Raw genomic sequence first — 228,797 nt, 5'->3', positions numbered from 1 at the left:
CGCTGATGAGCAACTCAACATTGCCTTGACGCGTACGGTGCGGGCGGCAACAATCACGCGGCGGGGAAGGAGGGAGAACCCACCCCCACCCCGCCCAACAACCGGCAGATTCTCTAGCCAAGGCGCCCCACCAACCCACCCCACACAACGCCCAACAGCCGGAAGACTCGCGACCTTAAGCGCCCCACCACCCACGACCCACCACCCACCCGACACCCCCAGACACCCAAGCCGCCAAGCCACGATGCCCCGAACTCGCTCGGCTACGACTCTCTGCTCTGCCGCGTCACCGGACGGGCAGAAGGATCAGGGTGAAGGACGGCTGAAGGACGGCTGAAGGCGTCAGGACATCGCGCTGCGGGCCACGGACGAGACCGGAGCCGGCGTGGTGGCCGGCGGAGAGGCTACGAGAGATCTACATCGTCAAGGTGATGCGATCATGCGCTTGATTATGACCGATGCGATTGATTTACGAACGTCCTGGTCTCCAGAAGTCCCGAAGAGTCGGCCCGAAAAGTTCCAGACGCGCGTATCCACTCCCCACGTCGAGGCCGCGAACCACCGGCCTCGACGTGGACACAGGGTGAGAGCGCGAACTCAGGCGGAGGTGTCCAGGGTCAGCTTGCCGGTGGTGGCCCGTGAACGAAGGTCCTCGTGGGCCCGACGGGCCTCAGACAGCGGGTAGCTCCGGCCCTGGATCGGGCGCAGTTTCCCCTCGGTGACCAGGGCGAAGAGCTCTCGCATGGCGGTGCCGACCACGTCTCCGGGAAGCATCCAGGCGTGCGGCAGCCACATGCCGGCGACCGTGGTGGAGAAGCGCATGAGGTTGGCCGGCTGGACCGGCTTGGGCGCCTCACGGGAGGCCATGCCGTAGAACGCCAGGCGCCCGAACGGCGCCAGGGCGCGCACGCTCTCGTCTGTGACGCGCCCGCCCACCATGTCGAGTACGACGTCCACGCGGCGGCCCTCGTTGGCCTCGATGAGTGCGGCGGTCATGTCGGGCGCGGCGGAGTCCACCACCGCGTCGGCGCCCAGTTCCAGGGCCAGTGCGCGCTTGTCCTCGCTGCTCGCCACCGCGATCACCCGGCCGGCGCCGAAGTGCGCGGCCAGCTGCACCGCGAGGGTGCCCACGCCTCCGGCGGCGGCGTGCACCACCACGGACTCTCCGGGTTCCATGCGCACGCTCTTGCGCAGCAGGACCCAGGCGGTGGCGCCTTGGACGATGAGGGCGAGGGCGGCTTCGTCGGAGACGCCCTCGGGGATCTCGTAGGTCATGTTCGGGTCGGCCACGGCCTTCTGGGCGTAGCCGCCGCCCCCGTTGAGCAGGCCCACGACGCGGCGGCCGTCGGCGGTGCGTCCGGCGATCTCGGCGCCGGGGACCATCGGCAGTGTGGAGGGGGCCAGGTAGCTGTTCTCGGCTTGATGGGTGTCGGCGAAGTTCACGCCGCTGCGGGTGACGTCCACGAGGAGTCGTCCCGGGCCTGGCTCGGGGTCGGGCAGTTCGGTGGGGACGAGGACCTCGGGTCCGCCGAACTCGGTGATCTGGATGGCGCGCATGAGGGGTCCTTCCATCGGGGAGGCATACCGACCAGATGGTATGACATGGGGAGAGTGATGGCGCGGGCGCCCCGCCTGGGTCCTTCCTGGGTCGCCGCGGACACTCGGCCCAGGGTCGCGGCGTCCGGCCTGGTGAAGGCGTCGGAGTGGTTCGGGGCTTGCGCGGACAAACCTAACGTTGTTAGGTGGGGTGGACGCCGCGAACCCCCGAGGAGACCCCCACATGGACGCCGAGCAGATCGTGACGACCGTGAACGGACCCGTTCGCGGCACACCCTCGACCCGGGCCGAAGGGGTCACGGTCCATCGCGGCATCCCCTACGCCGCCGCGCCCTTCGGCGAGCACCGCTTCGCCGCCCCCGCCCCGGCCCCCCTCTGGGACGGGGTACGCGACTGTTCGGGGTTCGGTCCGCCCCCGCCCCAGGGCGAACAGCTCATCGGTGCCGCGCACTGGGACCCCGACACCTCGCTGGACTGCCTGGTCCTGAACGTGTGGACCGCCGCCTCTCCCGACTCCCCGGCCCCGGTCCTGGTGTGGATCCACGGCGGCGCCTACATCGTCGGATCCGGCGCCGAGGGCACCTACGAGGGCTCCCACCTGGCCGCCGAGGGAACGGTGGTGGTGAGCGTCAACTACCGGCTGGGCTTCGAGGGCTTCGGACACGTGCCCGGACGCCCCGACAACCGGGGACTGCTCGACCAGGCCGCCGCCCTGCGCTGGGTGCGCGACAACATCGCGGCGTTCGGCGGCGACCCCGACAACGTCACCATCGCGGGTGAGTCCGCCGGTGCCGGGTCCGTCATCGGCCTCATGGCCATGCCCGACGCCCACGGTCTGTTCCGGCGCGCCATCGCCCACAGCGTCCCCGCTGACACGATCACCGTCGGCACCGCCCGACGGGTGTCGGAATCGGTGGCCAAGGCCGCCGGGGTGCCGTTGGAGGCCGAGGCGTTGGCCGTGCTGGCCCCGGAGGAGATCCTGGCGGCCACCGACGTGGTCCTGTCGGGCAGCGGTACGTCGAGCAGGGGAGTGCGCACCAAGGCGTTCACCTGCTATGCGCCGGTGGTCGGCGGCCCCGAGCTCCCCGAGGAGCCGCTGGCGGCCATCGCCCGCGGCGACGCCACCGGCGTCGACCTGCTCGTCGGTCACAACACGGAGGAGTACCGTCTGTTCACCGAGCTCGGCCAGTCGGTGGAGATCGACGGTGAGGAGGCCTTGGCGGCCACCGCCGCCCATCTGGGATTGGGCGAGGACGCCGTGGGCGTCTACCGGTCGGTGTACCCCGACGTCTCACTACGCGGACTGTTCAACGAGATCCGTGGCGACGCCATGTTCTGTGAGTACTCGGTGCGTGTGGCCGAGGCGCAGGCCCGGGCCGGGGGCCGTGCGCACTTCTTCCGTTTCGCCGCCCAGAGCCGCACGATGGAGGGCAGACTGGGCGCCTGCCACGCTTTCGACCTGCCGTTCGCCTTCGGTAACCTCGACAGTGACCTGGCGGTCTTCCTGTGCGACGGCGAGCCCGACGAGGCGCTGCGAGCGCTGTCGGCGCGGATGGTCGCGGCCTGGCGTGACTTCGCCGCCACCGGTGATCCGGGATGGTCCGCGGTGCGACCGGAGAGCACCGTGGTGCGGGTGTGGGACGTGACCGACTCCGTGCGGGAGGGCGATGACTCCCCGCTCCGAGGGCTGTGGTCGAAGGTGGACTTCGCGCCGCGCTAGGTGCCCGCCGGCACCGGCCCCGGTGGCTTCGGCGCCGTCCACGGCACCGATGTATAACATGCGATCAGGGGGTCCATGGTGTCCGAGGGGACTGTTGTGGTGGAAGAGGTATCGGATGCGTTGTCGGAGGCGCGCGAGGACGTCACACGCTTCCTGCTGTCCTACAAGTTCGCCATCGACACCCTGATGGCGAAGGTGAACATCCTCAACGAGGAGTTCCGCTACACCAACGACCACAATCCGATCGAACACGTGGACTCTCGGCTCAAGTCACCGGCCAGCATCCTGGAGAAGGCGCGCCGGCGCGGCGTATCGCTGGACCTGGAGAGCATCGCCAGGGAGATCTTGGACATCGCCGGGATCCGGGTGACGTGCAGTTTCGTCTCCGACACCTATGCGATCCGGGACATGCTGTCAGGACACGAGGACATCCAGGTCATGGAGGAGCGGGACTACGTCCGCTCTCCCAAGGCCAACGGCTACCGGAGTCTGCACCTGTTGGTGCGCACCCCGGTCCGGATGTCGGACCGGACCGTCGAGGTTCCGGTGGAGATCCAGATCCGCACCATCGCGATGGACTTCTGGGCGAGTCTGGAGCACAAGATCTACTACAAGTACGCCAAGTCGGTGCCCCAGGAGTTGTTGGACGAGCTGCGGACGGCGGCCGAGACCGCGAATCGGTTGGACCAGACGATGGAGCGGTTGCACAGCGAGGTGCGTGAACTGGGCGACCGTGCTCAGGTGCCGCTGCCGGGGCCGGAGGAGCTGCGCAGGATCCCGATCGCCGACGAGTTGTTGGACGCCCTGGCCGAGAGGGTCAACGCGCGCCGTACCGATTGATCCCGGCCCGCCCGGCAAGAGCCGGTAAAACCTGGTGGCTCGACACGTTCCGACCGTTTGGCCGGTGCTCTGTGCGGTAACCCGTGGGGACGGGACCCGTCCGCTCTGGGGAGGAACCGGCCTTGGACACCACGATCACTTTGACGGTGGACGGTGAGCGCCGCGAGCTCACCGTCGACACCCGCACCACACTGCTGGACGCGTTGCGCGACGGTTTGGGGGTGTACTCGCCGAAGAAGGGCTGCGACCACGGCCAATGCGGCGCCTGTACCATCCTCCTGGCGGGGCGGCGCGTCCTGGCCTGCCTGGCCCTGGCCGTCGCTCACGACGGCGCGGAGGTGACCACGGCCGCGGGGCTCGGTCGGGGTGACGAGTTGCATCCGGTCGCGCGGGCGTTCCTGGACCACGACGGTTTCCAGTGCGGTTACTGCACGCCGGGGCAGATCTGTTCGGCGGTGGGCATGCTGGCCGAGGCCGAGCGGGAGTGGCCCAGCCACGTCACCGAGGACCTGGACGCTCCGGTGGAGATGGACGAAGCCGAGATCCGGGAGCGCATGAGCGGCAACATCTGTCGTTGCGGCGCCTATCCGGGCATCGTCGGCGCGATCGGGGAGGTCCTTCGATGATCCCGTTCGCCTACTCCCGTCCCGGTGACGCGGCCGAGGCGGTCGCGGCCGTCGCCGACGACCCCGGCGCGTCCTTCCTGGCCGGCGGCACCAACCTGGTCGACCACATGAAGCTGGGGATCACCTCGCCCACGGCCCTGGTGGACGTGCGGGAGGTGGTCGACGACGGTGTCGAGGAACTGCCCGGGGGTGGGGCCCGGATCGGTGCGGGGACGACCAACAGCGAGTTGGCCGCCCATCCGTTGATCCGCCGCCGCTATCCGTTGCTCTCCTCGGCTCTGCTGGCCGGGGCTTCGGGGCAACTGCGCAACATGGCCACGACCGGCGGGAACCTGCTCCAGCGCACCCGTTGCGTCTACTTCCAGGACGTCACGACCCCCTGCAACAAACGTGAACCGGGCAGTGGTTGTTCGGCCCTGGAGGGGCATGGGCGCGACAACGCCGTTCTGGGCGCCTCGGAACAGTGTGTGGCCACCCACCCCTCCGACATGGCGGTGGCGATGCTGGCCTTGGACGCGCAGGTGCGTGTGCTGGGCCCGTCGGGCGAACGTCGGGTGCCGCTGGCCGACTTCCACCGTCTGCCGGGGGTCGAACCCGAGCGCGACACCGTTCTCGAACACGGCGAACTCATCACCGCGGTGGAACTGCCGGCGCCGGAGGAAGGAGCCCGGTCGGCCTACCGCAAGGTACGTGAACGGGCCTCCTACGCGTTCGCGCTGGTCTCGGTGGCCGCGCTGGTGCGTGTGCGGGGCGGACAGATCACGGACACGCGGATCGCCTTCGGTGGCGTGGCCCACGCCCCATGGCGGGCCCGGCGGGCCGAGGAGGTGTTGCGGGGTCGACCGGTGACCGAGATGGCGTTCCGGGTGGCGGCCGAGGCCGAGTTCGCCGAGGCGCGTACCGGCCGGGACAACGCCTTCAAGGTGCCGTTGGCGATCAACACTTGCGCGGCGGTGCTGCGCTCTTTGACGGGGGTGAACGGGTGAGTGGCGAGATGACGGGCGCGAGGACCGGGGCCATCGGTGTGCCGATGGAACGGTTGGAGGGGCGGGCCAAGGTGACGGGCACCGCCCCCTATGCCTATGAGCACTCCTTCGAGGGCGCCCTGTACCTGCATCCGGTGCTCTCGACCGTGGCCCGGGGGCGGGTGCGTTCGATGGACACGGCGCGGGCCGAGGCGGTCGAGGGGGTGCGGGCGGTCCTGACCCCGTGGAACGCTCCGCGCCTGGCTCGGACCGACGACCGCGAGTTCACCGTTCTGCAGGATGGTGAGGTGTACTTCCGCGGCCAGTTCGTCGCCGCCGTGGTCGCCGACGGTCCCGAGGCCGCGCGTCTGGCGGCCGATCTGGTGGTCGTGGACTACGAGGTCCACCACCACCAGGTGGATCCGTCGGTGCCCGGCCGGGAGACCTATCGGCCGAGTGCGGACGACACCGGGGTGGAGGCCGACACCGAACAGGGCGATGTGGAGAGCGCCCTGACCGAGGCCATGGTGCGGATCGACCGGACCTACCTGACGCCGCGCGAGTACAACAATCCGATGGAACCGCACACCACGATCGCGCTGTGGGAGGAGGGTCCCGATCGGCTCACGCTGTACGACTCCACGCAGGGTGTGCACGTGGTGCGCGGGACCGTCGCGGAGGTCTTCGGGCTCGCATCCGAGCGGGTGCGGGTGATCTCCCCGCACGTGGGTGGCGGGTTCGGTTCCAAGGGGTCGGCCCACGCCCACAACGTCGTGGCGGTGTTGGCCGCGCGCGCCCTGCCCGGGCGTCCGGTGAAGTTCGCGCTGACGCGACGGCACATGTTCTCGTTGGTGGGGTACCGCCCGGACACGCGGCAGCGGATCCGGTTGGGCGCCTCGGCGGACGGCCGGCTCGGTGTGCTCGTCCACGACGTGGTGGAGGCGACTTCCCGGGCCAAGGAGTACGCGGAGATGAGCGGTGCGTGCTCGCGGATGATGTACGCGTCGCCCGCTCGTCGAACGTCGCACCGGTTGATCCCCTTGGACGCGCCGATCCCGTTCTGGATGCGTGCGCCCGGGGAGGCGCCGGGGATGTTCGCGCTGGAGACGGCGATGGACGAACTCTCCTACGCCTGTGGTCTGGACCCCATCGAGTTGAGGATGCGCAACGAACCGGAGCGGGATCCCGAGAGCGGTCTGCCCTGGTCGGGACGGAACCTGGTGGAGTGCCTGCGTCGGGGCGCGGAGCGGTTCGGCTGGTGGGATCGGGATCCTCGGCCCCGGGCGCATCGGGACGGCGATCGGTGGGTGGGCACCGGGATGGCCGCCGCCACCTATCCGAGACTGATCATGCCGGGGTCGGAGGCCGAGATCGTCCACGAATCGGATGGGCGTTACACGGTCTCCATCGGGGCCGCCGACCTGGGCACCGGAACCTGGACGGCCCTCACCCAGATCGCCGCCGACGCACTGGGGTGCGACACCGCGCGCGTGCGGTTGCGGATCGGGGACACGGATCTGCCCTCGGCCAGTGTGGCGGGTGGTTCGTCGGGGATCTCCTCGTGGGGTTCGGCCCTGGTGGCGGCGGCTCGTGTCTTTCACGAGGAGCACGGGAACGATCCGGCAGTCGGGGCGCGGTCGCGGGCCGGTACACCGCAGGACCCGGATCGGGAGAGGTACGCGCTGTATTCGTTCGGTGCCCACTTCGCCGAGGTGCGGGTCGACGTGGACACCGGTGAGGTGCGCGTGCCGCGGATGTTGGGGGTCTTCTCCGTGGGGCGGATCATCAATCCGAGGACCGCGCGGTCGCAGTTCGTGGGCGGCATGGTGATGGGGATGTCGATGGCCCTGCACGAGCAGGGCGTGGTGGATCCTCGGTTCGGCCACGTGGTCAACGGTGACCTGGCCGAGTACCACGTGCCCGTGAACGCGGACGTGGGTCGGGTGGATGCGGAGTGGTTGGAGGAGTCGGATCCGCATGTGAACGCCCTGGGTGCGGCGGGGGTCGGTGAGATCGGGATCGTCGGTAGCGCGGCGGCGGTGGCCAACGCCGCCTTCCACGCGACGGGCACCCGGGTGCGTGAGTTGCCGTTGACTCCGGACCGGTTCCTGGTGTGAGCGTGGCGGGTCGTGCCGGCGAGCACATCGTCTACACGGTTCGGCAGGCCTGGCGTATGGAGCGGGGTGGAGGAGGGGCCGGGGAGGTGTGTCCTCCCCGGCCCCTCGTGTGCCTCGTGGTGCTACTCGCTACTCGCTACTTGCTCAGGCCGGCACGGCGCAGGGCGTCGGCCATGGCGCCCGAGGGGGCAGGGGCGTTGTCGCGTCCGCCTCGACGGTCGCCGCCGTTGCCGCCTCGACGGTCGCCGCCGTTGCCGCCTCGACGGTCGCCGCCGTTGCCGCCTCGCTTGTCGCCACGGCCCTTGCCGCCGCCGCCGTTGCCGTTGCCGCGACGGCGTCCGTCGCGCTCACCTCGCTCACCACGGTCGCCGCGGCCGCCGCCCTGCGGGGCCTCGTCGTCCAGGCGCATGGTCAGCGAGATGCGTTTGCGCGGGATGTCCACGTCCTGCACCTTGACCTTGACGATGTCACCGGGCTTGACGATGTCGCGTGGGTCTTCCACGAACTTGTTGGACAGCGCCGACACGTGCACCAGACCGTCCTGGTGCACGCCCACGTCCACGAACGCGCCGAAGGCGGCCACGTTGGTGACCACGCCTTCCAGGATCATGCCCTGTTCGAGGTCGCCCAGCTTCTCCACGCCCTCCTTGAAGGTGGCGGTGGCGAAGGCCGGTCGAGGGTCGCGGCCGGGCTTGTCCAGCTCGCTGAGGATGTCGGTGACGGTCGGCAGACCGAACTTGTCATCGACGAAGTCCTCGGGGCGGATGTTTCCGAGCGCCTTCTTGTTCCCGATCAGCGTGGACAGGTCGCCGCCGGTCGAGTCCAGCATGCGTCGGACCACCGGGTAGGCCTCGGGGTGGACCGCGGAGGCGTCCAGCGGGTCGTCGCCGCCTGGAACCCGGAGGAAGCCCGCGCACTGTTCGAAGGCCTTGGGGCCCAGGCGCGGCACCGAACGCAGCGCCTCTCGGGTGCGGAAGGGGCCGTTGGCGTCACGGTGGGCGACGATGTTGCGGGCCAGGGTGGAGGTCACCCCGGACACTCGGGTCAGCAGCGGTACCGAGGCGGTGTTGACGTCCACGCCCACACCGTTCACGCAGTCCTCGACCACCGCGTCCAGTGAACGCGAGAGCTTGGCCTCGGCCAGGTCGTGCTGGTACTGGCCCACGCCGATGGACTTGGGGTCGATCTTGACCAGCTCGGCCAGGGGGTCCTGCAGACGGCGCGCGATGGAGGCGGCGCCGCGCAGGGACACGTCCAGGTCGGGCAGTTCCTCGGAGGCGTAGGCGGAGGCCGAGTACACCGACGCGCCGGCCTCGGAGACCATCACCTTGGTGAGCTTCAGGTCGGGGTGAAGCTTGATGAGGTCACCGGCGAGCTTGTCGGTCTCTCGGGAGGCGGTGCCGTTGCCGATCGCCACCAGTTCCACGTTGAACGCGGCGCACAGTTCGGCCAGGCGGCCGATGGAGCCGTCCCAGTCACGGCGTGGGGCGTGCGGGAAGATCGTGTCGGTGGCCACGACCTTGCCGGTAGAGTCGGTGACGGCGACCTTCACGCCGGTGCGCAGGCCCGGGTCCAGGCCCAGTGTGGAACGGGTTCCGGCCGGGGCGGCCAGCAGCAGGTCGCGCAGGTTGGCGGCGAAGACGTTCACGCCGTCGTCCTCGGCCTGTTGCCATAGGTGCATGCGCACGTCGATGTCCAGCCGGACCAGGACGCGGGTGCGCCAGGCCCAGCGCACGGTGTCCTGTAGCCATCGGTCGGCCGGTCGGCCCCGGTCGACGATGTCGAAGTGGGAGGCGATGGCGTTCTCGTAGCCGCTGCGCGGCACGGTGCCGTCGGGGCCCGGGTCGGGGGTCTCCTCCGGCTCCAGGTTGAGGGTGAGGATCTCCTCCTTCTCGCCCCGGTACATGGCCAGCACGCGGTGGGAGGGCAGCGCGGTGAGGGGTTCGGAGAAGTCGAAGTAGTCGGCGAACTTGGCGCCGGCCTCCTCCTTGCCCTCACGGACGGTCGAGCCCAATCGACCCTTCTCCCAGAGGCGTTCGCGCAGGTGGCCGGTGAGGTCGGCGTCCTCGGCGAAGCGTTCCACCAGGATGGAGCGGGCGCCGTCCAGGGCGGCCTTGGTGTCGGCCACGCCCTTGTCGGCGTCCACGTAGGAGGCCGCGACCTGCTGCGGGTCCTGGGTGGGGTCGTCGAACAGTCCGTCGGCCAGGGGTTCGAGACCGGCCTCGCGGGCGATCTGTGCCTTGGTGCGGCGCTTGGGCTTGTAGGGGAGGTAGATGTCCTCCAGACGGGCCTTGGAGTCCGCCGCGTTGATGCGGGCCTCCAGCTCGTCGTCCAACTTGCCCTGGGAACGGATCGACTCCAGGATCGCGGCTCGACGTTCGCCCAGTTCACGTAGGTAACGCAGGCGTTCCTCAAGTTCGCGCAGTTGGGCGTCGTCCAGCGCGCCGGTGACCTCCTTGCGGTACCGGGCGATGAAGGGCACGGTCGACCCGCCGTCGAGGAGCTCGACGGTGGCACGGACCTGGTGCGTGCCCACGCCGAGTTCCTCGGCGATGCGCTGGTCGATCGTGGGTGTCACAGGGGTCGTCACTTGGTCAAGTCCACTCTTCGGCTGTTCGGTGCGCGGACATTCTCGCGGCGCGCGGGGGTGTTGTCATCCCGGCACGTCGTCGGTTCGTCACTCCCAGGTTCCCGCATCCGTGGAGGTGGTCGGTCCCGGGAGGTGTCAGGAGCCGTTGCCTTCGAGGAAGTCGGGGGCGTAGTACTCGTCGACGGGTGTGGGTCCGCGGTAGCCCTGGCACATGCACTGGCGGTAGGTGGAGTCGGCCTGTCCCGTCCAGCGGCCGGGGATGACCACCTGGGTCAGGCAGCGCTTGGTCTCCTGATCGTGGAAGACGAGGTTGTGACCGCAACCGCAGATGGGCTGGGGGTTGGCGGGTCGGCCCTGGCCGCCGTGGAGGGCGCGGGGGTCTTGGTGGGGGTGGAACTGTCGGGTGATCTGCCGCTTGGTGGTGGCCCGGCCCGCGAGGTATCCACCGACCGCGATGGCCACTCCGATGACCATGGAAACCGGATCCATGCGGTGACACGCTCCTTTGTCCTGAAACTCTTGCGCCTCGGCTCGCGCTCGACGTGCGCTCGCTCCCATTGTCACCCATACGACGGTGGCTGACGAGGAGGAGGTTCCTTCCTCGGGGGAGCGGTTCCCCGAAGTTTCCCAAAGAAAATTCTGCAAAGGTATTTTTGCAAAGGTATCTTTGGGATACGGTTTCGGTATGAGCGAGGAACCCGAATCCACCCCACCCCGGCCCCTCGACGTCGGTGCCGAGGCCCTGCGCGGCCTGGCCCACCCGCTGCGTGCCCGCATCCTGGACGATCTCCGGTCCCGGGGCCCGGCCACCGCCACCATCCTGGGTGAACGTCTGGGGGAGAGCAGCGGCTCCACCAGCTACCACCTGCGCCAACTGGCCCGGTTCGGGTTCGTGGAGAACGACCCCGGACACACGGGCAAACGGGATCGTTGGTGGCGGATCCGCCCGGGCGGCTGGCGTTTCAACGGAATCGACCACCTGCGCGACCCGGCCACCCGCGAGGCCGCCGAGATCGTCCTGGACCGCTACTACGGCGGGCGTCGGGAACGGCTCGACCGGTGGCACGCCTTGACTCGGGAACGGCCCGACGAACCGGCGGTGCGCCGCTGGCTGCAGGCCATGCAGGACTCGGTCTCCCACGCGCGGATGACCCCGCGGGAGACCGAGGAGTTCGCCGGTGCGCTACAGGAGTTCATCCGCTCCTGGACCCGCCGTTTCGATGGCCGAACGGCCCGAAGCCACCCCGACACCGAGGCGGTGGAGTTGCAGACCGACCTGTTCCCCGACCTCGTCGAGGAGGACGTCGAACCCGACGAGCGGTAGAGCCACCTGAGATTCCACCCCCCATCAGGAGCCACACCATGACCACCGCACCCACCACCACGAACACCACCCGCACCGAGCGTCTGGGCGCCGACTTCCACCGTTTCTGGGGCGCCGGCGTGTTCACCAACCTGGCCGACGGCATGCTCGTCGTGGCGTTGCCGCTGATCGCCGTGTCACTCACCCAGGACCCGCTGCTCATCTCCGGGTTGACCGCCGTGCGGTTCCTGCCCTGGCTGCTGTTGGCCCCGTTGTCGGGGGTGCTCATCGACCGAGTGCACAGGATGCGCGCCATGGTCGTGTCCAACACCCTGGCCACCCTGGTCATGGTCGCCCTGTTGCTGTCCCTGGTGACCGGGAACCTGACGATCTGGGTGCTGTACGCGGCGATCTTCGCGGTCATCACCTGTGAGACCGTCACCGACCCCGCGAGTCGTATCGCGGTGGTCCGGCTGGTTCTCCCACGCCTACTGGACCGGGCCAACAGCCGGGTGGAAGGGGGCCGGCTGGTCGCCCAGGACTGCCTGGGGCGGCCGGTGGCCGGCTTCCTGTTCGCGGCCGGCGCGGCTGCGCCCCTGCTGGGCATCGCCGGTTCCTACGCCCTGTGCGTGGTGCTGTTGTGCGCCATCCCGATGGTGTGGCGCCGCTCCGTCCCGGCCGGCGAAGAGGACTCGCGTACCGAGTCCGAGGGGTTCTGGCGCTCGACCGGGGAAGGGTTCCGACAGGTCTTCGGCGACCGGATCCTGCGCGGCAACATGCTCTGCAACGCCGGGATGATGATCGGCGCGAACATGGGCGGCGCCGTGCTGGTGCTCTACGCCCAGGGCGACCTGGGGGTCTCGGCCGCCTACTTCGGGGCCTTCACCATGTCCTCGGCGGTCGGTGGTGTGCTCGCCACGCTGGTGACGGACCGACTGATCGTCCGTCTGGGACGGCGCACGGTCGTCCTCGGCGGTTACCTGGGGGTGGCCGCGGCGTCGGTGGCGGTGGCCCTGGCCCCTGGTGCCTCCACGGCCTTCGTCTTCCTGGTCGGACTCGGATTCTGCATCGTGGCCTCCAACATCGCGGCGAGCCCCTACTACCAGACCGTGGTCCCCGACCGTGTGCGCGGGCGGGTCAACGGGGCGAGCAAGATGATCGGTTGGGGCATCACCCCGATCGGAGCGCTGCTGGGCGGGACACTCGGGCGCGTCGACCTCGCGTTGCCGTTCCTCGTCGGTGGGGTGATCATGGCCGGCACCGCGCTCCTCGCCAGGAAGGTCATCGCGGAGACGGCCCGCCGGGCCGACCTGGCCCTGTCCGAGGAGGCTCGGCAGGGGTGAAGGAGACGGGCCCGCCGAATCGGGAAGATCCGGTGGGCCCGGCGGGCGATGCCGTCTCAGGCCTGCTCGCGCAGCTTCTTGAGGGTGGTCACGTCCTCGGCGTGGGGACCCTCCGGCCCGGGGGTCTCCAGGGTGATGGGGACCCCGGCGGTCACCGGGTGGCGGAACAGCTCGGCGAAGGGTTCGGCGCCGATGTGGCCCTTGCCGATGTTCTCGTGCCGGTCCTTGTTGCTGCCGCACGGCGCCTTGGAGTCGTTGCAGTGGATGAGTTTGAGCCGGTCGGCGCCCACCACCTCGCCGAAACGGTCCAGCGCCTCGCGCATGCCCTCCACCGTGGAGATGTCGTGCCCGGCCGCGAACAGGTGCGCGGTGTCCAGGCACACACCCACGTTGGGGTGCCAGTCCAGGGCCTCGAAGTAGGGGACCAGGTCGTCGACGGTGGCGCACAGCACCTGACCCTGCCCGGCCATGGGCTCCAACAGCAGCGGGGGCACGTCCCCGCCCAGCCGTTCCAGCATCGGCAGCAGGCGCTCGCGGGCACGGGCCAACCCGTCCTCACGGGTGCCCGAGACGGCCGAACCGGTGTGCATGACCGCGCCCAGCGCGCCGATCCGCGCGCTTCGCCGCAGTGCGTGCTCCATCGAGGTGATCGACTTGGCGGCGGTCTCCTCGCTGGGGGTGCCCGGATTGATCAGGTAGGGGGCGTGCACGAACACGGGCAGGTCGGCGCGCTCGCGCATCATCGCGTCCTGGGCGGGGTCGCCGTCGTTGGTGGCCCACCCGCGGGGGTTGGACACGAACACCTGGACGGTCTCGGCGCCGATCTTCTCCGCGTAGGCCAGGCCCTTGGTGGCCATGCCGCCCGCGACCGGGACGTGCGCGCCGATCGGGGACTGAGGTCTTTGTTCGGTGTTGTTCATCGTCGAACCACCTTAGGCCGTGCGGCCGCTCACACGGGCGGTGGCCCTCAGCGACGTTCGCGCAGTTCGGTGAGCATCCCGGGGAGTTCCCACAGCACGGTGACGTGGCCGTGGTCGGGCAGCATGCGCAGTTCGGTCCCGGGTACGAGCCCGGCGGTGTGCGTGGCGTGCGCCAGGGGCACCACGGTGTCCTGGTCGCCGTGGGCCACCAGGAACGAAGAGGCGACGGTCGAGGGATCGAAGGTCCAGGGGCGGCCCTGGACCCAGGCGTCCTGGGTGTAGCCGCCGACCCCTTGGGCGAAGGCCTCCTTGGCCGAGGCGGCCAGGTGCGGGACGTGTCGGGTGGCGAACAGCCTCCGGTCCGGTTCGGGCCACTCGGAGGGGCCTTCGCCGAGGTTGCGCTCGCCCCATTCCAGGGCGGCCCTCTCGTCGGGCAGCCGCATCATGGCGCACTCGTCCGGTGAGTAGCCCTCCCACGCCGGTGCCCAGGAGAAGTCGGTGACCCCGCCCAGGACGACCGTGCCGTGCACCCGGTCGGGCAGCAGGGCGGCGGTGACCACGCCGTAGGGGCCGCCGGAGGAGTGCGCGGCCACCAGGAACCGGTCCAGGCCGAGGGCGTCGGCGAAGGCGGCCATGTCCTCGGCCCAGTCGGTGAGGGTTCGCCCCGGGGCGGGGGCCGAACCACCGTAGCCGGGCCGGTCCGGGGTGAGCACCCGCAGACCGGCCGACCTGAACTCGGCGTGCTGGTCGCCCAGGTTCCGGCGACTCATCGGGGCGCCGTGGAAGAACAGGACGGGGGTGCCGTCGGGGTCGCCGATGTCGGTGTAGGCGACCTGACGTCCCTGGAGCTCGACCGTGGTGTCCCGCATGCAGTTCGCGCCTCCCGCTCGGTGGTGCCCGCACTCTAGGCGGCGCCCTCTCCGGCGGCAAACAGGGGACACGCCTTGTGGCCCCTCACCGTCGCGGGGTCAGGGGCCGGTTGGTGTGGACGCGGCCGTGCGGGTCCACTCGGTCCCGGATCGCGACGAGCCGGGCCAGGGCGTCGGGTTCGTACATGCGTGCCACGTCCGAGGTGGGGACCGGACCGAAGTTGAGGTTGCTCGCGAGCCCCAGGGTGTGTTCGGTCAACAGGCCGGTGGCCCGCGCGCGCAGATCCGCCATGGCGTCGGTGTCGTGCGGGGTGGCGAAGGTGAGCACGCCCAGGGCGTGGGTGGCGGCACGGTGGCTCACCGCGGCCGGGACCTTCGGCGGCCGTGACATGGCCCCGCCCAGGTGACGCAGCGACACCAGGCTCATGAAGGGGCGGTCGGCCGCCATCAGCTTCGACAACGCGGTCATCGCGTCCTCGCCCGGGTCGGTGAGCATCATCGCGCGGCCTCGGTAGGGCGCCGGGTCGTCGTGGTCGTCGAAGACCGTCTCGGACTCGGCGTAGGGCAGGACGCGCGTGGTGTCCCTGAGGACGGGAGCGATGGACCGCAGCGGCTCCACCCACGTCGGGCCCTGCGCCAGGGGGCCGCACCAGGCCACGGACAGCTGGACCACCATCCGTCCGCGCATGGGCTCGGGTACGCCCTCCACATCGGGGTAGACCAGGGCGCAGGCCCCGGAGGTCATCTCCTCGGGCACCGTGGCGGTCCAGCGCAGCCACGCGGCCAGGGCCTCGGGTATGTCGGTGGCGTCCAGGTACAGGCTGCCGCCGTACAGGTGGGAGACCGGGAACAGCGCGAACTCCATCCCGGTGACCAGGCCGAACGATCCTCCGCCGCCGCGCAGTGCCCAGAACAGGTCGGGTTCGGTCTCGGCCGTCACCCGATGGGTCTCACCGTCGGCGGCGACCAGGTCCAATGCGTGCACGTGGTCGGCGGCGTATCCGTGCCGGCGGCCCATCAACGACATTCCACCGCCCAAGGTGTAGGAGACCGCGCCGACCGCGGGCGCGCTGCCCGACAGGGGTGCGAGCCCGTGCGGGGCGGCGGCGTCGATGACGTCCCGCCAGATCGCCCCGGCCCCGACCCGGGCGGTGCGGCGCCGGGGGTCCACCTCCACGGTGTCCAGGGCGGTGGTGTCCACCAGGATTCCGCCGCTCGCCCCGGTGCCGCGGCCGTGCCCGGTGCGTTGCGCGGCCACGGGTACGCCCAGTTCGGCGGCGGTGCGTACGGCGGTGCGCACGTCCTCGGTGTCGGTGGCGCGCAGTACGGCGTCGGGTGTGTGCGGGGACAGGGATTGGGCGCCGGAGCGGGCCCGCTCGAACCCCTCGGAGCCGGGTGCGTACACCCGATCCCTGTGCGCCTGTCCCAGGCGCGCTCGCAGTGTCCTCGTCACGTCGTTCGTGTGCTTCTGATCGCTCATGTGGTCACGGTAGAGACCAATGCGGTCACATCATGGCCGCGATGGCCGGCAGGATGATGGGCATGGTCGAGACCGAGTCGGTCCGCGCGGGATTGCCGCAGCGGCTGTTGCGCCTGTTGTCCCTACTTCAGGTGCGCCGGGAGTGGAGCGGGGCCGAACTCACCGAACGGCTCGGTGTCAGTGCTCGAACCCTGCGCCGTGACGTGGAACGCCTGCGCGACCTGGACTACCGCGTCGAGGGCACCCCCGGGGTGGCGGGCGGCTATCGGCTGGTCTCCGGCTCGGACCTGCCTCCGTTGCTGCTGGACGACGACGAGGCCGTGGCCATCGCCATGGGATTGACGACCGTGCAGGGTGTGGGTGAGAGCGCGCTGCGTGCCCTGGCCAAACTCGAACGGCTACTGCCCGCCCGCCTGCGCCCCCGGTTGTCGGCGGTGGCCGGGGCGACCTCGACCGTGCCCCACCCCGACACCCCGGGCGTGGACCCCACGGTCCTGGGGATGCTGGCCGCCAACAGCCGCGATCGGGTGGTCACCGACCTGGTCCACCGTTCCCGTTCCGGGGAGCGCACCGAACGTCGCGTCGAACCCCACCACCTGGTCCTGCACGGTGGGCACTGGTACCTCATCGCCCACGACACCGACCGTGCGGACTGGCGGACCTTTCGGGTCGACCGGATGAGCGACCCGCGGCCCACCCATGGGCGCTTCGAGCCCCGCGAGCTGACCGCGCCCGACCCCGCGACCTTCCTCACCCGCCACTTCGCGCGCGGCGAGTACCGCTACACCGCCACGCTCACCCTGGGGCTGCCCGCGGAGGAGGTGCGTCGGCGCGTGTACGGGCCCCTGCCCGGCTCCCTCACCCCGTTGGACGAGGGGCGTTGTCGGGCACGGCTCAGCGCCGACACCGTCGACCTGGTGTGTCAGTACGTCGCGGTGTTGTCGGCCCTGGGCGCCGAGTTCACGCTGGAGGCCCCACCGGAGGTCACCGACCGTCTCCACGCTCTGGGTACCCGGCTCGGCCGATGAGGCGTTCGAGTACGTGCGCGGTGCCACGGAACGTTAGTCTCGTGCCCGTGAGCACCTCGACCACGCCCTCGGCCACCCTTTCCGACGTCGTCACCGCCTTCGAGGAGGTCTACCCGCCATCGTGGGCCGCCTCCTGGGACGCGGTCGGCCTGGTCTGCGGAGACCCGGAACAACCGGTGGATAAGATCCTGTTCGCGGTCGATCCGGTGGACGCCGTCGTCGACGAGGCCCTCACCCGGGGCGCCGACCTGATCATCACGCACCATCCGCTCATGCTGCGCGGGGTCACCAGCGTGGCCGCGGACACCCCCAAGGGTCGGATCGTGCACCGGCTCATCCGTTCGGGTGTGGCCTTGTACACCGCACATACCAACGCCGACACCGCCTCACCGGGGGTCTCCGACGCCTTGGCGCGCGCCGTCGGGCTCACCGGACAGCTGCGCCCGCTGGACCCCGACACCACCGACCCCGAGGGACGGCGTGGAATCGGGCGCATCGGTGAACTGCCCGCCCCGCTCGTGCTGGGCGACTTCGCCGACCAGGTCGCCCGAGGGCTGCCGGCCACCGCCGCGGGCATTCGGGTCGCCGGAGACCTGGACCGCCTGATCAGCACCGTGGCCGTCTCCGGTGGCGCCGGGGACTCCCTGTTGGGCGCGGCCCGCGCCGCCGAGGTGGACGTCTACGTCACCTCCGACCTGCGCCACCACCCGGCCTCGGAGTTCGTCGAGCGGGCCGGTGGTCCCGCCCTGATCGACACCGCGCACTTCGCCAGTGAATGGCCGTGGTTGGCCGACGGTGCGAGCCACCTGGGCGACGCGCTCGGGCGTTCGGTCGGCCCGAATGGGGCTAACGTGGAGATCCACGTGTCGACCACCGTGACGGACGCCTGGTCACGGACCTTCCAACACGTGTAGAACCCGCAGTACCGAAGACCACAACTGCACAGAGCGCGGGCGGCCCTCGAAGGCCTCCCCACCGCGATCCTCAGGAGACCCCAAGTGAAAGCCGAACCCGCCGCGCAGGCCAGACTCCTCGACCTTCAGAGCCTGGACTCCGAACTCCAGCTTCTGGAACACCGTCTCCACACCCTGCCCGAGATCGCCGAGGCGGCCCGGCTCAAGCAGCGGGCCGACGCCCTGGAGGCCGATCTGATGGCGGCCCAGACCAAGGCCTCCGACATCCAACGCCACCAGCGCAAGGCCGAGAGCGACGTCGAGCAGGTGCGAGCCCGTGCCGACCGTGACGCCAAGCGTTTGGAGTCGGGTGCGATCACCAACGCCAAGGACCTGCAGAACCTGCAGTCGGAGATCGAGTCGTTGGGGCGTCGCCAGTCCGAGCTGGAGGAGATCGTCCTGGAGGTCATGGAGGAGGCCGAGACGATCAACGCCGACGTCGTCCGTCTGGGTGAGGAGCGCGAGGCCGCGGTGGCCGAAGTCACCGAGGTCACCGCCCGCCGTGACACCGCCGCCGCGGAGATCCAGTGGGACCGAACCCGCCTCGGTCAGGACCGTGAGCGGGTGGCCGGTGAGATCCCCGACGACCTGATGAAGCTCTACGACAAGCTGCGCGGCCAGTACGACGGTGTGGCCGTCGCCCCGCTGCGCTATGGCCGCTGCAACGGTTGCAAGTTGGCGTTGAGCACCATGGAACTCAACGAGATCCGGGCCGCGGCGGCCGACGAGATCGTCCGCTGTGAGGACTGCCGACGCATCCTGGTGCGCACCGAGGAATCGGGCCTGCACGCCCCCGTCGCGGAGTGAGCCGCGCCTGGGGTGCTCCCGACACCGAACCGACCCGGCTGCTCCTGCTCCGGCATGGGCGGACCCCGCTGTCCGTCGAACGGCGCTTCGCCGGACGCGGTGACATCCCCCTTACGGAGACCGGTCACGCCCAGGCCGAGGCGGCCGCGCGCCGTGCGGCCGAAATCGGTGTGGACGTGATCGTGTCCTCGCCGCTCGCGCGTACCCGGCTGACCGCCGGGTACGCGGCCGACCTGCTGGGACTTCCGGTGGAGTTGGACGAGGGGTTCGTGGAGACCGACTTCGGGACCTGGGAGGGGTTGACCTTCGCCCAGGCGCGCGAACGCGACGCCGAGCACGTGGACCGTTGGCTGTCCGACCCCGAGACGGGGCCGCCCGGGGGAGAGAGTTTCGCCCGGGTGGCCGAACGCGTCGCGAAGGCCCGCGATGCCCTGCTGGAACGCCACCGGGGCCGTCGGGTGCTGCTGGTCGGCCACGTCACCCCGATCAAGGTCATCGTCCAGCAGGCGATGCTCGCCCCCATCGAGGCGTTGTACCGCATGCACCTGGACACCGGGTGCCTGACCGAGGTGGACTGTTACGCGGATGGCCCACAGGTGGTGCGCTCCCTCAACGACACCGCCCATTTGAAGGGGCTAGACTGACCCTCAGAGGGGGAGTCGGCCAGACGGTCGCGGATCCGCGTTCGGCGCGGGTTCGAGGAAAGTCCGGACTCCACAGGGCAGGGTGGTCGGTAACACCGACCCGGGGTGACCCGCGGGACAGTGCCACAGAAAGCAGACCGCCACCGTTCGCGGTGGTAAGGGTGAAACGGTGGTGTAAGAGACCACCAGCGGCCGGAGTGATCCGGGCGGCTAGGTAAACCCCACCCGGAGCAAGGTCAAAAAGAGAACCTTCGGGTTCTCGCGCGGATGTTCGAGGGCGGCCCGCCCGAGTCCGCGGGTAGACCGCACCGAGGTCGTCGGTAACGACGGCCCCAGATGGATGACCGTCCGGTCCGTCAGGACCCGACAGAATCCGGCTTACCGGCCGACTCCCTCCTCTCTTGGCGTCCGGCCTGCGAATACCTCGCCCATGGCCACCTCGATGGCCCACGAACCCGTCGATACGGCGTCGGTGGCCGCGCCCTTGTGATTGGTCTCGATCTCCCGCGCCGATGACCCCCGGTGCCCGACCGAACCCCGTCCCGCGGCGCGTATCGGCGTGGGGCCGGATACGCCGGGGATACGGGGATACCGCTTCGTGGTGATGGTCCGAACCCCTGTGGCACCGGTAGATTGACCCATGCGCTCCGGTCCCCCGGGGCACGAACGCCCGCGGGCCCGATGGGGTCGGGCCGACGGGCATCCGCGTTCATGGGAATGGGTGACTCTCGTTGGACTCCACCGCCGTCTGGGTGGTCCTCTTCGGCCTGCCGATCCTGGCGATCGTGGCGATCATCCTGCTCGCCATGTACCAGGCATCAGGCGTTCAGCAGGACGGGCGTGACGACGCCCCGGACGACGATTCCGCCGGCTGAGGCGGCGGGACCGGTTCGGACCCGCCCCCGACCCCCTGGACCGGATCGAAGCCGCCGGTCGCGGGGTCCAACAGGTGCACCCTCGCCGACTCCAGGTCGTAGTACATGCCCGAAAGGGTCAGCTCGCCCGACTCCAGTTTCTCGCGGACCGTCGGGTGCCTTTCGAGGTTGTCGAGCTGCTCGACCACGTTGGCCTGGGCCAGGCGACGTAGCGCCTCGGCGGTGGGCAGCGCGGTGAGCTCGGCGTGTTCGGCGTGGGCCCGTCGCAGGCTCGCGTCGCCCTTGGCCAACCAGCGGCGGATGTGCGTGGTCGCCACTTCCTCGGGCTCTCGGTGGGTCCGGTCCAGGAGTGCCTGCATGGCCCCACAGCGAGAGTGACCGCACACCACGATGGAGGGCACCCGCAACACGTTGATCGCGTACTCGATCGCGGCGCCCACGGAACCGTCGGGGTCGTCGGGGGCGGGCACCAGGTTGCCCACGTTGCGCACCGTGTACAGGTCGCCGGGTCCGCTGGCGGTGATCAGGTTGGGCACCACCCTGGCGTCGGCGCAGGTGATGAACAGCGCGGTGGGACGGTGGCCGTGTTCCAGTCGGCTCATCACCGAACGCATCCGGTCGGCGGTGCTCGCGTGGTACTCCCGGGCTCCGGCGGTGAGCAGACCGATCGGGTGGGCCTCCTCCTCGGTCCGGGCGCGGTCGCGCATGTCCCAGGGCGCCCACCAACGGCCCTTGGGCACGGTCTTGGCGGCCGGGGCGGAACGGGTGGAGCTGCGCGCGTACCACTGCTCGTGCACCTCGTCGATGTCCACGCTTCCACCGGTGCGTTCGTGGTCCACCCGCCAGGCGTGGATGGCCTCGAAGGCGGCGTGGTCCATGAAGTCCACGTGCAGGTCCAGGTCCACGCGGGTTCCCGTCGGGACGGTGCGCAGCACGTGCGTGAGGCGGGGCACCCCCAGGAACGTGAGTGAGCCGTCCACCGTCACGTGCACGCGACCGTCGTGTTCCTCGGTGGTCACGGTGAGCCTGGTCAGCCGTCGCAGGGACATGATCATGGCGAGCGCGAACCCGATGCACACCCCTTCCAACAGTCCCAGGAACACCACGGTGGACAGGGTGATCAGGTAGACGGCGGCCTCGTGGTGGCGGCGCAGGTCGCGCAGGTGCGCCAGGGACACCATCTGTGTGCCGATGAACACCAACAGCGCGGCCAACGCCGCCATCGGGATCAGTTCGACCACGTGTGCGAAGAACGCCACGAACAGCAGGATCCACACCCCGTGCAGGATCGTGGAGAGCGGGCTTCGGGCCCCGGCGCGCACGTTGGCGGTGCTGCGCACGATCACCCCCGCGACGGGCAGCCCACCGAGGGCGCCACTGACGGTGTTGGCGGCGCCCTGGCCGCACAGTTCGCGGTTGAGTCGGACGCGGCGGCCACTGTGCAGGCGGTCCACGGCGATGGCGGCCAGGAGCGATTCGACACTGGCGACCATGGCCACGGCCGCCACCGCCAGGGCGATTCCGTGCCACTGGCCGGACTCGGGCAGGGCGGGTCCGTTCCACGCCTGGGCCAGGGAGGCGGGCAACGTGACGGTCTCGACCTCCCAACGTCCCAGGGTCGCGATGACGGTGGCGGTGCCGACCGCGACCAGCGCGGCCGGGATCACGCCCGGTCGGACCCCGGCGATGGCGGGCAGCCGGTTCCAACCGAACATGATGGCGATGGTGACGACCCCGACCAGGACCGCCGCGGTGTGGTTCTGCGCGACCTGTCGAGGCAGGTCGGCGATGTTGGCCAGGGCGGAGCTCTGGGGCGCGCCGCCCAGGACCACGTGGAGTTGGGCCAGGGCGATGGTCACGCCCACCCCGGCGAGCATGCCGTGGACGACGGCGGGGGAGACGGCCAGGGCGGCGCGCGCGATGCGGAACGCGCCCAGGGCCAGTTGGACCAGGCCCGCCAACAGCGTGATCAGGCAGGTGACCCGCCAGCCGTAGGTCAGGATCAGGTCGGCGACGATGATGGTGAGTCCGGCGGCGGGGCCGCTGACCTGGACCACCGAACCGCCGACCAGGCCGGCGACGATGCCGCCCACGACGGCGGCGATGATGCCCGCGATGAGGGGCGCGCCGGAGGCGACGGCGATCCCCAGGGACAAGGGGACGGCGACCAGGAAGACCACGAGGGAGGCGCCGATGTCGGCGGCCGGTCCCTTGCGGTCCGGGTGGGTTTCCGGCGGCGGGGAGGTCTCTCCTCGCCGCCCGGGTAGTGCTCCCTGGACGTCGTTGCGCATGGTTGCTCCGTTCGGGTCGAACCGGGCGGGTGCGCGCGAGGGCGCACGTGGACGGGGGTGTGCGGCGGTGCGCCTGACAGCGGGGACACCCCGATGAGTGCATGTTCAATCACTCATTGTAGTCAATATTCATGACACCGAGTGACGAATCATCGCGGTTCCGGTGACCGCTCTCGTCACTGGGGGCGTCGGGGGAAACGAACGGGACATAAGAAAACCGAGGTGGCGGGGTTTCCGCCACCTCGGTGGGGTGAGGCGATGAATCCGATGTCGTTCCCGCGGGGCCGGGTCGATGTCACGCTCGGTCGCCCGAGGCCGGTCCCGGCCATACGGTCACCGGAAGCGCCCGTCCTCGTAACCGCCCTCGTAGTAGTCCTGGCCGTAACCGGGGCGGGGCTCCTCGTCGTAGGGTCCCTGGCCCGGCCGCGGGGCGGGGCCACCGTACCGCGGGCCCGCGCCGGGTCGTTCGCCCTCGGGGTGCCGGTCGTCCACCTGCGGGTAGCCGTAGTCCGAGGGTGGGAAGCCCCCGCCCAGCATGTCCGAGTAACCGCCCTGGCCACCGGGGCTCTGCGGGGGCCCGCCCTGGCCCAGCGGTCGTCCGAACCGATCGGTCTGTGGTGGCCGCTGCTCGCTGTAGGGCAGGCCGCTGAACTGGCCGCTCTGGTAGGTGCCGTACCCGGGGTCGGTGGGGTATCCGCCGGTCGGATACGGGGCGGATCGACCCGGCCCGTCCTGTCCGCCGGGTCCACCGGGCATCTGCGTGGGCCCACCGGACCCTCCGTAACCGGGTCCCTGCGGGGAGTCCCACAGGGGGGCGTTGCCTCCGTGGCTCGTGCCGGGGGCCCCGGGCATCGTGGGCCCGCCCGGTGCCATCGGACCACTGGGGACCCCGGGTCCACCGGGCACGCCCAGGGCGCCCGATGCGCCGGGAGTGTCGAACCGGCCGAGGTCACCCTGGCCGGTCGGTCCGCCCAGGTGGCCCGATCGGGTGTGGGTGCCGCTGTCGTAGGGGTTGCGTTGGTGGGTTCCGGTGTCGTACTCCGGCCGGGTGAAGGAGTCGGTGTCGTAGGTGGGGCGGCTGTGTTGGCCGGTGTCGTATTCGGGGCGGGGTGGTGTGAGCCCGCCTTGGTGGCTCGGCCGGGTGTGGGTGCCGCTGTCGTAGGGGTTGCGTTGGTGGGTTCCGGTGTCGTACTCCGGCCGGCCGAAGGAGTTGGTGTCGGCGAGGTCGGGAGCGTAGGGCCCACCCTGGAACGCCCCGGACGGGTAACCGCCGGTCAGCGGATCCGAACCCGGCCCGGGGGCCGGGTGGCCGGGCACGTTCGGGCCGCCCATGGGTTGACCGGGCGCGGGCATGGCGCCCGAGGGGCCACCGAGACCGGACCCACTCGGTGTGCTCGGCGTACCGGGCATGCCGTAGCCGTTCAGGTCGGAGCGCTGGTGGGCGCCGGTGTCCATGCTGGACCAGATCGGCGACCTGAAGTCTTCGCCGGGGTTGGGCCGGAAACCCGGGTCGAGCGGGTCGGAGGAACCCGACCCCGTCCCCAGGGGGGTGCGGTCCGAACCGTAGGGGTCGGAGGAACCCGACCCCGTCCCCAGGGGGGTGCGGTCCGAACCGTAGGGGTCGGGAACGTCGCCCCCCTCGTTCAACCCGAGCCGCTCGGACTGGGTGAGCGGCTCACGCCCCTCGAAGGGGTCCCCCGTCGAAGGCGGTGGTGGGGTCCAACCGGTGCCCAGCGGATCGTCGGCGCGCACCCCGGAGTCGATGGGCGTGGTCGGCTGCGACGGGGGCAACCCCTGCGTGGGCGGAAGCGCCGACGGAGTGGGGCCCGAGTCCAGGGCGGCGGGACTGTGCCGCGGCTCCGGGTGTCGTGGTTCGGGGCGCTGGGGCGGCGGGGCGCCCGGGGGTTCACTGTGTCCGAGGCCGGCCAGCATGGCCAGGTCCGAGGCGCTTCCGCGCGGGACCCGGTCCTCGACCGGGGCGTCGACCATCGTGGGTGGGCCCTGATCCGGGTGGCCACCGCGCACGGGTTCGTCGTCGTAGTCCTCATAGCCGTCGACGTCCCCCGCGTCGTAGGCGTCGTCCCTGCCCCTGTCCCGGGGGCTCGTCTGCGCGGGCCCCTCGTCGTTCAGACTCGACCAGAAGTCGTTGTCGGAGAGCCCGTCGGAGTCGTCCTCCCAGTCGACCTCGCGTTGCCGCCGCCCCTTGGGCCGTCGCTCCGGCCTGCTCGGCCGGCGACCACGGTCCCCCTCGTCATCGCCGTCGAGGTCGGCCCGCCCTCGACCCCGGCCTCGGGCGGGCCGGTCGTCGCGATCGTCCTGGACGTCGTCGTCGTAGTCGTCGTCATAGTCGTCGTTCGAGCCGAGGCTGAGCGCCCGCATCCCCAGTAGGAGGAGCACCAGCACGGCGAGCACGACGATGACGGCGATGATGATGATGGTGACGGTCATGGTGTACGCACTACCTTGGGGAGGTCTGCCGCGTCCGGGGCGCACCGGGTGTCGGTCGGATGAGGACCGGCCGGGGGAGGGTGGCGCACTGGTTCCGGCCGATCGCGGGGTCGCGGACCCACTCCGCCTTCGCGAAGTGGGCGCCGAAGCCCCGCTGCGGTCTCGAACCGGGATACCGCGCGGCGGGTGGGCGGAAATCGGTCATCTGAAAAGGGGCGGGGGACACAGCCCTACTGTATGTGCTGTCGTGCGCTGTGTGCAGAGGGCAACGGGAGCTTCCTCGGTTCGTTCCCGGGCCGCTGGGGGGAAGGCGAGGCCGGGTGTGAAATGGCCGGTATGAGCTATTTCACCCGCTGTTGGTGATGAGGGAGCCCCTGGCCACGGCCTGCGCGGCGATGTTCTCCAGCGTCAGGTCCAGTGCCGCGCCCTCGGGCAGATCGAGGGGTTCGTTCAACGCGTACACCGTGAACCGGTAGGAATGCGTGTCGTCCTCCGCGGGGCAGGGCGCTCCGTAGGCGGCCTCTCCCGAGCTGTTCTGACCGATCTTGGCGTCGGCCGGCACGGTGTTCTGTCGAAGCTCCACCAGCTGCGGGTCCAGGTCGGTGACGACCCAGAACACGAAGGCGGCCTCGGGATCGTCGACCACCAGCGCGATGGAACCCACGTCGTCGGGCAGGCCCGACCAGCTCAACGGCGGGGAGACCGACTCACCCTCGGCTTCGCAGGTGTAACTGGCGGGCAGAGGTTGCCCCTCCTGCATCATCGGACTGATCACGTTGATGTCGGTGGGCATCTCGCCGCTCAGTTCCGTGTTGAGCACGCCACAACCGGTCGACGCGAGCAGGGCGGCCCCCGCTACGACGGCACCCGCACGGGCATCGGGACGGGTGCGGGGGGCGCCGCGTTCGGCGACGGTCCGGGTGAAAGGCAAGACCGGGAACAAAATGGGGCTCCTGCTGGACTTTCGGGCCATAAGGCGAGACTCGCTGTGCACCGGACCCGGCACACGGGAGGTAGGCCCCGGTACCCGTCGCGGTGGAACCGTGCGCGCGAGGGCCGTATCCGGCGCCGTCACACGGTCCTGAGCGAACCCTACTGTGGTCCGGCGAGCCCCGGTGACTCTCGGGAGCGGGTGCCGGGCCGGTCGATGGGGCCGGGACCGGGACCCCCATGGCCGATGGGCCTGTGGATAACCGAAGGCGTCGGTCCGGGGGATCGGTCATCATGAAGCCGTGTGGTTCTCCATTCTCGGTCCCCTTCAGGTGCTCGACTCCTCGGGCGAGCCCGTCGCCGTGGGCGGCGCCCGCCTGCGTACCCTGCTGGTGCTGCTCCTGCTCCGGCCAGGGCGCCCATCGGCCGTGGAGGAACTCACCGACGCCATCTGGGGCGAGGCCGTCCCCAACTCGGCGGGCAACGCCCTGCAGGCCCTGGCCTCACGCCTGCGCCGTGCCCTGGGCGAGGGGATCGGCCTGCTCGGTGACGGCGGAGGATACCGGTTGGACGTCACCCCCGAACAGGTGGACCTGCACGTCTTCGAGGACCTGGCCGGACGAGGCCGGGCCGACCTGACGGCCGGTCGATACGAACGGGCCGAACTCTCCCTGGACGGTGCCCTGGAACTGTGGCGCGGGCCCGCCCTGCCCGACCTCACCTCCCATGGTCTGGCGGAGGAGGTCGCCCTGCGCCTCGGGGAGTCCCATCGCACGGCGGTCGAGGACCTTCTGGAGGCCCGGGTCGCCCTCGGTCGGGCGACGGAGGCCCTGCCCAGGGCCGAGGCGTTGGCGTCCGGGGACCCGCACCGTGAACGCCCCGTCGAACTGCTCATGCGCGCCCTGGCCGGGAGCGGGCGCACCGCCGACGCGCTCGCCTGCTACGAGACCTTCCGGAGCCGATTGGCCGACGAACTGGGGTTGGATCCCTCATCCCGGCTGCGACGGGTGCACCTGGACCTGCTGCGCGGAGAATCGACCCCGCCGCGCCCCGAGGGGGCCGCCGCTCGCGGGGCCCCCGACTCCGCGCCCGGAGGTGACCAACCGGGAACCGGGCCGCTGCCGCCGCTCCGGCTGCCCCACCACCTGACCGAGTTCGTCGCGCGCGAGACCGAGGTCGAGGCGGCCGTCGACCGGCTCACCACCACCCGCGTGGTCACCCTCACCGGCCCCGGGGGCGCGGGCAAGACCCGCCTGGCCACCGAGGCCGCCGCGACCCTGGTCAAACGGTCACCCTCTCTGGTGGGCGAAGGAGTGTGGTGGGTCGAACTCGCACCGGTACGACAGGGGCAGGAACTGCCCGAGGCCGTCGCCGCCGCCCTCGAACTGCGCGAACTCAACGTCATCACGGCGCGCACCGGGGCCTCGCAGGTCACGCCGACGGACCGGATCGCCGCACGCCTGGGCCAACGTCCCTGCCTGGTGGTGCTGGACAACTGTGAGCACCTGATCGAGGAAGCCGCACGATTCGTCCGGACCCTCCTGGCCCGCTGCCCGGGTCTGCGAGTGCTGGCCACCTCTCGGGAGCCGCTCGGCCTGCCGGGTGAGGCCCTCCTTCCGGTCCCCTCGCTCGACCTGCCACCGGAAGGGGCCGACGTCGACCGGGCCCTGGACTGCTCGGCGGTGGAACTGTTCGTCGCCCGCGCGCAGGCGGCACACCCGGGGTTCGGCCTCACCCCCGGCAACGTCGACCACGTCGTGCGCATCACCCGTGAATTGGACGGTATGCCGCTGGCCCTGGAACTGGCCGCCGCCCGCCTTCGGGTGATGAGCCCCGGGCAGCTCGCCGAACGCCTCACCGACCGGTTCCGTCTGCTCACCAACGGAAGCAGGGCGGCGCTGCCTCGTCACCGCACCCTGCGGGCGGTGGTCGACTGGAGCTGGGAGCTGCTGGACGAGGCCGAACGTCGACTGTTGCGCAGGCTCGCCGTCTTCCCCGGCGGCGCCACCCTGGAAGCGATCGAACGGGTGGTGGCCGACCCCGACGGGGAACCGGGTCGGCTCGCCGGACAGGACGTGTGGACGGTTCTGTTCGCGCTGGTGGACAAGTCCCTCGTGATCGCGGAGAGACGCGCCGACGACGACGCGCCGCCCGCCTACCGGCAGCTGGAGACGGTCCGGGCCTACGGGTGGGAGCGCCTGGTGGAGTCCGGGGAGGAGACGCGGGTCCGCGACGCCCACGCCCTGCACGTGTTGGAACTGTGGCGGCGGGCCGACCCCGGCTTGCGCGGACCCGGACAGGTCCTCTGGCTGGACCGGCTCAGGGGCGAGGTGGACGACTGCACCACCGCCTTCCACTGGGCGTTGGAGAGCGGTGACGCCGAACTGGCCCTGGACCTGGTGGAGTACACCCAGTGGTACTGGACACTGGACGGGGCCTGGCGGCAGATCCATCGCTGGTCCGAGCAGGTACTGGAGCTGGTGGGGGAGAAGGTGCCGCCGGGGAGGGAGGTCGCCTACGCCGGTTGTCTGTTCCACAAGGCGGGAGAGATGGTCTCGGGACGCGCGGTCCTGCTGGAACGCCTGGCCCGGGTGGAGGAGGTGTGCGAGGCCGGTGGGACGAAGGTCGAGCGGCATCCGGTGCTCATCTCCTGCCTGGTCTACCGGGCGATGACCGAGGGTGACCCAGACGGCCCCGCCCGGGCACGGGCGGAGATGGCTCTCCAAGGGCAGGAGGATCCCTGGGCCCGGGCGATGGTGTACCTGTCGCTGTCGATGCTCGACGCGGTCTTCGGTGACGCCGCCCGCTCTCGCGCACGGGCGGAGATCGCCCTGTCGACGATGCGCGAGTGCGGGGACGTGTGGGGACAGTGCAACGCCCTGGCCCAGCTCGTGGACGCGACGATGGCCACCGACCTGCAACGCTCCCGTGCATTGCTCCGGGAGGGCATCGACCTGGCCGAGGGCTCCGGGCTGGATGGGCTCGGCGGGCTCTTTCGCACTCTCATGGCCCAGATCCTGGTCGAACTCGGCGACACGGACGACGCCGCCCTCGAACTCGAAAGGATTCAAGCCGAAACGGCACAGGACGAGCACCGGGTCACCCATCACATGATCAGGATCCACTGGATGCAGGCCACCGGGGACTTGGCGGGGGCCCGACGGTTGCTGGAACGTACAGACCCCCTGGTTCGTGGTCTGGGCGGGTTCGCGCCGGTCTACATCGAACCCACCTGGCGCACTCTGTCCGCCGAACTCGCCTGGGCCGAGGGGGACGTCGAACGGGCCTGGGCCGAGGCGGGGCGGGCGTGGTGGCTCTCCCGCAACGGGTCCGACATGTCCGGGTTGGGCGCGTTGGAGATCCTCTCCCGGCTGACCGAGGACACCGATCCCCGATGGGCCGCGGAGCTGTTGGGGTACAGCGCTGGATTGCGCGGGGTCCTCAGAACCGCCTCCGCCAGGATCGAGGCCCTGCGTTCGCGCCTGGCCCGAACGTTGGGAGAGGCCGAGGTGGAGCGGTTGATCACCCGGGGGCGCGAGACGCCCAGAGCGCGGATCCTGGAGAAGACGGCGCGGTGGCTGGAGCCGATCGTGCCCGACGACGTCGACGCCGGAGACTGGCGCCGCTGAGCCCTGAGCCCTGAGCCCCGAATGTCCCGGTGGGCGGGACGTTCGGGTGGACACGGTGGTCCCTCAGGTGCGGCGCCGGTAGGCCCACACCGCCAGTGGGAAGAAGATCGCCGTGATGATGACCGACCACACCAGGGTCCAGGTCACCGGTCCGGCGACGTCGCCACCGATCATCAGCGCGCGCATGGCGTCCACCACGTGGGTGACCGGGTTGTTCGCGGCGATGGGCGCGAGCCAGCCCGGCATGTCGTCGGGTGCGACGAACGCGGAACTACCGAAGGTCAGTGGGAACAACAGGATCATCGCGAAGGACTGCACGGCCATGGGGGTGCGGGCGAGCATCCCCACGAAGGCCGACATCCAGCACAGCGCGAAGGCGAACAGCAGGATCAGGGCGGCGGCGACCAGCACACCGACCACCCCGCCCTCTGGTCGGAACCCGATGGCCAGTCCGACCAGCAGCACCATGACGACCGTGATGGCGTAACGGACGAGGTCGCCCAGGATCGCACCGATCAGCGGCGCCGAACGGGCGATGGGCAGCGAGCGGAAGCGGTCGAAGATCCCCTTCTCCACGTCCTGGCTCAGGCTGAAACCGGTGCCCATGGTCGCGAAGATGACCGACTGCGCGATGATGCCGGGCATCAGGAAGTCCCGGTAGGTCTGCCAGTCGCCCATCATCGCCTGACCGAAGACGAAGACGAACAGGGTCACGAACATGACCGGCTGCAGCATCAGCCCGAAGACCTCTTCGGGGTTGGCCTTGATCTTCAGCACGCTGCGCCAGGTGAGTTGGAGCCCGTTCTGCACGGTCACCAGCGGGCTGATCCGCTGTGGGATGTGCGGTACGGGTCCGGAGGAGGCGGCCGATGGCCGGGTGGTCACGGTGCTCACGGGCGAGCTCCCTCGGGGTCGTTGTCGGTCTCCGTGGCCTCGGCGGTGTGCCCGGTCAGGGCCAGGAACACCTCGTCCAGGCTGGGTTTGCGCAGGGACAGTTCACCCACGGCCACACCCTGTTCGTCCAGGCGACGGACCACCTCGGGCAGGATGGAGGCGTCGTTGACCGGCACGCCGGCCACCAGTCCGTCGCTGTTGACGGGGGCGCTCGTGACCGCCTCGATGATCTTGGTCGCCAGGGGCAGCTGAGCGCTGTCCACCGTGCGCAGCTCCAGGACCTGGTCGCCGGCCTGGTTCTTGAGTTCCTCGGGTGTCCCCTGGCTGATCACCTTGCCGTGGTCCAACACCATGATGTCGTCGGCCAGTTGGTCGGCCTCTTCCAGGTACTGGGTGGTGAGCAGCACGGTCACCCCGTCTCCCACCAGGTCACGGACCACGGCCCACAGGCCGTTGCGGCTGTGCGGGTCCAGACCGGTGGTCGGTTCGTCCAGGTACAGCAGCGCCGGGCGCCCGACCAGGCTCGCGGCCAGGTCCAGTCGGCGGCGCATGCCTCCCGAGTAGGTCTTGGCCGCGCGCCCGCCGGCGTCGGCGAGCCCGAAGCGCTCCAGCAGTTCGGCGGACCGGGTCCGGGCCTGGGCCCGATCGAAGCCCAACAGGCGGGCGATGAGCACCAGGTTCTGGGTCCCGGTCAGCTCGGCGTCCACGGCGGCGTACTGGCCGGTCAGGCCGATCTGTCGGCGCACTTCGTGGGGTTGGCGCACCACGTCGAACCCGCCGACGGTGGCGTATCCGCCGTCGGGGCGCAACAGCGTCGACAGGATGCGTACGGTCGTGGTCTTCCCGGATCCGTTGGGTCCCAGGACGCCCAGCACGGCCCCCGTCCTGGCGGTCAGGTCTACTCCGTCCAGGGCACGGGCGCCCTTGAACTCCTTGACCAGACCTTCCGCGCGAATGGCGTCGGTCATCAGGTTCCTCCGTTTCAGCGTCTGTCCTCAGTGTGCCGACCGGTGCTGACAGAACGCTGATATGTGCGTTCGTTCCTGACGCCCTGAAATGTCAGCTCCGGGTGTCAGGAGGTGCAGGTGTCCCGCTGTGGAAGGAACACCGGACCGGAACGAGCCCTTCCCCACGTCCCCTGCTTTCTCGGAGGACCTGGTGAGGGCGCCGGCCGATGGAATAGGGCGCGTGCCGGGGCCGGGGCCCAGCGGAGGCCTTGAAGATACGGCCTAGACTCGGGCGGGTGACGAACTTCCCGCCCCACGACGCCGTACCCCGGCCGGGGGAGACACCCGACCCAGCGGACCCGGGGACGGGCGTGGCCCGACTACGCCCGCCACTACGGAGGGTGAGCAGCCGGTCGATCGGGGTGTGGACGTTGCGCATGGCCTTCGGAGCGCTGTTCAACCTGGCCCTGATCAGCGCCGCGGCCTGGGCCCTGGGCAACTTCGCCTGGGGCTGGGTGCCGACGTGGGCGCACGAGAACGCCTGGGTCTTTCCCTCCGTCTACGTCCTGTACGCCCTGCTCAAGATCGCCATCGTGCCCTCATGGCGTTACCGGGTGCACAGGTGGGAGGTCAACGAGGACGTCATCTACACCCGCGCCGGCTGGATCAGCCGGGCCTGGCAGCTGGTGCCGGTCAACCGGTTGCAGACGGTCGACCATACCCAGGGCTGGTTGGAGCGGGTCTTCGACGTGGCCACGCTCCAGGTACGCACCGCCTCCTACGCCGGTTCTTCGACCATCGAAGGTCTGGACGCCGAGGAGGCGCGCCGGCTCAGTGAGGAACTCGCGGTGCGCGCCGGGGCGCTTCGGGACGACGCCACCTGATGGATCCACGACACGACCCCCACGAGCACCCCGAGACCCATCGACCCGAGACCGGGTCCGGTGGTTGGGTCGCGCCCGGCAGTACCTCCGGCACCCCTGAGTCCTCCGGGCCCGGCACACCTCCCTCGGGCCCGTACGCCCCCGTCGAGGGGCAGAGCCACTGGTGGCCCGCGCCCCCCGGAGCCCCCACCTTCGCCGAACCCGCCGGACCCGCTGGACCGGCTGGACCCACCCCACCAGGGGAAGAGGCTCCCCGTTCCTGGTGGGGTGAGGATCCCGCCGGCCAAGGCTCGCCCTTCGGAGCGGAGACCGCCCGCAGGCTCAGCCCGCGCACCCTGGTTGTCGGACCCATCATCCAGATCCGGGGCCTGCTGTTGCCGATCGCCGCCGGTCTGGTGGTCGGCGGGTTCAACCCCTGGATCCTGACCGCCACCCTGCTCGCGGTCTTGGGACTGCTCATCGGCGGGTTCGTCACCTGGAAGACCTTCCGCTACGAGATCGGCGAGGAACGCCTGGAGATCCGCAGCGGTCTGATCAGACGCTCCCGGCGCACCATCCCCCTGGAACGGGTGCGCGGGGTCGACGTCACCAGCAGCCTGCTGCACCGCATGCTGGGTGTGGCCGTGGTGCGCATCGAGGCCGCGTCGGGGGCGGGCGAGACCGAGGACGGCAAACTCGACGCGGTGGACGCCACCGAGGCCGAACGTCTGCGCACGGTCCTGCTGCACCGCAAGGCCGTGCTCAGCGGACGGAGCGAGGAGGCGGCCACCGTGGGGGAGGACGGCATCGCCTCCGCCACCGCCGCCACCGCCGGGGCGGGAGCCTCCGGGCCCGTGGCCGCGTCGGGCGAGGACACGGTCACCTACTTCCGGATGCCCCGGAGCTGGTACCTGTTCGGGGCGCTCAGCGTGGGCCACCTGGTGACCCCGTTCGTGCTCCTGGCCACCCTGTTCGGCATGGTCCAACAGTCCGCCGGGCAGATGGCCACCGACTTCCTCGTGGACTGGGTGACCAGTACCGATCGAGGCTTCCTTGTGGTGTTCGCCGCGGTGTCCGCGGGTGTGCTGGTGTTGTTGATGCCGGTCTTCGCGGTGGTCTCCTACGCCCTCACCCACTGGGGGTTCACGCTCCGGGGCCGGGACGGCTCCCTGGTGGCCGAACGCGGTCTGTTCACCCGCCGCAGCGTCACCCTGGAACGGCGCCGTATCCGCGGGTGCGAGCTACGGGACAACCCTCTCGAACGCACCCGTGGCGCGGTGCGACTGCGCGCCATCGTCACCGGGCTGGGAGACACCGCCAACCGTGCGGTCCTGCTGCCCATCGGACCCCGCCCCAAGGTGGAGGCGGTGGTCGACCGCGCCCTGGACCTGTTCCGAGGCCGGCTCACCCGTCACCCGCAGGCGGCCCTGTACCGGCGTTTCACGCGCGCCGTGCTGCCGTTCGTCGTGGTGGCGGCGGTGGCCCTCTACCTGGACCTGGTCTGGTTGACGGTCGCGGCCGGGGTGCTCGCGCTGCTAGGGGTGCCCTTGGCGGTGGACCGGTACCGGTCTTTGGGCCACGGCTATGACGGGGAACGGGTGAGCGTGCGCTCGGGTTCGTTGCAGCGCGGCCAGGCCACGGTGGAACGGTCGGCGGTGATCGGGTGGACCTGGACCCAGACGCTGTTCCAACGTCGCTCGGGGCTGGCCGACCTCCAGGTGACCGTGGGCGCCGGAGCGGGCGGTTACACGGCCCAGGACGCCTCGTTGGAGGAGTCGGTCGACTTCGCCGGGCGCATCACCCCGGAGATGGTGCGGCCCTTCCTGGTGGACGACCAGGGTCCACACCGGGACACCACCTGAGCCACGGGTTCCACGAGCCGGGAGGACCCCGGACGGGAACGAGGGGGCGATCACCGACCGGTGATCGCCCCCTCGCCTCGGCGGGTGGCGCCTACTCGTTCTTCTTCGAACCGAACATGATCTCGTCCCAGGAGGGAACCGAGGCGCGGCGTCCTCGCCCCTTGCGCTTGGGAGCGGCACTGTTCCCGGCGTTGGCCCCGGTGGCCCCGTTGGTGCCGCCCGCGGCGGCCGGGACCGGGGGCTGCTCGTCCACGGCTCGTCGTGGGGTGCCCTTGTCGTTGAGGTCGATGGTGGCGCGACGTCGACGCGGTCGCTCGGGTTCGGCCGCGGGCGGGGCCGGCTCGGGATCGGGAGCCGGTGCCGGCGCCGGACGCGCGTCCAGCCAGTCCGGGGTTCCCGGGGAATCGGGACGGCCACGCGTCTCGGACAGGTATCGGGGTTCGGGCTCCGGTTCGTCGAACACGGCCGAGGGGCGCACCGGTTCGGGCTCCTCGTAGCGTTCGGTCCGCTCCATGGGGTGCTCGACCGGGCGTTCCACCGGACGTTCGGCGGGCCGCTCGGGTCGCGTGGGCGGCTCCGCCATGGGGTGGCGCCGCGGTGGCTCGTTCCGCGAGAAACCGGGCATCGGGGCGGCGGGTGGTGCCTCCTGAGGTGTGTGCTCCGACCCGCGTTCGGGAGCCCGCTCCGCGGGGCGTTCGGTCACCCGCTCGGGCCGCTGACGCGTCGGGTGCCCGGGCTCCTCGCGGATCGGGACCCCGAACTGGTCCGTCTGCGGGGCCGGGCGCAGGGGCTCGTCCAACGGCGTGTCCTGCGCGGACGACAGGCGACGCGGAGCGATGTGCCCAGGGCGGCGCTCGGCGGCGGACTGTGCGTCCAGGCGGGGCAGGTCGGTGGTGGCCTCGTTGCGGCGCGGGGCGAACGGGGTGACGTTGGCCGCGGGCGAGGCCGGCGAGGGCTCCTCGAAGGAGAACCTGGCGGCCTCCTCGAAGGAGAACCTGGCGGCCTCCTCGTCGGCCGGAGCGACGGAGTTGTGTCTGGGCTCGTACAGCCAGTGGGCGACACGCTCGTCGCCACCCTGCAGGAAGACGAGCTTGAGTTGCCAGGTGCGATCCTCGCGCTTCCAGGAGTCCCACACGGCGTCGCCGGTCTCCAACTGGTGGGCGCCGATCCGCTTGGTGACGATCTCTTCCAGGGAGGGACCGGGTACGGCGTCGCCCTGGGCGCGCACGGTGGCGCGTTGGGCCTGTTGCGCGATGTACTCGCGCTCCTGGAGCACGGGTCCTTCGAACCAACGCACCCGTTCGATGGGTATCCCGGAGATCTCGGAGATGGCCTCCGCGGTCTCGCCGGACCGGATGCGGGCCTGGATTTCCTTGGGGCGCAACGGATTCTCCACTTCGATCTCGTACTGGCCGAGCCGGGAGAACTGGCCGCGTACGGCGGCTCGCAGGCGGTCGTCGACGGGCAGCATGAATCGGGTTCCACGACCGGTGCTGGCCAGCACCAGGTAGGTGCCGTCCTCGCTCACGGCCACGAGGCGAAGCTCGTGCATCGCCCTCCCTTTCACGTCCCGTCGAGGGTCGGTATAGACCGTCCCTCGCGTTCTCCAAGTCTGGTCGGCCGACAACTGTTCGGCCAGTACCGCGCCCGGCATGTCCGAACTGTGCCCGCCTCCCGGCCCGTGGTGGTCACCACGGTGGGAGTCGACCCCGGGTGCCCGGGGCCCTCACGGTCGCTTCCGTTGCCAATCTTGACACGGTGAGCCTTGCGCGACCGGGAGCGATCGTCGGTGAATGTCGCCGATCCCGTACGAAGGCTCCGCGGTGATGGTATCCCGCGTACCTCGAATCACCCCAGGCCTGGGAAAAACTCCGATTTCGGGCCAAGTAGAGACATCACCCATCTTATGATTCGCAACTCGACACGCCGATGGACGCCAGATGGCGATGCTTCTTATTTGATGGCGTTATCAGAGGCCTGCCCCCCTTAAGGTGAGGTATCCATCTATGGGCGTTATGTGAACTTTGGGGCCTACGGGGATATCTGCCCCACCACACGCCCATCCCATGCCATGACGAGTGTCCCGCCGCGCCCACGCGCGGCCGACGGAGGGGGACCGCACACCATGCCCAGACCGGAGTACGGGGGTGGGCCGAACGAGCGGGGTCGATCGACCGGCCGGGCCCATCGCGCGGACCATGACACGGAGGACGCCCGGGACGATCGACGCGGCGAGGACGACAAGGACGACAAGGGCAAGCGCATCGACCTGAGCGTGGCCCAGGTCGTGGGGGCCGGCATGGCCACCCTGACCGCGGCGACCGCCGCCTCCTACCTGAACGTCTACGGAACCGTCATCGGCACCGCCGTCATGGCCGTGCTCAGCACCAGCGCCACACCGGTGATCCAGCACTGGATCACCCGCAGCGGAGAACGGGCCAAGGGTCTGGCGGGGAAGGCCAAGCATCCCCACGACGCTCCTTTCGCGGAACGGCCGGAATCGGCCATCGAGAGGGACGACCTCGGCGCCACGGCCGCCTTCCGGGCCCCCGCGGTCTTCCAGGACCCCGAAGACGCCACCCGGACCATGGCCATGCCCTCCCTGGGGCACGATCTGCCCGGTCGGACCCTGGCACACGGATTCGGAAATCCCGCCGACCCGGATCGGCCCCATGACCCGGTCCCGGGCGAGCCGACCGAACTCCTGCCCTCGGTAGGGCCCCGCGACCGCTCCGGCGCCGTGGCTTCGGACACGACCGGGGAAGGGGGAACACGCCCCAAGCGTGGCCTGCGCGCCGTCCTCATCCCCGCCGGAGTGGTGTTCGTCCTGGTCATGCTGGTCGTCCTGGCCTTCGAGTTGCTCACCGGGCGCTCCCTGACCGCCTGGACCCAGGGCCAGGACGAGCCGACCTCGCCCTCCCTGCTGGGTGGTCAGTCCGCCCCGGCCCACCCCGGGGAGGACGACGAGGACGATGAGGACACCGACACCTCCGAGAGCGACCAGGGGCCACAGGAGGAGGGGACGGAAACCGCCCCCGGAACGGGGACCGAGGAGCCGGCCGAACCCGGAACGACCCCGGGCGACCAGGGCACCGACACCCCGACCGTGCCCACCGACCCGGCCGAACCGCCGGCGGAGGAACCCGAACCGGAACTGCCCGAGGAGCCGGCCGAACCCGGACCGGGCGACGGCGGCCAGGGAGGGGACGCCCCGCAGGACGGCGCTCCCCAGAACGGCGCCCGGGGCGAGTCCGCGCCCACGGGCTGATCACCCGCCGACCACGGGTCAGCCGAACACCCGGTCCAGGTAGGCGTTGCCGAAACGGCGGTGCGGGTCCACTCGATCCCGCACCGCCAGGGCGTCGCCCAACCGCGGGTAGACCCCCTCCAGATAGGCACGGTCGCGGGTGTGCAACTTGCCCCAGTGCGGGCGTCCGCCCACCGACGTGAACAGCGCCTCCAGGTCCGCGAAGTACTCCCGGTAGGGCGTCCCCTGGTACATGTGCACGGCCACGTAGGCGCTCTCGCGCTCATGGGCGGTCGACAGCCACACGTCGTCGGCGGGGGCGAAGCGCACCTCCACGGGGAAGCTCACCCGATGGTCGCCGCGATCCACGATCGAACGCGCCTCGCGCAGGACGTCCGCCACGTGTTCGGCGGGGATCGCGTACTCCATCTCCACGAAGCGTACGTTGCGCACCGAGGCGAACACCTTGTGCGAGACGTCGGTGTAGGAGCGCGCCGACAGCGCCCGGGAGCTGATCTGGTTGACCGTGGGGACCGTCGCCGGGAAGCGACGGCACACCCGGTTGACCCGTTCGAAGACCCGGTTGGACAGGAACTCGTCGTCCAACCACGCCTTGAACGGAGCCAGGGGCCGGGGCGGGCCTTCGCTGATGTTGTTGCGCTTGGTGTTGGTGTTGCCCGTGTGCGGGAACCAGAAGAACTCGAAGTGGTCGTTGTCGGCGCGTAGCTCCGGCAACCGCTCCAACACCTCGTCCAAGGGCATGGGCACCTCCTCGGCCCGCAACAGGAAGGCCGGGCGCACCGCGAAGGTCAACGCCGTGACGACGCCGAACGCGCCCAACCCCACCCGGGCCGCGTGGAACAGGTCCGGTTCGTGTTCGGCCGAGCACTCCACCACCGAACCGTCGGCCAGGACCATCTCCATACCGACCACCTGGCTCGCCAGGCCGCCCGCGTCCCGCCCGGTGCCGTGCGTCCCCGTCTGGACCGCGCCCGAGGCGGTCTGAACGGCGATGTCGCCCATGTTGGCCAGTGCCAGACCCCGCTCGGCCAGGGCGTCGTTGAAATCGCACAGGGGCGTGCCCGCGGCCACGGTGGCGGTACCGGCCACGGGGTCGACCGAACGCAATCCGGTCAGGGAGGTGGGGGAGAGCAGTAGCCCGTCGGTGATGGCCACGTCCGTGAAGGAATGACCCGTACCGACCATACGGACCCGCAGGTCCTCGGCCGCCGCGGTGATCACCGCCGCCGCGACCTCCTCGGTGCCGCCGGGGGTCGTCGTCCGACGGGGGCGGGCCTGGTAGGTGTCGGCCCAGGTGTGCCACAACACATCAGTCATGCGGCGACATTACCGACCGGTCACTTATGTGACCAGAGTCTTGAGTGGAGCTGGTCACTTCCAGGCCGCAAGTCCCACGACATGGGGTGGGGGCGGATCCGGGCGGGCCTCGGAAACTGGTTACATGAACAGCATGAGGCCTTACGACGCGTTTTTGCTGATCTCCTTCGGTGGACCGGAGGGCGAGGACGAGGTCATCCCGTTCCTGGAGAACGTCACCCGCGGGCGCAACATCCCCCGCGAAAGGTTGGCGGAGGTCGGTGAGCACTACTTCCTGTTCAAGGGAGTGAGCCCGATCAACCAGCAGTGCCGGGACCTGCTCGCCGCCATCACCACCGACTTCACCGAACAGGGCATCGACCTGCCCATCTACTGGGGCAACCGGTTCTGGGCGCCGATGCTCACCGACACCCTGGCGCGGATGAGGAAGGACGGTATCCGCCGCATCCTGGCGATGCCGACCTCCGCGTACTGCAACTGGTCCAGCCGGACCGCCTACCACGAGGACATCGAGCGAGCCTTGGCCGACCTCGGCCCGGACGCCCCCGAGGTCGAGCTGATCCGTCCCTTCTACGACCACCCCGGGTTCATCGAACCCCTGGTCGAACACGCTCGCGCCGCCCTGGAGGAGCTGCCCGCCGACAAGCGTGCGAGCGCGCACCTGCTGTTCTCGGCGCACTCCATCCCCATGACCATGGCCGAGGCCAGTGGCGGTCCAGGGCAGACCTTTGGGCCGGAGGGCGCTTACGGCGCCCAGTTGGCCGCGGTGGCCCGCCTGGTCGCCGAACGGGTCGGTGGGGACCACCCCTATGAGGTCGTCTACCAGTCCCGCAGCGGTCCGCCCGGTCAACCCTGGCTGGAGCCGGACATCAACGACCGGCTGCGGGAACTGGCCGACGAGGGCGTGGGCGCGGTGGCGGTCATTCCGCACGGATTCGTCTCCGACCACATGGAGGTCAAGTTCGACCTCGACGTCGAGGCGCGTGAGACGGCCGAGGAACTCGGCGTGGACTACGCGCGCGCTCTCAGCCCGGGTACGCACCCGGCGTTCGTGTCGATGGTCTCCGACCTGGTGCGCGAGTACACCGAGCAGGGCGAGGAACGGCGGCTCACCTCCCTGCCGCGCTGCAACGAGGGCGGTGGCCGGTGCTGTGAGCGGCACTGACCCTCACGGTGTCGGCCGGGGTCAGGTCCCAAGTGCGAGGTAGTCCTCGGTCCGGACGATCTCCTCGCGCTCGGCGAACGACGCCAGTTCGTCCGCGACGGCCGAGCTGTCGCCGTCCCGGACGATGGCCTCCAAGGTGCGCTGGGCGGCCCTGATCACCGCCCGCTGGAGGTCGGAGGGGATGATGACGAGGCGGTACCCCAGCTCGGCCAGGCGCCGCTTGGACACGAGCGGGGTCCTGCCCCCGTGGAACATGTTGATCAGCTTGGGCTCGGGGATCTCCCCGGCGATCAGCTCGATCTGCTCCACGCTCTCCGGAGCCTCCACGAAGATGACGTCGGCCCCGGCCTCCAGGTAGGCGCGCGAACGTTCCAGCGCGGCCTCCACGCCCTCCGAGGCGATCGCGTCGGTACGGGCGATCACGACCAGGTCGGGGTCGGTCCGCGCGTCCAGCACCGCGCGTAGTTTGCCGACCATCTCGGCGGTGGGGACCAGTGACTTGTCGTCGAGGTGCCCGCAGCGCTTGGGGAAGGTCTGGTCCTCCAGATGGAGCCCGGCCACCCCCGCGCGCTCGAACAGTCCCACCGTGCGGACCGCGTTGACGGCGTTGCCGAATCCGGTGTCGGCGTCGGCGATGACCGGCAGCGAGGTCACCGCCGTGATCTGGGCCAGCCGGTCCGCGACCTCCGTGACCCCCAGTAGCCCGATGTCGGGCACCCCGTGGCCGCGCGCGATCGCGCCGCCACTGGCGTAGAGCAGCTCGGCTCCGCTCTGTTCGGCCAGTCGGGCGGTGAGCCCGTCGAAAACCCCCGGGGCGACGTGGGTGCCGTCCCCGTCGAGCAGTGCTCGCAGCCGTGTGGTCGCTCTCATCCTCGGGCCCTTCTCAGCGATTCGGTACCGGCACGGCGGGCCTGGTGATCGACCCGCCCATGGGCTGGATACCGTTTGTATACAATCCGGGAAGAGCTTGGCGGCCCACGTGGAACGATGTCAAGCGGCACGGCGATGGTGGATCTCGGGAACGGGGAGCACGGGTGGGACAGGGCGATCTGGTGTACGAGCGGCTGCGCGAGGAGATCGTGGAGTGGGAGCTGGCCCCGGGCACGCACCTGAACGAGACCCGGCTGGCCGAGCGCCTGGGCGTGTCCAGGACGCCCTTGCGCGAGGCTCTGCGTCGCCTCACCAGGGACGACCTGGTACGGATCAGTCCGGGCCGGGGCGCCTTCGTCACCGAGATCGCGCTCCAGGACATCGTGCACCAGTTCCAGATGCGCGAGGCGCTGGAGACCTACGCCGTACGGCTGTGCGCCCGCGCCTGGGAGCGCTCGGTGTTCGCGGAACTGGCGGGGGACTTCCGCGAGTGGGAGACCCGCTTGGAACAGGCCGGCGAGGGCGTCGACGACACCGACTACTACGCGCTCACCGACCGCCTGGACACCGCGGTCTCCGAGAACGCCGCCAACCCCTACCTGGCGGACTCGCTCACCTCCGTCCGCCGGCACCTGCGGCGGCTACGCCGACTCGCGCGCCGTACGCCCGAGCGGATGGTGCTCAGCGCCCGTGAGCACGCCCGGATCTGCCGCGCCGTCCACGAGGGGGCCGAGGACGCCGCGGCCCGGGCCGCGGCGGAGCACGTCGACAACAGCCTGCGCCACATCCTCGGGGTCATGGGCGGCGTCGCGTCGGGTGGTGCGACCGTACCGTCCTGAGGGTGTGGGTCAACGATGTTGACCACCTCTGAGGTGGGAAGACGGGAAACCCGGTGGTGATGCGGGTCACCGCGGACGATAGGGTCGTCCCCGACCACAAGTCGACGGTTTCAGGAGTATCTGTCTTGGTTCGTTCCTGGTATGAACTGCCGGAGTACGTCCGTCTACGCCGCGTGAACGGGCTGCGCCTGTCCCCGGACGGCACCCGCCTCGTCGCGCCCGTGAGCGACATCGCCCCGGACGCAAAGTCCTTCCGCAGCGCGCTGTGGGAGATCGACGTCGCTCCGGAGTCCGAGGGCGCGGGCGCGCCCAGACGACTGACCCGTTCCACCAAGGGCGAGTCGAGTGCGGAGTTCCTCCCCGACGGTTCGGTGCTCTTCGGTACCGGACGTCCCGACCCCGAGTCCGCCTCCGAGGACAAACCCAAGGCGGCGCTGTGGCTGTTGCCCGCCGACGGTGGCGAGGCCCGTCAGGTCGCCTCGACCCACGGTGGCGTCGGTGCCTTCGGGATCGCCCGGGACAGCGGCCTGGTCGCCTTCACCGGCCGGGTGCTGCCTCGCTCACAGGACCAGGAGGCCGACTCCGAGGCCCGCAAGGCGCGAGAGGAGGCCGGGGTCACCGCGATCCTGCACGAGGCCCTTCCGGTGCGCTCCTGGGACAGCGACGTCGGTCCCGACCACCCCCGCCTGTTCACCGCCACCCCGCCCGAGGACGAGGACTCCCGCCTGGGCGAGCCCCGGGACCTCACCCCCGACGCCGGCATGGCCCTGTTGGGCTCGGCCCCGGAGGTGTCGCCCGACGGCTCCACCGTGTACGTGACCTGGTCGGTGCCCACCTCCAAGGGAGCCGGCCGCAGCGAGGTCGTGGCCATCGACACCGCCACCGGACGACGCCGCACCATCGCCGGTGGCCCCGACGAGGCACTGGAGTTCGGGTCCCCCTCCATCTCCCCGGACGGCGCCCGTCTGTTGGTGTACGCCGACTCCGAGGGCGAGTACCACGGAGAGCCCCGTGACGCCACCCTCTGGATCGTCGACCCGGCCACCGGCGAAGGTCGTGACCTGCTGGAAGGCCACGAACTCTGGCCGCGGGACTACGCTTGGTCCGCCGACTCGAACACGGTCTTCCTCGTCGCCGACCAGAACGGCCGCCGCCCCGTGTTCCGCGTGGACGTGGCCTCGGGCGAGCTGACTCGTCTGACCGGCGACCACGGCGCCTACAGCGAACTCAACCCCTCCCCGGACGGCCGCCACGTCTTCGCCATGCGCGACGCCTGGGACCACCCGCCCGCGCCGGTACGCCTGGACGCCGACGTCACCGACGGCGAACCCACCTACCTGCGCACCCCGGGTTCGGAGTTGTCCATGCCGGGCACGCTCACCGAGATCGAGACCACCGCCGACGACGGCACCCGGATCCGCTCCTGGCTGGTGCTGCCGGAGGAGGCCTCCGCCGACTCGCCCGCCCCGCTCATGCTCTGGGTCCACGGCGGCCCGTACATGAGCTTCAACGGGTGGAGCTGGCGTTGGAACCCGTGGCTGCTCGCCGCCCGAGGCTACGCCGTGCTGCTCCCGGACCCCGCCCTGTCCACCGGTTACGGCCAGGACATGCTGCGCCGCGCCTGGGGCAAGTGGGGGCCGCGCACCCACGCCGACGTCATGGCCATCACCGACGCCGCCGAGGCGCGCGAGGACATCGACGCCGAGCGCACCGCCATGATGGGCGGTTCCTTCGGCGGTTACATGGCCAACTGGATCGCCGGGCACACCGACCGGTTCAAGGCCATCGTCTCCCACGCGTCCCTGTGGCAGCTGGACGGTTTCAGCGGCACCACGGACTACCCGCCGGTCTGGGAGAGCGAGTTCGGTACGCCGCTGGATCGACCGGAGCGTTACGAGCTCAACTCCCCGCACCTGCACGCGGACAAGATCCGCACGCCCATGCTCGTCATCCACGGCGACAAGGACTACCGGGTGCCCATCGGTGAGGGCCTGAAGCTGTGGCGCGACCTCCTCCTGCACGAGGTCGAGGCCAAGTTCCTGTACTTCCCCGACGAGAACCACTGGATCCTCAGCCCGGGCAACGCACAGGTCTGGTACGAGACGATCTTCGCCTTCCTGGACCACCACGTCCACGGCAAGGAGTGGGTCAAGCCCGACCTGCTCTGACCCTGCTCGCCAGGGCCGGGTGAACGACCGGCGGGGCCCGGTGGACGGAGAGTCCACCGGGCCCCGCTTCGATGTTCCAACGGTGTTCCAATGGTGCCCGGGGCCGGAGGATCCTCGCCGCGTAGGGTGCCAGGAGAGTGCCCGGACAGCCGCGTTCGGGGCCCAGAACGGAAGAGGGCAGCAGTGAGCACCAGCCAGTCCCCACACGACCGAGGGAAGCTGCGGGACCTGGCCGTGGCCGTGGCCGCGGAGGCCGGGGAACTCGCGGCCAAGGGACAGGAGGGCATCACCGTCCTGGACACCAAGTCCAGCCCGACCGACGTCGTCACCGAGATGGACCGGGCCACCGAGGAACTCATCCGCGACCGTTTGCTCGCGGTCAGGCCGCACGACGCGATCCTGGGTGAGGAGGGCGGTGGTGTCGAGGGCACCAGCGGGGTGCGCTGGGTGGTGGACCCCATCGACGGCACCGTCAACTACCTGTACGGCTCCCCGGACTGGGGCGTGGCGATCGCCGCCGAGATCGACGGGGTGGTCGTGGCCGCGGCGGTCGGCGTCCCCTCCCGCGGGCAGATGTTCGAGGCGGTCCTGGGCGGAGGGGCGCGGCTGGACGGTCGCGCGTTGCGCGCCCCGGACGCGGTGCCGCTGGACCAGGCCCTGGTGGCCACCGGGTTCGGGTACTCGGCGGGCCGACGGGTCCACCAGGCGCGGGTGCTGACCGAGGTGGTGGGGCACGTGCGCGACATCCGACGGATCGGAGCGGCCTCTATCGACCTCACCGGCCTGGCGGTGGGGCGCTGCAACGCCTACTACGAGCGGGGCCTGAACCTGTGGGACTGGGCGGCGCCCGGTCTGGTCGCCACCGAGGCGGGCGTGCGCCTGGGAGGTCCCGGGGGCGGGCCGCCCTCCGAAGACCTGGTGATCGCCGCCCGACCCGGCCTGTACGAGCGGCTCGACGCGCTCTTGGCGCCGTTGGGCGCCGACACCGACGGCTGACGGCCGACGGTCCTCACCGGACACAAGGGACCCCGGGCGGATCACGCCCGGGGTCGAAATGTTCGTGGGCGGGCGCGGCCGACCCGGGTCCGCCGCCCCGCCTTGTTCCGGCTAGTGCAGAGTGTCGACGCCGTTTCGGGCGGCGATGCGGTACAGGTCCTCGAGTTCCGACGCATGTGTGTCGGCGAGGAAGTCGTCCCCGGCGGCCTGCGCCGACTGGAGCGACCGGTAGGTCTCGTTGATACGGACCTTGATCTCCGCCATGAACTCGCCCATTGCACCTCTTCCAGGGGTAGGCACCGGAGCATGGTGGCGCACCGGTGCACATGCGTGTGCCCACGCTGTTCACGTGGCACGAACCGAAGTCGTCACGACCCTGTGACATGAACGCCCGTCGCGGTCCGGGCAGGGCCCGGTGTCCACGCGTGCGTTTCCTACGTCTACCTCACTGTGACCCAGGTCAAACCTCCACCCCCCGCACGGTGATGTTTCCGTGATTCAGATCCAGATTCCGCAAAGCGGAAATCCGCCCGTCAGTGGCGACCATGGTCCGCCGAGTGGTCCCGCGAGGAAGGGGGTCGTGGCACCGAGTGAAGTCGTGGAAAAGAGTGTCCCAAGACACATTTTTCGGCAGTGGCCAGTGCTTACTCATTTCTTATTGTTGATGTGTCAGATTTGAGATGTGCGGGGTTGAGTCGTCGCCGGCGGTTGGGGGATTCGCCGGCGGCGACCACTCCGCGCACAGGGGTCGTACAGACTCCCGGCCCAGCGCCCGTGACACACGGGGGTAGAGGACGAGCGGAACACTTCACAGTGTTCCCCGAACGGGTTTACCGTGTCCTTACCCCGATCGTGGGAGAACGGTTGACGCGGTCGGGACCGAGAACGCCGCTGCCGGTGTGTTGGGGGATGCGCCGGCAGCGGCCCCCTTTTTTGTTTCCCGACCCCCCTGAAGGACAACGTTGCGAGTACTCGTGGTCGAAGACGAACGGGTCCTGGCCGACGCCGTGGCCGTTGGACTACGGCGGGAGTCCATGGCGGTGGACGTGGTCTACGACGGCGACACGGCCCTGGAACACACCGCGGTCAACGAGTACGACGTCGTCGTCCTCGACCGCGATCTCCCCGGAATCCATGGCGACGAGGTCGCCCGCACCCTGGTCGCGGAGGCCTACAACGGCCGCATCCTGATGCTCACCGCCTCCGACGGGGTCCAGGACAGGGTCGACGGGCTCACCCTGGGCGCCGACGACTACCTCCCCAAACCCTTCGCCTTCCCCGAACTGATCGCCCGGGTGCACGCCCTGGGCCGCCGTTCGGCGCCGCCGCTGCCACCGGTACTGGAACGCCACGGCATCACCCTGGACCCGGCCAACCACCGAGTGCACCGTGAGGGCCGCGAGATCGGCCTCACACCCAAGGAGTTCGCGGTCCTGCAGGTGCTCATGCGCGCGCAGGGCACCGTGGTCAGCGCCGAGGGCCTGTTGGAGAAGGCCTGGGACGAGAACGCCGATCCCTTCACCAACGTCGTCCGGGTCACCGTCATGACCCTGCGCAAGAAGCTCGGCAGCCCACAGGTCATCCAGACGGTTCCCGGCGCCGGGTACCGACTGTGAGACCGGGCGAGCGTCCCGAACCCGGACAGGTGGAGGCCACTCGCCCCGGGGACACCGGGACGTGGCGCAGCCTGAACTCGGTGGCGCCCGGTGGGGAGAGCACCGAACGCTCGGCCGCCCACTCCACGGTTCATCGCTTCACCGACAACCTCAGCCTGCGGGCCCGCCTCACCCTCATCTACGGGATGCTCTTCTTCGCGGCGGGCTCCGTGCTGGTCCTGGTCAACTACCTGGTCGTCGCGGTCCTGCTCAACGCGCTCCTGGCCGAGGAGAGCCTGGCCGAGCTCATCGAGCACAGCCACCACATCGAACAGGTCCTCACCCACGTCACCCGCTTCTCGTTGCTGGCGCTGTTCCTGGTCGGGTTGCTCGCGGTGGCGCTGGGGTACGCGGTGGCCGGGCGGGCGCTCTCGCCGTTGCAGAAGATCACCCGCATAGCCCGACGGCTGTCCGAACGTTCCCTGCACGAACGCATCGCGCTGTCCGGACCCGACGACGAGATCCGTGAGCTCGCCGACACCTTCGACGGCATGCTGGAACGTCTGGACCGTGCCTTCGACGGGCAACGGCGCTTCGTCGCCAACGCCTCACACGAACTGCGCACGCCGTTGGCCATCAACCGCACCCTGCTCGAAGTGGCGTTGAGCGCCCCGGACGTGTCCGCCGACCTCAAGAGCGTCGGGCACACCCTCCTGGAGACCAACGCCCGCCACGAACGCCTCATCGACGGGTTGCTGTTCCTGGCCAAGACCGACCGCGAACTGGAGGTCAAGGCCAAGGTCGACCTGGGCGAGGTCGCCGGCACCGTGCTCAGCCAACTGTCCGGGGGCATCGACTCCTCCGGTCTCTCCCTGCGTCAGGACCTGCGTCCCGCCCTGGTGGTGGGCGACCCCGTCCTGCTGGAACGACTGGTCGCCAACCTGGTGGAGAACGCCCTCAAGTACAACGTCGAGGACGGTGAGATCACCGTGCGCAGCGGCATGTACGAGGGTATGCCCGCGGTCCAGGTGGAGAACTCCGGCAAGGTCATCCCCGCCTACGAGATCGAGGGTCTCTTCGAACCGTTCCGGCGCGGCTCCGGCGACCGTGTGGGTTCGGGCCGCAGTGCCGGTCTGGGACTGTCCATCGTGCGCTCGGTGGTGCGCGCCCACGAGGGCGTGGTCACCGCCTGGCCCCGCGCCGGCGGCGGTCTGGTCGTCACCGTGTGTCTGCCGCCCTCACCCGGGCAGGGCGGCGAGAGCGCCGACCGCCGTTGAGGAAACGGCGGTTTCGACCTTCCGAAGCACCCATCGGAAAAAGAGGGGCGCACCGTCCCCACGCTTCCAAAGCTGCGCCTGTCCACGCTTCGTGGTATTTATACGTGTCCGAAGACACGCCCACCCCTGTCACGAGCCACGAGTCGGGGTGGGTATGCTTCCCCGGGCGTGGACACGGAGGGAATCCCTCCTGACATGGGCATGTCTTGGTTATCGCCCCGGCCCGGGGGAGTGTTCCATACTTGCCCTTCCTGTGGGCGCGTACGTGTTTTCCGGTCTACGAGACGCTCGACGTTGGGTAGTACACGAGAACGACCAGTGCAGGGGCCATCGATTATTGGCCGCCTCCGGTCACGATTTCGTGAAAATGCTACTGACCTGTGGAAGGTGACCCGGGAGGGGGCACCGAACACGGACTTCGGGAAAACTCATTGGCCGATTCGGGCACAACCAAGGTCTCTCAAGCGTTACACCCGCGCGATGAGGCACTAAACGAGGGGGATGGAGTTAGCAGAGATGGCCACCGACTACGACAGCCCGCGCAAGACTGACGAGGACATCAACGAGGACAGCCTCCAGGAGCTGCAGGCGCGGCGCGTGGACAAGGGCACCGGCACCATCGACGTCGACCCCGACGAGGTGGCCGAGGGCATGGAATTGCCCGGTGCGGACCTGTCGGGCGAAGAACTCGCGGTCCGGGTACTGCCCCGCCAAGCCGATGAGTTCACCTGCTCGCGCTGCTTCCTGGTGCACCACCGCAGTCAGCTCGCCGAGCAGCGCGCCGGCCAGCTGGTCTGCAAGGAGTGCGCCTGATCGATCGGCGGGTCCCCCGACCCCCGATGGTCCCGGGAACCCGACGGGACCGGGGAACGGACCCGTGACGGTCACCCCTGGGTGACCGGGCCGCCGCCTCCGCGTGAACGGGGGTCCCGCACGGCGGTGGGCGCGACGACGGCGGGCGGTGGACGGCCGACTCCAGACGGGGAGGATCCCGATGGGGTGAGCCGTCCACCGCCACCCGTTCGTCGAGGTGGGGCGGGCCCCACACGCGCCGTGGTCGGATCCGCGGTCAGATCTCCAGGTCGCGTCCGCCGGACCCGACCAACCGCTTTCGGGTGGCGCGTACGGCCAGGACCCGGGCCACCTCCACGCCCACACCCGCGACCACGGCCCAGCTCAGGGCGCGTCCCAGGCTCACGTCGGGGGACTCCAGGTCCGTCGGAGGTTCCTCGCCCGTCGCGCGCGTCCAGGCGAAGGTCAGCGCCTTGCGAGTGACGAACTCGGCCGCGAAACCGGCGACCATCCCGAGGACGACCGGTGCGACCTCACCGTCCTTCTTAGCCATGTGAATCGTTCACCGTTTCCTTGTGCGTACGATGGTGCGCGCACAAGCGCACCGTCTGCGGTGAAAGTCTTTCACGCCAAGGCCGTCCCGCGCAGCGCGGCGTGCTCCCACATCCCCGCGCGTTCGAGGCACGGATCACGTTCCCTGGGCGGTCAGGGGCCTGGAAACCCGGAGCGAAGTGGCTCTCGGGAGCATTACCATTGCCCCCATGACCAACCGCTCTCATTCCTTCCGCATGCCCGACAAGCCTTCGCTGGACGGTATCGAGGCGAAGTGGGTGGACGTATGGGATGAGTCCGGCGTCTACCATTTCGACCGTAGCCGCAGCCGCGAGGACGTCTACTCGATCGACACCCCACCACCCACGGTCTCTGGTTCGCTGCACATCGGCCACGTGTTCTCCTACACGCACACCGACACCGTCGCGCGTTTCCAGCGCATGAACGGCAAGGCCGTCTTCTACCCGATGGGTTGGGACGACAACGGCCTGCCCACCGAGCGTCGTGTCCAGAACTACTACGGTGTGCGCTGCGACCCGTCGATCCCCTACGAGCCGGACTTCGAGCCGCCGGCCAAGCCCGACCCCAAGCGGCAGGTCCCCGTCTCCCGGGGCAACTTCATCGAGCTGTGCGACAAGCTCACCATCGAGGACGAGAAGGTCTTCGAGTCGATCTGGCGTCGCCTGGGGCTGAGCGTCGACTGGCGGCACACCTACGCCACCATCGACGACAACTCCCGCACGGCCGCCCAGCGCGCCTTCCTGCGCAACCTCTCCCGCGGCGAGGCCTACATGGCCGAGGCGCCCACCCTGTGGGACGTCACCTTCCGTACCGCGGTGGCCCAGGCCGAGCTGGAGGACCGCGAGCGTCCCAGCGCCTACCACAAGGTCGCCTTCCACAAGCCCGACGGCACCCCGGTCCACATCGAGACCACCCGCCCCGAGCTGTTGGCCGCCTGCGTCGCCCTGGTCGCCCACCCCGACGACGAGCGTTACCAGGACCTGTTCGGCACCACCGTGACCAGCCCGGTCTTCGGTGTCGAGGTCCCGGTCAAGGCCCATCGCCTGGCCGACCCCGAGAAGGGGTCCGGCATCGCCATGATCTGCACCTTCGGTGACACCACCGACGTCACCTGGTGGCGCGAGCTGCAGCTGGAGACCCGCCCCATCATCGGCTGGGACGGCCGCATCATCGCCGACCCGCCCAGGGGTCTGGGGTCCGAGGCCGGACGCGAGGCCTACGCGCGACTGGTCGGCGCCACCGTCCACACCGCGCGCGAGCGCACCGTGGAGCTGCTGCGCGAGAGCGGCGCCCTGGTCGGCGAACCCACGCCCATCACCCACCCGGTGAAGTTCTTCGAGAAGGGCGACAAGCCCCTGGAGATCGTCACCACCCGCCAGTGGTACATCCGTAACGGCGGTCGGGACGAGGACATCCGCGCCCGGCTCATCGAGCGCGGCCGTGAGCTCACCTGGCACCCGGCGCACATGCGGCAGCGCTACGAGAACTGGGTCCAGGGCCTCAACGGCGACTGGCTGATCAGCCGTCAGCGCTTCTTCGGCGTGCCCTTCCCGGTCTGGTATCCGCTGGACGCCGACGGCAACCCGAACTACGACGAGCCGCTGCTGCCCACCGAGGAGCAGCTGCCCATCGACCCCAGCTCCCAGGCGCCCGCCGGGTACACCGAGGAACAGCGCGGGCAGGCCGGCGGGTTCATGGGCGACCCCGACGTCATGGACACCTGGGCGACCTCCTCGCTGTCACCGCAGATCGCCTCCGGTTGGGAACGAGACCAGGACCTGTTCGAGCGGGTCTTCCCGATGGACTACCGCCCCCAGGGCCAGGACATCATCCGCACCTGGCTGTTCTCCACGGTGGTCCGCGCCGACTTCGAGAACGGCACCCTGCCCTGGAACACCACCGGGATCTCCGGCTGGATCCTGGACCCGGACCGCAAGAAGATGTCCAAGTCCAAGGGCAACGTCGTCACCCCGGTCGCGCTGTTGGAGAAGTACAGCTCCGACGCGGTCCGGTACTGGGCGGCCAGCGGCCGTCTGGGCACCGACACCGCCATGGACGAGGGCCAGATGAAGATCGGCCGCCGGCTGTCCATCAAGGTCCTCAACGCCAGCAAGTTCGTCATGTCGGTCGCGGGCGAGGACGCCTCCAGCGACCCGACCAAGGTCACCGAACCCCTGGACCGGGCGATGCTGGCGGCACTGGCCGAGGTGGTCGAAGAGGCCACCACCGCCTTCGTCGACTACGACCACACCCGGGCACTGGAGCGCACCGAGCGTTTCTTCTGGGACTTCTGCGACGACTACCTGGAACTGGTCAAGACCCGGGCCTACGACACCGAGTCCACCGAGGGCGCCTCGGCCCGTGCCGCGCTGCTCATCGCCCTGGGTGCCCTGCACAAGCTGTTCGCGCCCTTCGTCCCCTTCGTCACCGAAGAGGTCTGGAGCTGGTGGCGGGAGGGTTCGGTGCACGCCCAGGCCTGGCCCGACGCCGCCGAGTACCGTTCTGCCGCCGCGGGCGGCGACCCGGCCGTCCTCGCCGCCACCGCCGAGGTGCTGCGCGAGGTCCGCAAGGCCAAGTCCGAGGCGAAGCTGTCCATGCGCGCCGAGGTCGAGCACGTGAAGGTCTCCGGTAAGCAGGTCGAGGCCGCCCGCGCAGCCAAGGCCGACATCGCGGCCGCCGGTCGCGCCACCGCGATCGACTTCCAGGCCACCGACGACGCCGAGCTCACCGTCGAGGTCACCATGCCCCCGGCCGAGGAGCCGGCCGCCGAGTAACGATTCGGCGAGAACACGCGAGGGCGGGGCGGCACCGGGAACACAACCGGGGCCGCCCCGCCCTCGTTCATCCTCGGGTCACCTCGTGGAACGCTTCGCCACGACCCGGCGCATCACACGGTCGGGCCACCCGGGCAACGCCCGGGGAACGATAGGCTCGGCAGATGTGAGTACCTCATCCCTGGAAGGCACCCGGGTGCCCGTCACGGTCCGTCGTCTGGACCCCGGGCTGCCCCTGCCCGCCTACGCCCACCCCGGTGACGCGGGCGCGGATCTGTACACCGCCACCGACGTGGTCCTGGCCCCGGGGGAGCGCGCCACAGTGCCCACCGGCCTGGCGATCGCCCTGCCCGACGGCTACGCGGCCTTCGTGCATCCCCGTTCGGGGTTGGCCGCCCGCTGCGGGCTGACGGTCGTCAACGCTCCGGGGACCGTGGACGCCGGCTACCGGGGCGAGATCAGGGTGACCCTGCTCAACACCGACTCCCATACCCCGGTGGAGCTCGCGCGCGGTGACCGGATCGCCCAACTGGTGATCCAACGCGTGGAGCGCGCGGCGTTCGTCGAGGCGGACACGTTGCCGGACTCGGTGCGGGGATCGGGTGGTTTCGGTTCGACCGGGGGCCACGCCGCACGGTGATGATGTCCCCGACTCCCCGGTGTGATTCCGGGACCCACGAAGAAGCGAAGAGGTGAAGGCGTGTTCGGACGCCGCCGTAAGAAGCGGGACCAGGAGACCGAGAGAGCAGCGGAGGAGACCCGTCCGAAGGAGCGACGTGGAGCCGCCGGGGCCGTCTCGTTCGACAACGAGGTGGAACCGGAGCGCCCCTCGGCGCAGCCCGACAAGGACGAGGACCGTTACCGGGTCGGCGGCCCTTGGGACTCCACCGAGGGTGCTCCCGAGACCAAGCGGATGGACCTGGGCAGCATGCTCCTGCCCACGGAGCAGGGTGCCGAGATCCAGGTGAACGTCGCCCAGGACGGCAAGGGCAAGCAGAAGATCATCGGGGTGACCCTGGTGCGCGGCAAGACCGCCCTGCAGGTGCAGCCCTTCGCCGCGCCCAAGTCCTCCGGGTTGTGGGAAGAGATGCGCGAGGAGCTGCGCGAACAGGTCACGCAGCAGGGCGGCAAGGTCGAGGACCACGAGGGCACCTTCGGCCCGGAGTTGCGGGCCGTCATCCCGATCAAGGGCAAGACGACCGAGGACGGTCGTCAACTGGGCCAGCGGGTGCGGTTCATCGGCGTGGACGGGCCGCGTTGGGTGCTGCGCGGTGTCATCCGCGGCGAAGGCGCCTCCAAGCCCGAGGTGATGTCGGAGATCGAGCAGGTGTTCTCCGACATCGTGGTGGTGCGCGGGGACCAGCCGGCGCCGCCCAGCGAACTGCTGCCGATCACCGTGCCCAAGGAGATCCAGGAGAAGATGGCCGCCGCGGCCAAGCAGCGCGCCGCCCAGCAGTCGGCGCAGCACGGCAACTCCGGCCGCTCGCCCAACGGTTCGGCCGAGGGGCCCGGCACCGGTGGTCCGGTGCAGGCCTGAGGTAGGCACGGCCCCGAGGAACCGGGAAAGGTTCCGGTTCCGAGGAAACGGCCTGTGGACAACGGTCCCGGGGGCGTTTGTTTTCGTAGTGTGTCCCCATGGACGAGACAACGCGAAACAGCGCCCCCCGGCCGTTCCCGGAGGACTGGCAGCGTGCCCTGGCGGTGGTGGCCCACCCCGACGACCTGGAGTTCGGCGTCTCCTCGGCGATCCACCGGTGGACCTCGCAGGGCAAGGACGTCGTCGAACTGTTGGTGACCAAGGGCGAGGCGGGGATCGACTCGCTGGATCCGGGCGCCTGCGCCCCGGTGCGCATGGCCGAGCAGCACGCCTCGGCGGAGGCGGTCGGTGCCGGCACCGTGGAGTTCCTGGACTTTCCCGACGGCATGTTGGAGTACGGGCTGCCACTGCGGCGAGCCCTGGCCGAGGCGATCCGCCGGCATCGCCCCGACGTGATCGTGTCCATCAACTTCCGGGAGCACTTCGCCGGTGGTGGCGGGTTCAACCACGCCGACCACCGTGTGTTGGGACCGGCGCTGTTGGACGCGGTGCGCGACGCCGCGAACCGGTGGGTCTTCCCCGAACAGCCGGCGGAGGGGAACCGGCCATGGTCCGGGGTGCGGATGGTGGCTTTCGGGGCGGCGCCGGAGTCGACGCACTACGTGGAACTGGGCGAGGAGAACCTGGCCGCGGGGATCGCCTCCCTCGACGCGCACGAGGTGTACCTGGGCGATCTGGACGGGTTCGACCAGAAGACCTTCCTGCGTGAGGGAGCCGTGCGGGCGGGGGAGCAGGTGGGGGTGGCGCTGGCCACCTCCTTCGAGGTGTTCGAGGTCTGAGGACCGCAGGGAGGGTTCGATGGGCAAGGCCGTGGTGAGCGGATCCCGTTTGAGAAGGGTCCTGTCGTGGATCCTGGCCACGGTGGTGGTGCTGTCGCTCGTGGTGACCGCGGCCTTCTTCGGCTGGGCGCTCACCCCGCATCGGGCCGAGCCCGAAGCGCTGCGACGAGCGCAGGAGAACCCGGACGTGGAGGTGATCCGGGGCCAGGACCGGATCCTGCTGTCCCCGGCCGGGGAGCCATCGGGTACCGGGGTCGTGTTCTACCCGGGTGCCCGGGTGGAGCCCGACGCCTACGTGGCGACCTGGGCCCCGATCGTCGCCGCCACCGGGGTCACCGTGGTGGTACCGGACATGCGCCTGAACCTGGCCCTGTTCGACCAGGATCGCGCCGAGGACGTGGTGACCGAACTGCCGGAGGTGGACACCTGGTACCTGGGCGGACACTCCATGGGCGGTGCCTTCGCCGCCCAACACGTGGGCACCGGTGACACCGACGTCGACTGGGCCGGGCTGGTGCTGTGGGCCTCCTACGCGGTGGAGGCCGCGGACCTGGCCGACCGTGACGATCTACGGGTGCTCTCGGTCGCCGGCGACCGAGACGGGGTCCTGCCCCTGACCGAGATCGCGGAACGAAGATCGTCTCTGCCGGCCGACACCGTCACCGTGACCGTGGAGGGTATGAACCACGCCCAGTTCGGTGCCTACGGAGCCCAGGCCGGTGACGAGGAACCGGAGCTGGGCGAGGAGGAGGCCCACGAGAGGCTGGCCGAGGCCACCTCGCCGTTCCTGACCTCCTGAACGCGCACGGTCGGGGGATCAGTCGAGGACCCGGGCCAGAGCTTCCAGAGCCGGCCTCGTCCAGGTGGGTTTACCACCGGGAAGACCGGACTCCCCGGCACGACCGATCTCGATGAGCCCCTGACAGCGCAGCAGTGCCCACCCACGCGCACGCAGGACGGTGGCCTCGTCGGCACGGGCGTATTCGGCGAAGAACCGCTCGGCCGAACCCGAGGGAAGCAGGAGCCAGGCAGCGGACAGATCGGTGGCCGGATCACCGGCGCACATGTCGCCGAAGTCGATCACACCGGTCAGTGCGCCGCCGGCACCCACGACGTTGGCGGGATGCAGGTCACCGTGCAACCACACCGGTGGCCCATCCCACGCGGGGGCCGCTCGTGCCCCCTCCCACACCTGTCCGACCCGGTCGATGTCGCCATCGACGGCCCCGCGCCGGAGGAGCTCCTCGAACCCGTCGGCGACCGCCGACAACGGCACGCCTCGCTGGGCGCTGGTGGGGGCGTCGTCGGGCGCTGGTCGGTGAAGGGCGGACAGAAAACGCGCCAGGACCCGGGCGCAACGCGGATCGTGGAGCGAAGCCCGGTCGACCGGTTCGCCGGGGACCCATGTCGTGATCGTCCAGTCGTGCGGGAAAGCGGGGGAGGACGCCCCGGCACGGACGGGAACGGGTACCGGCAGGGGAAGCTCCGGCGCCAGTGACGGTAACCACCGACGTTCCTTCCGTAGCAGTTCGGGGGCGCGCGCGGTGCGCGGCATGCGCACCGCCAGGTCGGATCCCAGGCGCCACATCCGGTTGTCCCAGCCACCGTCGACGAGGCGCAGTTCCGCCTCGGCCAGATCCGGGTGCTGGGACTCCAACAACGACCGCACCAGTGCCTCGTCGGCGGACGGATCCTCGGTGGGCCCGGCCTCCGGGTTCACGATCCCGATCGGGCGGGGCCGGGGTCGACGGGGTCGGTGACGTGCCCGGTGAACAGCAGGGCGGGGCCGCGACGCAGGGCGAAGTGGAAGGGGCGGTCCACGGTGAACCTCTTCGGCTTGGGCGGGAAGCCGGCCGCCATCGTCATCACCGCGGCGGTGGCGGCCGCGCCCTCGGCGCCGCGCTCGTCCACGCGCAGTACCGACTGGTGCACGATCGCGTCGACCTTGAGCGGTTCCTCGCTGATCCCCGAGAAGTCGGCGTCGTCGGTGGCCAGAGCACGCACCGGGGCGGTGGTGGCGGCCAGGGGGGCGAGCAGGGCGATGTCGCTGTCGACGGTGAACCGGGGAAGCGCCAATTCGACCTGTTCCCCTCGACGTTTCCGGTACAGGGCGCTCAGGGTCCGGTCATCCGGTGGACCGTCCTCACCCAGGAACACGTCCAAGGTGAGTCCGTGTTCTCCCGGCAGGCTCACCATCCGCCAACCGTCGTGCTCGGCGTGGACCATACGGCCGGTGCGACGCATGGTGGGCACCTTGCGCTCGCCCCCGGGCGCGTGGAAGACGCGGTCCCGGGTCCGGCCCACCTCGAAGGGGTCGAGCCAGACCATCTTCACCCACAGGGCGTTGACCAGCAGCATCCGCACGTCGGGGTCGATGGTGCCGGGGGAGAGGAGTTCGTCGATCAGCCCCTGGGTGACCTCGCCGACGCGCGCGTTGACCTTCCGGCGCACCCCCTCGGCGTCGCCTCGGAAGTCGACCAGGTCCACCTCCGCGCCGGCCCGAGCCCGGACCCGTTCCTCGAAGTCGGCGCGCACCGGAAGGTCGGCGGGCACGTACAGCCCGTTCAGGACCGCCAGGTCCAACCCCTCGGCGGCCGCCACCGCCTCGTCCAGGGCCCTCACGTGCTCCGCCAGGCCCCCGCCCGGGGCCAGAAGGTCTGTGAGTTCGCTTCGGGTCCGGCCGGCGGCGCCCTCGGCCAACAGGGTGAGCACCGAGCCGACCGAGTACGGCGACCAGATGTGGGAGGTACCGGCGTCCCACAGTTCCCGTTCCAGGACGGCGGCGAAGCGTGCGTGGTCCTCCTGGGGTGGACGGTCCTGTCCGGTGGTGCTCAAACGGGCCTCCTCGGCGCGTGCGGGTGGGCCGCCAGGTTACGGAACGACGGTGACGTGACGCCAGGGCCCGCCGCGTTCCGTGGCGTATAAAGAGCCGGTGACAAGTCGCATGAGACAAGCCGTGACGAAGGTGGGCAAGGTCGGTCGATCCACCCCTGCGGTCGCCGAGAACACCGAACCCGCCCGGTGTCTACTCGCGTAGGGTGGTGCATCATGGCCGGCGGCCCTAGGGGTCCAGATGCGGGAGCGGGATGACTGAGCAGCAACGGGCCTCCGAAGAGGCGGCCCAGGAGGCGGACCGGGCGGAGGCCGCCACCATCACCGAGGGCACGGTGGAGGCCCTGGTCCGCAGCAAACTCGCCGAGGCCCTCGGCGGCAAGCGCGGCATGGTCGAGGCGGCCATCCCCACGCTGACCTTCACCATCTCCTACATCGTCGGCTCGGAGCTGCGACTGTCGATCATCCTCGGTGTGGTCGCCGCGCTGCTGCTGGGCGTGGTCCGCCTGGTGCAGCGCTCCTCGGTGCAGTACGTCGTCACCAGCCTGTTCGGCATCGGTATCGCCGCGCTGTTCGCCATGCGCAGCGGCAACGCCGCCGACGCGTTCCTGCCCGGTGTCATCTACAACGCCGTGTACGCGTTGGTGCTGAGTCTCTCGGTCCTGGTGCGCTGGCCGGCGATCGGGCTGATGATCGGCCCGTTCATCGGGCACAAGGAGGACTTCACCTCCTGGCGGAGCAACCCCGCCGTGGTCAAGCTGGCCTCCCGGTTGACCTGGCTGCTGGTGCTGCCGTGCGTCATCCGCGTCCTGGTCCAGTATCCGTTGTGGCTCGCCGACAACCAGGGCTGGGCCGACACCTTCGCGATCCTCGGCTTCTCCAAGGTCGCCATGGGCTGGCCCCTGCAGGTGGCCGCCTTCACCGGCATGGTGTGGGTACTGGCCCGTGGCCGTACCCCGCTGGACCAGGATCGAGAGCGCTCCGAACAGGACACGGCCTCGGCCCCCGACCGCGACTAGACCTTCGGCCCGCCCACCGTCCCCGTCGAACGGGCCGGTGGGCGCCTGTCCCACCGTCTTGGGGCAGCCCCTAGTCGATGGCGGCCGGGTCGGCTTCGTCGACCGGTCCCAAGACCTCTTCCAAGGGTCCGAGGGAGTCCGGTTCGGCCAGGAACACCACGGTGTTGCCCACCGCGAGGGTGCGTTCGGGGTCCGGTGGGCGCACTCCGCCCGGGCCCAGGACCGCCACCAGCGCCACGCCTTCGGGAAGCGCCCCGGTGAGCTCGGACTCGGTGCGATCCACGAAGGGGCTGCCCGCGTGCAGCACCGACTCGGCGACCTCCGCGCCCGGCAGCGGCGGCAGGGTGCCCTCCTCCTCCGGGTAGTCCTCCTCGCCGGGCATGTCCTCGACCAGGTCGGCGATCAACCGTGGAGGTGAGACCGCCAGGTCGACGCCCCAGGAGTCGTTGAACAGCCACTCGTTGTCGGGGTGGTTGATGCGGGCGATCACCCGCTCCACCTCGAACTCGGTCTTGGCCAGCAGGGAGACCACCAGGTTGACCTTGTCGTCGCTGCTGGCGGCGATGACCACGTCGAAGTCGCCCAGCCGGGCGTCCTCCAGGGTGGCCAGCTCGCAGGCGTCGGCGAGCAACCACTCCACCTGGGGCAGGTCGTCCACACCGATCGCCCGGGTGTCCCGGTCGATCAACAACACGTCGTGTCCGCTGCCCGCCAGTTCCGTGGCGATGGAACGGCCCACGCTTCCGGCTCCGGCGATGGCGATCCGCATCTCACCCACGCCCCGTCTCGTCCTCGCGCGGCTTGCCCAACCGCTCGGTCAGCTCACCCATGTCGCGGCCCTGCGCCACCACGTGCAGCACGTCGCCCTCGACCAACGTCTCGCCTGAGGCGGCGAGTGTGATCCGGCCCCGGCGCACCAGGTACACCAATCGAAGGGGGACGGACTCCTCCAGTTCGGCGACGGTCGACCCCGCCCACCCCGCGGGCAGCGGCATCTCTCGCATCGCCAGGGTGCCCGAGGCGTCCTGCCACTCGGGGGCCGTGTCGAGCCCGCCGTCACCGGGCAGCACCCGGCGCAGGATCGAGTCCGCGGTCCAACTGACCGTCGCCACCGTGGGGATCCCGAGGCGCTGGTACACCTCGGCCCGGCGCGGGTCGTAGATGCGCGCCACCACGTTCTCCACCCCGAACGCCTCGCGGGCCACCCGCGCCGCGATGATGTTGGAGTTGTCACCGTTGCTGACCGCGGCGAACGCGGACGCGCGGTCCACACCGGCCGACAACAGCACCTCACGGTCATGACCAACGCCGCGCACCGCGTGTTTGGCCACCGAGCCGCGCAACCGTCGGAACGAGTCCGGGTCCTGGTCGATCACCGCCACCGTGTGGCCCAGATCCACCAGCGTGTGCGCCAGGGTGGAACCCACCCGTCCGCACCCCATGATCACGATGTGCACCTCGTCAGCACTCCCCGTCCACCTTCGGGAGGCACGGCTCCGGTCCCGTGGCCCGATGGTTCCACCTTGGCACACATCCGTGTGACACGTGCGACCACCCCGGCGGGCAATGCCGGATCCAGTCCGCGAACCCGAAAAGGCCCGGTAGATTGGGGCGGATGGGTGGCTGTGCGCGCAGGGTCACCGTAGGACCCGAACACCGAAGGACACCACCATGACCCTTGTAGGTACCGAGATCGAACTGGACGTCGACGACGTCGCCCATGGCGGCTGGTGCGTGGGACGCCACGGCGAACAGGTCGTCTTCGTCCGCCACGCCCTGCCCGGCGAGCGCGTCCGGGTCAAGGTCACCGAACAGACCACCCGTTTCCTGCGAGGCGAGGCCGTAGAGGTCCTCACCGCCTCACCCGACCGCGTCGAGGCGCCCTGTGAGTTCGCCGGGCCCGGCATGTGCGGCGGTTGCGACTGGCAGCACGCCTCCCTGGAAGCCCAGCGCCGCCTCAAGGGCAAGGTCGTCGCCGACCAGCTCAGCCGGATCGCCGGCATCGACATGGCGGTCGACGTGGAGGAACTGCCCGGCACCCCCGATGGCCTGGGCTGGCGCACCCGCGTGCGCTTCTCCGTCGACGAGGACGGCCAGGCCGGCCTGCGCCGTCACCGCTCCCACGACATCGAGCCCGTCGACCGCTGCCTGATCGCCCACCCCGGCGTCAACGAACTCGGTGTCACCGACGTGACCTGGAAGGACGTGAGGGAGGTGGAGGCGGTCGCCTCGGCGACCCGCGCCGACCGTGCCATCGTCGTCACCCCCACCACTGCCAAGCTCGGAGACCTGCCCGAGCTCAAGGCCTCCAGCGCGGTACTGCGTCGCTTCAAGGGCGGTCGGGTGCAGTCGGTGCGCGGCCGTAAGGGTGTGCGCGAGGACGTCGCGGGCCGTGAGTACCGGGTCGGCGCCGGCGGGTTCTGGCAGGTCCACCCGGCCGCGGGCGAGACGCTCTCCGCCGCGGTCCTGGAGGCGCTGGAGCCCAAGCCGGGCGAGACGGCCCTGGACCTGTACTGCGGCGCCGGCCTGTTCACCGGTGCGCTCGCCGAGGCCGTGGGCCCCGAGGGCCGGGTGATGGGGGTGGAGAACGGGGAGAACGCCGTTCGCGACGCCCAGTACAACCTCAAGGACCAGCCGCAGGTGCGCGTCGAACGCGCCGACGTGGCCAAGCAGATGCGTGAGTGGGCCGACGTGCGCGCCGACGTGGTCACCCTGGACCCGCCGCGCGCCGGACTGGGCAAGGAGGTCGTGCGCAAGGTGGCGGGCATGAAGCCGCGCCGTGTCGCCTACGTCTCCTGTGACCCGGCCACGCTCGCCCGTGACCTGGCCGACTTCGAGCGCTCCGGCTACCAGCTGGTGGGATTGCGCGCCTTCGACGCCTTCCCCATGACCCACCATGTGGAGTGCGTCGCGGTGCTGGAGCCGGTCAAGCTCGCCCGTCGTCACCGTGAGGACCAGGACTGACGAGAAACGCCGCGGGGCCGGTCCGGACACGTTCCGGGCCGGCCCCGCCGCCGTTACAGACCGGAGCAGTCTCCGGAGACCGCCCCCGTGACATCGTTGGCCGCGCCGAAGTCGGTCACGTCCGGACCGTTGCCGGAGCAGGAGAGCGAACCGCGCACGCTGGAGCCCGCCACGACGGGGCCGTACCCGTCCTCACCGGTCCAGGTGTCGGCCGGCACCTGGGTGTTGTCGTGCAGGGACACCGAACCGGTCAGTGCCGTGCCCAGGATGGTCACCTCGGACGTGGTGCCGGTGATGGAGACCGCGCCGCGCACGTCGGCGTCGGTCAGTCGCACCGTGTCGGCGCCCGTGGCGGACAGGCCACCGCGCAGGGCGCCGCCCTCGATCACCAGGGACGCGCCCTCGGCGACGGTGACCGGGCCGCGCACGTTCACGTCGTCGAGGCAGACCACGCCCTCGTCGACGGTCAACCCGCCGAAGACGTCGTCGGTGACGGTCTCGGTGCACTCCAGGTCGGCCCCGGGCACGACCGTGGCGCGGAAGTCGTCGGGTGTGCCGATGTTGCCGGCGGAGTCGATCGCGCGGTGCTCCACGGTGTGGGTGCCCCAGCCGCTCTCGTGTCCGTCCACCTCGAAGACCGCCATGGACAGGCCACCGCTGCCCAGGCTGCCGTAGACGAGGTCGTCGACGTTGATCCCGTCGGGGGTGAACCGGAACGGGGCCTCGGAGTCCTGGGGCCAGCCGTAGTAGTGGTGCCAGCCGTCGCCGTCGACCCGGAACTCGCCGACCACGTGCCCGTTGCGGTCGTCCTCGGGTGTCAGTTTCATCGAGAACTCGTTGAGGAACAGGTGGTGCTCCTCGCCGGTCACCGTGGCGGCCGGCGTCGACAGCTCGCGCGGAGCCTCGGGGTCGGTCGCGTCCACGGTCCAGGTGAGCGTCTGTGAGCCGGACCCCTCGGGGTCGGTGACCGTGGCGGTCAGCGTGTGGTCGCCCGCCTCGTGTTCGAACGCGCCCAGGTCCAGGGTGCGTCCGTCGGTCGCGGTGGACACGGGTTCTCCGTCCAGCTCCCAGGCCACGTCGAGCACCCGGTCGGTGGGACGGGTGGTCTCGACATAGACGACCTCTTCGGCGGCCACGGCCCGTTCGGTGTCGCGGTGCTTGTCGAAGGCGACCTCCGTCTCGACCGGCTCCAGGGGCTCACCGACCGTCCAGGTGAGCGTGCGGGTCATCGCCTCGGACCCGCGGATGGCCGGGTCACGGACGAACTCGGTGGGGTCCTGCACGGTCACCGACACCTCGGCGCCCTCGGCCGGGTCCAGTTCGTCCAGCGCCAGGTGGTGTGCCCCGGCGGCCTCGGCCACCTCCTCGCCGTCGACCGACCAGGTGTACTCCAGCTCGTGGAAGACCGGGTGCGGACCCTCGACCCACAGCACGTCCTCGGCGCCGACCTCGCCTTCGGGGGTGGCGGAGACCGGCATGGACGCCTGGTCGCGCAGGCCGGAGATCCGGTGCGTCATGACCTCCCGGCCGACCTGGTCGAAGTAGTAGCCCAGGGTCTTGAGCATGGAGTGGGCACTGGGCCGCCACACACCCTCGGAGTGGTACAGGCCGCCTTCGTGCCCGTCGGGATCGGCCGCCCGGATGGTTCCGCCGGCCTCGCTCTCCTCACCCAGCCAGCGCCACCATCGGGCCTCCTCCTCGATCATCTCCTCGGAGGTCATCAGCGTGTGGTGGGCCGAGTCGGGTTCCTCCCCCTCATAGCGGCCCAGGCTGGTGTCACGGAAGTAGTAGGGGTACTCGTCCTGGAGTTCGCCCAGGGAGTGGGCGAGTTCGTGCGGGCTGATCAGCGCCGAGAGCGCGTTGCCCGAGGACGCCGTCGCCAGGCGCCCGCCGGCCCCGCCGTAGGTCTCGCTGTTGGCCAGGGCCAGGATCTGCCGGTTGTCGTCGGTCACACCGGGGACCATGTCCGCGGCGGCCTCGGCCGCCTCGGAGTCCACGGTCAACAGCCGCTCCAGCGCGTCCTCGTCGCAACCGTTGAAGAAGCCCATGCCCAGGGCGGTGTCGCGCTGCTCCCAACCGTCGGCGGGGTCGCAGTCCACACCGGACTCGACCGAGGGGGTCTGCACCACATACACGTTGAAGTAGTGCCGGTAGGAGCGGAACGGCTCGATGCTCCACTGCACGTTGAGGTGCTGTTCGACCTGCTCGTGGTACAGGTCCATCTCGTCCTCGGTGTAGCCGTCGCCCAACAGGACGAGGTTGAACCGTTCGGAGGGGTCACCGGTGACCTGGACCGGCACCACCGTGGCCTCGTCCAGGGGCGCGGCCTCGGCGGGGCGGTCGGGGGCCGAGAGCACGGCGGTCGTGGACAGCAGGGACAGGGCGGCCAGGGCCGCCGCGGGTCTGCGCACAGGGGGATCCTTTTGATCGGGGGAGACGTGTCGCGCAGCGTACTGATGTTCGTATCGCGGCCACCAGGGGAAGGGCTATAGGGATTTCGATAACCCGCCGAAGGGCGGGGGCCGTTACCGGTGAGAGGGGACACGCCCATGGCACAGCGCGAACCGGGGGAGGACCATCCCATCACCGTCGAACCCACCGGAGCGCCCGTGACGGTGCGAGTGGACGGCAAGGTGATCGCCCGGACCACGTCCGCGCTCACCCTGAGCGAGGCGAAGTACCGACCGGTCCAGTACGTCCCGATCTCCGACGTGGACCCCACGGTCCTGCGTCGCGCCGAGACCACCACCTACTGCCCGTACAAGGGCACCGCCGCCTACTACGGCCTGGACCTGGGCGGGGAGGAACTCGCCGACGCGGTGTGGACCTACGAGCGGCCCTACGAGGGGGTCGCCGCAATCGCCGACCACGTCGCCTTCTACCCGGGACGGGTGAAGATCGAGGTGGAGGGGCGAGACGAGGACTGAGGCGGGCGCCCCGCACCCGTGCGGGCACGGGGCGCCCGGCACTATCGGCGTGCTCGAAGCTTCCGGGGAGAGGGGGCCTTCAGCACGGCCAGGCCCAGTGCGAGGACGACCAACCCCGACCAGGACACCCACGGCAGACGCTCACCCACCAGGGCCACGCCCAGTACCGCGGCGACGGCCGGTTCGGCCAGGCTGAGCGTGGTGGCGGTGGAGGCCGAGGTGTGCCGCAGCCCGTGCCCGAACAGCCGATAGGCGAGGAACACGGTGAACAGCGCCAGGTGCAGGGCCACCAGCGCGCCCTCCACCGTGGCCAGCCACGCCGTCCCGGTGGCCACCACCACCGGCAGCACCAGGACGCCACCGCCCGCGAACATCGTCCCCATCACCGCGCCGGAGGTTTGCCCCCGGCGGATCAGCCGTTCGGCGATGATCGTGTACAGCGCGTAGGAGAACCCGGCCACCAGGGCCAGGAGCACCCCCGAAGGACGCACCGAGGTGGGGCTGCCGACCAGATCGGGCCCCAGGACGAGCACGGCGCAGCCGATCACGGCCGCGACGGTGGCCACCGTCCAGCGCCGGTCGGGGCGCACCCGCTCCAGTCGCCAGGCCAGCAGCCCGGCGAACACCGGGGCGCTGCCCAGGGTGATCACGGTTCCCACCGCCACACCGGCGTGGGCGACCGCAGGATAGAAGGAGAGTGGATATCCGGCGACCGCGATCGCGCCCAGCAGCAGGATCGCCCGAGTACGCCCATCGGAGCGGGTGAGCAGGGCGAATGATCCCCGGCCGGTGAGGAACAGCAGGATTCCGCCCAGGACCAGCCCGGCCGAGCCGATGGCGGCGGGGTGGGCGCCGTCGGGGGCGAAGGAGCTCGCGGTGCCGGTGGTGCCCCACAGCACCGCGGCGCCCAGGATCGGCAGGGGGCCGCCGGTGAGTCGGGGCGGGGCGGGGTTCTTTCGGTTCACCGATGTGGGGGAGGTGTGTTCTGGCACGTTCGTACTTTCCGTCTCGACGCCTGAAGGGCAACCGCGGGGCGCACGACGGACGGGCCGCTCACCGTGTGGGTGGGGCCTTCGCGTGGAGGAGTGGTCGGCCGGTGCGCCCGGTCAGGCGCTCAGCGGCGGCAGGACCTTGTGCCAGTGGTAGTTCATCCTCCTCACGGTAGCGCCCGGGGTGTGACCGGGGTGGTCCGGGGCAGGGCGAACGTCAGGTGCCGGCCGGTGGTGTGTTCTGGCCGTCGATGAACTCCGGATCGAGGGTGGAGCGATCCCAGTCGGGTTCGGGGATCGCTTCGGGCCCGGTCAGCGACAACCCGAGCAGCTCGGCGAGGGTGGCGAGGTCCGTGGCCGAAGACGTCAGGACGTCCCAGTGCTCGTGCACCACCGCCGCCACCCGTTCCTCTGGCAGGGCGAGCAACGCGTGGGTCAGCCGCAGGTCGTCCCGGCCGGGTGAGAAGTCCGTCAGGAACCATTCGGCGGCCTCCACCCCCTCGCCCTCGACCGACACCAACCAGGCACCGACCACGGTTCGGGCCTGCCCGGTACCCACGTATCCCATGTCGTCGGTTCGGCCCATGCCCAGCACGTGTGAGACCAGGTCGGAGCGCAACCGGGCACGGTGGGTCTCTTCGTCGGGTCGCCAGTACTCGGTCAGCACGATGCCGTCGTCGGGCGGGTGGATCAGGACGTCCGCGCGCAGGGTGGGGTTGGCCTGCCACACCGTGGGTCGGTGAACGTCCTCGGGAAGGGTGCGCAGCACCGGTTCCAGGTCCGCGTGCCAGAACACCACCCACGACTCGTAACCGGGCAGCGGGCAGTAGGTCATGCCGTCCAACCCCTGGCAGGAACCGGTCGACGGGGTCCGGGGCCGGGCGTTGGCGCTCAGGGCGTCGTAGGAGTACTCGCGCTGGGCGTGGACGTGCAGCGCGGCCATCCCGACCAAGACCACGGCGGTGACGGCCAGGCCGACCGGCCGCAGGAACCGGGTGTCGCGGCGCGCGGCCAGGGTGAGCAGACCGGCGCAGAGCACCATCGACACGGTGTGCGCCAGGTAGAACAGGGCGGTCGTGGCGGTGTCGGGGTAGGAGACCGGCAGCGGTTGAAACGCCATGCTGAGCAGGCTGCCCATACGGGAGACGAGGACGTCCGTACGGGTGCCGAGGGCCAGCAGCGAGGACGACAGGTACAGGGGCAACAGCAGGGTGAGCGCGATCAGTGGGGCGTAGGACCGGGTCCAGGCGACCGAGGCCACCGCGCCCATCGGCCCGGCCCAGCCGAGGACGACGACGCCCACGAACGCCGCCGGCTGCGGTGTCCCGGCGATGGGGGCCGGCGCGGTCACCACGAACACCGTCAAGAAGGCGCACATCAGCGCGGTGGTGAGGGTGATCGAGGCCAGGGCCAACGACGCCAGCCGGGCCCCCGGGGACAGGGGCAGGGCCATCGACCGGGAGTGCCGTACTTCGCGCAGGGCCGGGAAGGTCGTGACCGCGAACATGGCGGCACCCACCCCGGCGGCGCACAGCACGGCCTCGTTGAAGAGCTCGCCCATGGTCGGCAGCCCGGAGGCGTGGGAGGTCAGCCACACCAGGGCCATCACGGCCGGGACCAGGAGCAGGAAGAGCGGGCTCGTTGACAGGTGGCGCAGGTTGAACCCGGTCAGTCGTACGAAGGTGACGGCGTTCGACCACCGTACGGTCCGAACGGGGCCGCTCAACGGGGGACCGATCCGGTCAGGAGCAGGTAGGCGTCCTCCAACGACGGTTCCACCGGGACCCGGTCCACGGCGTCGGGTACGTCGGACTCCGCCGGACCCAGGACCCGATAGCGGCCGTCGGCCAGCCGCCACGACGTCACCCCGGCGGGTGGACGTGATCCCTGTTCCCACACCCGGCCCCGGGCGCGGGCGACCAACTCGGCGGGGGCTCCGTCGAAGATCATCCGCCCCTGGTCCAGGACCAGTACCCGACGGCACAGCGCCGCCACGTCCTCGATCTGGTGGGTGGACAGCAGCACCGTGCTATGCACCGCGAGCTCGGAGACCAGGTCGCGGAAGCGGATGCGCTGTTCGGGGTCGAGCCCGATGGTGGGTTCGTCGAGCAGGAGCAACCGGGGGTCGCCGATCAGGGCGGCGGCCAGCCCCAACCGTTGTCGCATCCCGCCGGACAGTCGCCGGATCCGGGTGTGCCTGCGGTCGTACAGGTCCACTCCGCGCAGCGCGCGCCGTACCTCCTCGTGGCGCTCCCGACGCCCGCCCCTTTCCTTCAGGACCGCCATGTAGTCGAGCAACCCGAACGCGGTGAAGTGCGGGTAGAACGACGGGTTCTGCGGCAGGTAGCCGAGCCGGCGGCGGATCGCGGTGCGTTCGCCCGAACGTTCCGGGTCCAGTCCCAGGACGCTCAGTTCTCCGAGGGTGGCCTCCAGGTCGGTGGCCAGACAGCGCAGGAGGGTGGTCTTGCCCGCGCCGTTGCGGCCGAGCAGCCCGGTCACCCCGGGGCCCAGGTCGAGGTCGATCCCGGCCAGGGCCCTGCGGGTGCCGTAGGTGCGGACCAGGCCGCGGGCGCGGACCCCGCCCGTGAGCCCGGTCGGTTCGGCCGTCGTGGTCATGCCGTCCTCATCCTCAGCGCGACGATGGCGGCCAACAGGGCCAGGGCGGTGGCCCAACCGGCCTGTGCCAGGGGCGAGAACAGTTGGAACGGGTCGGCGCCCTCCATGAGCGCGAACATGGCCATGAGCAGCAGCCAGCCCCCGCCGATGAGTCCGCCGGCCGCGCTCAGGTGCAGCCAGCGGCCCAGGATCAGGCAGCCGGCGACCATGGCCAGGGCGGGCAGTAGCCAGAACACGGCCTCGTACGCGGTGGCGACGGAGGGCATCAGCGCGGACGCCACCGTGCACAGGGTCAACGCCGGTGCCAGCACCGCGCAGGTGCGCAGGAGCAGTAGTCGGGGTCCGGCCCAGGGGGTGACCGAGGCCAGGCTGTGCGCGGGGTCCACCCCGCGTCCGTAGGCGAGGGCGACCCCGGCCAGCGGGATCACCGGGACGGTGAAGGAGAACAGCAGGGTGCCGCGCGGGATCTCGTGGGCCAGGACCAGGGTGGTGGCCAGCACGATCACCATGGCCACCAACCAGGCCCGGTAGAGGGTCGGTGTGGCCGCCAGCAGTTTGGCGGTGCCCTCGCGTAGTCCCAGCGTGCCCAACAGGCGTTCGAGTGGGGAGAGGCGGGGGCGGTCCACGACGTCGCGCAGGTTCGCCCAGCTGCGATCCAGCCAGGCCTCGTCGGTGGGCAGTCGGTCGCGGCAGTGGGCGCAGTGGGTCAGGTGGGCCTCCGCCGACATGGCGGTGACGTCGTCGGCGGTGTGGGTCGCGTAGCGGTGGAGTTGGTCGTGGGTCAAGTGCCAGCTCATGTGGTCAGTGCCTCCCGTAGCCGCGCCTTGGCGCGCATGACCCGTGTCTTGACGGTTCCCTCGGGTATGCGGAGGATCTCCGCGGCCTCGCGGACGGTGAGGCCGTCGAGCACGGTCGCCTGGATGGCCGAACGCAGCTCGGGGGAGAGTTCGTGCAGGGCGGCGCCCAGAGGGCCGTGCTCGATGTTGAGGAGCACGGTGTCCTCGGCGGAGGCGTCGCCGATGGTCTCGTACGGTTCGGGTTCGGTCTCGGCGATCCAGCGGTTGGCGCGTTTGCGCAGCTGCGAGATGAGCTGGCGGATCGCGATGGTCCACAGCCACGCTCCGGCGTCGGTGTCGCCGGGGCGTGGTCGGAAGGAACCGGCGTTGCGCCACACGGCCAGGAAGGTCTCCTGGAGTGCGGCGTCGAGCTGGTCTGTGTCCGAACAGCGGTAACGCAGACGAAGACGCAGCCACGGGGCGTGTCTTCGGTGCAGGATCTCCAGGGCGTCGGTCTCCCCTGCGGCCACGGCGGACAGCAGCACCGGGTCGGGGCTGTCCGGTCCGTATTCGGGGGCGCGCTGTCGGGCACGGCGGAGGAACTTCACGTGAAGGGCTATCGCGGTGGGGAGGGGGAACGGTTCTGGTGGATCCGGTTCTGGTGGATCCCGGTGGTCTGACCACGCCTTTTCGACGATACCCGCGCGGCGGGTTCGGTATCGGTGCCGGGGGTGGGAGAAACTGGGGCGTATGCGTCTGAGGATCTTCCTTGAGCCCCAACAGGGGGCCACCTACGAGGACCAGCTCGCCGTCGCCAGGGCCGCAGAGGACCTGGGGTTCGACGCCCTGTTCCGTTCCGATCACTACCTCCACATGGGCGACCACCTGAACGGGCTCCCCGGCCCGACGGACGCCTGGATCACCCTGGCCGGACTGGCTCGTGACACCTCCCGTATCCGCCTCGGCACCCTCATGACCGCGGCGACCTTTCGCCACCCCGGCCCCCTCGCCATCTCCGTCGCCCAGGTCGACCGCATGAGCGGTGGTCGGGTCGAGTTCGGCTTCGGCGCGGGATGGTTCGAGCAGGAGCACGCCGCCTACGGCATCCCCTTCCCCGCGGCGGCCCGTGAGCGCTTCGAGCGCTACGAGGAACAGTTGGACATCATCACGGGGTTGTGGACGACCCCGGTGGGGGAGACCTTCCGATACGAGGGCAGGCACTACCGTCTGGCGGAGGGGCCGGCACTGCCCAAACCGCAGCAAGGGCCGCGTCCACCGGTGATCATCGGTGGCACCGGGCTCAAGCGGACCCCGCGTCTGGCGGCCAAGTTCGCCGACGAGTACAACGTTCCGTTCGCCTCGTTGGAGGACACCGAGGCGGCCTTCGACCGCACGACCGAGGCGGTCCGGGTCTCCGGGCGCGGTGCGCCCATGGTCTACTCGGCGGCCCAGGTGCTGTGCGTGGGGCGTGACGACGCGGAGGTGGCCGAGCGGGCCGCCGCCATCGGGCGCGAGCCCGACGAGCTGCGTCGTAACGGTCTGGCCGGCAGCCCGGAGGAGGTGGTGGACAAGATCGGTCGGTTCGGTGCCGTGGGTTCGGAGAGGATCTACCTGCAGGTCCTGGACATGGCCGACCTGGACCACCTGGAGTTGGTGGCCTCGGCGGTGGCGCCGCGGCTGGACTAGCGGTTCGTTGGTCGGGGGTGCCCGTGAGGGCCGGGGGAGCACCCGATAACTTGATATCGAGATACAAGTTAGATACCTTGACGTCAAGATATAGCGGGGCTCCCCCCGACCCGCTCCCGGTTCGGGCGTGTGAGGTCGACCGCTTTTCGACGTCGCGCTCCGAACGAGGGGGCGTCCGCGGCCGATGGGTCGCACTACCGGCGACGATGTGGCGTCGTCGCAGGTCAAAGCGGCCCTGAGGGATTCCAGGGGTGGCAGGGCACCGGACAGTGTCCACCGCCCTCGGGGAATTCGGTCAGGGCGGCCTCAGTAGGTCCCGCGTCCTTCCCATGCGGCAGGATGCTGGGGACAAAGTGGCGAGATCAGGAGGCATACACCGTGTCCGCGAACAGCTTCGGTGCCCGTGACACGTTGCGCGTCGGCGACGAGTCGTACGAGATCTTCCGGCTGGACACCGTCGAAGGTGCCGGCCGACTTCCCTACAGCCTGAAGGTGTTGCTGGAGAACCTCCTGCGCACCGAGGACGGCAAGAACGTCACCGCCGAGCACATCAGGGCCCTGGGTAACTGGGACCCCAAGGCGCAGCCCGATCAGGAGATCCAGTTCACCCCCGCGCGGGTGATCATGCAGGACTTCACCGGCGTCCCCTGTGTCGTCGACCTCGCCACCATGCGCGAGGCCGTCCGCGACCTCGGTGGCGACCCGGACAAGATCAACCCGCTCGCCCCCGCCGAACTGGTGATCGACCACTCCGTCGTGGTCGACCTCTTCGGTCGTCCCGACGCCTTCGAGCGCAACGTCGAGATCGAGTACGAGCGCAACTACGAGCGTTACAAGTTCCTGCGCTGGGGCCAGACCGCCTTCGACGAGTTCAAGGTCGTCCCGCCCGGCACCGGCATCGTGCACCAGGCCAACATCGAGCACCTGGCGCGCGTGACCATGTCCCGTGGGGGCCAGGCCTACCCCGACACCTGTGTCGGCACCGACTCGCACACCACCATGCAGAACGGCCTGGGCATCCTTGGCTGGGGCGTCGGTGGCATCGAGGCCGAGGCCGCCATGCTCGGCCAGCCGATCTCCATGCTCATCCCGCGCGTGGTCGGCTTCAAGCTGAACGGCGAGCTCCAGCCCGGCACCACCGCGACCGACCTGGTGCTCACCATCACCGAGAAGCTCCGTGAGCACGGTGTGGTCGGCAAGTTCGTCGAGTTCTACGGCGAGGGTGTCGCGGCCGTGCCGCTGGCCAACCGCGCCACCATCGGCAACATGAGCCCGGAGTTCGGTTCCACCGCCGCGATCTTCCCGATCGACGACGAGACCATCCGTTACATGCGCCTGACCGGCCGCTCCGAGGACCAGGTCGCCCTGACCGAGGCCTACGCCAAGGCCAACGGCTTCTGGCACGACCCGTCCCAGGAGCCGGAGTTCTCCGAGTACCTGGAGCTCGACCTCGCCGAGGTCGTCCCCTCCATCGCCGGCCCCAAGCGCCCGCAGGACCGCATCGCGCTGTCCGCCGCCAAGCGCACCTGGCGCCACGACGTCAGCGACTACGTCTCCGACGAGGCCGACCAGGCGGGCGAGGAGTCCTTCCCGGCCTCTGACGCCCCGGCCCAGGTCGCCAACGGTGACCGTCCGCACCGCCCGATCCCGGTCACCATGGCCGACGGCACCGAGACCGAGGTCGACCACGGCGCCGTCGTGATCGCCGCGATCACCTCCTGCACCAACACCTCCAACCCCTCGGTCATGCTCGGCGCCGCCCTGCTGGCCAAGAAGGCGGTGGAGAAGGGCCTGTCCCGCAAGCCGTGGGTCAAGACCTCCATGGCTCCGGGCTCCAAGGTCGTCACCGACTACTACGAGCGCTCCGGCCTGACCCCGTACCTGGACAAGCTGGGCTTCAACCTGGTCGGCTACGGCTGCACCACCTGCATCGGCAACTCGGGTCCGCTGCCCGAGGAGATCTCCAAGGCGGTCCAGGACAACGACCTCGCGGTCTCCGCGGTCCTGTCCGGCAACCGTAACTTCGAGGGCCGGATCAACCCGGACGTGAAGATGAACTACCTGGCCTCGCCGCCGCTGGTGGTCGCCTACGCGCTGGCCGGGTCGATGGACATCGACATCACCACCGAGCCCCTGGGCACGGACAAGGACGGCGAGCCGGTCTACCTGGCCGACATCTGGCCGACCGCCGAGGAGATCCAGGAGGTCATGGACTCCGCGATCGCCTCCGACATGTACGAGTCGGCGTACTCGGACGTGTTCGCCGGTGACGACCGCTGGCGCGAGCTGCCCACCCCGACCGGCAACATCTTCGAGTGGGAGGGTGAGTCGACCTACGTCCGCAAGCCCCCGTACTTCGACGGGATGGGTCAGGACCCCGAGCCGGTCACCGACATCTCCGGCGCGCGTGTCCTGGCCAAGCTGGGCGACTCGGTCACCACCGACCACATCTCCCCGGCCGGCGCCATCAAGCCGGGCACCCCGGCGGCCGAGTACCTCAAGTCCAACGGTGTGGAGCGTCGCGACTTCAACTCCTACGGTTCGCGTCGCGGCAACCACGAGGTGATGATCCGCGGTACGTTCGCCAACATCCGCCTGCGCAACCAGATCGCGCCGGGCACCGAGGGCGGCTACACCCGCGACTTCACCCAGTCCGGTGGCCCGGTGTCGTTCATCTACGACGCCGCGCAGAACTACGCGAAGCAGGACACTCCGCTGGTCGTCCTGGGCGGCAAGGAGTACGGTTCCGGTTCCTCGCGTGACTGGGCGGCCAAGGGCACCAGCCTGCTGGGCGTGCGCGCGGTCATCACCGAGTCCTACGAGCGCATCCACCGTTCCAACCTGATCGGCATGGGCGTCCTGCCGCTGCAGTTCCTGGAGGGGCAGTCCACCACCTCCCTCGGTCTGACCGGCGAGGAGACCTTCTCCATCACCGGTGTGACCGAGCTCAACGAGGGCCGCATCCCCGCCACGGTGAGGGTCACCACCGAGACCGGCGTCGAGTTCGACGCCGTGGTGCGGATCGACACCCCGGGTGAGGCCGACTACTACCGCAACGGCGGCATCCTGCAGTTCGTGCTGCGCCAGCTGATCGCGAAGTAGTCCCACCGAGCTCCGCTCCGTGCCCACAGGCACGACGCGCGGTTCACCGGGCCGCCACCGTTCACACGACGGTGGCGGCCCTTCTTCGTGTTCGGGTTCCGAACCCGGCCGGGACCGTCGGCGAACGGGTGCCCGTGTTTCGGCAGGTACGCGACGTCCGGATATGCTCACTTCGTGTCGGTTCCACTCGCGGAGTGGCCCCGACCACCCCTTGCCCCCGGCGCCCCACGTTCCCCAAGTCCCGAAGACCCCCGGCGGCGAGCCGAGACAGGAAGATCGGATGTATCCCCACCGCCTCAACGCGTCCCGCCGCGCTTCGTGGTTCCTCTCGGTGCCCTTGCTGGCGATCCTCGTGTTGTCGGGGGCCTCATCGGCCCAGGCCGATTCCGAGCGGTCCGTCGAGGATCGAGTGGGGCCCGCCGAGTACTACGCGGGCCTGCTGACCGAGGAACCCGAGGGCGAGGCCGTCATCGTCGACGACTCGATCGCCGGTCTCTACGACCTGGACGAGTTGGAGACGGACCTGCACGAGGCGTTCGCCCCGCTGGACGTTCCGTACTACGTCGTGGCCGGCGCCCTGCCCGGACACTCCACCATGCCCCTGGACTTCCTGGCCGCGGTACAGGACCGGGTCGGTCGACCCGGCCTGTACGTCTACCTGCGACCCGGGTCGGCCGAGGTGACCGCGGTGTCCAGGGAGGTGGGTCTGCCCGTGGAGAGGGCCAACAGGGTGCTCCTGAACGAGGAGAACCTCGTCACCTACCTGCCCATCGACACCAGTGCCGAACTCTTCGCGCGGACCCTGGTCGCCCCCGACCTCGATGAGAGGTTCGAGGAAGGGTGGGGTTCGCCCTGGCAGCGACTCGGGCCGCTCTATTGGTGGGCGGAGTCGCACCTGCGCCCGCTGCGCATGGAGACCTACGACTCGCCGGAACGACTCGGTGAGGCCACAGCCCTCACGGTGGGGGTGACCATCACCCTGGCGCTGGCGTTCGGGGTGATGCGTTCGGGTCGCCGTCGACGGGCCGCCGAGGCCGGTCACACCGGTCGGCTCCGAGGCGACCGGGCCCTGATGGTGGGCATGGTCGTGGCCACCGCCACCGGCGTCGTGGTCGTGGCCGCGTCCCTGGTCCAGCTCGACCGGGGGACCCTGCCCGAGGACGTCGAGAAGGTGGCCCCCGTGCCGCCGGAGACGGCACCCTACGTGGTGGACACCGTTCGTCTGGAACGTGTCGCCGAGGCGCTGCGCGAGGACCCCATCTACGTGGATCCACAGGCGCAGGTGGACACCGAGGGACTGGACCGGATCGTCGAGCGAGGACTGCCCGAGAACGTTCCCGTCCACGTCGCGGTGATGCCGATGAACCCGCACGACGAGTCGGGCGGCGACGGGGAGGTCTTCGTCCACGCCCTGCACCACGTCATGGACGAGGACGGGTTCTACGTCGTCGTGTCCGGCGAGGCCGGGGTCTCGACCCGGGTGGAAACGGCCCGCTTCGGCGTGGACTACTCGGACGGCGAACGCGACTGGACACACCTGGAGGGGGTCACCGGATATCTCGACGGCTCCACCCCGGCCCAGGCCCTGGACGGCCTGTTGGGCGTGGTGGAGGAGGAGGTGGAACGCGCCCCGGGCCAGGCCTCGGAGGTGCCCTACACGGTGGAGTCTCGGGCCGACCCCAGACCGGAACCCTCACGGATCTCCCGGTTCTTCTCCGGTGACTTCCTCACGTCGTTGTTCCTGATCGGCCCGATCGTCGCCGGTGTGCTCCTGACGTTGGCCTGGTGCGCGAACCGTCTGGTGAACCGGGCGCGGGCCGTTCCCGGCCGCGCCCTGCGTCCGCGTGCCGACCGCGCGGTACGTCGGATGGCCAAGGCGCTCCAGACCGCCCCGGCAGCCCACCCCGGACGGGACAAGGCCCTGAGGGAGTCCGACATGGCCCTGACCGTCCTGGGTGCGCACCCGGACGAACTCGACCTCGTAGGGGTCACGGTGCTGGCCGACCGGGCCGTCCTTCGTCTCGACCCGGACCCGGAGACCGCGGCCCGGGCCGAGGAACCCGTGTGCGCGGTCAACCCCCTGCACGGGACCTCCATCCGTCAAGGGGCCGTGCGTGGGAAGGGGAGGAAGCGGAACGTGGTGCTGCCACAACCCCTCTGCCGGTCTTGTTCGACTCTGACGGAATCCCAGCGGCGGGCCCGTACCCTCCTGGTCGCCGGACCGGGCGGCGGCCGTGTCCCCTACCTGGAACTGGACCGGGAGTGGAACCGCGGTGGATACGGGACCAAGTACCGGCTCAACGTGGAAGACCTGCTGAAGGAGTCCGATGTCCACTGACCACCGAACGGTGAGGACCCGTCCTGTCGTGGTCGCCGCCGCGCTCTCGGCCGTGTTCCTCACGACCGCCTTCCCCGGGATCGCCACGGCCGATACCGAGACGGATACGGTGAGCCCGACCGAACGGGTCGTGGCCGAACTGGAGGAGTCCCCGGTCCACGTCGATCCCGCCTTCTCCTCCGCCCTGCCCGAGGAACGGGCGGACGCGCTGGAGGAGCAGATCGAGGGTTCGGACGTGCCGCTTCGGGTGCTGGCCGTGCCGCTGATCGAGGGCGGCGACTGGTCCGGTCAGGCCGACCAGATGGTCGCGGCGGTGCACGACAGGATCGGCGGCGAGGCGCACTACCTGGTGATGGACGGCAGGAGCGTCTCGGGCCACGACTTCGGTACGGGAAACGACGAGTCGGGTTCGCGGGCCTTCTACTCCGCTCTCACCGTCTCCTACGAATTCGAGTACGACTCCCCGGCCGTGGACAAGTTGGAACGGTCGGTGGAGATCGCCTTGTCCGAGGACCCGAAGGCGCTCTACGACGAGGCGGTGGAGTCCCAGGAGAGGGGACCGATCGACTGGTTCTACTCCCTCGGCCCGTGGGGGTACTCGTTGGTCACGATCCTGCCCTGGGTCGTCGCCGTACTCGCCCTGGTCGGACTCGGGTTCGGGGTGCACCGGTGGCGCAGGCCCCGCGCCGTGCCCACCGTGCCCCAGCACGCCGCCTTCGACAACGCCAACCTGGCCCGTCGGGGCGAGCTGGTGCGCAAGGCCGAACGCGAACTCGTGGAGCTCGGCGAACGCGTGGGTTCGGCCCGAACCTCGCCCGACGACTCCGGGGCGACCGAGGCGCTGGGCCGGGCCCTGGACGCGCACGCGGCGGCCCGGAACGTCTTCGACGGGCTTCCCGACGAGGGAGCGATGGAGGACATCGCCGGCGTTCTCGTGCTGTTGGACATGGCGGAGGACCACATGGCCCGAGCCGTGCTCCCCGCCCAGAAGCGGGGTTCGGCGCGTACGCGTTCGCACTGTTACGCGAACCCGCTGCACGGGACCGACGTCAAGGTGACGCGTTGGCGTGAGTTCGGTGGGTCCGCGGACATCCGGGTGCCCTTGTGCGCCGTGTGCGCCAAGGCCGTCCGGGACCGGGTCCGACCCACGGTGATGGCCGCCCGGTACCAAGGGCGGGAGGTGCCCTACTACGAGGTGCCCGCCGAGGAGAGCGTGTGGGCGGCCACCGGTTACGGGGCGTTGCGCGACGACCTCGTCGAGCGGGTCCTTCGGGGAGATCACCGGCGCTGACCAGGGGAGATCGTCTCGGTCGTGGGGGGCCCGGGTTAATATCGGAGCATGCCTGTATCCCCACGGGTCCTTCGGTCCCCCTCCCGCGTCTCCCGGATCCCGGCCCTGCTCGTGGGGGCGCTGTTCCTCCTGTTCGCGTCGTCGCCCGCCGCGATGGCCGAACCCGCACCCGATTCCGCCGCGGCGTACGAGAACCCGCCCACCATGGCCGAGCACTACGCCGGGCTGCTGTCCGAGCAGCCCGAGGGCGCGGCCGTGGTGGTGGACGACGCGGTGGGCGGGGCGACCCCGCACGAGGAATTGGCCGAGGAACTGCACGCGGCCTTCGAACCCCTCGGGGCGCCCTACCACGTGGTGGTCTCCCCGTTCGTCGGTGCCGGTACGCCCGGCGGCATGGACGAGATCATGCCGGCCGTGCACGATCGGCTCGGTGCCGACGGTGTGTACGTACTCCTGCCTCCCAAGGGTCTGCCCACCGAGCTCCAGGTGTACGGGGTGGATCTCTCGGTGCGGGGAGCCACCGACGCCCTGCGTGACGCCGAGCTGTACATCGCCCCGGTGGGGGACGTGGCGCCGGTTCTGGCGGCCGGGTTGGCCGGCGAGGAACCGCCGGCGGTCGACCTGGAGCGGCGGCCCGAGGGGTTCCTCGGAGAGGTCGATCCGAACGGCTTCAACGGTCCCGCCAACCTCGGCCTGCTGGTGGGTACGGTCGGAGCGGCCGTGGTGATCGTCGGGGGCTGGGCGGCCTGGTATTGGGTGCGTCAGGACCGGCGCGTGCTCCCCGTGGTCGCCGTCGTGGCGGCGCTGGCCGTCTCCGGGACGACGGTGGCGGTCGGCTACGTGTACACGATGAGCGCGCCCGTCGGTGGCGCGGAGGTCGCCGATCCCGAGGATCTGGTGCGCCTGGAGGCCCCCTACGTGACCGACCCCGGACGGGCCGAGCGCCTGGCCGCGGAGCTGGCCGAGGACCCCCTGTACGTCGATCCGTTGTCCTCGCTGTCCCGCGAGGGGCTGGCGGAGGTACGCGAGACGCTCACCGACTCCTCCGTTCCCGTCTACGCGGCCGTGGTGCCCCTGGCCACCGACGACGAGGTCGAGGGCGAGGCCGAGGTCTTGGCCGCGGCCCTGGCGTCGGTGGCCGAGGAGGACGGTGTCTACGTGGTCATCGGACCCGGGATCGAGGAACCCGTCGTCGGAGCCGCCCCGAGCGGACTGGAGATCGATGCGTTCGGTTTGTGGTCGCCCCTGAGCCGTGTCGAGGAACCGACCCCGGCGGCGGCCCTGGAACGGACGGTAGCCGACCTGGCGGAGCTTGAGTTCACGCCCGGCGACGGTTTCACGCCGCTCTTCGCCGACGACGAGCCGAACCTGCCCGAGCCCCGTGGTGAGCGCTTCTGGGGCGGAGAGGGCTTCCTTCCCGGGGCGCTGTTCCTGGGGCCGTTGCTCGCGGCCCTGGTGATCGGGCTGACCTACCTGGGTGCCTTCTTCCGAGAGCGGTATCGCGGCGGTGGCCTGGTGACCGTCGTGGGGACCGGTCGGCTGCGCCGCCTGGCGGTCAAGGAGGCGGGTCGGGTGCGCGGGCTGCTCGACCGTGACCCGGAGGGCATCCCGCCCCGGTACATGCCGCAGGCGGAGGCGGTGCTGATGCTCGTCGACCGGGACCTGGAGGTACTGGACCTATTGGGCGTCGTGGTGCTCGCCCGCCGGGTCCTGGCCGTGGCCGAGGACCCGGACGCGGCCACCGATCCCTGCGCGGTCAACCCGCTGCACCCGTTCTCCGGGAAGAGACGCCGCACCCGGGTCGCCGGAGGGAACGCCCACCTGTGCGAGGGCTGTGGCGTGCTCGATGAGAACCAGCGCGCCATCAGACTGTTGAAGCTACGCATCGAGAGCTCGGCGCACTCCTACCGGAAGGCGCCGGAGAACGCCTGGATCCGGTACTCGTTCGGCGCCAAGAGGCCTGAACGGATGATCGAAGAACTCCTTGAGGTGAATCGTGTCCACTGAACCGCGTACCCGGGACCGGAGCCCGTGGGCAGCGCTGCGGGCATTGGTTCCCGTCCTGACGCTGGCCCTTTCCGTGGCCTTCGCGCCCGCGGCCTTGGCCGACCCCGCCGAGGGGACCGGCCCCACAGAGGGGACCGACCCGGGCGAGGTGACCCCCGCGCAGGCCATCGCCGAGAGCCTGACGGAGTCGCCCGTCCACGTCGACCCCGCCTACGAGGACGCCTTCTCCACCGAAGCGCGCGAACGCGTCGCCGAACGGATCGCGGGCAGCGACCTCGACCTGTACGTCATCGTCGTCCCCCTCGTAGAGGGCGGCACCTGGAACGGCGAGAGCGAGGCCATGGCCTCGGCGGTGCACGACCGCCTGGGCGAAGGCGAGCGGCACTACCTGATCTACAACAGTTCGGGTGATCTGGAAGGCCACGACCTGGGCACCGCCCCCGACGACTGGAGCAAGCCCGCCTTCTACGGGGCGCTCGCCGCGAGATACGAGACGATGAGCGGCCAGAGCCTCATCCCCACCGAGGTGGAGGCCGCGATCGAGGCGGCCCTGTCGGATGACCCCGAGGCCACCTACGAGGCCGCGATGGACGCCTACCGCGAGGAGAGCGGCACGGGCGGCTTCACCAACCCCGTATCGACCATGGATCCCGCACTCCGGGACCTGGGCGTGGTCGTCCTGGTGGGGCTGGTCGGGGTCGGACTCTGTCTGTTCTACGTGCGTACACGACGGCGATCGGCCGCGCCCGTCGCACAGCACGCCGCGTTCGACAACGCCGACCGCGCTCGCCTGGAGTCCGTCGTCGAGAGCGGCGCGCACGACCTCATCGAACTGGGGGAGCGACTCCAGGCCGCCGACCTGATCGACGCACAGAACCTGTCCCGGGCCTTGGACGCCCGCGACGCCGCCGCTCGGGTCCACGACCGTATGGTCGCCGAAGGGCCCACCCTGCCCGACGCGGTGGGCGTACTCGTCCTGCTGGACCTGGCCGAGGACGCCCTGGTGGGGCGGCGCACCCCACGTCGACCGTGCTACGCCAACCCTCTGCACGGAACCGGTACCAGAACCACCCAGTGGCGCGAATTCGGCGGTTCCCGTACGATCCGGGTGCCCCTGTGCGCAGAGTGCGCCCGCGCCGTTCGCGGCCGCGTCCGACCCACGGTGCTGCCCGCTCATCACGACGGGGCGGAGATCCCCTACTTCGAGGTGCCGGCGCAGGAGAGCGTGTGGGCGGCCACCGGCTACGGCACCCTCCGGGACGACCTGGTTGAACGGGTCCTGCGCGGCGACCACGCCGGGCGACGGTAACGTCCCGACATCGATTCGGGCCCGGAGGGGAACCCGGGCGGGGCCTGGACGGTCCCACCCTGTGACACCCTGTCGGGGAGAGGCCCCGCGGGGCCTGTGGGAGACACGACGAGCAAGAGACGGGGCAGGCTGTGGACGACCTCCGGAGCCAGGACGCGCACCAAAGCGTGATCGGTGGTTACCGGCTGCTGAGGTCCCTGGGGCGCGGTGGATTCGGTGAGGTGTTCCTCGGCGAGACCGAGGATGGCTCTCGTGCGGCGGTCAAGTTGTTGCACGTCGGCTGGGCCGGTGACCAGGACATGCGGCGGCGTTTCGCCGCGGAGGTGGAGCAGGCGCGCCGGGTGAGCGAGTTCTGCGTGGCGCGGATCCTGGACGCCGACCTGGAGGCCGAGCGGCCCTGGATCGCCTCGGAGTTCATCGACGGGCCGACGCTGCAGGACGCGGTGCAGGAGGAGGGCCCGCGCTCGGGCAGCGAACTGCACCGTCTGGCGGTGTCCACGGCCACGGCGCTCGCGGCGATCCACTCCGCCGGTGTGGTGCACCGTGACCTCAAGCCCGACAACATCATGCTCGCGGCGGACGGCCCGAGGGTGATCGACTTCGGTATCGCCCGTGCGGTGGAGGCCACCTCGGTGACCGCCAGCGGAGTGGTCGGCACCATCGGCTACATGGCGCCCGAACAGTTGGAGGGCGCCCGCCTGACCGCCGCCGTCGACGTGTTCTCCTGGGCCGCGGTGATGGTGTTCGCCGCCACCGGCCGGGAGGCGTTCCCGGCACCCACCCAGGCCTCACGCATCGCGCGCATCCTCGGCGGGGCACCGGACCTGGACGGAGTGGCGCGTCCCCTCGTGGACGTCCTCGCCGACTGTCTGAACAAGGACGCCGACGCCCGCCCGGACGCCCCCGAGCTGTTGCGGCGGCTGATCGCCGGTCCGACCGGCGCAACCCCGTCCCCCGCTGCCCGACCGGTGCCCCCGGAACCCGTCGAGGGGCTGGACGCCACCACGGTCACACCCACGCCGGACGCGATGACCCGCGTCGGTGTGGACCGGACCCGGGTGGCCGAGCATCCACCCACCGGCAGCGCTCCGGTCGACCCCACCGGAGTGGCCCGAGTCGACCCCACCCGGGTCGCGCGGGTCGACTCCACACGGGTCGCCGGTACGGACTCCGCCGGCACGGCCGGCACCCACCCGGCGGGTTCGGCCGTCTCCGCCGCGCACGCCCAGGGAGCGATCACCCCCTCCCGGAACCCGAGCGCCCCCCTCCGGGCCCCGTCAACACCACCACCCTCGGGTTTCGCCCCGCCGTACCACTTCTCCGGTGCCCGCTTCCAGGACGCGGGCACCCTGGCCGAGGCCATGCAACGTGACTGGGCCGCCGCGGTCCGGGTCTTCAACGACCCCGCCGAACGCTCCGTCCTGGGTGCCTGGATCATGGACGACCTGGGCGACACCACGATCGACCGGTCCCTGTTCCGCCGCCAGGTGGGCGACGCCAACCTGGCCGTGGCCTCCTTCGTCTCCCAGCTGCGCCCCGACCTGCCCCCGGTCTTCCGTGGGCGTGCCGCCGCCATGAGCGACCTGCGTTCCCTGTTCGCCGACCCGCGCCCCCTGCTCACGGGCGCCCCACAGGCCAACGAGATGGTCCTGCTGGCCCGCCCCGAGCTGCTGCGGATCCTCGACGCGCACCGCGGTCCCGAACCCGGGGCCCACCGCGATCTGGCCGAGAACCTGGACCGGGCCGAACGCGTCGGCAACTCACTGTGCGCCCGCCTGGCCCAGGAACTCGATGGCTGGCGCTCGACCCGGGTCACCGTCAACCCGGCGCTGGTCATGGCCTTCATGCTCAACCCCGACCGGATGACCCCGCCCGGTGACGGCCGTGACAGCGCGGTGGCGGACTGGGTGGACATCCTGTGGCGGTCCGTGATCGGCGCCGAACTCCCCGACTCCGCCGGATACGCCGCCGCCGTCCACGCCGCCATGCCCACCGTCCAAGCGCTGGCACGTCAGCGCCGCTACTGGGAGGGCCGCTACTCGGAGGTCTCCGCGACGCACGAGGCCCTGGAGGACAAGGTGACGTTCCAGCGGCGGATGCACGGGGCCGCCCAGGCGTGCAAGTACGGGATCGTGGCCCTGCCGGTCGGTTTCGTACTCGGATTGGCCGACGGGGGAGGGTTCGCCGAGTTCCTGTTCGGGCTCGGTGTGCTCGCCCTGGTGGGCGCCCTCGGTGTGAACCTCACCAACCGGGTGATGTGCGGTGGCGCCGCCCGCCGGGCCCAACGGGTCATGGAACTCCAGCACTCACGTCAGCAACTGCCCCAGTTGACCACCGGGGTGGGCCGGATCCGCTCCGACCTGGAACGGGCCCGGCAGATCACCTCGGGCTGACCCGATCGTGTGGGCCACACGTACCGTAACGAACGATCCAAGAGAGGCTGCTTCGTGAGCGAGGCCACGGAGAAGGTCGACCCCGAACATACGGTCGGCCGATACCGGCTGGTCAGACGGCTGGGAAGAGGCGGATTCGGTGAGGTCTTCCTCGGTGAGGCGGAGGACGGGACCCGTGCGGCGGTCAAACTGCTGCACGCGACCTGGTCCGGTGACCAGGAGATGCGACGGCGCTTCGCGGCGGAGGTGGAGCAGGCGCGCAGCGTCGGTGGCTCCTACGTCGCCGAGATCCTCGACGCCGCCCCCGACGCGGACCGACCCTGGATCGCCACCGAGTACATCGACGGCCCCACCCTGCAACGGGCGGTCTTCGAGGACGGCCCCCGTACCGGTACCGACATGCACCGGTTGGCGGTGTCCACGGCCACGGCGCTCGCGGCGATCCACTCCGCGGGTGTGGTGCATCGGGACCTGAAACCGGACAACATCATGCTGGGGTCGGACGGCCCCCGGGTGATCGACTTCGGTATCGCGCGGGCCATCGAGGCCACGTCGGTGACCGCCAGCGGCATCGTCGGGACGGTCGGGTACATGGCCCCCGAACAGCTGGAGGGCACACGCATCGGTACCTCGGTGGACGTGTTCTCCTGGGCCGCGGTGATGGTGTTCGCCGGCACCGGAAAGGACGCGTTCCCAGGGCCCAGCCAGGCCGCCCGCATCGCCCGGGTCCTGGGCGGGAAACCCGACACCGGTGACCTGTCCGGGCCGCTGCTGGAGACCATCCTGGCCTGCCTGGCCAAGAGACCCGCGGATCGTCCCGACGCGCGGACCCTGCTGCGGCACCTGGTGGAGGGCACTGCCCCCGTCCGGACCACTCCGGCGAAGGGGCGGTCCGAGGACACCCCGGCCCCGCCCGTCGCCCACGCGGCCGGTACACATGTGACCCCCTACCACTTCGCCGGTGCCCGCTTCACGAACGTGGAGGACCTGGCCGCCGCCTTCCAACGACAGTGGCCGGACGCGCTGCGGCTCTTCGCCGACCGCGGGGAGTTCGAGGCCCTGGGCTCCTGGGTGATGCGGGACCTGGGTGACACCAAGGTCGATCGTGCCCTGTTCCGCAGGGAGACGCGCGACGTCAACCTCGCCCTGGCCACCTTCATCGCGGAGGCGAACCCGGCGCTGCCGCCCCGCTTCCGTGACCACGACGCGTCCATCGCCGGACTGTCCGGGCTCTTCCACGACCCTCGACCCCTGGCCACCGGCGACCCGGTCGACAACGAACTCCTCCTGCTCGCCCGCCCCGAAGTGCTGCGGATCATGGCACGGCACGAGGGAGAGGACTCCGCCCGGCTGAGCTCGCTGGCCGAGGAGCTGGCCCGGGCCGAACGGGCGGGTACGGGCATCCTTCGCGAACTCACCGAGAACCTCACCGGCTGGGGAAGTCTTCGCTCCCAGGTCGATCCCGCGCTGGCCCTGGTCTTCCTGCTGCACCCCACGGCGCTGGCCGCCCCGGATCCCGGGGCGAGCCCCTGGGCCCGCGAGTGGTTCGGGATCCTCTGGATCCGGGTGATGGCGAGCACGGGCGCGGAGCGTGCCGGGGTGGGAGCCGCCGTCCACGGCTCCTCCAGCACGGTGGCGGCCCTGGCCGCCGAACGGCACCGCTGGGAGAACGGACTCTCCACGCACCGGGCCGCGTTCCCGGAGGAGGACGGCCGCAAGGCGGCTCGTTGGGGCATGCTGTGGATCGTGTCGTTGGCGCTGACCTTCTCCCTGGTCTCCTGTGTGTCGGGGGCCGTCGCGAACGTGGGACCCGCCATCGCCCTCGGGACCCTGGCGTTCGGAGCGTTCGTGCTGCTGCTGGCGGGTTGGGCGATCACGGAGTTCCGCTCCCACTCACAAGGCCAGGACCTGGAGAAGCGGAACTCGTCCGCGCGAGAGCACTACGACCGGGGCCTGCGGATGATGGACCAGGACCTGGCGCGGGCGCGACGGATCTGTTCGGGACCTCCCGCGCGGCGCTGATCCGGACCCGACGTTCGATCCGGCCGCACGCGGATCAGGGGTTGTCCACCACCAGGTCCGCGCGTTCGCGCGGATGGTCGCGGGAGTACAGCGACTCCTCCTGACGGGCCCACAGAGCACGGAAGGGCGCGTACAGGTCGGCGTCCTCGCGTGCGTCCAACCGTGCCCGGCGCAGACGGTCGGGGGCGGCCACCCACACCAGGACGTCGATCGAGTCGCGCACGACGCCCGCTCCGGACCCGCACCCCTCCACCAACAAGGTCCCGCCGTCGTCGAGCCCCTCGGGCAGGGACCGCCACCGCTCCTCGAAGACGCCGCGTTCCCAGTCGTAGCGCCGCCACGCGGCCGACCGCCCTTCGGCGAGGGGCTCCAGTACCCAGGTGCGCAGCAGTTCGGGGGCCTGTTCGAGCCCCTCCCAACCCGGATAGAGGTCCTCCATCGTCAGTGTCGCCACCGGTTCGCCGATCGCGGCCAGCTCGCGCCGTACACGCTCGGCCACCGTGCTCTTCCCCGAACCCGAGTGCCCCTCCACCGACACGACGCGCACCCGCCGTCCCCGTCGTGGCGCCGCGGAGATCCTTCGCGCCACCCGAGCCGCCCAGCCCGCCTCGCCCGTTCCCACCCGAACCATCATTCCGATCCCGAACTCCCCACGCCTGCGGGTGACCAGGCGTCCCCGCCCGTCTTTAAGGCTTGTAACATTCCATCGAGCATCAGTGCCGAGCACAGTCGACCACAAAAGGGGTACGCGGTGACCGAGGCCGACACGACCCCCGGGTCGCAGTCAGCGCTGCGTCAGGCCAACGAGCGCCGTGTGGTCGAGGTTCTGCGACGTGACGGGACCCGAACCCAGGCCGAACTGGCACGTGCCACCGGGTTGTCCGCGGCGAGCGTCTCCAACATCGTGCGCGGACTGCGCTCGGCGGGCGCGGTCTCGGTGAGCAATACCTCCTCGAACGGTCGCCGCGCGCGTGCGGTCACGCTTTTGCGCCCACCGGGAACGGTGGTCGCCCTCGCCTTCACGGTCGACCGGATCTCCGTCGCGGTGGGGGACAGCGACGGCAACCCCTTGGCCGGCGAACAGATCGAGTACGACGTGCCGGCCGATCCCGAGCGCGCGGTGCGCCGGGCCGCCTGGCTGGCCGAGACCACCCTGCTCCGTGCCCGGATCGATCCGGGTCGGATCGGGGCGGTCGTGGCCTCGGTGCCCGCGCCCATCGATCCGCGCACCGGAGTGGTCGGGGACATCTCCTGCGTGCCCCGTTGGGCCGGGTTCCGGCCCGGTCCGGCCCTGTCGGAACGGCTGGGTTCGCCCGTACTGGTGGAGAACGACGCCAACCTCGCGGTGACGGCCGAGCGCGCCTCGGGCGTGGCCCAAGGCGTCGACCACGTGATCCAACTGGTACTCGACGTGGGGGTCGGCGCGGGCATCGTCATGTCGGGGCGGCTCTTCCGAGGAGCCGGCGGAACCGCGGGCGAGGTCGGGCACATCGGCCTGGACCAGCGGGGGCCGGTGTGTCGTTGCGGCAACCGCGGCTGTCTGGAGACCTTCGTCGGGACCGAGTACCTGATGCACATGCTGCCGCGTGACTCCTTCCGCGGACCGAGCCCCGGAACGGCCGTTCTGACGGATGTGGTCGGTGCCGCGTTGGAGGGCGACCCGGGCAGCCGCCGGGTGATCGCCGAGGCCGGGACGGCCCTGGGACAGGGAACGGCGATCATCGCGAACCTGTTCAACCCGGAGATGATCGTGGTCGGCGGGGAGCTGGCGGCGGCCGGCGACCTCCTGCTCGATCCGATGCGCAGGGCGATGGAGCTGGGCACGCTGGGCAGCGCGCTGTCCGACCTTCGGGTGGTGGCCAGTACCCAAGGCGCCGACGCGGCGCTACGTGGCGCCCTGATCACGGCCTCTCACTCCCTGTCGTGAACCCAAGGGCACCCGTCATCGTGAACTGAACGGTTCGGTCGGGTTCCTGATCGGCGTTAACAGATGATCACATACCCTCAAAGCGGCATTGACCTGCCCATATATTGCCTTCATGTGGTGAACCTAATGTCCGTGACGTATCGGTTATGTGTTCACTAGTTGACGGCAAGGCCTACGCGGGGTTCTACTTCACACCAGCACTCGCGAGTTCCCACCCCGTACAGGCATCCTTGAGAGGTAACGCGTCGTGAACACACAACGCCTCCACCCCCGACGCGCGGTCGCCCTATGGCTGACCGCGGCCGGCGCAGCCCTGGCCCTGCTCACCTCGGCCTGCGGTTCGCTCACCACCGATGGTTCCGAGACCGAGGTGGAGGAGCAGACCTTGGAGGAGGGCTTCCACGTCGGACTCCTCCTGCCCGAGCTGCAGACCGCCCGATACGAGGCCTTCGACCGGCCCTACTTCGAGGAAGCGCTCGGAGAGCTCTGCCCCAACTGCGAGTTCTCCTACGCCAACGCCGACCAGGACGTCGACGAGCAGCAGACGCAGGCCCAGGCGATGCTGACCGACGGTGTCGACGTGCTCGTCCTCGGCGCCGTCGACTCCGAGGCCGCCGCGGGCACCGTCAACGAGGCCCAGTCCCAGGGCGTGCCGGTCGTGGCCTACGACCGTCTGGCCCAGGGCGGCGCCGACATGTACGTCTCCTTCGACAACGTCCGGGTCGGCCAGGTCCAGGCCGAGGCGCTGATCGGCGCCCTGGAGGAGGAGGGCACCGCCGGCGACGGTTCCATCGTCATGATCAACGGCTCGCCCAGCGACCCCAACGCGGGCGACTTCAAGGCCGGCGCCCACGAGATCTTCGAGGGCCAGGTCGAGATCGGTCAGGAGTTCGACACCCCCGACTGGTCGCCGGACGAGGCCAACAGCCAGATGGAGGGCGCCATCACCTCCCTGGGACTGGACGAGATCGTGGGCGTGTACTCCGCCAACGACGGCATGGCCGCGGGCATCGTCTCCGCGCTGCGCAGCGCCGGAGTCTCGGTGGAGGACCTGCCCCCGGTCACCGGTCAGGACGCCGAACTGCACGGCATCCAGCGCATCATCTCCGGTGAGCAGTACATGACCGTCTACAAGGCCATCCGGCCCGAGGCCGAGCTCGCCGCCGCCATGGCCGTCTCCCTGGCCACCGGCGAGGAGCTCGAATCGGGCGAGCACGTGGTCACCGACGTCGAGGACGCCGACGGCGAGATGGTCCCGTCGGTCTTGCTGGAGCCCGTCGCGGTCACTGAGGAGAACATCGGCGACACGGTCGTCTCCGATGGCTTCTACAGCATCGAGGAGATCTGCACCTCCGACTACGAGGACACCGATTTCTGCCAGGAAGCCCTCTAAGGACCGGGTAACCCGGGCCGGCCCCGGCCCGTGCCGTCGGGGCCGGTCCCTCGGGGGACGCCCCGGCGGGGAGGCGCGACCTCCCCGCCGGGACGAGAGAAGAGACGAAAAAGCATGAGCACACCCATCCTGGAACTGTCCGGGATCTCCAAGACCTTCGGGGCCGTACGCGCCCTCAGCGAGGTCGACTTCCAAGTCGACGCCGGAGAGGTCGTCGCCCTGCTCGGCGACAACGGCGCGGGCAAGTCCACATTGGTCAAGGTCATCGCGGGCGCGCACCCCGCGGACAGCGGCGGCGTCATCTCCTGGGACGGTGCGCCGGTCGGCATCGGAACCCCGGCCGACGCCCAGCGCCTGGGCATCGCCACCATTTACCAGGACCTCGCCCTGTGCGACAACCTCGACATCGTCGGGAACCTGTTCCTGGGCAACGAGCGACTGCACTTCCCCGGCACCCTCGACGAGGTCGAGATGGAGCGCCGCGCGGTGGAGCTCCTCGACTCCCTGTCGGTGAGCATCCCGAGCCTGCGGGTCCCCGTCGCGGCCCTGTCCGGTGGTCAGCGACAGATCATCGCCATCGCCCGCTCCCTGCTGGGGCAGCCCCGCGTGGTCATGTTGGACGAACCGACCGCCGCCCTGGGCGTGGCCCAGACCGCGCAGGTGCTCGACCTCATCGAGCGGTTGCGCGACCAGGGCCTGGGCGTGGTCCTGATCAGCCACAACATGGCCGACGTCCGCGCTGTCGCCGACCGCGCGGTGGTCCTGCGCCTGGGGCGCAACGCCGGGGACTTCCCCATCGCGGACACCTCCTACGAGGAGATCGTGGCCGCCATCACGGGCGCCTCAGACAATCCGGTGTCCCGCCGTTCCACCCGCACCGGCTCATCGGCCACGGCCACGAAGGACAAGGAATGAGCCAGCAGACTCATGAAACGGAAGGCGTCGAGGTGAGCGAGGAGAACACCGCGGCCCGACGCGACCCTCGCCTGCTGGCCACGGTGGCCTCGCCCCGCGGGTGGTGGGACGCGGTCAAGCGCAGTCTCAAAGGAGGCGAGCTCGGGCCCGTCCCGGTCGTCGTCGGCCTCATCCTGATCGGCATCGTCTTCCAGTCGATGAACGACCGGTTCCTGTCGCCGCAGAACCTGTCGAACCTGACCGTCCAGATCGCCGCGGTGGGTCTCATGACCACCGGTGTGATCATGGTGCTGTTGCTGGGCGAGATCGACCTGTCGATCGGTTCGGTCGCGGGTCTGTCCGCCGGTGTCCTGGCGGTCCTGGCGGTCCGCCACGGTGTCTCGGAGTGGGTCGCGATCGGAGTGGCCGTGGGCATCGGCCTGCTGGTCGGTCTGCTCCACGGTTTCGTCTTCGCGAAGATGGGCGTTCCCGCCTTCGTCGTCACCCTCGCCGGCCTGTTGGGCTGGCAGGGGCTGCACCTGAACCTCATGGGCAGCGACGGCAGCATCAACACCAGCGCCACCGGTCCCATCGCGATGCTGACCCAGACCTACTTCGTTCCGGTCGTGGGTTGGTTCCTGGTCATCGTGGCCCTGCTCGCCTACCTGGTGTCCGTTCTGGCGGCCGAGCGTCGTCGTGGGCAGGCGGGCCTGCCCTACAAGCCGCTCGCAGAGGTGCTCTTCCGCGCCGCCCTGCTGGCCGTGCCGCTCGTGGGCGGCGTGTGGATCCTCAACCAGTACAAGGGTGTGCCGCTGGCCTTCCTGATCTTCGTGGGCTTCGTGGTCGTCCTCGACCTGGTCCTGCGCAAGACCCGTTACGGGCGCATGGTCTACGCCGTGGGCGGTAACTCCGAGGCGGCCCGGCGCGCCGGCATCAGGGTCGACTTCATCCGGATCACGGTGTTCGGCATCGCCTCGACGCTCGCGGCCATCGGAGGCATCATGCTCGTCTCCCGTAACTTCGCGGCGAGCGTTTCCACCGGTGGTGGCGCGGAGCTCATGATGGCCATCGCCGCGGCCGTCATCGGTGGCACCAGCCTCTTCGGTGGCCGTGGCAACGCCTACTCGGCGCTGCTGGGCGGCCTGGTCCTCGGCGCGATCACCTCGGGCCTGCTCTTGTTGCAGATGGACACCTCCGTGCGGTTCATGATCACCGCCGCGGTGTTGCTGATCGCGGTCATCCTCGACGCCGTCTCCCGCCGTGGGCGCAAGACCCACGCCCGGGGCGGCGGCTGAGGGACCACCTCGGGGCGACGCTCTCGCGTCGCCCGCAAGACCTCTCCCGGAGGATGAGAAGGACCGGTTCACCCCGGACCGTCCTTCCAGGCCCGGGCCGGCCACACTCCCACCGGCCCGGGCCTTCGTCGTGTCCGCCGGCGGAAGGGGTGGTCGGGAAGGGGGGCGGTGTGAACTGCGTCCCTTTCCCGGGCGAGGGGGATCGGGGCGTTCAACGCGCGCGGCGGCCGTCGTGCCCGACACCGAGTTCGGGGCGCCGAACTTCGTGGTGAACACCGGATGAACCCCTGTGGTCGCTCTGACCTGTGGCGATGCGGAGGCGCGTGCCGGATGAGCGGTTCCGCGGCCACATGCCCGCCATGGCCCGCCCGGGGGATCCATTGGTCCCACCGCGATAGGGGAGAAGGTCCCATGCCCTGGGGCGCCGTGGTGGCCGACGCGAGCGCTGCTAGCTTCCATCGGTGAAGCCACCTGCCGTTGCGGGGACGTCGCCCACCATGACGACGTGCCCCGCCCGGTCGTGCCCGAGACCCGGGCTTGGAGACCACCCTGCCCCGTGACCTCTCCGGCGCGCGGGTGTGAAGGAGAAAGATGCGCAAGATCCTCGTCGTCGGTGCCGGACAGTCCGGGCTCCAGTTGGCCATCGGCCTGCTCTCGGAGGACTACGACGTGACCCTGGTGGACCCCCGGAGCCCCGACCAGATCAGGGCGGGTCGTGTGATGTCCACACAGTGTCTCTTCGGGCCGGCGCTGCGCCGTGAACGCCGCCACGGACTCGCCTTCTGGGACGACGAGGCGCCCGAGGTGACCGGTGTCGGAGTGCGGGTGGCGGAGCGGCGGGGCGGTCCCGTCCCGGAGGTGGACTGGGTCGGACGCTTGGACGAACCCGCCCGATCGGTCGATCAGCGGATCAAACTCGCATCCTGGCTGGAACTGTTCGTCCAGGGCGGCGGCCGGTTCCTGCGCCACCGCGTGAGCCGGGAGGAGCTGGAGGCGCTCGGCGCCGAGTACGACCTCGTGGTGGTCGCCGCGGGTCGGGGCGAGCTCGCCGAGATCTTTCCCCGCGACACACGACGCTTCCACTTCAAGGGACCCCAGCGGCGGCTGGCGCTGGCCTACGTGAGCGGGGGCGAGGAACACCCGGGCGGGGGAGTCCTCTCGCGCACCGTGGTCCCCGGCGCTGGTGAGGCCTTCACCCTGCCCACCCTGTCGCTGAACGGCCCCTGTCACGCGGTGATGGTGGAGGCGGTGCCCGGTGGACCACTCGATCGCCCCCTGGCCGAGGGCGCCACCGGAGACGACGTGCTCGCCGGCCTGCTGGACGTGCTGCGCCGTTACGCGCCCTGGGAGTACGAACGCTTCTCCCGTGCTCACCTGGCCGACCCCATGGCCGCCCTGTACGGCGGCTACGCTCCGGTGGTCCGCGACCCCGTCGCCCGAACGCCGGGCGGGGCGCTCGTGTGGGGCATGGCCGACTCCGTGGTCGCCAACGATCCCATCACCGCCCAGGGGGCCAACATGGCGTCGCTGTGCGCCGACGTGTACCGGCGCGCCATCGTCGACCACGGAGGCCGCCCCTTCGACGAGGCGTTCATGCGCGGGGCCTTCGGCACCTACTGGCACAGCGCCCGCCAGGTCACCGCCTGGAGTCGGGTGATGTTGTCCGGGCCGCCCCACGTGTGGGAGCTGTACCGTTTGGCCGAGCGGCACCAACCCACGGCCGACCGGTTCGCCAACTCCTTCAGTGACCCCACCGGGCTCATCGACTGGTTCCTGCACCCCGAACGGGCGCTGGAGTACGTGGACGGGGTCCGGCGCGGCACCGATCTTTCGTCCCATCTTCCTACCACGTGATCCCGATCGGGTGAGGGGAGATATAGCTTCGCCTCCTAATGCTCGATGAACTCCTCACACCCACCACCCACGCACTGTTCGGCCAGGTCGACGCGTGGGTCTTCCTCCTCCTGGCGGCGGCCGCGGTCATGGTCGGGGCCGCCGTCCAGAGCATGGTCGGACTCGGTCTCGGCCTGGTCGCCGCCCCCGTCATCTCCTTCCTCGACCCCACGCTCATGCCGGGGGCCCTCCTGATCAGCGCGAGCGTCCTTCCGGTGCTCACCCTCCTCCAGGAGTGGCGTCAGGTGGACTGGCGCGGCATGGCGTGGGGGCTCCCGGCCCGTGTTCCGGGCACCCTGGTGGCCGTATGGGTCGTGGCCCTGCTCGAACCCCGGGCCCTGGCCGCGTTCGTCGGGGTGATGGTCCTGGTGGCCGTCGCGCTGACCGTGCGTTCCTTCAAGGTCCGTGTCACCCCGCTCTCGTTGGTGGTCGCGGGAACGCTCTCGGGCTTCTCCAGCACCACCACCTCCGTGGGCGGCCCACCGATGGCGTTGGTCTACCAGAACGAACCGCCGGAGAGGGTCCGCGCCACCCTGGCCGTGTTCTTCCTGTTCGGCGGACTGTTCTCCCTGGGAGCCCTGGCGGTGGGCGGGCAGATCGACGCCCGGACCACGGTCGTCGGCTTGTCCGTGATCCCCTTCATCGCCCTCGGGTTCCTCATCGGGAACCGGCTGCGCCGCCGGGTGAACCCGGCCCGGACGCGCACCGTCCTACTCATAGTGGTGTCCATCTCCGCCGTGGGCCTTCTCGTGCAGGCCGCGCTCGGATAGCCTCGGCACGCGTGGCCCCGATCTCGGCGCCCCCGCTCCGGCGTCCCGGGGCGAAGGTGGTGGCGAAACCGAGTAATCTACGCCGCAACCGGTGTGAGGGCGGAGCCCATCGTGACGCGTCACGAAAGGACGCCATCGTGTTTGCCACGGGTGGCGTCGGATCCCTGACTTCGGGGGTTCCGGGCGGAACCCATGGACGATGGCCCATAAACTCGGGTATGTATACCTGCCGGTAGCCAAGGCCGTCCCAAGTCAGGGGACGCTTCTGGCAAACGTAAGCGGACACGCGGGACGAGGGGACTGACGAGACAGTGACACTGTTCGAGTCGATACAGAATCCGGAAGCGCTCAAGAGGCTTTCGGCCGATCAGCTCCCTGTGCTGGCCCGGGAGATCCGGGAGTTCCTGATCCGGTCGTGCGCCGAGACCGGCGGACACCTGGGCCCCAGCCTGGGCGTCGTCGAGTTGAGCATCGCACTGCACAGGGTTTTCGAATCACCCGATGACCCGATCCTCTTCGACACCGGCCACCAGGCCTACGCGCACAAGGTCCTCACCGGCCGGCACGACTTCAGCGACCTCAAGTCCGAGGGCGGACTGTCGGGCTACCCGTCCCGGGCCGAGTCCGAGCACGACTTCATCGAGAACTCCCACGCCTCCACCTCCCTGTCCTACGCCGACGGCATGGCCAAGGCCAACGAGGTCCGGGGCCGCACCGACCGGACCGTCGTCGCCGTCATCGGTGACGGCGCGCTCACCGGCGGAATGTCCTGGGAGGCCCTCAACAACATCGCGGAGAAGAAGAACCGCCGCCTGGTCATCGTCGTCAACGACAACGGCCGCTCCTACTCGCCCACCACGGGCGGTATCGCCGACCACCTGGCCTCGCTGCGCATGACCCCCGGCTACGAGCAGGCCCTCGACCTCGCCAAGAGCACCCTCAACCGCACTCCGGTGGTCGGCCAGCCCATCTACGAGGCCCTCCACGGTCTCAAGAAGGGCCTCAAGGACACCATCCAGCCACAGATGATGTTCGAGGACCTGGGTCTGAAGTACCTCGGCCCCATCGACGGTCACGACGAACAGGCCCTGGAGAAGGCGCTGCGCCGCGCCCGCGACTTCGGCGGACCGGTGATCGTCCACGTCCTCACCCAGAAGGGCAAGGGATACGCCCCGGCCGAGAACCACGTCGAGGACCAGTTCCACGCCCCCGGGCCCTTCGACATCGACACCGGCAAGTCCAAACCCGGACCCAAGGTGGAGAAGTGGACCGGTGTCTTCGCCGAGACCATGGTCGAACTGGGCGCCGAACGTGAGGACATCGTCGGCATCACCGCCGCGATGCTCCACCCCACCGGCCTCAACAAGTTCGCCGACGCCTACCCCGACCGCGTCTTCGACGTCGGCATCGCCGAACAGCACGCCGCCACCGCCGCCACCGGCATGGCGATGAACGGGCTGCACCCGGTGGTCGCCGTCTACGCGACCTTCCTCAACCGCTGCTTCGACCAGGTCCTGATGGACGCCGCCCTGCACCGCCAGGGCGTCACCTTCTGCCTGGACCGCGCCGGCGTCACCGGCAATGACGGCGCCAGCCACAACGGCATGTGGGACATGTCGATCCTCCAGGTCGTGCCCGGGCTGCGTCTGGCCGCTCCGCGCGACGCCACCCGTCTGCGCACCCTGCTGCGCGAGGCCGTGGCCGTGGAGGACGCGCCCACCGTCGTGCGCTACCCCAAGGGCGCCGTCGCCGAGGAACTGCCCGAGATCGGCAAGGTCGGTTCCATGGACCTGCTGCGCCGCGCCACCGATAGCGGTCACACCAAGGACCTGCTCATCGTGGGCGTGGGCACCATGGCCCAGGTCGCCTGTGAGGTCGCCGACCGCATGGCCGACCAGGGCATCGGCGTCACCGTCGTCGACCCGCTCTGGGTCAAGCCTCTGGACGAGGCCCTGGTGGCCGAGGCCGCCGCGCACTCCGTCGTCGCCGTCGTGGAGGACAACGGCCGCACCGGTGCCGTGGGCGACGCCGTGGCCCGCCTGCTGCGCGACCACGAGGTGGACGTGCCCGTGCGCACCTTCGGCATCGAGCAGGAGTTCCTGGACCACGCCAAGCGCGACCGGATCCTCCAGCAGCAGGGCCTGACCCCGCAGGAACTGTCCCGCAAACTCACCGAGACGGTCTCCCGTCGCGGCGAGGGGGCCGGGGCCGCCCGCGAACTGGCCGACGAAACCGCCTGACCTCGGGCTCTGGCAGCACCGGACGGAAGCTCCGGTGCTGCCAGAATGGGACCATGACCTCTTCCGAACCCGAGCAGAACCTCGAATCGCCCGAACCGGAGGAGGCCGCCCCGCTCAGGGTGGCCGTGATCGGCTCCGGCCCCGCGGGCATCTACACCGCCGACGCGCTCACCCGCCAGCGTCGGGTACCCGTCCGCGTGGACGTCCTCGACCGGCTGTACACCCCCTACGGGCTGGTCCGCCACGGTGTGGCCCCCGACCACACCAAGATCAAGGGCGTGGCCAGGACACTGCGGCGGGTCCTGGAGCACCCCGACGTCACCTTCGTCGGTGGGGTCGAGTTCGGTTCCGACCTGACCCGCGCGGACCTGTCCCGCACCCACCACGCCGTCGTGTACGCCACTGGAGCCGCTGTCGACCGGCGCATGGGGATCCCCGGCGAGGACCTGCCCGGCAGCGTGGCCGCCACCGACTTCGTCAACTGGTACTGCGGCCACCCCGACAGCGAGCTCGAACGGTTCGTCCTGGACGCCGAGGAGGTCGCCGTGGTCGGGGCCGGCAACGTCGCCCTGGACGTGGCCCGCATCCTGGCCAAGACCGCCGAGGAGCTACGCCACACCGACATCCCCCAACCCGCCCTGGACGTCCTCTCTCGAAGCCGCGTGCGCACAGTGCACGTGCTCGCCCGGCGCGGGCCCCTCCAGGCCAGGTTCACCGCGCCCGAGCTGCGCGATCTGATGAGGCTGCCCGGCGTGGACGTGCTCGTGCGTCCCGAACAGGTCGACATCGACCTCGCCGACGTGGGCACCGACCGGCCCGGGTTCCGTGAGGTCGCCAAAGCCTCCCGCACCAACCTCAAGCTGCTGCGCGAACAGGCGGAGCGTGCGCCGCGGGGACGCCCACGGCGCATCGAGTTCCACTTCTGGACCCGCCCCGAGCGGATCGTGGGCGCGGAGGGGGTGGAGGGGCTGCGCGTGGAGCGCACCCGCCTGGACGAACGGGAACGGTTGGTGGACACCGGGGTGGGTTCGACGTTGGACGTGGGAATGGTGCTGCGTTCGGTCGGCTACGCCGGTGTGCCCTTGACCGGTGTGCCCTTCGACGAGCGCGGACGCACCGTGCCCCAGGAGGAGGGGCGGGTGCTGAACGGCGGTGGCGTCGTGCGGGGTGACTACGTCGCCGGATGGATCAAGCGCGGCGCCACCGGGGTGATCGGCACCAACAAGTCCGACGCCGCCGCGACCGTGCGTTCCCTGTTGGCCGACGCCGACGTTCTGCGCGCCGGGGTGCCCGAACCGGTGGGGCTGGTCGACGTCCTGGCCGAACGGGGACTGACCGTCGGCGACTACGAGGGTTGGCTGCGCATCGACGAGGCCGAGGAGGGGCTCGCCACCGAGCTCGACCGGGGCGCACGGGTCAAACTCGGCGGATGGGAGGCCTACCGCAAGGCGTTGGGCCGCGGGTGAGCCTCAGCCGACCTGGTCCGCCTCGGCGCCGTAGGTGTTGCAACCGGCCACGGTGCCGCCGTCCCAACCCGCCTCCAACCACTGGGCGCGGCTGGTGGCACTGCCGTGGGTGTCCAGGTCGCCGCCGTCGTTGAAGTGCCGGTTGACCACGTCGAGGGCGTCGCCCCGGGGGTCGACGATCCCGCGCAGCGCGATCCCGGCCATGCACTCGGCCTGGAGCTCGGTACGGCGCAGCGTGTCGAGTTCGTCGTCCTCGCTGCCCGCGCTCCGGCGCAGGTCGTGGGAGATACGCAGGATACCGGTGGAGTTCTGGACGTGGTGGGCGTACTCGTGGCCCATCAGGGCCAGCCACACGACCTCGCGTTCGTCCGCGGGGATGACCTGGGACACCTCGCGCACGTTGGGCAGGACCACGGTGATGGTGGCGACGTCGCTCTCGTAGTAGGCCAGGGTGAAGGCCTCCTCCGTGTCGCTGTCCAGGCCCTGGTCGGTGACGGTGACGTCGGGCAGGTGGGGGGCGAGCCGAAGTTCGTCCATCACCGGTGCCCACAGCTCGTCCAGGCAGTCACCGGCCTCCCGGGAGAAGCCCTCCCAGGAGTCGTCGGAGTCCACGTCCAGGTCGGGCAGGTCGCAGTCGATCGGCGGTGGCGTGCTCATGTCGTACAGCGGGTGGTCGACCAGGTCGATCTCCGCGGGCGCCGGCCGGGCGAGCAGCTCCTGGTCCCGGAAGGCGGAGAGGTCGGCGCCACCGGGGGAGGACTGCTGCTGTGGTGTGTTGACCACGACCACCACGCCGGCGATGAGGGCGACCAGGGCCATCGACGCGGCGGCGAAGGCCGCGATGAGCATGCCCTTGCCCCGGTCCGCCCGTCGAGGCGGTGGATACCACGTCCGTGGCGGCCCCCAATAGGGATGCCACGGTGGACCCTGCGGGGGCGCCCATCCCGATCGAGGGTGCGCCCCGGGGAACGCCTGTGGCGGCCAAGGGGGCCGGGGGCCCTGCGGGACCGGAACGTGGGGTCCTCGCGCCGCCCACATCCCCTGCGGGGGACCCCCGGGCGCACCCCGTGGCCGCGCGTCGCCCGGAGCGTTCGTCGCGGGGCTTCCCCCGGGAGTCCCTGGGACGCCTGTGGCATGGGTGGCGCCGGGTACCCGAGGTTCACCCGGGGCGTGACGCGTACGCGTCACCTCGGGCCCTTGTGGTGCCCGGGGCGGTCCCATGGTGTCCGGCCCCCGCGGAGCCTCCGGTGACGGGGTGGTGCCGGGAACCCGTGTGGTGCCCGGGGCGTGCGTGCCGTCGGGCGTCTGTGGGGCCGGGGCGGCCTCTCGGGGCGTGTGGGACGGCGGCTCCGCTCCCGGGGTGTCTCCGGGGTGGGTGCCGTGCCGGTCGGTCCGGGGGAGGTCCCCGGGAGCCTCGTCTCCGGTTCGGTTGTCCACGGGGCCATCCTCGTCATCGCGCCGCCAGGGAAAGGGCATGTCCGTTTTGTACCCATGAAACGGACAACTGCCCCATGCCCCCAGTATGGGTCAACCGGGGGTGTCCGTGACGGGCTTCCCCAGGCGCTCGATGGGGAGATACCGGACACCGAGGCCGGTCATCAGGTTCTGAAGCTCGGACTCGAAGAAAGGTTCCATGTCGTTTACGGCGAATCCCAGGTGCTGGAACACCTCCATGCACACCACCCCGTAGATGCGGATCCAGCACCGGGTGAGCATCAGGGCCGCTCCCGTAGGCATGGCGTGCGCGGACAGACCCACGGTGTCGACGAAGGAACTCAGCTCGGCGGTGAGTTCGGGTCCGATCTCCTCGTCCGCGGGTAGCGGGATGTCCTTCTCCTTGATCAGGCGATCGCACAGGGCGAAGAAGGTGGACGCGAAGCGCCTGCCGGTCTCCAGGGCCGGGGTGAGGTCGGCGTCCAATTCGAGTCGCCTGCTCGGCCCGAACATCACGGAGAACTCGGCGGGATGGGTGATGGCCCAGGTTCGCAGCGCCCGTAGCGCGACGTGCAGGCGCAGTTCGGTGTCCTCGGCCGGGACCGAGGTGTCGGCGGCGGCGACGGTGTCGGCCAACTCGTCGAACAAGTCTGCGGTGATCGCCACCAGTAGCGCGTCGATGCCCGGCACATAGCGGTACAGTCCCGGCGCGGTCATGCCCATCTCGCGGGCGATCGCGCGCAGGGAGACCCCGGCGACACCGTGCTCCACGAGATGTCTGCGCGCGATCGACTTGATCTCCGTGAGTGTGGCTTCTCGCACACGATCGCGGCGACTGAGTACGGCCTCGGATCGCGGCTCGCTCGTGACCGGCGGTTTCGTCATGTTCAGTGGTCCACCCCGTCTCGGCGCCGATTCCGCGGCACCGCTCTGTTCGGTCGACGACGTTGACATCGTAACTGGTGCACGCTTGAGTGAACGCCGTTAGCAAACGGCGTTAACGGACATGATTCGTGTTCGCGCGAAGGAGCGGGAATGTCGACGAAAACGGGGTTCTTCGGCCGACTGGGGCTCGGAGCCCACCGCGGGAGATGGTGGGTCATCGCCGTGACCGGCCTGTTCGCGGTGCTCTCCGTGTTCTGGGGACTCGGGGTCTTCCAGGACGTCAGCGAGAGCGGTTTCGAGGACCCCGGAGCCGAGTCCTCCCGGGCCATGGACCTCATCGAGGACGAACTGGGCCACGCCGACATCGACATCATCGCGGTGTTCCGCAGTGACGAGATCAAGGTCGACAACCCCACCTTCGCCCAGGCGGTACAGCGCGTCTCCGACGATCTGCCCGAGGACGTCGTCGCCGACCACGACGTCTACCTCGACGAGGAACTCACCGACATCGAACGCGGCATGCTCGTGTCCGAGGACATGCACGCCACGTACATACCGGTCACCCTCACCGGCCAGAGCCACCAGGAACGACTCGACCAGTACGAGGAGGCGGCCGCCGTGTTGGAGGCGGGTCCCCTCGAAACCCACCTCGGTGGCCCCATCGCGGTCGAACACGAACTCTCCGAGACCGCCGAGAGCGACATCGTCCGCGCCGAGATGTTCACCCTGCCCGTGCTGTTGCTCCTGCTGGTCCTGATCTTCGGCGGCCTCGTCGCGGGCCTGATGCCCCTCGCCGTCGGAGGTCTGGCCATCCTCGGTTCCCTCACCGTGCTACGGGCCCTCACCCACGTCACCGAGGTCTCCGTCTTCGCCATCAACGTGGCCACCCTCCTCGGGCTGGGGTTGGCGATCGACTACGGGCTGTTCATGGTCAGCCGCTTCCGCGAGGAACTGAACAAGGGCCGCGACGTACGTGAGGCGGTCGGCCGGACCGTGGACACCGCGGGACGCACCGTCGCCTTCTCCGGCGTCACCGTCGGCATCGCCTTCGCCGGGTTGCTCTTCTTCCCCCAACCCATCCTGCAGTCCATCGGTTGGGGCGGCATCGCCGTCGTCGCCTTCGACCTCGTCGCCGCGCTCGTCTTCCTGCCCGCCCTACTGTCCGTGGTGGGCCACCGGATCGACCGAATGAAGCTGCCACTGCCGCGCCGCACCGTCGCCGGGACCCTCGACGAGAACGCCGGCACCTGGGCCCGCCTGGCCCGTACCGTCATGCGGGGCCCCGCCGTTTCACTGGTCGCGGTCGCCTGCGTCCTGGTGGCCTTCGGCTCCGGGCTGGCCTCGACCGACCTGGGCACCACCGACCAGCGTTACCTGCCGGCCGATGCCGACTCCCGGATCGCGACCGAGACGGTGGGGGAGGACTTTCCCGCCGGTCGGATCGGCCGTCTGCACGTGGCCGTGACGGGAGACCCCACCGAGAAGGACCTCGACGAGTACGTCGAACGCCTGGAGGCCCTGCCCGGCGCCGCGCTGGTCACCGTGGCACGCACCGGTGACGGCATCGCCCACGTCGAGGTGGGCTACCAAGGGGCCACCGACTCGACCGAGGTCCAAGAACTCGTGGAGGACGTACGCGCCGAAGCGGCCCCCGTAGGCGCCGAGGAGGCCCTCGTGGGCGGTGTGGCCGCCATGCAGCTGGATAACCTCGACGCCATCGTCGACAACGCGCCCACCACCATCGCCTTCATCATCGTGTCCACGATGGTCCTGCTCTTCTTGGCCTTCGGGTCGCTCGTGCTGCCGATCAAGGCGGTGCTCATGGGCGCGCTGTCCCTGAGCGCGTCACTCGGCGTGGTGATCTGGGGCTTCCAAGAGGGGCACTTCTCGGCCCTGCTGGGCTTCGACGCGGTCGGCACCATCGACCCCACCTACCTGGTGCTGGTCACCATCGTGGCCTTCGGTCTGGCGATGGACTACGAGCTGTTCCTGCTCAGCCGGGTCCGGGAGGAGTATCTGCGCAGTGGCGACAACATCCGGTCGGTGGCGCTGGGCCTGCAACGCACCGGGCGCATCATCACCAGCGCCGCGCTGTTGCTGGGCGTGGTGTTGCTGGCGATGGGCACCTCCGGACTGCTCTTCCTGAAGATCATCGGGGTGGGCCTGGCGATCGCGGTCCTGGTGGACGCCACCCTGGTGCGGGCGATCATGGCGCCCGCCACCATGCGCCTGCTCGGCGGCTGGAACTGGTGGCTGCCGCGCCCGCTGCGTTGGCTGCACGACCGCGTCGGCATCTCCGAGGGCGGCGAGGAGGAGGAATCGACTCCGATCGGAGTCGACCCCGAACGGTCGCGCGTGGGCGTGTGAGTTCTCGCGGAGATCGGGCCGATGGTCGCCGAATTCGACCATCGGCCCGACCCGACTTCACTCGGCGAGGAGCTCGTCGACGCGGGTGATGGTGGTGTTGAAGACCTTGTCGGCCCAGGCTTCGATCTGCTTCGGGTCGGTGATCGCCGGAATGCGATTTGAGAATGGTTTCCGGGTAATGCCATGGAAGACATGAAACGGGCCCGGCCTCCGTTGGAGACCGGGCCCGTTCGGGCACTACGGGTGAGACCTCAGACGGCCTGCGGGGCACCCTCGTGGAAGGGCTTGCCGTTCACCTCGGTGGACACGCCGACCTTGTCCAGGTACGGGGTGATACCACCGGTGTGGAAGGGCCAACCGGCGCCCGTGATCAGGCACAGGTCGATGTCGGCGGCCTCGGCCACCACGCCCTCGTCCAGCATGATCCGGATCTCCTTGGCCAGGGCGCGCAGGGCCCGGTCCAGGATCTCCTGCTCCTCGGACGGGCTGTCGCCGCCCTTGAGGAGCTCCTTCACCTCGGGGTCGATGGTGAAGTCCGGGGCGAAGATCTCCGACTTGCCGGCCTCGACCACGGCCTCCAGTTGCGGGGAGACCGCGAAGCGCTCGGGGAACGCCTCGTTCAGGGTCTCCGCGACGTGCAGACCGACGGCCGGGCCGACCAGCTGCAGCAGCATCAGCGGCGACATCGGCAGACCCAGCGGCGCGACCGCGCGGTCGGCGACCTCGGGCTCGGTGCCCTCGCCCACGGCGGCCAGGACCTCACCCATGAACAGGGTGAGCAGGCGGTTGACGACGAACGCCGGGGCGTCCTTGCACAGCACCGACGTCTTCTTCAGCTTCTTGGAGACGGCGAAGGCCGTCGCCAGGGAGGCGTCGTCGGTCTTCTCGCCGCGGACGATCTCCAGCAGCGGGAGGACGGCGACCGGGTTGAAGAAGTGGAAGCCCACGACCCGCTCGGGGTGCTTGAGCTCCGACGCCATCTCGGTGATCGAGAGGGAGGAGGTGTTGGTGGCCAGGATCGCCTCGGGGGAGACCACGGCCTCCACCTCGGCGAAGACCTGCTTCTTGATCTCCATCTTCTCGAAGACGGCCTCGATGACGAAGTCGGCGTCGGAGAAGGCGTCCTTGGTCAGCGAGCCGGTGACCAGGGCCTTGAGGTGGTTGGCCTTGTCCTGGTTGACGCGCCCCTTCTTCAGGAGCTTGTCGACCTCGCCGTGGACGTAGGCCACGCCCTTGTCCAGGCGACCCTGGTCCAGGTCGGTCATGACGACCGGAACGTCCAAACGACGCGCGAACAGCAGGGCCAGCTGACCGGCCATCAGACCGGCGCCGACGACACCGACCTTGGTGACCTTGCGGGCCAGCGACTTGTCCGGGGCGCCGGCGGGACGCTTGGCGCGCTTTTGGACCAGATCGAAGGCGTAGAGGCCGGCCTTGAGCTCGGGGCTCATGATGAGTTCGGCGAGCGCCTCATCCTCGGCCGCGAAGCCCTCGTCACGGGTGGCGGTCTTGGCGGCGGCGACCAGCTCGACGGCGCGGGCCGGGGCCGGTGCGGCGCCGTGCAGCTTGCCCTCGACCACGAAGCGGCTCATGTTGACCGCGTTGTCCCAGGCCTCACCCTTGTCGACCTCGGGGCGCTCCACCTGGACGTCGCCCTTGAGGACCTGGGCGGCCCAGCGCAGGGACTCCTCGACGAAGTCGGCCGGCTCGAAGATGGCGTCGGCGATGCCCATCTCGAAGACCTGCTTGCCCTTGATGACCTTGTTCTGGGCGAGCGGGTTGTCGATGATGATCTTGAGGGCCTTCTCGGCGCCGATCAGGTTGGGCAGCAGGTAGGTGCCGCCCCAACCCGGGACGAGGCCGAGGAAGGTCTCGGGCAGGGAGAAGGCCGGTACGCCGGAGGAGATGGTGCGGTAGGTGCAGTGCAGACCCACCTCGACGCCGCCGCCCATGGCCGCGCCGTTGATCAGCGCGAAGGTCGGTACGTCCAGCTCGCCGAGCTTGCGGAACACGTCGTGCCCGAGCTTGCCGATGGCCTTGGCCTGATCGAGGGTCTGGATGGCGGGAACGCCGGTGAGGTCGGCGCCGACCGCGAAGATGAACGGCTTGCCGGTGACGGCGACCGCGACGATGTCGGTGCGCGCCTTGGCGGCCTCGATCGCGGCGTCCAGGCTGAGCAGACCACCGGGGCCGAAGGTGTTCGGCTTGGTGTGGTCGTGCCCGTTGTCCAGGGTGATCAGGACGGCCTTGCCGGCCCCGTAGGGGAGCTCGATGTCACGGGAGAGCGCCTTGGTGACGACCTCGTCCTTGAACAGTTCGGAGATATCACTGGAACGCATCGCGTTCTCCTTTGAGGGTGGTGGTGGGCGACGGGCGGGCTTGTTCGATCGCGGTGCTCACTTGCCCCCCTCGTAGTTGGTGTTCTCCCAAAGGATGGTTCCGCCCATGCCCAGGCCCACGCACATGGTGGTGATGCCGTAGCGGACGTCGGGGCGCTCGGCGAACTGGCGCGCGAGCTGCATCATCAGACGGCCGCCGGAAGAGGCCAGCGGGTGACCGACGGCGATGGCGCCGCCCCACGGGTTGACGCGGGCGTCGTCGTCGGCGATACCGAAGTGTTCGAGGAAGGCCAGCACCTGGACGGCGAAGGCCTCGTTGATCTCGATCAGACCGATGTCGTCGATCGAGATGCCCTGGCGGGCGAAAAGCTTCTCGGTGGCCGGGACGGGGCCCACACCCATGACCTCGGGCTCGACACCGGTGAAGGAGAAGTCGACCAGACGCATCTTGGCGTCCAGGCCCAGCTCCTCGGCGACCTCCTCGGCCATCAGCAGGGTGCCGGTGGCGCCGTCGTTGAGACCGGCGGCGTTACCGGGCGTCACGTTGCCGTGCGCGCGGAACGGGGTCTTCAGGGTGGCCAGCGTTTCCATGGTGGTGCCGGGGCGCGGCGGCTCGTCCTGCGTGGCCAGACCGAAGCCCTGCTCCGCGGAACGGACCAGGGTCTCGACCAGGTCGGGCTGGATCTTGCCGTCGGCGTAGGCCTTGGCGACCTTCTCCTGGCTGCGCACCGCGTAGGAGTCGGCGCGCTCCTTGGTGATGGTCGGGTACCGGTCGTGCAGGTTCTCGGCGGTGTTGCCCATGACCAGCGCGGACGGGTCGACGAGCTTCTCGGAGATGATCCGGGGGTTGGGGTCGACACCCTCGCCCATGGGGTGCCGGCCCATGTGCTCGACGCCGCCGGCGATCACGACGTCGTAGGCACCGAAGGAGATGCCCGCGCCGGCGGTGGTCGCGGCGGTGAGCGCGCCGGCGCACATGCGGTCGATGGAGTAACCGGGGACGCTCTTGGGCAACCCGGCCAGGATCGCGGCGGTGCGCCCGAGGGTCAGACCCTGGTCGCCGATCTGGGTGGTGGCGGCGATGGCGACCTCGTCGACGCGCTCCGGGGGCAGGCCCGGGTTGCGGCGCATCAGTTCGCGGATCACGCGGACGATGAGGTCGTCGGCGCGCGTCTCGGCGTAGAGGCCCTTGCCTGACTTGCCGAACGGGGTGCGGACCCCGTCGACGAACACGACTTCGCGGGCGGTTCGCGGCACGATGGCCCCTCCTTCTTCAAGCGATGGGTGGACTGTTGAGGTCATGCTACTCGCCAGTAACAAATAGTGCGAGCGGCGGGGCCGGTCATGTCGGAAGTATGGAAGGAACCCGACCTTCGGTGATCGTGGCCGATTCGGTCGCCACGATCAGACGATCCGCCGAGGGTGGGCGAGCCCGCCTGAACTCAGCCCCGGCCGTCGAGGAATCGGGTCACGAAGCGATCGATGTTGAGGCGCAGGCGCTGGATCCGTTCCTCCCGACCGATCGTCTCCGCCGGCTGGATCAACGAGGATTCCCGCTTGCCCCGCGCGTACAGCGGGCAGGCCAGGTCGGAGCACACGTACAGGCCCACGGTGTCGCCCTGTCGGCCGGCCTTGCCGGGTTTGGGGGCGCTGAACAGGCGCACGCCACCGGCGGGGTGCACCGTCACACAGAACGAGCACGTCATCGACTTGAAGAAGTCGGTCTTGGGGCCGCCGTTGGGCAGGCGCAGGGCGACCCCGATCGGTTGCTCGCCGGAGTCGATCACCAGGTAGGCGCGGCCCGGCGCCTTGGGGTCGACCCACCCCAGGAAGTCCATGTCCTCCCAATCCAGAAGGGGCATGGTCGAGGGATAGGTCATCCGCTTGGTCTCGCCCTTGGGGCAGTTGACGAACGAGGAGCGGATCTCCGCGTCACTGAGTTCGAGCATGGCACTCTCCGATCGTTCGGTGTGGTCGATGGGGCCCGACGTGGTCGACGCGGTGAGATGGCGCCGACGAGGAGCCGACCAACGGATACTGCCGGCCGGGCCCCGGGTACGCGAGTGGTTTTCGCACGTGGCGGCCCATGTCCGATGCGTCGTACCGAGGACGACGAGGGCCGGGGACCACGAAGGGTCCCCGGCCCGGTGCCGTTCTCGGTGTTCAGAGCAGGGCGTCGGCCTCGCGGTGGCGCCCCGCCGCGTTGTAGGCCCCCGCCAGGTCGCGGCGCAGACGCACCGTCAACCGGCGCACCTCCGGGTCACCGGAGGAGTTGAGCGCCACCCGGTAGGCCTCGCGCAGCACCTCGACGGCCTCGTCGGGGCGACCCGCCTGGGTGTGGGAGCGGCCCAGTCGGTGGTGCACGGCCAGGGTGTCCAGGTGGCCCTTGCCGAGTCGGCGCCTACGGGCGGCCAGCACCATGCGCAGCTGGGAGATGGCCTCCTCATAGCGGCCGGACATGCTCTGCGCGGCGCTCAGACCCAGACGCAGTTCCTCGCGGCGCTTGGTGGAGGCGACGTCCTCGATGGCCCGCTCGTAGTGGGCCACCGAGGCGTCCAACCGACCACTACGTCGGTAGCACACGGCCAGACGCATGCGCGCCTCCACCGTGTCCTCGTCGGCCGGACCGAACTGACCCTCACGCTGGCAGAGCAGGGTCTCCCACTGACCGGCGGCGTCGGCCGGACGCCCCGCGTCCTCGTACGCCCAGGCCAGGTTCTCCCGGATGATCTCGGTGCGGGGGTGCTCCTCGTCGTAGACCGAGACGGCTTCGGCCAACGCCAGCTCGAACTGCTGCACGGCGGCCTGGCGCCGACCCATCTGCGCGTACTTGGTCGCGAGGTTGTTGCGGGCGGTGATGGTGTCGGGGTGCTCGGTGCCGAGTCGCTCCACCAGGGACTGAAGGGTGCGCTCCAGGACGACGGCGCGCTTGCCGGCGGTGGGCACGATCGCGCCGGAGCCCGAGCCCTTCACCGAGGTCGCCCTCGTGGAAGTGTCGATCCGCTCCGTGGCGGTCGTCTTCACGGAGGTCGTTCCCGTCTCGGAGCCGGCCGACCCTTCGGCCCGCTCGGGCACCGCGGTGGCCAGGGCCTTGGCGGGCTCCTCGGGGGCCGACAGCGAAACCTGTTCCGGCACCGTGGTCGCACTGGCCTCGGAGGCCGTCGCATGTTCCTCGGGATGCTCCGTGCGGTCCGTGGAGGTGGGCTGGACGGCCTGGGTCGACTCGACCTCGGCAGAACGCGTCAAGCCGGCCCTGTGCAGCAACACACGCCAGAACGACAAGCGGACTCACCACATTTCCCTGATCACGAACCGGGGCCTTGTGGGTCCACGGTCCGATACACACCCAACGAATAGATCACGATCCCCTGACGATCAGGGGCACGCTTCTATAACTTAATCGGACACCGGGCTACGGAACAGGCATGAACCGCCCCTGAGGGGTGGTGACTTCCATCACGTTAGGGTTCGATGCGGCGCAATGGGGTAATTGCTACGCCTTGTCCGCCTCGCGTAGAGCGTCGGCCAGGGCCTCCGAGGTCAGCCCGACCTGCCAGCCACGGGCCCCGCGCGAGCGCAGGAACTCACCCACCGAATCCGGGTCCACGGCCTTGGGGGGTGCCCACGCCAACCTTCTGACGCTGTCCGGCAACAGAAGGTTCTCCGTGGGCATCACGACCTCCTCAGCGATCCTCGTCACCGTGGAACGGGCCGCGTCGAGCCGCCGGGCGGCCTCGGGCGCGCGGTCGGCCCATCGGTTCACCGGGGGCGGTCCGTCGCCGGGGGCGTTGGGGCGAGGAAGGTCGGTCTGGGCCATGTCCCGGGTCCGGTTGATCGCCTTGATCCAGGTGTTCAGGTAGCGCTTGGCCAGCTTGATGCCGAACTGGCGGATCCTGGTCAGTTCCGGGACGGTGCGCGGCATGGCCGTGGCCGCCTCCACGATCGCCGCGTCGGGCAGCACCCGACCGGGGGAGGTGTCGCGCTCCTGGGCGATGCGGTCGCGCTCGTACCAGAGCTCGCGCACCGCGGCCAGGGAACGCTGGTTGCGGACCTTGTGGATGCCGGAGGTGCGCCGCCAGGGGTCGGTGCGCGGCTCCTTGGGAGGTGCGGCCAGGACCGAGGCGAACTCCTCCTGAGCCCACCCCAGCTTCCCGCTCTCCTCCAGCTCTCGCTCCAGGTTGTCCCGAAGCTCGATGAGGATCTCCACGTCCAGCGCCGCGTAGCGCAGCCAGTCCTCGGGCAGTGGCCGTTGCGACCAGTCCACCGCGGAGTGTTCCTTGGCCAGCCGCAGGTCCAACAGTCGTTCCACCATGAAGCCCAGACCGACCCGCTGGTAGCCGAGCAACCGCCCGGCCAGTTCGGTGTCGAACAACCGGGAGGGGCGCAGGTTCACCTCGGTCAGGCAGGGCAGGTCCTGGTGCGCCGCGTGCAGCACCACTTCGGCCCCGCCCATCGCGTCGTTGACCTCGCTCAGGTCGGGGCAGGCGATCGGATCGATCAGGGCCGAACCGGAACCCTCACGGCGCAATTGGACCAGATAGGCGCGCTGGCCGTACCGGTAGCCGGAGGCGCGCTCGGCGTCCACCGCGACGGGGCCGGAGCCGGCGCCGAGTGCCGCGACCACACCCGCGAGGGCGTCGGGATCCGCCGTGACCTCGGGAAGGCCCTCGCGTGGTTCCCGTAGCAGAGGCGCCCTCTCCGATTCGTCGTTGTCGGTTTCGCGGGATTCTGTCTTGGAGTTCAACGCGTTCGCCACACCACTACGGTATGCGCTGTGGCCACCGAACGCGGATATGGGCCGCCCCGTGGCGACCGTGGAACGGCGCCCGGGGCATCTTCCGAAGAGCTCGTCAGGGGCGTGAGCGTTGGCGGGCGATGTCGGTGACGTCCAGGGGCGGTAGGCCGGAGGCCGAGGCCAGCAGGGCCAACCACGCGTTCACGTGCGGCGCCAGATCGTCCGACTCCGGCGTCCATGAGGCACGCATCTCGACCTCGGTGTTCGCGCCCTCGTGCGCCTTGGTGCCGAAACCCTCCGTGGTGGCCCGGGTGACCGTCCCGCTCAACGTGTGATGGGTGGCCTCGTTGACCTCCAGGGCGTCGGTGAGCCAACTCCAGGCCACCGGGCCTAGCAGGGGATCGGTGGCGATCTCCGACTCCAGTTCCGAGTTGGCCTGGCACACGACCCGGAAGGGCCCGGGCCAGTCACGGGTGTTCTCGGGGTCGTACAGGACGATCAGTCGTCCCCAGGCGATCTCCTCGTCCTGGACGGTGACCTCGGCCGAGACGGCGGCGGAGTGCGGCGCCAACCGTTGGGGCGGGGGGATCTCCCGGACGGCGATCTCGGGGCGCAGCAGAGGGGACCGCAGGGCCTCGACCGCTCGCCGGAACGTGTCTTGTGCGTTCTCGGCGCTACCGACATCGGGCATGGTGGAAACGTCAGCCTTCATATTGTGGTGATCACGTCCTGGCGGGGGTCGTCGGGACGTGTCCCGCCGATGGTGTGATGGTGGGCACTGGTCGACGGTGGCACGAGTCACCGGTGGCGGGTCGCAGATCCCCCGGCGTGTCGGGGTTTTGTGATGATCTTGGGACCGCGAAACCGTCAACCGCGCAGGTTCGCGACCGAATCCCCCTCGGGTTCGACCCGCTTCCCGGTCACGTCCCCGCCGGCCGGGGCCGACCCGTGTCCGCTCGCACCCGGTGATCCGAGTGGGACCTTCGCGAAGGGCATGGCACGATCAAGGTGTGACGCCTCAAGACTCTCCATTCATCCGTGCCTGCCGGCGCCTTCCCGTGAGCCACACCCCGGTGTGGTACATGCGCCAGGCCGGGCGCTCCCTGCCCGAGTACCTCCAGGTCCGCGCCGACGTGCCGATGCTGGAGGCGTGTACGCGCCCCGACATGGTCACCGAGATCACCATGCAGCCCGTACGCCGCTACGACGTCGACGCCGCGATCTTCTTCAGCGACATCGTCGTCCCGCTCAAGGCCATCGGTATCGACCTCGACATCAAGCCCGGGGTCGGCCCCGTGGTCCAGGACCCGATCCGTGGCGCCGGCGACATCAAGCGGCTGCGCGACATCGAGCCCGACGACGTCCACTTCATCACCGAAGCGGTCGGCCAGATCGTCGGCGAGCTCGGCGACAAACCGCTCATCGGGTTCGCGGGCGCGCCGTTCACGCTCGCCTCCTACCTGATCGAGGGTGGGCCCTCCAAGAACCACGAGCACACCAAGGCGCTCATGTACGGCGAGCCGGAGCTGTGGGACGAGCTCATGCGCCGTCTGGCCGCCATCTCGCTCGGCTTCCTGCGCACACAGATCGAGGCGGGGGCCTCCGCGGTCCAGCTGTTCGACTCCTGGGTCGGCGCGCTGAGCGCCGAGGACTATCGGGCCTCGGTGCTGCCCTACACCTCCTGGATCTTCGGTCAGCTCAGCGAGTACGAGGTGCCGCGCATCCACTTCGGTGTGGGCACCGGCGAACTCCTCGGCCTGCTCGGTGAGGCCGGCGCCGACGTGGTGGGCGTCGACTGGCGGGTGCCGCTGGACAAGGCCGCCCAGCGGGTCCAGCCGGGCATCGCCCTGCAGGGCAACCTGGACCCGGCGACCTTGTTCGCCCCCTGGGAGGTCGTCGCCGACCGTACGCGCGACATCCTCTCTCGCGGACGCGCCGCCGAGGGCCACATCTTCAACCTGGGTCACGGCGTGCTGCCGACCACCGACCCGACCATGCTGGAGCGCCTCACCGCGTTCGTGCACGAAGAGACCGCGGTCTAGTGCCGCGTCAGCCGAGGTTCCGCCGACGCCCGGCCCCGTGATGGGAGCCGGGCGTCGGCGTGTGCGGGGTGGGTCGGGGTCAGGAGCCCGACCTGCCCTCGGAACCCTCGTCACCGGATCCCGAGGCGTCGTCGGCCCGCTCCGCGTCCTCGGGGTCGGTCTCACCTGGGGACTCGACCGTCGAGGTCGTCCCGGTGGGCGTGGCCGCCATGGCCGGGCGTCGGCGAGGACGCACCCGCCCGAACCGGCCCCCGGCCCGGCCCCGCGGCTTCGGGTTCTCCTGCCGACGACGTCGCAGGCGCCACAGCGGCCAGGCGCCGATCACCACGGCGACCAGGGCGAACGGCAGCAACCAACCCACCATCACGGCCAGGCCCTCGCCCAGCGAGAGCAGCGCTCGCCAGCCGCGCTCCAGCCCGCCCAGGAAGCCGATCGACTCGTCACCGGAGCGTTCCTCCAGATAGGTGGAAGGCGGACGTAGCGACAGGTGCACCGTCGAGTACGAGGTCTGGTTCTGCAACGACTCCAACCGGGCCTGGAAGGACTCCAGGTCCGCCTGCCGGTCCTGGATCTCCCGCTCCACCCGGAGCAGGTCGTCGACGTTCTCGGCCTCCTCCAGGTAGCCGCGCAGTGACTCCAGCGCGGTCTCGGAGGACTCGATGCGGCTCTCGACGTCGGCGATCTCCTCGGTGACGTCCTCCACCGACCGTTCGATGTCGGAGCGGTCGCCGAGTTCGGCCAGGTCGGTCAACGCCCCCTCGTACTCCCCGGTGGGGATGCGCAGGGTCAGTGAACCCTCGGGGGTGCCGTCGGCGGGCGTGGACAGCTCTTCGGAGGCGACGTAGCCGTCCAACCCCCGGGTCAGCTCCTTGGCGTCCTGGGAGGCCTCGGCCACGTCCTGTACCCGCACGGTCATGTGCGCGGTGTGGATGAGTTGTCGGTCGTCGATCTCCACGTCGGAGCCGACCGTGTCGGCGGACTCGGCCTCCTCACCGCCTCGCTCGCCCCCCTCGGCTCCTTCGGGGGCCTCGGCGTCGGCGTTCTCGGGTGCGGTGAGGTCCCGGGACCCGGGCGCCGAACCTCCGGAGGACTCGAAGTCCGCCTGTTCCGAGGTGGCGCCGCAGGAGGTCATTAACAGCGCACCCAGGACGGCGGAGGTCATGACCGTGGCGACGCGCCCCGCACGCGCGGGCGTTGAAGTGTCCATGCCCGTTCGACGGGGCGGGACCCGGACGCGTTCTATCCTTCCGGTAACGGCAGGACAACGGGTCGGACGCCCCACGGTCACGGGTCGTCGGGGCACGTCCGAGCGCCCGAGGTCCCGTAGGGGCGAGGCGAGGCGCTGTGACACACGGCATCTGGAAGGCTGGAGGCATGGCTGAAGCACCGCATGTCGTCGTGGTCGGGGGCGGGGTCTCCGGACTGACCGCCGCGTACCGTCTCAACGCCCGGGGGATCACCACCACCGTGCTGGAGGCCGCGGATGTGCCGGGAGGCAAGCTGCGCGCCTCACCGGTGGCCGGGGTGTCCGTCGACGCCGGCGCCGAGGCGGTGCTCGCCCGCAGACCCGAGGCGGTGGAACTGTTCCGCGAACTCGGACTGGACGATCGGATCGTCCACCCGGGACCCGGATCGGCCGCCGTCTACAGCCGTGGGCGCGTCCGCTCCCTGCCCAAGGGCCAGCTCATGGGCGTGCCGGGTGATCTTCGTGCCCTGGCCCGCAGCGGGGTGCTGTCCCCGGCCGGGACCGCGCGGGCCGCGCTGGACCTGGTCTGGCCGAGCACCCCGGTGCGTTCGGACGTGCCGGTGGCGACCTACGTGGGCACCCGGATGGGGCGTCAGGTGGTGGAAAGACTGGTCGAACCCCTGCTCGGCGGTGTGTACGCGGGACGGGCCGAGGAACTCTCCCTCGATTCCACCCTGCCGCAGATCGCCCCGATGGCCCGATCGGACCGTTCGCTGATGCGCGCGGTGCACCGCAGTCTCCAGGGGCGGGGTACGGCGCCCACCAAGGCCGGCCCGGTCTTCGCCTCCCTGCGCGGCGGGGTCGCCTCGGTCGTGGACGCCCTGGCCGCCCGACAGAAGGACCTGCGCACCGGCACCCGGGCCCAGGCCCTCAAGCGCACCCCGCGGGGCTGGAGCGTGCGACTGGAAGGCGCCCAGGGGGTCGAGGAGCTCGCCTGTGACGCGGTGCTGCTGGCCTGCCCCGCCGCCGAGGCGTCCCGACTCCTCACCGACACCGCGCCCACCGCCGCCCGCGAGCTGCGTGGCGTCGACTACGCGAGCATGGCCCTGGTGACCTTCGCCCTGCCCGCCTCCGCCTTCCCCGAGCCCCTTACCGGCACCGGCTTCCTGGTTCCCGCCGGAGAGGGGACGACCATCAAGGCCGCGACCTTCTCCAGCAACAAGTGGCCCTGGATCGCCCAGGAGCTGGATAGGGTCGATCCGGGTGCGGACCTGGTCGTTCTGCGGTGCTCCATCGGACGTTTCCGCGAGGCGAACGTCCTGGACCGCTCCGACGAGGAACTGGCCGCCGCCGCCCTCGCCGACCTGACGAAGGTGAGCGGACGGACCGGCGCGCCCGTCGAGACCCGGGTGACCCGCTGGACCGACGGGCTGCCGCAGTACGGGGTCGGCCACGCCGGCCGGGTGGAGCGGATCCGCGCGAACGTGCGGGCCAACGAGGGGCTCGGCGTGTGCGGAGCCGCCTACGGGGGAGTGGGCATCCCCGCTTGTGTCGCCGACGCCGGTCGCGAGGCCGCGCGTCTGGCCGACACGCTCATCGACCACAGCCACACCAGCCCAGGCGCCGAAAGCGCCGAGGGAACGAACGAGCAAGGAGTCAACCCGTGACAGGCCGGCAGAACGAGTCGATCACGCAGGACGGGACCGACCTCAACCAGATCATCCGCTACACCATGTGGTCGGTCTTCAAGGTCGACAGCCTGGAGGGCGTGGACCGCGCCGCCGCCGCGGAGGAGCTCCAGGCGCTCCTCGACAAGGCGGCCGAACAGGACGTCACCACGCGTGGCAGCTATGACGTGCAGGGCTACCGCGCCGACGCCGACATCATGTTCTGGTGGATCGCCGACAGCTCCGACCAGGCGCAGGACATCTACTCCGACTTCCGACGCACCCGGATCGGTCGCGCCTCCACCCCGGTGTGGTCGGTCATGGGCCTGCACCGCCCCGCCGAGTTCAACCGTGGTCACGTGCCGGCCTTCATGGCCGGCGAGGAGCCGCGCGACAACATCTGCGTCTACCCGTTCGTGCGCTCCTACGAGTGGTACCTGCTGCCCGACGAGGAGCGTCGCGCCATGCTCGCCGAGCACGGCCGGATGGCCGCTCCGTACCCGGACGTGCGGGCCAACACGGTCTCCTCGTTCGGCCTCAACGACTACGAGTGGCTGCTCGCGTTCGAGGCCGACGAGATGCACCGCATCGTGGACCTGATGCGCACCCTGCGCGGCGCCAAGGCCCGCCTGCACACCCGTGAGGAGATCCCCTTCTACAGCGGCCGTCGCAAGAGCGCGGCCGAGCTGGTCGCCTCCCTGCCGTAACCGGCCCAGGGCCCGCGTGCGAGGGGAGGGACCCCGCGCTCCGATGGAGCGCGGGGTCCCTCCCCTCGTTCACCGGCCAGAGCGAGGGGACCTACTCGATGGGGGCGGCCTCTCGCCGGGGCGTGATGGCGCTCCGCCGCGTGGCGATCACGTAGAACGGGACGGTGACGATGAAGATCAGCACCATGGCGCTCGCCAGGTAGATGAGCACGTCACCGGCGGGCATGCCGAGTCCCCAGGCGATGATGAGGAGCACACCGCCGGCGAGCATCCCCAGCACCGCGTAGGCCTTGCGGCCCTTGGGCTTGGGGTACTCCATACGGCTCACCATCAGCCAGGCCACCAGCAGCGCCGCGGCCATGCCGACGAGGACCGGCGGGTCCAGTAGGACGATGGTCACCACGGCCATCGCCCCGAACGGGCAGGGCAGACCGGTGAAGTAGTCGGCCCCGGGGGACTGGCAGGAGAAGCGGGCCAGCCGCACGATCACCGCGAGCAGCAGGGCGCTCGCGCCGACCACGGGCCACATGGCCCCCTCGGTGGCGGTGGTGCTCCACACCAGGAAGAAGAACGCCGGCGCGACACCGAAGCTGATCACGTCCGCGAGGTTGTCCAACTCGGCGCCCATGCCACTGCCGCCCCACTTGCGGGCGACGCGGCCGTCGAGCACGTCCAGGAAGGCCGCCACCATCATCAGGCCCACCGCGGTGGCCAACGCCGCCTTGGGCAGCGGGCCGACCGTCCCGGCGGCCATGTGGGCGCTCTGAGCGCCGGCCAGGGCCCACACCGCCAGGAAACCGCACAGGGCGTTGCCCAAGGTCAGGTAGTCGGCGATGCCCAGGCGGAGCCTGGGCGCCTCCTCGGTGACCTCACCGCTATCGGAGGCACCGGTGGTGTCAGCCGGCGTCAAGACGGGTTTCCCCGGCGCGGACCTTCTGGCCGATCTCCACCGCCGGGGCGACCCCGCGCGGAAGGTAGACGTCGACGCGTGACCCGAACCGGATGAGACCGATCCTCTCGCCTTGTTCGACCTTCTGCCCCGCAGCGAGATACGGGATGATACGCCTGACCATCGCGCCGGCGATTTGGACGACCGTGATCTCACCGATCTCGGTTTCAAGGGTCCAGATGACGCGTTCATTACGCTCGCTGTCCTTGTCGAAGGCGGGACGGAATCCCCCGGGGCGGTGCTCGACACCGGTCACGACACCGGCGAGGGGGGCACGGTTGACGTGCACGTTGAGGGGGTTCATGAAGACCGCGACCCGGGTACTTCCGTCGGATCGTGGATCGATGCTCTGGACGACCCCGTCGGCCGCGGACAGCACACGCCCGGTGGCCGGGCCGCGCTCCGGGTCGCGGAAGAACCAGGTCATCCCCGCCGCGAGCGCGATCACGGGTACGGCGGCCAGGGTGCGTGCCCTGGAACCTCGCGCGGCCAGGGCCGCGGCGCCGGCGGCGCCCAACGCCGGTACCAACCAGGGGGCCGATCCCTGGGCCATGCCCATACGAGGTCGGGCCGGTGGCCGGGGGGAGACGGAGGAGGAAGGTGAGTCGTCGGTCATGGGGCGCTTTCGTCACGGGTCGGTCTGTTCGCCGGCACATCGGCCACCGCTTTGAGGAGCGGGCCCCGTACGGGTGGCGGGGCGGTGCGCGGTCACCGGGAGGGGTATCCCCGCCGCGCGCGGTTTCCGTTCGACCAGGGGTCGATCGTCGGTGCGTTGGTGAGATTATCCCCGATCCCACGGGGGTGGGAATCGGTGCAGGTACGGGGACCCGCCGTGGCCATGGCCACGGGATACCCGGCGAACCGAAAAGGTAAGCCTACTCCGTGGGTTCGAGGGAAAGCGCGACGGAGTTGATGCAGTACCTGGCGTCGGTGGGGGTGTCGTAGCCCTCGCCGCGGAAGACGTGACCCAGGTGGGAGCGGCAGGTGGCGCACCGTACCTCGGTGCGGACCATGCCGAGGGAGACGTCGTCGTGCAGGGTCACGGCTTCGGAGTCGGCCGGGTCGAAGAAGCTCGGCCACCCGCAGTGGGAGTCGAACTTCTCGTCCGAGCGGAACAGTTCGGTCCCGCATCCCCGGCAACGGTAGACGCCCGTGGTCTTGGTGTCGACGTAGGCGCCGGTCCAGGGGCGCTCGGTGCCGGCCTCACGGAGTACCGCGTACTCCATGGGGTCCAGGCGCTCGCGCCACTCCTGTTCGGTCGTGGGCAGGTCCTGTGCGGCTCCGTCGTTGGAACGCGGTGCCTGGTCCGATGCGTCAGCCATGGTGATGACGCTACCCGGAATCGGGCCACGATGCAGACCGGAGGCCGAATAGGTCGGAATCGGACGATCGCCCTGGAGGTAGGTAAATCATCCTTAGGGGCTACATGCACCTATCTTCACCCCTTCGCGACGTTCGGTGGTGATCTCGGTGGGTACGGGCTCAGGCAGGGGTCAGTGGTCGAGGTGTACTGAGGCAGGTGGCATGGCTGTTACAGCTCAACAGGCACTCGGAGTCAGTCGGCGACCACTGCGCGTTGGAAGGGTTCGATACGGACTGTGGTGGCTGGACCAGGTGACGACGGGGGCCCGCACGCGAGCCCGAGCCGTCACCGACGGTACGGCCACCGCGGGACGGGAACTGCGCTGGGCCGCCGAGCTCAGTGTCCGCGCCACGCTGGCGGGGATCGACCACGCGCGCCCCGAACCCTGGAGCGACCGAGGGCTGATCTGGCTCTTCGGCGCGATCTCCGTCGCCGCGGTGGCGATGGCGGTCCTCCTGGGAGCGGGAATGGCGCAGTGGGCGATGACCTCGTCCGACGCCATGCTGTTCGCCGCGGCGGGGGCCTTGGCGGTGGGACTGGTGTTCCTACCGCTGGCGTACCTGGTCTTCGCCTCCAGACGACAGCGTCGCCGACGCTAGAGGCACGAGGAAGACGGAAAACCAACGGGTGGAGACGATGATGGAGGGGCCTCGTGGCGAGGCCCCTCCAGCACGTTCGGGGGGCGGCGCCGGGGGTCGGGACGTCGCGGGGGTGCGCGGGGACTGTCAGGCGTCGAAGTCGTACTGGAGCACGTACGCGGAACCGTCCATGGTGATCTCGTTGAACTCCACCGGACGGTGGTCGGCGGTCAGCGCGGTGCGCGCGACCTCCATCACGGGGGTACCGGGGAACAGTTCCAGTTCGACGGTCTCCTCGGGGGTGGGCATGCGGACCCGGATCTCTTCGGTGAAGTGGGCCGGTCCGCTCCCGAGGTCGGTCAATCGGGCGTAGATTCCGCCGGGCCCGCTGTCGTGGGCGTGTAGGCGTCGCGCGGAGTCGGAGGTCTCCTGCCCCTCCCAAGAGCGCGGAGACAAGTGGGACACGGCGCTCTGCACCGGTCTACCGTCCACGAGGTAGCGCCGGGAACGACGTAACACCGTGGACCCCTCCGGTAGGTCGAGGACGCGTAGGACGTGCCCTTGGGGTATCACCTCCTCGATCACGAGGCCCTCCACCTCGTAGCCGCGGGTTTCACTGTCGGTCTGCCAGATGGCCCGCCCGCCGCCCCACAATTCCTTGGACAGACGCCGGGCGCCGTGTCTTCGCAGGGGACGGAACAGACGGACGTAGATGCCCGAGCCGCGGACGGCCACGGCCAGGCCCTCGTTGATCAGTACGGAGAGCGCCTGACGCGCGGTCGCCCTGGCGACCCCGTGACGCTCCATCAGGGTGTTCTCCCCGGGAAGGCGGTCGCCGTCGGCGTACCGTCCGGAGCGGATCCGTGCTCGAAGTTCCTCGGCTATCTCCCGGTAGACCGGAGGTGATCCGTTTGCGGCCGTCGGCACTACGTTCATCCTCTCGCCCAGGGGACCACACCGGTGAGCCCCGTTGATGCGGTGTGTCCGGTCACAACGTTTTCAGTGGATGGCACACCACGGGTATGTCCGGTTGCGGGATGGTTCATGCGTCATTGTGGGGTGACCGAAACACAGCGGTTATGGCGGCCCCTGCGGGGAACCCCCTCAATCCCTCAGGTAACGGGTGAACAGGTTTCCCTGCGCCTCCCACAGGTGGGCCAGCCGCAGCGGGGTGGTCTGTTTCGTGCCCACGCCCGGAACGCCCGGGACCGGTGGCCCTCCCGCCACGATCCGGGGCGACCCCACGCCCAGGAGGTGCGGACTCACCGTCAGGCACAGTTCGTCGAGCAGGTCCGCCGCCACGAACTCCGCCAACAGGTGTGGACCCCCCTCCGTCAACACCCGGTACAGGCCTCTCTCGGACAAGGCGTCGAGGATGTGCCATGGCCGCACGGAGTATTCGTCGACCACCACCAGGTCGGCGTGCTTCGCCACGAACGCTCGCCGGTCGGCGGGGCTGTTCTCGACGGTGAACACCAGGGTGCGGGCGTCGTCGGGAGCCGTGGTGAGCAGTGCGTCGTCGAACTCCAGGGTCCGTGAGACCACGGCGATCCGGGGTGTCGCGGGCCGGCCCTCGCGCAGCTCCGCCCAGACCTCGCGCGGACGCACCGGCCTGTACCCCTCGTGCCGGGCGGTCGAGGCGCCCACCACGATGACGTCGCACAGACCCCGCAGGACCGCCATCACCCTGCGGTCCGGTTCCGAGGACATGTCGCGGCTGCGCCCTGATGGTCCTACGGCACCACCGTCGGCGCTGGCGACCATGTTGGCGCGTACCCAGGGCCGGGTCAGAGCGGTGGGGTAGGTGTAGGCCTCTTCCGGTCGCACGTCCGTGCGCTCGGGGTCGGGGAGGAGTTCGCGGAGCCGTGCGGGCGCGGAGCTTCCCGCGGCGTGAGTGTTCGACATGACCACCAGGCTAGGTTCTATTCCGTCGACCAGGGGGTCACCCTTCGGGCGCCGTCAGGTCCTGATTCTCCGAAAAACCCGGGGAGGTGGCGGGGGAGGCGCCGGGGTGGGGTCGCGAGGAACGAGCCGTCACACCGTGGGCGCCGATGTGTCTCCCCAACCCGTTCCCGACTTCTCGGGGCGCCGGCACACTCCGAGGGCCGGGCCCCTCCCGGCACGCGTGCGGGCGCTGCCGAGAGGGGCCGGCCGTACCTCAGCCGTGGTGGGGCGAGACGCGCCGCAGCAGCATCAGGGCGCGGTCGATCACCCGCACCGGGCAACCCGCGGTAACGAACGGACGCCCTCCCACGTCCGGTTCGGCGGTGTCCAGGACCGTCTCCCACGCCATGCCGTACTCGGTCCCGGGCAGTTTGAACTCCACCGCGTCCGGTCCGCTGTTGAGCAGCAGTACGAACGAGCGGTCCCGGATCGTGCGCCCCCGCGGGTCGGGCTCGGTGATGGCGTCCCCGTTGAGGAACACGCCGAGGGCACGGTCGCCGCTGTTCCAGTCGTTGCCCTCCATGGCAGACCCGTCCCGGCGCAGCCACGAGATGTCGGGCAGCCCGTCCTCGCCGGACCCCTCACCGGGGAGACCGCCCTCCACCGGGCTGCCGCGGAAGAACCTGCGGCGGCGGAACACCGGGTGCTCCCTGCGCAGCCGGGCCAGCTCGCGCACGTAGTCCAGCAGGTCGTTCTCCGGGTACTCCCCGGCCGGCCCCGCGCCCTCCCAGTCGATCCAGGAGATCTCGTTGTCCTGGCAGTAGGCGTTGTTGTTGCCACCCTGGGTGCGTCCCACCTCGTCGCCGTGCGAGAGCATCACCACGCCCTGGGACAGGTACAGGGTGGCGAGGTAGTTGCGGACCTGCCTGCGGCGCAGGGTGAGGATGGCCGGGTCCTCGGTGGGCCCCTCCACCCCGTGGTTCCAGGAACGGTTGTCGTTGGTACCGTCCCGGTTCCCCTCGCCGTTGGCCTCGTTGTGCTTGTGGTCGTAGGAGACCAGGTCGGCCATGGTGAAGCCGTCGTGGCAGGTGATGAAGTTGATCGAGGCCACGGGGCGGCGCCCGTCGTCCTGGTACAGGTCGCTGGACCCGGCCAACCGGGAGGCCAGCTCGCCCTTGACCGGTTCACCCCGCCAGAAGTCGCGCACCGTGTCCCGGTACTTGCCGTTCCACTCGGTCCACAGTGGTGGGAAGTTGCCCACCTGATAGCCGCCAGGGCCCACGTCCCAGGGTTCGGCGATCAGCTTGACCTGGGAGATCACCGGATCCTGTTGGACTATGTCGAAGAACGTGCTCAGCCGGTCGACGTCGTGGAACTCCCGGGCCAGTGCCGAGGCCAGGTCGAAGCGGAACCCGTCCACGTGCATCTCCAGGACCCAGTAGCGCAGCGAGTCCATGATGAGCTGGAGCGAGTGCGGGTACCGCACGTTGAGGCTGTTGCCACAGCCCGTGTAGTCGAGGTAGTAGCGCTGGTCCTCGTCCACCACCCGGTAGTAGCCCAGGTTGTCGATGCCCCGCCAGGAAAGGGTGGGACCCATGTGGTCGCCCTCGGCGGTGTGGTTGTAGACCACGTCGAGCAGTACCTCGATGCCCGCCTCGTGCAGCGACTTCACCATCGCCTTGAACTCCTGGACCTGCTGTCCGCGGGATCCGCGGGCCGCGTACCCGCTGTGCGGGGCCAGGAACGCCAACGTGTTGTAGCCCCAGTAGTTGGTCAGACCGCGCGCCACCATGGCGTGTTCGGGGACGAAGTGGTGCACCGGCATGAGCTCGACCGCGGTCACCCCCAGGGAGGTGAGGTAGTCGATCATCGCCGGGTGTCCCAGCCCCGAGTAGGTGCCTCTCTGGTGTTCGGGGATGCCCGGGTGGCGCATCGTCAGGCCGCGCACGTGGGCCTCGTAGATCACCGTCTGGTGGTACGGGGTGCGCGGACGAGACTCGTTGCCCCAGTCGAAGAACGGGCTGACCACCACGCACTTGGGCACGTAGGGAGCGCTGTCGGCGGTGTTCTTTCGGTCTGGGGAGGCGAAGTGGTAGCTGAACAACGACTCATGCCAGGTGAGCTCGCCGTTGAGCGCCTTGGCGTAGGGGTCGGTGAGCAGTTTGTTCGGGTTGCAGCGCAGGCCCTGTTCGGGTGCGTAGGGTCCATGGACCCGGTATCCGTACTGTTGGCCCGGGCCCACCCCGGGAAGGTACCCGTGCCAGACGAAGCCGTCGTATTCGGTCAGGGGTATGCGTGTTTCCACCCCCTCGTCATCGAACAGGCACAGTTCCACCTGTTCGGCCGCTTCTGAGAAGAGCGAGAAATTGGTGCCGGAACCATCGTAGGTCGCACCGAGCGGATAGGAACTACCTGGCCAGACTTCCACCATAGGCGTCGTCAGTCTCTTGTGTTCGGGGCCCGGAAGGGCGCTTTGGCGTTGCGCCTTCTTCCTTCCGCCAAGGCGGCAAAAGTATGCCGAAACAGACCGACGTTCCTGCGCCGGCCTGTTTCGCGAGTCTTCTTATGGTGATTTGTGTCGGATTTGCGAGGTCGTTCGATAAAATACCGATGGTGAATATTTCACCGACGTGGACGGGCCCTTTCCAGGATCAGGCCGGTGTCCACTCCACGGGGCAGGGTTCCGAACACGTGCCCCCACCCGCCGCCGAGTCGGGAGGCGGTGAACGCCTCGGCCACCGGGGTCGGCGCGTGCCGTAGCAACACCGACGCCTGCAGGGTCAGGGCCATCAGCTCGACCACGGAACGCGCCCGATACTGCATCTCGTCCACGTCGCCCAGGGCCTGCTCCAAACGCTTGAGGGCGGTGTCGTAGTGGTCGTCGGCGCCCGCGGCGGCGCGCAGTTCGGTGAGGAAGGCCTCCACCGACTCCGGAGACCTGGCCATCGCGCGCAGCACGTCCAACGCCGCCACGTTGCCCGAGCCCTCCCAGATGGAGTTGAGGGGCGAGTCCCGGAACAGCCGGGGCATGCCCGACTCCTCCACGTACCCGTTGCCGCCCAGGCACTCCAGCGCCTCGGCGGCGTGCGCGGGCTGGCGCTTGGTGATCCAGAACTTGCCCACGGCCACACCGAGCCGACGGAACGCGGTCTCGCCCTCGTCGCCGCGCACGGAGCGGTCGGCGGCCCCCGCCAGACGCATCATGAGGGCCGTGGCCGCCTCCGATTCCAACGCCAGGTCGGCGAGCACGTTGCGCATCAGCGGTTGGTCGACCAGCCGCTCACCGAACGCGCTGCGCGTCTCGGCGTGGTGCAGCGCCTGCACCAGCGCGGCGCGCATCCCCGAGGCCGAACCGATCACGCAGTCCAGGCGGGTGCCGTTGACCATCTCGATGATGGTGCGCACGCCCCGCCCCGGCTCGCCCACCAGGTGCGCGACCGCGCCGTCGTACTCAAGCTCCGCGGAGGCGTTCGACCGGTTGCCCAGCTTGTCCTTCAACCGTTGGACGAACAACTTGTTACGGGTTCCGTCGGGCAGTACCCGCGGTACCAGGAAACAGGTCAGCCCCTCCGGTGCCTGCGCCAAGGTCAGGAACACGTCGCTCATCGGCGCGGAGGTGAACCACTTGTGCCCGGTGAGCAGGTAATGGCCCTCGGAGGTGGCGACCGCGCGCGTGGTGTTGGCGCGCACGTCCGAACCGCCCTGCTTCTCGGTCATGGACATGCCCGCGATCAGGCCGCTCTTGCCCAGCGGCGGACGCAGCCCGAAATCGTAGGAACGGGCGGTGAGCAGCGGCTCGTACCGGGCGGCCAACTCGGGGGAGTGGCGTAGCGCCGGCACCGCCGCGTAGGTCATCGAGATGGGACACCCGTGCCCGCTCTCGGCCTGGGACCACAGGAAGAACTTGGCGGCGCGGGCCACGTGCGCGCCCGCGCGATCGTCCGCCCACGGTGCGGCGTGCATGCCGTGTTCCACCGCCTGGTCCATCAGGACGTGGTAGGCGGGCTGGTAATCGATCTCGTCCACCCGGTGGCCGTAACGGTCATGGGTGCGCAGCACGGGGGTGTAGGTGTTGGCGGACTCGCCCCAGGCGCGGACGCGCTCCGAACCCGCGGCCGAGCCGACCTCTCGCACTTCGGCCTCGGCCCAGCCCGCGCCCTCGCGGCGCAGACCGTCCAAGAGCGCGGGGTCGTCGGCGGCGTCGTGGTCGCCGAGCGGTGTGGCCTGGTTGAACACCTCGTGTGTGGCGGACATGCCGGCTCCGTTCCTGGTCCGAGGGCGGCGAGTGGGTGAGCCGCATCATATCCGCACGCCGACCTCGAACAGAATCTCGTTCGGTCTCCTTCGGGTCAGGGCCACAACAGCCCGCGACGCCACTCCGTGCCCTCGCGTTCGTAGCGCAGTCGGGTGTGTCTGCGGTCCGGGTCGCCCTGCCAGAACTCCACCTCCCACGGCCGCACCAGGTACAGGCCCCAGTCGTCGGGAGCCAGGTCGGGGTCGGCCACCAACCGGGCGCGGCTCCGCTCGGCCTCGCGGTGGATCTCCGCCGTCTCACTCAGGGATTCGCTCTGGCGACCGTGCAGCCCGGCCACCCGCCCCTCCAACGGCCGATCGCGGAAGTCGGCCGCTCGGGCCTGGGCGTCGGCGAGTTCGGCCCGGCCCCGGATCCGCACCTGGCGTCCCTGCGGGCCCCAGAAGAACAGCAGGGCCACGTTCGGGTTCTGGGCCAGGTCACGCCCCTTGGCGGAGGTCGTGGTCGTGGCGAACCACCATCCCCGCTCGGTGAGGTCCTTCAGGATGAGGACCCGGGCGGAGGGTGCCCCGTCGGCGTCGACGGTGGCCACCGTCATCGCGTGCGGTTCGGCGACCCCGGCGGCCACCGCGCCGGCGAACCAGTCCCGGAACAGCTCCAGCGGGTCCGCCGGCGCGGTCTGCGGATCGAAGGACGCCAGGGGACCGGCGAACACCGTCAACCCGCGCAACAGGTCTCGCATGCTCTCGGACATTTCGTGACTCCCCCTTCGGGTCGGCGTCGACACGTCGAATCTATCGAGGCGGACAGGGGAGACGGCGGCCGGGGCCACTCGTGGGACACCGACCCGGTGACGGCGGCGACCCCGGGCTCCCGATATGATGCCGGACGCCGATCGGCGTCCTATGCGAGCAGTGATCCCCTGATGGGACGACTCCCGTGCCGCCGCTATGGTCACGGAGCGAAAAGGGGAACATGACCAGCGAGGAAACCCGTGGACGCGCGAGGTGGCTCTTGGGCCTCCTGGGTAGCGTGATGCTCACCCACACCGCGCTCAACCTCGCCCGACCGCTCATCTCCTATCGGACCATCGCCGTGGGCGGCGACGCCTTCGAGGTCGGGTTGGTCACCGCCGCCTACGCCCTGTTGCCCCTGGTCATGGCGGTCTCCGTGGGCCGTTTCACCGACCGTGCGGGTCGTATCACCTGGCTCGCGGGTCTGGGAGCGCTCATCCTGTCCGTGGGCGGGTTCTCCCTCGCCGTCTCCGGGGGCCTGTTCGGGCTGGCGCTGGCGAGCACCGTCGTGGGCGTGGGCCACCTGCTGTGCATGGTCGCGGCCCAGGCGCTCATCGCCCGCTACTCGCGTCCCGAGAACCTGGACCGCGACTTCGGCTGGTTCACCGCCGCCGCGTCCCTGGGCCAGCTCGCCGGGCCACTGATCTCCGGCGTCATCCTCGACGACGCCTCGGGCCCCGCCCTGCTCTCGGCCACCTCCACCGCCCTGGTGGTCGCCGGGGTCGTGGCGTCCCTGGGCGTGCTGCCACTGCTGCCGCTGGCGCGCCTGCGACCGATCCAACGCACCGCCGAGCAGAAGGCCGCGCCCCCGGTGCCCACCCGGGACCTGCTGCGCCGTCGCCGGATGCCCTCCGCGCTGCTCACCAGCCTGGCGTTGCTGACGGCGGTGGACCTTCTCACCGCCTACCTGCCGCTCATCGCGGAGACCCGCGGCATCTCCCCGATGCTCGTCGGCGTGCTGCTGAGTCTGCGGGCGGGCTCCTCCCTGCTCTCCAGGCTGATCCTGCCGCGGATGCTGCGGCGTTGGTCCCGCAAGGCCCTCATCATCGCCAGCACGTCCGTGTCGGCCGTCGCGCTGGCCCTGGTGGCATTGCCCACGAGCGGTTTCGCCGTCTTGGCGGTGGTCCTGCTGGTGGGCGGATTCCTCCTCGGTGTGGGCCAACCCCTCACCATGGCCGAGGTCGCCACGTTGGCCCCCGAAGGGGCCCGTGGCGCGGCCCTGGCGCTGCGCATCTGGGGCAATCGGATGGGCCAGGTGGCCATCCCGGCCGCGGCGGCCGGTGTCGCCGGTGTGGTGGGAGCCCCCGGCGCCCTGCTGTTCTCGGCGTTGGTCCTGGTCACCGCGGCGATCACCGCGAGATGACCCCGAACACCAAGAGCGGGTGGCCCCGAGGGATCACCCGCTCTTCGTGTTCGGTTCGCCTCAGACCACCGCGTGACGGGCGGTCACCGTGGCGTCGTAGCGTTCCAACACGATCCGGGCGAGCTCGGGAGAGTCGCCCAGGGCGGGGGAGACCACGGCCGCCCCCGCCGCCATCGACCGATCATGGATCCGGTCGGCGAAGAACCCCGGCGCCAACAGGTAGGTGGCCACCGCCACCCGCCCGGCCCCGCGTTCCCGCGCCGCCGTGACCGCCTCATCGGGTGTGGGGGAGGCGGCCGACGCGTAGGCGGCCACCACCTCACGCCACGGGCCGCGCTCGGCCAGTTCCTCGGCCAGCCGTGCCACCACGGCGTTGGCCTCCGCGTCGCTGGACCCGGCCGAACAGAGCACCAGCGCGGTGTCGGGATCGGCGCGCGCGCCCACCTCGTTCAAGCGCCGCTCCACCGCCGAGGACAGCGACGGGTGCGGCCCCAAGGTGTCGGCGTGGTACACCCGCAACCAGGGACTGCGCTCGCGTGCCGTGGCCAGTACCTCGGGCAGGTCCACCTTGCTGTGGAAGGCCGCCGTCAGCAGGGTCGGCAGGACCACCACCTCACCGGCTCCGCCCGCGGCCAGTTCGTCCAACGCTTCCTCGGCGCCGGGCGCCACGTGGTCCAGGTAGGACAGTCGAACGTCCAGTTCCGGGCGCAGCGCGCGCACCCGGTGGAACAGTGCCGAGACCGCCTCGGCCGATCTCGGGTCCCGGCTCCCGTGGGCCACCGCGAGCAAGGGGATGGACGTGCCCCCTCGCTCGGCCCGCTCGTCGCCGCTCATGTGTGGATTCCGCACTCGGTCTTGCCGCTGCCGGCCCAACGCCCGCTGCGGGGGTCCTCGCCCGGGGCGACCCGACGGGTGCACGGCTCGCAGCCGATCGAGGGGTAGCCGTCGTACTGGAGCGGATTCACCAGCACACCGTGTTCACCCATGTAGGCGTCCACCTCCTCCTGGGTCCATCGTGCGATCGGGTTGACCTTGGTCATCCTTCGACGCTTGTCCCACTGCACGACGGGGGTGCCGCGGCGGGTCACCGAGTCCTCCCGGCGCAGACCGGTCAACCACGCCGAGTAGGGCTCCAGCGCCCGCTGTAGGGGTTCCACCTTGCGCAGGTGGCAGCAGATACCGGGGTCGCGGTTGTGCAACCGCGGACCCAGAACCAGGTCCTGCCCGGCGACGGTCCGCTTCGGCTCCACGGTGATGAGGTTGATGTCGTAGATGGACTCCACCGCGTCACGGGTGCCGATGGTCTCGGCGAAGTGGTAGCCGGTGTCGAGGAAGATCACGTCGATCCCCGGCAGCGTCTTGGCGGCGAGGTCGACCATGAGGGCGTCGGCCATCGAGGAGGTCATGCACAGACGGTCGCCGAAGGCCTCACCGGCCCAGGAGATGATCTCCTGGGCGGTGGCCTCCTCCAGCTCACGCGCGGCGCGCTCGGCCAGTTCGGGACCCTCGGTGATGGTGGCGTTCATTCGTTCCCTTCCGTCGGTCTGGAGGGGACGCCGCCCGGCGAGAACGACGCGGAGCGCAGACCCACGTACTTGACCCGGAACACCCGGGCGCAGGACAGGCAGGCCCAGGGGTAGCCCTCGCCCTTGACGGCGGCGCCCTCCTCGGGCACCAGGTCCTCGTCACCGCAGTAGGGGCAGTAGTAGGGTGCGGCCCTCTCGGACACGGCGCACCTCCTCCTTCGGATCGGGCCCGGCCCCCTGGGGAATCGGGGCCGGGCGGGGCTCGTCGAGCCCGTACGTTCGTTACCGGGACGGCGTCACTTGAGGTCGGCGTCGTCGGCGCGGGCCGCCCACGCCGCGAAGTTCTCGCCGTCCACCCGCTGTGCCTGGAAGCGTCGCAACACCCGCTCGACGTAGTCCGGCAGGTCGTCCGCGGTGCTCTTCAAACCGCGGATCTTCTTGCCGAAGGCCTGGGTGAGGCCCATACCGCCGCCCAGGTGGATCTGGTAGCCCTCCACCTGCTCGCCGCGCTCGTTCAGCATCAACTGGCCCTTGAGACCGATGTCGGCGACCTGGACGCGCGCGCACGAGTTCGGGCAGCCGTTGACGTTGATGCTGATCGGGTCCTCGAAGTCCGGCAGGCGCTTTTCGAGTTCGTCGATCAGAGTGGAGGCGCGGTCCTTGGTCTCCACGATCGCCAACTTGCAGAACTGGATGCCGGTGCAGGCCATCGTCTGGCGACGGAACACGCTCGGGTCGACCTCGTAGCCCTCGGATTTCAGGGAGGCGCTGATCGAGGCGATGCGTTCCTCCTCGACGTCGAGGATGATCAGCTTCTGGTCGGGTGTGGTGCGCACGCGGTCCGAACCGTGCTCCTCGGCGATCTCGGCCACCCGCAGCAGCGAGGTGCCCGACACCCGGCCCACCTTCGGGGCGAAGCCCACGTAGAACCGGCCGTCGTTCTGGCGGTGCACACCCACGTGGTCACGGCGCACGCCCGGGTCCAGGACCGGCTCGGGGCCGTTGGGGAGCTTGTGACCGAGGTACTCGTTCTCCAGCACCTCGCGGAATTTCTCGGCGCCCCAGTCCTTGATCAGGAACTTGATCCGAGCGCGGGTGCGCAGCCGGCGGTAACCGTAGTCGCGGAAGATCCCGGCCACACCCGCCCAGACCTCGCTGACCTGGTCGGGACGCACGAACGCGCCCAGGCGCTTGGCGAACATCGGGTTGGTGGCCAGGCCACCGCCGACGAAGAGGTCGTAGCCCGCCTCGCCCGCCTCGTTGCGCACACCCACGAACGCCACGTCGTTGATCTCGTGGTTGACGCAGTGCACGGTGCAACCCGAGAGGGAGGTCTTGAACTTGCGGGGCAGGTTCGAGAACTCCGGGCTGCCGATGTGCTCGTCGTAGATCTGCCGGATCTGCTCGCTGGGGTCCAGGACCTCTTCCTCGGCCACCCCGGACACCGGGCAGCCCATGATCACACGCGGGGTGTCACCACAGGCCTCGGTGGTGGACAGCCCCACCGACTCCAGCTTCTCCCAGATCGCGGGCACGTCCTCGATCCGGATCCAGTGGTACTGGACGTTCTGGCGGTCGGTGACGTCGGCGGTGTCACGGCCATAGTCGCGGGAGATCTCCGCGATCGCGCGCAGTTGGGCCACGCTCAGCTGCCCACCGTCGATGCGCACACGCAGCATGAAGTAGCGGTCGTCGAGCTCCTCGGGTTCCAGTACGGCGGTCTTGCCGCCGTCGATGCCCGGGGCCCGCTGGGTGTAGAGACCGAACCAGCGGAAACGCCCTCGAAGGTCGGCGGGGTCGATCGAGTCGAACCCGCCCTTGGCGTAGACGTTGACGATCCGATCGCGGACGTTGAGCCCGTCGTCGTTCTTCTTGTTCTCCTCGTTCTTGTTCAGCGGCTCACGGTAGCCGAGGGCCCATTGGCCCTCGCCACGACTGCGCCGAGGTTTGGTGGCCGTCGCGGCCTTGCCGGGCTGCGCGGAAGAGGGAGGCATCGCGGGTGTCTCCGATGGGGTCACGGGGGTGACCACGGTCCCGGTGCCATCACCGCAGGGCCCGTCGGCACCGCACGTCCTCGTGACAGGTGCAACGGGTGAAGTCCGCGTGTGTGGGAGTTCAAGAAGAGGGTGGAGCGCCGGGGCCGCGGGCACCCACTGAGTTCACGGGGTGCTCAAGGCGGCGAGGGTTTATCCGACGCTGCGACAGATGGCGCTGCTGACCCGAAGGAAGTCCACGTGGCGGCGCACGCGGAGCATGGGGTCGATAACAGCGGTCATGCCTTGAGAATGGCACGCCCGTCGGGTCGTTGTCCAGGTGCGCGGTCGTCATAGGCGGGTGACCCACGTCATGTCGCGGTGTCCCCGGTCATGGTGCGAAAGCGCCCGAGCTGCTCCATTACCGCTAACGTTCTCCTTGTGGTGGGTCTTTGGGAGAGCTTGTGGAGAGCGGCCGACGTGTGGCTCCGTCGGCACCCCATGGTTCACAACGGCACCCTGTTGGTCCTGCGCACCATCCGCGCCTTCGCCCGTGACCGCGTGGTCGGCCTGGCCGCCGAGTCGGCCTTCTTCGCGCTGATCTCCCTGCCGGCGCTCCTGTTGTGTCTGTTGGGCGCGCTCGGACCGTTGGCGATGGTCTTCGGTGAGGACCTCGTGGTGGAGATCCGAGAGTGGATGCTGGACCTGGCCGCGCGCATCCTCACCCCCGACACGGTCGCCTCCGTGGTGGAACCGCTCGTGGACGACTTCCTCGGAGGTGTTCAGGGCGGGGTGCTGTCGGTGACGTTCCTGGTGTCCCTGTGGTCGGGCTCGCGCGCGATGAACGTGTTCATCCGCTCCATCACCATCTCCTACGGCCTGGACGAGCTCCGCGGCTGGCTGGGTCAGCGCCTGCTCGCCTTCTTCGCCTACCTCGGCGGCCTGTTCTTCGCCGTGCTGGTGCTGCCGATCCTGGTGGCCGGGCCGGACCTGGTCCACGAACTGTTGCCGATCACCGTGGGCAGACTCAATCTCCTCTACTGGCCTCTCGTGGCCTTGATGGTCACCGCCGCGGTGACGCTGCTGTACGCGCTCAGCGTCCCGGTGCGCACCCCACTGTGGCGCCACCTGCCCGGGGCGGCGCTGGCGACCCTGGTCCTGCTGAGCGGTTCGGCGCTGCTGCGCGCCTACCTGGACGCCTCCTTCGGCCAGGTGAGCATCTACGGGTCACTGGCCGCCCCGATCGCGATCCTGGCCTGGTTGTACGTCATGGCCATCGCGGTGCTCGTGGGGTCTTCCCTCAACTCCGAGATCGACGCCCTGTGGCCGACCGTGCGCACCGCCGCCGCCCGCGCCGACCTCGCCAACCGCCACTTCGAACGCGCCGACCGCATCGCCCAACGCCGGGAACAGGCGGTCATCGACACCATCAACGAACAGAACGGTCGCTGACCACAAACGGCCGAAAGTTCTTACGCCGTCGGCTTTGTCGGTACCCTCACGGTTTCCGGCGGGAGGCCGCGCGCTCGCCGCCCCGAGCCGGATCCCCCACGAAAGGCCCCCGAGTGACCTCCCCCCGATCGTCCCCGGCCAGGGACTGCCTTCTCCTGGGTGTGTGCGCCATGATGTCCGGTCAGTTCTCCATGATGCTGCGCCTGGTGCTCACCGACCACCACCCGCTGCACGATCCCGGTGTCGCCTCGATCCTCATGTCGGGGCTGCTGGTGCTGCTCATGATCACCGTGCTGTTCATCCTGGCCGGGCCCGTGTTGCCCAGGCCGTTCCGTGAACCGGAGGATCCTCCACCGCCGGCACCGTCGACGCCCCGGATCATGACCTGGACCTCGTGGGTCATGGTGGTCGTGCCGGCACTGATGCTCGGGTCGGAGCTGCGCTACCTCCCCGCTCTGTGGCCACTCGCCCTGTTCTCCGTCGCGGCTCTGGCCTTCGCCCTTCTGTGCACCCGGCTCCATCGACGTGAGCGCGCCCGGATCCTCCAAACGAAGGAGTGTGCGCGATGAGGCCCTGGCAGTGGCTGGCGAACGTCCCGGACCTGGCCGTCCTCATCGTGGTCAGTACCGCCCTGACGACGCACTTCATCCAAGACCAAGTGACGGTGCCGATGGGGTTGTGGACGGCTGTGCTTCTCGTTTTCTTTGCTGGAACGGCCTATTTCGTCGGCCTTATGGAGACGACCCCGTCGGAACGGCAGCGGGCCAAGGGGTCCAACCCGCTCGCCGGTATGGCCTTGGTGAACCTGTTTCTGTCGGTGGGCGGTCTTCCCTTCGCGGGGTTCCTGATCATGTGGACCAGGCAGTGGGCGTTGCTCCCCATTCTGTTGGTCGGTCTCGCGGGGCTCGTCCTCTCTTTCGTGTTCTGGAAGCGTGAGCGGTGCGCTCTCCCCGAACCGCTGCCCGAGCCCACCCCCAAACTCGTTGGCATGCCCGTCGACGCTCGGCTTCCGGACGGCTGGATCCCCGTGTACGTGCACCGACCGGGTGGCCGCTACCGCGACATGCTCGTCGACTACCGGCTGTACGTGGACGGTGCCCGGGTGGGAGAGCTCGGGCCGGGACGGACACTGCTGATCGGTCTCACCACGGGGGCGCACGTGTTCCAGGGGCGGATGACCGGGGGCTCCAGCCCGCTCCTGAGCCTGTTTCTGAGCGAGGGCCGCCCGGTCCATCTGGTGCTGGAGCCGAACGGAAGCGACCTGGAGGCCCTGGCGCGGGTGTTCACCCCCGGCGCCTACCTCAGGCTCGCCCATCGGGAGCGGCCGGTCGCCGGTTTCGAGAACGGTGCGCGGGGATCGAACTCGTGAGTCTCCGGAAACGCGGAGTGGCCGGATCCGGCCAGTTTCGGCGTCAACTTCGACACCTTTCTGCGTGTCCGAACCAGTGCCGATGGAACGAAGCGTGCCCGGTGTGCGGCGAGTGATTCCGGATCAACGCAGGTCACCCGATACGTCAAGTGGAAATTGTGGGAGTGATCGCGAACCGTGCCCGTTTTCCCGGCATCAGATACGGTCGGCTGGCTCCTGTGGGGATCAGTATGATCACGTCCAGCAATGACTACGTCTGTGCCGTAACCCCTTGTTCGGTCACCCCGCCGAGCCGCCACCGCACGTCATCGTCGACCACGATCTCCTCTCTCCAATACACGAACAGGTCCATGTTCCACATGCCTTCGGAGGCACCATGAGCCGGGCGTCCCGCCCGGGGCATCCCCGGCCCACCGCCGTCATCGTCATCGCGCCGGACGAACGCAACGCCGAAATCGTCATCGAGGGTCGGCGACAGGTCGTCCAGGGCCAGGCCCCCAAGGAGACCCGGCGCGCGGCGCTGGACGTCGCCACCGGATACGCGGCGCACATCGGCCAGCCGGTGCTCGTGGAAGCACGTGACGCCAACGGTTACTGGCGTCTGCTCGCCACCCCCGACGGGGTCGTCCAGGCCGCCGACCAGCCGGTGCCGGGGCCGCCACAGGGACCTCCGCGGCAGCCTCCGACCGGACCCGGACCCGCCACGGGCCCCACCGCCCCGAAGGACCGTGCCGCCGGGGCCAAGCGTCGACGCCTGCTCTTGGGCGTCGGCGCCGCCGGTCTGGCCCTGCTGCTCCTGGTCGGGGGCGGCCTGGTCGCCGCGAGGTTCCTCTCCGGCTCCACCGAGGCCTCCGGCGAGGAAGGCGACGACACGACGGTGGAACTGGACCACCCCGCGCCGCCCGGTTACGCCACCACGGTGGACATCACCGAAGAACTGGCCCCCGACACCCTGCCGTCGGTCGACCGCGAGGGGGAGCGCCTCGCCTACATCGACCCGGCGGAGCGGCTCAACCTGCTCAACGCGGAGGGATCCCGCGAATGGTCGGTCGATCTGCCCTTCGAGGCGGGTAAGGCGCTCGGCAGCCCCCGTTTCGTGGAGTTCGACGGCGGAACCCACGTCGCGCTGGAGACCCCCGGAGCCCTGTGGCTCTGGCCGGAGGAGGGAGGAACCGCCGTCAACGTCGAGTTGACCGAGTCCGCCTCCGCCCAGTTCGTCGGCGACGGCGTCCTGGTGCGCGATGACGACAACGCCTACGTCCTGGTGGACGGAGAACTCGCCAAGGTCGAGACCCCCGGCGGTTCCGCGGCGCTGCTGGCCGAGGACGGCCGCGCGCTCGCCGGCGTTCTCCAGGGGCCCTGGCACTGGGTCGCCCCGGGCGAGGACCCTCAGCGAGTGGAACCCGAACAGCCCGACGGCGCCGGCGATCTGGCCGAGGTCATGACCTTCCTGCGCGGCTACGCGCTCGTCCACTGGGAGACGGAGGACGGCGACGGTCACCTCCTCGCCTTCCACGACAACACCGACGGTTCGGTGCTGGGCACCGCCGAGGTCGAGGAGGAGGACCTGGCGGAGGTGCAGCATCGCACCGGCCCCCTCGGCCCGGACCTGGCGGCCTACGGCCCGGTGCTGTTCGCCCCCGGCAGCGGTGAGACCAACGTCGTCCCGGGTTTCGAACCCGAGGTCGCACTCGGCGACCAGGTCTTCGGTGAACTCGACGGGTCCAGGGTGGCGATCGACGCCTCCGGTGCGCTCACCGACGTTCCCGAGGGCGCAGAGACTCCGCGCGGCCTGCTCGGCGACCGCGCGGTGGTGGTCCACGACGGCCACCTTTATGCCATTTCCCCTGAGTGATCACTGCACAAGAGAAAAGAAAGGAGTCGGATGTCCCCCAAGAATCGGGTACTCACCGTAACGGCGGCGGGTCTCTTCATGGCCGGTTTCTCCGTGGGCCCGGCGTTCGCCGTGACCGCTGACGAGACCACTCCTGACGTCACCCCCGAGGTGACCGAGGAGACGGTCGAGTCCCAGCCGGTCGAGCTCGAGATCGACCTCGGCGAGGTCGTGGAGCGTCCCGTCGAGAACGTCTTCAACATCCTCCCCTTTGACGAGGACGATGGCGAGACGCCTCCCCCTGGTGACGGTGGTGAGGAGCAGCCGCCGCCGGTCCCCGTCGACCCGCCGGATGACGGCGACGACGAGGACGATGGCGAGACGCCTCCGGACGAGGGCGAGGAGCCCCCGCCCGGTGGCGAGGAGCCCCCGCCCGGTGACGGTGACGACGGCGACGATGGTGATGACGGCGACGACGGCGAGGACGGTGGCGAGACGCCTCCGCCCGGCGACGACGACGAGACCACGCCGCCGGACGACGGTCAGACCCCTCCCCCCGGTGACGGTGACGACGGCGACGATGGTGGCGACGACGGCGAAGGCGACGACGGTGAGGGTGACCAGGGCCAGACCCCTGGTGCGACCACTCCCACCACGCCGGCTCCGGCGTCGAACGCCGGTGACCCGAACCTCGCCGCGACCGGCGTCGACCTGTCGGGCTTCGTGCTCGGTGGCGCCGTCGTGGCCGGTATCGGTGCTCTGGCCCTGTGGGCCGGCAGCCGCCGTCCGGGCCTGGCCGAGTAACACCGCGTCCGTGCCCACGAGACTGTGGGCCCTGATGTGAGGAGGGCCCCGACCAGCATGGTCGGGGCCCTCCGTCATGTGATCACGACCGTGGACGTAGGGCCGGTGCCAGGAGGAAGGCGGTCGCGCCCCCGACGGCGATCACCCACAGGGCACCGCCCAGGGTCACCGAGTCGGCGAGGAACCCCACGGTCGGGGGGAAGGCCAGGAACCCCACGCGGCCCAGCCACCCCACCAAGGTCACCCCGTCACCGGTGCGCACCCCCGGAACGTTCCCGGCGGCGGCCAGGGTCAGCGGGAACAGGGTGGACACGCCCAGTCCCATCACCCCGAAGCCGATGATCGTGGTGACCGGGTGCGGCAACGCCAGGGCCAGGGCCATGCCACCGGCGGACAGCAGCCCGCTCGCCTGCCCGACGACCACCGCCCCGAACCGGTCGGTGACCCGGTCGCCGATGAGCCGCCCGAACGCCATCATCGCCTGGCATGCCACGAACGGCATGGCGGCCAGGAACAGCGCCGCGTCCAGTTCCGAGGTCATGTACACCGCGCCCCAGGCGGCGGCGGAGTCTTCGATGCCGCCCGCCATCATCAACAACATGCCCAGCGCAAGGAGCAGGACCACGGCGCGACCGGACATGCGGACGCGACCACCACCGTGGCCGTTGGTCCCGTCCTCGCGTTCGCTGTTCTCCGGTCCGGGCAACAGCATGCGGGAGACCACCAGGTTGATCACCACGAGCACGGTGGTCACCCCGCACAGGTGCCACAGGATGGGCACCCCCGCGCCCGCCATGGCGGCACCGAGCAGTCCTCCGGAGACCGCGGCCAGGCTCCAGACCGCGTGGAAGGTGTTGATGATGCTGCGTCGATAGCGTCGCTGCACTCGTAGGCCGTGCGAGTTCTGCGCGGAGTCGGTCCAGGTGTCGGCGACGCCCAGGACGAAGAGGGCACCGGCGAGCATCCACCAGTTCTGCGCGAGCGCGATGAATGGGAGCGCTCCCAAGCTGATCAGGCTCGTACCCACCGCGGTCCGACCACTGCCGAACCAGTGGATGAGCGGACCGGCGAACATCCCGGTGAGGATCGCGCCGAACGGCATCGCCGCGATCGCCAATCCCAGTTCCGCGTTACTCAGCCCCAGCCCGTCCTTGATCACGGGGAGCCAGGGCACCGCGTTGGTGTAGGTGAACCCGTTCACGAAGAACAGGGTCGACACCGCGACCCGGGCGCGCCTGGCCTCGGGCGGTGGTGTGGTGGCCGTATCGGTCGGGGTGTTCACGGGCGGCTCCCTAAGCGCTTTCGATGCGGGCCGATGCTATCCAGTCCGGTCATCGGATGAACAGTGTTTTGTCGCGCTCGGTCCCGCCGGGCTTGCCTTTCGGAGCGGAGGTGTTTTACATAGGGAACCCGTGTCCTCACCGAGAGCCCGGAAAGGACCCGCTCGACCCCGCCCTCGCCCCACCCCGCCCCGCCCACACCTCGTCCCCCGCCCAGGCCCATGCACCCAGGCCACGCCACCGCGTCCCGTTCCCGCGTGCGGCATCCCCGCCCACCGTCTCCCTCACCCGGGTAATGCCGTGCCCCACGGTCCCGGCCGGAACCGGAAGACCCGCATGATCAACACGAGCGCGCTGCGAGACAAGCCCACCCTCAACGGCGAGAACGTGTCCCTGGTCCCCCTCGGCCCGGAACACACCGACGCCTACTTCGCCGCGGGACTGGACGAGGAGGTCCGTAGACTCACGGGGTCGCACGGGCACCTGACCTATGAGCAGGCGCGCCTGTGGTGTCACGGTCGCGCCGAAGGGGACGACCGCCTGGACCTGGCGATCACCGAACCCAAGGGCGGTCGTTACCTCGGTGAGCTCTCCATCTACTCGGTGTCCCCGGAGAACGAGACCGCCGGCTATCGCATAGCGCTGTCGGCCATCGAGTTCACCGGTAAGGGGCTGGGCCGGGAGGCCACCCAACTGGTCATGCGCTACGCGTTCGAGGAGATCGGCCTGCACCGGCTCTGGCTCCAGGTGTACGCCTTCAACATGCGGGCCATCGCCGTCTACCGTTCCTGCGGTTTCTACGTCGAGGGTCGTCTGCGCGAATCACTGCTGTGGGAGGGGCGCAGACACGACGCGCTGCTGATGGCGGTGCTGCGTGACGGCTTCCGGCCGGCCTGACACCGGGCGATCGGCGGTTTCTCATCTTCCGGTGAAGGGTGCGGGTTTTGCCCGGACCCGGGGTTGTAATCCGTGTACGGCGGGGTATGCCGGTAGCACTTTGCGAGCGGCGTGATCCACGGACAGCCGGAAGGAGGGGTGTCGGGTCCCATGGCCCCGGCACAGGCGACGACATGAACCCGGTACCCGTATCCCTGCCCTTCACCGACCGGACCGAGGCGGGCCGACGCCTCACCGATCGCGTGCGCCCCTACGCGGTCGAAGACCCGATCGTGCTGGCCCTGCCACGCGGTGGCGTGCCGGTGGGAGCCGAACTCGCGCGCGGTCTCGGCGCGGACTTCGACGTCCTCATGGTGCGCAAGATCGGCCTGCCCGGTCGGCCCGAGACCGGGGTCGGCGCCATCACCGAGGACGGTCACGTCCTCTACGACGACCTCGCCCTGGCACGGATGCGCGTTCCCCGCCAGGCGCTCTCCGACACCGTCACCTCCGAACGCGAGGAGCTCGACCGCCGGCGACGTATCTACCGGGGCGAGCGGTCCCTACCCCGGATCACCGGCCGCGACTGCGTGGTGGTCGATGATGGGGTGGCCACCGGTGGCACCGCCCGCGCCGCGCTGAGGATGGTGCGCCAGGCGGGCCCCTCCAGCCTGGTCCTGGCGGTCCCGGTGGCCTCGCCCGAGGCGCTGGAGATCCTCAAGGGGGAGGCCGACGCGGTGGTGGTGATCGGCGCACCGGACAACTTCCGCGCCGTGGGGGAGTGGTACCGGGACTTCGACCAGCTCTCGGACGACCACGTCACCACGATCCTGACCGAACTGGAACGCTCGCGCCCTCGGCCCGAGGTGGCCCGCGCGGTGCGCATCCGCGCCGGGCAGGTCTACCTCGACGGTGACCTGACCATGCCCACGGCCCTGCGCGGTGTGGTGGTGATGGCCTTCGGCCGTGGACGAGGGGACCCCGAACGACGAGCGATCGCGGCCTCGTTGCAGCGGGCCGGATACGCCACCCTGCTGTTGGATCTGATGACCGGTGACGACGGTGACGACGAGGGGGACACCGAGGTCCTGGGCGAGAGGTTGGGCGCGGCCGTCACCTGGTTGCGCCGGGCCACCGACGCGGCCAGCGAACCCCTGGGCGTCATGGGTTGGGGAGACGCGGCGCCCGCGGCCCTGGTGGCCGCGGCGGAGCTGCCGCAGGACGTGGCGTCGGTCGTGGCGCACGGTGGCCGTGTGGACTTGGCCGAACCGGCGTTGGGCAAGGTGCGCGCGCCCACGCTCGTGCTCTTGGAGAGCGAGGACTCGTTCGTACGTGAGCTGGGGGAGTGGTCGAGGGCCCACCTGGGAGGCTCCTCGGAGCTGGGCGTGGTCTCGGGGACCGACCGCCTCCTCGGCGGGACACGGCAGTGGCGCGAGGTCGCGGTGCGCACCCTGGACTGGTTCGACCGGCACCTGTTCCGCCGTGCCGAGTAGGGCGGGGCGGCCGGGCCGAAGATATTACAGCGGCTCGCTCGAAGGTGCCTTCCGAGTAAGACGTTCGAGTCCGTTCCGTGACCCGGACAGTGGAAAACCCGCGGCGCCCTCGACATGAACGTCGGGGCGCCGCGGGTCATCGGGGCCGGGGCCTTCCGGAAAGAGTTCCGCGTGGGGAATGAAACGCGGACTTAGGCGGCGTTGGCGCGTCGCATACGACGACGGCGCTCAGAGGCGCGCTCGTCCTCGTTCAGACCACCCCAGGTGCCGTACTTCTCCGGACGCGAGATCGCATAGTCCAGGCAGTCGGTCCGAACCGGGCAGGCCGCACAGATCTCCTTGGCCTTGCGCTCACGAATCTCCCGCTCCGGCTGGCGCTCGCCATCCGGGCCGAAGAAGAGCACAAGGTCCTCGCCCCGGCACGCGGCGGCATCCTGCCACCCCCAGCTCGGGCGGGGGCGCAGCGCGGCCTGCCGACGTACCTGAGACATGCTTGAACCACCTCTACTGAAATCACTAGTAAGCTGTCTTAAAAAGCTTCAGTCACCAACAAGTCGGTCACGCGGCGCGAGGCACCCCGCACGACGCAAACGTCGTGCGGTGCAGGTGTTGTTCCCCGGTGTGGCTGAGACCACGAGAAGCACCATCACAGCAGGCGATGCCTGTCGATGAAGGGGTGCTCTCACGCGAACGGCCGCGGAGGCGGTGACAGCCTCCGTCCGAGCCGGTACGTAATCATGCCATCCCCACTCCCGATCGTGCACGGGGGGTGGGGAAATTACTCGTTCAACTGTTACCGAAACCTGATGTCTGACATCAGCTCTGTGGGTATTTGTCCGAGTTTGTCGCAGATCACATGTACGACCGTCTTGCGAAGGACAAGGGACATCGTATGGCGCTATGTCGCCCCTGCCTAGGGGGTCCCCCTGATGCGCCCATCACATTCTGGTCGCTGTAGATCTGCGAGATTGGGTGGGACCGTATGTCATCACCCTCCGCGAGGAGCGACCGAGTGCTCGCCGGCACCCGACGAGGCCCGGTGTGGCGCTCGTGTCCCGCGGCGTCCCCTAAGGGTAGGTCCAGGGATCCAAGGTGGAACAGGGCATGGTGTCCGAGCGTCCCAGACGATAGAAAACAGGATGCGTTCGATCGAATACCCGACGAACGGCACCCACGCCCAGGACAGACTCAAGGAGACGAATCACCGTGGCCCTCTTGCGGCTCATTCTCAACATCATCTGGATCTTCGTCGCCGGGTTCTGGCTGGCGCTCGGTTACGTGTTCGCCGGCGTCATCTGCTGCATCCTCATCGTCACCATCCCGTTCGGGGTCGCGTCCTTCCGTATGGCCAAGTACGCCATTTGGCCGTTCGGCCGTGACCTCGTGCGCCGTCAGGGCGCCGGCGGTGGTTCCACCCTCCTGAACGTCATCTGGCTGATCGTCGCGGGATGGTGGCTGACCATCGGCCACATCGTCACCGCCGCCGGTCTGGCCGTGACCATCATCGGAATCCCCATGGCGTGGGCCTCCATCAAGATGATCCCCGTGGCCCTGGCCCCCTTCGGTAACGAGATCGTCGAGAGCGGGCACACCCGGGAACCCTGGCAGTTCTGACGGAGTTGTCTCCTTCACAGGGTCGGGGAGAACCCGGACCCTGTACCGTGCATCAACCCCACTGCGACACCCACGCACCATCCGCCTTCCATCCCCCGAACGAGACGAAACGGCATACGGGTGGTCGCCGTCGATGAGCGACCTCGGTGTCACCACCGGAGAATGGAGTCCATGTGCAAGCCCAGCGGCCGGGAGTTTGGGCGCTCCTGAACAAGTGGCTCGTGTCCCGCAGAGCCCGCGCCGAACGCCTCGCCCACCTGGAGGCGCAGGAAGAGGCCCGGGCCGAGGTCGAGGCCAAGGTGGAACAGGAGAAGCGGGTCGCGGCCGAGCAGGACGACGTCGGCGCCGGCGACCTGTTGCGAATGGTCAGTGACGTCGCCTGGCGGATCCTGCTCATCGGCGTCGTGGTGGGCCTGTTCGTCTACGCGGTCATCCACCTGTCGGTGATCACCCTGCCGGTGGTGCTCGCCGTCTTCATCACCGCCCTGCTCATGCCGATGACCAACTGGCTGCGGAGCAAGGGACTGGGGCGGGGATCCTCGACCGCGCTGTCCGTCCTCTCGGCACTGGTCGTGCTCAGCGGCGTGGTCACCATGATCGTCTCTCCCGCGATCCAGGGCTTCGACGGGCTGGTCGCCAGTGTCAGCAGCGCCTTCGTCGAGCTCCAGAAGGTGGAGATCCCCTTCGTCGACCAGGCGTTGTTCACGGAGATGCTGAACAACGCCTGGGCGCAGGTCCAGGGGATGATCACCGACAACACCGACCAGTTGCTCAGTGGCGCCTGGACCGCCGGCACGGCCGTGGTGCAGCTCCTGCTCGGCCTGGTCCTGATCATCGCCATGACCGTGTACTTCGTGCACTCCGGCGACAAGCTCATGGACTGGGTCGTCACCCTGCTGCCGCCCAAGTCCCGCCCCGGCCTGCGCCACGCCAGTGGCGTCGCCTACGGGGTGATGGGCCGCTATGTGCGGGGTGTGGCGATGGTCGGTGTCATCGACGCCGTCGGCATCGGCATCTTCCTGTTCATCTTCCTGGACGTGAACCTGGCCATCCCGCTGATCGTGCTGACGTTCATCGGCGCGTTCCTGCCGGTCATCGGCGCCTTCCTCACCGGTCTACTGGCGGCCATGGTCGCCCTGGTCGCCGAAGGCCCGGTCATCGCGCTGATCATCGTGATCGCGGTCGTCGTGGTCCAACAGGCCGAGAGCAGCTTCTTCGCTCCCCGGATCTACGGACAGGCCCTGGAGCTGCCCTCGCCGGTCGTGCTGATCGCGATCACCGCGGGTGGCATCCTCGGCGGCATCCCCGGCATGTTCCTGGCGACCCCGATCGCCGCCGTCCTGGCGGCGCTGCTGCGCAACCGTCCTCCGGTCAGCACCGAGAACAACTCGGGTGGGCAAGAGGAGTCCGGCCCGGTGACCGCGGACAAGGACAAAGCGGTCGTGGTGGTGGCCCAGGGCCAGGAGACGACCGAACCGGTCAAAGGGACCAAGGACAAGACCGTCAAGGACAGGGCGGACAAGGACAGGGAACAGGGATGACGACCTGATGTGAGCCCGCGCCCGCGGCGCGGGGAATGGCCACGCCCCCGAACCCGTTGTGAGGGTCGGGGGCGTGGCCGTGCACGCTCCGGCCCCCGTGCTCCGGGGGCTCCGGGAAAAACCCTTCACCGACCCCCTCACCCGTGCCGTTAGGCTGGGTCGGTCCGCCGGGGCGCTCCCGCCCACCCGACCCCACCCGCCGGCCCCACGAACAAGGGCTTGGCCGCGCGCGGTCCAGGGCAGCCACCGACCGTCACACCACCTTGAGGAAGCTCCACCCATGCTGATCGCCACCGACCTCGAAATGCGCGTCGGAGCCCGCCTCCTTCTGGAGCCGACGACCTTCCAGGTCGCCGCGGGCGACCGGATCGGTCTGGTCGGCCGCAACGGTGCGGGCAAGACCACCATGACCAAGGTCCTGGCGGGTGAGGGGCTGCCCACCGGTGGGACGGTCACCTCGTCCGGCACCATCGGTTACCTGCCCCAGGATCCCCGTACCGGAGACCTGGACGTCATCGCCAAGGACCGTGTGCTGTCCGCCCGCGGGATCGACGAGGCGCTGCACGGGCTGCGCGAGGCCGAGAAGAAGATGGCCAGCGACCACGAGAAGACCCGCAACAAGGGCGTGCGCCAGTACGCGAGGTGGGAGGAACGCCTCCACGTGCTGGGCGGGTACGCCGCGGACTCCGAGGCCTCGGCCATCGCCTCCAGTCTGGGCCTGCCGGACAAGGTCCTCGGCCAGCCGCTGCACACCCTCTCCGGTGGCCAGCGACGCCGCATCGAACTGGCCCGCATCCTGTTCAGCGGTGCCGACACGCTGCTGCTGGACGAGCCCACCAACCACCTGGACGCCGACTCCATCGTCTGGTTGCGCGACTTCCTCAAGTCTCACCGGGGCGGGCTCATCGTGATCAGTCACGATGTCGAACTGGTCGAGCACGTGGTCAACAAGGTCTTCTACCTGGACGCCAACCGCAGCGTCATGGACATCTACAACATGGGCTGGAAGCAGTACCAGGTCCAGCGCGAGGACGACGAGCGTCGACGCCGCAGCGAGTTGGCCAACGCGGAGAAGAAGGCCGACACCCTGCGCAAGCAGGCCGAGCGTTTCCGCTACAAGGCCACCAAGGCCCGCGCGGCCCAGCAGATGCTCAACCGCGCCGACAAGATCGTGGACGGGGTGCAGGGGGTTCGCAAGGCCGACAAGGTCGCCAAGCTGCGTTTCCCGGACCCGGCCCCCTGCGGTCGCACCCCGCTCATGGCCGAGGGACTGTCCAAGTCCTACGGTTCGCTGGAGATCTTCACCGGGGTGGACCTGGCCATCGACAAGGGCAGCCGGGTGGTCATCCTGGGGCTCAACGGAGCGGGCAAGACGACCCTGCTGCGCCTTTTGGGCGGGGTCGAGGAGGCCGACACCGGTCGGGTCGTTCCGGGCCACGGTCTCAAACTCGGGTACTACGCCCAGGAACACGAGACCCTGGACGTGGGCCGCAGCGTTCTGGAGAACATGATGAGCGCCGCCCCGGACCTGCCCGAGGTGGAGGCGCGCAAGACCCTGGGATCGTTCCTGTTCACCGGCGACGACGTCGAGAAGCCCGCCGGTGTGCTCTCCGGTGGTGAGAAGACCCGGTTGGCCCTGGCCACACTGGTGGTCTCCAGCGCCAACGTGCTGCTGCTCGACGAGCCCACGAACAACCTGGACCCGGCCAGCCGCGAGGAGATCCTCTCGGCGCTGCGCAACTACAAGGGCGCGATCGTCCTGGTGACACACGACGAGGGCGCCGTCTCCGCCCTTCAACCCGAGCGGGTCATCATGCTCCCGGACGGGGTCGAGGACATGTGGAACGCCGACTTCGAGGACCTCATCGCCCTGGCCTGAGTCGGCCCGTGGGAACACGGTGAGGGAAGGGGTGGACGCCCAGAAGGCTGGGAGGTTCACCCCTCCTCTTTTTCGGACAGGGTTTGTGTGTCTCCGAAACCCCGGTCACTCGGTGTGTCCACCGTCGGTTGTGGCGGTCCGGGACGCCCATGCCTGATCATGGCTGTGGTTCCGGCACCCACGGTGCCGGAGTGTCTTGAACGGGAGAGAACTGTGAGTGACGAGTTGAGGAAGGGCGCCCGGGTCTCGGGTGCAGGTCGCGCGGAGCTGGCCGCCGATCTCAAGCGCCGCTACGACGAGGGGGAGAGCATTCGTGGTCTGGCCGCGGCCACGGGCCGTTCCTACGGTTTCGTGCACCGTCTGTTGGGCGAGGCCGGCGTGGAGCTGCGCGGGCGTGGTGGGGCGACACGCAAGGCGTGACGGTCGGTGTCGTCGCCGGGGTTACCCGCGAGTAGGGTCGGGGGTGTCACACCGATCCGACGGAGGAACACATGTCCCAGGCCCAGCAGGAGACCGGCGCGCGGCAGGCGCCCACCGAGGAGGAGCTGACCCGCGCGGGACTGCGGCTGTCGGTGGAGGGCGCGGTCGCCCGCATCACCATCGCCCGCCCCGAGCGCCGCAACGCGATGACCGGTCGCACCTGGACGACCATGGCCCACATCGGCCAGACGCTCCCCGGGGATGTCCGAATCGTCGTCATCTCCGGGGAGGGCGACATCTTCTCCGCGGGCATCGACCTCAACATGTTCACCCCCGAAGGGGTGGACGGGGAGCGCTCGATCATCGACGGGCTGGCCGAGGGGACCACGGACGACGCCGAGCTGGACGCCTACATCGCCGAACTCCAGGAGGGCTTCCGCTGGTTGCGTCGTCCCGACCTGGTCACCATCGCCGCCGTGCGCGGACACGCGATCGGCGCCGGGTTCCAGCTGGCCCTCTCGTGTGACCTGCGCATCCTCGCCGACGACGCCAAGTTCTGTATGAAGGAACCCGCCCTGGGCTTGGTGCCGGACCTCACCGGCACCAAGCCCCTGGTGGACATCGTCGGCGTCCATCGCGCCGTCGAGATCTGCCTGACCGCCCGCAAGGTCGGTGCCGAGGAATCTCGCGAGATCGGTCTCGCGACCCTGGTCGTGGGCGTCGACGAACTCGACGGTGCCGTTGACGACGCCATCGCCGGGCTCCTCGCGGTCAACGCCGACGCCGCCGTCGCGACCAAGGCGCTCCTGTGGCAGGCCGCGGACAACACCCTGGAAGAACAGTGCGCCGCCGAGCGCAAGGCCCAGGCCGGTCGCCTCACGGCCATGGCCGCCGGTTCCTGATCCCGGAGCACGGCCGATGGTGATCGGGGCGGGCGGGGAGACCGGTATCACCGGGGAAATGCCCCCGTCCCGTCCCCGCTCAGAGATGATCTCTAGTACGCTGCTGCAAGCGGTCGTTCAATGCCGCGCGCATAAGAGCGCGCCGGGCCGCCAAGACGCGGAGAGCGTGTCGACCCGGTCGACGTCACTCTTGACCCGAAGAGCACACGAACCCCACACGAGACGGGGTCGCTTCCGCGTGTGATCAGGCGCGTTTGTGTGATTTCTTCGCTGGGTCCGCTGTGACCGTGTGAAGCCTTCCTCGAAACGCCGCCAAACGATGAGGAAGGTACACGTCACTTGACGACGGACACTGCCGTAATGCCTGCCTTCGACAGCCTTGGCCTGCCCAAGGACATCGTCGAGGAGCTGGCCAAGAACGGTGTGACCACCCCGTTCCCGATCCAGGCCGCCACCATTCCCGACGCCATCGAGGGCCGCGACGTCCTCGGTTGTGGCCGCACCGGATCGGGCAAGACCCTGGCCTTCGGCCTGCCGGTCCTGATGCGCTGCTCCGAGCGCCGCGCCGCCGCCAACCGCCCCCGGGCCCTGATCCTGGTGCCCACCCGTGAGCTCGCCCACCAGGTGCGCGACTCCCTTCGCGGCTACGCCCGCGTCGTGGGCGTGCGCGTGGGCGACGTGGTCGGTGGCAGCTCCTACACCCGCCAGATCAACGAACTGCGCCGCGGCGTCGACGTCCTCGTCGCCACCCCCGGCCGCCTGACCGACCTGATCGAACAGGGCGCCTGCGATCTGGGCGACGTCGAGGTCTCGGTGCTGGACGAGGCCGACCAGATGTGCGACATGGGCTTCATGCCGCAGGTCAGCGAGCTCCTGGACCAGGTCAAGCCGGACGGGCAGACGCTGCTGTTCTCGGCCACCCTGGACGGTGACGTCGACAAGCTCGTGCGCCGGTACATGAGCGACCCGCGCACCCACTCGGTCGACCCGCCCGTCTCCCAGGTCACCACCATGGAGCACCACCTGCTCAAGGTGCTGCCCCGCGACAAGAACAAGATCGTCACCCAGATCGCCGCGCGCGATGGCCGCACCATCATGTTCGTGCGCAGCAAGTACCGCGCCGACACCATCAGCGAGCAGCTGATCGAGGCCGGCGTGCCCTGCGCCTCCCTGCACGGTGGCAAGACCCAGAGCGTGCGTACCCGCACCCTGGCCAAGTTCCGTGAGGGCAAGATCCAGGCCCTGGTCGCCACCGACGTCGCCGCTCGCGGTATCCACGTCGACGGCATCGACATGGTCGTCAACATCGACCTGCCCACCGGCCACAAGGACTACCTGCACCGCGGCGGCCGTACCGCCCGCGCCGGTTCCTCCGGCCTGGTGGTCTCCCTGGTGGCGCCCAACCAGCGTCGTATGGCCCGCCGCCTGCTCAGCGACGCCGGCGTCGAGGCCAAGCAGCACCTGGTCAACCCCGGAGACGAGTTGCTCTCCGAGGTGACCGGCGCCAAGGAGCCTTCCTGGGAGCCGTGGATCGAGCCGCCGGAGCCCGTTCGCGAGCGTCGCGGCCGTGGCGGCCCCCGTCGCGGTGGCGGCTACCGCGGTAACGGTGGTGGCTACCGAGGCGGTTACCGTGGTGACCGTTCCGAGGGTGGTTACCGTGGCGGCGGTCGTAACGACCGTGATGGCGGCTACCGCGGAGACCGTCCCGAGGGTGGCGGCTACCGTGGCGGCGGTCGTAACGACCGTGATGGCGGTTACCGCGGTGAGCGTTCCGAGGGTGGTTACCGTGGCGGTGGCCGTAACGACCGTGAGGGCGGCTACCGCGGAGACCGCCCCGAAGGCGGCGGTTACCGTGGTGACCGTCCCGAGGGTGGCGGCTACCGTGGCGGCGGCGAGCGTCGGGGCGGCTACGGCGGCGACCGTCGCGGTGGCGGTGGCCCCCGTGGCGGCTTCCGTGGCGACCGTCGCGGTGGCGGCGGCCCCCGCCGTGGTGAGCGCTTCGACTCCGCTCCCCAGCGTTAGGGACTGAACTGAGGAGGGGCCCGGACCGGCACACGCCGGCCCGGGCCCTTCGTCATGGGCCGGAACATGGGTGTTTACGGTCCTTTACCACCTCTTCGCGTGTCCCGGAGAAGCCGCGATCACCCGGAGGAGCACAGTGGGCGGGAAACCCCGAAGTCGCACTCGGGACCACCACGCCCACCTGAAGGGGAACGCGTGACCGTCCTCAACAACGCTCTCGTCGCCCTCAACGACGCCTTCTGGACCTTCTTCGTCATCCCGCTGCTGGTCATCCTGGCCGTCTACTTCACGGTGCGCTCGGGGTTCGTCCAGGTCCGGCTGCTACCCGAGATGTTCCGCGTCATACGCAGCAGCCCCGGGACCGCTCCGGACGGCGGTAGGGAGATCTCCTCCTTCCAGGCCTTCGCGCTCTCCGCGGCCTCCCGCGTGGGTACCGGCAACATCGTCGGCGTCACCCTGGCGATCATGCTGGGCGGGCCCGGAGCCGTGTTCTGGATGTGGCTGATGGCCGGCGTCCTCGGCGCCGCCTCCTTCGTGGAGTCCACCCTCGCCCAGCTGTACAAGGTGCGTACCGGAACCGGATTCCGTGGTGGCCCCGCCTACTACATGCTCCACGGGTTGAACCGACGGTGGATGGGCGCGCTCTTCGCCGTCATCATCACCGTGACGTTCAGCCTCGTCTTCAACTCCGTGCAGTCCAACAGCATCTCCGGGGCGATCGGCACCTCGGTGGGCGCCCTCGGCGGGGGCGGAGGGTGGATCCTGAACGTGGCCGTGGGTCTGGTCCTGGTCGCCATCACCGCCGCGGTCATCTTCGGTGGTGTGCGCCGGATCGCCACCGTCGCACAGGCCCTCGTCCCGCTGATGGCGATCCTCTACATCCTGCTCGGCGTCGCCGTGGTGATCATCAACATCCAGGCCGTCCCGGACGTCTTCGGCGCCATCTTCGGCCACGCCTTCGGCCTGCGCGAGGTCGCGGCGGGTGGCGTGGGCACCGCCATCCTGTGGGGGATGCGGCGGGGAATGTTCTCCAACGAGGCGGGTCTGGGGTCGGCGCCCAACGCCGGTGCGGCCGCGTCGGTGTCCCATCCGGCCAAGCAGGGCCTGGTCCAGACCCTGGGCGTGTACTTCGACACCTGGTTGATCTGCTCGGTGACCGCGTTCATCGTGCTGCTGTACGGGACCGAGTTCAACCCCGACATCCCGCCCATCGAGGTGGCCCAGACCGCTCTGGAGAGTTCGCTGGGCGGCTGGTCCGTCCACGCGCTCACCATCATCATGTTCCTGCTGGCGTGGACGTCGGTCCTGGGCAACTACTACTACGGCGAGTCCAACCTGCAGTTCCTGGACGCCGAACCCAACCACATGACCTACTTCCGTTCGGCGGTCCTGGTCGCGATCTTCCTCGGTTCCGTCGCCCCGCTGACCGTCATCTGGACCCTCGCCGACATCTCCATGGGTGTCATGGCCACGGTCAACCTGTTGGCCATCGCCCCGTTGTCCACCGTCGCCTTCCGGCTGCTCGCCGACTACAGCCGACAGCTGCGATACGGTCTGGACCCACAGTTCTCCCTGGCCAAGATGCCGGACCTGCAGAACGTCACCGCGTGGGGTCCGGTGTCGGGGGAGTCGGTGGACCGGCGCGAGCCCGGCGAGGAGGGCGACGAACGGGCGGCCGGAGACCAGGGATCCGAGGGCGGCGACGGGCCCCCCGAGGAAGACGAGGACCCCGGCCGTGAGGACGACCGGGGCCCGGAGACGAAGGACTGATCATGCGCCGGGGGCGGGGTCACCGCCCTTGGGCACGGCGGCCAGGTCGGTGCCCCGGGTCTCCCTGGACCACACCACCGCCACCACGGTGACGACACCGACCGCCGCCACGTACACCGAGATCGGCAGGCTGGAACCGAAGGTCGCCAGCAGCGCCGTCGCGATCAGTGGGGCCAGACCACCGGCCACGATCGACGCCAACTGGTAGCCGATGGAGGCACCCGAGTACCGCACCCGGGTGCTGAACAACTCCGAGAAGAACGCCGCCTGCGGACCGTACATCGCGCCGTGCAGGATCAACCCGACGGTCGCGGCCAGGGTCACGGAGCCGAACGTGCCCTGGTCGATGAGCGGGAAGAAGGCGAACGACCACAGGGAGACCCCCACCGCCCCGACCGCGATGACCGGCCGCCGTCCCACCACGTCGGACAGCGCGCCCCACGCCGGGATGGTCACCAGGTGCACCGCGGAGGCGATCAGCACCGCGTTCAGCACGGCCTCGTTGGACAGGCCCGCCTGCTGGGTGGCGTAGACGAGGATGAACGCCGTGACCACGTAATAGGAGACGTTCTCGGCCAACCGCACGCCCATGGCCACGAGGGTCTCGCGCCAGTGATGACGCAGCACGTCGAGAATCGGGGCGCGCTCGGTGCCCTTGGACTCGCCCACCTTGCGAGAGGCGTCCTTGAACACCTCCGACTCGGTGACCGCGAGCCGGATCCACAGACCGATGAACACCAGGATCCCGGACAGCAGGAACGGGACGCGCCAACCCCAGTCGAGGAAGGTCTCGTCGGCCATCACCACGGCAAGCACCGCGAGGACGGCGGTGGCCAACAGATTGCCGCAGGGCACCCCGGCCTGGGGCCAGGACGCCCAGAAACCGCGGTTGCGCGGCTTACCGTGTTCGGCGACGAGCAGGACCGCGCCACCCCACTCACCGCCCAGGGCGAACCCCTGGATGACGCGTAGCAGGGTGAGCAGCAGGGGAGCGCCCACCCCGATCGCCGCGTAGGTGGGCAACAATCCGATCGCGAAGGTGGCGCCGCCCATCATCAACAGACTCAGCACCAGGAGCTGTTTGCGACCGATCCGGTCGCCGTAGTGTCCGAAGACCACACCGCCCAGGGGCCGGGCCACGAACCCAACGGCGTAGGTGCTGAAGGCCAGCATGGTGCCGACCAGGGGATCGGAGTCGGGGAAGAAGACCACGTTGAAGACCAACGCGGCGGCGGCCCCGTACAGGAAGAAGTCGTACCACTCGATCGTGGTGCCGATGAGGCTGGCGGTGACGACCTTGTGGAAGGGGGTTTTCGGAGCACTTCCGTCCGCGGGGGACGGCGTCGTTCTCGGTTCCATGGGCGCCAACGATAGAGACCTGGATCACATTCTGACCATGGGGGTGGAACCCATACGTGCGTTCTCGCTCATGTGGTCTTCGCCCGGGAACGTCCATCCACAGGTTCGCCGTTGCTCGCGCGAACGAAAACGGTTTTCGGTTACCATTCGGGTAGTTCCCAACCGAACCTCACGGAGTACACCCGTGTCCGAACGGACCACACACGACTCCGCCCCGTCCTCCTCTCTCGGCGACTCCCTCGCCGGCGGCTGGGACGACCGCGGAGACGAACTGCCCCCCGCCGACTGGGGAAGGCGGCCCGGAGCACGCAGGACCGGCACGGTCTGGCTCTTCGCCCTGATCATCACCGCGATGGCCTTCGGCCACGCGTGGCTCTCCGACGACCTGACCGGCCAGGCCTTCCTGGCCTGGGCCACCATCTTCACGGCCATCAGCTTCCAGGCCATGCCCTTCCTGGTCTTCGGAGTGGCCCTGTCCGCCGCCCTTGTCGCCTTCGTGCCGACCTCGGTCTACCGGCGGTTCATCCCGAGCAAGGCGGGCCACGCCGTCCCCGTGGCGGGTGTCTCAGGCGCCTTGCTGCCAGGGTGCGAGTGCGCGTCCGTGCCCATCGCCGGCAGCCTGATCAAACGGGGGGTGGCGCCTGCGGCGGCGTTGACCTTCCTGCTCGCGGCGCCCTCCATCAACCCGATCGTCATGATCGCCACCGCGGTGGCCTTCGCCGGACAGCCGGAGATGGTACTCGCCCGCTTCACGGCTTCCCTGCTGGCGTCGGTGGTCATCGGTTGGATCTGGGTGAGGTTCGGTCGTACCGATTGGCTGCGTCTTCCCGCGCAGTCCCATGACCCGGGTGCTTCCAAGTGGCGGGTCTTTCGCGAGTCGATGCTGCACGACATCATGCACGCCGGCGGATACCTGGTGGTGGGCGCCCTCGCGGCCGCCACGCTCAACGTGATGGTGCCTCGCGAATGGCTGCTGACGGTGGCCGAGGCACCCATCGTCTCGGTGCTGGTGCTCGCCGCGCTGGCCATCCTGTTGTCCATCTGTTCGGAGGCCGACGCCTTCGTCGCGGTCAGCCTCACCGACTTCTCGCCCACCGCCAAGCTCGCGTTCATGGTCATCGGCCCCATCGTCGACCTGAAGCTCATCGCGATGCAGGCGGGAGTGTTCGGCTGGCGCTTCGTCGCCCGCTTCGCCCCCCTGTGCCTGGTGGTCGGTCTCCTCAGTACGTTCCTGATCGGAGCCTTGATCCTGTGAACCGCATCGCGCAGGGACTCACCCTCGTCCTGCTCGGCGCCGCCGCGCTGACCAGCACCGTGCCCACCGACCTGTACCTGAACTGGGTCAAGGCGGGCTTCGGGCCCTTCCTGATCGCCGCCGGGATCGTCATGGTCGGGCTCGGCGTCCTGGTCATCGTGGCCGAGGTCCGCGGGGAGAGGGACGACTCGGACGAAGAGGAGACCACCCCCGCCACGGCCGAGGCGAACACGTCGGGACAGGGCGACGATCACGGCCACGACCACTCTCGCGCCCCCTGGGTGGCCTGGCTGCTCCTGCTCCCGGTGCTGGCGGTATTCGTGGTCGCCCCGCCGGCCCTGGGTTCGTACACGGTGGAGAGCACGAGTGGTTCGGCGGGTCCACCACCCCGGGATGAGGGTGGGAACTCCAAGTTCAACGACGCCCTCTCCGAGGCGGCGCCGGGGGAGACGGTCCGACTCGATATCCAGGCGTTCGTGATGCGGGCCTGGATCGACGAGGAACGCGAGATGGCCGACCGCGAGATCGAACTGACCGGGTTCGCCGTTCCCAACGAAGAGGGCGAGGGCTGGTACCTGGCCCGACTCCAAATGGCCTGCTGCGCGGCGGACGCCGTGGTCAACAAGGTCCTCATCACCGATCGGCCGGCGCCCGAGGCGGACAGCTGGTGGACGGTCCAGGGCACCTGGGTGGAGCCCGAGGGAGACCTGTACGACGTCTCCGAGCACGAGTTCGCCACCGAGGGGATGGAAGAGGTCACCAACCCGCCCGATCCCTACGAGTAGGGGCCGGGACTCTCGGCCCGTTGGGGCGTCGCTCCCGCCACACCGTCGCCAGTTCTCGGTTTTGGGATGACACTGGGTGACAATGAGTGCGTGTCAGAACCCCAGGAACGGCAACGGAAAAGATGGGGATGGCCCCGCCCCCGTTCCATCCGAGCCCGGGTGACGGTTTGGGCCACGACCATACTGACCCTGGTCGTACTGGTCATCTCCGTGGGTTCCTTCCTGTTCCTCCGGGAAGTGGTACAGAACCAGTTGAGCGATCGGGCTGCGGAGGCGGCACGTGCCGTCGTCGAGCACATCATGATGGACCGCTACGACTCCTCCATCCCCGCCACCGAACCGATCCTGCGGTTGCAGATCGTTGACCGGGAGACCTTTGAGGTCCTCGCCTCCAGCGCCGCGGTGAGGGGCCTGCCGGCCCTGACCGAACGGGCGCCGGCCGAACACGACTTCCGCATGGACACGGTCGTCTGTGATGAGGCGGCGGGGATCGAACCCGACGACTGCTTCCAGGTGGTGGGCTACACCGTCACCGACTCCGCCTATGGTGACGTGATCGTGCTCGCCGCTACCCGCACCCCCCAGGTGCTCATGCGGCACACGCTCGAATCCGCCCTGACCGGTATGGCGGTCGTCCTGCTCGTCGGCACCGCCCTGATCCTCTGGTACGGGGTGGGACGGGCGATGCGCCCGGTGGAGATGATCAGCGCCGAGATGGACCGGATCTCGGTCAGCGACCTGCACCGCAGGCTCCCCGTCCCCCGCAGCGACGACGAGATCGCCCACCTGGCCCGCACCGCCAACTCCACCCTCGGCCGGCTGGAGGAGGCGATGGTCCGGCAGAGGCGCTTCGTCTCCGACGCCTCCCACGAACTGCGCAATCCCATAGCCGGTATGCGGACCAAACTGGAGGTCGAACTTTCCGATCCCGAACCCGACCAGCGCGCCCGCGAACGCCTGCTCAACGGTCTGCTCTCCGACACCGAACGGTTGGAGAACATCGTCTCCGACCTGCTGGAACTGGCCCGGATGGACACCGACGTGGCCATGATCCGCGAACGTATCGAACTGGGCTCCCTTGTGCGGGAGGAGTTCACCGACCCGCGCCGACACACGCAGGTGCGCGTGCACGCAGCCGAACCCGTCCACGTCGTGGTCAACCGAATGCGCCTGGTGCGGGTGCTGACCAACCTCGTCGCCAACGCCGAGCGCCACGCCCACAGCCGTATCGACATCATCGTCGGACAAGGCAAAGGGGCCGCGGTCCTGGAGGTACACGACGACGGCGCGGGGATCCCGGTCAAGGACCGCGAACGCGTCTTCGAACGCTTCTCCCGACTGCCCGACTCCAAGGAGCTCGACCCGGGTGGCAGCGGCCTCGGGCTGGCCATCTCCCGGGAGATCGTGCACGCCTACGGCGGCACACTCGTGGCAGGCCACAGCGACCTGCTCGGCGGTGCCCTGTTCACTCTGCGCCTCCCCGAAGAACTGGACGACGAGGACGAGTCGGAGCAGCGCACATGAGCGTCGACGCCCCGGCCACGGGCGCGACCGGAACAACGACCCGGGGGCCGCAGGAGGACCCGAAGGCCGAACGTGAGCCGGGGGCCGCCGGCGGGGGAGGCGGAGTCGACCCCCTCACCCGCCCCTCCGGGGGAGGGGCCCACCGCCCCAACTACTTCGTCGTCGGGTTCGTCGGCGCACTCGGAGTCCTCAGCGCCTGGCTGCTGGTGGAGGCCCTGACCGGGGCCCGAGCGGTGTTCGTCTACATCCTGGTGGCGCTCTTCCTCGCGGTCGGCCTGAACCCGGTCATCGAACTACTGCGCCGCGGGCTGCGGATGCCCCGCTGGGCGGCGATCGTCACCGTGTGCCTGGCCCTGCTGGCCTTCGTGGCGGTGTTCACGTGGGCCATCGTGCCACCGTTGACCGAGCAGGTGAGCGGTTTCGTCTCCGCGCTGCCCGGCGCCATCGACCATCTGCGGAACACGGCGTTCTTCCACGAGGTGGATCACCGCTACAACGTGTTGGAACGCCTGGAGGGGGTCGTCACCGGCGGCGACTTCGGACAGCGGATCTTCGGTGGCCTGGTCGGGGTGGGCCAGGTGGTGTTCAACTGGTTGTTCGCCCTCTCCACGGTGTTCGTCCTGACCCTGTTCTTCATGGCCTCGTTGCCCGGCATGATGGACGTCTCCTACCGGTTCGTGCCGCGTTCGCGCCGCGACGGGGTCCGTGAGATCGGTGACGAGATCGTTCGACGCATCGGTGCGTTCATCGCCGGACAGTTGGTGGTGGCGGCCTTCGGCGGGGTCGTGGCGTTCTTCTTCCTGTGGGCGATCGGTTCGGCCTACGCGCTCACCCTGGCCCTGGTGGTCGCCGTCACCGCGTTGATCCCTTTGGTGGGTACCAGCATCGGTGCGCTCGCGGCCGCCCTGGCGGTGGGGGTGGGCGACCTCTGGCTGGGACTGGCCACCCTCGTCTTCTTCCTCGCCTACCAACAGATCGAGAGCTACGTGATCTCTCCCCGGGTGATGCGGCACGCCGTGGACGTGGCTCCGACGGCCAACATCACCGCCGCCTTGGTCGGCGGCGCGCTGCTCGGTCTGGTCGGGGCGCTGTTGGCCATCCCCACCGTGGCAGCGCTCACCCTGGTGCTGAAGAAGGTGGTCTTCCCCCGTCTGGAGCGGCGCTGACCCGGAGTGGCGGAAGGGGAGGAGGGCGCGGGCCCGATGCGACCCACGCCCTCCTTCGCCTTGTGCCTTCCGGGTGTGCCCGGAGCGGGCCCCGCTAGTGGTCGCCGTCGTGCAGGGCGACCTCGTCGGGGTCGGGCCGGTCCAGTTCGAAGGGGAGGATCTCCCCGCCATCGCTGTCGGTGACCCGCGGTTCCTGCAGGATCTCCGGTTCCTCACCGGCGTGGTTCTGGGCGACCATGACGCCGGAGTAACCGCTGTGGTCGTCCTCGGTGGCGACGAACGGCACCAGCCCCGGGCCCTCCCACTCCTGGGAGTTGAGCGTCTGGATCAGGGTCTCCCGGTCCAGGTCGGGGCCGACCTCCATGAGCAGCTGGGCCATCAGCGTGGCCTGCACCATGCCGTACATCGTGGTGTCGGTGAAGGGCGCGCCCTCGTTGTACTCATCGTGGATCTCACGGAAGAACGCGGTCCACGGGTCTTCGGTCTGGCCGGCCATCGGGAGGAAGGAGGTGATGATCAGCCCGTCGGTGAAGGCCTCCGGCGGCACGTCCTCCGCGGGTGTTCCCTCGGCGTACCGCGTGATCAGTTCGGTGACGACCTCGACGTCACCACCGAAACTGGGGGCCACCCACTGCGGCTCGTAGCCGACGGATTGGGCTTGGAGGATGGCCAGACCGAGGAAGGCCGGAATGCAGTAGCAGACGGCGACATCGGCCTCGGCGTCCTTCAGGGCCTCGATCTGACCGTCGAGTTCGGCGACGCCGGGGTCGTAGTCCTCCCAGGCGACGATGTCGTCGATGAGGTACTGCTCGATGCCCGCGTGCGAGGAGGGGCCGACGTCGTCGTTCTGGTAGAGCAGACCGACGCTGTCGTCGGGGAAGTTCTCCGAGATGTAGGCGCCCTGGACCTTCGCCTCCTTGGAGTAGTCCACCTGGAAGCCGTAGCTGTAGGGGTACTGCTCGGGTGAGTCCCAGGCCAGTGCTCCGGAGGAGACGAAGAGGTCGGGGACTCCCTCGGCGTTGAGGTCGTCGATCACCGCTTCGTGGGTGGGCGTGCCCAACCCACCGAGCATGGCGAAGATCTCCTGCTCGTCGATGAGGTCGCGCGTGACGTCCATGGTCTGCGCGGGGTCGAAGACGTCGTCCTCGACGCGGTAGTCGATCTGGCGGCCGTGGATGCCACCGTTGTCGTTGATGTAGTCGAAGACGGCCCTCGTGCCGGTCGAGACGTGTACGAAACCCGGTGACGCGGCACCGGTGAGAGGTTGATGGGTTCCGATGACGACGCTGTCGTCGGTGACCCCCGTGGTGAGATCGCTCGCGGCGGACTCTTCCTCACTCGACCCGGAGCCGCCGCACGAGGTCGCGAGAATCGCCACGGTGAGCGTCGAAGCGATGATTCTCAGTGTTCGCATGTGGTCTTCCTGAACTTCGGTGGTGCCTGCGCAGCGGGAGGCTTTTCGGCCTGTGGGGGAAGACGGCTTCGTAGCTCGGGAGAAGGCTCTGGGGGTGGACCCCTACTCATCAGTACGTTACCGGCTGGTAAACATCATACGAAGGGGGTCGAGTGCTGCGACCGCTGGTAACGCATAGTCGCCCGGCCCCAGGTCACAGGCGCGCGAATGGGCCGGAGGTCCGACCGGGGGTCTCCGGCGTTAAAGGTGGCGAGGGTCGGTGCGCCTTTGTCGAGAAACCCTTAGGGGGTAACGGTTTCGTGGTGTGCAAGGGTGTTTCGAGTGGAAAGTCCGATCATGGGATCAATGTGCGGATCGAAGTCGGTGATTCTTCCCGATCGGCTCAGACCTTCTCGGCGCTCTGGTCGATGATCTCCCGCGCCACGCGCGCGATCCGGTCCGCCACCTGGCTCACCGGGCCGTCGCGGCGCCAGACCAGAAGGTGCCGAAGCTGTATCGGGGCCCCCGCCAACTGACGGACCACCACACCCCGGCCGGTGTCGAAGTCGGACTGGCAGGGTGCCACCGCCCGGCGGTCGGCGATCAGGTCACGGATCTCCGACCGATCGTGCAGTCGGTAGGGCACCTCGGGGCTGAACCCCGCCTGCTGGCAGGCGACGTAGAAGCACTCGGGCCAACCGGTTCCGTCGGGGGGAGTGAGCGCCCAGGAGTTGTCCGCCAGGTCCTCCAGGTGGATGGACGGTTTTTCGGCCAGCGGGTGGTCCACCCACAGTGCCACGTGCAGCGGATCCACCGCGAGCATCGCCCACGCCAGCGGTCCGTCCGTGGTCAGGTCGCGGTCCACGTAGTCGATGGTGGTTCCCAGGTCGAGTCGGCCGGCCCGGACCAGGTCGGTGACCAACTTGGGGGAGTACTCGGTGCGTACGTGTACCGGGACCCCGGGGAAGACCTCCGAGAGTCGTCCGGACAGCTCCACGGTGAGTTGGCCGACCCCGCCGATGCGCAGCGCGGTGGGGAAGGCTCCGCGCGCGCTGATGTCGTGCATCAGGTCGTCCATGGACAACAGCACGGCACGTGCTCGGACCAGGACGAACTCGCCCAACTCGGTCGGGCGCACCCCCGAGCGGCCACGGTGGAACAACGCCCCGCCGACCTCGCGTTCGATGCGTTGCAACTGGGTGGTGAGCGCGGGTTGCGAGGTGGACAGTGCCGCTGCCGCCTTGGTGACGCTGCCGGTGTCGGCGAGGAGACAGACGGTGCGAAGGTGGCGGAGTTCGAGGTCCATGCGTGGAATCTAAGCCGCATGACCCCTCCGTGTACAGGCGGCCGAACCCGAAGGCTCGTGGTGGGCGTCGTGTTCAGGGCGAACGTCTCGGAGGCCGTTCACCGTCCAACCCCGGGGTGCCCAAAGTGCGGGGCTTTGGGATAAGGTGCCCAGCGTCACCATATAGTTGGACGACCTACTAAATCGCGGTCCGCGAAGTGGGTCCCACGCGCACCAGGGCGCGTAACCGTGGGAGAGTTCATGGCGGTCGAACGCACGCTGCACACACCCGAGGCCGAACAGCTCCTTGAGTTGACCCGGGAGATCGTGGACAAGGAGATCGTCCCGCGTGCGGCCGAGGACGAGGAGAACTCCGTCTTCCCCCGCGACGCCTTCACCACCCTGGGTCGCGCCGGTCTGCTGGGGCTGCCCTACCCCGACGAGTACGGCGGCGGGGGACAGCCCTACGAGGTCTACCTCCAGGTGGTGGAGGAGATCTCTCGCGGTTGGCTCGCCCTGGGCCTGGGCGTCAGCGTCCACACCCTGTCCTGCTACCCGTTGGCCGCCTACGGGGCCGAGGACCAGAAGGCCGCGCTCCTGCCGGACATGCTCGGCGGGGAACTCCTCGGCGCCTACTGCCTGTCCGAGACCACCTCGGGTTCGGACGCCGCGGCCATGGCCACCCGCGCCGAACGCACCGAGACCGGCTACCGGGTCAACGGTGCCAAGGCGTGGATCACCCACGGCGGACAGGCCGACTACTACGCGCTCTTCGCCCGTACCGGAGCCCCCGACTCCGGTGGCCGCGGCATCAGCTGCTTCCACGTGCCGGCCGACACCCCCGGACTGGGCTCCGCCGCGCCCGAACGCAAGATGGGCATGTGCTCCTCCACCACCGCCGGGATGCTCTTCGACGACGTCGAGCTCGACACCTCGGCGCTGGTCGGGGAGGAGGACCGGGGCTTTCCCATCGCCCTGTCCGCCCTGGACTCGGGGCGCCTGGGCATCGCCGCCTGCGCCGTGGGCCTGGCCCAGGCCGCCTTGGACGCCGCCGTCGCCTACTCCCGCGAACGCCACCAGTTCGGCTCCGCCATCGGCGACTTCCAGGGTCTGGGCTTCATGCTCGCCGACATGGCCACCCAGATCGCCGCCTCACGCGAGCTGTACCTCTCCGCGGCCCGCCTCCGTGACGCCGGACGCCCCTTCGGCAAGCAGGCCGCCATGGCCAAGCTCCTGGCCACCGATACCGCCATGAAGGTCACCACCGACGCCGTCCAGGTGTTCGGCGGCTACGGCTACACCCGCGACTTCCCGGTCGAGCGCTTCATGCGCGAGGCCAAGGTCCTTCAGATCGTGGAGGGCACCAACCAGGTGCAGCGTCTGGTGATCGGCCGCCACTTGGCCCGAGAGGCCGAGGCCTGAGCACCGCACCGCCTCAACGGCGCAGCAGCTCCAGGGCGATCTCCGCTTGGTGCACCGTCGGCTCGACCCCGCGGTCGGTGAGCACCGCCAGGGCCGACCGGTAGTCGGGGCCGCGCTCCAGGTCGTGGAGCCAAGCGGCCTCGGGACCCCCGCCGCCCTCCCAACCCAGGAGTCGCGCCCGGCTGTTCGGTGGGCTCACCGAGACCCGACGCAGGCCACCGGACAACCCCAGTCCGGTGGCCTTGAGCAGGGCCTCCTTGCGCGCCCAGTAGCCGAAGAAGGCCCCCACCCTCCCGGCTTCGGGCAGCGTGCTCCACTCTCGACGTTCGGTGTCGGCCAGTGTGAAGGCGGCGAGTCCGTCCAGGTCGCGCGAGTCCGACACCCGCTCCACGTCCACTCCGACCGGGACACCCTCGGCCAGGGCCAGCACCACCCACTCGCCGGAGTGACTCACCGAGATCTCCCAGCCGTCGGCGGCGCCGATCGGAACCGGCTTGCCGTGCGGGGAGGCGTCCTCCCCACCCGCTCCGGTGCGCGCCTTGTCCTCACACGATCGGCAGCGCAGGTCGAAGACGACGTCCTCGGGGGCGCAACCGACACGTTCGGCGAGCACCAGACGGGTCAGTGCCCGCCCGACCAGATGGCGATCCCGGTCGGCCTGAAGTCGGAACCGGGCGTTGCGGGTGCGTTCGCCCTCGTCCAGCAGGTCGAGCAGACGGTCGCTCGCGGCGGAGGTGTGGGCCCACCACACCGTGGACTCTAGGGGCGAGGAACCAAGGGTCATGTCCTCCATTGTGGCCGATCTTCCCGTTCCTGGGGGGTGTGCGCCCGTGTCGAAGTGGGCATTCGGTAAGTGGCAGGTCGGCCCGCCCCCTTTGGAGGCTCAGATGTCTGTCGTGATGATGTTCGGTGCCGGAGCCCTGGTCGGGCTCGTCGCCCTCACCGTGGTCTTCCTGGTGACCCTCCTCACCGAGAAGCCCCTCACGTGGGAGTCGGAGGAGACGGAGGTCCCGGACGCGCAGCGGCGTGACCGGTCCGTACTCTAGTTCGACGGTGGGGCGGCGATCGTGCCGCGCACCACCGATCGATCGAGGAAGGGCCGGTGAACATGGCCGAGGAGAGCCGTCCGACGTTCGGCGCCGAACGTCGAGAGCGCATCCTGGAGCTGGTCCGCGCCAACGGGAGCATGTCCCTGCGCGACCTGGCCATCAAGGTGCGGGCCTCGGAGGTCACGATCCGTCGTGACGTGCGCGCCATGGAGACCGAAGGGCTGCTCGACCGCCGCCGCGGCGGTGTCGCCCTGCCCGGCAGGATCGGACACGAACAGAGCTACACCGGCAAGCGCGACCAGTGCGCCGCGGAGAAGGCCGCCATCGCCGTGGCCGCGGCCCGTCTGGCGCGTCCGGGCGACGCCATCACCATCGGCCCGGGAAGTACCGCCGAGGCCTTGGCCCGCGCGCTGCGCGGCCACGGCGACCTGACGGTGGTCACCAACTCGTTGCCGGTGGCCGACGCCCTGGCCGGTGCCAACGGGGTGGAGGTCGTCATGACCGGTGGCACGGTGCACGCCCCCATGCGGGCGTTGGTCGGCGCCGCCGCGGAGAGCGCGCTCGCCGGGCTCCGGGTCAACCGGGCCTTTCTCTCCGGCAACGGCGTCAGCGCCGAACGAGGCCTGAGCACCCCGAACCCGGCCGTGGCCGGCATCGACCGGGCCCTGTCGGCCTGCGCGGAGGAGACCATCGTCCTGGCCGACCACACCAAGGTCGGCGCGGAGACCATGATGCCCACCGTCGCCCCGGAGAACATCGCGCACCTGGTCACCGACTCGGGCGCCGACCCTGAGGTGATCATGACGTTGGAGGAGATCGGAACCCTGGTGCACGTCGTCGTGGCCGCCGACGAAAGGGGTCAGTGACGACCTCGCGCGAGCACGCGCGCCCGTCCGATTCCTCCGGAAGGGCACCTAGCCTACGATTCGAACCGACTTGTGCGGTGAAGGTGCGATGCGTGATCCTGTACACACTTACTCGCCGGTAAGAACATCCGCACACGACCCTCACGACGCCAGGAGCCGACGCGCATGCCCTCCGAACCGACGCACCTCCCGCCCGGGCCGGTGCGGGTCACACCCGAACCCGTGGCGCTCCCCGAGCCCTGGCGCAGCTCTCGTCTGACCGTGGTCGTGCCCACCTATGACGAGGCCGAGAACCTTCCCCGCCTGGTCGCCCGCCTGGTCGCCCTGGACCTGCCCGAACTGCGCATCGTGGTGGTCGACGACAACTCCCCGGACGGCACCGGGGAGATCGCCGACAAGCTCGCGGCGGAACTCGGCGGCGCGGAGACCGGCAGGCTCACCGTGGTGCACCGCACCAAGAAGGATGGGCTGGGCCGGGCCTACGTGGAGGGCATGACCCGAGCGCTGGACGGCGGCGCCGACTACGTGGTGCAGATGGACGCCGACCTCAGCCACCCGGTCGGGTACGTCCCCCAACTGCTGGGCACCCTGCACTCCACCGGTGCCGGCGTGGTCATCGGCAGTCGCTACGTGCCCGGCGCCAGCCTGTCCGAGGCCTGGGGGCTGCGCCGCCGTCTGCTCAGTGGCTGGGCCAACACCTACGTCAAGACGGTGCTGGCCATCCCGGTGCGCGACGTCACCGCGGGCTTCAAGCTCTGGCGTGCCTCGGCTCTGCGCGCCCTGGACCTGTCCGGCATCCAGAGCACCGGCTACGCCTTCCAGGTGGAGATGCACTACCGGGCGTTCCGACGCGGCCAGAAGATCGTGGAGGTGCCCATCCATTTCGAGGACCGGGTGATGGGCGAGAGCAAGCTCGATGGAGCGGTGGCCCTGGAGGCGGCCCTGCGTCCGCTGCGCCTGCGCCACGCGGAGAACTCCAGACGCCGGCGCTGATCCGGGGACGATCGGTCGATACGCCGACGTCCGGTGGATGTCCTCACATTTCCTTGTCACCTCCCTGAACCTGGGTACCAAGGAGAAGGAGGAGGTGGACGCGATGGTCGACAAGCACTACGACGTGGACACCGACATGGGGGACGACCCGGAGCTGAGCCAGGCCGAGGAGATCGAGCGGCGCATCGAACCCGACCACAACATCCAGCGGTACGACTTCAAGGATGACGACAGCCGTGGCGGCCGCGGTATCGACGAGGCCGTGCGGGACGAGCGCGGCGACGTCTACCCCAAGGAGAACTGGGGTGGGGAGACACGGACCACCGAGGAGGAGGCCCTCCAGGTGGTCGACGACGGTTCCGCCGGCGACACCGGAGAGGGAGCGGCCGTCCGGGACGGACGTTTCGAGGACCCCGAGACCGGTGCGGTGCGGGACGAGTTCTCGCCGGCGACCCGCCACGGGCGCCCTGACCGGACCCGGGACCAGCGGGGTTATGTTCCGGACGCGGACGATCCCGCCGATCCCCACGAACCCGACGCCTGATCGGTCACGTCGGACCCCGGGGCCCCGACACGGGTACCCGGGGCCGACGCTCCCTCGTCCCCACCCTTCACACGGGCGGGAACCGGTGCGATGATCGAGGTCACACCCGGTGTAGGAGAAGGGGGAGGAGACCGAAGTGAAGGAACACCCCTACGAAGTGGACCTGGACCTCGGGGACGACCCACAGGCGACGGAGGTCGCCCAACGCGACATGGTCCTCGACTCCGAGTTCAACATCCTCGACTACGACTTCGTGGCCGACGACAGCCGTGGTCGGAGCGGGATCGCCGACGGTCTTCGCGCCGAACACCTGGGGGCGGCCATCCCGCGTCAACGCTGGGGCGGTGAGCGCAGCGCGGAGGAGGCGGCCCTGAGCGTGGTCCCCGACCCCGACGCCGTCACCGACCGGCCACCCGAGGGTTACGAGGAGGACTGACCCGACGAACCGGGGTGGTCCCCATCCCCGCTCACACCCGCGCTGGATCCGGGGCAGGACCGCATCGGCGGCCCCGACACACCACAAAAGCGCAGTGGCCGATCGTAGGGAAGCTCCTCCACCGCGGCCGACTCGGACTCGGGTACCGACCCCCGGGCGGCGGCCTCCACGGCCGCCGGCATCCGACCACGCGGCAACGCCAGCGCGCACAACGCCGCGGCCACCGCCAACGCGGCCAGGATCAGCATCGCCGTGCCGAAGTGCTCGGCCAACCCCGTGGTCCCCTCCGAACCACCGCCCTCTCCGGTCGCGCCGCCGATCCCGGCCAGCGCCGGGATCGCCGCCACGCCGATCAGCTGTGCCCCGCGCGCGAACGTGTTGTTCACCCCCGACGCCAGCCCGGCGTGCCGTTCGGGAACCGAGGCCAGTACCGTCGCCGTCAGTGGCGCCACCGTCGTGGACATGCCCAACGCCACCAGCAGCACACCGGGGAAGACCTCGGACAGGTAGGGCGCGGGTTCGCCGATCCGCGACAGCCACACCAGCCCACCCGCCAACAGCAGCGGACCCACCACCAGTTGGGGGCGTGGACCGATCTTCGCGGCCAGTTTCCCGGAACGGGCCGAGAGCGTCAGCATCAGGATCGTCAACGGCAGGGACGCGGCCCCCGCCGCGATCGGTGAGTAGCCGGCGACCTCCTGCAGGTAGATGACCATCAGGAACAGCAGTGTCCCGAGGGCCGCGTAGATCACCACCGTGGACGCGTTCGTCACGCTGAACGGCACCGACCGGAACAGGTCCAACGGCAGCATGGGGTCGCGCCTTCGGGACTCCACCAGGAGGAACGCGACGAGCGCCAGCACACCGACGACCGCGCCGGTCCACACCGCCGGGGTACCGCCCTCGGCGCCCCACTGGATCAGCGCGTAGGTGATCGCGCCCAGTGCCATCACACCCAGCAGAGCGCCACCGTAGTCCAGGCCTCCCGTGGCGGAGCCGCCTCGCGATTCGGGCACCTTGAAGTGGGCGATCAGGAGCACCACGACCGCGAGCGGCAGATTGATGAGGAAGATCAACCGCCAGTCGCCGATCTGGACCAGCCACCCGCCCACGAACGGGCCCACCGCCGAGGCCACACCGGTCAGCCCCGACCACGCGCCGATCGCCCGTGCCCGGTCGTCCTCCCGGAAACCCGCCTGCAGGATGGCCAGGCTCCCCGGGGTCAGCAGCGCGCCGCCCACCCCCTGGGCGACCCTCCCGGCGATCAACCACCCCAACGTCGGAGCGAACGTGCACAGCGCCGAGGCGAGCGCGAACACCGCCACCCCGATCATGAACAGCCGCACCCGACCGAACCGGTCCGCCAGCGACCCGCTCAGCAGGATCAGCGCCGACAACGTCACCATGTACCCGTTGACGATCCACTGCAGCCCGGACAACCCGGTGTCCAGGTCCTGTTGGATGGCGGGCAGCGCCACGGTGACCACGGTCGAGTCCAGGAACGCCATGCCCGAGGCCAGGACCGTGGCCGTCAGCATCCACCGCGCCGGGGGCGTACCCCAGGCCACGCGACCGGCGGAGGGCGGGGTCGAGACCGAATCACTCATGTGCCACTCTTCCCCGGATCCGGGTTCGACCGAACACGGACCCCCGCCCGAAAACGAGGGTCCGCGTCCTCCCCGTGCGGCCGTCCGGCCCCCGACCGTTGTGCTACTCGCTCCCGAGCGCCCCGGTGATGGACGTTCCCGCGGCGCGCCGGGCGGGCAGCACCGCGGAAAGGAGACCGGCCACGATCGCCACCGTGATGAACACCGCGATCTGTGGTCCGGGGAAGGTGAACACCAGGTTCGGCAGCACGGCGATGGAGGCCGCCCACCCGAACACCACGCCCAGGACGATGCCAACCCCGGCGCCGATCAGACACAGCAGCACGGACTCGATGGCGAGCATCCGGCGCAGCTGCGCCTTGGTCAGCCCCAGGGCCCGCAACATCGCGGACTCGCGTGTGCGTTCCAGCACCGACAGTGCCATGGTGTTGGAGATGCCGAACACCGCGATGATGATGGCCAACCCCAGCATCGCCGCGATCGTGTAGAAGGCGACGTCCATCATCTCGGAGAACTGGTTCTTGATCTCGGTGTCCGAACCCACCTGTAGCGTCGGGTGGTCGTCCACGGACGAGTAGACGGCCTCGCGCAGTTCGGCGGGATCGGCGTCCGGAACGCCCCGGATCATCAGGGAGGAGTCCTGGGTCCCCTCGGGGAAGATCCGCTCGTAGTCCTCGGTGATGACGGTCGCCCCGAAGAAGGCCTGCATGTCCTCGGCCACCGCGACGATCTCGAACTCCAGCTCGCCTTCGGGGGAGGCCAGGCCGATGGTGTCGCCCACGCCTCTGTCGACGGCGAAGTCCTCGGAGAGGATCACGGTCCCCGGGCCCAGGTCGGCCAGGTCGCCCTCCACCAGGTCGGCGGTGAGATCGGTGCCCGGTTCCGCGCCGTTGTAGGTGGTGACCGGGATGGTGCCGTCGCTTTCCTCCATGGCGGCGTCGGACTCGGTGTAGTCGTGGCGCTCACCGAACACCGATTCGATGGACGGTTCCCGCTCCAGGTCGGAACGCACCTGGTCGGGGACGAACGAAAAGTCGACGGGGAGCTCGTCCCCGGCCTCCTCCTCGACGGAAGCGTCCGCGCCTCCACCCTCCGGGGCGTACTGCGGGTCGATCCGGTAGTCCGACAGGAACGCGTCGTCCAATATCTTGGTCATGGTCGACTCGACCGTGGCGCTCACCACCGAGTATCCGGTGATGAGGGTGGCGCCCACGGTCAGGGCGATCATGGCGGTGGCGGCGCGGCGCGGGTTGCGGGTGGAGTTGTCCACCGCGAGCCTGCTCGGCACACCCATACGGCGCAGCGGCAGGCCCAGCACACCCGCGCACCAGTGCACCAGCAGTGGGCCGAGCACGACCACGCCCAGGAAGGCGAGCAGCGCCGCACCGGTCACGACGAACAGGTTCATCGGGTTCGGGCCGATCAGCCGGACCCCGGTGACCAGCACACCCGAGACCACGAAGGTCAGCACGCCGAACACCACGCGGGGCCATCCGGTGCCCTTCTCCAGACCGGCAGCGGTGGCGCTGGTGCGCAGCGCCGCCAACGGGGACACCCGGGTGGCGCGTATGGCCGGGACCAGCGCGGAGAACACCGTCATCAGGGTGCCGACCAGTAGACCGGCGAGGATCGCGTTCGGGTCGATCACGACAGCGGCGACCACGTCGGCGCCGAGGAGGGGACCACCGATCCAGGCGCCGAGGAAGCCCGCACCGATTCCGGCCGACACACCCAGGGCCGAGGAGACCAGGCCGACCACGAAGGACTCGGTCAGCACCGAACGGAAGACCTGGCCGCGCTTGGCGCCCACACAGCGCAGCAGGGCCATCTCGCGCTGACGCTGGGCGATGAGGATCGCGAACGTGTTGTAGATGACGATCGAGGCGACGAACATCGCGATCACGCCGAACAGCAGTAGGGAGATGCGCAGGATCGCGCTCTGGGCGCCTCCCTGCCCGGTGAGTCTTTCACCGTAGGCGGTGCCGGACTCGACTTCGGCAGCGTCCCCCAGAAGGGCGGTGACGCTCGTGGTGACGTGCTCCTCGGTGACGCCCTCGGCGGCCAGGACGTCGATCTCACCGAAGCCCTCGGCCCCGGTCATCCGTCGGGCGACGTCCTCGGTCATGACCACCGCGCCGCCGAAGCCGTACTCGGGATCGATCCCGAAATTGACCAATCCGGTGACGGTGAACTCCCGCTCCTGACGATCGGGGTCGAGCAGGGTGATGGTGTCGCCCACCTCGAAACCGGTCTCGGAGGCGGTGGTGGTGCCCAGGGCGACCTCGTCCGCGGTGGTGGGCAGGGCGCCCTCCCTCGCGGTGAAACGGGTGGCCTCACCCACGGAGACGCCCAGGGGCGGCACGCTGCCGACGGTGCGTCCCTCGGCGTCGAGCAGGACCGCGTGGCCGTTGACCACACCGTCCGCGGCGGCGACCTCGTCCAGGGAGCGGATCTGTTCCAGGTGTTCTTCGGTGAGGGGTTCGGGCTCCGAGTACCGACCCGCTTCGTCCTGCTGTTCGGCGGGCACGGCGATGGTGTCGACGTTGGTGGCCGACCCCATCACGGATTCTTCGTAACTCGCTTCGAGGGTGTCGGCGAAGACCATGGTGCCGGAGATGAACATGACTCCGAGCAGGATGGCCAGGGTGGTGGTGACGTAGCGGGCCTTGTGCAGTCGAAGGCCGGCCAGGGTGGTGCGGAGCATGGCGGAGATGACTCCTGGATCATGCGGCCGGGCTGTGCGGCCGGGGGGACGGGGGTCGTGTTAGGGCGTGCTCGTCACGCTAGGTTCGAGAAGCGCTCGAAACCTCCGTCCACGGGCCGAACCGGGTATGGGCCAAAGGCATGTCCTGACACGAGTCCGGGACGCCTAAGTGGGGTCGGGCCCCCTACTTTCGTCGGGGGTGCCAGTCGGCTCGGGTGAACCGCCACGGCCTCGGATCGCCTATGGGCTGGGGAAACGTCGCCGGCCGACGAACGGGGCTAAGGCCCCGGGGGCTGACGGCGACGACCCGGCTCCGGCCTACACTCGGTCGCGTGAGAACCCCGCTGAGAGAACAGGTGGACCGTGCCACGACACTGGCGCGGCACAACGGGATGTGGTGGTGGAACCGTCGGCTGCGCATCGCCGACTGGTGTTTCGCCCTGTTCACGCTGCCCTTCAGCGGGCTGGCGATGCTGGCCGGGGTCGGCGGCGGACTGGGCGTCCTCTCGGCGCTGTTCGGGGTCTACGGGAGGTTCATGGACTCCCTGCCGAGCATGTGGTGGATCCTGCTCGGGGGGTTCCTCGCCTTCGTGGCCCCCGCGATCCTGGCCTCGCTGACGATGCTGTGGCGGCGCAGCGCCCCGAGGTGGCTGTTGCTGGCCGGGTTGTCGTTGCTGGTGCTGTACGGCAACCCGATCCCACTGATGGTGGGGCTGTACTCCTACCCGGTGTACTTCAGCGACCGCAAGGTCCTCACCGGCTGGTTCGCCCTGGGGTGCCTGGCCGTGGCGAGCGTGTTCAACTCCGCGGTGATCTCCTTCGTCATGACGGCCACGTTCATCCTGGTCCTACCGACCATCGCCGGTTTGTGGATCGGTACGCGGCGTGAGTTGGTGGAGCGGTTGCGTGAGCGTGCGGAGCGGTTGGAGCGTGAGCAGCACATGATGGCCGAGCAGGCGATCACGGCGGAGCGGACGCGGATCGCGCGGGAGATGCATGATGTGGTGGCGCATCGGGTGAGTTTGATGGTGTTGCACGCGGGTGGGTTGGAGGTGTCGTCCGTTGATGAGCGGACCGAGCGAGCGGCGGGGTTGATTCGCACGACCGGGCGTGAGGCGTTGACGGAGTTGCGTGGCATCTTGGGTGTGTTGCGTGAGGAGGAGGGGCAGGCGGCTCCTACGGCTCCGCAGCCGGTGTTGGCGGATGTGGCGGGGTTGGTGGCGCAGTGGCGTGGTGCGGGGATGGATGTGGAGTGCGAGCACGCGGGTGAGGGTGGTGAGTCGCCTTTGGCGGTGCAGCGTACGGCGTTTCGGGTGGTGCAGGAGGCGTTGACGAACGCGGCCAAGCACGCCACGGGTGCTCGGGTGCGGGTGTGGTTGCGCCATGGGGTGGATCGGTTGGAGGTGGAGGTGGCCAATGGTCCGGTTCCGGGTGTGGTGCCTCCCTCACCGCGTAGTGGGTACGGGTTGACGGGTCTGCGGGAGCGGGTGGCTCTGGCGGGTGGGGAGATCAGCGCGGGTCCCTGTCCCGACGGCGGATGGCGCCTGCGCGCTATCTTGCCGGGGGAGGGGACCACCGAGTCCGCTTCGCACGACGCGTTGGAACCGCAAGACAGAGGAAGAGGGCACCAAGGGTGATCCGCACGATCCTGGTCGATGACGAGATCCTGGTCCGCTCCGGGCTGCGGATGATCCTGGAGTCCGCCCCGGACATCGAGGTGGTCGGGGAGGGCGGTGACGGCGAGGAGGCCGTGAGCCTGACCGAGGAATTGCGTCCCGACGTGGTCCTGCTGGACATCAGGATGGCCGGAACCGACGGATTGGCCGCCGCCGAACGCATCACGTCCCTGCCCGAGCCGCCCCGCGTGGTGCTGCTGACCACCTTCGACCTGGACGAGTACGTGCACAGCGCGCTGCGCGCCGGGGCGGTGGGGTTCCTGCTCAAGGACACCCCGCCGCGAGACCTCATCGCCGCCGTGCGAACCGTCGACGATGGGCACGCCATGCTCTCGCCCAGCGTGACCAAGCGCATGCTCGAACGTTTCGCCTCGCCCGCGCCCGCCGACTCCGCGGCCGGACGGCAGGACGCCCTGAGCCGTTTGTCGGCGCTCAGCGAACGCGAACGGCAGGTGCTGGTCGCGGTGGCCGAGGGCAAGTCGAACGCCGAGGCGGGACGGTCCCTGGGCATGCGGGAGACCACCGTCAAGGCGCACGTGAGCCGCATCCTGGCCAAGCTGGAGATGTCCAACCGGGTCCAGGCGGCCATCCTCGCCCACGACGCCGGTTGGGCCTGACGATCGCTTGACATCGCCGGTCGGGCCGCCTTATCACACTCCGTGTTCTTGTGGCGGTTCGTCACTGATCACGCCTTTGCCCTCGGTTGCGGCTACCGGCCGGTAGGTCGGTACGCTGCAAGGCGATCCCCATCCGAGCAACACACGTCGTGGCTGTTCAGGCCACCAAAGAATGAGGAGCCCCTATGTCGCGTTCGGTACTGGTCACCGGCGGCAACCGCGGAATCGGCCTGGCCATCGCCCGTGAACTGGCGGCGAACGGTGACAAGGTCGCGGTGACCTACCGCTCCGGCGAACCCCCGGAGGGGCTGCTCGGCGTGCGTTGCGACATCACCGACTCCGCCCAGATCGACTCCGCCTTCAAGGAGGTGGAGGAGGTCCACGGTCCGGTGGAGGTCCTCGTCGCCAACGCCGGCGCCAACAAGGACCAGCTCCTGGCCCTGATGAGCGAGGACGACTTCTCGTCGGTCCTGGACACCAACCTCACCGGTGCCTTCCGCGTCGCCAAGCGCGCCGTGCGCGGCATGATGCGCAAGCGCTTCGGCCGCATCGTCCTCATCTCCTCCGTGGTGGGTCTGCTCGGTTCGGCCGGCCAGGCCAACTACTCCGCGTCCAAGGCCGGACTCGTCGGCTTCGGGCGTTCCCTGGCACGCGAGCTCGGTTCGCGCAACATCACCGTCAACGTCATCGCCCCCGGTTTCATCGAGACCGACATGACCGCGGCCCTGCCCGAGGACCGCCAGGCCGAGATCAAGAAGAACGTCCCCCTGGGCCGCTTCGGCGGCACCGACGACATCGCCAAGACGGTCACCTTCCTCGCCGGCCCCGGCGGCGGCTACATCACCGGCGCCGTCATCCCCGTCGACGGCGGCCTCGGCATGGGCCACTGAGCGACCGGCACCACGAAGAACGGACCGCCATGGGAATCCTCGACGGCAAACGCATCCTCGTCACCGGGGTGCTCACCGACTCCTCCATCGCCTTCCACGTCGCCCGACTGGCCCAGGAACAGGGCGCCACCGTCGTCCTCACCGGCTACGGTCGCCTGGGCCTGGTGCGGCGCATCACCAAGCGCCTGCCCCGGGAAGCCCCGGTCCTGGAACTGGACGTCACCGACGACGAGCACCTCGCGACCCTGGCCGCCCGGGTCGGTGAACACGTCGACGGCCTCGACGGCATCGTCCACTCCATCGGGTTCACCCCACAGGAGGCCTTGGGCGGCAACTTCCTCAACACCGAGTGGAGTGACGTCGCCCAGGCGATACACACCTCCACCTTCTCCCTGAAGTCGCTCACCACGTCCCTGCTGCCCCTAATGGGCCGGGGCGGATCGGTGGTCGCCCTCGACTTCGACAACAGCGTCTCCTATCCCGTCTACGACTGGATGGGCGTGGCCAAGTCCGCGCTGACCTCCACCGCCCGCTACCTCGCCCGGTACGTGGGGGACCGGAACGTGCGGGTCAACCTGGTCTCCGCCGGGCCACTGAGCACCATGGCCGCCCGCAGCATCCCCGGGTTCGAGGAACTGGCCCGGAACTGGCCCGAGCGCGCCCCGCTCGGCTGGGACGTCAAGGACCCCGAGCCCGCGGCCAAGGCGGTCGTGGCACTGCTGTCCGACTGGTTCCCCGCCACCACCGGCGAGACCGTGCACGTCGACGGTGGTTTTCACTCCACCGGGGCCTGACACGAAGCACCGACGGGGGCGGGCGGCGCGTGATCGCGCCGCCCGCCTTGTAGCATCGGGGCGGCCGAGTCGAGTGGAGAAGGTGGGACATGGATCTGGGACTGTCGGGGGCCAAGGTCGTGGTGACCGGGGCCAGCAGGGGGATCGGCCGCGCCATCGCCCAGGTGTTCGCCGAAGAGGGCGCCGACCTGGCCCTGTGCGCCCGCACCCCCGAACCGCTCGACCGGGCCGCCCGTGAACTGGGTGAGACCGGGGCCGAGGTCTTCAGCCGGGCCCTGGACGTCACCGACCACGACGCGCTGCCCGTCTTCATCGAGGACGCCGTCATCGCGCTCGGGGGCCTGGACGTGCTGGTCTCCAACGTCTCCGGCGGCAGCGCCGCCACCCCCGACCAGTGGCGGCGCGGCTTCGACGCCGACCTCATGCCGTTCGTGCGCCTGACCGAGGCCGCCAAGCCCCACCTGCTGCGCTCCGAAAGGGGTGGGTCGGTGGTGCTGGTCTCCACGACCTCCGCGCTGCACGTCACCCGCCCGGCAGGGGCACGCTCCTACGGGGCGGTCAAGGCGGCGCTCAACCACCACGCCTCCTCGCTGGCCCGGGAGTGGGCGCCCGAGGGTCTGCGCGTCAACACGGTCTCCCCGGGACCCACCGAGTTCCCCGGTGGCGGTTGGGAGCGGCGCCGCGAGAGCGACCCGGAGTTCTACGAGAGCATCCGCGAACGCGTCCCCACCGGACGCCTGGGCCGTCCCGAGGAGGTCGCCCGTGCGGTGGCCTTCCTGGCGAGTCCCGCCGCCACCTACGTCACCGGTCAGAACCTGGTCGTGGACGGCGGGTTCCTCGACCGCGTCTGACCAGGACCACCACGAGCGTCACGAGCGCGAACCCGCCCAGGGCGCCGGAGACCAGGATCGACACCGCGGCCTCGGGGAACCACAACAGGCCCGCGCGAACGCCGATGGTCGCCGACAGCGTCACCACCGCCGCCACGGACAGCGCGGCGAACACACCCCGGATCCACCCCGTCCACCGCCGTCGGACGCGATCACGACGCGGGTGGATCACGGTGGCGACCGCACCCGCCACGGACAGTGGGATCGCGGCGGTGACACCCCACACCAGGGCCGGCCCCAACGGATCCGTTTCCGGTTCGAGGGGGGTGCCACCACCGGTCAATAGGTGGGCCGGTCCGAACCCGACCGCCTGGACCTCTCCGTCGCGCAGGTTGTCGTAGCCGTTCTGCGGCACCACGACGGCGCGCTCGCGTTCGGGCAGCACGATCATCATCGCCGCGAACCCCGGGGTGGCGCCGGCGTGCCAGACCACGTGTTCGTCCACGCCCGGCACGGGCGCGTCCCACCAGCCCAACCCGCACTCGCGTCCGGGGGAGCGTTCGACGGCACCCGTCCGGGCCTCGCCGAGGGTGGCCGAGTCCAGGACCGGCGGATCCTCGACGAGTTGCATTCGGGCGAAGGCCGCCAGGGAGTCCAGGTCGCCGCCGAGGTAGCCGTAGGCCACGCCGCCGTCGTCCACACGCGTCGGGACCGGGCTCGGGAATCCCCACAGGGTGCGTTGGCCGGCGGCCAGGCCCAGGGCGCGCGCCTCCTCCGTGTTGGTGAAGGTGTCGGTCATCCCCGCCGGGTTCAGGATCGCCTCACGCAAGTAGGAGCCGTAGTCGGTGCCGGTGACCGCCTCGACGATCGCGCCGATCAGCAGGTAGTTCGCGCTGCTGTACTCGAATTCGCCCGGGTTCCCCGGGTCGGACACCGAGGAGGGCGTGCGCCACGAACGCTCCATCGCCGACGTCGTGTGCGCCGCGCTCATCGAACACCTGCCGCTGGACGAGGACCGCCGAGCCGAGCACCGCGTCATCCGTGCCCTGGCCGCCCGCGCCCTGGACAACCCCCGCCTGGCCGAGGTGGACGTGCTCGCCGCCGAGGACACGCACGCCCGGATCGCGCGCGATCCGCAACGGTTTCGAATGCGGTGAGGTCGACCCGGCCACGGACCCCGACGTGGCCGCCACGCGTGCCCGAGCCGTCGTTCGAGCGGAGATCGACACCGTCTTCACCGGCGAGTGCGGTCAGTACACCCGCCGACCTGGGACCTGATCAGCCCTCGCGCAGGATCTGGACCAGCCTCGTGGTGCGTTCGGGGGTCAGGTTCTCGCGCACACCGCTCTCCAACGCGCCATCGGTGGCGTCCACCACCGACACGTGCCGCACGGCGCGGGTCAGCGCCGTGTACACCTGGGGCCGCGACACCGGAACCTTGGGCGGGAACACCGTCACCACCGCGGGCCATCGGCCGCCGTGCGCGGCCGCCACGGTGACCGCCCAGCCGTGGCGCAGCGCGGAGGGGTCGGCGACCTTCACCCGGGAGCCATCGGACAGCTCCACCACCGCGCCGTCGTCGAACTCGCGCAGGTACCCCGTGTCGCCCGGGCCGTGACCCGGGCCGGTGGCGGTGAGCAGCACCCGGTCGCCCGGGTCGAAACCACCGTGTGCGCCCTGGCCGGGGTTCAGCAGTTCCTTGCAGGCGGCGTTGAGCGCACGCGCCCCCGCCGGACCGTCCTCACGTGCGGTCACCACCTGCACGTCCTCGACGGCGATGCCCAGGGCACGCGGGATGGAGTCGGTGAGCAGCTGCGTCACCCGGTGCGCGGCCTCCTCGGCGGAGGTGGACGGAACCCGCACCACCTCGCGCTCGGGCGCCTCCACCTCGGTCCACTCGCCCGCGGCCACCGAAGTGGCCAGTACCCCGAGCGGGCCGGGAGCGGTCTCGTCGGCCAGGGCGGTCACATGCGCGGTACGTGAGGCGGCCACGTCGATCACCACGCGTCCGGGGGTGGCCGAAGGCGCCTGGTCGAGGTCGGCGAGCAACACCAGGTGCGCTCCGTCGGCGCACGCCGACGCCAGTTCGGCCATCCTCGCGGTGCCCATCGACATGGACTCGCACAGGACCACGAGGCCCGCCTCGATCGGCGCCCGACCCAGCAGCGCGGCCAGGGAGAGGACACGAAGCGGCTCTTCCGCGTCCGCCGCGGTCTCGCTCACCCGGTCCAGGTCGGCGTTGACGGCCGCCGCGGTCTGGGCGGTGGGGGCGACCACGGCGATGCCCACGCCGCTCTCGGCGGCGATCGCGGCCAGGGCGTGCAGGGCACGGGCCGTTTCGGCGTGGTCGCCGGGGCCGTGTCGCACCACGGTGACCGGGCGCAACGCCACCGTCACCAGGGCCTCGCGGGTCTGCTCCGACAGGTCGAACCCGCCGCGCTCGGCCGCCGCCTCCACGGTCTCGGCGGCGGTCAGCGAGTCCATCACCGGATCGTTCGCGCCGATCAGTCGGGCCAGATGGGTGCCCAGACGCTGTTCGGAGTGCCCGAGGTCGGGCAGGGCGTAGAAGCGTTCGGGGTCGGGCGGCTCGGGGACGCCGCCCTCGGTGAAGTCGAAGTCGTCGTCGGACTCGTCGGTGCTCTCGAACAGCGCCGCCTGCTCGGCGTCGACGGCGGCCTCCAGGGCCGCCATGGGCGCGGATACGCCCAGCTTGCCGACCACCGTGGCCAGGCGTTTCTCCTCCACCGCCGTGTGTCCGCGGTTCGCGGCGGTGCGCAGGGTGTGTCGCACCAGCGCGGACAACCGGCGCGGGTCGTCGGGCCGGGCGCCGTCGCCCAAATGCTTGCGGGCGCAGTAGTCGGCCTGTTCCCGGGTCACACCCGGCACGCGCAGCAACAACCATGGGTCGGCGTCCAACGCGGCGGCGGACCGTGGGCCCAGCTCGGACACCAGACGCGGTGCGAGGGCGCGCGGGGCGCCCATCCGGTCAAGGACGGCACTGACCTTCTCGACGGCCTCGGACACCGGTTCCCCTCGTCAGGTGGTGGATGGTTTCCGGGTGAGCCTATCGACTCGCGGCGACGATCCGGTGCGGGGTCGGCCGGGCCCGGCCATCGCCCTTGACATTCGGAGAAGTGGTGTTCAGGCGCGATCGGAGGCCGGTCGGGTGGTCTCCACGTCCGGGGAGACCACCCGAAGGACGGCCTCGCAGGGGTCGGTCTCGGGGGCGCTGAGCCGGATCGCGTCCGCGGCGGTCGCGGCGGAGGACCGGAAGAGTTCGCGCTGTGTTCGGGGGAGTCCGCCCAACACGCGCTCCTCCACGTGCGCGACCAGTTCCTCGGCCCGTCCCAGCACGGAGAGCCCGTGGTCGGTGGGGCACACCCGGCGCACCCGTCGGTCCTTGGAGTCGACCCGGCGCCGGACCAGGTCGGCGGCCTCCAGGTCGTCGAGCAGATAGGTCATGACGCTGCGGTCGATGAGGAGCCGTTCGGCGAGCGCGGCCTGGGTGGGGGGCTCGCCCGCGGCGACCGTGGTGAGCACGTGGAACCCGCGGCTGCCGTGCGGCAGGTCGGTCAGGGCCTGCTCGACGTGCTCGTGCCAACGGCGGAGCAGGACGGCCAGCGACCACCCGAGGTCGGGTCCGGGAAGGTCCTCCGAAGTGCTGGCGCTCATGGGCTCACGATACCAGGAACAGTTTGTTCATCAGATATGTTGAAGGGAACATCGTTTGTCCCACAAATGATCCTGGTCACGTCGCCCCGAGGAGAAGCCATGACCGACTACGGACACCGCCTGGAGTTCGGCACCTTCATCACGCCGACCGCCCAGGACCCCGAACGCGCGGTCGGGCTGGCCGAAGTGACCGAGGCCGCCGGCCTGGACCTGGCGAGCTTCCAGGATCACCCCTACAACCCCGGCTTCCTCGACACCTGGACCCTGCTGAGCTGGGTCGCCGCCCGCACGGAACGCTTGCGCGTGGCGGGCAACGTCCTCAACCTGCCCCTTCGCCCCCCGGCCGTCCTGGCCCGCGCCGCCGCCAGCCTGGACCTGCTCTCCAAGGGGCGCTTCGAACTCGGCCTGGGCGCCGGCGCCTTCTGGGACGGCATCCACGCCATGGGCGGTCCGCGTCGCACCCCCGGACAATCGGTGGAGGCCCTCACCGAGGCCATCGACCTCATCCGCGAGGTATGGGACGCCGACGCACGCGGCGGAGTGCGAGCCCAGGGCGAGCACTACTCCGCCCACGGCATGAAGCGCGGCCCCCGCCCCCACCACGACATCGGCGTCTGGCTGGGCGCCTACAAACCCCGCATGCTCCGCCTGGTCGGCGCCAAGGCCGACGGTTGGCTGCCGAGCCTGGGTTACCTCGACCCCGCCGACCTGCCCGAGTCCAACCGGATCATCGACGACGCCGCCGAGGCCGCCGGACGCCACCCCCGACAGATCCGACGCCTGCTCAACCTCTCCGGAGCCGCGTTCTCGCCCGTCGACCGCGGCTTCCTGCAGGGCCCGCCCGAACAATGGGTCGAGCAACTCCTGCCCTTGGCGGTCGAGAACGGTGTGGCCACCTTCATCCTGGGCACCGATGACCCGCGCACAATCGAGATCTTCGGCGCGGAGGTGGCCCCCGCCCTGCGCGAGGCGGTGGACCGCGAACGCGCCACCGCCGGCACCCCCACCGGGCCGGCCAGGACCGCTGCCGCGCTCGGCGCCCGTCGCCCCGGCATCGACTACGAAGGCGTGCCCGAGTCCCTGCGCGAGGGCGCGGTCGAACCCGGCGACAAGGACTACCGAGGCGTGCGCCACGGCTACATGCAAAGGGGCCGGCCCGGCCTGGTCCTACGCCCCGACGAGCCCGCCCGGGTCGCCGAGGCCCTGGCCTACGCCCGCGAACAGGACGTGACCCTCAACGTGCGCTCCGGCGGGCACGGGATCAGCGGTGCCTCCACCAGCGACGGTGGCGTGATCGTCGACCTGGGCCGGATCAACGGGATCGAGGTCCTCGACCCCGAGTCCGGGCTGGTGCGCCTGGGAGCCGGCGCCCGCTGGGGCGACGTCGCCGAGCGGCTCGGCGCGCACGGGCTCGCCATCAGCTCCGGCGACCATGGGGGAGTGGGTGTGGGCGGCATCGCCACCACCGGCGGCGTCGGCTACATGTCCCGCTCCCACGGACTCACCATCGACAACGTCGTCGCCGTCGAGCTGGTCACCGCCGACGGCCGGCTCCTGCGTGTGGACGCGGACCACCACCCCGACCTGTTCTGGGCTGTCCGCGGCGCCGGCGCGAACATGGGCGTGGTCACCTCCGTGGAGATCGAGGCCGCCCACGTGGACACCGTGGTACTGGGACAGTTCACCTACGACGCCGCGGCCACCGCCGCGTTCCTTCGCACCTGGGGGGAGATCGCCACCGCCGCGCCGCGCGAGGTCACCGCGTTCCTCACCCTGGGCACGGGACGCGCGGGCCAGGGACCGATCGCGCAGGCGATGGTGGTGTACGCGGACGACGACACCGACGCGGCCGTCACCGCGCTCGAACCCTTCCTGAAGGCCGGTCCGGTCCTGGACCAGCGCGCGCAGCTCGCGCCCTACCCGGCGCTGCTCGTCCCGCACCAGGGCCCGCACCAGGGAGCCGGCGTCCCCGTCTCACGTTCCGGGCTGGTGGGTACCATCACCGACACCAGCGCCGAGATCATCGCGGGGATGGTCGCCTCCGGTGACTCCTACTTCACCCAGTTCCGCCAGGTCGGTGGGGTGGTCAACGACGTCGCGCGCGACGCCACCGCCTACGCCCACCGTTCGGCGAACTTCTCGGTGGCCGCGCTCGGGCGACACGCCGACCGCTTGGACTCGCGTTGGGCGGCGCTGGAGGGCGAACTCCAGGGCATGTACCTCAGCTTCGACACACGCACCGGGCCCGAGGTCCTGGCCCAGGCCTTCCCCGAACCCACACTCGGGCGGTTGCGCGCGATCAAGTCTCAGTACGACCCGGAACGGGTCTTCGACCACAACTTCCCGATCCCGCCCATGGCCGACTGACCGGGTCGACCGACCGGGCCGACCGGGCGGCCGATCAGCGTCCGGGGCCGGCGGTGGCGTCGTCCAGCGCGTCCCTGATCTTGGGCGGCAGCTCCACGCTCTCCACCGAGAGGATCTCCTCCAGTTGGGGCAGGGTGCGCGGCCCCACGACGGCGGAAGCGACGCCGCCCTGGTCGCGTGCCCAGCTCAACGCCACCGCGAGCGGGGACACGCCCAGACCCTCCGCGGCGGTGCACACCGACTCCACCACCCGACGACTGCGGTCGTCCAGGTAGGGCTCGACGTAGGGCGCCATGTGGGGGAAGGCCGCTCGAGAGTCCGAGGGCACCCCGTTGCGGTACTTGGCGCTGAGCACGCCGCGACCCAGCGGGGACCAGGCGATCAGGTGGGCGTCGCTCGCCGCGGCCGCGGGCCGTAGGGAGTGGTCGGCGGATCGGTTGAGCAGTGAGTACTCCGTGCCCGCGCTCACCAGGGGAACCCGGTCCGGGCGGGCACGCTGCCAGGTCGCCAGGGTCGCGAACTGCCAGGCCTCCAGGTTCCCGGTACCCACGTAGCGGGCCTTGCCGGCGGCCACGGCGGTCTCCATCGCCGACAGGGTCTCCTCCGGCGGGGTGTGCGGGTCGAACACGTGCAGCTGCCACAGGTCCACGTAGTCGGTCTGAAGCCGTCGCAGGGAGGCGTCCAGCGACGCCAGTAAGTGCCTTCGGGAGGCGTCCACCGGCCGGTAGCCCTCGGGGGTGTGGCCGCTCTTGGTGGCCACGACGACGTCCTCGCGCCGCACCGTTCCGCGCAGCAGGCGGCCCAGGATGCGTTCGCTCTGTCCCCCCGTGTAGATGTCGGCCGTGTCCACGAGCGTGCCGCCCGCGTCCGCGAACGCGGTGAGCTGCTGCCCGGCCTCCTCCTCGGAGGTGTCCTTTCCCCAGGTCATCGTGCCCAGAGCGGTACGAGACACCCAGAGCCCTGATCTGCCCACCTGTCGCTGTTCCATGCGGCGGAGGTTACCCTGTCCCTCTGTCGACGGGGGTGCTCGGCCGGTTTCGGACGGGCCCTCTCACCAGTGACGAGGAGACCGGAGCACCAAGACGTGATGTTCTGGACAGGTTCTCGTGAGCCGTCGGACACCGGTAGTTGACCGAACGTAGGTCGGGGGTACACCTTGGCTGCGTACTGTCATCACAGTCCGGTCCGGGGCCGAGGTGCGACGAGTGACGTGTGACGCGGCCCCAGTCGACCGCTCCCCACACAAGAATGTGCCCGTGCCCTTCCTTGGGCCACCCCTGAAAACGAAAGACCGAACCGCGTGTCCATCTTCGAGGCGGTCGTTCTCGGCCTCATCCAAGGACTCACCGAGTTCCTACCCATCTCCTCCAGCGCCCACCTGCGTGTCTTCGCGGCGTTCTTCAACTGGCCCGACCCGGGCGCGGCGTTCACCGCCGTGAGCCAGATCGGTACCGAGCTCGCGGTGATCCTCTACTTCCGCAAGCGCATCTGGGCGATCATCTCCGTCTGGTGCCGGTCTCTGTTCGACCGGGAACTGCGCGGCGACATCAACGCCCGCATGGGCTGGTACATCATCATCGGCACCATCCCGATCGGTGTGCTGGGCCTGCTCCTGGAGGACCAGATCGAGGGGGTCTTCCGCGACCTGCGCCTGATCGCCCTCAACCTCATCATCTTCGGCATCCTCCTCGGCGTCATCGACCACCTCGCGCGCCGTCAGAACGAGATCGAGGACCTGACCCTCAAGCGTGGTCTGACCTTCGGTCTGTTCCAGACGCTTGCGCTCATCCCGGGCGTCTCCCGCTCGGGCGCCACCATCACCGGTGGTCGACTGCTGGGCTTCAGCCGGCCGGCCGCCGCCGAGTTCGCGTTCCTGCTCGCCCTGCCCGCCGTGTTCGCCTCCGGTCTGTACAAGATGCTCGACATCGGCGGCGACGAGTACGCGGGGTGGGGCGCCACCATCGTCGGCACCATCGTGGCGTTCGTGATCGGCTACATCGTCATCGCCTGGTTGATGAAGTTCATCAGCACGCACAGCTTCATGCCGTTCGTGTACTACCGCATCGCCCTGGGCGTGCTCATCCTGGTCCTGGTCTTCTTCAACGTGCTCGCCCCGGAGGGCGGAGCCGGGATCGGCTGAGGAACGCCGGGACCGGCCACCGTGTGCGGCCGGTCCCGGCGGCGGAACATAGTCTGTGGTCATGGCGACATCGGCGCAGACCAAGGACACCCCGCCCGCCCCCGAGGCGGTCACCCTCCTACTCGTACGGCACGGGATGACCGACGCCACCGGCCCGCGGCTGGCCGGCCGGGCTCCGGGGCTGCACCTCAACGAAACCGGCCGGGACCAGGCCGCCCGCCTCGCGGAGCGCCTGGAGGGGCTCACCCCCTCGGCCCTGGTCTCCAGCCCCCTCGAACGCTGCGAGGAGACCGCGCGGGCCCTGGCCCGGCGGCTCGGTGTTCCCCTCACCCTGGACGAACGCTTCCTGGAGTGCGACTACGGAAGCTGGACCGGGCGCTCCCTCACCGACCTCGCCACCGAACCCCTGTGGCGGGTCGTGCAGGACCATCCCAGCGCCGCGCGCTTCCCCGGCGGGGAGTCCCTCGCCGCGGCCTCCGCCCGCGCGGTGGAGGCCGTACGGGACTGGAACGCCCGGCTCACCCGGGAAGCGACCCAGGACCCGCCCGTGTACGTCGTGTGCAGCCATGGCGACGTCATCAAGGCGATCGTCGCGGACGCACTCGGCATCCACCTGGACCTGTTCCAGCGGGTGCGGGTGGACCCCTGTTCGGTCACCTCCATCACCTACACGCGCACCCGCCCCTTCCTCAACGGCCTCAACGACACCGGACGTCCCCTGGCCGGAGTGCTGCCCACCGCCGCCGAGGCCAAGGGGGACGCCCCCGTGGGGGGCGGATCCGGGGCGCCCGTCACCGAGTGAGCCCCGGACTCCCCGCGTGTGTCCAGGAGACCGTTCGTTCCACATGGATCCTGCGCGGTCCGACCCCTGACTTTGTCCGTTGCGATTTCGATGGATAAGTCAGTGAGAAAGCAATAGTGCTTTTCTGTGCTTTGTCGTATTTATTCATGAATTTTATTCATGGTTTTTTCAACTGGGTCTCGGTTTCATTGTGGCCGCAATTGGTCACCGCGTTGTCCTGGGAAAAGTCGATTCTTACAGTGGGAAGTGCGTTCGACGCCGCCCACCGGTAAGGCGCCTAGAGGTGGTGTGAGTCCGCGAATCCGCCCTTCTGAGTGAAAGGACGAACTATGCCCACTCTGCAGACGAAGCTGGCCGACCTCGAAAAGGAGTTCGACGCCAACTTCTCCGGCGAGGCCTGGAGCGAGCAGGCCGTCATCGACGAGTCGATCCGTGAGATCGGCGGTGCGGACGTCCACGAGATCAACATGGACCTCGGCACCCTCGGCGGCAGCCGCCCCCGCGCCAACTAGTTCCGAGCCTCCCCGAGTCCCTGGGAACCTCGTCCGTCGGGCCGGTGCCACCGGCCCGACGGGTCCTCTCCGGTGAAGGATCGTCGATGCCACCAGCCCCCCTGTTCACCCCACCGAGCGAACGCCTCTTCGCGCTCGCCGCCGATCTCGACACCCCCGCGCTGATCTACGACGTGCCCGGAATCCGTGCGGGCGTGGCGGCGATGCGCCACGACGTCTCCCAGGTCCCCGACGCGAAACTCAACCTGGCCCTCAAGGCCTGCCATACCCCCGCCGTGCTCGGGGAGATGGCCGCGCTCGGGCTCGGCTGTGACGTCGCCTCCCCCGGAGAACTCGACCTGGCCATGAACGCCGGATTCGCCGAGATCTCCGCCACGGGTCCCGTCTTCGCCGGAGCCGACTTCGACACCCTGGCCGAGCACGGGATCACCCTGGACTGTGATTCCCTCGACCAACTCGACTCCTATGGACGGCACCGCCCCGGGAGCGAGGTGGGGATACGCGTGCGCGTGGACCTTCCCCGAACCCTGGAGGGCACGGCGACCTTCGCCGGAGACAGCCGTTTCGGCGTCCGCCCCGCCGACCCCGACCTCACGCGGGTGCTGGGGCGACATCGACTGCGGGTCACCCGGTTGCACGTCCACACCGGCCAGATGACCCCCGATTCCCTGCGTTACAAGACCCGATACCTCCTCACCGTGGCCGAACACCTGCCCGAGGTGCACACCATCGACCTCGGAGGCGGTTTCTTCCATCTCTACCGGGACCGGGCGAGGGCCATCGCCGCGTTCGCCGACGTCGCCTCGCTCGTCACCGGGTGGCGCGAACGTACCGGTCGCCCGATCTCCCTGCGCTTCGAACCCGGCGGCGCGCTGCTCACCCCCTACGGCTACCTCCTCACCCGGGTGCGGTCGGTGGAGGAACACCACCCGGTCCTGGACACCCGCGTCGTGACCCTGGACGCCTCCGCCTGGAACCTCGCCCCTTGGCACAACCGTCCCCAGGTCCTGTCCCTTGACGGGCATGGGTCCGGCGGGCCCGCCCTCGTGGCGGGCTGCACCCTCTACGAGAACGACTTCTTCGGCGCCACCCCCACCGCGGCCCGCACCACCCTGGAGGTTCCCCACTGTCGTGCGGGCGACCGCCTGGTCATCACCGCCACCGGCGCCTACACCATCACCAACGCCCGGTGGTTCAACCGCGTCCCCCCGCCGCGCGAACACCTCTTCGACGGCGAGCACATGATCGAGGCCGAAGCCGCGCTCACCACCGCGGGGGCCACCGCGTGAACGACTCCGGACCCGGGGCGACGGGAACCCCTCCGATCACCGACGACACCCTCCTGGCCACCGAACCCCTGCTGGCCCTGCGAGGCTCCGAGGACGGCCGCACCACCGTGTGGCACACCGGTGAGGGATGGGAGCTGGAGGTCGGTCCGGTCACCGCCGACCTCCTCGCCGCCTTCGCGGTCCCCCGCACCCTGGCCACCCTCGCCAAAGGCGACGCGACCGACCGGTCGCACCTGCGCACCTTGGTCACGGCTCTGGGCGAACGCGGCCTCATCCGCCGACACGACCCGGACGGAGTCCCCACCCCCGCCGGCCGTGGCGGCATGTTCGGCGCCCCGGTCCTCACCCTGGCCCAGGCACTGCGCGGCGATTCCTGTGACGTCGTCTTCCTCGGGATGCCCTACGACCTGGGCGCTTCTCACCGGCCCGGCAGCAGGTTCGGCCCCGCCCAGCTACGACGTACCGGAGGCGCCCTGTTCCGCTACCGGGACACCGCCGACGGCCCACCCGGTGCCGTGGACCCGGTGACCGGGAACCGCGTGCTGGCCGGGGTACGTCTGGCGGACATCGGTGACGTGACCGCCAACGTGCATCGTTCCGCCGGGCCCACCTGGTCGGTTCTGGAGAACGTGGTCGGCCGACTCAGCGGTCACGGCCGGCTACCGGTGACCCTGGGCGGCGACCACTCCGTCACGTTGCCCATCGTCCGCGGTCTGGCGGAGGTCCACGGCGCACTGGGCGTCCTGCACATCGACGCCCACGGCGACTACGCCCGTCCCCGCCGCGACGACGCCGAACTCCACTGCCATCACGGAAACGTCATGGACTGGGTGATGGGCGATCCTCGGGTGGTCCGACTCGCCCAGTTCGGCCTGCGCCAACTGGAGGACCCTCCCGCACGAGAGGACGACACCCTCCGCCGCTGGCCCGGGACCTCGGCGCTGAGCACCCCGCTCGGTGAGATCCTCGCCGAACTTCCCGAGTCCCTGCCCTACCACCTGACCATCGACGTCGACGCGCTGGACCCCTCGGTGCTCTCCGCCACCGGCACGCCCCTGCCCGGAGGTTTCACCCACGCGGAACTGGTCGGGTTGCTGACCGACCTGTGCTCGGCCCGGCGCATCGTCGGGATCGACGTGGTGGAGTTCCTGCCTCATGAGGGGGAGACGGACGGACTGATCATCGCCGACCTGCTGTTGCGAGCCCTGGACGCCGCCATCGGCCACCAGGAGGGGAGCACGTGACGATGGGCTCCTCCGCACCCGGCGAGGCGATCCTGCGGGCCGCTCGGACCGTCGCCACCCCCGCGCTCCTGTACGACCTGGACGCGGTCACGGCCACGGTCCGGGAACTACGAGAGGACACCGCCCCGATTCCGGAGAGCGTCCTGCTGTTCGCCCTCAAGGCGAACCGCTTCCCTCCGTTGCTGCGCCACCTGGCCGACCTCGGGGTGGGCGCGGACGTCGCCTCACCCGCCGAGTACCGCGCGGCCCGAGACGCCGGCATGGACCCGATCAGCGTCACCGGGCCGGGTCTGACCGGCGACCTGCTCGCCGGCATGGCCGAGCAGGAGGCCTTGGTCGACGTCGACGGGGTCGACCAGCTGCGCTCACTCCTTCGGGCCCGGCCCGCGCCAGGGGAGATCGGGCTGCGTCTGCGCGTGCCCATGGCCGAACAGGACCGGGTCTCCGCACGCCGTGCGAGCAGGTTCGGTGTCGATCCCGCCGACCCCGAACTCCACCGGCTCCTGGACGGGGCCGACACACACGTCGTACGACTGCATGTGCACAGCGGCGAGATCGGGACGCCCGACCGGGCCGACCTGCTGACATCGGCCCTGCTCACCTGCATGCGCGCCTTCCCACGAGTACGCGAACTCAACCTGGGCGGTGGCCTCACCACCTTGTACACGGACCGACAGCAGGCCCGACAGGCCTGGAAACGCGTCGCCGAACGCCTCGACGGCGTTCCCGTGCGCGTGTTCTTGGAACCGGGCATGTCGACGACCGCGCTGGCCAGCTACCTCGTGGTCTCCCTGCGCTCCGTCGATCGGTTCCCCGACGGCCGTGGATACGCCGTGGCCGACGCCTCCGGATGGAACCTGTTCACCTGGGGGAGCCCACGGGTGGTGGCGCGTCTGCCCGAACGGGACGGGCCGGGGCGCCCCCATCTGATCGGTGGCGTGACCTGCTACGAGAACGACGTGTTGACCGAGGAGGTCTCTTTGACCGACCCCGGCCCCGGAGACCGCCTGGTGTTCAACGCGTCCGGGGCCTACACCGCGAGCATGATGCGCGACCTGCACGGATGGGGTCCACCACATCAGGAGGCCGTGTACACCGAGGGAGGGCGGAACACATGACCGGAACCATGGACACGGCCGAGGGGCGCACGGGTACGGCCCCGGTGACCGCGCACGACGATGTCACCGCCCTGCTCGGACTGGCCGACACACTCTTTCCCCCGGGCGAGGACGGGGGGCCGACCGAGTCGATCCGGGAGTGGCGGGAGCGGGTCGCCTCCCTGGTCGGGCGGCAGGGGTCCGAAGTCGAGGCGGAGATGGACCGGGCGGAGGCGGACCTGCGCGTGATGTGGCTTCGCCACGCTCACGGCTTCACCGACCGGTCCTACAAGTCACCGCCCCTGGGAACCCCGATGGCGCTGCCCTTCGGGCGTCCCTCCACGCACAGCTACGAACGCAACATCGAATGTCACTCACTGGAGGAACGGCTCGCGGCCCAGGACCCCGAGCTCGATCACCACGAGGTGGCACACGTCGTTCATTCGAGCGGTATGGCTTCCATCGCCGGGGTCCTCCAGTGCTATCGGAGTCTGATCCGGCGGACCGCCGACCGCCCTTTGAACCTTCTGATGTGGGGCGCCTACTACGAGACCGGAGTCCTGTTCGACCTGGTCGCCGACGACGGCCTGCGCTGTCGACGCGCCCGGACCCAAGAGGAACTGAGGTCCTGCCTCCTCTCCGGGGAGGTGGACGTGCTGTTCATCGAACCCGTGCGCTACGAGTGGGAATTGGACACCCTCGACCTACCGGCACTTCTGAGCGCCTGGCGGGGGCGGCGGGGAAGCCGTCCCGGCCTGGTCGTGGTGGACTCCACCCTCGTCTCACCGGTGTGGCCGCGGGAACGGTTCGTGGCGGCCGTCGGAGACCCCGGCGTCCTGGTCGTCGAGGTGCGCTCCGGACTCAAACTCGACCAGCGAGGGCTCGAACTCGGCAACCTGGGCGTGGCCTCCCTGTACGCACGTCGATCCGATCCGGTACTTCCACCCGCCGCCGACCTGGCCACGTACCTGCGCAAGATGCGCACCGTCGTGGGATCGGGTCTGTCCCTGGAAGCCCTCTCGGTGCTCAGCGCACCGTTCGTCCTGGATCGCGCGGCGGCCCGCGACCACGCGGTCTCGGTCCTGCGCAACAACGCGCTGACCGCACGACTGCTCGCCGACTCCGCGGGACCGGGACGACTCTTCACCCGCGTCGCCCACCCCTCACTGGCCCAGGGGGACGCCTCCCCCTGGGCGCAGGCTCCGTTCATCGTGTGCCACCTGCGCGAGGACACGCTGGAGAACCACGGGCTGTTGCTCGGCGTGCTGCGTTCCCAGGCGCGTCGCCGGGGACTGCCCTTCTCGCACGGGTCGAGCTTCGGTTTCCGTGCCCACCGCTTCGAATGCATAGTCCCCTCCCTCAAGGAGGGGCGAGGCCTGTTCAAGGTGGCGATGGGTGCGCGGGCCGGATGGGGGCGGGCGGCGGTGGTGGAACTGCTGATGGAGGTGGCGGCCCACCCCGACATGGATTCCCTGCGCCGATCCGACCCCGACGCCGTCCCCGTGGATCTGACCGATCTGGAGTGAAGGAGAACCCGATGATCCTCACCGAAGGGCCGATGGAGGTACCCGTCGCCCACACTCTGCGACAGGAGGTGAGAGCGGTGCTGGAGGGTCTACCGGCCACGACGTCGGAAGACCTCACCGGGGCCCGGTCCCGGTACACCGACCTGGCCGTCGACGACCCCGGACTGCGGGATCGCCTCGTCGCCGTCGCGGCCCCGCTGTCCGGCGCACCCGACCCGGCGACGGTTCGGGTGCGCCGCCACGACGTCGGCGACTTCACGCTGCCCCATCGGGTGGGCGACGTCGTGGCCGGTCACTGGTCGCTGACCTTCCCCTTGGACGACTCCGAGGTCGATGGGGTCACCGCCTGGGTCGATGAGCGTTTCGAACGTGTCCTGGACCGGGCGGGCACGGGTCTGCTCCTGGCGCCGGGGTCGTGGGCGTGGGTGAGCCCCGTGCGCGGGGCACCCAGGTACAGCGTCGTGATGGGAGTGCGATGAGGCCGTTGACCGTGGTTTCGGACGTGGTGGCCGACTGTGCGGGGATCGTCTCCCTCGCGCGCCGCTACCGACACCTGTTCGCCGATCACCCCGACCCCGCGGCTCCGCCGCGACCGGTCGGAACCGACCCCTTCGACCCCTACCGGGACTCCGAGTACGAGGACGACGATCGTTATCACGTCCTGCAGTCCGCCTGGATGCCCGATGACCTCAGGGCGGCGATCTTCGCCGCCATCACCCCCGAGGGGACACCGAAGACGGACTACTACGTTCAGGTCAACAGGTACGACCGGGGAGACTACGTCCTGCCGCACCGGGACTCACTGCGCCAGGGCCTGTACATGCTCACCACTTCGGGGACCGATGGGCTCAACGCCCAGCACGACCCCGAAACCATGGTGTTCGTCCCCGACCGTGCCGGCACCTTCGTCGAGCACGACCCCCAGGCCTGGCACTGGGTCGACCCCGTGGCCTGCGAGGAGCGCTACACCCTCGTGACGATCCCGCCGCTGCCGCACCGTGGCGACGAACTCTCCGGCGAGGCGGTCTAGGGCGGTATGCGACGTTTCTCTCTGGTGTGGTCGACCCAACTCATGTCGGCGATCGGATCGGGTACGGCCTGGTTCGCCATCACCCTGTGGGTGTGGGCGGAGTCCGGTTCGGCGACCCTGTTCGCGATGCTCACCCTGCTCTCCCTGGCACCCGGCCTGGCCATGGCGCCGATCGCCGGCGCACTCGTGGACCGCATCGGGCCACGGGTGGCCGTCCTGGTGGGTGACGGCGCCCTCGCCATCACCACGTCCACCGTTCTGACGCTCTATCTCACGGGGAACCTGGAGATCTGGCACCTGTACGTCATCGCCGTGTTCGAAGGGGTGATGGAGTCCCTGCACCTGGTGGCCTACATGGCGTTGGTCCCACTGCTGGTGGTGGAGGAACGGCTGGTTCGCGCCAACGGGATGATCAGCCTGGCCTCGCCCGGCGCGGAGATCCTCGCCCCGGCCCTGGGGGGCGTCCTGCTGGCGCTGACCGACCTGTCGGTGGTCCTGTTACTGGACCTGGTGACCTTCGTCTTCGCCGCGCTGGTCCTGTTGGTGGTCCGCACCCCTCGACCGGCCGTGGCCGAGGGGGAGCGGCGGCGTTCGTGGGCGGTGTTCCGCGCGGACCTGCTGTTCGGGTTCGCCTACATCTTCCGCAGCCGGCCCCTGGTGCTCCTTCTCCTGCTGTTCTTCGTGCTCAACTTCTCCGGGGCGATCTCCTACGCCCTGACCACCCCGTTGATCATGATGCGCAGCGGGGACGACCAGGCTCTCCTGGGAGTGGTCCTGGCTGCCGGAGGCGCGGGCGGTGTGCTGGGGGCCCTGGTCGTCAGCGCGGTGGGCGACCGGTTCCGACGGATGACCCTCGTGCTGGGCGGCATGGCGGTCGGTTCGGTCGCCGGGCCCCTGCTGCTGGGACTGTCGTGGACCCCGTGGCTGTGGATCGCCTCCTCCCTGGTCGCCGGCGCGGTGCTTCCCGCGGTCAACTCCGCCTACCAGGCCATCTGGCAGTCCCACGTGCCGGAGCGGCAACAGGGCCGCGTCTTCGGGGCCCGTCGTCTCCTCGCCCAATCGTCCCTGCCCTTGGGCCTGCTCATCGTCGGCCCGGTCGTGGACTACGTACTGACACCGCTGTTCACCGACACCGGCCCGGGCATCGGGGTGACGCTCTTGGGCGGTGACAAGACCGGTGCCACCGCGCTCTTCCTGGTCTTCGCGGGCCTGCTGGGGCTGGTCGCGGTGCTATTGGCCATGACCTCGGCGAGGTTGCGCGAATTCGGTGAACCCGTCGCGACGGGAGCCGTGAAGGCCTCCGAACCACCTGAACCGACCGATCACGAAGGAATGAGCACACCGCGATGATCAACCCGATCGACACCACGGACGAGTCCGCCCTGCGCGCCTGGCACACCGCCCTGGTCGAGGGGGCGACGGCCGGCCGCGTGGAGGCCGCGGTCATGGGTCTCTCCGACCTCAAGGGGATGGTCGCCCCGCGCGAGGACCGTCACCACCGGCTCTACGCCGCCGTTGAGGACGACCGCGCCGTGGGCACCCTGCTCATCGACCTCCCGGACCTGGAGAACCGACACCTGGCGGAGGTGGACGTCTCGGTGGTCCCGGAATACCGGGGCAGGGGCCTGGGCGGGCGACTGCTCGAACTGGCCACGAAGGTCATGGAGGAGGAGGGGCGCGGCACCGCGACCGGTGAGGTCTACGTCCCCGGCGGGTACGCCCCGGACGCTTGGCCGGGCGCCGCTTTCGCCCGCTCCCATGGCTTCGACGTCGTGCACGAGGAGGACTACCAGGTGCTGGACCTTCCGGTCCCGGAGCGACGGCTGGCTGCCCTGCCCGAGATGACCGGTGAGCACCGAACGCTCACCTGGACGGGCCCGTGCCCGGAGGAACTGTTGGCCGACTACGTGCGGATGCGCACCGCGATGGAGCGTGAGGTGCCCACGGGCGGGCTCGACACCGAACCGCAGGTGTGGGACGCCGACCGGATCCGGAAGGAGGACCTGCGCCGCGTCGACCAGGGGTACACCACCATCGTCTCCGTCGCGCGGACCGGTTCGGGGGAGTGGTCCGGGTACAGCCTGATGATGGTCCCGGCGGAAGGCGAGGGCGAGGTCTACCAGGACGACACGTTGGTGATGCGAGCCCACCGGGGGAACAGGTTGGGGGTGGCGCTCAAACGGCGCAACCTCGAAGCGCTGTCCAGGGACGTTCCCGAGGCGAAGTGGGTCCGCACCTGGGTGGATCCCGACAACACCCCGATGCTCGCGGTCAACGACCTCTTCGGGTTCCGCACGGTGGAACGGATGTTGGAGGTCCAGCGGGTCTTGACTTCCTCCCCACGCCTAAAGGCGGGGGATTCCCACCAGCGATAACGCCGGTCGGTGCGCCTGCCCTCGCGGGGGCGCTGGTTCCTGCTTCACGGACCGGGTAACCCCGAAATCTCCCGCCCCTACTGCGCAGGCTTCGCCATGATCGCGCAGCGGGGGCCCGACTGACACCGCATGCCCTGCGGCGTAAAGGATGTTCTTGGCCGCGTTCACATCGGCGTGATCGGTGTGTGCGCAGGAGATGCACGCGAACTCGGCTTGGCTCTTGCGCGAGTGGGCGTCCACCACCTTGCACCGATGACACGTCTGCGAGGTGTAAGCGGGGTCGACCAGCACGACCCTCGTGCCGGTCTTGCGTGCGGCGTTGCGCAGCGCGAGTTCGAGCCGGTGCCACCCCTTGTCCAGGATGGCCCGGTTCAGTCCGGACTTTTGACGCACCTTTTTTCCAGGCGCTTCCAGCGTTCCTTTGGCGGAGGCGGTCATGTCGGTGGTGCGCAACCCCTCCAACACCACCACGTTGTGCCGGATGGTCAGTGTGCGGGTGAGCCGGCCGCAGAAGTCGGTGCGCCGTTCCACCGCACGGGTGGTGATGCGCCCCATGGCCTTCACCATCTTGGCCCGGTTGGCCGACCCCTTCTTCTGTCGGGCGAGTTTGCGCTGAAGGCGCAGGTACCGGGACTTCTCGCCGGGGGTGGCGAAGGGGCGGTCATGGAACGCGCCGGTGGACAACGTGGCCGCCACAGCCACACCCCGGTCCACCCCCACCGGGGTGCCCGGATGGTGCTCGGGGGTGAACAGCCCGTCTTCGACGAGGAACGATATGAACCAGTGCCCGCCCTTGCGAGATACGGTCGCCGAGCGGATCGTGCCGCCGAGGGGGCGGGAGGAGCGCAGCCGCACCCAGCCCAGTTTGGGCAACTTGGCCCGCGACCACTTGCGGTTCAGCTTCTCCACCACGATGAGGTTCCCGGCGGGGAAGCGGAACGAAGGCCGTCACCGGTACTTGGCCCGCCACTGCACGTTGAAGGTGCCCTTCTGGTGGCATGCCCGGTCCAGGTCCTGCAACGTCTGCTGGAGCACATGCGAGGGGGCGGCCTTGAGCCAGGTCTCTTCGGCCTTGGCCTCGGCCAACTGCCCGGCCTGAAGGTGGTACCCACAGAACGGCCCTTGTCGGCCCCGGGTGTAGCGGTCGACGTACTGGCGGCGCTGGTCCAGGGCGGTGTTCCACACCGCCCGGCAGATGTCACCGAACTCGGTGCACATCGCCTCCTGCGCATCGGTCAGAGCAAGCCGGTAACGACGCCCCGACAACATCGTGGAACACCCCCTCCCTCTCAGCGGCTCTTCTGGTTGTGCACGTACTGCTTGATCGCTTCCAGCGGGGCGCCTTCGATGGTGGCCACGAAGTAGCGGTTCGTGCACAGCATCGGCAGGCGGGACTTGCAGGTGCCCGAAATTCCTCGCGCACGATCTTCCTCAGCCGTTCCTCGATTCAGCCCTCAGGACGCGGTATCGGTGCGTGGGGTGCCAGAGCACGTGGAGGGCTCGTTGGAAGGTGATGCCGCAGATCGAGCGCGGAGTGACGGGCGCGTAACTCATCGTATGGAGAAGGGCTGTTCAATGTTCCCGTTCGCGGAAGAGCGGCTATCCCCAGGGCTGAAGCCCGGGGTCTGCGCCGCCCGGAAAACTCAGATCACCTGATCGGGGTCGGGCGAATCGTCCCGTGTCACCGATATCCCGTAAGGTTGTCACCATGCCCGTCTTTCAGTTCAACCCACCGGAACGGTTCATCGCGGGGACCGTGGGACAGCCTGGGGAGCGCACCTTCTTCCTCCAAGCGGTGGGTGAGGGTCGTATAACCAGCGTCGTGTTGGAGAAGGCTCAGGTGGAGGCCCTGGCGGCCCGCATCGAGGAACTGTTGGAGGAGGTGCACCGCCGTTTCGGTGCCCCGCCCGGTGACGAGACCGCCCCCGAGGACGAAGGCCCCCTGGAACAGCCCATCGAACAGGACTTCCGCGTCGGCACCCTGGCCCTGGCCTGGGACGCCGAGGCGGCCCGCGTGATCATCGAGGCCCAGGAGCTCGACGAGTCCGGACCCGAGGAACTGGTCGAGGACGATGACGATGAGGAGGAGCTGGAGGTCTTCGCCGAGGAGGCCCCGGCCCACCGTGACGTCCTGCGCGTCTACCTCACCCCCGGTGAGGCGCGCTCGTTCGCGGGCCGCGCCCTGAAGGTGGTCTCCGCCGGGCGCCCCGACTGCCCCCTGTGCGGTCGTCCGTTGGACCCGGCCGGTCACATCTGCGCTCGCCAGAACGGCTATCGCCCGGACCGGCTCGTCTGAGCCGTGCACGCCGACGACACCACCGAGGGCGGACCCTCGCCCGCCGACTTCGACGGGATCGACCCCGCCGAAGGCGTCGACCTCCTCCGTAAGGGCGACCTGACCGTGCGGGGCCGCCTGACCACGGCCTCCAACGCCACCCTGTACTGCACGATCTCCGACGGTGACCGCTCGGCGGCCTGCGTGTACAAGCCGGTGGCGGGGGAGCGGCCCCTGTGGGACTTCCCCGACGGCACCCTGGCCGGTCGAGAGGTGTCCGCCTACGCGGTCTCCGAGGCGCTGGGCTGGTCCGTGGTGCCGCCGACCGTGCACCGCGACGGCCCCTACGGTGAGGGCATGGTCCAGTTGTGGGTGCACGGTGACACCACCGTCGACCTGGTCGAACTGTCCAGACGCACCGAACATCGGGGCCTGCGCCGGATGGCCGTGCTGGACACGGTGATCAACAACTCCGACCGCAAGATCGGCCACCTGCTGCCCGGTCCGGGCGGACACCTGTACGGCTGCGACCACGGGGTGTCCTTCGCCGAGGACTACAAACTGCGCACCGTCCTGTGGCAGTGGCAGGGACAGCCCCTCACCGAGGAGGCCCTGGGGGCCCTGACCCGGCTGAGTACCCGGTTGCGCGACGCCGAGGACCCGCTCTCGAAGGAACTGGACCGACACCTGACCGGCCCGGAGGTCTACGCGGTCCGCGCCCGGGTGGATCTGCTCGTCCACCACCGCATCCACCCCTACCCCGCTCCCGACTGGCCTTCCGTCCCCTGGCCACCCGTGTGAGCAGCATCAAGTCGTTCAAAGCTCGTTACCGGGGAGTAGGAATGGTGTTCCACCGACGGACACCGGCACAATGGTGCCTGTGAGCAACGAGTGGAACTACCTTTTCGACATGGACGGCGTGCTGGTACGCGAGGAGCACCTGATCCCCGGGGCCGACACGCTCATAGCCGAGCTGCGGGAGCAGGGGACCCCGTTCATGGTGTTGACGAACAACTCCATCTACACCCCGCGCGACCTGCGGGCCCGACTGCTCAACTCGGGGCTGGACATCCCGGAGGAGTCGATCTGGACCTCGGCGCTCGCCACCGCCCAGTTCCTGCAGACGCAGCGGCCCGGTGGTTCGGCCTACGTCGTGGGTGAGTCCGGTCTGACCACCGCGCTGCACAACGTCGGCTACGTGATGACCGAACGCGACCCCGACTACGTGGTGCTGGGGGAGACCCGCACCTACAGCTTCGAGGCCATCACACGGGCGATCCGTCTGGTGCGCAACGGCGCCCGGTTCATCGCCACCAACCCCGACGAGACCGGACCCAGCGCCGAGGGACCGCTGCCCGCCACCGGCGCGGTCGCGGCGCTCATCGAGAAGGCCACCGGACGCCGGCCCTACTTCGTGGGCAAGCCCAACCCGCTGATGATGCGTTCGGCGTTGCGTCGGATCGGTGCGCACTCGGAGAACACCCTCATGGTCGGGGACCGGATGGACACCGACGTGCTCAGTGGTCTCGAAGCCGGTCTGCAGACGGTGCTGGTGCTGTCGGGCATCTCCGGTCGGGACACCGCCGACGAGTTCCCGTACCGGCCCACCCGGGTGATCGGGTCGGTCAAGGACCTGGTGGGCAGGACCGGCGACCCCTTCGGTGACCAGGGATAGACGAGCAGTAGACGAGCAGGGGTGGAGACGAACACGACGGGGGCGGTGGACCATCGGTCCACCGCCCCCGTGGCGTCGTGTCAGGCGCTCTGTCGCTGCTTGGCGATCTCCTCCACCTTGGCCGCTTCTTCGCGGCGGCGGGCGCGGAGCAGTTCCAGGCGTTCGGCGAGAACCTCTTCGAGGTCCTCCATGCTGCGGCGTTCGAGCAGCATGTCCCAGTGCGTACGCACCGGCTTGGTGTTCTTGGGCTCCTCGCCATTGCCGTCTCGGCGTAGGGCGCGGTCGCCGCAGAAGCGGCATTCCCATTCGCCGGGGATCTCCGCCTCGGTCGCGAAGGTGACCGAGAAGCGGTGGCCCCGGGTGCAGTCGTAGGTGACTTCCTGCCGGGGAGCCAGGTCGGTGTTGCGGTCGTTCTCGTAGCTCGTCGCCCCGAGCCGGGTGCCGCGAAGTGCTCGCTCGGCCATCGTGTGGGTGCCTCCAGGCGCTCGTGCGGTCTCGCGGGGTGTAACGCGTTGGTCCACGTCAAGATTCCCCGACTGTCACGGGTCGAACCTCTTCGGTGGGTGCGGGAAGCCCGCGTGTGCCGGGGGACCGGCTTGGCCGACCCTCCCGCTGGTTGTGATCTGCACCACTCTAGGGGTGATTGTCGGCGGCTCCGCGCAGCGACGCGGGTGCCGGGCCCCGCCCGAAGTCGGATCATCCGCGCGTTCGTTATCGACGAACGGCACTTTCGGCGAGGAGGCGCAGTTCAAGTCGGGTGTGAGCGGGTTTCGCACAATGGTCGTAGTGCGCCCGCCCCGGGCATTGGCGGGGCCGGTGTTGCGCAGGCTTCCTCTGTGGTCAAGAGGGTCGCGGATCCGGTTTTGGGTAATTCATTGTGCATTCCCGTGGCATAGGCGTCGGTCCGGCTGAGTGGTAGGTTTGCTCGCTGTGTGTCTGAAAGGCCGGATTGCTGTTGTTTCTCCAGCCTTTTTCGCGCATCTTCGCACGTGGATCGCGGGCTACTTCGGACGTGTCCCGCGACATGCACAAAGAGTGACGACGGAGCCGTATGACCGCTGATATCCCCCACGACGGCGTATCAACGTCGCGTTCCACCGCACCGCGGTGGCTCCTGCTCCTGGCCCCCTCGCTTCCGGTATGGGGTTGGGCCCTGTGGGCCGCCCACCCCGAGGCCCGGACGTCCGTCCTCACCGCCGGCGCGCTCACCCTCGTGCTCGGGGTCGCCCTCGCGCTGCTCCTGGCCGCACGGGACCGCCGCGTCGAGACACTGCGCGCCGAGGTGGAACGGGTACGGGCCGAGACCGCCGCACTCGGCTCGCGGACCCTGCCGCGCGTGGTCGAATACCTACGCCAGGGCGACTCCGCCGAGACCGCCCTGCACCGCGTCACCCTCCCGGAGGACCCGGGCACCTCCGAGGCGCTGCGACTGGCCGCCACCGAGATCTCCGCCGCCGAACGCCGCCGCTCCGCCGCGATGGCCGCCTGCGCCACGGCGGCCGGCCGGGTCCAGGCGCTGACCACCACCATGCTCGCCGACCTGCGCGCGATGCAGGAACGGCACGGTGACGTCGGAGGCGGGGACCAGATCCTCGGTGACCTCATGCACCTGGACCACACCACCGCGCAGGCCGGTCGCATGGCCGACGGCATCGCCGTCCTGACCGGCGCCCGTTCCGGCCGCCGCTGGAGCCGCTCCATCCCGATGGAGAGCATCCTGCGCGGCGCCATGGGTCGCATCGGCGCCTACCGGCGGGTGCGCACCCACAGCGTCTCCAGACTGGCCGTGGCCGGGTTCGCCGCCGAAGGGGTCATCCACGCCCTGGCCGAACTGCTCGACAACGCCGCCAAGTTCTCCCCGCCCACCGCCGAGGTCCACGTCCACGTGGAGGAGGTCCAGGCGGGGGTGGCCATCATGGTCGAGGACGGTGGTCTGGTCATGGGCGACGAGGCCCTGCGCCGTGCCCGGCGGATGGTCGAGAGCGCCTCGGACATCACCACGATCTCCGGAACCCGCCTGGGGTTGGCGGTCGTCGGCAGGATCGCCCAACGCTATGGGTTGTCGGTCGCCTACCGTTCCTCCTCCCGCGGCGGCACCGGGGTGGTCCTGCTGTTGCCGCAGCGCCTCATCAAACCGCTGCCGGCGACGACGGACCCGGCGCCGAACACCCGGGTCCGGGTGACCACCGAAACGCCCCCGTCCGACGTGCCCGCCACATCGACGGGTTCCGACGAACCGACCCCCACCGACGAGCCCGAGCCCCGGCTCTCGAACGGATTGCCCCAGCGTCGACGCGGCCGGACCCTCGCCGCCGTCGAACGCACCCGGACCGCCGCCCCCGCCGACAGCGACACCCCCGCGGACACCGGCCCCTCCACCTCGCCGAAGGGGTTCGGCGCGTTCCGCTCCGCCGTACGCGGCCCGGCCGACTCATCCAAGGACACCTGATGGATCTCGACAAGCTCACCTGGCTGCTCGAAGGCCTCCTCGAACGCACCCCCGGCACCCGCCACTCCCTCGTGCTCTCGCGCGACGGACTCAAGCTGTGCCACAGCTCCGGTCTGAGCACGGACAGCGCCGACCACCTCGCCGCGATCGCCGCCGGGCTCCAGAGCCTCGCCCACGGCGCCTCCAAGGAGTTCGGCAACGGTGGGGGCGGAGTGCGCCAGGCCATGGCCGAGTTCTACGGCGGTCTGCTGTTCATCGTTGAGGCGGGACAGGGCGCCCACCTGGCCGTCATCACCTCGGAGGAGGCCGACCCCGGGCTGGTCGGCCACAACATGAGCGAATTGGTCGAGCAGTTGGGCGAATACCTGTCCAGCCCCGCCCGGGCCGGGACCGCGTGAGCCCCTCGCCGCGTCAGGAAGGCCCGGACCGGCTCTACGTCATCACCTCCGGGCGCAGCGGCGGCGTCGACGACACCTTGGACGCGGTGACCCTCATCGTGGCCGAGAGCGAACCCGCCCCCGGGATGCAGTCCGAGCACGCACACATCCTGCGCCTGTGCACGAGCCCCCTGTCGGTGGTCGAGGTCGCCGCGTACCTGGGTCTGCCCCTGACGGTCGTGCGCATCCTGCTCACCGACCTCATCGACACCGGTCGGGTGACCGCGCGCCATCCGACCCCCGCGCCCTCACCGGCGCACCCGCTCACCTCCCCGGACGTGTTGGAGAAGGTGCTCGTTGCACTCCACGACCTCTGAACCCGCACCCGCCGACGGAACCCTCGGCGTCCCGGGCACCCGACTTCCCGCCGGTGCCGCCCAGGCCCTGAAACTCGCCGTGGTCGGCGGCTTCGGGGTCGGCAAGACCACCATGGTGCGTTCGGTCAGCGAGATCAGGCCCCTGACCACCGAAGAGACCATGACCAGCGCGGGCGCCTCGGTGGACGACCTCAACGGGGTCGAGGCCAAGGGCACCACCACGGTCGCCTTCGACTTCGGGCGCATCACCATGGACGCCACCTCGGTCCTGTACCTGTTCGGCGCCCCCGGCCAGCAACGATTCTGGTTCCTGTGGGACCGCCTGTTCTCCGGGGCCCTGGGCGCGGTGGTCCTGGTGGACACACGCCGCCTGGAGGACTGCTTCTACGCCATCGACCGTCTGGAGGCCCAGGGCACCCCGTTCGTGGTGGCGCACAACGACTTCGGCGAGGCCGACCACCCCCTGGAGGACGTGCGCGCCGCCCTGGACCTGGACCCGGCCGTGCCCCTGCTGCGCTGCGACGCCCGCGATCGCGACTCGGCCAAGCGGGTCCTCATCGCCCTGGTCGAACACGTCCGCACCCTGGTGAAGGAGGGCCGACGATGAGCGGCTGCCCGATCGTCGAAGGCCGTGTCCCCTTGCACGGCCCCGAGTTCGAGACCGACCCGGCAGGCCTGTACCGGGCCATGCGCGCCGAATACGGCCCGGTGGTCCCGGTGACCATGGAGGGCGACGTCCCCGCGTGGCTGGTCGTGGGCTACCGGGAACTCCACCAGGTCCTCACCGAGACCGACGTGTTCCAACGCAGTTCCGAACGGTGGAACTCCTGGGACCTGATCCCGCCCGACTGGCCGCTGAACCCCCTGGTCATGCGCAGCCCCACCATCCTGTACGCCGAGGGCGCCGAACACAGGCGTCGGTCAGAGGCGGTCAACGACGCCCTGGCGGCGGTGGACGCGCACGAGTTGCGCACCAACGTCACCCGCATGGCCGACCGGCTCATCGACAGATTCTGCGCCTCCGACGGCGTGGACCTGCGCACCGCCTACACGGCCCGGCTGCCCGCCCAGGCCCTGGGGTGGATCTACGGTCTCGACGACGCCGGTGGCGACCACCTCGCCGAGATCATGACCACGATGATCGACGGCGGTCCGGACACGATGAAGGCACGAGAGTCCCTGATCGGTCTCATGGCCGACATCGTGACCCGGCGACGCGCCGAGCCCGGGCCCGACCTGGTCTCCCGGATGCTCGCCCACCCCGCCGCGTACACGGTCGAGGAGATCATCCTCGACCTCATCGTCGTCCTGGGCGGCGGCAACCAGCCCACCACCGAGTGGTTGGGCAACGCCCTGCGCCTGATGCTCACCGACGACCGGTTCGCGGCCTCGATCGTCGGGGCGCGCAGCAGCGCCCGCGAAGCCCTCAACGAGGTCCTGTGGGAGGACACCCCCACGCAGATCTACGCCGCCCGCTACGCAGTACACGACGTGCAACTCGGTGGAACGTCGATCCGCGGCGGCGACATGCTCCTCCTGGGACTGGCCGCGGCCAACCACGACCCCGACGTGCGCTCGGCGCCCACCGCGGCCGGCGATCGCGGCAACCACGCCCACCTGTCGTTCTCACACGGCGCGCACCGCTGCCCCTATCCTGCCCAGGAGATCGCCGAGGTCATCGCGATCACCGGCATCGAGGTCCTCATGGACCGACTCCCCGACCTGGAACTCGCCGTCCCCGCTCAAGAGCTCCGGTGGCGCCCGTCCCCTTGGGTACGCGGCGTCTTGTCCCTTCCGGTCACCTTCACCCCCGCGCCCCCACGAGGAGCACTCTGATGTCCTGCCCCGTACAGCATGGATCCTCTGGAACAGTCACCCTCGACCCCTACGTCAAGAACCTGCGCGCCGAACGCGAGGCCCTGTACGCCGCGGGTCCCATCACCCGTGTGGACCTGCCCGGCGGCGTGTCCGCCTGGGCCGTGACCCACCACGAGGCCGGTCGCGCCGCCCTCAACGACTCGCGCCTGGTCAAGGACATCGCGCACTGGGAGGACTTCCAGCAGGGCCGCATCCCCGAGGCCTGGCCGCTGCTCAGCACCATCCCGCCCGCGCCCACCAACCTCCTCGGCACCGACGGCGCCGAGCACAAGCGGCTGCGTCTGCTCACCGCCAAGGCGTTCTCCGCGCGCAGCATCGAGCGTCTGCGCCCGCGCGTGGAGGAGATCACCACCGAGCTACTGGACGCCATGGAGGCCAAGGCCGACGGAGGACGCCTGGACCTCAAGGGCGAGTTCGCCTTCAAGCTGCCGATGAACGTGATCGGTGAGCTCTACGGCGTGGACGCCGCCGAGCACGACTGGCTCCGCGACATGTACGTGCAGTTCTTCAGCGCGGTCACCACGCCGGAGGAGTTCATGCACACGTACAAGACCCTGGAGCGCTACTACGACGACATGATCGCCCACAAGCGCGCCAACCCGGCGGAGGACCTCACCACCGAGCTGCTCAACGCGGGCGAGAACGGCGACTCCCTCACCGACCTGGAGGTGCGCGGCACCCTGCAGGTCGTGGTCGCCGCCGGTCACGAGACCACCGTCAACCTGCTGTGCAACGCCGTCCGCGCCCTGCTGGCCCACCCCGAGCAGTTCGACCTGGTCAAGAAGGGCCAGGTCGGCTGGGACGCGGTGGTGGAGGAGACCCTGCGCTTCGACCCGCCCACCTCCAACTTCGTCTTTCGCTTCGCCACCGAGGACATCGAGATCGGCGGGACCACCATCAAGAAGGGCGAGGCGCTGATGACCTCCTACGGGGCCATCAGCCGCGACCGCGCCGAGCACGGCGAGGAGCCGCACCCCGACACCTTCGACCTGACCCGGAACAAGGGCCGTCACATCTCCTTCGGCTACGGCCCGCACGTGTGCCCGGGATCGCACCTGGCGCGAATGGAGGGCCAGATCGCCCTCCCGCTGCTGTTCGAGCGCTTCCCGGACCTGAAGCTCGCCGTCGACGACTCCGAGCTGGAGAACCACCCCTCCATTCTGGTGAACAGCCTCAAGGAACTTCCCGTCCTGCTGCGTCCCTGAGCGATCGAAAGGGCGTGGATCGTCCCCTCGACGGTCCACGCCACGGGCGTTTCAGGACGCAGTCACAAAACATTCAAGAAGTATAGAAAACAGACAGGAAGCTGCATTTCACCCTAGGATCGATGGTCCGAGGGGGTGCGAGGAGATGTCACGAAGGACGACGGCGGTGGTGGCCACGGCCCTGCTGTTCCTCACCGGCTGCGGTCTCGCGCAGGGAACGGCCCCGGCCCCCCGAGTCGAGGCCGGCCGGGGCGTCGACGCCGAAGAGGCCGCCGAGTACATGACGGCGCTGGTCCGATTCAGCGACCCCGAGGGCATGCGCGAGGGACTCACCCTCGCCGAGGAGGACTCCACCGCCCACACCTACCTGCGCCACTACGCGCAGGTGACGGCCGCCAAGGCCGAGGCGGGCGAACTCCTGGACAACGCGTCCCTGGAACCCGTCCCCGACGGTTTCCGGATGTGCCTCCCCGGGGCCGACGACTGCGCGGACTTCACCGACTTCACCGTCGGGGAGGACGACCTCCTGACCGGATTCCGGATCGACGGTCAGGACCCGGGAGAGCGCATGGTCAGCGGTCACGGGGTCGCGGCGAGCTCCGCCGGGGTCGACGTCGTCCTGCTCACCGCCTACCAGACCATCACCGACGACACCCTGGTGGTCTCCGCCGAGTTCACCACCGTCGACGACGTCGACCTGGACCTGCCCGGCGCCACCTACACGGCACCCGACGGCACTCGAAGCCGGGTGGCGGAGACCGTGGGCGAGTACTCCCTGAGGGCCGGTACCGCCACCCAGGCGGTCCTGTACTTCCCGGCCGCCCCCGTCGGTGGCAAACTCACCATCGGCGGCTGTCTCGCCGAGTGCTCGTCCCAGGTCCACCTGGACTTCCCCGTCGACTGAGGAGCCAGGGCCATCGCGGCCGTTACCCCGCCCCGATCCTGGATCCGCCACCCCGGCCTCGTTTCCTCCGTGCTAGATGATCTGCTCGGTCGGAAGCATCGTGATCTCGGTCAGGTTGACGTGTTTGGGGACCGCGCTCATGAAGGCGACCGTCTCCGCGACGTCTTCTGACGAGAGGACGTCGATCCGGGTGATCAGGTCGGCCATGAGCCTGCTCGCCGCCGGATCGGTGACGTGGTCCGGCAGTTCGGTGTCGACCATGCCCGGCTCGATCGTCGCCACGCGGATCTTCTTGCGGCCCAACTCGGTGCGCAGCAGCCTGGTGAGTTGGGTGACGTAGGCCTTGGTCGCCGAGTAGACCTGGAATCCCTCCAGGATCCGGACGGCGGCGATCGACGAGGTCGTGATGAGATCGGCGCTGCGGTCGGCGTTCGCGGCCGCCTCCAGGGACGGCACGAAGGCCTGGATGGTGTTCATGACGCCCTTGATGTTGAGGTCGATCTGGGCGTCCCAGTCCGCTGTGGCCAGGTCGGTGATGCCGGAGATGAGCTGTACACCGGCGTTCGCGAAGACGAGGTCGACCGAGCCGAGCTCGTCGGCGACCCGGTCGGCCGTCGCGAGGACGGCGGCGCGGTCGGTGACATCGGTCGGCAAGGCCAGGGCGGTTCCGCCACCGGCACGGATGCGGTCCTCGACCTGGTCGAGCCGGTCGCCGCGGCGGGCCACCAGCGCCACCTTCGCGCCGAGTTCCGCGAAGCGGACGGCGGTCGCTTCACCGATGCCGCTGGAGGCACCGGTCACCACGGCGACACGCCCGGCGAGCCGGGTTCCGGAGACGACCTGGGCGGAGGGCCGGATGCTCTGCGTTGTGTTCATGTCGACAAGCATGCGGTCGGTTCCGCCGAGCCGGGGGGTAGTGGTACGGCCCCCCGCTAGCCGGGGCTCGCGCCGTGCTCGTCAGTAGGCTCAGGGCATGCCACGCACTGAGCTGGGCCGGTTCCTCATGACCCGCCGCGCCAAGGTGACACCGGAGGCCGTCGGAATGCCCGCGACGGGCGAGCGCCGTGTTCCCGGCCTGCGCCGCGACGAGGTCGCCACGATCGCCGAAGTGAGCGTCGACTACTACCGCCGTTTGGAGCAGGGCAAGGAGACCCGCCCCTCGGAGGTGGTCCTCGCCGGCCTCTGCCGGGCACTGCGGCTGACCGAGGCAGAGAACCGGCACCTGTACGCCCTGGCCGGTGCGGCACACCGACTCGGTGAAGAGGCGACGATCCAGCCGGTGCCGGCGGAGTTGCTGAACCTGATGGATTCGTGGAGTCACTCGGGCGCGATCGTGCTGGATCCGGTGCTCGACGTCCTGGCGATGAACACCCGGGCACAGGAGCTGTTCGCCGGTTTCGAGGAGACCGCGAACCTGCTGGAGATGGTCCTGCTGGACCCCGAGGGTCGCCGGTTCTTCGTCGAGTGGCAGGCCTCCGCCGAGGCGACCGTGGCCAACCTGCGCGCCAGCGCCGACTTCTCCGTGGCTCCCGCCCGGCTCCGGGAGCTGCTCGACCGATTGGAGGCCGAGAGCCCGGAGTTCCCCGGTCTGTGGGCGCGCCACGACGTGCGGCCCAAGACCCATGAGACGAAGGTGTTGCGCCACCCCGCCCGGGGTCCACTGGGCATCGAGTTCCACGCCTTCAACGTCGCCAGCGTGCCCGGGTACCAGCTCCTGATCTACCAGGAGCAGGGAGCCGAGGAGGAGCGCCGTGGAACTTAGCGTTTCTCACTCGCCTGTGGAACCCATGCCGGCGAACAGGACCGTGCCTTGGGCGAAACTCACCGACGCGGCCACACCGATGGCCTGCGTGAAGGTGGCGAACAACGATCGGTCGTCGGTGGGTCCGTGTCCAGTGAACCCGGCGCAGAACACACGAGGAGCGCCTGGACATTCTTCAGCTTCCGGTGGACTCCGCCGGGGATCAAAGGGCCCGCGCGACGTGCTCTCGGGCGCGCCGAAGGGCGATGGAAGTGCCACGCGCCCATGGGGAACACCTAGTTCGGCGTGCGGGGTATCGTCACCACCCACAGGAAGACGGCGACGTCGGTATCCGCTTCGAACGTGTAGTCGGCGGTGTTCTCGATCCGTGCCGATCCTCCTTCGGTGACGTTCAGGTCCGATGACCCCGATCGGACCCGAAGCCGGCCGTGGAGAACGTGCGCCATCGACTCGGGCGCGTTCATGGCGGGAGAGGCGTGATAGCGATCGCCCTCGACCAGGTGCCACTTCCACAGCTCGACGAACACCTGGCTCGACTCGACCGCCTGTAGCAGGCACGCCCAACTCCCGGTCGGGGTCGACCACACCTGGACCCCCTCGGGGGAACCCTCCCCGAGCACACCGACCAGTGCCGGGAACGTCGTGCCCAGCGCGGACGCGATCCGGTCGATCGTCGCCAGACTCGGGTTCGCCTGACCCAATTCGATCTGCGTGAGCATCCGTCGGCTCACACCGCTGAGTTCGGCGAGCCTCACCACGCTCAGGTCCTTGCCTCGCCGCACCGCACGGATGCGGTTGCCCAGGAGGACGACGACCTCTGGTCGAATCCGCTCGCTCATGAACCCCTCAGTCAGTACCTCAGGACGCACCCAAGGTGGGCACTATAATGCTCACCATGCCCTCGTTCGGTCACCGTACCGACCGGCCTGCCATACGCATACGTCAAGGTGAGAGGCGCGAATGACCCGGACCCAAGCGATTCCGCCGTCGCCGGAAACAGGCGCGTCGCAGCCCAAGCTCAGCATCCTACGATGGCAGGCCGCCTACGGCACCCTCGGAATACCCCAGGCCGCCGCACCCATCGCCTTCGGTCTGCTGGCCCTACCCCTGACGGGTTCGGTCGAGTCGGGCGCCGCGATGGTCTTCGCCATGACCACGGCACAGATTCTCGGCGCCGTTCCCGTGTCACGCCTGGGCAGGCGCTTCAACGGCGTGCACTATCTACGGGCCCTCATCGCCGTGCGCACCATCGCTCTCGCCGCGGTCACCGTGCTGGCGGCCGTGGGCGCCCCGTTCGCGTTCCTCATGATCGCGGTCGTCGCCGCGGGCGCCGTCAACGGAGCGGCCTACGGATACCAGCGCACCCTCCTCAACCACCTGGTCACCCCGGACCGGCTGCCCCGGGCGTTGGGCGTGGCCGCGACGCTGAACGAGATCAACTTCGCGTTGTCGCCCGTGCTCGCGTCCCTGCTCGGCGCGATCTCCCCGGTATGGGCCATGGCGGTCATCACCGCGCTCGGGGTGGGGCCGATCCTTCTGACGCCCCGGATTCCGCAAGCACGCGGACCGAACCAAGACTCGGCCGCCGGCGGTAAGGAGCGGGTCCCGGCTGAGGCGTTTCTCTGGCTGTTCTGCGCGGCCGCGGGCGGCGGTGCGGTCGCGGCCGTCGAGGTCGGCGCCGTGTCGTTCGCGCTCTCCTTCGGACTCGCACCGGGCTGGGCCTTCCTCTTCGCCTCCGTACTGTGCGTCGGCGCGGTCATCGGCGGCGTATGGGTCAGTTTCCGCAACCGTATGCCGGAACGCTGGAAGGTCGCCTGCTTCCTCGCGGTGAGCACCGCGGCGTCCGGGGTGATCCTCATCGGGGAACACATCGCCCTGACCCTGGCGGGCGCGGCGGTCCTGGGGTTCTTCCTGCCGCTCCTGGGGACCTTCTACTCGCTGGTCCTGGACGAACTCGCACCGCCCGACCGTCGAGCGGAGATGTTCGCCTTCCTGCGCACGGCGAGCGCGATCGGCATCATCGCCACCAGCGGACTGCTCGCTCTCCTGGGGTTGCGGGCCGCGCTCATCGGCAGTACCGCACTGCTGCTGACCGCGTCGTGTCTGGCCGTTCTCCACGCCACCTGGTCCGTGCGTGGTCCAAACGCACACACCGTGTAGCGCACCGCGAGTCACGCCCTGTCTCGTGCCGGGATCGCCTTCCGTCACCCACGGGCCGAACCTGGGGTGGATGGAAGAGGGCGACACCGAGAAAGCATTCCGGTCACCAGGCGTCCGTGACATCTTTTGGACGGGTCATGTCACGAAGCCAGATCCTGGTCGAGGCCGCCTGTACCGTCCCGCCGAAGATCGCGGCCCGCTCGCGGCCCCGGTAGACCGCCTGGCCGAACCCGCGCCGGGGACGCGAGACCTCCACCTTGCCGGCCGTGCTCGGCGTCCCCCGCGCCCTCATCTGCTACGAACACCCGGTCGGGCATACCGATGACTTTCGAGCCGAGCCCTGAGCTTCACTCGTCCGAGGAAAGGTCCTGCTTGTGTGCCAGGCGTTCCCAGGCGTCGGAGAGGTTGCGCAGGTCGTTCACCACTCGCGCGCGCTCCTCCGAGGAGAACCCGGCCAACAACAGTTCGTCGAGGTGGGCCGCGTGTACTGCGGTTTCGGCGAGAATCCGTTCCCCCTCAGCCGTGAGGTAGAGAAGCTTGCGCCGTGTGTCGCTCGTGCAGGTGCGGCGCTCGATGAGCTGGCGGCGGTCCAGCCTGCGGGCGACATCGGCCATGGTGGATCGGTCGAGCGCGGCCATGACCGCCAACGACCCCTGGTCGCCCCCGGGTGTGCGCTGGATCGCGCGCATCACGGCGAACTGCGGGCCGGTGAGCGTGGAGTCGACGACGCTCACCCACAGCGCCGTGTAGGTCTGGTAGAGCCGCCGTATCAAGTAGCCGGGGGCAGTGAGCAGCTCGGGGGGCACTTCGGGGTGTGGTTCGCTCTGTTGCCCCGTGTGGCGCGTGTGCTCCATCCGGTCGCTATCACCCACTGTTCTCTCCTTCGAATCGTGGCCTCTACGCCGGGCTGGACGTGTCGTCGGCCCGGATGACGCGGCGCTTCCCGGTCAGCCCGAGGGCGACCCTATATCGCGAGGAACCGCAGTCGTCACGACACCCTCCAGGCGAACATTGCAGACACATCACGCGAACCAGACTTTTCACAGAACCTCTTGACGTGAGCTGGGTTACATGTAGATAGTCAGTATACGGATTATCCGGGTACGGATGATCTGCGGGCGGTCGCGGCCCCGAGCCACGCCCGTCCGCGGCAAACCACCCACGGTTGGAGGAGCCATGGACCAGAACAACCTCAATGACTTGTGTGTACGCCAGTTGTCCCTGAGCGGTGTTCGCGACGGTGAAACCCTGGCGGTGCTCTCCCAAGGGGACGAACGCGCCTCCTACGCCGACGCCTTCCTCTTCGCCGCCCAGGAACTCGGCGCGAACACGTTCCACATGCGGCTGCCCAGCGCACGCGGTGACGCGGGCGCGTGGGCGGTCGGCGAATCCGGCCTGGCCGGCAACCAGGTCGCAGTCGACGCCCTCAAACAGGCCGACATGCTCATCGACCTCACGTTCCTGCTCTTCAGCAAGGAGCAGTTCGAGATCCAGGGCGCCGGCACCCGCATCCTGACGGTGGTCGAGCCGCCCGAGCTGTTGTCCCGCCTGATGCCCACCCGCGAACTGCGAGAGCGGGTGGAGGTCGGCGCCGAGATCCTCTCCAAGGCACAGACCATGCGCATCACCAGTCCGGGCGGCACCGACGTGACCTACCGGCTGGGTGTGTACCCCACCATGAGCGAGTACGGCTACACCGACAAGCCGGGCCGGTGGGACCACTGGCCGGCCGCGTTCGTGTTCACCGGAGCAGCCGACGACGGGGTGGACGGGACCATCGTTCTCTCGCCGGGCGACGTCTTGTTGCCGTTCAACACCTATGTGCAGTCGCCGGTGACCCTGACGATCGAGAAGGGGTTCATCACCGACATTCGCGGCGGCTTGGACGCCGAACTCCTGTCGTCCTACATCGCCTCCTTCAACGATCCCCGCGGCTACGGGATGTCCCACGTCGGCTGGGGGCTGGACGAGCGCGCCCAATGGCACGGCCTGACGCAGTTCCCCGGAGGCATGGGCATGGAGCTGCGGTCCTTCTACGGCAACGTCATGTTCTCCATCGGTCCCAACAACGAGTTGGGCGGGCCCAACGACACTCCCTGCCACTTCGACATCCCCATGCGCAATTGCAGTCTCTTCCTGGACGGCGAGCCGATCGTGTTGGACGGTGACATCACCGTGCCCGAGATGCGTCCCGCCGAACGCCGTTGACCCCTGCCCGCACTGCCGTGCACCTTGAACAGAGGAGGAACCGGTGACCGACTACCGGATCGGCCTGGTCGTTCCCAGCTCCAACCTGACCATGGAGACCGAACTTCCGCGCATGCTCCGCGCGCGGGAGACGGAGCGACCCGAGGAACGCTTCACTTTCCACAGCGCACGAACACGCATGCAGCAGGTGACGCCCGAGCAGCTGCGGTCGATGAACCAGCAGAGCGAGCGCGCCGCCGCCGAGCTGGCGGACGCGCGGCCGCACGCCGTGGCGTCGGCGTGCCTGGTCGCCATCATGGCCCAGGGCCCCGGCTACCACTGCACTGCCGAGGACACCATCCGCGATGTACTCGACGCCGAGGGCGCCTCGGCCCCGGTCGTGTCCAGCGCCGGTGCCCTGCTGTCGGGGATCTCGGCGCTGGGGGCGAAGCGCGTCGCCATCATCACGCCCTACATGAAGCCGCTGACCAAGATGGTAGCCGACTACATCGAGGACAGCGGGATCGAGGTGGTCGACGCGGTCAGCCTGGAGGTGTCCGACAACCTCGCGGTCGCCGGGCTCGACCCGGCCGATCTGGAACAGCACAGCCAACGGCTGAACCTGAGCCGGGCCGATGCGCTGGTGACCTCGGCGTGTGTGCAGATGCCGTCGCTGCCGGCGATCCCTGCCCTGGAGAAGCGCGTGAACCTGCCCGTGCTCTCGGCGGCGACCGCGACCACCCACCGGCTGCTCAGCGAGCTCGGCCTGCGGACCGAGGTCCCCGACGCCGGTAGTCTGCTGAGTGGCAACCACCCCGGGGCCTGACATGAGAGAGTTCCTCGCCTCCCGGGGGGTCCACCCCTCGCTGCACACGTACTTCGTCACGGCGCTGTCCTACATGGCGCTGGGCCTGTTCTCGTCGCTGATCATCGGCCTGATCCTGGAGACCATTGGTGACCAGGCCGGAATCGGTTGGCTGACCGAGGCCGGGGTCATGACCATGGCGATGTTGGGGCCGGCCATCGGCGCGGCCGTGGGCTACTCGTTGAATGCACCGGCGCTGGTGCTGTTCTCGGCGGTGGCCACCGGGGCCTTCGGTGCCGAACTGGGCGGCCCCGCCGGGGCCTTCCTGGCCGCGGTGCTGGCCACCGAGGTCGGAAAGCTGGTCTCCGGACAATCCCGCTTGGACATCGTGCTGACCCCGTCGGTCACCGTACTGACCGGTTTCGGGGTGTCGTGGGTGGTCGGCCCGGCCATCGACAGCGGGATGCGCGGACTCGGCCAGATCATCATGTGGGCCACCGAACAGCAGCCGGTGCTGATGAGCGTCGTGGTGGCCGCCCTCATGGGCATCGCGCTCACCCTGCCCATCTCCAGCGCGGCCATCGCGGTCATGCTGGACCTGAGCGGACTCGCGGCAGGGGCGGCGACGATCGGGTGCGCAGCGCAGATGATCGGCCTCGCGGTCACCGGCTTTCGGGAGAACGGTTGGGGCGGGGTGGTCTCGCTCGGATTGGGCACCTCGATGCTGCAAGTGCCCAACATCGTGCGCAACCCGCTCCTGTTCGTCCCACCGACGGTCGCCGGCGCCGTACTGGCCCCCATCGCGACGGTGGGTTTCGCGATGGAGGGAAACGCTGCCGGCGCCGGTATGGGCACCTCCGGCTTCGTCGGTCCACTCATGACCGTCGAGACGATGGGTTTCAGCACCGAGGTGTTGCTGCTCATCGCGGCCTTCCACTTCGTCCTACCGGCTCTGGTCGCCTGGTTGGTCTACCTGCCCATGCGCCGTATGTCCTGGATCGGTGAGAACGACCAGCTGATCCGCCAGAGCTAGAACATCGACCCCCTGTGGCTAATCGCACTCTCACACCTGTTGGAGTAAGGATGTCGTCCCGTCAGTCCTATGAAGTGGTCATCGCCGGAGGTGGCCTCGGAGGCCTCACGGCCGCCCTGGCCATGCGCCGCCGCGGTCTGCGCGTCACCGTCCTGGAACAGGCCCCCGAACTGGGCGAGGTCGGTGCCGGAATCCAGTCCGCACCCAACGCCAGCCGGATCCTCGTCCACCTAGGCCTGCGCGAGAAGCTCGAGGAGATCCGCACCGAACCGCAGGACCAGGTCCGGCGGCGATGGAAGGACGGCAGCGTCATCGGTCAGACCCCGCTGGGCGACCGGTGCAAGCGTGAGTTCAACGCTCCCTACTGGCACTACCACCGGGCCGACCTGCACCGCGTCATCCTGGACGCGTGCACCGACCCGGCGGGTGCCGGTCCCCCCGTACAGGTGGAGATCAACAGCCCGGTCACCGACGTCGACGACAGCGACCCCGAACGTCCCGTGGCGGTGACCGCCGACGGCCGCCGTTACACCGCCGATGTGCTCATCGGCGCGGACGGTCTGAAGTCCCGCGTCCGTGACGCGGCCGGTTTCCCCGACACGCTGCGGTTCTCCGGTGAGATGGCCTACCGGGCCCTCATCCCCGGGGACAAAATCGCCGCCGACCCCGCCACCCGTTGGTTGGTCGACCGGTTCCAGAGCACCATCTGGTACGGGCCCGGGCGCCACCTGGTGCACTACGTGATCAACGGGGGCGAGTACCTGAACGTGGTGGCGATCGTGCCGTGCCCGCCCGAACTCGCCTCGCACAGTTCGGTGCCGACCTCGGTCCAGGAACTGGCCGACGCCTTCCCCGGCTGGGACGACCGGGTGGCCACCATGCTCTCCAAGGCCGAGAGCACCGGCGCCTGGCCGCTCTACTACCGCCGCCCCGACCCGGTCTGGGTGAACGGAAGGATCGCCCTGCTCGGTGACGCCTGCCACGCGATGCTCCCTTACCAGGCCCAGGGCGCCTCACAAGCGATGGAGGACGCCGCTGTCCTGGCCGAGGAGCTGGGCGCGGTCACCGTCGACAAAGCACCGGAGGCACTGGCACGCTACGTCTCCCGCCGCGCGCACCGGGCCGGCATGGTCCAGGAGGCGTCGCTGGCCAACATGGAGCTGTACCACCTGCCTGACGGTCCCGAGCAGGAGGAACGCGACCGCAAGCTCCGTGACTTCCACGGGGAATCGGCGATCTCCTACGAACTGTTGTGGCGTGGGACACCGCTCGACGATTCCGACTCCGAATCCTTCTCCTACCAGTTCATCCGCTGAGGAGACCCATGAAGCCCGCCGCATTCACCTACCACCGCGCCCGCGACGTCGACGGGGCCGTCGACCTGCTCACAGAGCTCGGCGACGACACCAAGATCATCGCCGGTGGGCAGAGCCTGGTCCCGATGATGAACTTCAGACTGGCCAGGCCCGCCCATCTGGTCGACGTCACGGCTCTTCCCGGCCTGTCCACCATCAGCACCGACGAGGAAGGGCTGCACATCGGCCCCCTCACCACCCATCGGGCCGTGGAGACCGCACCCGATTCCGTCATCGGCACCGACCACGCGGTCCTGCGTGAGGCGATGGCCTGGGTGGGGCACCTGCCGATCCGCACACTGGGCACGGTGGGCGGCAGTCTCGCCCACGGGGACGCGACCGCCGAGTGGTGCCTGCTGGCGGTCCTGCTCGACGCCCGGGTCGTCGTCCGTGGCCCCGGGGGCGCGCAGCGCACCATCGAGGCCGCCGACCTCTTCCTCGGCTTCTACATGACGACCCTGGCACCCGACGAGATCATCGTGGACGTGGTCTTTCCGAAGCCGGCTCCGCACTGCGCGCTCACCGAGTTCGCCGAACGCGCCGGGGACTTCGCGGCCGTGGCTGCCGCGGTCGACCTCGACCTGGCCGCGGACGGCACCGTCCGCGGCGGCCGGGTGGCCCTGGGCGGGGTGGCCCCGGTCCCGGTGCGCGTACCCGAGGCCGAGGCGGTGCTCCAGGACGGCGGCACGGCCGGGCCCGAACTGTTCACCGCGTGCGCCGAAGCGGCCGAGGCGGCGATCGACCCCCCGTCGGACGCCGACGGCAGCTCTGACTACCGCCGGGTCCTGGCCCGGACACTCATCGTTCGTGCATGCGAGGAGGCCGTTGCCCGATGACCAGCACCGATGTAGCCCCGGAGAAGGGGGCTTGGACCGGAACCGCGGTCCGCCGCAAGGAGGACACCCGCCTGCTCAGCGGCGCGGGCACGTTCGTCGACGACATCACCCTGCCGCGCATGGCGCACGCCCAGTTCGTGCGCGCCACGGTCGCCTCGGGGCGGCTGCTGTCGGTCGACCTGTCCGAGGTCCGCCGTGTTCCCGGGGTGATCGCCGCCTACACCGCCGCCGACCTGGACCTGAACGACATCACCGCGGTCCTGGACCGGCCCCTCGAGGAGTTCGTTCCCACCGCCATGCCCATCCTGGCCCGGGACCGAGTCCGGTTCGCCGGTGAACCCGTGGCCATCGTCATCGCCGAGGACGCCTACGCGGTCGAGGACGGTGTCGAAGCGGCACAGGTGGAGTACGAGGCCCTCGACGCGGTCCCCTCCGAAGAGGTCGCGTTGTCCGAAGGGGCACCCACCGTCCACGACGAGGTCCCGGGCAACACGCTGCTGGACGTGTCCATGTTCGCCACCGAGGGCATCGACGACGTGTTCGCCTCGGCCGACTGCGTGGTACGGGTCGACACGCGCAGCAGCCGGCAGAACGCCCTGCCGCTGGAGACACGCGGCGTCGTCGCCTCCTGGCAGGCACGCGACGAGAACCTGCTGGTGCAGACCTGCACCCAGGTGCCCCACACGGTCCGCACCGCCATGGCTCGCTCGCTGGGCCTGGCCGAGAACCGGGTACGTGTCACGGTCGGCGACATGGGTGGCGGTTTCGGTATCAAGTGCGTGGTCGGACGCGAGGAGATCGCGGCGGCCGCGGCCGCCCTGCGCGTGGGACGGCCCGTCAAGTGGATCGAGGACCGCAAGGACGCGCTCACCGCTTCGTTCCTGGGCCGCGAACAGCACTACGACGCGCGCGCCGCCTTCGACTCCGAGGGCAAGATCCTTGCCCTGGACACCGACATCGTCTGCGACATGGGGGCCTACTCCTGCTACCCCTTCACCGCGGGCATCGAGCCGCTGATGGCCTCCGCCGAGATGCCCGGCGTTTACAAGGTGCCCGCCTATCGGGTGAGGGCCCGCGGGATCACCACGAACAAGGCACCCACCGCCCCCTACCGCGGGGTGAGCCGGCCGCAGTTCGTGATGACGATGGAGCGGCTGTTCGAACGCGCAGCCCGGGAGCTGGACATGGACCCGGTGGAGATCCGCCGGCGCAACGTGATCACCCAGTTCCCTTACACCGGGGTCAACGCCATCACCTACGACCCGGGTTCCTACCTGGAGGCACTCGATTTGGCCGAACGGCTGGTCAAGGACGAGGGTTGGTACGAACTGCGCGAGTCGGCCGCCGCGCAGGGGCGCACTATCGGCATCGGCTACTGCTGTTTCAACGAACGCAGCGGTTACGGCTCGGACGCCTTCGCCAAGCGCAAGATGAGCGTGGTGCCCGGATACGACCTGGCCGAGGCCCGGATGGACACCTCCGGAACGGTGGTGGTGAGCACCGGCACACTCAGCCACGGCCAGAGCCACGAGACGACCATGGCCCAGATCGCCGCCGACCGGCTCGGGCTCAACCCGGACCAGGTCAAGATCCAGCAGGGTGACACCGAACGCATCGCCTACGGATGGGGCACCTTCGCGAGCCGCTCCATCACCATCGGTGGCAGTGCCGTCTCCCGGGCGGCCGACCGGCTCGGCGAGAAACTGCTGCACCTCGGTTCCCACATGCTGGAGACCACACCCGACGGCGTCGAGCTTTACGACGGCACGGTCCGCCGGATCGACGACCCCGACCAGGCGGTCAGCTACGTGGACATCGCCGACATCGCCTACCTGCGGCCCAACCTGCTGCCTAAGGCGACCGAGCCCGGACTCACCGGCTCCGGCGACTTCGACACCCCGGGCGACGGGACCTTCTCCAACTCCACCCACGCCGTGGTCACCGAACTGCACCCGGGCACCGGGAAGGTGGAGATCCTGCGTTACCTCTGCGTGGAGGACTGCGGGGTGGCCATCAACCCGCAGGTCGTCGACGGCCAGGCCCGCGGAGGGATCGCCCAGGGCATCGCCGGGGCCCTGTACGAACGCATCACCTACGACGACCAGGGCGAACCCTCGGCGGCCAGCTTCATCGACTACAAGGTGCCCACCGCGGCCGAGATCCCCGACGTGGCGATCAGCCACCTGGAGACGCCCTCCCTGCTCACCGAGAGCGGTGCGAAGGGCAGCGGAGAGGGCGGCACCATCGGCGCCCCGGCGGCGGTGGTCAACTCCGTCAACGACGCCCTGCGCCACACCGGAGTCGAGTTCGACGCGACGCCCATCACCCCGGAACAGGTGCAGCACGCATTGGAGGCCCACTCATGACCGACCGTCTCCTGATCACCCTCACCGTCAACGGTGAGGAACACGAACTGCTCACGCCTGCACGCCGCACACTGGTGGACGTCCTGCGCCACGACCTGCGCCTGACCGGGACCCACGTGGGCTGTGAACACGGCGTGTGCGGTGCCTGCACCGTCCTGGTCGACGGGTCACCGGCCCGCGCCTGCCTGATGTTCGCCGTCCAGGCGGAGGGGCGGGAGATCCGCACCGTGGAGTCGCTCGCGGGTCCCGACGGCCTGGGTGACCTGCAGCGCAAGTTCTCCGAGCACCACGCGCTTCAGTGCGGTTTCTGCACACCGGGGTTCCTGATGTTGGCCGAAGGGTTCCTGGCCGACAACCCTGAACCCACCCGGGAGGAGATCCGGGAAGCGGCCTCCTCCAACCTGTGCCGGTGCACCGGCTATCAGACCATCGTCGACGCCATCGGGGCGTGCGCGGACGAACGCAGGGAAGCCTGCGGCGCCGTGTGCGCCCGATCCGCCGACAGCCCCGCCGATGAGAGGAGCCGGGCATGATCCTGGAGAAGAGCACATTCGTCGAGGCCTCCCCCGAGGAGGTCTTCACCGCGGTCAACGACGTCAAACGGATCGTGACCTGCGTCCCCGGTGCGGCGCTGGACGGCCGGGACGGCGACACCTACCAGGGAAACGTCAAGGTCAAGGTGGGGCCGATCAGCGCCGCCTACTCCGGCACGGTGCGTTTCCTCGACGTCGACGCCGACCAGCGCACGTTGCGGGTGCAGGCACGCGGTTCCGAGGCCGGCGGCAGCGGCGACGCCGAAGCCGCGGTGACCCTCGGTGTCGTCGAACGCGACGGAGGCTCCGTCCTCAACATTGAGGCCGACCTGCTGATCCGCGGGAAGATCGCCCAGTTCGGCAAGGCCGCAATCGGGGCCGTCTCCGACCGGCTGCTCCAGCAGTTCGCCGACAACCTCTCCCGGATGCTGCGTGAGGGGTCGGGCGCGGAGCCCGCCGTTGCCTCCGCCCCGTCGGGTCAGGTCCCGGCCCAGGGGCAGCCGGTCGCCGCTGCTGCTCCCGCGACGGCCGGCGACGAGCTCGACGGTCTGGGTCTGCTCGTCGGCCCCAGGACCAAGAAGCTGATCCCGTATGTCGGTGCCTTCGCCGTCGGGGTGCTACAGGGTCTCCTGATCGGCAAGCTTGCCTCGCAGTCCAAACAGATCGCCCTGCTGAAGGAGGTTCGCCGTGGCTGAACTGGACACCTACGGTGATTCGACGGCAGACACCTACGCTCAGGCCGGTTTCGGTTCCCAGGTGCGGCGCGGCACGCGCCCCGCGGTGGTCGTGGTCGACCTGAGCCGCGGGTTCACCGAACCGGACTTCCCCAGCGGCGCCGACCTCACCTCGACCGTGCACTCCACCGCCCGCCTCGTGGAGAGCGCCCACGCCGCCTCGGTCCCGGTCATCTACACCGTCATCGCCTACTCCGAGGAGGAGATCGCCGGCGACTGGTACCGGTGGCTGGACAAGGCCCCGGGCATGCGTGGAATGCGCGAGGGCAGCTCGGCCGTGGAGCTCGACCCACGGCTGACGCGCGGTGATCGCGACCCCCTCATTGTGAAGAAGGGCGCGTCGGCCTTCGACGGCACGCCACTGGCCACCATGCTCACCGGGCTGAACAGGGACACGGTACTGGTGTGCGGCGCGACCACGAGCGGATGCGTGCGCGCGACCGCGGTGGACGCCGTACAGGCGGGTTTCTCCGCACTGGTCCCGCGCGACTGCGTGGGGGACCGGGCTGAGGGCCCGCAGGAGGCGGCACTGTTCGATCTGGACGCCAAGTACGCCGACGTCGTCGGGCTCGACGACGCCCGGACCTACCTCTTCCAGGCCCGGGCATGAGCCGCCCCCACCCGCATCTCCAGGAGGAAACGACCATGTCCGACAGACCGATCCACCAGGAGGCCCTCGCCGACCTCGCCGACGTTCCCGCCGTTGGGCGCTGGTTCCGCTCGGGTGGCCTCCGGTTGCACGCGCTCGACTACGGGGCCGTCGAGCAGACCTCCGGGGTACAGGAGCGGCCCAGTGTGCTCATCCTGCCCGGGATCACCAGCCCCGCGATCTCCATGGACTTCGTCGCCCGCCGACTCACCGACCTGGTCCGGCCTGTGGTCGTGGACCTGCGGGGCCGAGGCCTGTCCGACGCCCCGGACGACGGTGACTACAGCCTGGGCGCCTACACCGACGACGTCGAGGCCGCGGTCGAAGGGTTGGGGCTGGGCCGGACGGTCCTGCTGGGGCACTCGCTGGGTGCGCGCATCGCCGCGGCCGCCGCGATCCGTCCCGGTGCCGCCTACGCCGGGTCGATCCTGGTCGACCCGCCGATGAGCGGGCCGGGGCGCGGTCCCTACCCCACGACCCTCGAAGCCTTCCGCAAGCAGCTGGAACAGGCCCGGCGCGGCACCGACGCCGAGGAGGTGGCCGGGTTCTGGCCGCGCTGGACGCTGCGCGAGCGCGAGCTGCGGGCGCGGTGGCTGGCCAGCTGCGCCTCCGAGTCGATCGACGCCACCCACCGTGGATTCGAGACGGAGGACTTCTTCGACTACTGGGACTCGGTCCCGCAGCCCACCACACTCGTGTACGGCGCGGACAGCCCGGTCGTCGACGCGGCCGGAGCGAAGGAGGCGGCGTCGGCCAACTCCGGGGCGCGTCTGGTGGAGGTCGTGAACGCCGGTCACATGGTCTTCTGGGACGCCCCCGAGGGGGCGCTGACCGCCGTCCGCGAGGCGTTGAACGCGACGCCGACGGGCTGAAGCCGCAACACCGTGTCCGGGTGGCCGCGTCCTCCGGCCCGGACCTCGCCGTGTGGGCTCCCGGTGTCTCAGGGCCCTCACGGCGTATCCGTGGTATTCAGGTGCGTCGCGTACAGGTCGGGTTTGACGAAGACCTCGAGCCGCTCGACCGTGGCCGGCGATCCCCATGCCTCCATCGCCCCTGCATCAAGCCCAGGCGCAGGGGCACACCACGTCAGGCCGGGCCGTGGCAAGCTCAAGGAACGGACAGTGGTGCACCCCGAGCCGCTCGGCGATCTCGGTGATCTCCAACGGTCGGTTCGCGCTACGCAGGAGCCGTAACACCTGCTCCCGGCGTCCTGCCGTGCGTCGGTCCCGTTGGGGCTCCGTGGGCTGGCGCCTCACTGCCCGGCCTGCGGGGGAAGACTCGCCACCAGGGGCGTGTCCACCCCGACCACGCCGACCTTGGAGGCGCCACCGGGTGAGTCCAACGGGTCCTTGCGGCCCGGCAGGGGCTGTGTGAAGAACTCTTCGTTATCGACCAGGTAGGCCCCGAACTCCGCGGGCAGGTCGTCCTCGTAGTAGATCGCCTCGACCGGGCACACCGGTTCGCAGGCACCACAGTCCACACACTCGTCGGGGTGGCTGTAGAGCATCCGGTCACCCTCGTAGATGCAGTCGACCGGGCATTCGTCGATGCAGGACCGATCCAGCACGTCCACGCACGGTTGAGCAATCACGTAAGTTATAACCCGATTGTATACAAGTGGTTCTTGTGAAAATCAGGGGAGCTGCGCCGCCGGGTCGGGGCGGAGCAGATGCGGGGGAGTAGTTCGACGACCGAGTCCTCGCCCAACAGACCGGCTTCCACAGGGTGGGGCGGATCCACCCCGCTGGACCCACTCCCGGAAATCGGCGAAGGTCACCGACAGCCTCTGCGCGTGCCTCGGGTCCGGACCGTCCATGGCCTGGGGACGTGCCTGTGGGGTTGGAGTGTGTTGCTGCTGTTACCGCATTCGGCGATCTGCTGACCGGCGCCGACCTGGTCGCCGGCCTCCAGGACCAACGTTCCTCGGCGCAGATGGGCCAGGAGGATATGGGCCGACAGATCGGGTTAGGCGATCACCACGAAATTGTCGATCATGGCCGGTGCGCCCCGCGCCTCCCGGGAGGGTCGGCCCAACACGTAGGGCGCCCGGGCCAGAACGGACCTGTGTGCTTTGTGGTTGTATTCACCGTCGTGCGTCGCCATGACCATGCCGTCGATGGGTTCCAGGACCGGACGGCCGTGGGGCAGGAAACGCTCCGGTGGTTCCGTGGCCAGCACGCTGCGCCAGTCCCTCGCCCGCACCACTGGTTCTGTTCGTCGACCCCGACGAAGTCGATGGTGTAGCGAGAGGCGAAGGCCGCCGTGCCATGGCTGGGCACGCGCCGCATCGGACTGTTGCGGACCGACCACCGTCCGGTGAACGGTAGAGCGAGAACGGTGACCGAGCCCATGTGTGCCCCCTCGACGCAGGTGCCCCTGTCTCGAAGTTATGCGGTCAATAGCCGTGTGACCAGGGGACACAATGCATGTGGCTGAGAGGGCCCGTGGTGCTGTGCAGGGACCGGGCCCGTTCCGGTCGATCCCTGCCGGGCCGCGACTAGTCCGTTTCGTGCCGAGTGTCATGGAGGTTCTGGCGTGTGCCGGGATCGCCTCCCGTCACCTGGGAAGTGGGGGAGCGACCCTGAAGGTCACTCACCCGTGGACACGGGGCATCGCCTCTATCTCGTTCTGGGGCGGACACTGGTTGTGGGGGTGTTCGTTATGTCTGGATCGGGTTGGGTGTACAAGCGGTGCGGGTGCCGTGGTGTGAGGGGTGTGAAGGCTCGGGAGGGCCGGTGCCCCGGGCTGTCTCGGCAGGGGCACGGGAGTTGGTATTTCGCGCTGGAGTTGGACCATCTCCCGGGTGGTCGGCGTCGGGTGCGTCGGGGTGAGGTCGTGGGGTTGCGCTGGCCCGATATCGATCTGGTGCGGGGGACGATGCGGGTGGAGCGCCAGCTGCAGTCCCATCAGGGCAGGTTGGTGGAGCTGGCTCCCAAGAGCGCGACGAGTCGGCGGATGCTGTCGGTGGACCACACCACCTTGGGGGTGTTGCGCCGCCACCAGTGGCACCGACAGCAGGAAGCGCGGGGGCAGGGGCGGGTGTGGGATTCGCGGGGGTTCGTGTTCACCGCCCTGCGGGGCGGCGCGCTGGCTCCGGAGCGGTTGTCACGCCTGTTTCGGAAGCTGAACATCTCCAGTGGGTTGCCGCCGGTGCGGTTGCACGACCTGCGCCATGGAGCGGTGACGTTGGCGTTGGCGGCGGGGGTGGAGCTGAAGGTGGTCCAAGCGATGTTGGGGCACGCGAGCATCGTGTTGACGGCGGACACCTATTCCACGGTGTTGCCGCAGGTGGCGCGGGAAGCGGCGGAGCGCACGGCGTGGCTGGTGCTGCGCGATTCGGGCAGAGCCCATCAGCGAGGAACTGCACGAAGGGTGCGTCGGGGGCCGGCTCCACCTTGGCCCCATCCTGGCCCCATCAGTGGGATCGGACGATGAGGGTGAGGCCGTTGCACCCCGTCTGAACTGGGGTTTTATGGCGCACCCAGCCCGACACAATGCGAACCTCCAGTCTGTGATCGAGGGACCACAGATTGAACTTCTCCCTGCTCACGCCAAGGTCCGCAGGGACGGGTACCACGGTTCGCGGGCTGAGCGTCAGGGCGCGGGGGAGTGAGTGCAATGACTTCTCCCCGTTGGTCCCGCTGGGTCACCATCGCCGCTGTGCTGCTGGTGCTCATCGCTGCGGTGGTGAGCTACAGCCACATGTACGAATTGGCCCTTCGCCATGGCGAGCCGGGGTGGCGCGCGGCTCTGTTTCCACTGTCAGTCGACGGCATGATCGTCGCCTCCTCGATGACGCTGTTGAGCGACGCTCGCAACGGCCGCAAGGGCGGGCTCCTGCCCTGGACTCTGTTGATCATTGGCTCGGGAGCTTCACTGGCAGCGAATGTCGCGGTTGCCGATGCGACGATGTGGTCGCGCATCATCCATGCGTGGCCCTCGTTCGCGTTGATCGGTGAGTATGAGTTGCTCATGCGCGAGTTCCGCACGGCGGCTGAGAGCGTACGCAATGCGAAAGCGGAGCGTACGCGCAGCGAAGACGACTTTCCTTTGCTTCCCGGGGAAAAGTCGCAGACGGAGGAAGCGGGACTGTACGTCGTTCGCGAGCAGGAGACGGGCGTGCTTGACGGTGCCGAAGAGACCCGTCCAACGCCGCCTGAAACCCAAGTCCGCGCATGGCGATGGGTTCTGGATCATCAGAGGGAGCACGGGGCATTGCCTACAGGGGATCAGATCGCAATGACCTTCGAGCACAAACCGCGCTGGGGCAGGTTGGTGAAGCAGCGTGGTCAGCGGGGGCGGCTAGGGGCCGCAGTCTGAGCAGGGGCCGTGCGTCCGACCGGGCTGATTCCTGCGGGAAGTGGGGGTTCGAGTCGGAGGGGGAGATGTCCGATTCTCCTATGGCCCCAAGGTAAGCACGACCTCACCTGAGCGTCGGGTCCGTCTGGTCACCGAGTTCGACCTGTCGGGCGGTGACCGGTGATGGATTCTTCCCGCTGGTCCCGCTGGACCACTATCGTCGCTGTTCTGATGCTGGCCGTGATCGCGGCTGTGGTCTCGTACTCGCACATGTACGAGTTGGCGCTGCGCCATGGAGAGCCCGAGTGGCGCGCGGCCCTGTTCCCGCTGTCGGTGGACGGCATGATCGTCGCCTCCTCCATGACCTTGCTCAGCGACGCCCGTAACGGCCGCAAAGGCGGTTTGCTTCCCTGGACGCTGTTCATCATTGGCCCCGGCGCTTCCCTGGCCGCCAACGTGGCGGTGGCCGACCCCACCATGTGGTCGAGGATCATCCATGCCTGGCCGAGCTTCGCGCTGATCGGTGCGTATGAGCTGCTCATGCGAGCGTTCCGCACGGCAGCGCGGAGCGTACGCAGTGCTGACGCAGCGCGTACGCACATGGGTGATGAACGTCTTCTCCAGGACCATACGGATGCGGAGACTGCTACTGAGGAGCCCCAGGGGGGTCGGCACCTGCATGTGGTGCAGGAGCAGGCTGGGGCCTCAGAGAACATCGATCCGGTTGAGGCAGGCACCCATGATCGGCTTCCCCCTAAGAGCTCATCTCATTTGGAAAGTCTGCGGAAGCAAATCAACGTGCAAGCGATACCGGTGAACGCGAGGAAGTGTTCGGCTTTGCGCTCGTAGCGGCGGTGGAGTCGGCGGCATCCGGCCAGCCAGGCCATGGTGCGCTCGACCTGCCAGCGGTGCCTCCCCAACCGCTTCGAGGATTCCACACCCTTGCGGGCCAGGCGATGGACGATTCCGCGTTCACGCAGCCATCGGCGCAGGTGGTTGTAGTCGTAGCCCTTGTCGCCGTGCAGCTTGGCCGGTTTGCGTCGCCTGCGGCCTCGCCTGGACCTGATGGGCGGTATCGCTCGCACCAGCGGTTGCAGCGCTTGGCTGTCGTGCAGGTTCGCACCCGAGATCGCCATCGAAATCGGAAGCCCGGTCCGATCGGTGATCAAGTGGATCTTCGACCCTTTCTTGCCCCGATCGACAGGATTCGGACCTGTCAGCTCCCCCCTTTGAGAGCACGCATGTTCACCGAGTCGACTGCACACCGCGACCAGTCCAGCTCACCACGGGAACCGAGCTCGACCAGCACCAGGCGGTGCAGCTTCGCCCACACACGGGCCCGGCTCCACTCAGTGAAACGCCGGTGTGCGGTAGGCCCGGAGGGGCCGAATACCGGTGGGAGTTGGGCCCACGTGCAGCCGGTGGTCGCCACGAAGATGATCGCAGCCAAGACCTCGCGGTCCCCGTGTCTGCGCCGCCCACCACCTTGAGGTCGGGTGGGTGCTTCGGGCACCACCCGCTGAAACAGTTCCCACAGTCCGTCCGGCACCAAACGCTCAACCATCGACACCGGTCCAGGTTATCGAGAATCCAAATGAGATGAGCTCTTAGTGGAGGATGGCTTCGCCGGACCAACTTCCAGTACCGGTTCTGGCGTCCGGCATGGGATGGGGACCCGAACGAGCAGGCATGGATGCGGCAGTCACTTGTTGAGGGGATCACGTTCCATGAAGCCGGTCGACACACTCACCGCACGTGGTTGGCTGAAGACGGGATCCCGGAGGTGGCGCGGGCCGCTCGATTGGGGCACAAGCTCCCGGGGATGGCCCAGGTCTATGAACACGTGACCCCCGTGATGCTGAAACAAGTACTCAGAGTGCTCGAAGCGCGGTGGCTAGGGAGCGTCAGCTCCCTGACCGAGGTGGAACGTGATCACCTCTTCGTGATGGCGCCCATACTCGAAGAGCAGTACCGTAAAGACATCAATGATGGGGTCCCTTCGGGGGCCACTGGGGGCTGATCTCCCAAATGTCTCCCATCCGGGAGACCGGCCCTTCAGTAAAAAGAATCAGAGCAACCTTCTGACCTGTGATGATGCCGGTGCGCCAGGCTTACATGTGCTTTGTGGTGTTTATGCCCGTCTGAGTGGGTTCAGCCCGCCGGAGCGGGTTCGGCCCGGCGCGCTCGACCGGTGCCGCCCAGCACGTTGAAGAACACGTTGAGCACCAGCGCGGAGGCGGTGGCGGTGACGATCCCCGAGTGCAGGATCATCGTCGCCCACTCCGGGAACCCGGAGAAGAAGTCGGGCGCGGCGATCGACAGGATCCCGAACCCGAGCGAGACCGCCACGATGACCAGGTTCTGATTGTCCTCGTAGTCCACCTTGCCGAGGGTCTGGATGCCCGCCGCAGCCACCGAGCCGAACAGCACCAGGCCGGCGCCGCCCAGGACGGGGGAGGGGATCATCGCCACGACCCGGCCCAGGATCGGGAACAGGCCCATCGCCACGAGCAGCACCGCTCCGGTGGCCACCACGTAGCGGCTCTTGACCTTGTTCAGCGCGATCAGGCCGATGTTCTGGCTGAACGTGCTGCCGGGGAAGGAGTTGAGCAGCGGGCCCACGACCGCGGTGAGAGCGTCGGCCCGAAGGCCGTCGGCCAGGCGACGGCCGTCGACCTTCGAACCCACGACCGTGCTGACGGCGAGGATGTCCGCCATGCCCTCGGACAGGATGACGACCATCATGATGCACATCGTGATGATCGCGGCGACCTGGAACTCCGGCTGCCCGAAGTGGAAGGGCGTGGGTAGTGAGAAGACCGCGCCCTCGCCCACCGCGGCGAAGTCGACCGCGCCCAGGGCGGCGGCCAACAGGGTGCCCAGCACCAGGCCCAGCAGGATGGAGGCCCTGCCCCACACACCGCGCAGCACCTTGGACAGCACCAGGATGATCAGCAGGGTCGCCCCGCCCAACAGCAGGCCCGTGTCGGTGGGGACGTTGTCCTCGGAGTTGTCGGTGATCCAACCGACCGCCACCGGGATGAGGGACAGGCCGACGACCGTGATCACGCTGCCGGTGACCACCGGCGGGAAGAAGCGGATGAGACTCGCCATCACCGGCGCGATGAGGACGCCGAACAGCCCGGCGACGATGGAGGCGCCGAAGACCGCGAGCAGGCCGTTGGACTCCCCGATCGCGGTCATCGCGGTCACCGGGATGAACGATGCGCCGATGACCAGGGGCATGCGCATGCCGAAGCGCCACACGCCCAGCGTCTGGATGAGCGTCATCAGGCCGCTGACCAGCAAGGCGGCGCTGATGATGAGGCCGCTCTCCACCGGATCCAGACCCACCGCCGCGGCCATGATCAGCGGTGGGGTGATGACCCCGGCGTACAGGGCGAGGATGTGCTGGACGCCGTAGGTGATCATCAGCCGCAGCGGTGGACGTTCGTCCTCGGGGCGCTCGCTGATGGCGGGGTCGGGCTTCATCGTGGTGGGGCCTTCCGGGATCGTGCGGTCTCGTCATGAATCATCGGATGATCCGAACAAGTGCGCAAATTAGGGGTGAACTCTTAGAGGAACACACCAAAGCGCACGGAAGTGGGTGAATGACCTTGGGTGATCGAGGGCGGTCGACCCGAACCCCCGAGAGAGACCCCGCATCCGTTCACCCGGCGGCCTTCCCGGGCCATCCCGGGGACGCGAACGGGGCCACGGATCGAACCCCGCGACCCCGCTCATCCCCGAATCGACGTGACGAAGAACGCCCTCTCGCCGCCGGCCAGGTTCACCCCCGGTCGTCACCCCGCAGCACCCGAGCCGCCAGGTCGGGGGCCAGCGTTCCGTACCCGGTCGCCGCCCACACGCTCTCCCGCGCCGGTACCGCGTAGTAGGGCACCGCGACGCGCCCGCTCGATGCCAGGACCGTCATGGGGACCCGGTGCTCCTTCAAGTCGCGTCGGCAGCGCGCACAGGCCCTCACCGTGACCGAACGGTGCGAGGCCGGCGCCCGCCAACGGGCCTTGCCCGTCTGGCCCTCGTGCCGGGGATCGAAGAAGCAGTGCCGCGGCGTGGAGTCGCCCGACAGCGCGGCCTCACAGTGATCCAGCAGCACGCGCGCGCCCACCAGATCCGCCATGTCCTCGGCCGTGTCCAGCACCTTCGCGGCCGCCTCGTAGGCCTCCAGAGCGGTGGTCGCCCGCGCGTGGTTCCCGGAGAACCGGGACACCCGACGGCCGTAAGAGACCAGCGCCGGCTCCAGTTCCCGCCGTGTGGTCTCCTGCTCGGTGGAGTCCACCGTTCCCACTACGGCCTCCGACAACGGCACCACCCGCAGTGGACGACGGGATCGGCGACGCATCCCCCAGACCACCAACGCGAGCAGCGGGAGCGCGGCCAGGCCCCACAAGAGGGCGGTGGCCAGACGCGGGTCGAGCACCGGACCCGCGGAAAGGCGTGCGTGCTCACGCGCCGCCACCCGTTCGTCCCCGAGCATGTCCAAGGCGACATGCAGACGTTCTTCCAGGTCGGCCCGGATCATGTCGGGCCGTTGTTCGAGCACCTCCAGGGTCTGGTCCAGCGCACCCTGGGACACCTCGGCTCGGTTGCCTCCGGAACGGGTCCCGACCACCGAGGTGCCGGCACCGACCGCCAGGAAGACACCCGGGTCCTCGCCCCGACCGGGCAGTGCGGTGACCATCGACTTCGGGGCCTCGCGCCATGGAGTCACCGCGATGTACACGTTCAGGCCCTCGTCGACGATGCGTTCGCGCAGTTCCCGAGCCTGTTCGTCGGAGAGCACGGCGTCCCTGGAGGGATGCACGTACACCGGGTCCTCGGCCAGGTGTTCGGCGACGGTCGACGGTGACAGTGAAGACTTCGTGTCGGCCATGGCCGCGGCTGCGGGCCACAGCACGAGCAGAACCAGCAGCAGAGCCGGAAGCGTTCGATACACGGGTCAGACTCCGATCAGTGCGCGGGCTCGCGCGAAGGGCTCCTGCTTGGCGAGGGCGACCCGCGCCCAGGGGTCGTCGATGTCGTGGATGGGCAGGAGACCCCGTGCGTGGCGGACGAGCATGGCCTCCTGTCGACGTACACGCGCGTCCAGGCACCTTTCGCAGACTCGCCAGTTACGCCGTCGGTTCTTGAGGTAGAAGGAGTGCGGTCGTGATGCGGGGCCATGCAGCGGATTGACCTGGCAGGGGATGGTCTCGCCTTCATGGGGGGAGACGAGTGCCCGGCGTCCCTGCCGGGCCAGGACCATCCCGCAGACCAGTGCGGTCACCGGAAGCCCCTGGGCGGAGCCGATCAGCCCGGAGGCGTCGTAGGCCTCACGGGCACGGGGAAGCCCCGGATGCCCAGCGGGGGTCGCCTCGAATTCACGGCGTAGGAGCAGCAACTCCCGGGCCAGCCTGCGCCGGATCCGCCACCGGGAGCCACGAGCCGCCACGGTGAACCACTTGCGTGCATGATGTGGCAGGTCGATGGAATCGAACCTCGGTCCGGGTGGTGGTGAGACATTCGTGGCGGACAACCGCAGCAGGACGAACGCGATGATCAGACCGACGATCGCCCCGGGAAGGGACAGGTCCCAGAATCGGGCGGTGTCCGACGCCGTCTCGTAGATCTCTTGGACAGGTGTGGGCGCTGCGTCCGAGGTGAGGGGAGTGGCCTCCACCGGTGTCCTCGGAGACTCCTCCAGCATCGCCAGGACGTTGGAGAGGGTCACCGCGGGGCGGGCACCGGGGCCGAGACCTTCCTCATCGAGAACGGGCGTGATGGGACTGTCGAAGGCGGCCGTGGCCGAACGCCCGTCGGTGGTCACCGCGACGTACACACCGTCGGCGCCGCTCACCTCGTGCAGGGCGTGCAGGAACAGGGTGGGCCGGCCGCCGGTCTCGTCGGTGGGCACGGAGGCGTACATGACCACGTACAACGGGACCTCGCCGTCGAACGCACCGGCCACCTCCGCACTCATGTCGCTTAGTTCCTCTTCGTCGACCGGCCGCATGGGCACCAGATGGCTCAGATAGAGGGGATCACTCCGTAGTGCCTCGGCCACCCGGGTGACCCGGGACAGGTCGGAGATCTCCTCGACACCGCGAGGCCCCTCGATGGAGGTGTCCGCGAGGACCGGTACGCCGGGAAGAAGGAACAGCATGGCCAGGGCGATCGGCCCGGCCAGGAGGCGGGGGAACTTCACGACATGCCCTCCCGACGTCGACGGAGTACCGTCACGCCCGCGACGACGATCAGGGCGACACCCACCATCGTGATCGCCGCACCCACGGTCGAGGGCCAGGTACGGGCGAGCCAACGCTGGGGAACCAGGCCCGGAGCGGCGGCGTCCGGTTCCTGGGTCCCACCCACCAGTTCGACGTATTCGCTCTGGGCCTTGGCAGTGCGCTCCTCCAGGTCCGCGTAGTCCGCGGCGCGCAGCATCCGGTCCAGTTGGTCGCGAGGGTCCTCCGGGTAGGCGCCGGTGTAGGTGGTGTAGATGGCGGCTGCTATGGGGAGACCCGAGTACTTCTCGATCGTCAGGCCCACGTGGTTGGTGTTGGGGGAGAACACCACCAACGACCTTTCACTGTAGAAGGCGACCGCATCGGTCAGCGCGCGCATGTCCTCGTCGGTGGGATGGGCGACGACCAGGACGTCGAGGTCCACCTCCGCCTCGGCCACCCGCGCGCGCAGGTCTTCCGAGACTTCGGACCGGTCCATGTACCCGGCGAGTTCCTCGCTGACGAACACACCGTCGTGATGGTCCAGCATGCGGGCGTAGAAGGCGGGGGAGGCCTCGGAGGAGTAGGCGTGGCCGGGGGAGACGGGCGCCATGACCACCACTGCGACCAGGGAGAGCAGCAGGGTCAGGGCGCGCGTCATGCCTGGGGGATGGCGCATGCGGTGCCTTCTTCGGAATCTTCGGTTGTCGAGTCCGAATTATGCCGGTTCTACCGGGCGCGCTCCACTCGGCCCTCGTCCCACACCGGTTTCTCGGCCTCGTAGACCCTCCCGTCCGCGCCGAACACCACGAACCGGTCGAAGCCGCGAGCGAACCATCGGTCGTGCGTGACCGACAGGATCGTGCCCTGGTAGAGCTCCAACGCCGACTCCAGCGCCTCGGCCGAGACCACGTCCAGGTTGTCGGTGGGTTCGTCCAGCAGCAGCATCGTGGTCCCCGACAACTCCAACAGCAGGACCTGGAAGCGCGCCTGCTGGCCACCGGAGAGCGTGTCGAAGGTCTGGTCGGCGCTGAGCGCCAACTCGTACCGGTCCAACGCCCGACCGGCCTCCTCGCGCGGCACCCCGCTCCGGGTGCCCTCGCCGTTGTGCAGGATGTCCAGCAGCGTGCGCCCGGCGAACTCGGGGTGCTCGTGGGTCTGCGCGAACCATCCCGGCCGCACCCGGGCGCCCAGCCGGGCCCGGCCCGAGTGGGCCACGGGTTCGATACGCTCCCGTTCCTCCTCGGGCACCAGCGACGACTCCGGGTCGTCGCCTCCGCCGGCCAACAGACGCAGGAAGTGCGACTTGCCCGACCCGTTGGAACCCAACACCGCCACCCGATCCCCGTACCAGACCTCCAGGTCGAAGGGGCGCATCAGCCCCGTCAGCTCCAGGCCCTCGCACACCAGCGCCCGCTTACCGGTGCGGCCGCCGCGCAACCGCATCCGCAGGTTCTGCTCCCGAGGTTGCTGTTGGGGCGGGCCCGCCTCCTCGAACCGGCGCAGCCTGGTCTGCGCCGACTGGTACCGGGAGGCCATGTCCGAGTTGTAGGCGGCCTTCTGCTTGTACATCGACACCAGGCTCTTGAGCTTGCCGTGCTCCTCGTCCCAACGACGCCGCAGCTCCTCCAACCGGGCGAAGCGTTCCCGTCTGGCCTCGTGGTAGGTCTCGAACGATCCACCGTGCACCCACACACTGTTGCCCGCGGCGCCCAGCTCCACCGTGACGATTCGATCCGGGACCCGGCTGAGGAGTTCCCGGTCGTGCGAGACGAACAGGACGGTCTTCGGTGAGGCGCGTAGGGCCTCCTCCAACCAGCGCTTGCCCGGAACATCCAGGTAGTTGTCCGGCTCGTCCAACAACAGCACCGGCGCCGGACCACGAAGCAACGCCTCGATGACCAGGCGTTTCTGTTCGCCCCCGGAGAGGGTGCGCACCTCACGCCAACGGCACTCGGTGTAGGGAACGCCAAGGGCCGCCACACAGCACTGGTCCCACACCACCTCGGCCTCGTACCCGCCGGCGTCGCCGTAACGCGCGATCGCCTCGGCGTAGCGCATCTGGGTCTTCTCGTCCTCGGAGAGCATCATGGCCTCCTCGGCCCGCTCCAGGTCCGCGTGGGCTCGTCGAACCGACGCGGGGGAGACCGACACCAGGAGCTCGTGCACGGTGGTGGCGTCCCGTACGTGCCCCACGAACTGCGGCATCACACCGAGCTCACCGTCCAACGTCACCGCGCCCGACTGCGGTACGACCTCACCGCGCACCAGCCGCAGCAGGGTGCTCTTGCCGGCCCCGTTCGCGCCGACCAGGGCGGTCTTGGAGCCCTCGCCGACCCGGAACGAGACCTCGTCCAGCAGCACCCGCCCGTCGGGCAGGGTGTGCGAGACCTGGTTGACGTCGACGTAACCCACGAATTCCCCTTCATCGTTACAACGCGCCCGCTCGCGTCGCCACCGCAGGCTTCCACGCGATCACGGTCCGAAGCAAAGGGTTTTCCCTGGTGGCGAGGGAGGCCCAGAACCTTAAGCCTTCCTTAGCCCACTCCTAAGATCCGATGAAACCCGATGTGCTCGTGCATCCCGCAGACCTAGCTTCGTCCCACCGGGAAGTTCACGAGGAAGGTGGCGGGATGACGCTCACACAGGGTGCGGCCGAACTCGAAACGATGCCGGAGATCCATCGCGACCTCGAACCGGGGGAGCGTCCGGTCTCGATCGAGCGCATGTCCATGCTGTCGAACCGCTCGTCCGTGGCCCTGCTCGGGCCGGACGCTCGGTTGCTGTGGTTCTGCCATCCCGAACCCGATTCCAACGCCCTGTTCGCCGAACTCCTCGGCGGACCCGAAGCCGGGGTGTTCGCCATCGGCCCCGTGCACGGGCGCATGCCCCTGGGGCAGCGCTATGTGCCCGACACCATGACCGTGCGCACCCGCTGGTCGCGGCTGGAGGTCACCGACTACCTCGCCCAGGACACCGAACCCGGTCGCACCGACCTCATCCGCGTGGTCGAAGGCTCCACCCCCATCGCCGTGGAGTTCGCGCCGCGTCCCGACTTCGGCCGCGCCCCGGTCCGTATCGTCGTCGAGGACGACGGACTGCGTGTCCACAGCACCGACGAACCCCTGGTGCTGCGCGCTCCCGGCGTCGAATGGCGAATCGAGCGCGAAGGCGGCCAGGACACGGCCCGGGCCACCATCCACCCCGTGCCGGGGGAGCCGATCGTGTTCGAGTTGCGCTGCGGATCGGATCTGCTCACCTGGCACCCCACCCCCGAACCCGAACGTCGGGCCCACACGGAGAAGGAGTGGACCAGATGGGTCCATGAACTGTCCCTGCCCGGTACGGAGAGTTCGTTGGCGGCCCGATCGGCGTTGACCCTCCGCGGCCTGTGCACCCCCACCGGCGGAGTCATGGCCGCCGCCACCACCTCCCTACCCGAGGAGATCGGCGGAGTCCGCAACTGGGACTACCGGTACTGCTGGCTGCGCGATGGCGCCCTGAC

General features: G+C 69.7%; 197 protein-coding genes, 1 other RNA gene and 1 pseudogene. 123 read left to right on the top strand and 76 right to left on the bottom strand.

Annotation, left to right across the window (positions count from 1 at the left end; genetic code table 11):
- Window positions 1-597: 597 nt before the first annotated feature.
- Complete coding sequence (locus ACWGKS_RS17685) at window positions 598-1,557, bottom strand: quinone oxidoreductase family protein (protein WP_452523222.1); 960 nt, start codon at window positions 1,555-1,557, stop codon at window positions 598-600.
- A 223-nt stretch (window positions 1,558-1,780) separates the two neighbouring features.
- On the opposite strand from ACWGKS_RS17685, the gene ACWGKS_RS17680 reads away from it, so the two are divergent.
- The 5 genes from ACWGKS_RS17680 (at window position 1,781) to ACWGKS_RS17660 (ending at window position 7,825) form a co-directional block, all read left to right on the top strand.
- On the top strand, window positions 1,781-3,277 hold the full coding sequence (locus tag ACWGKS_RS17680; RefSeq protein WP_358505453.1) for a carboxylesterase/lipase family protein: 1,497 nt from the start codon (window positions 1,781-1,783) through the stop codon (window positions 3,275-3,277).
- Window positions 3,278-3,373: 96 nt separating this feature from the next.
- Window positions 3,374-4,117: a GTP pyrophosphokinase gene (locus ACWGKS_RS17675; RefSeq protein WP_358505456.1), complete on the top strand. Its 744-nt coding sequence runs from the start codon at window positions 3,374-3,376 to the stop codon at window positions 4,115-4,117.
- A gap of 122 nt (window positions 4,118-4,239) precedes the next feature.
- A complete protein-coding gene (locus ACWGKS_RS17670; RefSeq protein ID WP_452523220.1) occupies window positions 4,240-4,743 on the top strand; it encodes a 2Fe-2S iron-sulfur cluster-binding protein in 504 nt (167 codons plus the stop codon).
- The gene (locus tag ACWGKS_RS17665; RefSeq protein WP_358505462.1) at window positions 4,740-5,729 is read left to right on the top strand and encodes an FAD binding domain-containing protein; all 990 of its coding nucleotides are present in this window, start codon (window positions 4,740-4,742) and stop codon (window positions 5,727-5,729) included. The genes ACWGKS_RS17670 and ACWGKS_RS17665 overlap by 4 nt, the downstream gene beginning before the upstream one ends.
- An 8-nt stretch (window positions 5,730-5,737) precedes the next feature.
- Complete coding sequence (locus tag ACWGKS_RS17660) at window positions 5,738-7,825, top strand: xanthine dehydrogenase family protein molybdopterin-binding subunit (RefSeq protein ID WP_452523217.1); 2,088 nt, start codon at window positions 5,738-5,740, stop codon at window positions 7,823-7,825.
- 136 nt (window positions 7,826-7,961) lie between these two features.
- On the opposite strand, the gene ACWGKS_RS17655 is transcribed toward ACWGKS_RS17660, so the two are convergent.
- Both ACWGKS_RS17655 and ACWGKS_RS17650 read right to left on the bottom strand, forming a co-directional pair.
- Window positions 7,962-10,415: a Tex family protein gene (locus ACWGKS_RS17655; RefSeq protein ID WP_452523215.1), complete on the bottom strand. Its 2,454-nt coding sequence runs from the start codon at window positions 10,413-10,415 to the stop codon at window positions 7,962-7,964.
- A gap of 135 nt (window positions 10,416-10,550) precedes the next feature.
- Window positions 10,551-10,904: a hypothetical protein gene (locus ACWGKS_RS17650; protein WP_358505471.1), complete on the bottom strand. Its 354-nt coding sequence runs from the start codon at window positions 10,902-10,904 to the stop codon at window positions 10,551-10,553.
- Between the two features lie 196 nt (window positions 10,905-11,100).
- Between ACWGKS_RS17650 and ACWGKS_RS17645 the strand changes: the two genes are divergently transcribed.
- Both ACWGKS_RS17645 and ACWGKS_RS17640 read left to right on the top strand, forming a co-directional pair.
- Window positions 11,101-11,739, top strand: a complete 639-nt coding sequence (locus ACWGKS_RS17645) for a winged helix-turn-helix domain-containing protein (RefSeq protein ID WP_358505474.1) — start codon at window positions 11,101-11,103, stop codon at window positions 11,737-11,739.
- Between the two features lie 38 nt (window positions 11,740-11,777).
- Window positions 11,778-13,061, top strand: a complete 1,284-nt coding sequence (locus tag ACWGKS_RS17640) for an MFS transporter (protein ID WP_358505477.1) — start codon at window positions 11,778-11,780, stop codon at window positions 13,059-13,061.
- Window positions 13,062-13,117: 56 nt separating this feature from the next.
- Here the strand turns inward: ACWGKS_RS17640 and ACWGKS_RS17635 are convergent, their stop codons facing one another.
- From ACWGKS_RS17635 to ACWGKS_RS17625, 3 genes are all read right to left on the bottom strand, one after another.
- Entirely contained in the window at window positions 13,118-13,981 is an 864-nt protein-coding gene (locus ACWGKS_RS17635) for a deoxyribonuclease IV (protein WP_358505480.1), read from the bottom strand.
- A 47-nt stretch (window positions 13,982-14,028) separates the two neighbouring features.
- The gene (locus ACWGKS_RS17630) at window positions 14,029-14,850 is read right to left on the bottom strand and encodes an alpha/beta fold hydrolase (RefSeq protein WP_358505483.1); all 822 of its coding nucleotides are present in this window, start codon (window positions 14,848-14,850) and stop codon (window positions 14,029-14,031) included.
- Between the two features lie 85 nt (window positions 14,851-14,935).
- A complete protein-coding gene (locus ACWGKS_RS17625; protein ID WP_452456031.1) occupies window positions 14,936-16,330 on the bottom strand; it encodes an FAD-binding oxidoreductase in 1,395 nt (464 codons plus the stop codon).
- 41 nt (window positions 16,331-16,371) lie between these two features.
- Between ACWGKS_RS17625 and ACWGKS_RS17620 the strand changes: the two genes are divergently transcribed.
- From ACWGKS_RS17620 to ACWGKS_RS17595, 6 genes are all read left to right on the top strand, one after another.
- On the top strand, window positions 16,372-17,358 hold the full coding sequence (locus ACWGKS_RS17620) for a helix-turn-helix transcriptional regulator (protein ID WP_358505489.1): 987 nt from the start codon (window positions 16,372-16,374) through the stop codon (window positions 17,356-17,358).
- Between the two features lie 41 nt (window positions 17,359-17,399).
- A complete protein-coding gene (locus ACWGKS_RS17615; RefSeq protein ID WP_358505492.1) occupies window positions 17,400-18,272 on the top strand; it encodes a Nif3-like dinuclear metal center hexameric protein in 873 nt (290 codons plus the stop codon).
- A gap of 84 nt (window positions 18,273-18,356) precedes the next feature.
- Window positions 18,357-19,118, top strand: coding sequence for a zinc ribbon domain-containing protein (locus ACWGKS_RS17610; protein WP_358505495.1), 762 nt, complete (start codon window positions 18,357-18,359; stop codon window positions 19,116-19,118).
- Window positions 19,115-19,762, top strand: coding sequence for a histidine phosphatase family protein (locus ACWGKS_RS17605; protein WP_452523212.1), 648 nt, complete (start codon window positions 19,115-19,117; stop codon window positions 19,760-19,762). Before ACWGKS_RS17610 ends, ACWGKS_RS17605 begins: the two co-directional genes overlap by 4 nt.
- A gap of 11 nt (window positions 19,763-19,773) precedes the next feature.
- Window positions 19,774-20,159: RNase P RNA component class A (gene rnpB / locus ACWGKS_RS17600), an RNA gene on the top strand.
- A 334-nt stretch (window positions 20,160-20,493) separates the two neighbouring features.
- Entirely contained in the window at window positions 20,494-20,637 is a 144-nt protein-coding gene (locus ACWGKS_RS17595) for a hypothetical protein (protein WP_190318368.1), read from the top strand.
- Here the strand turns inward: ACWGKS_RS17595 and ACWGKS_RS17590 are convergent.
- From ACWGKS_RS17590 to ACWGKS_RS17580, 3 genes are all read right to left on the bottom strand, one after another.
- Window positions 20,589-22,928: a bifunctional SulP family inorganic anion transporter/carbonic anhydrase gene (locus tag ACWGKS_RS17590; RefSeq protein WP_358505500.1), complete on the bottom strand. Its 2,340-nt coding sequence runs from the start codon at window positions 22,926-22,928 to the stop codon at window positions 20,589-20,591. The two genes, ACWGKS_RS17595 and ACWGKS_RS17590, sit on opposite strands and share 49 nt — an antisense overlap.
- Window positions 22,929-23,261: 333 nt before the next feature.
- The gene (locus ACWGKS_RS17585) at window positions 23,262-25,376 is read right to left on the bottom strand and encodes a hypothetical protein (RefSeq protein ID WP_452523211.1); all 2,115 of its coding nucleotides are present in this window, start codon (window positions 25,374-25,376) and stop codon (window positions 23,262-23,264) included.
- A 346-nt stretch (window positions 25,377-25,722) separates the two neighbouring features.
- Window positions 25,723-26,319, bottom strand: a complete 597-nt coding sequence (locus tag ACWGKS_RS17580; protein ID WP_358505506.1) for a YbhB/YbcL family Raf kinase inhibitor-like protein — start codon at window positions 26,317-26,319, stop codon at window positions 25,723-25,725.
- Window positions 26,320-26,608: 289 nt separating this feature from the next.
- Here ACWGKS_RS17580 and ACWGKS_RS17575 point away from each other — a divergent pair, with 289 nt between their 5' ends.
- Window positions 26,609-29,935: an AfsR/SARP family transcriptional regulator gene (locus ACWGKS_RS17575; protein ID WP_452523209.1), complete on the top strand. Its 3,327-nt coding sequence runs from the start codon at window positions 26,609-26,611 to the stop codon at window positions 29,933-29,935.
- 63 nt (window positions 29,936-29,998) lie between these two features.
- Here the strand turns inward: ACWGKS_RS17575 and ACWGKS_RS17570 are convergent, their stop codons facing one another.
- Window positions 29,999-30,829 (bottom strand): ABC transporter permease, encoded by an 831-nt coding sequence (locus ACWGKS_RS17570; protein WP_358505512.1) that lies wholly within the window; start codon window positions 30,827-30,829, stop codon window positions 29,999-30,001.
- A complete protein-coding gene (locus tag ACWGKS_RS17565) occupies window positions 30,826-31,797 on the bottom strand; it encodes an ATP-binding cassette domain-containing protein (protein WP_358505515.1) in 972 nt (323 codons plus the stop codon). Before ACWGKS_RS17565 ends, ACWGKS_RS17570 begins: the two co-directional genes overlap by 4 nt.
- A gap of 275 nt (window positions 31,798-32,072) precedes the next feature.
- Between ACWGKS_RS17565 and ACWGKS_RS17560 the strand changes: the two genes are divergently transcribed.
- Both ACWGKS_RS17560 and ACWGKS_RS17555 read left to right on the top strand, forming a co-directional pair.
- Complete coding sequence (locus tag ACWGKS_RS17560; RefSeq protein ID WP_358505518.1) at window positions 32,073-32,660, top strand: PH domain-containing protein; 588 nt, start codon at window positions 32,073-32,075, stop codon at window positions 32,658-32,660.
- Window positions 32,660-34,501 (top strand): PH domain-containing protein, encoded by a 1,842-nt coding sequence (locus ACWGKS_RS17555; protein ID WP_358505521.1) that lies wholly within the window; start codon window positions 32,660-32,662, stop codon window positions 34,499-34,501. Before ACWGKS_RS17560 ends, ACWGKS_RS17555 begins: the two co-directional genes overlap by 1 nt.
- A 91-nt stretch (window positions 34,502-34,592) precedes the next feature.
- Here the strand turns inward: ACWGKS_RS17555 and sepH are convergent, their stop codons facing one another.
- The gene (sepH, locus tag ACWGKS_RS17550; protein ID WP_358505524.1) at window positions 34,593-36,053 is read right to left on the bottom strand and encodes a septation protein SepH; all 1,461 of its coding nucleotides are present in this window, start codon (window positions 36,051-36,053) and stop codon (window positions 34,593-34,595) included.
- 573 nt (window positions 36,054-36,626) lie between these two features.
- Here sepH and ACWGKS_RS17545 point away from each other — a divergent pair.
- Entirely contained in the window at window positions 36,627-37,769 is a 1,143-nt protein-coding gene (locus ACWGKS_RS17545; protein ID WP_358505526.1) for a hypothetical protein, read from the top strand.
- An 18-nt stretch (window positions 37,770-37,787) separates the two neighbouring features.
- Here the strand turns inward: ACWGKS_RS17545 and ACWGKS_RS17540 are convergent, their stop codons facing one another.
- The gene (locus tag ACWGKS_RS17540) at window positions 37,788-39,086 is read right to left on the bottom strand and encodes a D-arabinono-1,4-lactone oxidase (protein WP_358505529.1); all 1,299 of its coding nucleotides are present in this window, start codon (window positions 39,084-39,086) and stop codon (window positions 37,788-37,790) included.
- A gap of 133 nt (window positions 39,087-39,219) precedes the next feature.
- On the opposite strand from ACWGKS_RS17540, the gene ACWGKS_RS17535 reads away from it, so the two are divergent.
- Window positions 39,220-40,251 (top strand): ferrochelatase, encoded by a 1,032-nt coding sequence (locus ACWGKS_RS17535; protein WP_358505800.1) that lies wholly within the window; start codon window positions 39,220-39,222, stop codon window positions 40,249-40,251.
- A 21-nt stretch (window positions 40,252-40,272) separates the two neighbouring features.
- Here ACWGKS_RS17535 and ACWGKS_RS17530 read toward each other — a convergent pair whose 3' ends face one another.
- On the bottom strand, window positions 40,273-41,121 hold the full coding sequence (locus tag ACWGKS_RS17530) for an isocitrate lyase/PEP mutase family protein (protein ID WP_358505531.1): 849 nt from the start codon (window positions 41,119-41,121) through the stop codon (window positions 40,273-40,275).
- Between the two features lie 164 nt (window positions 41,122-41,285).
- Here ACWGKS_RS17530 and ACWGKS_RS17525 point away from each other — a divergent pair, with 164 nt between their 5' ends.
- The 3 genes from ACWGKS_RS17525 to ACWGKS_RS17515 all read left to right on the top strand — a co-directional run bounded on the left by ACWGKS_RS17525 (window position 41,286) and on the right by ACWGKS_RS17515 (window position 45,124).
- Entirely contained in the window at window positions 41,286-41,960 is a 675-nt protein-coding gene (locus ACWGKS_RS17525; RefSeq protein WP_358505534.1) for a GntR family transcriptional regulator, read from the top strand.
- Between the two features lie 125 nt (window positions 41,961-42,085).
- Window positions 42,086-44,128 (top strand): S9 family peptidase, encoded by a 2,043-nt coding sequence (locus tag ACWGKS_RS17520; RefSeq protein ID WP_358505537.1) that lies wholly within the window; start codon window positions 42,086-42,088, stop codon window positions 44,126-44,128.
- A 183-nt stretch (window positions 44,129-44,311) separates the two neighbouring features.
- Window positions 44,312-45,124 (top strand): inositol monophosphatase family protein, encoded by an 813-nt coding sequence (locus tag ACWGKS_RS17515; RefSeq protein WP_358505540.1) that lies wholly within the window; start codon window positions 44,312-44,314, stop codon window positions 45,122-45,124.
- Between the two features lie 111 nt (window positions 45,125-45,235).
- Here the strand turns inward: ACWGKS_RS17515 and ACWGKS_RS17510 are convergent, their stop codons facing one another.
- Complete coding sequence (locus ACWGKS_RS17510) at window positions 45,236-45,400, bottom strand: hypothetical protein (protein ID WP_190318366.1); 165 nt, start codon at window positions 45,398-45,400, stop codon at window positions 45,236-45,238.
- 686 nt (window positions 45,401-46,086) lie between these two features.
- On the opposite strand from ACWGKS_RS17510, the gene ACWGKS_RS17505 reads away from it, so the two are divergent.
- The 3 genes from ACWGKS_RS17505 (at window position 46,087) to ACWGKS_RS17495 (ending at window position 48,809) form a co-directional block, all read left to right on the top strand.
- Window positions 46,087-46,740, top strand: a complete 654-nt coding sequence (locus tag ACWGKS_RS17505; protein ID WP_358505543.1) for a response regulator transcription factor — start codon at window positions 46,087-46,089, stop codon at window positions 46,738-46,740.
- Window positions 46,737-47,996: a sensor histidine kinase gene (locus ACWGKS_RS17500; protein WP_358505546.1), complete on the top strand. Its 1,260-nt coding sequence runs from the start codon at window positions 46,737-46,739 to the stop codon at window positions 47,994-47,996. The genes ACWGKS_RS17505 and ACWGKS_RS17500 overlap by 4 nt, the downstream gene beginning before the upstream one ends.
- A gap of 516 nt (window positions 47,997-48,512) precedes the next feature.
- Window positions 48,513-48,809 (top strand): DUF4193 domain-containing protein, encoded by a 297-nt coding sequence (locus ACWGKS_RS17495; protein ID WP_013153901.1) that lies wholly within the window; start codon window positions 48,513-48,515, stop codon window positions 48,807-48,809.
- Between the two features lie 256 nt (window positions 48,810-49,065).
- Here ACWGKS_RS17495 and ACWGKS_RS17490 read toward each other — a convergent pair whose 3' ends face one another.
- Entirely contained in the window at window positions 49,066-49,341 is a 276-nt protein-coding gene (locus ACWGKS_RS17490; protein ID WP_358505549.1) for a DUF4235 domain-containing protein, read from the bottom strand.
- Window positions 49,342-49,549: 208 nt separating this feature from the next.
- Between ACWGKS_RS17490 and valS the strand changes: the two genes are divergently transcribed.
- The 5 genes from valS (at window position 49,550) to ACWGKS_RS17465 (ending at window position 55,310) form a co-directional block, all read left to right on the top strand.
- Window positions 49,550-52,135: a valine--tRNA ligase gene (gene valS, locus ACWGKS_RS17485; protein ID WP_452523202.1), complete on the top strand. Its 2,586-nt coding sequence runs from the start codon at window positions 49,550-49,552 to the stop codon at window positions 52,133-52,135.
- 166 nt (window positions 52,136-52,301) lie between these two features.
- Entirely contained in the window at window positions 52,302-52,775 is a 474-nt protein-coding gene (gene dut, locus ACWGKS_RS17480; protein ID WP_358505554.1) for a dUTP diphosphatase, read from the top strand.
- A gap of 60 nt (window positions 52,776-52,835) precedes the next feature.
- On the top strand, window positions 52,836-53,672 hold the full coding sequence (locus ACWGKS_RS17475) for a DUF3710 domain-containing protein (protein ID WP_358505557.1): 837 nt from the start codon (window positions 52,836-52,838) through the stop codon (window positions 53,670-53,672).
- 98 nt (window positions 53,673-53,770) lie between these two features.
- Window positions 53,771-54,511 (top strand): PIG-L deacetylase family protein, encoded by a 741-nt coding sequence (locus ACWGKS_RS17470; protein ID WP_358505560.1) that lies wholly within the window; start codon window positions 53,771-53,773, stop codon window positions 54,509-54,511.
- Between the two features lie 19 nt (window positions 54,512-54,530).
- Window positions 54,531-55,310, top strand: coding sequence for an alpha/beta hydrolase (locus ACWGKS_RS17465; protein WP_358505563.1), 780 nt, complete (start codon window positions 54,531-54,533; stop codon window positions 55,308-55,310).
- Between the two features lie 18 nt (window positions 55,311-55,328).
- On the opposite strand, the gene ACWGKS_RS17460 is transcribed toward ACWGKS_RS17465, so the two are convergent.
- Together ACWGKS_RS17460 and ACWGKS_RS17455 are read right to left on the bottom strand one after the other, a co-directional pair.
- Window positions 55,329-56,231: an aminoglycoside phosphotransferase family protein gene (locus tag ACWGKS_RS17460; RefSeq protein WP_452523199.1), complete on the bottom strand. Its 903-nt coding sequence runs from the start codon at window positions 56,229-56,231 to the stop codon at window positions 55,329-55,331.
- A complete protein-coding gene (locus ACWGKS_RS17455) occupies window positions 56,228-57,346 on the bottom strand; it encodes a serpin family protein (protein WP_452523197.1) in 1,119 nt (372 codons plus the stop codon). The genes ACWGKS_RS17460 and ACWGKS_RS17455 overlap by 4 nt, the downstream gene beginning before the upstream one ends.
- A 251-nt stretch (window positions 57,347-57,597) precedes the next feature.
- On the opposite strand from ACWGKS_RS17455, the gene ACWGKS_RS17450 reads away from it, so the two are divergent.
- Window positions 57,598-58,362, top strand: coding sequence for a DUF3159 domain-containing protein (locus ACWGKS_RS17450; RefSeq protein ID WP_452523195.1), 765 nt, complete (start codon window positions 57,598-57,600; stop codon window positions 58,360-58,362).
- A gap of 70 nt (window positions 58,363-58,432) precedes the next feature.
- Here the strand turns inward: ACWGKS_RS17450 and ACWGKS_RS17445 are convergent, their stop codons facing one another.
- Window positions 58,433-59,131 carry a potassium channel family protein gene (locus ACWGKS_RS17445; RefSeq protein ID WP_452456078.1) on the bottom strand — a complete coding sequence of 233 codons (699 nt, stop codon included), beginning with the start codon at window positions 59,129-59,131 and terminating at the stop codon, window positions 58,433-58,435.
- Between the two features lies 1 nt (window position 59,132).
- Window positions 59,133-59,819 (bottom strand): potassium channel family protein, encoded by a 687-nt coding sequence (locus tag ACWGKS_RS17440; protein WP_358505573.1) that lies wholly within the window; start codon window positions 59,817-59,819, stop codon window positions 59,133-59,135.
- Between the two features lie 214 nt (window positions 59,820-60,033).
- Between ACWGKS_RS17440 and ACWGKS_RS17435 the strand changes: the two genes are divergently transcribed.
- On the top strand, window positions 60,034-61,326 hold the full coding sequence (locus ACWGKS_RS17435; protein WP_358505578.1) for a class I SAM-dependent RNA methyltransferase: 1,293 nt from the start codon (window positions 60,034-60,036) through the stop codon (window positions 61,324-61,326).
- A gap of 53 nt (window positions 61,327-61,379) precedes the next feature.
- On the opposite strand, the gene ACWGKS_RS17430 is transcribed toward ACWGKS_RS17435, so the two are convergent.
- The gene (locus tag ACWGKS_RS17430; protein WP_358505581.1) at window positions 61,380-63,737 is read right to left on the bottom strand and encodes a M64 family metallopeptidase; all 2,358 of its coding nucleotides are present in this window, start codon (window positions 63,735-63,737) and stop codon (window positions 61,380-61,382) included.
- 138 nt (window positions 63,738-63,875) lie between these two features.
- Here ACWGKS_RS17430 and ACWGKS_RS17425 point away from each other — a divergent pair, with 138 nt between their 5' ends.
- Window positions 63,876-64,253 carry a DUF427 domain-containing protein gene (locus ACWGKS_RS17425; protein ID WP_358505584.1) on the top strand — a complete coding sequence of 126 codons (378 nt, stop codon included), beginning with the start codon at window positions 63,876-63,878 and terminating at the stop codon, window positions 64,251-64,253.
- 41 nt (window positions 64,254-64,294) lie between these two features.
- Here ACWGKS_RS17425 and ACWGKS_RS17420 read toward each other — a convergent pair whose 3' ends face one another.
- The 5 genes from ACWGKS_RS17420 to ACWGKS_RS17400 form a co-directional block, all read right to left on the bottom strand.
- Entirely contained in the window at window positions 64,295-65,245 is a 951-nt protein-coding gene (locus ACWGKS_RS17420; protein WP_452456014.1) for a DMT family transporter, read from the bottom strand.
- A gap of 214 nt (window positions 65,246-65,459) precedes the next feature.
- Window positions 65,460-66,968 (bottom strand): hypothetical protein, encoded by a 1,509-nt coding sequence (locus ACWGKS_RS17415; RefSeq protein WP_452523192.1) that lies wholly within the window; start codon window positions 66,966-66,968, stop codon window positions 65,460-65,462.
- Window positions 66,965-67,858 carry an ABC transporter ATP-binding protein gene (locus tag ACWGKS_RS17410; protein ID WP_358505590.1) on the bottom strand — a complete coding sequence of 298 codons (894 nt, stop codon included), beginning with the start codon at window positions 67,856-67,858 and terminating at the stop codon, window positions 66,965-66,967. The genes ACWGKS_RS17415 and ACWGKS_RS17410 overlap by 4 nt, the downstream gene beginning before the upstream one ends.
- Window positions 67,855-68,655 carry a zf-HC2 domain-containing protein gene (locus ACWGKS_RS17405; RefSeq protein WP_358505593.1) on the bottom strand — a complete coding sequence of 267 codons (801 nt, stop codon included), beginning with the start codon at window positions 68,653-68,655 and terminating at the stop codon, window positions 67,855-67,857. Before ACWGKS_RS17405 ends, ACWGKS_RS17410 begins: the two co-directional genes overlap by 4 nt.
- Entirely contained in the window at window positions 68,652-69,242 is a 591-nt protein-coding gene (locus ACWGKS_RS17400; protein WP_067599881.1) for an RNA polymerase sigma factor, read from the bottom strand. Before ACWGKS_RS17400 ends, ACWGKS_RS17405 begins: the two co-directional genes overlap by 4 nt.
- A gap of 142 nt (window positions 69,243-69,384) precedes the next feature.
- Here ACWGKS_RS17400 and ACWGKS_RS17395 point away from each other — a divergent pair, with 142 nt between their 5' ends.
- The 8 genes from ACWGKS_RS17395 (at window position 69,385) to ACWGKS_RS17360 (ending at window position 84,782) form a co-directional block, all read left to right on the top strand.
- The gene (locus ACWGKS_RS17395) at window positions 69,385-70,320 is read left to right on the top strand and encodes an LLM class F420-dependent oxidoreductase (protein WP_358505596.1); all 936 of its coding nucleotides are present in this window, start codon (window positions 69,385-69,387) and stop codon (window positions 70,318-70,320) included.
- Window positions 70,321-70,698: 378 nt separating this feature from the next.
- Window positions 70,699-73,422, top strand: a complete 2,724-nt coding sequence (gene acnA / locus ACWGKS_RS17390) for an aconitate hydratase AcnA (protein WP_452523189.1) — start codon at window positions 70,699-70,701, stop codon at window positions 73,420-73,422.
- 280 nt (window positions 73,423-73,702) lie between these two features.
- Window positions 73,703-75,760, top strand: a complete 2,058-nt coding sequence (locus tag ACWGKS_RS17385; RefSeq protein WP_452523187.1) for a hypothetical protein — start codon at window positions 73,703-73,705, stop codon at window positions 75,758-75,760.
- Window positions 75,750-77,051 carry a hypothetical protein gene (locus tag ACWGKS_RS17380; protein ID WP_358505603.1) on the top strand — a complete coding sequence of 434 codons (1,302 nt, stop codon included), beginning with the start codon at window positions 75,750-75,752 and terminating at the stop codon, window positions 77,049-77,051. The genes ACWGKS_RS17385 and ACWGKS_RS17380 overlap by 11 nt, the downstream gene beginning before the upstream one ends.
- Before the next feature lie 48 nt (window positions 77,052-77,099).
- Complete coding sequence (locus tag ACWGKS_RS17375; RefSeq protein WP_452456013.1) at window positions 77,100-79,058, top strand: hypothetical protein; 1,959 nt, start codon at window positions 77,100-77,102, stop codon at window positions 79,056-79,058.
- On the top strand, window positions 79,048-80,367 hold the full coding sequence (locus ACWGKS_RS17370) for a hypothetical protein (RefSeq protein ID WP_452523185.1): 1,320 nt from the start codon (window positions 79,048-79,050) through the stop codon (window positions 80,365-80,367). The genes ACWGKS_RS17375 and ACWGKS_RS17370 overlap by 11 nt, the downstream gene beginning before the upstream one ends.
- Before the next feature lie 131 nt (window positions 80,368-80,498).
- Window positions 80,499-82,760, top strand: coding sequence for a protein kinase domain-containing protein (locus ACWGKS_RS17365; RefSeq protein WP_452523183.1), 2,262 nt, complete (start codon window positions 80,499-80,501; stop codon window positions 82,758-82,760).
- Between the two features lie 54 nt (window positions 82,761-82,814).
- Window positions 82,815-84,782 (top strand): serine/threonine-protein kinase, encoded by a 1,968-nt coding sequence (locus ACWGKS_RS17360; protein ID WP_358505611.1) that lies wholly within the window; start codon window positions 82,815-82,817, stop codon window positions 84,780-84,782.
- 34 nt (window positions 84,783-84,816) lie between these two features.
- On the opposite strand, the gene ACWGKS_RS17355 is transcribed toward ACWGKS_RS17360, so the two are convergent.
- The gene (locus ACWGKS_RS17355) at window positions 84,817-85,413 is read right to left on the bottom strand and encodes a uridine kinase family protein (RefSeq protein ID WP_358505809.1); all 597 of its coding nucleotides are present in this window, start codon (window positions 85,411-85,413) and stop codon (window positions 84,817-84,819) included.
- 120 nt (window positions 85,414-85,533) lie between these two features.
- Between ACWGKS_RS17355 and ACWGKS_RS17350 the strand changes: the two genes are divergently transcribed.
- From ACWGKS_RS17350 to ACWGKS_RS17315, 8 genes are all read left to right on the top strand, one after another.
- Complete coding sequence (locus tag ACWGKS_RS17350) at window positions 85,534-86,709, top strand: ROK family transcriptional regulator (RefSeq protein ID WP_358505613.1); 1,176 nt, start codon at window positions 85,534-85,536, stop codon at window positions 86,707-86,709.
- A gap of 247 nt (window positions 86,710-86,956) precedes the next feature.
- Window positions 86,957-88,102 (top strand): ABC transporter substrate-binding protein, encoded by a 1,146-nt coding sequence (locus ACWGKS_RS17345; protein ID WP_358505615.1) that lies wholly within the window; start codon window positions 86,957-86,959, stop codon window positions 88,100-88,102.
- Window positions 88,103-88,216: 114 nt separating this feature from the next.
- Window positions 88,217-89,017, top strand: coding sequence for an ATP-binding cassette domain-containing protein (locus ACWGKS_RS17340; RefSeq protein ID WP_358505617.1), 801 nt, complete (start codon window positions 88,217-88,219; stop codon window positions 89,015-89,017).
- The gene (locus ACWGKS_RS17335; RefSeq protein WP_358505619.1) at window positions 89,014-90,291 is read left to right on the top strand and encodes a sugar ABC transporter permease; all 1,278 of its coding nucleotides are present in this window, start codon (window positions 89,014-89,016) and stop codon (window positions 90,289-90,291) included. The genes ACWGKS_RS17340 and ACWGKS_RS17335 overlap by 4 nt, the downstream gene beginning before the upstream one ends.
- 591 nt (window positions 90,292-90,882) lie before the next feature.
- Window positions 90,883-92,145, top strand: a complete 1,263-nt coding sequence (locus ACWGKS_RS17330; RefSeq protein WP_358505621.1) for a styrene monooxygenase/indole monooxygenase family protein — start codon at window positions 90,883-90,885, stop codon at window positions 92,143-92,145.
- Window positions 92,146-92,183: 38 nt separating this feature from the next.
- Complete coding sequence (locus ACWGKS_RS17325) at window positions 92,184-92,954, top strand: sulfite exporter TauE/SafE family protein (protein WP_358505623.1); 771 nt, start codon at window positions 92,184-92,186, stop codon at window positions 92,952-92,954.
- 311 nt (window positions 92,955-93,265) lie between these two features.
- Window positions 93,266-95,194 carry a 1-deoxy-D-xylulose-5-phosphate synthase gene (gene dxs, locus ACWGKS_RS17320; RefSeq protein WP_358505626.1) on the top strand — a complete coding sequence of 643 codons (1,929 nt, stop codon included), beginning with the start codon at window positions 93,266-93,268 and terminating at the stop codon, window positions 95,192-95,194.
- A 53-nt stretch (window positions 95,195-95,247) separates the two neighbouring features.
- On the top strand, window positions 95,248-96,660 hold the full coding sequence (locus ACWGKS_RS17315; protein WP_358505629.1) for an FAD-dependent oxidoreductase: 1,413 nt from the start codon (window positions 95,248-95,250) through the stop codon (window positions 96,658-96,660).
- Window positions 96,661-96,663: 3 nt separating this feature from the next.
- Here ACWGKS_RS17315 and ACWGKS_RS17310 read toward each other — a convergent pair whose 3' ends face one another.
- Both ACWGKS_RS17310 and ACWGKS_RS17305 read right to left on the bottom strand, forming a co-directional pair.
- Window positions 96,664-97,509, bottom strand: a complete 846-nt coding sequence (locus ACWGKS_RS17310; RefSeq protein ID WP_358505632.1) for a neutral zinc metallopeptidase — start codon at window positions 97,507-97,509, stop codon at window positions 96,664-96,666.
- A 678-nt stretch (window positions 97,510-98,187) separates the two neighbouring features.
- Window positions 98,188-98,979 carry a TetR/AcrR family transcriptional regulator gene (locus ACWGKS_RS17305; RefSeq protein ID WP_358505635.1) on the bottom strand — a complete coding sequence of 264 codons (792 nt, stop codon included), beginning with the start codon at window positions 98,977-98,979 and terminating at the stop codon, window positions 98,188-98,190.
- Between the two features lie 150 nt (window positions 98,980-99,129).
- Here ACWGKS_RS17305 and ACWGKS_RS17300 point away from each other — a divergent pair, with 150 nt between their 5' ends.
- Window positions 99,130-101,346: an MMPL family transporter gene (locus ACWGKS_RS17300; RefSeq protein WP_358505638.1), complete on the top strand. Its 2,217-nt coding sequence runs from the start codon at window positions 99,130-99,132 to the stop codon at window positions 101,344-101,346.
- 21 nt (window positions 101,347-101,367) lie between these two features.
- Window positions 101,368-101,508: a hypothetical protein gene (locus tag ACWGKS_RS17295; RefSeq protein WP_358505641.1), complete on the top strand. Its 141-nt coding sequence runs from the start codon at window positions 101,368-101,370 to the stop codon at window positions 101,506-101,508.
- An 89-nt stretch (window positions 101,509-101,597) separates the two neighbouring features.
- Here ACWGKS_RS17295 and ACWGKS_RS17290 read toward each other — a convergent pair whose 3' ends face one another.
- The 6 genes from ACWGKS_RS17290 to ACWGKS_RS17265 form a co-directional block, all read right to left on the bottom strand.
- Window positions 101,598-103,685 (bottom strand): 3-hydroxyacyl-CoA dehydrogenase NAD-binding domain-containing protein, encoded by a 2,088-nt coding sequence (locus tag ACWGKS_RS17290; protein WP_358505644.1) that lies wholly within the window; start codon window positions 103,683-103,685, stop codon window positions 101,598-101,600.
- Window positions 103,686-103,742: 57 nt separating this feature from the next.
- On the bottom strand, window positions 103,743-104,918 hold the full coding sequence (locus ACWGKS_RS17285) for a thiolase family protein (protein ID WP_452456077.1): 1,176 nt from the start codon (window positions 104,916-104,918) through the stop codon (window positions 103,743-103,745).
- 209 nt (window positions 104,919-105,127) lie between these two features.
- A complete protein-coding gene (locus ACWGKS_RS17280) occupies window positions 105,128-105,634 on the bottom strand; it encodes an FBP domain-containing protein (protein ID WP_358505649.1) in 507 nt (168 codons plus the stop codon).
- Between the two features lie 214 nt (window positions 105,635-105,848).
- Window positions 105,849-106,967, bottom strand: a complete 1,119-nt coding sequence (locus tag ACWGKS_RS17275) for a tetratricopeptide repeat protein (RefSeq protein ID WP_358505652.1) — start codon at window positions 106,965-106,967, stop codon at window positions 105,849-105,851.
- A 211-nt stretch (window positions 106,968-107,178) separates the two neighbouring features.
- Window positions 107,179-108,441: a ribonuclease D gene (locus ACWGKS_RS17270; RefSeq protein ID WP_358505654.1), complete on the bottom strand. Its 1,263-nt coding sequence runs from the start codon at window positions 108,439-108,441 to the stop codon at window positions 107,179-107,181.
- A gap of 94 nt (window positions 108,442-108,535) precedes the next feature.
- Window positions 108,536-109,111 (bottom strand): DUF3000 domain-containing protein, encoded by a 576-nt coding sequence (locus ACWGKS_RS17265; protein WP_358505657.1) that lies wholly within the window; start codon window positions 109,109-109,111, stop codon window positions 108,536-108,538.
- Between the two features lie 382 nt (window positions 109,112-109,493).
- On the opposite strand from ACWGKS_RS17265, the gene hemE reads away from it, so the two are divergent.
- A complete protein-coding gene (gene hemE, locus ACWGKS_RS17260; protein ID WP_452456076.1) occupies window positions 109,494-110,462 on the top strand; it encodes a uroporphyrinogen decarboxylase in 969 nt (322 codons plus the stop codon).
- A gap of 79 nt (window positions 110,463-110,541) precedes the next feature.
- Here the strand turns inward: hemE and ACWGKS_RS17255 are convergent, their stop codons facing one another.
- Entirely contained in the window at window positions 110,542-111,669 is a 1,128-nt protein-coding gene (locus ACWGKS_RS17255) for a DUF4349 domain-containing protein (protein WP_358505660.1), read from the bottom strand.
- Window positions 111,670-111,836: 167 nt separating this feature from the next.
- On the opposite strand from ACWGKS_RS17255, the gene hemG reads away from it, so the two are divergent.
- Both hemG and hemQ read left to right on the top strand, forming a co-directional pair.
- On the top strand, window positions 111,837-113,315 hold the full coding sequence (gene hemG, locus ACWGKS_RS17250) for a protoporphyrinogen oxidase (protein WP_358505663.1): 1,479 nt from the start codon (window positions 111,837-111,839) through the stop codon (window positions 113,313-113,315).
- Complete coding sequence (gene hemQ, locus ACWGKS_RS17245; RefSeq protein WP_358505666.1) at window positions 113,312-114,022, top strand: hydrogen peroxide-dependent heme synthase; 711 nt, start codon at window positions 113,312-113,314, stop codon at window positions 114,020-114,022. Before hemG ends, hemQ begins: the two co-directional genes overlap by 4 nt.
- 91 nt (window positions 114,023-114,113) lie before the next feature.
- Here the strand turns inward: hemQ and pssA are convergent, their stop codons facing one another.
- From pssA to msrB, 3 genes are all read right to left on the bottom strand, one after another.
- Window positions 114,114-114,932: a CDP-diacylglycerol--serine O-phosphatidyltransferase gene (gene pssA / locus ACWGKS_RS17240; RefSeq protein WP_358505669.1), complete on the bottom strand. Its 819-nt coding sequence runs from the start codon at window positions 114,930-114,932 to the stop codon at window positions 114,114-114,116.
- Window positions 114,919-115,587 (bottom strand): phosphatidylserine decarboxylase, encoded by a 669-nt coding sequence (locus tag ACWGKS_RS17235; protein WP_358505672.1) that lies wholly within the window; start codon window positions 115,585-115,587, stop codon window positions 114,919-114,921. Before ACWGKS_RS17235 ends, pssA begins: the two co-directional genes overlap by 14 nt.
- Window positions 115,588-115,846: 259 nt before the next feature.
- Window positions 115,847-116,293 (bottom strand): peptide-methionine (R)-S-oxide reductase MsrB, encoded by a 447-nt coding sequence (gene msrB, locus ACWGKS_RS17230; RefSeq protein WP_067599785.1) that lies wholly within the window; start codon window positions 116,291-116,293, stop codon window positions 115,847-115,849.
- A 202-nt stretch (window positions 116,294-116,495) separates the two neighbouring features.
- Between msrB and ACWGKS_RS17225 the strand changes: the two genes are divergently transcribed.
- Window positions 116,496-116,933: a hypothetical protein gene (locus ACWGKS_RS17225; protein WP_358505675.1), complete on the top strand. Its 438-nt coding sequence runs from the start codon at window positions 116,496-116,498 to the stop codon at window positions 116,931-116,933.
- Window positions 116,934-117,059: 126 nt separating this feature from the next.
- Here the strand turns inward: ACWGKS_RS17225 and ACWGKS_RS17220 are convergent, their stop codons facing one another.
- The 5 genes from ACWGKS_RS17220 to ACWGKS_RS17200 form a co-directional block, all read right to left on the bottom strand.
- On the bottom strand, window positions 117,060-117,848 hold the full coding sequence (locus ACWGKS_RS17220; protein ID WP_358505682.1) for a GntR family transcriptional regulator: 789 nt from the start codon (window positions 117,846-117,848) through the stop codon (window positions 117,060-117,062).
- Between the two features lie 168 nt (window positions 117,849-118,016).
- Window positions 118,017-118,817, bottom strand: a complete 801-nt coding sequence (locus ACWGKS_RS17215) for a dihydrofolate reductase family protein (RefSeq protein WP_358505685.1) — start codon at window positions 118,815-118,817, stop codon at window positions 118,017-118,019.
- 253 nt (window positions 118,818-119,070) lie between these two features.
- Complete coding sequence (gene glgX / locus ACWGKS_RS17210; RefSeq protein WP_358505688.1) at window positions 119,071-121,227, bottom strand: glycogen debranching protein GlgX; 2,157 nt, start codon at window positions 121,225-121,227, stop codon at window positions 119,071-119,073.
- Between the two features lie 191 nt (window positions 121,228-121,418).
- Window positions 121,419-123,050: an acyl-CoA dehydrogenase family protein gene (locus ACWGKS_RS17205; RefSeq protein WP_452456001.1), complete on the bottom strand. Its 1,632-nt coding sequence runs from the start codon at window positions 123,048-123,050 to the stop codon at window positions 121,419-121,421.
- Between the two features lie 95 nt (window positions 123,051-123,145).
- Window positions 123,146-123,802 (bottom strand): pyridoxine/pyridoxamine 5'-phosphate oxidase, encoded by a 657-nt coding sequence (locus ACWGKS_RS17200; protein ID WP_358505694.1) that lies wholly within the window; start codon window positions 123,800-123,802, stop codon window positions 123,146-123,148.
- 221 nt (window positions 123,803-124,023) lie between these two features.
- Here ACWGKS_RS17200 and ACWGKS_RS17195 point away from each other — a divergent pair, with 221 nt between their 5' ends.
- Entirely contained in the window at window positions 124,024-125,205 is a 1,182-nt protein-coding gene (locus ACWGKS_RS17195) for an MFS transporter (RefSeq protein ID WP_358505697.1), read from the top strand.
- A 60-nt stretch (window positions 125,206-125,265) separates the two neighbouring features.
- On the opposite strand, the gene ACWGKS_RS17190 is transcribed toward ACWGKS_RS17195, so the two are convergent.
- From ACWGKS_RS17190 to ACWGKS_RS17170, 5 genes are all read right to left on the bottom strand, one after another.
- A complete protein-coding gene (locus ACWGKS_RS17190) occupies window positions 125,266-126,039 on the bottom strand; it encodes a sirohydrochlorin chelatase (protein WP_358505699.1) in 774 nt (257 codons plus the stop codon).
- Window positions 126,036-126,731 carry a phosphoadenylyl-sulfate reductase gene (locus ACWGKS_RS17185; RefSeq protein WP_452455997.1) on the bottom strand — a complete coding sequence of 232 codons (696 nt, stop codon included), beginning with the start codon at window positions 126,729-126,731 and terminating at the stop codon, window positions 126,036-126,038. The genes ACWGKS_RS17190 and ACWGKS_RS17185 overlap by 4 nt, the downstream gene beginning before the upstream one ends.
- Entirely contained in the window at window positions 126,728-126,934 is a 207-nt protein-coding gene (locus tag ACWGKS_RS17180) for a hypothetical protein (RefSeq protein WP_358505705.1), read from the bottom strand. The genes ACWGKS_RS17185 and ACWGKS_RS17180 overlap by 4 nt, the downstream gene beginning before the upstream one ends.
- Before the next feature lie 93 nt (window positions 126,935-127,027).
- Complete coding sequence (locus ACWGKS_RS17175) at window positions 127,028-128,725, bottom strand: nitrite/sulfite reductase (protein ID WP_358505708.1); 1,698 nt, start codon at window positions 128,723-128,725, stop codon at window positions 127,028-127,030.
- A gap of 192 nt (window positions 128,726-128,917) precedes the next feature.
- Complete coding sequence (locus ACWGKS_RS17170) at window positions 128,918-129,007, bottom strand: putative leader peptide (protein WP_358505711.1); 90 nt, start codon at window positions 129,005-129,007, stop codon at window positions 128,918-128,920.
- 138 nt (window positions 129,008-129,145) lie between these two features.
- On the opposite strand from ACWGKS_RS17170, the gene ACWGKS_RS17165 reads away from it, so the two are divergent.
- The 5 genes from ACWGKS_RS17165 (at window position 129,146) to ACWGKS_RS17145 (ending at window position 134,163) form a co-directional block, all read left to right on the top strand.
- Window positions 129,146-130,156, top strand: coding sequence for a YihY/virulence factor BrkB family protein (locus ACWGKS_RS17165; RefSeq protein ID WP_358505714.1), 1,011 nt, complete (start codon window positions 129,146-129,148; stop codon window positions 130,154-130,156).
- 113 nt (window positions 130,157-130,269) lie between these two features.
- A complete protein-coding gene (locus ACWGKS_RS17160; protein WP_358505717.1) occupies window positions 130,270-130,725 on the top strand; it encodes a hypothetical protein in 456 nt (151 codons plus the stop codon).
- The gene (locus ACWGKS_RS17155) at window positions 130,722-131,525 is read left to right on the top strand and encodes a hypothetical protein (protein ID WP_358505720.1); all 804 of its coding nucleotides are present in this window, start codon (window positions 130,722-130,724) and stop codon (window positions 131,523-131,525) included. The genes ACWGKS_RS17160 and ACWGKS_RS17155 overlap by 4 nt, the downstream gene beginning before the upstream one ends.
- A gap of 376 nt (window positions 131,526-131,901) precedes the next feature.
- Window positions 131,902-133,380, top strand: a complete 1,479-nt coding sequence (locus tag ACWGKS_RS17150; protein WP_452523169.1) for a hypothetical protein — start codon at window positions 131,902-131,904, stop codon at window positions 133,378-133,380.
- 30 nt (window positions 133,381-133,410) lie between these two features.
- Entirely contained in the window at window positions 133,411-134,163 is a 753-nt protein-coding gene (locus tag ACWGKS_RS17145; RefSeq protein WP_452455992.1) for a hypothetical protein, read from the top strand.
- 82 nt (window positions 134,164-134,245) lie between these two features.
- On the opposite strand, the gene ACWGKS_RS17140 is transcribed toward ACWGKS_RS17145, so the two are convergent.
- The gene (locus tag ACWGKS_RS17140) at window positions 134,246-135,445 is read right to left on the bottom strand and encodes an MFS transporter (RefSeq protein WP_452523167.1); all 1,200 of its coding nucleotides are present in this window, start codon (window positions 135,443-135,445) and stop codon (window positions 134,246-134,248) included.
- 334 nt (window positions 135,446-135,779) lie between these two features.
- Between ACWGKS_RS17140 and ACWGKS_RS17135 the strand changes: the two genes are divergently transcribed.
- Together ACWGKS_RS17135 and ACWGKS_RS17130 are read left to right on the top strand one after the other, a co-directional pair.
- Window positions 135,780-136,340, top strand: a complete 561-nt coding sequence (locus ACWGKS_RS17135; RefSeq protein ID WP_358505732.1) for a GNAT family N-acetyltransferase — start codon at window positions 135,780-135,782, stop codon at window positions 136,338-136,340.
- Between the two features lie 173 nt (window positions 136,341-136,513).
- Entirely contained in the window at window positions 136,514-137,812 is a 1,299-nt protein-coding gene (locus ACWGKS_RS17130) for a phosphoribosyltransferase family protein (RefSeq protein ID WP_452455991.1), read from the top strand.
- A 191-nt stretch (window positions 137,813-138,003) separates the two neighbouring features.
- Here ACWGKS_RS17130 and ACWGKS_RS17125 read toward each other — a convergent pair whose 3' ends face one another.
- A complete protein-coding gene (locus ACWGKS_RS17125) occupies window positions 138,004-138,303 on the bottom strand; it encodes a WhiB family transcriptional regulator (RefSeq protein ID WP_017588640.1) in 300 nt (99 codons plus the stop codon).
- A gap of 715 nt (window positions 138,304-139,018) precedes the next feature.
- On the opposite strand from ACWGKS_RS17125, the gene ACWGKS_RS17120 reads away from it, so the two are divergent.
- From ACWGKS_RS17120 to ACWGKS_RS17090, 7 genes are all read left to right on the top strand, one after another.
- A complete protein-coding gene (locus tag ACWGKS_RS17120) occupies window positions 139,019-139,426 on the top strand; it encodes a YccF domain-containing protein (protein WP_452523164.1) in 408 nt (135 codons plus the stop codon).
- 173 nt (window positions 139,427-139,599) lie between these two features.
- Window positions 139,600-140,967 carry an AI-2E family transporter gene (locus ACWGKS_RS17115; protein WP_358505741.1) on the top strand — a complete coding sequence of 456 codons (1,368 nt, stop codon included), beginning with the start codon at window positions 139,600-139,602 and terminating at the stop codon, window positions 140,965-140,967.
- 280 nt (window positions 140,968-141,247) lie between these two features.
- Window positions 141,248-142,846, top strand: a complete 1,599-nt coding sequence (locus ACWGKS_RS17110) for an ABC-F family ATP-binding cassette domain-containing protein (RefSeq protein ID WP_358505744.1) — start codon at window positions 141,248-141,250, stop codon at window positions 142,844-142,846.
- 213 nt (window positions 142,847-143,059) lie between these two features.
- Entirely contained in the window at window positions 143,060-143,266 is a 207-nt protein-coding gene (locus ACWGKS_RS17105) for a helix-turn-helix domain-containing protein (protein ID WP_067599734.1), read from the top strand.
- Window positions 143,267-143,337: 71 nt separating this feature from the next.
- Window positions 143,338-144,168 carry an enoyl-CoA hydratase/isomerase family protein gene (locus ACWGKS_RS17100; protein WP_452523161.1) on the top strand — a complete coding sequence of 277 codons (831 nt, stop codon included), beginning with the start codon at window positions 143,338-143,340 and terminating at the stop codon, window positions 144,166-144,168.
- 360 nt (window positions 144,169-144,528) lie between these two features.
- On the top strand, window positions 144,529-146,190 hold the full coding sequence (locus ACWGKS_RS17095; RefSeq protein ID WP_358505751.1) for a DEAD/DEAH box helicase: 1,662 nt from the start codon (window positions 144,529-144,531) through the stop codon (window positions 146,188-146,190).
- Between the two features lie 195 nt (window positions 146,191-146,385).
- The gene (locus tag ACWGKS_RS17090) at window positions 146,386-147,960 is read left to right on the top strand and encodes an alanine/glycine:cation symporter family protein (RefSeq protein WP_358505754.1); all 1,575 of its coding nucleotides are present in this window, start codon (window positions 146,386-146,388) and stop codon (window positions 147,958-147,960) included.
- Here ACWGKS_RS17090 and ACWGKS_RS17085 read toward each other — a convergent pair whose 3' ends face one another.
- Window positions 147,961-149,319, bottom strand: a complete 1,359-nt coding sequence (locus ACWGKS_RS17085; protein ID WP_452523158.1) for an MFS transporter — start codon at window positions 149,317-149,319, stop codon at window positions 147,961-147,963.
- Between the two features lie 184 nt (window positions 149,320-149,503).
- On the opposite strand from ACWGKS_RS17085, the gene ACWGKS_RS17080 reads away from it, so the two are divergent.
- The 4 genes from ACWGKS_RS17080 to ACWGKS_RS17065 all read left to right on the top strand — a co-directional run bounded on the left by ACWGKS_RS17080 (window position 149,504) and on the right by ACWGKS_RS17065 (window position 154,049).
- Window positions 149,504-150,574 (top strand): permease, encoded by a 1,071-nt coding sequence (locus ACWGKS_RS17080; protein WP_358505760.1) that lies wholly within the window; start codon window positions 149,504-149,506, stop codon window positions 150,572-150,574.
- Window positions 150,571-151,359 (top strand): TIGR03943 family putative permease subunit, encoded by a 789-nt coding sequence (locus tag ACWGKS_RS17075; protein ID WP_358505763.1) that lies wholly within the window; start codon window positions 150,571-150,573, stop codon window positions 151,357-151,359. Before ACWGKS_RS17080 ends, ACWGKS_RS17075 begins: the two co-directional genes overlap by 4 nt.
- A 90-nt stretch (window positions 151,360-151,449) precedes the next feature.
- Complete coding sequence (locus tag ACWGKS_RS17070; protein ID WP_358505766.1) at window positions 151,450-152,883, top strand: sensor histidine kinase; 1,434 nt, start codon at window positions 151,450-151,452, stop codon at window positions 152,881-152,883.
- On the top strand, window positions 152,880-154,049 hold the full coding sequence (locus ACWGKS_RS17065; protein ID WP_358505769.1) for an AI-2E family transporter: 1,170 nt from the start codon (window positions 152,880-152,882) through the stop codon (window positions 154,047-154,049). Before ACWGKS_RS17070 ends, ACWGKS_RS17065 begins: the two co-directional genes overlap by 4 nt.
- 94 nt (window positions 154,050-154,143) lie before the next feature.
- Here the strand turns inward: ACWGKS_RS17065 and ACWGKS_RS17060 are convergent, their stop codons facing one another.
- Window positions 154,144-155,463 carry an ABC transporter substrate-binding protein gene (locus ACWGKS_RS17060; RefSeq protein ID WP_452455987.1) on the bottom strand — a complete coding sequence of 440 codons (1,320 nt, stop codon included), beginning with the start codon at window positions 155,461-155,463 and terminating at the stop codon, window positions 154,144-154,146.
- A gap of 382 nt (window positions 155,464-155,845) precedes the next feature.
- Window positions 155,846-156,748, bottom strand: coding sequence for a LysR family transcriptional regulator (locus ACWGKS_RS17055; protein ID WP_358505774.1), 903 nt, complete (start codon window positions 156,746-156,748; stop codon window positions 155,846-155,848).
- Between the two features lie 240 nt (window positions 156,749-156,988).
- Between ACWGKS_RS17055 and ACWGKS_RS17050 the strand changes: the two genes are divergently transcribed.
- Window positions 156,989-158,149 carry an acyl-CoA dehydrogenase family protein gene (locus ACWGKS_RS17050; RefSeq protein WP_358505777.1) on the top strand — a complete coding sequence of 387 codons (1,161 nt, stop codon included), beginning with the start codon at window positions 156,989-156,991 and terminating at the stop codon, window positions 158,147-158,149.
- A gap of 13 nt (window positions 158,150-158,162) precedes the next feature.
- Here the strand turns inward: ACWGKS_RS17050 and ACWGKS_RS17045 are convergent, their stop codons facing one another.
- Complete coding sequence (locus tag ACWGKS_RS17045; RefSeq protein WP_452523153.1) at window positions 158,163-158,933, bottom strand: 4'-phosphopantetheinyl transferase family protein; 771 nt, start codon at window positions 158,931-158,933, stop codon at window positions 158,163-158,165.
- Between the two features lie 103 nt (window positions 158,934-159,036).
- On the opposite strand from ACWGKS_RS17045, the gene ACWGKS_RS17040 reads away from it, so the two are divergent.
- From ACWGKS_RS17040 to ACWGKS_RS17020, 5 genes are all read left to right on the top strand, one after another.
- Complete coding sequence (locus tag ACWGKS_RS17040) at window positions 159,037-159,195, top strand: hypothetical protein (RefSeq protein ID WP_452523151.1); 159 nt, start codon at window positions 159,037-159,039, stop codon at window positions 159,193-159,195.
- Between the two features lie 62 nt (window positions 159,196-159,257).
- Window positions 159,258-160,064, top strand: coding sequence for a DeoR/GlpR family DNA-binding transcription regulator (locus tag ACWGKS_RS17035; protein WP_358505815.1), 807 nt, complete (start codon window positions 159,258-159,260; stop codon window positions 160,062-160,064).
- Between the two features lie 165 nt (window positions 160,065-160,229).
- Window positions 160,230-161,057 (top strand): polyprenol monophosphomannose synthase, encoded by an 828-nt coding sequence (locus ACWGKS_RS17030; RefSeq protein ID WP_452523149.1) that lies wholly within the window; start codon window positions 160,230-160,232, stop codon window positions 161,055-161,057.
- A gap of 37 nt (window positions 161,058-161,094) precedes the next feature.
- On the top strand, window positions 161,095-161,601 hold the full coding sequence (locus ACWGKS_RS17025; protein WP_452523148.1) for a hypothetical protein: 507 nt from the start codon (window positions 161,095-161,097) through the stop codon (window positions 161,599-161,601).
- Between the two features lie 136 nt (window positions 161,602-161,737).
- On the top strand, window positions 161,738-162,037 hold the full coding sequence (locus tag ACWGKS_RS17020) for a hypothetical protein (protein ID WP_358505792.1): 300 nt from the start codon (window positions 161,738-161,740) through the stop codon (window positions 162,035-162,037).
- Here ACWGKS_RS17020 and ACWGKS_RS17015 read toward each other — a convergent pair.
- On the bottom strand, window positions 162,022-163,644 hold the full coding sequence (locus tag ACWGKS_RS17015) for an MFS transporter (RefSeq protein WP_452523146.1): 1,623 nt from the start codon (window positions 163,642-163,644) through the stop codon (window positions 162,022-162,024). The genes ACWGKS_RS17020 and ACWGKS_RS17015 overlap by 16 nt on opposite strands.
- A 103-nt stretch (window positions 163,645-163,747) precedes the next feature.
- A complete protein-coding gene (locus ACWGKS_RS17010; protein ID WP_452523144.1) occupies window positions 163,748-166,348 on the bottom strand; it encodes an ABC transporter permease in 2,601 nt (866 codons plus the stop codon).
- Between the two features lie 332 nt (window positions 166,349-166,680).
- Here ACWGKS_RS17010 and ACWGKS_RS17005 point away from each other — a divergent pair, with 332 nt between their 5' ends.
- From ACWGKS_RS17005 to ACWGKS_RS16985, 5 genes are all read left to right on the top strand, one after another.
- Complete coding sequence (locus ACWGKS_RS17005; RefSeq protein ID WP_452523142.1) at window positions 166,681-167,985, top strand: sensor histidine kinase; 1,305 nt, start codon at window positions 166,681-166,683, stop codon at window positions 167,983-167,985.
- Window positions 167,982-168,641 carry a response regulator gene (locus ACWGKS_RS17000; RefSeq protein ID WP_452523140.1) on the top strand — a complete coding sequence of 220 codons (660 nt, stop codon included), beginning with the start codon at window positions 167,982-167,984 and terminating at the stop codon, window positions 168,639-168,641. Before ACWGKS_RS17005 ends, ACWGKS_RS17000 begins: the two co-directional genes overlap by 4 nt.
- 185 nt (window positions 168,642-168,826) lie before the next feature.
- Window positions 168,827-169,531: a 3-oxoacyl-ACP reductase FabG gene (gene fabG / locus ACWGKS_RS16995; RefSeq protein ID WP_452523138.1), complete on the top strand. Its 705-nt coding sequence runs from the start codon at window positions 168,827-168,829 to the stop codon at window positions 169,529-169,531.
- A gap of 29 nt (window positions 169,532-169,560) precedes the next feature.
- Window positions 169,561-170,325 (top strand): enoyl-ACP reductase FabI, encoded by a 765-nt coding sequence (gene fabI / locus ACWGKS_RS16990; RefSeq protein WP_452523136.1) that lies wholly within the window; start codon window positions 169,561-169,563, stop codon window positions 170,323-170,325.
- A gap of 89 nt (window positions 170,326-170,414) precedes the next feature.
- A complete protein-coding gene (locus tag ACWGKS_RS16985) occupies window positions 170,415-171,176 on the top strand; it encodes an SDR family NAD(P)-dependent oxidoreductase (RefSeq protein WP_358513031.1) in 762 nt (253 codons plus the stop codon).
- Here the strand turns inward: ACWGKS_RS16985 and ACWGKS_RS16980 are convergent.
- Window positions 171,127-172,089 (bottom strand): serine hydrolase domain-containing protein, encoded by a 963-nt coding sequence (locus tag ACWGKS_RS16980; RefSeq protein ID WP_452523134.1) that lies wholly within the window; start codon window positions 172,087-172,089, stop codon window positions 171,127-171,129. The two genes, ACWGKS_RS16985 and ACWGKS_RS16980, sit on opposite strands and share 50 nt — an antisense overlap.
- A gap of 10 nt (window positions 172,090-172,099) precedes the next feature.
- Between ACWGKS_RS16980 and ACWGKS_RS16975 the strand changes: the two genes are divergently transcribed.
- A complete protein-coding gene (locus ACWGKS_RS16975; RefSeq protein WP_452523132.1) occupies window positions 172,100-172,312 on the top strand; it encodes a hypothetical protein in 213 nt (70 codons plus the stop codon).
- 121 nt (window positions 172,313-172,433) lie between these two features.
- Here ACWGKS_RS16975 and ACWGKS_RS16970 read toward each other — a convergent pair whose 3' ends face one another.
- Both ACWGKS_RS16970 and ACWGKS_RS16965 read right to left on the bottom strand, forming a co-directional pair.
- On the bottom strand, window positions 172,434-174,179 hold the full coding sequence (locus ACWGKS_RS16970) for a helix-hairpin-helix domain-containing protein (RefSeq protein ID WP_358513037.1): 1,746 nt from the start codon (window positions 174,177-174,179) through the stop codon (window positions 172,434-172,436).
- A gap of 117 nt (window positions 174,180-174,296) precedes the next feature.
- A complete protein-coding gene (locus ACWGKS_RS16965) occupies window positions 174,297-174,827 on the bottom strand; it encodes a MarR family winged helix-turn-helix transcriptional regulator (RefSeq protein ID WP_452523129.1) in 531 nt (176 codons plus the stop codon).
- Window positions 174,828-174,926: 99 nt separating this feature from the next.
- On the opposite strand from ACWGKS_RS16965, the gene ACWGKS_RS16960 reads away from it, so the two are divergent.
- Complete coding sequence (locus ACWGKS_RS16960) at window positions 174,927-177,194, top strand: LLM class flavin-dependent oxidoreductase (protein WP_358513041.1); 2,268 nt, start codon at window positions 174,927-174,929, stop codon at window positions 177,192-177,194.
- Between the two features lie 34 nt (window positions 177,195-177,228).
- Here ACWGKS_RS16960 and ACWGKS_RS16955 read toward each other — a convergent pair whose 3' ends face one another.
- A complete protein-coding gene (locus ACWGKS_RS16955) occupies window positions 177,229-178,182 on the bottom strand; it encodes an aldo/keto reductase (RefSeq protein WP_358513043.1) in 954 nt (317 codons plus the stop codon).
- A 312-nt stretch (window positions 178,183-178,494) separates the two neighbouring features.
- Between ACWGKS_RS16955 and ACWGKS_RS16950 the strand changes: the two genes are divergently transcribed.
- The 11 genes from ACWGKS_RS16950 to ACWGKS_RS16900 all read left to right on the top strand — a co-directional run bounded on the left by ACWGKS_RS16950 (window position 178,495) and on the right by ACWGKS_RS16900 (window position 189,209).
- Entirely contained in the window at window positions 178,495-179,334 is an 840-nt protein-coding gene (locus tag ACWGKS_RS16950; protein ID WP_358513045.1) for an undecaprenyl-diphosphate phosphatase, read from the top strand.
- A gap of 61 nt (window positions 179,335-179,395) precedes the next feature.
- Entirely contained in the window at window positions 179,396-180,136 is a 741-nt protein-coding gene (locus tag ACWGKS_RS16945; RefSeq protein WP_358513047.1) for an MSMEG_4193 family putative phosphomutase, read from the top strand.
- 329 nt (window positions 180,137-180,465) lie between these two features.
- Complete coding sequence (locus tag ACWGKS_RS16940; protein ID WP_358513049.1) at window positions 180,466-180,648, top strand: hypothetical protein; 183 nt, start codon at window positions 180,466-180,468, stop codon at window positions 180,646-180,648.
- Between the two features lie 86 nt (window positions 180,649-180,734).
- On the top strand, window positions 180,735-181,937 hold the full coding sequence (locus ACWGKS_RS16935) for a diaminopimelate decarboxylase family protein (protein WP_358513051.1): 1,203 nt from the start codon (window positions 180,735-180,737) through the stop codon (window positions 181,935-181,937).
- A complete protein-coding gene (locus tag ACWGKS_RS16930) occupies window positions 181,934-183,181 on the top strand; it encodes an arginase family protein (protein WP_452523125.1) in 1,248 nt (415 codons plus the stop codon). The genes ACWGKS_RS16935 and ACWGKS_RS16930 overlap by 4 nt, the downstream gene beginning before the upstream one ends.
- A 2-nt stretch (window positions 183,182-183,183) precedes the next feature.
- Complete coding sequence (locus ACWGKS_RS16925) at window positions 183,184-184,299, top strand: diaminopimelate decarboxylase family protein (protein ID WP_452523228.1); 1,116 nt, start codon at window positions 183,184-183,186, stop codon at window positions 184,297-184,299.
- A complete protein-coding gene (locus tag ACWGKS_RS16920; RefSeq protein WP_358513053.1) occupies window positions 184,296-185,804 on the top strand; it encodes a hypothetical protein in 1,509 nt (502 codons plus the stop codon). Before ACWGKS_RS16925 ends, ACWGKS_RS16920 begins: the two co-directional genes overlap by 4 nt.
- 11 nt (window positions 185,805-185,815) lie before the next feature.
- Window positions 185,816-186,283 (top strand): hypothetical protein, encoded by a 468-nt coding sequence (locus ACWGKS_RS16915; protein ID WP_358513054.1) that lies wholly within the window; start codon window positions 185,816-185,818, stop codon window positions 186,281-186,283.
- A gap of 5 nt (window positions 186,284-186,288) precedes the next feature.
- On the top strand, window positions 186,289-186,834 hold the full coding sequence (locus ACWGKS_RS16910) for a hypothetical protein (protein WP_452523122.1): 546 nt from the start codon (window positions 186,289-186,291) through the stop codon (window positions 186,832-186,834).
- A gap of 6 nt (window positions 186,835-186,840) precedes the next feature.
- Entirely contained in the window at window positions 186,841-188,184 is a 1,344-nt protein-coding gene (locus tag ACWGKS_RS16905; protein WP_452455981.1) for an MFS transporter, read from the top strand.
- Window positions 188,181-189,209, top strand: a complete 1,029-nt coding sequence (locus ACWGKS_RS16900; protein WP_452523120.1) for a GNAT family N-acetyltransferase — start codon at window positions 188,181-188,183, stop codon at window positions 189,207-189,209. The genes ACWGKS_RS16905 and ACWGKS_RS16900 overlap by 4 nt, the downstream gene beginning before the upstream one ends.
- Here the strand turns inward: ACWGKS_RS16900 and ACWGKS_RS16895 are convergent.
- From ACWGKS_RS16895 to ACWGKS_RS16885, 3 genes and pseudogenes are all read right to left on the bottom strand, one after another.
- Window positions 189,180-190,118 (bottom strand): RNA-guided endonuclease InsQ/TnpB family protein, encoded by a 939-nt coding sequence (locus ACWGKS_RS16895; protein WP_452523118.1) that lies wholly within the window; start codon window positions 190,116-190,118, stop codon window positions 189,180-189,182. The genes ACWGKS_RS16900 and ACWGKS_RS16895 overlap by 30 nt on opposite strands.
- A 39-nt stretch (window positions 190,119-190,157) precedes the next feature.
- Window positions 190,158-190,478: a helix-turn-helix domain-containing protein gene (locus ACWGKS_RS16890; protein ID WP_452523116.1), complete on the bottom strand. Its 321-nt coding sequence runs from the start codon at window positions 190,476-190,478 to the stop codon at window positions 190,158-190,160.
- A 20-nt stretch (window positions 190,479-190,498) separates the two neighbouring features.
- Window positions 190,499-190,606: pseudogene (locus ACWGKS_RS16885) on the bottom strand (IS200/IS605 family transposase); the annotation flags it as partial.
- Window positions 190,607-190,917: 311 nt separating this feature from the next.
- Here ACWGKS_RS16885 and ACWGKS_RS16880 point away from each other — a divergent pair.
- From ACWGKS_RS16880 to ACWGKS_RS16870, 3 genes are all read left to right on the top strand, one after another.
- Window positions 190,918-191,505, top strand: coding sequence for a DUF3090 domain-containing protein (locus ACWGKS_RS16880; RefSeq protein ID WP_358513063.1), 588 nt, complete (start codon window positions 190,918-190,920; stop codon window positions 191,503-191,505).
- A 3-nt stretch (window positions 191,506-191,508) separates the two neighbouring features.
- On the top strand, window positions 191,509-192,285 hold the full coding sequence (locus ACWGKS_RS16875; RefSeq protein WP_358513065.1) for an SCO1664 family protein: 777 nt from the start codon (window positions 191,509-191,511) through the stop codon (window positions 192,283-192,285).
- 70 nt (window positions 192,286-192,355) lie between these two features.
- Complete coding sequence (locus tag ACWGKS_RS16870) at window positions 192,356-193,159, top strand: HAD-IIA family hydrolase (protein ID WP_358513067.1); 804 nt, start codon at window positions 192,356-192,358, stop codon at window positions 193,157-193,159.
- A gap of 80 nt (window positions 193,160-193,239) precedes the next feature.
- Here the strand turns inward: ACWGKS_RS16870 and ACWGKS_RS16865 are convergent, their stop codons facing one another.
- Window positions 193,240-193,623: an RNA polymerase-binding protein RbpA gene (locus ACWGKS_RS16865; protein WP_304075711.1), complete on the bottom strand. Its 384-nt coding sequence runs from the start codon at window positions 193,621-193,623 to the stop codon at window positions 193,240-193,242.
- 587 nt (window positions 193,624-194,210) lie between these two features.
- On the opposite strand from ACWGKS_RS16865, the gene ACWGKS_RS16860 reads away from it, so the two are divergent.
- From ACWGKS_RS16860 to ACWGKS_RS16830, 7 genes are all read left to right on the top strand, one after another.
- Window positions 194,211-195,608, top strand: a complete 1,398-nt coding sequence (locus tag ACWGKS_RS16860) for an ATP-binding protein (protein ID WP_452523113.1) — start codon at window positions 194,211-194,213, stop codon at window positions 195,606-195,608.
- Complete coding sequence (locus ACWGKS_RS16855; RefSeq protein WP_358513071.1) at window positions 195,608-196,006, top strand: roadblock/LC7 domain-containing protein; 399 nt, start codon at window positions 195,608-195,610, stop codon at window positions 196,004-196,006. The genes ACWGKS_RS16860 and ACWGKS_RS16855 overlap by 1 nt, the downstream gene beginning before the upstream one ends.
- The gene (locus tag ACWGKS_RS16850; RefSeq protein WP_358513073.1) at window positions 196,003-196,362 is read left to right on the top strand and encodes a DUF742 domain-containing protein; all 360 of its coding nucleotides are present in this window, start codon (window positions 196,003-196,005) and stop codon (window positions 196,360-196,362) included. The genes ACWGKS_RS16855 and ACWGKS_RS16850 overlap by 4 nt, the downstream gene beginning before the upstream one ends.
- Window positions 196,343-196,969: a GTP-binding protein gene (locus tag ACWGKS_RS16845; protein ID WP_358513075.1), complete on the top strand. Its 627-nt coding sequence runs from the start codon at window positions 196,343-196,345 to the stop codon at window positions 196,967-196,969. Before ACWGKS_RS16850 ends, ACWGKS_RS16845 begins: the two co-directional genes overlap by 20 nt.
- Complete coding sequence (locus ACWGKS_RS16840; protein ID WP_452523110.1) at window positions 196,966-198,198, top strand: cytochrome P450; 1,233 nt, start codon at window positions 196,966-196,968, stop codon at window positions 198,196-198,198. Before ACWGKS_RS16845 ends, ACWGKS_RS16840 begins: the two co-directional genes overlap by 4 nt.
- Window positions 198,198-199,445, top strand: a complete 1,248-nt coding sequence (locus tag ACWGKS_RS16835) for a cytochrome P450 family protein (protein WP_358513079.1) — start codon at window positions 198,198-198,200, stop codon at window positions 199,443-199,445. The genes ACWGKS_RS16840 and ACWGKS_RS16835 overlap by 1 nt, the downstream gene beginning before the upstream one ends.
- 145 nt (window positions 199,446-199,590) lie before the next feature.
- On the top strand, window positions 199,591-200,349 hold the full coding sequence (locus tag ACWGKS_RS16830) for a hypothetical protein (protein WP_358513081.1): 759 nt from the start codon (window positions 199,591-199,593) through the stop codon (window positions 200,347-200,349).
- A gap of 72 nt (window positions 200,350-200,421) precedes the next feature.
- On the opposite strand, the gene ACWGKS_RS16825 is transcribed toward ACWGKS_RS16830, so the two are convergent.
- Entirely contained in the window at window positions 200,422-201,225 is an 804-nt protein-coding gene (locus tag ACWGKS_RS16825; protein WP_358513083.1) for an SDR family oxidoreductase, read from the bottom strand.
- Between the two features lie 97 nt (window positions 201,226-201,322).
- Between ACWGKS_RS16825 and ACWGKS_RS16820 the strand changes: the two genes are divergently transcribed.
- Window positions 201,323-202,111, top strand: coding sequence for a helix-turn-helix transcriptional regulator (locus ACWGKS_RS16820; RefSeq protein ID WP_358513085.1), 789 nt, complete (start codon window positions 201,323-201,325; stop codon window positions 202,109-202,111).
- A gap of 275 nt (window positions 202,112-202,386) precedes the next feature.
- Here the strand turns inward: ACWGKS_RS16820 and ACWGKS_RS16815 are convergent, their stop codons facing one another.
- Window positions 202,387-202,950 carry a helix-turn-helix domain-containing protein gene (locus ACWGKS_RS16815; RefSeq protein ID WP_358513086.1) on the bottom strand — a complete coding sequence of 188 codons (564 nt, stop codon included), beginning with the start codon at window positions 202,948-202,950 and terminating at the stop codon, window positions 202,387-202,389.
- 121 nt (window positions 202,951-203,071) lie between these two features.
- Between ACWGKS_RS16815 and ACWGKS_RS16810 the strand changes: the two genes are divergently transcribed.
- Window positions 203,072-204,271, top strand: coding sequence for an MFS transporter (locus ACWGKS_RS16810; protein WP_358513088.1), 1,200 nt, complete (start codon window positions 203,072-203,074; stop codon window positions 204,269-204,271).
- 347 nt (window positions 204,272-204,618) lie between these two features.
- Here ACWGKS_RS16810 and ACWGKS_RS16805 read toward each other — a convergent pair whose 3' ends face one another.
- Entirely contained in the window at window positions 204,619-205,143 is a 525-nt protein-coding gene (locus tag ACWGKS_RS16805; RefSeq protein ID WP_452523107.1) for a MarR family winged helix-turn-helix transcriptional regulator, read from the bottom strand.
- A 304-nt stretch (window positions 205,144-205,447) separates the two neighbouring features.
- Here ACWGKS_RS16805 and ACWGKS_RS16800 point away from each other — a divergent pair, with 304 nt between their 5' ends.
- Genes ACWGKS_RS16800 through ACWGKS_RS16755 form a run of 10 tightly spaced genes read left to right on the top strand, consistent with a single transcriptional unit; the run spans window position 205,448 to window position 215,641 of the window.
- Complete coding sequence (locus ACWGKS_RS16800; protein ID WP_358513092.1) at window positions 205,448-206,479, top strand: M29 family metallopeptidase; 1,032 nt, start codon at window positions 205,448-205,450, stop codon at window positions 206,477-206,479.
- 43 nt (window positions 206,480-206,522) lie between these two features.
- The gene (locus ACWGKS_RS16795) at window positions 206,523-207,284 is read left to right on the top strand and encodes a maleate cis-trans isomerase family protein (RefSeq protein ID WP_358513093.1); all 762 of its coding nucleotides are present in this window, start codon (window positions 206,523-206,525) and stop codon (window positions 207,282-207,284) included.
- A 1-nt stretch (window position 207,285) separates the two neighbouring features.
- A complete protein-coding gene (locus ACWGKS_RS16790) occupies window positions 207,286-208,296 on the top strand; it encodes a PTS transporter subunit IIC (RefSeq protein ID WP_358513095.1) in 1,011 nt (336 codons plus the stop codon).
- 50 nt (window positions 208,297-208,346) lie between these two features.
- Window positions 208,347-209,612: an FAD-dependent monooxygenase gene (locus ACWGKS_RS16785; RefSeq protein ID WP_358513097.1), complete on the top strand. Its 1,266-nt coding sequence runs from the start codon at window positions 208,347-208,349 to the stop codon at window positions 209,610-209,612.
- A gap of 8 nt (window positions 209,613-209,620) precedes the next feature.
- Window positions 209,621-210,487 carry an FAD binding domain-containing protein gene (locus tag ACWGKS_RS16780; protein ID WP_452523104.1) on the top strand — a complete coding sequence of 289 codons (867 nt, stop codon included), beginning with the start codon at window positions 209,621-209,623 and terminating at the stop codon, window positions 210,485-210,487.
- On the top strand, window positions 210,484-212,853 hold the full coding sequence (locus ACWGKS_RS16775) for a xanthine dehydrogenase family protein molybdopterin-binding subunit (protein ID WP_358513101.1): 2,370 nt from the start codon (window positions 210,484-210,486) through the stop codon (window positions 212,851-212,853). The genes ACWGKS_RS16780 and ACWGKS_RS16775 overlap by 4 nt, the downstream gene beginning before the upstream one ends.
- Window positions 212,850-213,386, top strand: a complete 537-nt coding sequence (locus tag ACWGKS_RS16770) for a (2Fe-2S)-binding protein (protein ID WP_358513103.1) — start codon at window positions 212,850-212,852, stop codon at window positions 213,384-213,386. The genes ACWGKS_RS16775 and ACWGKS_RS16770 overlap by 4 nt, the downstream gene beginning before the upstream one ends.
- The gene (locus ACWGKS_RS16765) at window positions 213,383-214,081 is read left to right on the top strand and encodes an SRPBCC family protein (protein WP_358513105.1); all 699 of its coding nucleotides are present in this window, start codon (window positions 213,383-213,385) and stop codon (window positions 214,079-214,081) included. Before ACWGKS_RS16770 ends, ACWGKS_RS16765 begins: the two co-directional genes overlap by 4 nt.
- Window positions 214,074-214,730 carry an isochorismatase family protein gene (locus ACWGKS_RS16760; protein ID WP_452523101.1) on the top strand — a complete coding sequence of 219 codons (657 nt, stop codon included), beginning with the start codon at window positions 214,074-214,076 and terminating at the stop codon, window positions 214,728-214,730. The genes ACWGKS_RS16765 and ACWGKS_RS16760 overlap by 8 nt, the downstream gene beginning before the upstream one ends.
- 35 nt (window positions 214,731-214,765) lie before the next feature.
- Window positions 214,766-215,641: an alpha/beta fold hydrolase gene (locus tag ACWGKS_RS16755; protein WP_452523099.1), complete on the top strand. Its 876-nt coding sequence runs from the start codon at window positions 214,766-214,768 to the stop codon at window positions 215,639-215,641.
- A gap of 380 nt (window positions 215,642-216,021) precedes the next feature.
- On the opposite strand, the gene fdxA is transcribed toward ACWGKS_RS16755, so the two are convergent.
- Window positions 216,022-216,369, bottom strand: coding sequence for a ferredoxin (gene fdxA, locus ACWGKS_RS16750; RefSeq protein WP_452523226.1), 348 nt, complete (start codon window positions 216,367-216,369; stop codon window positions 216,022-216,024).
- A gap of 365 nt (window positions 216,370-216,734) precedes the next feature.
- Window positions 216,735-216,947, bottom strand: a complete 213-nt coding sequence (locus ACWGKS_RS16745; protein ID WP_358513111.1) for a hypothetical protein — start codon at window positions 216,945-216,947, stop codon at window positions 216,735-216,737.
- Between the two features lie 657 nt (window positions 216,948-217,604).
- Between ACWGKS_RS16745 and ACWGKS_RS16740 the strand changes: the two genes are divergently transcribed.
- From ACWGKS_RS16740 to ACWGKS_RS16730, 3 genes are all read left to right on the top strand, one after another.
- Window positions 217,605-218,204, top strand: a complete 600-nt coding sequence (locus tag ACWGKS_RS16740; RefSeq protein ID WP_452523225.1) for a site-specific integrase — start codon at window positions 217,605-217,607, stop codon at window positions 218,202-218,204.
- Between the two features lie 183 nt (window positions 218,205-218,387).
- A complete protein-coding gene (locus ACWGKS_RS16735; protein ID WP_452523097.1) occupies window positions 218,388-219,089 on the top strand; it encodes a DUF2637 domain-containing protein in 702 nt (233 codons plus the stop codon).
- A gap of 210 nt (window positions 219,090-219,299) precedes the next feature.
- Window positions 219,300-219,917: a DUF2637 domain-containing protein gene (locus ACWGKS_RS16730; RefSeq protein ID WP_452523095.1), complete on the top strand. Its 618-nt coding sequence runs from the start codon at window positions 219,300-219,302 to the stop codon at window positions 219,915-219,917.
- Here the strand turns inward: ACWGKS_RS16730 and ACWGKS_RS16725 are convergent.
- From ACWGKS_RS16725 to ACWGKS_RS16700, 6 genes are all read right to left on the bottom strand, one after another.
- Window positions 219,836-220,632, bottom strand: a protein-coding gene (locus tag ACWGKS_RS16725) for an IS5 family transposase (RefSeq protein ID WP_452456074.1) whose coding sequence is annotated in 2 segments (ribosomal slippage) — window positions 219,836-220,290 and window positions 220,290-220,632 — 798 coding nt in all. Because the reading frame shifts where the segments join, the coding sequence is not laid out codon by codon here. The genes ACWGKS_RS16730 and ACWGKS_RS16725 overlap by 82 nt on opposite strands.
- 587 nt (window positions 220,633-221,219) lie before the next feature.
- Complete coding sequence (locus ACWGKS_RS16720) at window positions 221,220-222,560, bottom strand: nucleobase:cation symporter-2 family protein (RefSeq protein WP_452523094.1); 1,341 nt, start codon at window positions 222,558-222,560, stop codon at window positions 221,220-221,222.
- A gap of 298 nt (window positions 222,561-222,858) precedes the next feature.
- A complete protein-coding gene (locus tag ACWGKS_RS16715) occupies window positions 222,859-224,025 on the bottom strand; it encodes a hypothetical protein (RefSeq protein WP_452523092.1) in 1,167 nt (388 codons plus the stop codon).
- A 3-nt stretch (window positions 224,026-224,028) separates the two neighbouring features.
- Window positions 224,029-225,273 carry a hypothetical protein gene (locus ACWGKS_RS16710; protein ID WP_452523091.1) on the bottom strand — a complete coding sequence of 415 codons (1,245 nt, stop codon included), beginning with the start codon at window positions 225,271-225,273 and terminating at the stop codon, window positions 224,029-224,031.
- Window positions 225,270-225,971 carry a hypothetical protein gene (locus tag ACWGKS_RS16705; protein WP_358516013.1) on the bottom strand — a complete coding sequence of 234 codons (702 nt, stop codon included), beginning with the start codon at window positions 225,969-225,971 and terminating at the stop codon, window positions 225,270-225,272. The genes ACWGKS_RS16710 and ACWGKS_RS16705 overlap by 4 nt, the downstream gene beginning before the upstream one ends.
- Before the next feature lie 50 nt (window positions 225,972-226,021).
- Window positions 226,022-227,707, bottom strand: coding sequence for an ABC-F family ATP-binding cassette domain-containing protein (locus ACWGKS_RS16700; RefSeq protein ID WP_358516016.1), 1,686 nt, complete (start codon window positions 227,705-227,707; stop codon window positions 226,022-226,024).
- Between the two features lie 218 nt (window positions 227,708-227,925).
- Between ACWGKS_RS16700 and ACWGKS_RS16695 the strand changes: the two genes are divergently transcribed.
- The coding region (locus ACWGKS_RS16695; protein WP_452523088.1) for a trehalase-like domain-containing protein at window positions 227,926-228,797 on the top strand (872 nt) is incomplete at its 3' end.

It is taken from the genome of Nocardiopsis sp. NPDC055879, from assembly GCF_053615935.1.
This window is presented reverse-complemented; position numbering and strand designations above follow the sequence as displayed.

What these genes read in the sequence shown, in the direction of transcription:
- ACWGKS_RS17175 (WP_358505708.1), bottom strand. Translation starts at nt 128,725, where the DNA reads ATGCCTCCCTCTTCCGCGCAGCCCGGCAAGGCCGCGACGGCCACCAAA.
- ACWGKS_RS17135 (WP_358505732.1), top strand. Translation starts at nt 135,780, where the DNA reads ATGATCAACACGAGCGCGCTGCGAGACAAGCCCACCCTCAACGGCGAG.
- ACWGKS_RS16825 (WP_358513083.1), bottom strand. Translation starts at nt 201,225, where the DNA reads ATGAACACAACGCAGAGCATCCGGCCCTCCGCCCAGGTCGTCTCCGGA.
- ACWGKS_RS17100 (WP_452523161.1), top strand. Translation starts at nt 143,338, where the DNA reads ATGTCCCAGGCCCAGCAGGAGACCGGCGCGCGGCAGGCGCCCACCGAG.
- ACWGKS_RS17630 (WP_358505483.1), bottom strand. Translation starts at nt 14,850, where the DNA reads ATGCGGGACACCACGGTCGAGCTCCAGGGACGTCAGGTCGCCTACACC.
- ACWGKS_RS16880 (WP_358513063.1), top strand. Translation starts at nt 190,918, where the DNA reads ATGCCCGTCTTTCAGTTCAACCCACCGGAACGGTTCATCGCGGGGACC.
- ACWGKS_RS17510 (WP_190318366.1), bottom strand. Translation starts at nt 45,400, where the DNA reads ATGGGCGAGTTCATGGCGGAGATCAAGGTCCGTATCAACGAGACCTAC.
- ACWGKS_RS17330 (WP_358505621.1), top strand. Translation starts at nt 90,883, where the DNA reads ATGCGCAAGATCCTCGTCGTCGGTGCCGGACAGTCCGGGCTCCAGTTG.
- ACWGKS_RS16785 (WP_358513097.1), top strand. Translation starts at nt 208,347, where the DNA reads ATGTCGTCCCGTCAGTCCTATGAAGTGGTCATCGCCGGAGGTGGCCTC.
- ACWGKS_RS17620 (WP_358505489.1), top strand. Translation starts at nt 16,372, where the DNA reads ATGGCCGGCAGGATGATGGGCATGGTCGAGACCGAGTCGGTCCGCGCG.
- ACWGKS_RS16960 (WP_358513041.1), top strand. Translation starts at nt 174,927, where the DNA reads ATGACCGACTACGGACACCGCCTGGAGTTCGGCACCTTCATCACGCCG.
- ACWGKS_RS17295 (WP_358505641.1), top strand. Translation starts at nt 101,368, where the DNA reads ATGGTCGCCGAATTCGACCATCGGCCCGACCCGACTTCACTCGGCGAG.
- valS (WP_452523202.1), top strand. Translation starts at nt 49,550, where the DNA reads ATGACCAACCGCTCTCATTCCTTCCGCATGCCCGACAAGCCTTCGCTG.
- ACWGKS_RS17650 (WP_358505471.1), bottom strand. Translation starts at nt 10,904, where the DNA reads ATGGATCCGGTTTCCATGGTCATCGGAGTGGCCATCGCGGTCGGTGGA.
- ACWGKS_RS16965 (WP_452523129.1), bottom strand. Translation starts at nt 174,827, where the DNA reads ATGAGCGCCAGCACTTCGGAGGACCTTCCCGGACCCGACCTCGGGTGG.
- ACWGKS_RS17585 (WP_452523211.1), bottom strand. Translation starts at nt 25,376, where the DNA reads ATGACCGTCACCATCATCATCATCGCCGTCATCGTCGTGCTCGCCGTG.
- ACWGKS_RS17635 (WP_358505480.1), bottom strand. Translation starts at nt 13,981, where the DNA reads ATGAACAACACCGAACAAAGACCTCAGTCCCCGATCGGCGCGCACGTC.
- ACWGKS_RS16810 (WP_358513088.1), top strand. Translation starts at nt 203,072, where the DNA reads ATGACCCGGACCCAAGCGATTCCGCCGTCGCCGGAAACAGGCGCGTCG.
- ACWGKS_RS16780 (WP_452523104.1), top strand. Translation starts at nt 209,621, where the DNA reads ATGAAGCCCGCCGCATTCACCTACCACCGCGCCCGCGACGTCGACGGG.
- ACWGKS_RS17010 (WP_452523144.1), bottom strand. Translation starts at nt 166,348, where the DNA reads ATGCTCCGCACCACCCTGGCCGGCCTTCGACTGCACAAGGCCCGCTAC.
- glgX (WP_358505688.1), bottom strand. Translation starts at nt 121,227, where the DNA reads ATGGTGGAAGTCTGGCCAGGTAGTTCCTATCCGCTCGGTGCGACCTAC.
- ACWGKS_RS16800 (WP_358513092.1), top strand. Translation starts at nt 205,448, where the DNA reads ATGGACCAGAACAACCTCAATGACTTGTGTGTACGCCAGTTGTCCCTG.
- ACWGKS_RS17050 (WP_358505777.1), top strand. Translation starts at nt 156,989, where the DNA reads ATGGCGGTCGAACGCACGCTGCACACACCCGAGGCCGAACAGCTCCTT.
- ACWGKS_RS17065 (WP_358505769.1), top strand. Translation starts at nt 152,880, where the DNA reads ATGAGCGTCGACGCCCCGGCCACGGGCGCGACCGGAACAACGACCCGG.
- ACWGKS_RS16730 (WP_452523095.1), top strand. Translation starts at nt 219,300, where the DNA reads ATGCTGGCCGTGATCGCGGCTGTGGTCTCGTACTCGCACATGTACGAG.
- ACWGKS_RS17335 (WP_358505619.1), top strand. Translation starts at nt 89,014, where the DNA reads ATGAGCCAGCAGACTCATGAAACGGAAGGCGTCGAGGTGAGCGAGGAG.
- ACWGKS_RS16855 (WP_358513071.1), top strand. Translation starts at nt 195,608, where the DNA reads ATGGATCTCGACAAGCTCACCTGGCTGCTCGAAGGCCTCCTCGAACGC.
- ACWGKS_RS17305 (WP_358505635.1), bottom strand. Translation starts at nt 98,979, where the DNA reads ATGACGAAACCGCCGGTCACGAGCGAGCCGCGATCCGAGGCCGTACTC.
- ACWGKS_RS17495 (WP_013153901.1), top strand. Translation starts at nt 48,513, where the DNA reads ATGGCCACCGACTACGACAGCCCGCGCAAGACTGACGAGGACATCAAC.
- ACWGKS_RS17470 (WP_358505560.1), top strand. Translation starts at nt 53,771, where the DNA reads ATGGACGAGACAACGCGAAACAGCGCCCCCCGGCCGTTCCCGGAGGAC.
- ACWGKS_RS16840 (WP_452523110.1), top strand. Translation starts at nt 196,966, where the DNA reads ATGAGCGGCTGCCCGATCGTCGAAGGCCGTGTCCCCTTGCACGGCCCC.
- ACWGKS_RS17215 (WP_358505685.1), bottom strand. Translation starts at nt 118,817, where the DNA reads ATGTCGAACACTCACGCCGCGGGAAGCTCCGCGCCCGCACGGCTCCGC.
- ACWGKS_RS17280 (WP_358505649.1), bottom strand. Translation starts at nt 105,634, where the DNA reads ATGCTCGAACTCAGTGACGCGGAGATCCGCTCCTCGTTCGTCAACTGC.
- ACWGKS_RS17130 (WP_452455991.1), top strand. Translation starts at nt 136,514, where the DNA reads ATGAACCCGGTACCCGTATCCCTGCCCTTCACCGACCGGACCGAGGCG.
- ACWGKS_RS17540 (WP_358505529.1), bottom strand. Translation starts at nt 39,086, where the DNA reads ATGACTGATGTGTTGTGGCACACCTGGGCCGACACCTACCAGGCCCGC.
- ACWGKS_RS17685 (WP_452523222.1), bottom strand. Translation starts at nt 1,557, where the DNA reads ATGCGCGCCATCCAGATCACCGAGTTCGGCGGACCCGAGGTCCTCGTC.
- ACWGKS_RS17085 (WP_452523158.1), bottom strand. Translation starts at nt 149,319, where the DNA reads ATGGAACCGAGAACGACGCCGTCCCCCGCGGACGGAAGTGCTCCGAAA.
- ACWGKS_RS16765 (WP_358513105.1), top strand. Translation starts at nt 213,383, where the DNA reads ATGATCCTGGAGAAGAGCACATTCGTCGAGGCCTCCCCCGAGGAGGTC.
- ACWGKS_RS17125 (WP_017588640.1), bottom strand. Translation starts at nt 138,303, where the DNA reads ATGTCTCAGGTACGTCGGCAGGCCGCGCTGCGCCCCCGCCCGAGCTGG.
- ACWGKS_RS16860 (WP_452523113.1), top strand. Translation starts at nt 194,211, where the DNA reads ATGACCGCTGATATCCCCCACGACGGCGTATCAACGTCGCGTTCCACC.
- sepH (WP_358505524.1), bottom strand. Translation starts at nt 36,053, where the DNA reads ATGCACGAGCTTCGCCTCGTGGCCGTGAGCGAGGACGGCACCTACCTG.
- ACWGKS_RS17405 (WP_358505593.1), bottom strand. Translation starts at nt 68,655, where the DNA reads ATGAGCTGGCACTTGACCCACGACCAACTCCACCGCTACGCGACCCAC.
- ACWGKS_RS17375 (WP_452456013.1), top strand. Translation starts at nt 77,100, where the DNA reads ATGCCTGTATCCCCACGGGTCCTTCGGTCCCCCTCCCGCGTCTCCCGG.
- ACWGKS_RS17380 (WP_358505603.1), top strand. Translation starts at nt 75,750, where the DNA reads ATGTCCACTGACCACCGAACGGTGAGGACCCGTCCTGTCGTGGTCGCC.
- ACWGKS_RS16900 (WP_452523120.1), top strand. Translation starts at nt 188,181, where the DNA reads ATGATCAACCCGATCGACACCACGGACGAGTCCGCCCTGCGCGCCTGG.
- ACWGKS_RS17290 (WP_358505644.1), bottom strand. Translation starts at nt 103,685, where the DNA reads ATGCGTTCCAGTGATATCTCCGAACTGTTCAAGGACGAGGTCGTCACC.
- ACWGKS_RS17200 (WP_358505694.1), bottom strand. Translation starts at nt 123,802, where the DNA reads ATGTCCGAGAGCATGCGAGACCTGTTGCGCGGGTTGACGGTGTTCGCC.
- ACWGKS_RS17190 (WP_358505699.1), bottom strand. Translation starts at nt 126,039, where the DNA reads ATGAGCGGCGACGAGCGGGCCGAGCGAGGGGGCACGTCCATCCCCTTG.
- fabG (WP_452523138.1), top strand. Translation starts at nt 168,827, where the DNA reads ATGTCGCGTTCGGTACTGGTCACCGGCGGCAACCGCGGAATCGGCCTG.
- ACWGKS_RS17265 (WP_358505657.1), bottom strand. Translation starts at nt 109,111, where the DNA reads ATGCCCGATGTCGGTAGCGCCGAGAACGCACAAGACACGTTCCGGCGA.
- ACWGKS_RS16945 (WP_358513047.1), top strand. Translation starts at nt 179,396, where the DNA reads ATGGCGACATCGGCGCAGACCAAGGACACCCCGCCCGCCCCCGAGGCG.
- ACWGKS_RS17035 (WP_358505815.1), top strand. Translation starts at nt 159,258, where the DNA reads ATGGCCGAGGAGAGCCGTCCGACGTTCGGCGCCGAACGTCGAGAGCGC.
- ACWGKS_RS17170 (WP_358505711.1), bottom strand. Translation starts at nt 129,007, where the DNA reads ATGACCGCTGTTATCGACCCCATGCTCCGCGTGCGCCGCCACGTGGAC.
- ACWGKS_RS17315 (WP_358505629.1), top strand. Translation starts at nt 95,248, where the DNA reads ATGACCTCTTCCGAACCCGAGCAGAACCTCGAATCGCCCGAACCGGAG.
- ACWGKS_RS17310 (WP_358505632.1), bottom strand. Translation starts at nt 97,509, where the DNA reads ATGCTCATCGCGGCCTTCGCCGCCGCGTCGATGGCCCTGGTCGCCCTC.
- ACWGKS_RS17155 (WP_358505720.1), top strand. Translation starts at nt 130,722, where the DNA reads ATGAGGCCCTGGCAGTGGCTGGCGAACGTCCCGGACCTGGCCGTCCTC.
- ACWGKS_RS17110 (WP_358505744.1), top strand. Translation starts at nt 141,248, where the DNA reads ATGCTGATCGCCACCGACCTCGAAATGCGCGTCGGAGCCCGCCTCCTT.
- ACWGKS_RS17060 (WP_452455987.1), bottom strand. Translation starts at nt 155,463, where the DNA reads ATGCGAACACTGAGAATCATCGCTTCGACGCTCACCGTGGCGATTCTC.
- ACWGKS_RS17665 (WP_358505462.1), top strand. Translation starts at nt 4,740, where the DNA reads ATGATCCCGTTCGCCTACTCCCGTCCCGGTGACGCGGCCGAGGCGGTC.
- ACWGKS_RS17150 (WP_452523169.1), top strand. Translation starts at nt 131,902, where the DNA reads ATGAGCCGGGCGTCCCGCCCGGGGCATCCCCGGCCCACCGCCGTCATC.
- ACWGKS_RS16775 (WP_358513101.1), top strand. Translation starts at nt 210,484, where the DNA reads ATGACCAGCACCGATGTAGCCCCGGAGAAGGGGGCTTGGACCGGAACC.
- ACWGKS_RS17410 (WP_358505590.1), bottom strand. Translation starts at nt 67,858, where the DNA reads ATGACCACGACGGCCGAACCGACCGGGCTCACGGGCGGGGTCCGCGCC.
- ACWGKS_RS17095 (WP_358505751.1), top strand. Translation starts at nt 144,529, where the DNA reads ATGCCTGCCTTCGACAGCCTTGGCCTGCCCAAGGACATCGTCGAGGAG.
- ACWGKS_RS17340 (WP_358505617.1), top strand. Translation starts at nt 88,217, where the DNA reads ATGAGCACACCCATCCTGGAACTGTCCGGGATCTCCAAGACCTTCGGG.
- ACWGKS_RS16955 (WP_358513043.1), bottom strand. Translation starts at nt 178,182, where the DNA reads ATGGAACAGCGACAGGTGGGCAGATCAGGGCTCTGGGTGTCTCGTACC.
- hemG (WP_358505663.1), top strand. Translation starts at nt 111,837, where the DNA reads ATGGCTGAAGCACCGCATGTCGTCGTGGTCGGGGGCGGGGTCTCCGGA.
- ACWGKS_RS17640 (WP_358505477.1), top strand. Translation starts at nt 11,778, where the DNA reads ATGACCACCGCACCCACCACCACGAACACCACCCGCACCGAGCGTCTG.
- ACWGKS_RS17235 (WP_358505672.1), bottom strand. Translation starts at nt 115,587, where the DNA reads ATGACCGACGACTCACCTTCCTCCTCCGTCTCCCCCCGGCCACCGGCC.
- msrB (WP_067599785.1), bottom strand. Translation starts at nt 116,293, where the DNA reads ATGGCTGACGCATCGGACCAGGCACCGCGTTCCAACGACGGAGCCGCA.
- ACWGKS_RS17625 (WP_452456031.1), bottom strand. Translation starts at nt 16,330, where the DNA reads ATGAGCGATCAGAAGCACACGAACGACGTGACGAGGACACTGCGAGCG.
- ACWGKS_RS17045 (WP_452523153.1), bottom strand. Translation starts at nt 158,933, where the DNA reads ATGACCCTTGGTTCCTCGCCCCTAGAGTCCACGGTGTGGTGGGCCCAC.
- ACWGKS_RS16925 (WP_452523228.1), top strand. Translation starts at nt 183,184, where the DNA reads ATGGGCTCCTCCGCACCCGGCGAGGCGATCCTGCGGGCCGCTCGGACC.
- ACWGKS_RS16915 (WP_358513054.1), top strand. Translation starts at nt 185,816, where the DNA reads ATGATCCTCACCGAAGGGCCGATGGAGGTACCCGTCGCCCACACTCTG.
- ACWGKS_RS17450 (WP_452523195.1), top strand. Translation starts at nt 57,598, where the DNA reads ATGACTGAGCAGCAACGGGCCTCCGAAGAGGCGGCCCAGGAGGCGGAC.
- ACWGKS_RS16815 (WP_358513086.1), bottom strand. Translation starts at nt 202,950, where the DNA reads ATGAGCGAGCGGATTCGACCAGAGGTCGTCGTCCTCCTGGGCAACCGC.
- ACWGKS_RS17680 (WP_358505453.1), top strand. Translation starts at nt 1,781, where the DNA reads ATGGACGCCGAGCAGATCGTGACGACCGTGAACGGACCCGTTCGCGGC.
- ACWGKS_RS17325 (WP_358505623.1), top strand. Translation starts at nt 92,184, where the DNA reads ATGCTCGATGAACTCCTCACACCCACCACCCACGCACTGTTCGGCCAG.
- ACWGKS_RS17040 (WP_452523151.1), top strand. Translation starts at nt 159,037, where the DNA reads ATGTCTGTCGTGATGATGTTCGGTGCCGGAGCCCTGGTCGGGCTCGTC.
- ACWGKS_RS17185 (WP_452455997.1), bottom strand. Translation starts at nt 126,731, where the DNA reads ATGAACGCCACCATCACCGAGGGTCCCGAACTGGCCGAGCGCGCCGCG.
- ACWGKS_RS17395 (WP_358505596.1), top strand. Translation starts at nt 69,385, where the DNA reads ATGCGTCTGAGGATCTTCCTTGAGCCCCAACAGGGGGCCACCTACGAG.
- ACWGKS_RS17565 (WP_358505515.1), bottom strand. Translation starts at nt 31,797, where the DNA reads ATGACCGACGCCATTCGCGCGGAAGGTCTGGTCAAGGAGTTCAAGGGC.
- ACWGKS_RS16820 (WP_358513085.1), top strand. Translation starts at nt 201,323, where the DNA reads ATGCCACGCACTGAGCTGGGCCGGTTCCTCATGACCCGCCGCGCCAAG.
- ACWGKS_RS17025 (WP_452523148.1), top strand. Translation starts at nt 161,095, where the DNA reads ATGTCCTCACATTTCCTTGTCACCTCCCTGAACCTGGGTACCAAGGAG.
- ACWGKS_RS17225 (WP_358505675.1), top strand. Translation starts at nt 116,496, where the DNA reads ATGGCTGTTACAGCTCAACAGGCACTCGGAGTCAGTCGGCGACCACTG.
- ACWGKS_RS17545 (WP_358505526.1), top strand. Translation starts at nt 36,627, where the DNA reads ATGCCCAGACCGGAGTACGGGGGTGGGCCGAACGAGCGGGGTCGATCG.
- ACWGKS_RS17145 (WP_452455992.1), top strand. Translation starts at nt 133,411, where the DNA reads ATGTCCCCCAAGAATCGGGTACTCACCGTAACGGCGGCGGGTCTCTTC.
- ACWGKS_RS17435 (WP_358505578.1), top strand. Translation starts at nt 60,034, where the DNA reads ATGACCCTTGTAGGTACCGAGATCGAACTGGACGTCGACGACGTCGCC.
- ACWGKS_RS17590 (WP_358505500.1), bottom strand. Translation starts at nt 22,928, where the DNA reads ATGCGCAACGACGTCCAGGGAGCACTACCCGGGCGGCGAGGAGAGACC.
- ACWGKS_RS16865 (WP_304075711.1), bottom strand. Translation starts at nt 193,623, where the DNA reads ATGGCCGAGCGAGCACTTCGCGGCACCCGGCTCGGGGCGACGAGCTAC.
- ACWGKS_RS17195 (WP_358505697.1), top strand. Translation starts at nt 124,024, where the DNA reads ATGACCAGCGAGGAAACCCGTGGACGCGCGAGGTGGCTCTTGGGCCTC.
- ACWGKS_RS17645 (WP_358505474.1), top strand. Translation starts at nt 11,101, where the DNA reads ATGAGCGAGGAACCCGAATCCACCCCACCCCGGCCCCTCGACGTCGGT.
- ACWGKS_RS16835 (WP_358513079.1), top strand. Translation starts at nt 198,198, where the DNA reads ATGTCCTGCCCCGTACAGCATGGATCCTCTGGAACAGTCACCCTCGAC.
- ACWGKS_RS17535 (WP_358505800.1), top strand. Translation starts at nt 39,220, where the DNA reads ATGAGGCCTTACGACGCGTTTTTGCTGATCTCCTTCGGTGGACCGGAG.
- ACWGKS_RS17660 (WP_452523217.1), top strand. Translation starts at nt 5,738, where the DNA reads ATGACGGGCGCGAGGACCGGGGCCATCGGTGTGCCGATGGAACGGTTG.
- ACWGKS_RS16735 (WP_452523097.1), top strand. Translation starts at nt 218,388, where the DNA reads ATGACTTCTCCCCGTTGGTCCCGCTGGGTCACCATCGCCGCTGTGCTG.
- ACWGKS_RS17425 (WP_358505584.1), top strand. Translation starts at nt 63,876, where the DNA reads ATGGCACAGCGCGAACCGGGGGAGGACCATCCCATCACCGTCGAACCC.
- ACWGKS_RS16940 (WP_358513049.1), top strand. Translation starts at nt 180,466, where the DNA reads ATGCCCACTCTGCAGACGAAGCTGGCCGACCTCGAAAAGGAGTTCGAC.
- ACWGKS_RS16935 (WP_358513051.1), top strand. Translation starts at nt 180,735, where the DNA reads ATGCCACCAGCCCCCCTGTTCACCCCACCGAGCGAACGCCTCTTCGCG.
- ACWGKS_RS17030 (WP_452523149.1), top strand. Translation starts at nt 160,230, where the DNA reads ATGCCCTCCGAACCGACGCACCTCCCGCCCGGGCCGGTGCGGGTCACA.
- ACWGKS_RS17530 (WP_358505531.1), bottom strand. Translation starts at nt 41,121, where the DNA reads ATGAGAGCGACCACACGGCTGCGAGCACTGCTCGACGGGGACGGCACC.
- ACWGKS_RS17465 (WP_358505563.1), top strand. Translation starts at nt 54,531, where the DNA reads ATGGGCAAGGCCGTGGTGAGCGGATCCCGTTTGAGAAGGGTCCTGTCG.
- ACWGKS_RS17445 (WP_452456078.1), bottom strand. Translation starts at nt 59,131, where the DNA reads ATGCGGATCGCCATCGCCGGAGCCGGAAGCGTGGGCCGTTCCATCGCC.
- ACWGKS_RS17490 (WP_358505549.1), bottom strand. Translation starts at nt 49,341, where the DNA reads ATGGCTAAGAAGGACGGTGAGGTCGCACCGGTCGTCCTCGGGATGGTC.
- ACWGKS_RS16770 (WP_358513103.1), top strand. Translation starts at nt 212,850, where the DNA reads ATGACCGACCGTCTCCTGATCACCCTCACCGTCAACGGTGAGGAACAC.
- ACWGKS_RS16870 (WP_358513067.1), top strand. Translation starts at nt 192,356, where the DNA reads ATGGTGCCTGTGAGCAACGAGTGGAACTACCTTTTCGACATGGACGGC.
- ACWGKS_RS16985 (WP_358513031.1), top strand. Translation starts at nt 170,415, where the DNA reads ATGGATCTGGGACTGTCGGGGGCCAAGGTCGTGGTGACCGGGGCCAGC.
- ACWGKS_RS16720 (WP_452523094.1), bottom strand. Translation starts at nt 222,560, where the DNA reads ATGAAGCCCGACCCCGCCATCAGCGAGCGCCCCGAGGACGAACGTCCA.
- ACWGKS_RS16790 (WP_358513095.1), top strand. Translation starts at nt 207,286, where the DNA reads ATGAGAGAGTTCCTCGCCTCCCGGGGGGTCCACCCCTCGCTGCACACG.
- ACWGKS_RS17205 (WP_452456001.1), bottom strand. Translation starts at nt 123,050, where the DNA reads ATGTCCGCCACACACGAGGTGTTCAACCAGGCCACACCGCTCGGCGAC.
- ACWGKS_RS16755 (WP_452523099.1), top strand. Translation starts at nt 214,766, where the DNA reads ATGTCCGACAGACCGATCCACCAGGAGGCCCTCGCCGACCTCGCCGAC.
- ACWGKS_RS17015 (WP_452523146.1), bottom strand. Translation starts at nt 163,644, where the DNA reads ATGAGTGATTCGGTCTCGACCCCGCCCTCCGCCGGTCGCGTGGCCTGG.
- ACWGKS_RS17300 (WP_358505638.1), top strand. Translation starts at nt 99,130, where the DNA reads ATGTCGACGAAAACGGGGTTCTTCGGCCGACTGGGGCTCGGAGCCCAC.
- ACWGKS_RS17220 (WP_358505682.1), bottom strand. Translation starts at nt 117,848, where the DNA reads ATGAACGTAGTGCCGACGGCCGCAAACGGATCACCTCCGGTCTACCGG.
- ACWGKS_RS16830 (WP_358513081.1), top strand. Translation starts at nt 199,591, where the DNA reads ATGTCACGAAGGACGACGGCGGTGGTGGCCACGGCCCTGCTGTTCCTC.
- ACWGKS_RS17255 (WP_358505660.1), bottom strand. Translation starts at nt 111,669, where the DNA reads ATGGACACTTCAACGCCCGCGCGTGCGGGGCGCGTCGCCACGGTCATG.
- ACWGKS_RS17555 (WP_358505521.1), top strand. Translation starts at nt 32,660, where the DNA reads ATGGATCCACGACACGACCCCCACGAGCACCCCGAGACCCATCGACCC.
- ACWGKS_RS17055 (WP_358505774.1), bottom strand. Translation starts at nt 156,748, where the DNA reads ATGGACCTCGAACTCCGCCACCTTCGCACCGTCTGTCTCCTCGCCGAC.
- ACWGKS_RS16905 (WP_452455981.1), top strand. Translation starts at nt 186,841, where the DNA reads ATGCGACGTTTCTCTCTGGTGTGGTCGACCCAACTCATGTCGGCGATC.
- ACWGKS_RS17355 (WP_358505809.1), bottom strand. Translation starts at nt 85,413, where the DNA reads ATGGTTCGGGTGGGAACGGGCGAGGCGGGCTGGGCGGCTCGGGTGGCG.
- ACWGKS_RS17385 (WP_452523187.1), top strand. Translation starts at nt 73,703, where the DNA reads ATGTATCCCCACCGCCTCAACGCGTCCCGCCGCGCTTCGTGGTTCCTC.
- ACWGKS_RS16705 (WP_358516013.1), bottom strand. Translation starts at nt 225,971, where the DNA reads ATGCGCCATCCCCCAGGCATGACGCGCGCCCTGACCCTGCTGCTCTCC.
- ACWGKS_RS16890 (WP_452523116.1), bottom strand. Translation starts at nt 190,478, where the DNA reads ATGTTGTCGGGGCGTCGTTACCGGCTTGCTCTGACCGATGCGCAGGAG.
- ACWGKS_RS16920 (WP_358513053.1), top strand. Translation starts at nt 184,296, where the DNA reads ATGACCGGAACCATGGACACGGCCGAGGGGCGCACGGGTACGGCCCCG.
- fabI (WP_452523136.1), top strand. Translation starts at nt 169,561, where the DNA reads ATGGGAATCCTCGACGGCAAACGCATCCTCGTCACCGGGGTGCTCACC.